This is a genomic window from Streptomyces sp. NPDC043685 (assembly GCF_056436585.1).
This window is the reverse complement of record NZ_JBWKCH010000002.1, coordinates 452,026-682,711: the sequence shown is the minus strand read 5'-3', so window position 1 is coordinate 682,711 and position 230,686 is coordinate 452,026. Positions and strand designations below refer to the sequence as shown.

At 72.1% G+C, this 230,686-nt stretch carries 193 protein-coding genes, 7 tRNA genes and 2 pseudogenes (1 of these 202 cut by a window edge); 81 read left to right on the top strand and 121 right to left on the bottom strand.

All coding sequences use genetic code 11. The features are described 5' to 3' along the window. The 7 genes in view from AC0665_RS07805 to AC0665_RS07775 are tightly spaced (at most 3 nt apart) and all read left to right on the top strand, a layout consistent with a single transcriptional unit that may run on beyond the window. Positions 1-2,969, top strand: the 3' portion of a protein-coding gene (locus tag AC0665_RS07805; protein WP_478602451.1) for a DUF3367 domain-containing protein. It extends 1,204 nt beyond the left edge of the window; the window shows 2,969 of its 4,173 coding nt (coding positions 1,205-4,173); its start codon lies beyond the left edge, outside the window; its stop codon occupies positions 2,967-2,969. Beyond that, positions 2,966-4,213, top strand: a complete 1,248-nt coding sequence (locus AC0665_RS07800; RefSeq protein ID WP_478602449.1) for a condensation protein — start codon at positions 2,966-2,968, stop codon at positions 4,211-4,213. The genes AC0665_RS07805 and AC0665_RS07800 overlap by 4 nt, the downstream gene beginning before the upstream one ends. After that, positions 4,210-4,956 (top strand): class I SAM-dependent methyltransferase, encoded by a 747-nt coding sequence (locus AC0665_RS07795; protein WP_478602447.1) that lies wholly within the window; start codon positions 4,210-4,212, stop codon positions 4,954-4,956. The genes AC0665_RS07800 and AC0665_RS07795 overlap by 4 nt, the downstream gene beginning before the upstream one ends. Before the next feature lie 3 nt (positions 4,957-4,959). After that, positions 4,960-5,877: a hypothetical protein gene (locus AC0665_RS07790; RefSeq protein WP_478602445.1), complete on the top strand. Its 918-nt coding sequence runs from the start codon at positions 4,960-4,962 to the stop codon at positions 5,875-5,877. After that, complete coding sequence (locus AC0665_RS07785) at positions 5,874-6,095, top strand: Trm112 family protein (protein ID WP_478602443.1); 222 nt, start codon at positions 5,874-5,876, stop codon at positions 6,093-6,095. The genes AC0665_RS07790 and AC0665_RS07785 overlap by 4 nt, the downstream gene beginning before the upstream one ends. Then, on the top strand, positions 6,092-6,919 hold the full coding sequence (locus AC0665_RS07780; protein ID WP_468413246.1) for an FkbM family methyltransferase: 828 nt from the start codon (positions 6,092-6,094) through the stop codon (positions 6,917-6,919). Before AC0665_RS07785 ends, AC0665_RS07780 begins: the two co-directional genes overlap by 4 nt. Then, on the top strand, positions 6,885-7,502 hold the full coding sequence (locus tag AC0665_RS07775) for a hypothetical protein (RefSeq protein WP_478704615.1): 618 nt from the start codon (positions 6,885-6,887) through the stop codon (positions 7,500-7,502). Before AC0665_RS07780 ends, AC0665_RS07775 begins: the two co-directional genes overlap by 35 nt. Before the next feature lie 37 nt (positions 7,503-7,539). On the opposite strand, the gene AC0665_RS07770 is transcribed toward AC0665_RS07775, so the two are convergent. Beyond that, a complete protein-coding gene (locus AC0665_RS07770; RefSeq protein WP_478507723.1) occupies positions 7,540-8,418 on the bottom strand; it encodes an ATP-grasp domain-containing protein in 879 nt (292 codons plus the stop codon). A 231-nt stretch (positions 8,419-8,649) separates the two neighbouring features. Here AC0665_RS07770 and AC0665_RS07765 point away from each other — a divergent pair, with 231 nt between their 5' ends. The 7 genes from AC0665_RS07765 to AC0665_RS07735 all read left to right on the top strand — a co-directional run bounded on the left by AC0665_RS07765 (position 8,650) and on the right by AC0665_RS07735 (position 19,029). Continuing rightward, positions 8,650-10,095, top strand: coding sequence for an acyl-CoA synthetase (locus AC0665_RS07765; RefSeq protein WP_478704614.1), 1,446 nt, complete (start codon positions 8,650-8,652; stop codon positions 10,093-10,095). After that, positions 10,088-11,428: a carboxyl transferase domain-containing protein gene (locus AC0665_RS07760; protein WP_478704613.1), complete on the top strand. Its 1,341-nt coding sequence runs from the start codon at positions 10,088-10,090 to the stop codon at positions 11,426-11,428. The genes AC0665_RS07765 and AC0665_RS07760 overlap by 8 nt, the downstream gene beginning before the upstream one ends. Positions 11,429-11,508: 80 nt before the next feature. Continuing rightward, positions 11,509-11,847 (top strand): CU044_2847 family protein, encoded by a 339-nt coding sequence (locus tag AC0665_RS07755; protein ID WP_468633893.1) that lies wholly within the window; start codon positions 11,509-11,511, stop codon positions 11,845-11,847. After that, positions 11,844-13,532 (top strand): VMAP-C domain-containing protein, encoded by a 1,689-nt coding sequence (locus AC0665_RS07750; protein ID WP_478704612.1) that lies wholly within the window; start codon positions 11,844-11,846, stop codon positions 13,530-13,532. Before AC0665_RS07755 ends, AC0665_RS07750 begins: the two co-directional genes overlap by 4 nt. A 64-nt stretch (positions 13,533-13,596) precedes the next feature. After that, the gene (locus AC0665_RS07745) at positions 13,597-14,604 is read left to right on the top strand and encodes an AAA family ATPase (RefSeq protein ID WP_478704611.1); all 1,008 of its coding nucleotides are present in this window, start codon (positions 13,597-13,599) and stop codon (positions 14,602-14,604) included. Next, the gene (locus AC0665_RS07740; protein ID WP_478704610.1) at positions 14,594-17,821 is read left to right on the top strand and encodes an SAV_2336 N-terminal domain-related protein; all 3,228 of its coding nucleotides are present in this window, start codon (positions 14,594-14,596) and stop codon (positions 17,819-17,821) included. The genes AC0665_RS07745 and AC0665_RS07740 overlap by 11 nt, the downstream gene beginning before the upstream one ends. A gap of 170 nt (positions 17,822-17,991) precedes the next feature. Further along, positions 17,992-19,029, top strand: a complete 1,038-nt coding sequence (locus AC0665_RS07735; protein WP_468633886.1) for a rod shape-determining protein — start codon at positions 17,992-17,994, stop codon at positions 19,027-19,029. Positions 19,030-19,044: 15 nt separating this feature from the next. Here the strand turns inward: AC0665_RS07735 and AC0665_RS07730 are convergent, their stop codons facing one another. Both AC0665_RS07730 and AC0665_RS07725 read right to left on the bottom strand, forming a co-directional pair. Next, positions 19,045-19,998 (bottom strand): anti-sigma factor RsbA family regulatory protein, encoded by a 954-nt coding sequence (locus AC0665_RS07730; protein WP_468408806.1) that lies wholly within the window; start codon positions 19,996-19,998, stop codon positions 19,045-19,047. Further along, positions 19,995-20,351: an STAS domain-containing protein gene (locus tag AC0665_RS07725; RefSeq protein WP_478704609.1), complete on the bottom strand. Its 357-nt coding sequence runs from the start codon at positions 20,349-20,351 to the stop codon at positions 19,995-19,997. The genes AC0665_RS07730 and AC0665_RS07725 overlap by 4 nt, the downstream gene beginning before the upstream one ends. A gap of 188 nt (positions 20,352-20,539) precedes the next feature. On the opposite strand from AC0665_RS07725, the gene AC0665_RS07720 reads away from it, so the two are divergent. The 7 genes from AC0665_RS07720 (at position 20,540) to uppS (ending at position 26,092) form a co-directional block, all read left to right on the top strand. Further along, positions 20,540-21,247, top strand: a complete 708-nt coding sequence (locus AC0665_RS07720) for an ANTAR domain-containing protein (RefSeq protein WP_478704608.1) — start codon at positions 20,540-20,542, stop codon at positions 21,245-21,247. A 99-nt stretch (positions 21,248-21,346) separates the two neighbouring features. Beyond that, positions 21,347-21,847 carry a DUF2243 domain-containing protein gene (locus AC0665_RS07715; protein ID WP_478602422.1) on the top strand — a complete coding sequence of 167 codons (501 nt, stop codon included), beginning with the start codon at positions 21,347-21,349 and terminating at the stop codon, positions 21,845-21,847. Then, positions 21,844-22,623 carry a cytochrome c oxidase assembly protein gene (locus AC0665_RS07710; protein ID WP_478704607.1) on the top strand — a complete coding sequence of 260 codons (780 nt, stop codon included), beginning with the start codon at positions 21,844-21,846 and terminating at the stop codon, positions 22,621-22,623. Before AC0665_RS07715 ends, AC0665_RS07710 begins: the two co-directional genes overlap by 4 nt. Continuing rightward, entirely contained in the window at positions 22,620-22,781 is a 162-nt protein-coding gene (locus AC0665_RS07705; protein ID WP_478602418.1) for a hypothetical protein, read from the top strand. Before AC0665_RS07710 ends, AC0665_RS07705 begins: the two co-directional genes overlap by 4 nt. A gap of 59 nt (positions 22,782-22,840) precedes the next feature. Then, positions 22,841-23,083: a DUF6411 family protein gene (locus tag AC0665_RS07700; protein ID WP_363118662.1), complete on the top strand. Its 243-nt coding sequence runs from the start codon at positions 22,841-22,843 to the stop codon at positions 23,081-23,083. Positions 23,084-23,149: 66 nt separating this feature from the next. Then, positions 23,150-24,115, top strand: a complete 966-nt coding sequence (locus AC0665_RS07695) for a YihY/virulence factor BrkB family protein (protein WP_468408818.1) — start codon at positions 23,150-23,152, stop codon at positions 24,113-24,115. 84 nt (positions 24,116-24,199) lie between these two features. Continuing rightward, positions 24,200-26,092 (top strand): polyprenyl diphosphate synthase, encoded by a 1,893-nt coding sequence (gene uppS / locus AC0665_RS07690; protein ID WP_478704606.1) that lies wholly within the window; start codon positions 24,200-24,202, stop codon positions 26,090-26,092. Positions 26,093-26,169: 77 nt separating this feature from the next. Here uppS and AC0665_RS07685 read toward each other — a convergent pair. From AC0665_RS07685 to AC0665_RS07675, 3 genes are all read right to left on the bottom strand, one after another. Next, positions 26,170-26,246: transfer RNA gene (locus AC0665_RS07685), tRNA-Ile, on the bottom strand. A gap of 190 nt (positions 26,247-26,436) precedes the next feature. Next, positions 26,437-26,509: transfer RNA gene (locus tag AC0665_RS07680), tRNA-Asn, on the bottom strand. 5 nt (positions 26,510-26,514) lie between these two features. Further along, positions 26,515-26,587: transfer RNA gene (locus tag AC0665_RS07675), tRNA-Asn, on the bottom strand. A 159-nt stretch (positions 26,588-26,746) separates the two neighbouring features. Here AC0665_RS07675 and AC0665_RS07670 point away from each other — a divergent pair. From AC0665_RS07670 to AC0665_RS07655, 4 genes are all read left to right on the top strand, one after another. Next, on the top strand, positions 26,747-27,052 hold the full coding sequence (locus AC0665_RS07670; protein ID WP_363118665.1) for a YtxH domain-containing protein: 306 nt from the start codon (positions 26,747-26,749) through the stop codon (positions 27,050-27,052). Between the two features lie 147 nt (positions 27,053-27,199). Continuing rightward, positions 27,200-28,648, top strand: coding sequence for an FGGY family carbohydrate kinase (locus AC0665_RS07665; RefSeq protein WP_366053002.1), 1,449 nt, complete (start codon positions 27,200-27,202; stop codon positions 28,646-28,648). Between the two features lie 110 nt (positions 28,649-28,758). Then, the gene (locus tag AC0665_RS07660; RefSeq protein ID WP_468408822.1) at positions 28,759-30,492 is read left to right on the top strand and encodes an ABC transporter ATP-binding protein; all 1,734 of its coding nucleotides are present in this window, start codon (positions 28,759-28,761) and stop codon (positions 30,490-30,492) included. Continuing rightward, positions 30,492-32,420: an ABC transporter ATP-binding protein gene (locus AC0665_RS07655; RefSeq protein WP_478507731.1), complete on the top strand. Its 1,929-nt coding sequence runs from the start codon at positions 30,492-30,494 to the stop codon at positions 32,418-32,420. Before AC0665_RS07660 ends, AC0665_RS07655 begins: the two co-directional genes overlap by 1 nt. A gap of 105 nt (positions 32,421-32,525) precedes the next feature. On the opposite strand, the gene AC0665_RS07650 is transcribed toward AC0665_RS07655, so the two are convergent. Continuing rightward, positions 32,526-33,821, bottom strand: coding sequence for an RNA polymerase sigma factor (locus AC0665_RS07650; protein WP_468408826.1), 1,296 nt, complete (start codon positions 33,819-33,821; stop codon positions 32,526-32,528). 103 nt (positions 33,822-33,924) lie between these two features. On the opposite strand from AC0665_RS07650, the gene AC0665_RS07645 reads away from it, so the two are divergent. Beyond that, complete coding sequence (locus tag AC0665_RS07645) at positions 33,925-34,578, top strand: hypothetical protein (RefSeq protein ID WP_478602413.1); 654 nt, start codon at positions 33,925-33,927, stop codon at positions 34,576-34,578. Beyond that, positions 34,575-35,573: a nucleotidyl transferase AbiEii/AbiGii toxin family protein gene (locus tag AC0665_RS07640; protein WP_478507733.1), complete on the top strand. Its 999-nt coding sequence runs from the start codon at positions 34,575-34,577 to the stop codon at positions 35,571-35,573. The genes AC0665_RS07645 and AC0665_RS07640 overlap by 4 nt, the downstream gene beginning before the upstream one ends. A 6-nt stretch (positions 35,574-35,579) precedes the next feature. Here AC0665_RS07640 and dnaG read toward each other — a convergent pair whose 3' ends face one another. From dnaG to AC0665_RS07620, 4 genes are all read right to left on the bottom strand, one after another. Beyond that, the gene (gene dnaG / locus AC0665_RS07635; protein ID WP_468633860.1) at positions 35,580-37,499 is read right to left on the bottom strand and encodes a DNA primase; all 1,920 of its coding nucleotides are present in this window, start codon (positions 37,497-37,499) and stop codon (positions 35,580-35,582) included. 29 nt (positions 37,500-37,528) lie between these two features. Next, entirely contained in the window at positions 37,529-38,794 is a 1,266-nt protein-coding gene (locus AC0665_RS07630) for an NAD(P)/FAD-dependent oxidoreductase (RefSeq protein WP_478704605.1), read from the bottom strand. A gap of 134 nt (positions 38,795-38,928) precedes the next feature. Then, positions 38,929-40,206, bottom strand: coding sequence for a deoxyguanosinetriphosphate triphosphohydrolase (locus AC0665_RS07625; protein WP_468408836.1), 1,278 nt, complete (start codon positions 40,204-40,206; stop codon positions 38,929-38,931). A gap of 118 nt (positions 40,207-40,324) precedes the next feature. Next, positions 40,325-41,092 carry a sirohydrochlorin chelatase gene (locus AC0665_RS07620; protein WP_468633854.1) on the bottom strand — a complete coding sequence of 256 codons (768 nt, stop codon included), beginning with the start codon at positions 41,090-41,092 and terminating at the stop codon, positions 40,325-40,327. Positions 41,093-41,306: 214 nt separating this feature from the next. On the opposite strand from AC0665_RS07620, the gene AC0665_RS07615 reads away from it, so the two are divergent. Continuing rightward, positions 41,307-42,005, top strand: a complete 699-nt coding sequence (locus AC0665_RS07615; RefSeq protein ID WP_478704604.1) for a SanA/YdcF family protein — start codon at positions 41,307-41,309, stop codon at positions 42,003-42,005. 9 nt (positions 42,006-42,014) lie between these two features. Here the strand turns inward: AC0665_RS07615 and AC0665_RS07610 are convergent, their stop codons facing one another. Genes AC0665_RS07610 through AC0665_RS07600 form a run of 3 tightly spaced genes read right to left on the bottom strand, consistent with a single transcriptional unit; the run spans position 42,015 to position 45,568 of the window. Further along, the gene (locus tag AC0665_RS07610) at positions 42,015-42,782 is read right to left on the bottom strand and encodes an enoyl-CoA hydratase-related protein (protein WP_478602407.1); all 768 of its coding nucleotides are present in this window, start codon (positions 42,780-42,782) and stop codon (positions 42,015-42,017) included. A 12-nt stretch (positions 42,783-42,794) separates the two neighbouring features. Continuing rightward, on the bottom strand, positions 42,795-44,051 hold the full coding sequence (locus tag AC0665_RS07605) for a ferredoxin reductase domain-containing protein (protein WP_478704603.1): 1,257 nt from the start codon (positions 44,049-44,051) through the stop codon (positions 42,795-42,797). Next, a complete protein-coding gene (locus AC0665_RS07600) occupies positions 44,048-45,568 on the bottom strand; it encodes an amino acid adenylation domain-containing protein (RefSeq protein WP_478704602.1) in 1,521 nt (506 codons plus the stop codon). The genes AC0665_RS07605 and AC0665_RS07600 overlap by 4 nt, the downstream gene beginning before the upstream one ends. A 393-nt stretch (positions 45,569-45,961) precedes the next feature. On the opposite strand from AC0665_RS07600, the gene AC0665_RS07595 reads away from it, so the two are divergent. After that, positions 45,962-48,142 (top strand): molybdopterin oxidoreductase family protein, encoded by a 2,181-nt coding sequence (locus AC0665_RS07595; protein ID WP_478704601.1) that lies wholly within the window; start codon positions 45,962-45,964, stop codon positions 48,140-48,142. 6 nt (positions 48,143-48,148) lie between these two features. Here the strand turns inward: AC0665_RS07595 and AC0665_RS07590 are convergent, their stop codons facing one another. After that, positions 48,149-49,795, bottom strand: coding sequence for a M4 family metallopeptidase (locus AC0665_RS07590; protein ID WP_478704600.1), 1,647 nt, complete (start codon positions 49,793-49,795; stop codon positions 48,149-48,151). Positions 49,796-49,934: 139 nt separating this feature from the next. Between AC0665_RS07590 and AC0665_RS07585 the strand changes: the two genes are divergently transcribed. Continuing rightward, a complete protein-coding gene (locus AC0665_RS07585; protein WP_468408851.1) occupies positions 49,935-50,351 on the top strand; it encodes a gamma-glutamylcyclotransferase family protein in 417 nt (138 codons plus the stop codon). 84 nt (positions 50,352-50,435) lie between these two features. Here the strand turns inward: AC0665_RS07585 and AC0665_RS07580 are convergent, their stop codons facing one another. Next, on the bottom strand, positions 50,436-51,053 hold the full coding sequence (locus AC0665_RS07580) for an NADPH-dependent FMN reductase (RefSeq protein WP_468408853.1): 618 nt from the start codon (positions 51,051-51,053) through the stop codon (positions 50,436-50,438). Positions 51,054-51,322: 269 nt separating this feature from the next. On the opposite strand from AC0665_RS07580, the gene AC0665_RS07575 reads away from it, so the two are divergent. Both AC0665_RS07575 and AC0665_RS07570 read left to right on the top strand, forming a co-directional pair. Beyond that, positions 51,323-51,847, top strand: a complete 525-nt coding sequence (locus AC0665_RS07575) for a hypothetical protein (RefSeq protein WP_478704599.1) — start codon at positions 51,323-51,325, stop codon at positions 51,845-51,847. Positions 51,848-51,957: 110 nt separating this feature from the next. Next, positions 51,958-52,617: a class F sortase gene (locus AC0665_RS07570; RefSeq protein WP_468633834.1), complete on the top strand. Its 660-nt coding sequence runs from the start codon at positions 51,958-51,960 to the stop codon at positions 52,615-52,617. On the opposite strand, the gene AC0665_RS07565 is transcribed toward AC0665_RS07570, so the two are convergent. Next, positions 52,555-52,947 carry a winged helix-turn-helix transcriptional regulator gene (locus AC0665_RS07565; protein ID WP_478602396.1) on the bottom strand — a complete coding sequence of 131 codons (393 nt, stop codon included), beginning with the start codon at positions 52,945-52,947 and terminating at the stop codon, positions 52,555-52,557. The two genes, AC0665_RS07570 and AC0665_RS07565, sit on opposite strands and share 63 nt — an antisense overlap. 103 nt (positions 52,948-53,050) lie before the next feature. On the opposite strand from AC0665_RS07565, the gene AC0665_RS07560 reads away from it, so the two are divergent. Then, positions 53,051-53,953, top strand: a complete 903-nt coding sequence (locus AC0665_RS07560) for an NAD(P)-dependent oxidoreductase (protein ID WP_478602394.1) — start codon at positions 53,051-53,053, stop codon at positions 53,951-53,953. On the opposite strand, the gene AC0665_RS07555 is transcribed toward AC0665_RS07560, so the two are convergent. Continuing rightward, positions 53,950-54,732: a sulfite exporter TauE/SafE family protein gene (locus tag AC0665_RS07555; RefSeq protein ID WP_468408863.1), complete on the bottom strand. Its 783-nt coding sequence runs from the start codon at positions 54,730-54,732 to the stop codon at positions 53,950-53,952. The two genes, AC0665_RS07560 and AC0665_RS07555, sit on opposite strands and share 4 nt — an antisense overlap. Before the next feature lie 525 nt (positions 54,733-55,257). On the opposite strand from AC0665_RS07555, the gene AC0665_RS07550 reads away from it, so the two are divergent. Genes AC0665_RS07550 through nirD form a run of 3 tightly spaced genes read left to right on the top strand, consistent with a single transcriptional unit; the run spans position 55,258 to position 59,440 of the window. Continuing rightward, complete coding sequence (locus AC0665_RS07550; protein WP_478602391.1) at positions 55,258-56,475, top strand: NAD(P)/FAD-dependent oxidoreductase; 1,218 nt, start codon at positions 55,258-55,260, stop codon at positions 56,473-56,475. Further along, complete coding sequence (gene nirB / locus AC0665_RS07545; RefSeq protein WP_363118689.1) at positions 56,475-59,093, top strand: nitrite reductase large subunit NirB; 2,619 nt, start codon at positions 56,475-56,477, stop codon at positions 59,091-59,093. Before AC0665_RS07550 ends, nirB begins: the two co-directional genes overlap by 1 nt. Next, positions 59,090-59,440: a nitrite reductase small subunit NirD gene (nirD, locus tag AC0665_RS07540; protein ID WP_363118690.1), complete on the top strand. Its 351-nt coding sequence runs from the start codon at positions 59,090-59,092 to the stop codon at positions 59,438-59,440. Before nirB ends, nirD begins: the two co-directional genes overlap by 4 nt. Before the next feature lie 101 nt (positions 59,441-59,541). Here nirD and AC0665_RS07535 read toward each other — a convergent pair whose 3' ends face one another. Further along, positions 59,542-60,966, bottom strand: coding sequence for a helix-turn-helix domain-containing protein (locus AC0665_RS07535; RefSeq protein WP_478602389.1), 1,425 nt, complete (start codon positions 60,964-60,966; stop codon positions 59,542-59,544). Positions 60,967-61,199: 233 nt separating this feature from the next. Here AC0665_RS07535 and AC0665_RS07530 point away from each other — a divergent pair, with 233 nt between their 5' ends. The 4 genes from AC0665_RS07530 (at position 61,200) to AC0665_RS07515 (ending at position 64,298) form a co-directional block, all read left to right on the top strand. Further along, positions 61,200-61,628, top strand: a complete 429-nt coding sequence (locus AC0665_RS07530; RefSeq protein ID WP_468633824.1) for a peptidase inhibitor family I36 protein — start codon at positions 61,200-61,202, stop codon at positions 61,626-61,628. Between the two features lie 297 nt (positions 61,629-61,925). Beyond that, positions 61,926-63,083 carry an alkaline phosphatase PhoX gene (locus tag AC0665_RS07525; RefSeq protein WP_478602387.1) on the top strand — a complete coding sequence of 386 codons (1,158 nt, stop codon included), beginning with the start codon at positions 61,926-61,928 and terminating at the stop codon, positions 63,081-63,083. 109 nt (positions 63,084-63,192) lie between these two features. Then, on the top strand, positions 63,193-63,687 hold the full coding sequence (locus AC0665_RS07520) for an excalibur calcium-binding domain-containing protein (RefSeq protein ID WP_468408871.1): 495 nt from the start codon (positions 63,193-63,195) through the stop codon (positions 63,685-63,687). Between the two features lie 92 nt (positions 63,688-63,779). Next, positions 63,780-64,298, top strand: coding sequence for an NUDIX hydrolase (locus AC0665_RS07515; protein WP_468633820.1), 519 nt, complete (start codon positions 63,780-63,782; stop codon positions 64,296-64,298). A 120-nt stretch (positions 64,299-64,418) separates the two neighbouring features. On the opposite strand, the gene ppdK is transcribed toward AC0665_RS07515, so the two are convergent. Next, on the bottom strand, positions 64,419-67,166 hold the full coding sequence (gene ppdK, locus AC0665_RS07510) for a pyruvate, phosphate dikinase (protein ID WP_468408875.1): 2,748 nt from the start codon (positions 67,164-67,166) through the stop codon (positions 64,419-64,421). Positions 67,167-67,572: 406 nt separating this feature from the next. Continuing rightward, positions 67,573-68,799, bottom strand: coding sequence for an ROK family protein (locus AC0665_RS07505; RefSeq protein ID WP_468633818.1), 1,227 nt, complete (start codon positions 68,797-68,799; stop codon positions 67,573-67,575). 121 nt (positions 68,800-68,920) lie between these two features. On the opposite strand from AC0665_RS07505, the gene AC0665_RS07500 reads away from it, so the two are divergent. The 3 genes from AC0665_RS07500 (at position 68,921) to AC0665_RS07490 (ending at position 74,229) form a co-directional block, all read left to right on the top strand. After that, positions 68,921-70,333: an MGH1-like glycoside hydrolase domain-containing protein gene (locus AC0665_RS07500; RefSeq protein ID WP_468633816.1), complete on the top strand. Its 1,413-nt coding sequence runs from the start codon at positions 68,921-68,923 to the stop codon at positions 70,331-70,333. Beyond that, entirely contained in the window at positions 70,330-72,267 is a 1,938-nt protein-coding gene (locus tag AC0665_RS07495; protein ID WP_478602380.1) for an amylo-alpha-1,6-glucosidase, read from the top strand. The genes AC0665_RS07500 and AC0665_RS07495 overlap by 4 nt, the downstream gene beginning before the upstream one ends. 150 nt (positions 72,268-72,417) lie before the next feature. Beyond that, complete coding sequence (locus tag AC0665_RS07490; protein ID WP_478602378.1) at positions 72,418-74,229, top strand: alkaline phosphatase family protein; 1,812 nt, start codon at positions 72,418-72,420, stop codon at positions 74,227-74,229. Position 74,230: 1 nt separating this feature from the next. On the opposite strand, the gene dusB is transcribed toward AC0665_RS07490, so the two are convergent. Further along, positions 74,231-75,364, bottom strand: a complete 1,134-nt coding sequence (gene dusB, locus AC0665_RS07485; protein ID WP_468408883.1) for a tRNA dihydrouridine synthase DusB — start codon at positions 75,362-75,364, stop codon at positions 74,231-74,233. 78 nt (positions 75,365-75,442) lie between these two features. Between dusB and AC0665_RS07480 the strand changes: the two genes are divergently transcribed. Then, on the top strand, positions 75,443-76,888 hold the full coding sequence (locus tag AC0665_RS07480) for an MFS transporter (RefSeq protein ID WP_478704598.1): 1,446 nt from the start codon (positions 75,443-75,445) through the stop codon (positions 76,886-76,888). Positions 76,889-77,184: 296 nt separating this feature from the next. Here AC0665_RS07480 and AC0665_RS07475 read toward each other — a convergent pair whose 3' ends face one another. Next, a complete protein-coding gene (locus AC0665_RS07475) occupies positions 77,185-78,084 on the bottom strand; it encodes a helix-turn-helix transcriptional regulator (RefSeq protein WP_478507751.1) in 900 nt (299 codons plus the stop codon). 102 nt (positions 78,085-78,186) lie between these two features. Between AC0665_RS07475 and AC0665_RS07470 the strand changes: the two genes are divergently transcribed. Beyond that, complete coding sequence (locus tag AC0665_RS07470; RefSeq protein ID WP_478507753.1) at positions 78,187-79,623, top strand: MFS transporter; 1,437 nt, start codon at positions 78,187-78,189, stop codon at positions 79,621-79,623. Between the two features lie 116 nt (positions 79,624-79,739). Further along, positions 79,740-79,946 (top strand): hypothetical protein, encoded by a 207-nt coding sequence (locus AC0665_RS07465; protein ID WP_363118701.1) that lies wholly within the window; start codon positions 79,740-79,742, stop codon positions 79,944-79,946. 16 nt (positions 79,947-79,962) lie between these two features. Here AC0665_RS07465 and AC0665_RS07460 read toward each other — a convergent pair whose 3' ends face one another. The 3 genes from AC0665_RS07460 to AC0665_RS07450 form a co-directional block, all read right to left on the bottom strand. After that, positions 79,963-80,568, bottom strand: coding sequence for a TetR/AcrR family transcriptional regulator (locus AC0665_RS07460; protein WP_468408891.1), 606 nt, complete (start codon positions 80,566-80,568; stop codon positions 79,963-79,965). Positions 80,569-80,594: 26 nt separating this feature from the next. Next, the gene (locus tag AC0665_RS07455; protein WP_478602371.1) at positions 80,595-81,599 is read right to left on the bottom strand and encodes an aldo/keto reductase; all 1,005 of its coding nucleotides are present in this window, start codon (positions 81,597-81,599) and stop codon (positions 80,595-80,597) included. A 62-nt stretch (positions 81,600-81,661) separates the two neighbouring features. Beyond that, a complete protein-coding gene (locus AC0665_RS07450) occupies positions 81,662-82,279 on the bottom strand; it encodes a LysE family translocator (RefSeq protein WP_478507755.1) in 618 nt (205 codons plus the stop codon). A gap of 211 nt (positions 82,280-82,490) precedes the next feature. On the opposite strand from AC0665_RS07450, the gene AC0665_RS07445 reads away from it, so the two are divergent. Then, positions 82,491-83,594 carry an endonuclease/exonuclease/phosphatase family protein gene (locus AC0665_RS07445; protein WP_468633798.1) on the top strand — a complete coding sequence of 368 codons (1,104 nt, stop codon included), beginning with the start codon at positions 82,491-82,493 and terminating at the stop codon, positions 83,592-83,594. A 60-nt stretch (positions 83,595-83,654) separates the two neighbouring features. On the opposite strand, the gene AC0665_RS07440 is transcribed toward AC0665_RS07445, so the two are convergent. Further along, entirely contained in the window at positions 83,655-85,037 is a 1,383-nt protein-coding gene (locus tag AC0665_RS07440; protein WP_363118706.1) for a glycine--tRNA ligase, read from the bottom strand. A 229-nt stretch (positions 85,038-85,266) separates the two neighbouring features. On the opposite strand from AC0665_RS07440, the gene AC0665_RS07435 reads away from it, so the two are divergent. The 4 genes from AC0665_RS07435 to AC0665_RS07420 are packed head-to-tail and all read left to right on the top strand — an operon-like array spanning position 85,267 to position 88,382. After that, the gene (locus AC0665_RS07435; RefSeq protein WP_468408899.1) at positions 85,267-86,214 is read left to right on the top strand and encodes a metal ABC transporter substrate-binding protein; all 948 of its coding nucleotides are present in this window, start codon (positions 85,267-85,269) and stop codon (positions 86,212-86,214) included. A gap of 20 nt (positions 86,215-86,234) precedes the next feature. Then, positions 86,235-87,002, top strand: a complete 768-nt coding sequence (locus AC0665_RS07430; protein WP_363118913.1) for a metal ABC transporter ATP-binding protein — start codon at positions 86,235-86,237, stop codon at positions 87,000-87,002. Further along, positions 87,002-87,904 carry a metal ABC transporter permease gene (locus AC0665_RS07425; RefSeq protein ID WP_468408902.1) on the top strand — a complete coding sequence of 301 codons (903 nt, stop codon included), beginning with the start codon at positions 87,002-87,004 and terminating at the stop codon, positions 87,902-87,904. Before AC0665_RS07430 ends, AC0665_RS07425 begins: the two co-directional genes overlap by 1 nt. Before the next feature lie 58 nt (positions 87,905-87,962). Then, positions 87,963-88,382: a Fur family transcriptional regulator gene (locus tag AC0665_RS07420; protein ID WP_363118709.1), complete on the top strand. Its 420-nt coding sequence runs from the start codon at positions 87,963-87,965 to the stop codon at positions 88,380-88,382. Positions 88,383-88,665: 283 nt separating this feature from the next. Here the strand turns inward: AC0665_RS07420 and AC0665_RS07415 are convergent, their stop codons facing one another. The 3 genes from AC0665_RS07415 to AC0665_RS07405 are packed head-to-tail and all read right to left on the bottom strand — an operon-like array spanning position 88,666 to position 90,540. After that, positions 88,666-89,499, bottom strand: a complete 834-nt coding sequence (locus tag AC0665_RS07415) for an isoprenyl transferase (protein WP_468408904.1) — start codon at positions 89,497-89,499, stop codon at positions 88,666-88,668. Between the two features lie 52 nt (positions 89,500-89,551). Next, positions 89,552-90,298, bottom strand: a complete 747-nt coding sequence (gene recO / locus AC0665_RS07410) for a DNA repair protein RecO (RefSeq protein ID WP_184557743.1) — start codon at positions 90,296-90,298, stop codon at positions 89,552-89,554. Between the two features lie 26 nt (positions 90,299-90,324). Then, positions 90,325-90,540 carry a hypothetical protein gene (locus tag AC0665_RS07405; RefSeq protein ID WP_468633792.1) on the bottom strand — a complete coding sequence of 72 codons (216 nt, stop codon included), beginning with the start codon at positions 90,538-90,540 and terminating at the stop codon, positions 90,325-90,327. Positions 90,541-90,931: 391 nt separating this feature from the next. Between AC0665_RS07405 and AC0665_RS07400 the strand changes: the two genes are divergently transcribed. Both AC0665_RS07400 and AC0665_RS07395 read left to right on the top strand, forming a co-directional pair. Beyond that, on the top strand, positions 90,932-91,381 hold the full coding sequence (locus AC0665_RS07400) for an N-acetyltransferase family protein (RefSeq protein ID WP_478704597.1): 450 nt from the start codon (positions 90,932-90,934) through the stop codon (positions 91,379-91,381). Between the two features lie 132 nt (positions 91,382-91,513). Next, positions 91,514-92,989 carry an alpha/beta hydrolase gene (locus AC0665_RS07395; RefSeq protein ID WP_468633788.1) on the top strand — a complete coding sequence of 492 codons (1,476 nt, stop codon included), beginning with the start codon at positions 91,514-91,516 and terminating at the stop codon, positions 92,987-92,989. Between the two features lie 72 nt (positions 92,990-93,061). Here AC0665_RS07395 and AC0665_RS07390 read toward each other — a convergent pair whose 3' ends face one another. Continuing rightward, a complete protein-coding gene (locus AC0665_RS07390; RefSeq protein WP_478602805.1) occupies positions 93,062-93,508 on the bottom strand; it encodes a protein-tyrosine phosphatase family protein in 447 nt (148 codons plus the stop codon). Between the two features lie 259 nt (positions 93,509-93,767). On the opposite strand from AC0665_RS07390, the gene AC0665_RS07385 reads away from it, so the two are divergent. Genes AC0665_RS07385 through AC0665_RS07365 form a run of 5 tightly spaced genes read left to right on the top strand, consistent with a single transcriptional unit; the run spans position 93,768 to position 100,266 of the window. Continuing rightward, entirely contained in the window at positions 93,768-95,396 is a 1,629-nt protein-coding gene (locus tag AC0665_RS07385) for an ABC transporter substrate-binding protein (RefSeq protein ID WP_478507766.1), read from the top strand. A 4-nt stretch (positions 95,397-95,400) separates the two neighbouring features. Next, a complete protein-coding gene (locus AC0665_RS07380) occupies positions 95,401-96,363 on the top strand; it encodes an ABC transporter permease (protein ID WP_478704596.1) in 963 nt (320 codons plus the stop codon). Further along, entirely contained in the window at positions 96,360-98,321 is a 1,962-nt protein-coding gene (locus AC0665_RS07375) for a dipeptide/oligopeptide/nickel ABC transporter permease/ATP-binding protein (protein ID WP_478704595.1), read from the top strand. The genes AC0665_RS07380 and AC0665_RS07375 overlap by 4 nt, the downstream gene beginning before the upstream one ends. After that, positions 98,318-99,337 carry an oligopeptide/dipeptide ABC transporter ATP-binding protein gene (locus tag AC0665_RS07370; protein ID WP_468408918.1) on the top strand — a complete coding sequence of 340 codons (1,020 nt, stop codon included), beginning with the start codon at positions 98,318-98,320 and terminating at the stop codon, positions 99,335-99,337. Before AC0665_RS07375 ends, AC0665_RS07370 begins: the two co-directional genes overlap by 4 nt. Continuing rightward, a complete protein-coding gene (locus tag AC0665_RS07365; protein ID WP_478507770.1) occupies positions 99,334-100,266 on the top strand; it encodes a dihydrodipicolinate synthase family protein in 933 nt (310 codons plus the stop codon). The genes AC0665_RS07370 and AC0665_RS07365 overlap by 4 nt, the downstream gene beginning before the upstream one ends. Before the next feature lie 25 nt (positions 100,267-100,291). On the opposite strand, the pseudogene AC0665_RS07360 reads toward AC0665_RS07365, so the two are convergent. The 4 genes and pseudogenes from AC0665_RS07360 to leuA form a co-directional block, all read right to left on the bottom strand. Beyond that, positions 100,292-100,687: pseudogene (locus AC0665_RS07360) on the bottom strand (response regulator transcription factor); the annotation flags it as partial. Between the two features lies 1 nt (position 100,688). Next, a pseudogene (locus AC0665_RS07355) lies at positions 100,689-101,282 on the bottom strand (MMPL family transporter); the annotation flags it as partial. Between the two features lie 159 nt (positions 101,283-101,441). Continuing rightward, entirely contained in the window at positions 101,442-102,137 is a 696-nt protein-coding gene (locus AC0665_RS07350) for a TerB family tellurite resistance protein (RefSeq protein WP_366052963.1), read from the bottom strand. 211 nt (positions 102,138-102,348) lie between these two features. Continuing rightward, on the bottom strand, positions 102,349-104,070 hold the full coding sequence (gene leuA, locus AC0665_RS07345) for a 2-isopropylmalate synthase (RefSeq protein WP_468633778.1): 1,722 nt from the start codon (positions 104,068-104,070) through the stop codon (positions 102,349-102,351). Positions 104,071-104,391: 321 nt separating this feature from the next. Between leuA and AC0665_RS07340 the strand changes: the two genes are divergently transcribed. The 4 genes from AC0665_RS07340 to AC0665_RS07325 all read left to right on the top strand — a co-directional run bounded on the left by AC0665_RS07340 (position 104,392) and on the right by AC0665_RS07325 (position 107,800). After that, positions 104,392-105,453 carry a M4 family metallopeptidase gene (locus tag AC0665_RS07340; RefSeq protein WP_478602361.1) on the top strand — a complete coding sequence of 354 codons (1,062 nt, stop codon included), beginning with the start codon at positions 104,392-104,394 and terminating at the stop codon, positions 105,451-105,453. Positions 105,454-105,473: 20 nt separating this feature from the next. Beyond that, positions 105,474-105,740 (top strand): protealysin inhibitor emfourin, encoded by a 267-nt coding sequence (locus AC0665_RS07335; RefSeq protein WP_363118725.1) that lies wholly within the window; start codon positions 105,474-105,476, stop codon positions 105,738-105,740. A gap of 58 nt (positions 105,741-105,798) precedes the next feature. Then, a complete protein-coding gene (locus tag AC0665_RS07330; RefSeq protein ID WP_478602359.1) occupies positions 105,799-107,121 on the top strand; it encodes a GH1 family beta-glucosidase in 1,323 nt (440 codons plus the stop codon). A 232-nt stretch (positions 107,122-107,353) separates the two neighbouring features. Beyond that, positions 107,354-107,800 (top strand): ATP-binding protein, encoded by a 447-nt coding sequence (locus AC0665_RS07325; RefSeq protein WP_468633771.1) that lies wholly within the window; start codon positions 107,354-107,356, stop codon positions 107,798-107,800. Positions 107,801-107,812: 12 nt separating this feature from the next. On the opposite strand, the gene era is transcribed toward AC0665_RS07325, so the two are convergent. Beyond that, the gene (gene era, locus AC0665_RS07320; protein WP_363118729.1) at positions 107,813-108,775 is read right to left on the bottom strand and encodes a GTPase Era; all 963 of its coding nucleotides are present in this window, start codon (positions 108,773-108,775) and stop codon (positions 107,813-107,815) included. 160 nt (positions 108,776-108,935) lie between these two features. On the opposite strand from era, the gene AC0665_RS07315 reads away from it, so the two are divergent. Both AC0665_RS07315 and AC0665_RS07310 read left to right on the top strand, forming a co-directional pair. Beyond that, positions 108,936-110,246 carry an ammonium transporter gene (locus AC0665_RS07315; protein ID WP_468408931.1) on the top strand — a complete coding sequence of 437 codons (1,311 nt, stop codon included), beginning with the start codon at positions 108,936-108,938 and terminating at the stop codon, positions 110,244-110,246. Then, positions 110,243-110,581, top strand: coding sequence for a P-II family nitrogen regulator (locus AC0665_RS07310; protein WP_362232660.1), 339 nt, complete (start codon positions 110,243-110,245; stop codon positions 110,579-110,581). Before AC0665_RS07315 ends, AC0665_RS07310 begins: the two co-directional genes overlap by 4 nt. A 112-nt stretch (positions 110,582-110,693) precedes the next feature. On the opposite strand, the gene AC0665_RS07305 is transcribed toward AC0665_RS07310, so the two are convergent. From AC0665_RS07305 to AC0665_RS07270, 8 genes are all read right to left on the bottom strand, one after another. Continuing rightward, a complete protein-coding gene (locus AC0665_RS07305) occupies positions 110,694-111,047 on the bottom strand; it encodes a cytidine deaminase (protein ID WP_363118731.1) in 354 nt (117 codons plus the stop codon). A gap of 20 nt (positions 111,048-111,067) precedes the next feature. Continuing rightward, complete coding sequence (locus AC0665_RS07300; RefSeq protein ID WP_478507774.1) at positions 111,068-111,427, bottom strand: MmcQ/YjbR family DNA-binding protein; 360 nt, start codon at positions 111,425-111,427, stop codon at positions 111,068-111,070. Then, positions 111,424-112,728, bottom strand: coding sequence for a hemolysin family protein (locus tag AC0665_RS07295; protein ID WP_468408935.1), 1,305 nt, complete (start codon positions 112,726-112,728; stop codon positions 111,424-111,426). Before AC0665_RS07295 ends, AC0665_RS07300 begins: the two co-directional genes overlap by 4 nt. A gap of 8 nt (positions 112,729-112,736) precedes the next feature. Next, a complete protein-coding gene (ybeY, locus tag AC0665_RS07290; RefSeq protein ID WP_030239729.1) occupies positions 112,737-113,234 on the bottom strand; it encodes an rRNA maturation RNase YbeY in 498 nt (165 codons plus the stop codon). 14 nt (positions 113,235-113,248) lie between these two features. Continuing rightward, positions 113,249-114,316, bottom strand: a complete 1,068-nt coding sequence (locus AC0665_RS07285; RefSeq protein WP_478507775.1) for a PhoH family protein — start codon at positions 114,314-114,316, stop codon at positions 113,249-113,251. A gap of 132 nt (positions 114,317-114,448) precedes the next feature. Next, positions 114,449-115,582, bottom strand: coding sequence for a carbohydrate kinase family protein (locus AC0665_RS07280; RefSeq protein ID WP_468408940.1), 1,134 nt, complete (start codon positions 115,580-115,582; stop codon positions 114,449-114,451). Positions 115,583-115,720: 138 nt separating this feature from the next. Further along, the gene (locus AC0665_RS07275) at positions 115,721-117,010 is read right to left on the bottom strand and encodes a glucarate dehydratase family protein (RefSeq protein ID WP_478704594.1); all 1,290 of its coding nucleotides are present in this window, start codon (positions 117,008-117,010) and stop codon (positions 115,721-115,723) included. Then, on the bottom strand, positions 117,007-117,954 hold the full coding sequence (locus AC0665_RS07270; RefSeq protein WP_478704593.1) for a 5-dehydro-4-deoxyglucarate dehydratase: 948 nt from the start codon (positions 117,952-117,954) through the stop codon (positions 117,007-117,009). Before AC0665_RS07270 ends, AC0665_RS07275 begins: the two co-directional genes overlap by 4 nt. 94 nt (positions 117,955-118,048) lie before the next feature. Here AC0665_RS07270 and AC0665_RS07265 point away from each other — a divergent pair, with 94 nt between their 5' ends. Both AC0665_RS07265 and AC0665_RS07260 read left to right on the top strand, forming a co-directional pair. Further along, the gene (locus tag AC0665_RS07265; RefSeq protein WP_478704592.1) at positions 118,049-118,831 is read left to right on the top strand and encodes an IclR family transcriptional regulator; all 783 of its coding nucleotides are present in this window, start codon (positions 118,049-118,051) and stop codon (positions 118,829-118,831) included. 204 nt (positions 118,832-119,035) lie between these two features. Beyond that, positions 119,036-120,388, top strand: coding sequence for an MFS transporter (locus tag AC0665_RS07260; RefSeq protein ID WP_478704591.1), 1,353 nt, complete (start codon positions 119,036-119,038; stop codon positions 120,386-120,388). 13 nt (positions 120,389-120,401) lie between these two features. Here the strand turns inward: AC0665_RS07260 and AC0665_RS07255 are convergent, their stop codons facing one another. From AC0665_RS07255 to hrcA, 10 genes are all read right to left on the bottom strand, one after another. Continuing rightward, positions 120,402-121,394 carry an adenosine deaminase gene (locus AC0665_RS07255; RefSeq protein WP_478704590.1) on the bottom strand — a complete coding sequence of 331 codons (993 nt, stop codon included), beginning with the start codon at positions 121,392-121,394 and terminating at the stop codon, positions 120,402-120,404. A gap of 20 nt (positions 121,395-121,414) precedes the next feature. Then, positions 121,415-122,320 carry a ribonuclease Z gene (locus AC0665_RS07250; RefSeq protein WP_478704589.1) on the bottom strand — a complete coding sequence of 302 codons (906 nt, stop codon included), beginning with the start codon at positions 122,318-122,320 and terminating at the stop codon, positions 121,415-121,417. A gap of 6 nt (positions 122,321-122,326) precedes the next feature. Beyond that, entirely contained in the window at positions 122,327-122,680 is a 354-nt protein-coding gene (locus AC0665_RS07245) for a histidine triad nucleotide-binding protein (protein ID WP_468408953.1), read from the bottom strand. Positions 122,681-122,778: 98 nt separating this feature from the next. Continuing rightward, positions 122,779-125,970: a S41 family peptidase gene (locus AC0665_RS07240; RefSeq protein ID WP_478704588.1), complete on the bottom strand. Its 3,192-nt coding sequence runs from the start codon at positions 125,968-125,970 to the stop codon at positions 122,779-122,781. Positions 125,971-126,015: 45 nt separating this feature from the next. After that, a complete protein-coding gene (locus AC0665_RS07235) occupies positions 126,016-126,561 on the bottom strand; it encodes a hypothetical protein (RefSeq protein ID WP_478602345.1) in 546 nt (181 codons plus the stop codon). A 49-nt stretch (positions 126,562-126,610) separates the two neighbouring features. Further along, entirely contained in the window at positions 126,611-127,003 is a 393-nt protein-coding gene (locus tag AC0665_RS07230; protein ID WP_468408958.1) for a VOC family protein, read from the bottom strand. A 26-nt stretch (positions 127,004-127,029) separates the two neighbouring features. After that, positions 127,030-127,770, bottom strand: a complete 741-nt coding sequence (locus AC0665_RS07225) for a 16S rRNA (uracil(1498)-N(3))-methyltransferase (protein ID WP_363118747.1) — start codon at positions 127,768-127,770, stop codon at positions 127,030-127,032. Next, positions 127,767-128,837: a nitronate monooxygenase gene (locus tag AC0665_RS07220; RefSeq protein WP_478704587.1), complete on the bottom strand. Its 1,071-nt coding sequence runs from the start codon at positions 128,835-128,837 to the stop codon at positions 127,767-127,769. Before AC0665_RS07220 ends, AC0665_RS07225 begins: the two co-directional genes overlap by 4 nt. A 77-nt stretch (positions 128,838-128,914) precedes the next feature. Next, a complete protein-coding gene (gene dnaJ / locus AC0665_RS07215) occupies positions 128,915-130,051 on the bottom strand; it encodes a molecular chaperone DnaJ (protein ID WP_363118749.1) in 1,137 nt (378 codons plus the stop codon). Beyond that, positions 130,051-131,067, bottom strand: a complete 1,017-nt coding sequence (gene hrcA / locus AC0665_RS07210) for a heat-inducible transcriptional repressor HrcA (RefSeq protein ID WP_031111606.1) — start codon at positions 131,065-131,067, stop codon at positions 130,051-130,053. Before hrcA ends, dnaJ begins: the two co-directional genes overlap by 1 nt. A gap of 171 nt (positions 131,068-131,238) precedes the next feature. Here hrcA and AC0665_RS07205 point away from each other — a divergent pair, with 171 nt between their 5' ends. Both AC0665_RS07205 and AC0665_RS07200 read left to right on the top strand, forming a co-directional pair. Then, positions 131,239-131,970, top strand: coding sequence for an MBL fold metallo-hydrolase (locus AC0665_RS07205; RefSeq protein WP_478602343.1), 732 nt, complete (start codon positions 131,239-131,241; stop codon positions 131,968-131,970). A gap of 31 nt (positions 131,971-132,001) precedes the next feature. After that, positions 132,002-132,805, top strand: coding sequence for a DUF3097 domain-containing protein (locus AC0665_RS07200; RefSeq protein WP_366052944.1), 804 nt, complete (start codon positions 132,002-132,004; stop codon positions 132,803-132,805). Positions 132,806-132,947: 142 nt separating this feature from the next. On the opposite strand, the gene hemW is transcribed toward AC0665_RS07200, so the two are convergent. Beyond that, complete coding sequence (gene hemW, locus AC0665_RS07195) at positions 132,948-134,180, bottom strand: radical SAM family heme chaperone HemW (protein WP_478704586.1); 1,233 nt, start codon at positions 134,178-134,180, stop codon at positions 132,948-132,950. A gap of 27 nt (positions 134,181-134,207) precedes the next feature. Further along, the gene (locus AC0665_RS07190; protein ID WP_478704585.1) at positions 134,208-136,511 is read right to left on the bottom strand and encodes a SpoIIE family protein phosphatase; all 2,304 of its coding nucleotides are present in this window, start codon (positions 136,509-136,511) and stop codon (positions 134,208-134,210) included. A gap of 192 nt (positions 136,512-136,703) precedes the next feature. On the opposite strand from AC0665_RS07190, the gene AC0665_RS07185 reads away from it, so the two are divergent. Beyond that, the gene (locus AC0665_RS07185) at positions 136,704-140,729 is read left to right on the top strand and encodes a HAMP domain-containing protein (protein ID WP_478602335.1); all 4,026 of its coding nucleotides are present in this window, start codon (positions 136,704-136,706) and stop codon (positions 140,727-140,729) included. Positions 140,730-140,901: 172 nt separating this feature from the next. On the opposite strand, the gene AC0665_RS07180 is transcribed toward AC0665_RS07185, so the two are convergent. Together AC0665_RS07180 and lepA are read right to left on the bottom strand one after the other, a co-directional pair. After that, positions 140,902-142,776 (bottom strand): AMP-dependent synthetase/ligase, encoded by a 1,875-nt coding sequence (locus AC0665_RS07180; RefSeq protein ID WP_478602333.1) that lies wholly within the window; start codon positions 142,774-142,776, stop codon positions 140,902-140,904. A 264-nt stretch (positions 142,777-143,040) separates the two neighbouring features. Beyond that, a complete protein-coding gene (lepA, locus tag AC0665_RS07175; protein ID WP_363118757.1) occupies positions 143,041-144,909 on the bottom strand; it encodes a translation elongation factor 4 in 1,869 nt (622 codons plus the stop codon). Between the two features lie 240 nt (positions 144,910-145,149). Here lepA and rpsT point away from each other — a divergent pair, with 240 nt between their 5' ends. Next, positions 145,150-145,416, top strand: a complete 267-nt coding sequence (gene rpsT / locus AC0665_RS07170; RefSeq protein ID WP_468408975.1) for a 30S ribosomal protein S20 — start codon at positions 145,150-145,152, stop codon at positions 145,414-145,416. Between the two features lie 175 nt (positions 145,417-145,591). On the opposite strand, the gene AC0665_RS07165 is transcribed toward rpsT, so the two are convergent. The 9 genes from AC0665_RS07165 to leuS form a co-directional block, all read right to left on the bottom strand. Then, on the bottom strand, positions 145,592-145,987 hold the full coding sequence (locus AC0665_RS07165) for a nuclear transport factor 2 family protein (RefSeq protein ID WP_468408976.1): 396 nt from the start codon (positions 145,985-145,987) through the stop codon (positions 145,592-145,594). A 317-nt stretch (positions 145,988-146,304) separates the two neighbouring features. Further along, positions 146,305-147,294 (bottom strand): DNA polymerase III subunit delta, encoded by a 990-nt coding sequence (gene holA / locus AC0665_RS07160; protein WP_468408978.1) that lies wholly within the window; start codon positions 147,292-147,294, stop codon positions 146,305-146,307. Between the two features lie 94 nt (positions 147,295-147,388). Continuing rightward, complete coding sequence (locus AC0665_RS07155; protein WP_468408980.1) at positions 147,389-147,634, bottom strand: hypothetical protein; 246 nt, start codon at positions 147,632-147,634, stop codon at positions 147,389-147,391. A gap of 80 nt (positions 147,635-147,714) precedes the next feature. Next, complete coding sequence (locus AC0665_RS07150; protein ID WP_468408982.1) at positions 147,715-148,545, bottom strand: arylamine N-acetyltransferase family protein; 831 nt, start codon at positions 148,543-148,545, stop codon at positions 147,715-147,717. Between the two features lie 4 nt (positions 148,546-148,549). Beyond that, on the bottom strand, positions 148,550-151,171 hold the full coding sequence (locus tag AC0665_RS07145) for a ComEC/Rec2 family competence protein (protein WP_478704584.1): 2,622 nt from the start codon (positions 151,169-151,171) through the stop codon (positions 148,550-148,552). Beyond that, entirely contained in the window at positions 151,168-152,343 is a 1,176-nt protein-coding gene (locus tag AC0665_RS07140) for a ComEA family DNA-binding protein (RefSeq protein WP_478704583.1), read from the bottom strand. The genes AC0665_RS07145 and AC0665_RS07140 overlap by 4 nt, the downstream gene beginning before the upstream one ends. A gap of 143 nt (positions 152,344-152,486) precedes the next feature. Beyond that, the gene (locus tag AC0665_RS07135; protein WP_363118765.1) at positions 152,487-153,332 is read right to left on the bottom strand and encodes a DegV family protein; all 846 of its coding nucleotides are present in this window, start codon (positions 153,330-153,332) and stop codon (positions 152,487-152,489) included. A 73-nt stretch (positions 153,333-153,405) separates the two neighbouring features. Then, complete coding sequence (locus AC0665_RS07130; RefSeq protein WP_478704582.1) at positions 153,406-154,191, bottom strand: hypothetical protein; 786 nt, start codon at positions 154,189-154,191, stop codon at positions 153,406-153,408. Between the two features lie 136 nt (positions 154,192-154,327). Continuing rightward, positions 154,328-157,210 carry a leucine--tRNA ligase gene (gene leuS / locus AC0665_RS07125; RefSeq protein ID WP_478602324.1) on the bottom strand — a complete coding sequence of 961 codons (2,883 nt, stop codon included), beginning with the start codon at positions 157,208-157,210 and terminating at the stop codon, positions 154,328-154,330. A 468-nt stretch (positions 157,211-157,678) separates the two neighbouring features. Here leuS and AC0665_RS07120 point away from each other — a divergent pair, with 468 nt between their 5' ends. Both AC0665_RS07120 and AC0665_RS07115 read left to right on the top strand, forming a co-directional pair. Further along, the gene (locus tag AC0665_RS07120; RefSeq protein ID WP_478602323.1) at positions 157,679-158,941 is read left to right on the top strand and encodes a ferric reductase-like transmembrane domain-containing protein; all 1,263 of its coding nucleotides are present in this window, start codon (positions 157,679-157,681) and stop codon (positions 158,939-158,941) included. Further along, positions 158,938-160,548 carry an NADH-ubiquinone oxidoreductase-F iron-sulfur binding region domain-containing protein gene (locus AC0665_RS07115; protein ID WP_478704581.1) on the top strand — a complete coding sequence of 537 codons (1,611 nt, stop codon included), beginning with the start codon at positions 158,938-158,940 and terminating at the stop codon, positions 160,546-160,548. Before AC0665_RS07120 ends, AC0665_RS07115 begins: the two co-directional genes overlap by 4 nt. A gap of 99 nt (positions 160,549-160,647) precedes the next feature. Here the strand turns inward: AC0665_RS07115 and AC0665_RS07110 are convergent. From AC0665_RS07110 to AC0665_RS07065, 10 genes are all read right to left on the bottom strand, one after another. Then, a tRNA-Ala gene (locus tag AC0665_RS07110) sits at positions 160,648-160,720 on the bottom strand. Positions 160,721-160,817: 97 nt separating this feature from the next. Continuing rightward, entirely contained in the window at positions 160,818-161,051 is a 234-nt protein-coding gene (locus AC0665_RS07105) for a hypothetical protein (protein ID WP_006136074.1), read from the bottom strand. Positions 161,052-161,054: 3 nt separating this feature from the next. Then, positions 161,055-161,228: a hypothetical protein gene (locus AC0665_RS07100; protein ID WP_363118770.1), complete on the bottom strand. Its 174-nt coding sequence runs from the start codon at positions 161,226-161,228 to the stop codon at positions 161,055-161,057. Between the two features lie 200 nt (positions 161,229-161,428). After that, positions 161,429-161,501 (bottom strand) — tRNA-Ala (locus tag AC0665_RS07095). A 101-nt stretch (positions 161,502-161,602) separates the two neighbouring features. Beyond that, a complete protein-coding gene (locus tag AC0665_RS07090; RefSeq protein WP_468633721.1) occupies positions 161,603-162,271 on the bottom strand; it encodes a histidine phosphatase family protein in 669 nt (222 codons plus the stop codon). Next, positions 162,268-162,714 (bottom strand): ribosome silencing factor, encoded by a 447-nt coding sequence (gene rsfS, locus AC0665_RS07085; RefSeq protein ID WP_478602320.1) that lies wholly within the window; start codon positions 162,712-162,714, stop codon positions 162,268-162,270. Before rsfS ends, AC0665_RS07090 begins: the two co-directional genes overlap by 4 nt. A gap of 105 nt (positions 162,715-162,819) precedes the next feature. Next, on the bottom strand, positions 162,820-164,541 hold the full coding sequence (locus AC0665_RS07080) for an LCP family protein (RefSeq protein ID WP_478704580.1): 1,722 nt from the start codon (positions 164,539-164,541) through the stop codon (positions 162,820-162,822). 16 nt (positions 164,542-164,557) lie between these two features. Beyond that, positions 164,558-165,295, bottom strand: a complete 738-nt coding sequence (gene nadD / locus AC0665_RS07075; RefSeq protein ID WP_468409001.1) for a nicotinate-nucleotide adenylyltransferase — start codon at positions 165,293-165,295, stop codon at positions 164,558-164,560. Positions 165,296-165,380: 85 nt separating this feature from the next. After that, a complete protein-coding gene (locus AC0665_RS07070) occupies positions 165,381-165,545 on the bottom strand; it encodes a hypothetical protein (RefSeq protein ID WP_363118774.1) in 165 nt (54 codons plus the stop codon). 164 nt (positions 165,546-165,709) lie between these two features. Next, complete coding sequence (locus AC0665_RS07065) at positions 165,710-165,868, bottom strand: hypothetical protein (protein WP_363118775.1); 159 nt, start codon at positions 165,866-165,868, stop codon at positions 165,710-165,712. A gap of 125 nt (positions 165,869-165,993) precedes the next feature. Here AC0665_RS07065 and AC0665_RS07060 point away from each other — a divergent pair, with 125 nt between their 5' ends. Further along, entirely contained in the window at positions 165,994-167,109 is a 1,116-nt protein-coding gene (locus AC0665_RS07060; RefSeq protein ID WP_478704714.1) for a M48 family metallopeptidase, read from the top strand. A 19-nt stretch (positions 167,110-167,128) separates the two neighbouring features. On the opposite strand, the gene AC0665_RS07055 is transcribed toward AC0665_RS07060, so the two are convergent. The 5 genes from AC0665_RS07055 to proB form a co-directional block, all read right to left on the bottom strand. Continuing rightward, entirely contained in the window at positions 167,129-168,199 is a 1,071-nt protein-coding gene (locus AC0665_RS07055) for an SCO2583 family membrane protein (RefSeq protein WP_468409004.1), read from the bottom strand. 89 nt (positions 168,200-168,288) lie between these two features. Next, positions 168,289-168,864 carry an SCO2584 family spore wall biosynthesis protein gene (locus AC0665_RS07050; RefSeq protein ID WP_468409005.1) on the bottom strand — a complete coding sequence of 192 codons (576 nt, stop codon included), beginning with the start codon at positions 168,862-168,864 and terminating at the stop codon, positions 168,289-168,291. Positions 168,865-169,046: 182 nt separating this feature from the next. Further along, positions 169,047-170,333 (bottom strand): glutamate-5-semialdehyde dehydrogenase, encoded by a 1,287-nt coding sequence (locus AC0665_RS07045; protein ID WP_478602316.1) that lies wholly within the window; start codon positions 170,331-170,333, stop codon positions 169,047-169,049. Between the two features lie 72 nt (positions 170,334-170,405). Further along, complete coding sequence (locus AC0665_RS07040) at positions 170,406-170,864, bottom strand: hypothetical protein (protein WP_478704713.1); 459 nt, start codon at positions 170,862-170,864, stop codon at positions 170,406-170,408. Positions 170,865-170,997: 133 nt separating this feature from the next. Next, positions 170,998-172,104 carry a glutamate 5-kinase gene (gene proB / locus AC0665_RS07035; protein ID WP_478704712.1) on the bottom strand — a complete coding sequence of 369 codons (1,107 nt, stop codon included), beginning with the start codon at positions 172,102-172,104 and terminating at the stop codon, positions 170,998-171,000. A 729-nt stretch (positions 172,105-172,833) separates the two neighbouring features. Here proB and AC0665_RS07030 point away from each other — a divergent pair. Continuing rightward, entirely contained in the window at positions 172,834-174,867 is a 2,034-nt protein-coding gene (locus AC0665_RS07030; protein ID WP_478602314.1) for a hypothetical protein, read from the top strand. Positions 174,868-174,931: 64 nt separating this feature from the next. Here AC0665_RS07030 and AC0665_RS07025 read toward each other — a convergent pair whose 3' ends face one another. From AC0665_RS07025 to AC0665_RS06960, 14 genes are all read right to left on the bottom strand, one after another. Further along, positions 174,932-176,140: a glycosyltransferase family 2 protein gene (locus AC0665_RS07025; RefSeq protein ID WP_478602312.1), complete on the bottom strand. Its 1,209-nt coding sequence runs from the start codon at positions 176,138-176,140 to the stop codon at positions 174,932-174,934. 203 nt (positions 176,141-176,343) lie between these two features. Beyond that, positions 176,344-178,422: a hypothetical protein gene (locus AC0665_RS07020; RefSeq protein ID WP_478508176.1), complete on the bottom strand. Its 2,079-nt coding sequence runs from the start codon at positions 178,420-178,422 to the stop codon at positions 176,344-176,346. A 206-nt stretch (positions 178,423-178,628) separates the two neighbouring features. Beyond that, on the bottom strand, positions 178,629-180,125 hold the full coding sequence (locus tag AC0665_RS07015) for a D-ribitol-5-phosphate cytidylyltransferase (protein WP_468409010.1): 1,497 nt from the start codon (positions 180,123-180,125) through the stop codon (positions 178,629-178,631). Between the two features lie 571 nt (positions 180,126-180,696). Continuing rightward, positions 180,697-182,247 (bottom strand): alkaline phosphatase D family protein, encoded by a 1,551-nt coding sequence (locus AC0665_RS07010; RefSeq protein ID WP_478704579.1) that lies wholly within the window; start codon positions 182,245-182,247, stop codon positions 180,697-180,699. Positions 182,248-182,414: 167 nt separating this feature from the next. Then, on the bottom strand, positions 182,415-183,908 hold the full coding sequence (locus AC0665_RS07005) for a VCBS repeat-containing protein (RefSeq protein ID WP_478704578.1): 1,494 nt from the start codon (positions 183,906-183,908) through the stop codon (positions 182,415-182,417). 140 nt (positions 183,909-184,048) lie between these two features. Further along, positions 184,049-185,485 carry a GTPase ObgE gene (obgE, locus tag AC0665_RS07000; protein ID WP_468633703.1) on the bottom strand — a complete coding sequence of 479 codons (1,437 nt, stop codon included), beginning with the start codon at positions 185,483-185,485 and terminating at the stop codon, positions 184,049-184,051. Positions 185,486-185,588: 103 nt separating this feature from the next. Beyond that, on the bottom strand, positions 185,589-185,843 hold the full coding sequence (gene rpmA, locus AC0665_RS06995; RefSeq protein ID WP_003990207.1) for a 50S ribosomal protein L27: 255 nt from the start codon (positions 185,841-185,843) through the stop codon (positions 185,589-185,591). 14 nt (positions 185,844-185,857) lie between these two features. Beyond that, positions 185,858-186,178, bottom strand: a complete 321-nt coding sequence (rplU, locus tag AC0665_RS06990) for a 50S ribosomal protein L21 (protein WP_004931419.1) — start codon at positions 186,176-186,178, stop codon at positions 185,858-185,860. Between the two features lie 266 nt (positions 186,179-186,444). Beyond that, a complete protein-coding gene (locus AC0665_RS06985) occupies positions 186,445-190,581 on the bottom strand; it encodes an Rne/Rng family ribonuclease (RefSeq protein WP_478704577.1) in 4,137 nt (1,378 codons plus the stop codon). A gap of 260 nt (positions 190,582-190,841) precedes the next feature. Beyond that, positions 190,842-191,624, bottom strand: coding sequence for a TIGR03936 family radical SAM-associated protein (locus AC0665_RS06980; RefSeq protein WP_468633699.1), 783 nt, complete (start codon positions 191,622-191,624; stop codon positions 190,842-190,844). A 48-nt stretch (positions 191,625-191,672) separates the two neighbouring features. Further along, positions 191,673-192,845, bottom strand: a complete 1,173-nt coding sequence (locus AC0665_RS06975; RefSeq protein WP_478602303.1) for a hypothetical protein — start codon at positions 192,843-192,845, stop codon at positions 191,673-191,675. A 97-nt stretch (positions 192,846-192,942) separates the two neighbouring features. Then, positions 192,943-193,410: a GNAT family N-acetyltransferase gene (locus AC0665_RS06970; protein WP_478602301.1), complete on the bottom strand. Its 468-nt coding sequence runs from the start codon at positions 193,408-193,410 to the stop codon at positions 192,943-192,945. After that, a complete protein-coding gene (locus AC0665_RS06965; protein ID WP_366052926.1) occupies positions 193,410-193,640 on the bottom strand; it encodes a helix-turn-helix transcriptional regulator in 231 nt (76 codons plus the stop codon). The genes AC0665_RS06970 and AC0665_RS06965 overlap by 1 nt, the downstream gene beginning before the upstream one ends. Further along, entirely contained in the window at positions 193,640-194,137 is a 498-nt protein-coding gene (locus AC0665_RS06960; RefSeq protein ID WP_468409027.1) for a DUF2975 domain-containing protein, read from the bottom strand. Before AC0665_RS06960 ends, AC0665_RS06965 begins: the two co-directional genes overlap by 1 nt. Positions 194,138-194,306: 169 nt before the next feature. Between AC0665_RS06960 and AC0665_RS06955 the strand changes: the two genes are divergently transcribed. After that, a complete protein-coding gene (locus AC0665_RS06955; RefSeq protein WP_478704576.1) occupies positions 194,307-194,996 on the top strand; it encodes a GAF and ANTAR domain-containing protein in 690 nt (229 codons plus the stop codon). 346 nt (positions 194,997-195,342) lie between these two features. On the opposite strand, the gene AC0665_RS06950 is transcribed toward AC0665_RS06955, so the two are convergent. The 12 genes from AC0665_RS06950 to AC0665_RS06895 form a co-directional block, all read right to left on the bottom strand. Then, entirely contained in the window at positions 195,343-197,307 is a 1,965-nt protein-coding gene (locus tag AC0665_RS06950; protein WP_478602299.1) for a TIGR03960 family B12-binding radical SAM protein, read from the bottom strand. An 87-nt stretch (positions 197,308-197,394) separates the two neighbouring features. After that, positions 197,395-198,900, bottom strand: a complete 1,506-nt coding sequence (locus AC0665_RS06945; protein ID WP_478704575.1) for a CYTH and CHAD domain-containing protein — start codon at positions 198,898-198,900, stop codon at positions 197,395-197,397. A 63-nt stretch (positions 198,901-198,963) separates the two neighbouring features. Continuing rightward, complete coding sequence (locus AC0665_RS06940) at positions 198,964-199,572, bottom strand: hypothetical protein (protein ID WP_468633691.1); 609 nt, start codon at positions 199,570-199,572, stop codon at positions 198,964-198,966. A gap of 22 nt (positions 199,573-199,594) precedes the next feature. Beyond that, complete coding sequence (gene rodA / locus AC0665_RS06935) at positions 199,595-200,797, bottom strand: rod shape-determining protein RodA (protein ID WP_478704574.1); 1,203 nt, start codon at positions 200,795-200,797, stop codon at positions 199,595-199,597. Continuing rightward, a complete protein-coding gene (gene mrdA, locus AC0665_RS06930; protein ID WP_468409038.1) occupies positions 200,794-203,040 on the bottom strand; it encodes a penicillin-binding protein 2 in 2,247 nt (748 codons plus the stop codon). The genes rodA and mrdA overlap by 4 nt, the downstream gene beginning before the upstream one ends. A gap of 148 nt (positions 203,041-203,188) precedes the next feature. Further along, a complete protein-coding gene (gene mreD / locus AC0665_RS06925; protein ID WP_478704573.1) occupies positions 203,189-203,860 on the bottom strand; it encodes a rod shape-determining protein MreD in 672 nt (223 codons plus the stop codon). A 13-nt stretch (positions 203,861-203,873) separates the two neighbouring features. Continuing rightward, entirely contained in the window at positions 203,874-204,821 is a 948-nt protein-coding gene (gene mreC, locus AC0665_RS06920; protein WP_468409042.1) for a rod shape-determining protein MreC, read from the bottom strand. Between the two features lie 144 nt (positions 204,822-204,965). After that, positions 204,966-205,985 carry a rod shape-determining protein gene (locus AC0665_RS06915; RefSeq protein ID WP_006133575.1) on the bottom strand — a complete coding sequence of 340 codons (1,020 nt, stop codon included), beginning with the start codon at positions 205,983-205,985 and terminating at the stop codon, positions 204,966-204,968. Positions 205,986-206,259: 274 nt separating this feature from the next. Continuing rightward, positions 206,260-206,673, bottom strand: coding sequence for a nucleoside-diphosphate kinase (gene ndk, locus AC0665_RS06910; RefSeq protein WP_363118802.1), 414 nt, complete (start codon positions 206,671-206,673; stop codon positions 206,260-206,262). Between the two features lie 65 nt (positions 206,674-206,738). Beyond that, positions 206,739-207,095: a DUF4233 domain-containing protein gene (locus AC0665_RS06905; RefSeq protein WP_363118803.1), complete on the bottom strand. Its 357-nt coding sequence runs from the start codon at positions 207,093-207,095 to the stop codon at positions 206,739-206,741. A 5-nt stretch (positions 207,096-207,100) separates the two neighbouring features. Further along, positions 207,101-208,624, bottom strand: coding sequence for a bifunctional tetrahydrofolate synthase/dihydrofolate synthase (gene folC / locus AC0665_RS06900; RefSeq protein WP_468409048.1), 1,524 nt, complete (start codon positions 208,622-208,624; stop codon positions 207,101-207,103). Positions 208,625-208,802: 178 nt separating this feature from the next. Beyond that, the gene (locus AC0665_RS06895) at positions 208,803-211,427 is read right to left on the bottom strand and encodes a valine--tRNA ligase (protein WP_468409050.1); all 2,625 of its coding nucleotides are present in this window, start codon (positions 211,425-211,427) and stop codon (positions 208,803-208,805) included. Between the two features lie 138 nt (positions 211,428-211,565). On the opposite strand from AC0665_RS06895, the gene AC0665_RS06890 reads away from it, so the two are divergent. Next, the gene (locus tag AC0665_RS06890; protein WP_478704572.1) at positions 211,566-212,507 is read left to right on the top strand and encodes a hypothetical protein; all 942 of its coding nucleotides are present in this window, start codon (positions 211,566-211,568) and stop codon (positions 212,505-212,507) included. Between the two features lie 60 nt (positions 212,508-212,567). Here AC0665_RS06890 and clpX read toward each other — a convergent pair whose 3' ends face one another. The 5 genes from clpX to AC0665_RS06865 all read right to left on the bottom strand — a co-directional run bounded on the left by clpX (position 212,568) and on the right by AC0665_RS06865 (position 217,444). Beyond that, positions 212,568-213,854 carry an ATP-dependent Clp protease ATP-binding subunit ClpX gene (gene clpX / locus AC0665_RS06885; protein ID WP_468409054.1) on the bottom strand — a complete coding sequence of 429 codons (1,287 nt, stop codon included), beginning with the start codon at positions 213,852-213,854 and terminating at the stop codon, positions 212,568-212,570. A gap of 180 nt (positions 213,855-214,034) precedes the next feature. Then, positions 214,035-214,742 (bottom strand): ATP-dependent Clp protease proteolytic subunit, encoded by a 708-nt coding sequence (locus AC0665_RS06880; RefSeq protein WP_468409056.1) that lies wholly within the window; start codon positions 214,740-214,742, stop codon positions 214,035-214,037. Between the two features lie 109 nt (positions 214,743-214,851). After that, on the bottom strand, positions 214,852-215,457 hold the full coding sequence (locus tag AC0665_RS06875; RefSeq protein ID WP_192234658.1) for an ATP-dependent Clp protease proteolytic subunit: 606 nt from the start codon (positions 215,455-215,457) through the stop codon (positions 214,852-214,854). 327 nt (positions 215,458-215,784) lie between these two features. Continuing rightward, entirely contained in the window at positions 215,785-217,173 is a 1,389-nt protein-coding gene (tig, locus tag AC0665_RS06870; RefSeq protein ID WP_363118807.1) for a trigger factor, read from the bottom strand. Positions 217,174-217,367: 194 nt separating this feature from the next. Next, positions 217,368-217,444 (bottom strand) — tRNA-Pro (locus AC0665_RS06865). Between the two features lie 165 nt (positions 217,445-217,609). Here AC0665_RS06865 and AC0665_RS06860 point away from each other — a divergent pair. Beyond that, a tRNA-Gly gene (locus AC0665_RS06860) sits at positions 217,610-217,680 on the top strand. Positions 217,681-217,785: 105 nt separating this feature from the next. On the opposite strand, the gene AC0665_RS06855 is transcribed toward AC0665_RS06860, so the two are convergent. Together AC0665_RS06855 and AC0665_RS06850 are read right to left on the bottom strand one after the other, a co-directional pair. Next, entirely contained in the window at positions 217,786-218,016 is a 231-nt protein-coding gene (locus AC0665_RS06855) for a hypothetical protein (protein ID WP_478704571.1), read from the bottom strand. Positions 218,017-218,421: 405 nt separating this feature from the next. Then, the gene (locus tag AC0665_RS06850; protein ID WP_010041885.1) at positions 218,422-218,616 is read right to left on the bottom strand and encodes a hypothetical protein; all 195 of its coding nucleotides are present in this window, start codon (positions 218,614-218,616) and stop codon (positions 218,422-218,424) included. 692 nt (positions 218,617-219,308) lie between these two features. Between AC0665_RS06850 and AC0665_RS06845 the strand changes: the two genes are divergently transcribed. Further along, positions 219,309-220,421: an acyltransferase family protein gene (locus tag AC0665_RS06845; protein WP_468633676.1), complete on the top strand. Its 1,113-nt coding sequence runs from the start codon at positions 219,309-219,311 to the stop codon at positions 220,419-220,421. A 15-nt stretch (positions 220,422-220,436) separates the two neighbouring features. Here AC0665_RS06845 and AC0665_RS06840 read toward each other — a convergent pair whose 3' ends face one another. Then, positions 220,437-220,874, bottom strand: a complete 438-nt coding sequence (locus AC0665_RS06840; RefSeq protein ID WP_478704711.1) for an HD domain-containing protein — start codon at positions 220,872-220,874, stop codon at positions 220,437-220,439. A gap of 39 nt (positions 220,875-220,913) precedes the next feature. Next, positions 220,914-222,089: a SpoIIE family protein phosphatase gene (locus AC0665_RS06835; RefSeq protein ID WP_468409061.1), complete on the bottom strand. Its 1,176-nt coding sequence runs from the start codon at positions 222,087-222,089 to the stop codon at positions 220,914-220,916. 162 nt (positions 222,090-222,251) lie between these two features. On the opposite strand from AC0665_RS06835, the gene AC0665_RS06830 reads away from it, so the two are divergent. After that, a complete protein-coding gene (locus AC0665_RS06830; protein WP_478704570.1) occupies positions 222,252-223,502 on the top strand; it encodes a GNAT family N-acetyltransferase in 1,251 nt (416 codons plus the stop codon). A 13-nt stretch (positions 223,503-223,515) separates the two neighbouring features. Here the strand turns inward: AC0665_RS06830 and AC0665_RS06825 are convergent, their stop codons facing one another. Both AC0665_RS06825 and AC0665_RS06820 read right to left on the bottom strand, forming a co-directional pair. After that, complete coding sequence (locus AC0665_RS06825; protein ID WP_468409064.1) at positions 223,516-224,325, bottom strand: Fpg/Nei family DNA glycosylase; 810 nt, start codon at positions 224,323-224,325, stop codon at positions 223,516-223,518. A gap of 189 nt (positions 224,326-224,514) precedes the next feature. Then, the gene (locus AC0665_RS06820) at positions 224,515-225,000 is read right to left on the bottom strand and encodes a ribose-5-phosphate isomerase (RefSeq protein ID WP_030836184.1); all 486 of its coding nucleotides are present in this window, start codon (positions 224,998-225,000) and stop codon (positions 224,515-224,517) included. A gap of 279 nt (positions 225,001-225,279) precedes the next feature. On the opposite strand from AC0665_RS06820, the gene AC0665_RS06815 reads away from it, so the two are divergent. Continuing rightward, a complete protein-coding gene (locus AC0665_RS06815; RefSeq protein ID WP_478507898.1) occupies positions 225,280-226,770 on the top strand; it encodes an amino acid permease in 1,491 nt (496 codons plus the stop codon). An 85-nt stretch (positions 226,771-226,855) separates the two neighbouring features. On the opposite strand, the gene AC0665_RS06810 is transcribed toward AC0665_RS06815, so the two are convergent. Next, positions 226,856-228,940, bottom strand: coding sequence for a serine/threonine-protein kinase (locus AC0665_RS06810; protein ID WP_478704569.1), 2,085 nt, complete (start codon positions 228,938-228,940; stop codon positions 226,856-226,858). A gap of 162 nt (positions 228,941-229,102) precedes the next feature. Here AC0665_RS06810 and AC0665_RS06805 point away from each other — a divergent pair, with 162 nt between their 5' ends. Beyond that, complete coding sequence (locus AC0665_RS06805) at positions 229,103-229,828, top strand: hypothetical protein (RefSeq protein WP_478602283.1); 726 nt, start codon at positions 229,103-229,105, stop codon at positions 229,826-229,828. Positions 229,829-229,912: 84 nt separating this feature from the next. On the opposite strand, the gene AC0665_RS06800 is transcribed toward AC0665_RS06805, so the two are convergent. After that, the gene (locus AC0665_RS06800; RefSeq protein ID WP_478602281.1) at positions 229,913-230,533 is read right to left on the bottom strand and encodes a biotin transporter BioY; all 621 of its coding nucleotides are present in this window, start codon (positions 230,531-230,533) and stop codon (positions 229,913-229,915) included. Between the last annotated feature and the right edge of the window lie 153 nt (positions 230,534-230,686).

Below are 230,686 nucleotides of genomic sequence, written 5' to 3'. Positions count from 1 at the left end.
GGGCCCGGCGGGTGCGCGGCCGGCGCTTCGCCCCGCTGGTCGCCGCGGTGCTGATCGTGCCCGGCCTGCTGTGGCCGTACCTCAACGGCTCGATCCTCAACCCGGGTTCGTTCCAGAAGCTCCCCGCCTACTGGCAGGCCACGGCCGACTGGCTGGAGAAGTACTCCCCCGACTCCCGTGCCCTGGTCGTCCCGGCGACCGCGCACGGCGTCTACACCTGGGGCTCGCCCGTCGACCAGCCGCTCGACGTGCTCGCCGAGTCGCGGTGGGCGCAGCGCGACTACGTGCCGTTCGGCACGCCCGGCAACCGGCGCGCGATGGACGCCGTCGAGCAGGCCCTGATGTCCGGCGCCCATGTGCCGGGACTGGCCGACTACTTGAGCCGGGCCGGGCTCTACTACGTGGTCGTGCGCAACGACCTCGATCCCGACCAGATCGGCTACGTGCCCACCACGACCGTCAAGCGCACCCTGGAACAGTCGGGGTACGAGCGGGTGACGGGCCTCGGGCCGGTGATGACCGGCGGCCGGATCGCGCAGGACGCGCCCCTCCAGGTGGAGGGTCTGTACCCGCGGCAGCGGGCCGTGGAGATCTACCGGCCGACGGGGGACGACGTGATCCGGCCCGGGCAGGCCGGTCTCGCCCCGGTCGCCGACACCGCCGTGGTGTCCGGCGGGCCGGAGGCGCTGCTGCCGCTGGCGGAGCGGCTGCGGGGCCGGGCGACCGTCCTGACCGGCGACAACCACCCCGGACTCGGCACTCCGGCCGTGCAGGTGGTGGGTGACGGGCTGCGGCGGGCCGACACCCGGTTCGGGCTGGTCAACTCCGGCACCTCGTACACGTACACGCGCGACGAGCGCAACGCGCCGGACGCCTTGCAGGACCCGGGCGAGAAGCCGCGCCAGATCCTGCCCACCGAGGGCGCCGGTCACCAGACGGTGGCCGAACTGCGCGGCGCCCGGTCGGTGTCGGCGTCCTCGTACGGCAACTGGCTGTTCCACCTCCCGCAGTACGACCCGGTGAACGCCTTCGACGGCAACCCGGACACCGCCTGGGCGGAGGGCGCGCCGGACACCCCGGACGGGCAGTGGCTGCGCATCGGCTTCACCCGTTCCTTCGCCATGCCGTCCTCCTTCGAGGTCACGCCGCTGCCGCAGGAGAGCGTGCGGGCGGCCGCCACGAAGGTGCGGGTGGAGACCGAGAAGGGCTCGCGGACCAGTTTCCTCCAGCCGAACGGCACGACCCAGCGCGTCAAGGCGCCCGCGGGGGCGACGGACTGGATGAAGCTGACGATCGTGGACTCCGTGGCGCGCCGGGCCGGTCTGACCGGCGCGGGCTTCTCCGAGATCGACCTGCCGGACGTGCGGGTGACGCGGCTGCTGCGGCTCCCGGCGGACGCGGGGGACACCGCTCCGGCCGCGACCGTGGTCTCCCTGCACCGCGCCTCCGACCCGACCGGCCTGTCAGCGACCGGCACCGAGGCCGGCCTGCACCGCCGCTTCACGACCCCGGCCGCCGGGACGTACGAGGTGAAGGCGAGCGCGGTGCCCCTGCCGGGCGCGGAACTCGACGAGCTGCTCTACGAGGTCGCGCCCGAACAGCAGTCCCGGATCGTCGCCACCGCCGACTCCACGGCGGGCCTGGGTGCGGGCCTGGCGGCACGCAACCTCACCGACGGCGACCTGACCACGGCGTGGATCGCGGGCGACCGGCCGACGATCCACCTGCGCTGGCAGGGCAAGCAGCCGGTCGGCGAACTGGTCCTCGCCCCCGCGGGCGGCCTGTCCGCCCGGGCCTCCGAGGTGCACATCAGCTCCCCGGACGGCGCGGCCATCGCCGCCGTCGACGACAACGGCTGGGTCCGCTTCCCGCCGATCACCACCGACCGGCTCGACATCACGATCACCGACACGGCCCGGCTGACCCTGCACAACCCGGTCGCCGACGAGGACCTGCGCCTGCCGGTGGGCCTCACGGAGGCGTACCTCCCCTCCCTCGACCAGTACCGCACCCCGCAGCCGGACGGCACCCGGACGTTCTCCCTGCCGTGCGGAAAGGGGCCGGACGTGGCGCTGGACGGTGAGCTGTACCGGACGAGCGCCAAGGGCACCGTGCGGGACCTGGTGGAGCGGCGGGGCGTGCGGGTGACGCTCTGTCAGGAGGGCCGGGACGACACCGAGGTGCGGCTCCCCGCGGGCGACCACCGGCTGGAGGCGGGGGACGCCGGCCCGCTCGCGCTGACGGAGGTGACCCTGACCCGGGGCACGGTCCCCGAGGCCGCGGCGGCCGGACGGGACCTGAGGATCCGGGACTGGCTGGGCGACCGGCGCGCGGCGACGGTCGGCTCCGGCGCGGCCTCGTACCTGACGACCTACGAGAACTTCAACGACGGCTGGCGGGCCACGCTGAACGGCAAGGAGCTGACCCCGGTACGGCTGGACGGCTGGCAGCAGGGCTGGCGGGTCCCGGCCGGGGCGGGTGGCGAGGTCGAGCTGTCCTACGAGCCGGCCACGACCTACGACGCCGCACTGATCGGCAGCGGCGCCGGCATCGCGGTCCTGCTGGGCCTGGCGCTGTGGCGGCGCCGCGCCCCCAACCCGGACGCGGCCCAGCCCGCCCCGCCGCTGCCCGGCCTGTGGCTCGGCACGGTGGCGCTGACGCTGGCCGGCGTGGTGATCGCGGGCTGGTTCGCGCTGCTGGTCCCGGCGCTGGCGCTGCTGGCCGCGCGACGGCACGCCCTGCTGGTGCCGATCGCCTTCGCCGCCCTGGCCGGTGCGGGCGTCGCCGCAGCGTCCGGGGCGGGGGAACCGGTGGGCGCGGGTGAGGGCGCGTTCGGGCACCTGGCCCAACTGCTCGCACTCATCGGCCTGTTCGCGGGGCTGGTGAGCCTGCGCGAGGAGCCGCCGCCGTCCGGCGCGGCGACGCTACGGCTGCCGGGGACGGACACCGGAAAGGGCAAGCCCGCATGACGGCACCCGCACGCATACCGTTCCCGGTGGTGGACGAGGTGTCCCGCCACTGCCTCCAGGAGGCGGAACCGGAGACGGTCCACATCGAGGTGCACCTGCCGGGCCCCCTCGACCGGGCGCGGCTGCGCAAGGCGTTCCTGGAGGCGCTGCACCGGCATCCGCGCATCCTGATGCGGGAGGCGCGGGGGCCCTGGTACCGGCGGCGGTACGAGTGGGAGCTGACGCCGGAGCCCGACGTGGAGGTGGTGACCTTCGCCCCGCCGGGTCCGCGGGCCCTGCGGGACGCCAGGACCCGGGCCCTCACCGACGCACCGCCGTTGTCGGTGTCCCCGCCGATACGGCTGGAGGTGGTGGACTCGGTCCTCCTGCTCACCATCAACCACACGGCCCTCGACGGCCCGGCCTGCCTGCGCGTCCTGGCCACGGCCGCCGAGCTGTACGGGGGCCGGGACAACGCCCCGGCGGCGCCCCCGGTCCGCCCCGCCGAACCCCGGCAGGACGTCCCCGACACCCCGGCCGGCTGGGCACCGCCCGCGCGGGTGGCGCACGGCACCCCCGAGCCCTCCCCCGGCAACGGCCTGCTCGTCACCGAACTCCCCCTCCCGCACCGCCCCAAGGGCTCCCCGTACACCGTCAACGACCAGCTCATGGTCACCACGGCCCTGACCATCGCCCACTGGAACCGGGAGCACGGCGCCCGGCCCCGCCCCCTGCGCATCACGATGCCGGTGGACGACCGCCCCCGCGACACGACGATGCCCATCGGCAACGGCACCCGCCTGGTGGAAGTCCCGTACGCGCCGCGGGAACTGGACGTCACCGACATGCCGGCCCTGCTGCGGCGCACCGCGGAGCGCACCCGGGCCCTGAAGGCCCTGCCCCGCCCCCAGCTCGGGCACGGCGCGGCCCTCCTGACCGCGCCCTGGGCGCCGGTCACCGCCCGGGCCGCCCTCACCCGGGCCCTGCGCCGGGCCGCCGCTCCCTGGACGTCGACGACCCTGCTCAGCAACATCGGCCGCATCCCCTACCCGCTGGACTTCGGTGAGGAGGCGGGCCGGGCGCACGCGGTCTGGTTCTCGGCGCCGGCCCGGATGCCGCGCGGCCTGACCGTGACCACCGCCTCGACAGCCGGCCGTCTCCACCTGGCCCTGCGCTGGTCGAAGACGCTGCTCAGCCATGGCGACGGCGCCCATCTGCGCGACCTCTTCGAGCACTACCTGCACACCACGGAGGTGACCCCGTGACGACGCCGGCCACCACCGGACGCCCACCCCGGGACCTGCGCGACTTCTACGAGAACCCGGCCGTCCCGGTCGCCTCCGGCACCCCGCGCAGCCTCCGCCAGGCCCGCATGCTGGCCCGCGCCCTGAGCGGCCCGGCCGGCGCGAGCCCGCTGACGATCCTCGACATCGGCTGCGGGGACGGCACCGCCGCCGCCACCGCCGCCCCGCTCCTGCCCGGCCACCGGATCATCGGCGTCGACTGGTCCCAGGACGCCCTGCGCCGCGCCCGCACCCGCATCCCGCACGCGGTGCGCGGCGAACTCACCGGCGGCGGCCTGCCGTTCGCCACCGGGTCGGCCGACGCCGTGCTGTTCAGCGAGGTCATCGAGCACCTCGTCGACCCGGACGCGGCCCTCGACGAGATCCGGCGCGTGCTGCGGCCCGGCGGCCATCTGATGCTGTCCACGCCGAACCTGGCCGCCTGGTACAACCGCGGGCTGCTGCTGGCCGGGGTGCAGCCGGTGTTCTCGGAGGTCAGCCTGCGCGGCATCCACGGCCGCCCCGGCCGCGAGGTCGTGGGGCACCTGCGGCTCTACACCGCCCGCGCCCTGCGGGAGTTCGTCGCCGCGTCCGGGTTCACGGTGGAACGCCTCGAAGGGGCGCCCTTCCACAGCGTGCCGCGCCCGCTGCGTCCGCTGGACCGGCTGGCCTGCGCCCGGCCGCAGCTCGCGTCGATCCTGCTGCTGCACGCCAGGAGGACGTGACCCATGTGGTGGGGCGTGGCCGCGGCGCTGCTGGCGAACACCCTGTACAGCCTGGGCTTCGTGCTGGAGAAGCGGGCGCTCGGCTCCCTGCCCGAGGTGACGATCCGCCGGCCGGCGCGGCTGCTGCGTCTCGTCCTCGGCAGCCCCTTGTGGATCGGCGGGTCCCTCGCCCTGGCCGCCGGTTTCGCCGCGCAGCTCGTCGTCTACCGCACTCTGCCGATCGCCGCCGCGCAGGGCATCTTCGTCTCCGGCCTGGTGCTGCTGGTGCTGCTGTCGGCGCGGCTGCTCGGCGAGGAGACCTCCGGCCGGGAGCGGTACGCGCTGGGCGCGATCCTGCTGGCCCTGCTGATGGTGGTGCTGTCGCTGCAGCAGGGCGGGGACACGGTCGGCCAGGACGCGCCCTACCCGCTGATCCTGCTGGTGTGCGTGCCCTCGCTGGCGGCCGGGGTGTGGCTGTACGCCTCCGCCGAGCGGCGCTCCCGCAACCGGCACCGGCGCCCGACGACCGGCGTGGAGTACGGCGTGGCGGTGGGCCTGCTGTACGGCGTCAGCTCACTGGCCATCAAGGGCGTCTCCGGCCGTCTGACGACCGGCGGGATCGGCGGCGCCGCGCTGGACCTGCTGAGCTCCCCGTATCCGTATCTGCTGCTGTTCACCGGTGTGTTCGGGCTGGTGATGTCGCAGGCGGCGCTCCAGCGCTGCCGGGCCTCGCTGATCGTGCCGGTGTGCACGACCGTGACCAGTCTGTTCACGGCGGTGCTCGGCACGCTGTCCTTCGGCGAGGCCCTGCCGGACGAGCCGCTGCGGCTCGGGCTGCGGGTGGCGGGCACGGCCCTGGCGGTGGCCGTCCTGCTGGCCATGCCGAAGCACGACACCACTCCCCGACCCTCCCCACCCGCCAAGGAGCTGGCATCCCCATGAAGCCCGACGACCCGCTGCTGAAGATCCTGGCGTGCCCGATCGACAAGGGCCCGCTGCATCTGCTGGCCGACGAGGACGGACAGGAGGAGGCGCTGTACAACCCGCGCCTGCGCCGCCGTTACCCGATCACCGACGGCATTCCGCAGCTGCTGCCGTCCTCGGGCGAGCAGGTGCCGGACGACCGGCACGAGGAGATCCTCAGGAGGATGGCGCCGTGACCAGCCTGGCAGCCCGTCTCGCCCCCGTCCTGCCCGCCCGGCTGGTGGCCGCGACGGCCCGGGCGCTCTACCCCCGTTTCGAACCGGAGCTGGCCCGTCTCGCCGAGCTGTGCCCGCCCCGCTGCGGTACGGCGGTGGACGTCGGCGGCTGGTACGGGCCCTGGACGCACCGCCTGGCGGGCCTCGCCGAGCAGGTCGTGACGATCGAGCCGGTGCCCCATCTGGCCCGGCTGCTGACCGCCGCCGCGCCGGGGAACGTCCGCGTGATCCGGGCGGCGGCCTCGGACCGGCCGGGCATCGCCCGCCTGTGGCTGCCGCCGGACGACTCCGGCGACCGGGGCGTGTCCTCGCTGGTGCGGCGCGACATCCACGGCCGGGCGCTGGACGTCCCCTGCGTCACGCTGGACGAACTGGGCCTGCGTGACGTCGGCTTCATCAAGATCGACGTGGACGGCAACGAACCCGCGGTGCTGCGCGGGGCCACGGGCCTGCTGGCCCGTGACCGGCCGGCGCTGTTCGTGGAGCTGGAGTCCCGCATCCAGCCGATCGCGCCGGTGGTGACGTACCTGGCCCTGCTGGGCTACGACGGTTGGGTGCTGCCCGGCGACACCTGGGTGCCGCTGTCCGGGTTCCCCCTGGAGAGCCACCAGGCGGACGCCTCCTACGTCGTCTCCCACGGTCTGCTCCGCCGGGTGCTGCCCTCCCCCGCCCTCAGGGGCCCGCGCTACGTCAACTCCGTGCTGTTCCTGCCCGACGGCCGCCGCCCGGGCGGGACCCGGGTGGGCGACGATGGGACGCATGCCCTCCGAGAAGCGCCCCGCTAGCCCCTTCACCCCGCTCGACTTCCAGCTGGTGCTGCTGCGCCGCATGGCCGACCACAACCCCGGCCTGGTGGAGGACGCTCGCCATGAGCTGGGCGTGTCGATCGCGGACATGCGCGAGGCGAACCGGCGCTGGCAGGCGATGGTCCGCTCCCCGCGCTCGCGCGCGCCCCTGTCCCGGTACCGCCAGGTGCTGGGCGAGCCCGAGTCCCGTACGCCGCGTCGGATCGGCGATCTCGACTGCGAGTCCTGGCTGTGGCCCGTTCCCCTCTGGCCCGCCTTGCGCTTCGAGGTGCTGGCCGCCCCGAACCGCGCGGTGTGGAACGAGTGGCTGGTCCGCGCGCCGGGCGCGAAGGGCCCCGAGCTGCGCACGCTGGACGACCTCACCCCCTGGTCCTGCACGGTCGACGAGGCGGCCCGTGCCTTCGCCCCGGCCCGCCCCCTGGAGGGCACGGCCCCGACCCGGTGGGGCCTGGCGTTCACCGCGCCGGACGGGCGGGGGGTGCGGCGGGAGGCCGTCGCGGAGTTCACCTGGGGGCTGGTGCAGCGGGTGTCGGTCACCGGCGCCCAGGGCCGGGACGCGTGAGGTCGTGCCCGACGGCGGCGGTCCCCGCCCGGCGCGATCAGCCGGCGGCGGCCAGGACCGCCCGTACGACCCTCGGCAGGGAGTCCGGGTGCAGATCCAGGAACAGGTTCGGCTCGATCAGCTCCAGCTCCATCACGCACGGCTCCCCGTCCGGGCCGGTGGCGAGGTCCACGCGTGCGTACAGCAGCCCGGCGTCGACGGGCACGGCGGCCAGGGCCCGCTCGGCCACGGCCAGTTCGGCGGCGGTCGGCTCCCAGCGGCGCAGGTCGGGGTGGGCGACCTTGTCGGCGTCGTACGGCGTGCCCGGCGCGAGGACGGCGCCCTTGACGCTGGCGTGCAGCAGGCGCCCGCCGAAGTACTGCAGGGCCCGCTCGCCGTACGTGTCGATGCCGCTCAGGTAGGGCTGCACCATGACGGTGAACCCCTCGGCGTGCATCCGCTCGACCTGCCGCAGGGCGGCGTCGCGCTCCCCGGCGGGGTAGCGGGCGGCGTACCGGGCACCGGCCCCGGAGGCGGGCTTCACGACGTACTCGCGGTCGGCGGGCAGCTCGACGGGGTCCCCGGGTGCGACGTACCGGGTCGGCACGGTGGGCACTCCGGCGGCGGCGAGCTGCCCGAGGTAGCGCTTGTCGGCGTTCCACCGCACGACAGCGGCCGGGTTGGCGAGCCGCGTCGCCTTCCCGCACCGCTCGGCCCACGCCGTGAACTCCTCGGCGCGCCAGCTGTAGTCCCAGGTGGAGCGGATGAGGGCCAGATCGAACCCGGCCCAGTCGGCCGCGGGGTCGTCCCAGTGCACGGCCACGGCGTCGGCCCCGGCCCGCCGCAGCGCCTCCACCAGCACCGGCAGGTCCCGGTCCTTGTGCTCCTCGCCGCGCGGGTCGTAGGTCACGACGGCGATACGCGGGCTGCCGGCCACGGCGGCTCCCTCCTCGTACGGGCGATCGACTCGATGTCCGTTCGCAGGCTAACCGATCACACGCGAACCGCGGCGGCCCCACCGTGAGCGTCCCGGACCTGGGCCGCGGGCGTTTCTTTCGGCGGCCGATGGTGTACGGAGGGATCGTGGCGGGTGGTCGTCCCCGGCCGGGGACGACCACCCGCCGCCCAGCGACGACGACCGCCCGCAGCAGCCAAGGAGACGTGACGCGTGACCCCCCTCTTCCCGGCCCTGACCGACGACCCGGCCGACCGCCCCGCCCTCCGGTTCGGTGAGCGCTCCCTGACCTACGCTCAGCTCGCCGCGGCGGCCGGGGCCCTGACGGGCCGGGTCGGCGAGGCCGGCCGGGTCGCCGTCTGGGCGACGCCCACGATGGAGACGGCCGTGGCGGTGGTCGCCGCGCTGCTGGCCGGTGTGCCGGCCGTGCCGCTCAACCCGAAGTCCGGGGAGAAGGAGCTCGGGCACATCCTGGCCGACAGCGCGCCCGAGCTGGTGCTCACGACCCCCGACGACCGGCTCCCCGCGGCCCTGCGGGACCTCACCCGCGTGGACGTCGACGTGCACGCCACCGGCCCGGCCCCCCGGGAGCGTGCCGCGGACGAGGATCCGGCCCTGATCGTCTACACCTCGGGCACCACCGGCCCGCCCAAGGGCGCCGTCATCCCGCGCCGGGCCCTCGCGGCCACCCTCGACGCCCTGGCCGACGCCTGGCGGTGGACCGGCGAGGACGTCCTCGTCCACGGACTGCCCCTGTTCCATGTGCACGGGCTGGTCCTGGGCACCCTCGGCCCGCTGCGGGGCGGCGGGTCCGTCCGGCACCTGGGCCGCTTCAGCACCCAGGGCGTGGCCCGCGAGCTGAACGGCGGGGCGACCATGCTATTCGGCGTGCCGACGATGTACCACCGCATCGCGGAGGCCGTGACGAGCGACCCGGAGCTGGTGAAGGCGCTGACCGGGGCGCGGCTGCTGGTGTCCGGTTCGGCCGCGCTGCCCGTGCACGACCACGGCCGGATCGCGACCGCGACCGGACGCCGGGTGATCGAGCGGTACGGCATGACGGAGACGCTGATGAACACCAGCGTCCGGGCCGACGGCGAGGCCCGCCCGGGCACGGTGGGCGTGCCGCTGCCGGGCGTGGAGCTGCGGCTGGTCGAGGAGGACGGTTCCGAGATCGCCGCGTACGACGGGGAGACGGTTGGCGAGATCCAGGTGCGCGGTCCGAACCTGTTCACCGGGTACCTCAACCGGCCGGACGCCACCGCCGCCGCCTTCACCGCCGACGGCTTCTTCCGCACCGGCGACATGGCGGTGCGCGACCCCGACGGCTACGTCCGGATCGTCGGCCGCAAGGCCACCGACCTGATCAAGAGCGGCGGTTACAAGATCGGGGCCGGTGAGATCGAGAACGCGCTGCTGGAACACCCCGGGGTTCGGGAGGCGGCCGTCACCGGGGAGCCGGACGCCGATCTGGGCGAGCGGATCGTGGCGTGGATCGTGCCGGCCGATCCCCAGTCACCGCCCCCGCTGGAGGAGCTGGCGGACCATGTGGCGCGGCGGCTGGCCCCGCACAAGCGGCCCCGGGTCGTGCACCACCTCGACGCGCTGCCCCGCAACGACATGGGCAAGATCATGAAGCGGGCACTGGCCCATGGTTGAGCGCCTGACCGCCCGTGAGATCGTCACCGCCCTCGCCGACGACGCCACCTTCGCCGAACTCCCCTCCCCCGAACGGCGATCGCTCCCGGACGGCCCGCTCGGGTGGCCGGGCTACGACGACTCCCGGGCCCGGGCCGCCGAACGCACCGGCGAGCAGGAGTCCGTGGTGTGCGGCACCGCCCGCGTCGGCGGAACGCGGGCCGTGCTGATCGCGTTCGAGTTCGGTTTCCTCGGCGGTTCGCTCGGGCAGCGCACCGGCGACCGGCTGGAGGCGGCGTACGCGTATGCCCGTGACCGCCGCTTCCCGGTGGTGCCGCTGGTGGCGACGGGCGGCAGCCGGATGCAGGAGGGCATGCTCGCGCTGACCCAACTCCAGCGGGTGGCACGCCAGTCGGCGCTCACGCGGGAGGCCGCTCTCGCCCAGATCGCCGTCCTGCGCGACCCGACCACCGGGGGCGGCTGGGCCACCCTGGGCGCGGGCGCCGACGTGGTGCTCGCGCTGCCCGGCGCCCAGGTGGGTTTCGCCGGCTCCCGGGTGCGCCCGGCGGACGCGGACCCGGCGGCGTACACGGCGGAGGCGCAGGTCGCGGCGGGATCGGCGGACGCGGTCGTGGAGCCGGGGGAGCTGCGCGAGACGCTCGGGCGGTGGCTGCGGCTGCTGACCTGCCCGTCGGCCACGCCCGCCCCGCCGCCCGGGCCGCTCGGCGAGTCCGCGGTGCTGCCCGCCACGGGCTGGGACGCCGTCCGGCGGGCCCGCTCCCCACAGCGGCCGCGCGCCGCGGCCTACTTGGACGCCTACTTCACCGACCGGGTCGCGATCAGCGGCGACCGCTGCGGCGGCACCGACCCGGAGGGCATGCTGTGCGGCTTCGGCACGCACGAGGGCCGTACGGTCGCCTACGCCGCGCAGACCGGGACCGCGACCCGCCCGGCCGGCTACCGCACCGCCGCCCGGCTGATCCGTCTCGCGGACCGGCTCGGCATCCCGGTGCTGACCCTCGTGGACACCCCGGGCGCCGCCAACGACGCGGAGGCGGAGCGGCAGGGCGCGGGCGCGGCGATCGCCGACCTGTTCGGCGCGGTGGCGAGCGCCCGCACCCCGGTGACCACGCTGGTCATCGGCGAAGGCGGCTCCGGTGGCGCACTGGCCCTGGCCGCGCCCGGCAACACCTGGGCCACACCCGACAGTTACTTCTCGGTGATCGCGCCGGAGCTCGCGGCGGCCATCCTCAAGCGTCCGCCGCGCGAGGTGGAGGCGACGGCGGACCAGCTCCGCATCCGCCCGCAGGACCTGGTGGAACTGGGGGTGATCCGGGGGACGGTCGGCGGGTGAGCCGGGCGCATGCCCCTGCGCCGAACTCGCACCTTCCGTCACAATGGAGCCGCCCAGCGCAATCGGACGACGGGGGTGTCGTGGACGGGTTGGTCGAGTTCAGAACCGGTGACGGGGCGGTGGTGGCGGTCGAGGCCGTGGAGGAGCGGTCCGGTTCCCGTCTGGTCTCCCGCGGCGAGGGCGCGGTCCGGGCGGCCCACACCTTCGAGGGCGCCCTGGAGGGGGTGCGGGCTGCGGCCGAGTCGGCGCTGCGCGTCTTCCGGGACGGCTCGCTGCGGCCCGACGGCGTGGAGATCGAGTTCGGAGTGAAACTGGCCGCCGAGACGGGCGCGTTCATCGCCAAGGGCACCGCCGAGGGCCACCTGGTGGTCAAGCTGACCTGGTCCCCGGACGCCCCTGGGGCGAGCTCCGCCTCATGAACAGCGCCGAGTGGCACGCCCGTATCGAGTTACGGGGCCGGGTGACCGGAGCGGGTTTCCTGGTCACCCCGGACACCGTGCTGACGTGTGCCCATGTCGTGGGCGACGGCGCGGATTTGGTCGTGTCCTTCACGGAGCGGCCCGGCACCCCGCCGGTCCCCGCCCGGGTCGTCGCCCACGGCGGCTGGAACGGCGCGGTCACCGACCCCGGTGACCTGGCCGTGCTGGAGCTGGACCGGGAGATGCCGTTCGCCCCGGCTGCCCTGGCCCCGGCCGACGCGGCGCACGGCACACCGGCCCGCAAACTCGTCGTGTACGGCTTCCCTGACGGCTTCGACGAGGGCACCCTCGCCGAATACCGCGTCACCGCACCCCAGTTGATCCGACGGGAGTGGCTCCAGCTGGAGTCCTGGCACCAGGGCGGCCAGCCCCTGGCCCCGGGTTTCAGCGGGGCCGCCGTCACCCTGGCCGACACCGGCGAGGTCGTCGGCATGGTCACGGCGGACTCCGGCAGCCGGGAGGTGCGCACCGGCCGGATGATGCCCACCCAGGTCATGGCCCGCTACTGGCCGGGCCTTGAGGGTCTGGTCCCCACCTCCGAGCACACCGGCGCCGACCGGGCCCGGCTGCGCGCCCTGGTCGAGAAGGCGGCCCGCGCCGGTGTCGACTGCGACCCGGTGCGGCTGTACACGGCGGCGGCCGACCCGTTCGATCCCCCGCCGCCCGAGGAGGGGTTCGACTCGCTGTGGTCGGCGGCCCTGTTCGTGCTGTGCGAACTCGACGGCCCGGGCGCCGCGCGGACCGTCGCCCGGTTCGCCGACCGGCTCCACGCCCTGCTGCACGCGCCGGCCGAGGAGCCGTCGGTGCCCGACTGGTCGCCGATCCTCGTCGAGCTCGGACACAGCGGAGCGGGCGACGGGCTGGTCCGGGTGGAGGTGTCCGCGTACAGCGAGGGGCGGCGGCACCCGGTGGACTCCGGCACGGTCGAGCGGCACCGGCTGCACGCCTACGTGCGGGACGGCATCGAGGCGGCGTTCCGCTATCTGACCCCCGGCGCGGACGAGCTGGTGGCGTTCGCGCTGCCGAGGGACTGGCTGGACTGGCCGGTCGACCGCTGGGAGAGCGCCCCGGACGACGACACCCCGCTCGGCTGCGTCTATCCGCTGGTCGTCACCGACCACACCCGCCGCAAGGCCAGCACCCGGCATGTGCTGACCCGGGCGTGGAAGCGCCTGGACTCCTGGCCGGGCGCGCGGATGCACCGGGTGGAGTGCGGCGCATCGGAGGAGCCCGGGCGGCTGCGGTTGCGGCTGCGGCAGCGCGACGCCTGCCTGGCCGGGTTCGGCACCGCCCCTGCCGCCTCGCGCACCCGGCCCCACTTCGACGTCTCGCTGGCCGCCCCGGCCCCGGTGATCATGTGGTCGCGCGGCGGCTGCGGCTCCGGGCAGGAGGAGTGCGCCGGGGCGGACGGCTGCACCGGCAAGGCGTTCCTCGACGCGCTCGACGCCTGTGTCCTGGCCGTGCCGCCCGCCGAACTCCCGCGCCAGGTCCTTGCGTTGCGCGAGGAGGCGCACGCGGAGGAGGACCACTGGGCCCGCGGCATCCAGCTGCTCTGGGACGACCCGCGGCTCTTCACCGACCCGCACGCCCTCACCGCCGCGCACCCGAGGTCGCCGGTGGCCTGACCCGCGCGCACGCGACACACCCGAGAGACACCCGCACGAAAACGGAGAGCGGAGACCCCTTTCCATGCCGCACTGGTCCGTCTACACCGGCCGCGACGAGCCGCACGACGGCATCGTCCACCTGCCCGCCCCGCCGCCCTGGCGTGCCTTCGACGGCGGGCCCGCCCTGCCGCCGCCGCACGACGGCGACGACGCGACGGCCGTCTCCCCCGACCGCGTGCACCGGGCGAAGTCGTACGTCGCCACCGAGGAGAGTGTCCGGCTCGTCAACGCCGCGCTGTGCCTGCGCCGCCCGCTGCTCGTCACCGGCCCGCCCGGCACCGGCAAGTCCTCCCTGGCCTACGCGGTGGCGCGTGAACTGCGGCTCGGCCCGGTGCTGCGCTGGAACATCACCAGCCGCAGCTCGCTCGCCGACGGCCTCTACCAGTACGACCCGCTGTCCCGGCTGTACGCGGCCAGGGAGGGGCGGGACAGGTCCGGCGAGGTCGAGGACCACCTGCGTCTCGGCCCCCTCGGCACGGCCCTGCTCCCCTACGAGCGGCCCCGGGCGCTGCTCGTCGACGAGATCGACAAGAGCGACCTCGACCTGCCGAACGACCTGCTGAACGTCCTGGAGGAAGGCCAGTTCGAGATCCCGGAACTGGTCCGCGCGGCCCGGCACTCCACCGACGGCGCGGCCGAGGTCCTCGCCGACGGCACGGACACCCCGGTCACCGTCCGGCGCGGCCGGGTCCGCTGCCGGGCCTTTCCGTTCGTCGTGCTGACCAGCAACGGCGAGCGCGAGTTCCCGCCCGCCTTCCTGCGCCGCTGTGTCCGGCTGAAGCTGCGCCGCCCCGACCGGGACCAGCTCACCCACATCGTCCGGGCCCACCTCGACACGCCGGACGGTGAGGCGGACCGCCTGATCACCCGCTTCCTGGAGCGGGCCTCCGGCGGCGAACTGGCCACCGACCAGTTGCTGAACGCCCTCTACCTCACCGGAGTCGCGGGCCTGGACGCCGAGTCCCGCGACGACCTCGCCGAGCAGTTGATGCCCTACCTCAGCGCGACGGCCGACGGCGATGGCTTCTGAGGCCGGTCCCGGGCCGTCCCCGGTCGCCCGGCTGGCGGCGGCGCTCGGGGCGGCGGGCGCCGCGCCGACGCCCCGGGAGATCGCCGAACTGCTCTGGCTGGCAGCTCGGCTGGAGCAGCCCCCGGGGGAGCACGGGGCCGCCCCGCCCCCGGCGTCCGAAGCCCCGGCTGCCGGAGGGGACGCACCCGCCCCGCGGGAGCGGGCCCCCGCCCCACAGCGGACCGCCGAACCCCCGGCCCGGGCCACCACGGCCGCCTCCGGCCGTGTCCCCCTCCGCCTCCCCGCCCCGCGCTCCCCCGACCAGCAGCGGCACGACTCCGGCGGCGGCTCGCCCCTGCTCGCCCCCGCGCCCCCGATGCTCCCCCACCCCCTCGCGCTCCAGCGGGCCCTGCGTCCGCTCCAGCGCAAGGTGCCCTCCGCGCAGCTGCGCCTGCTCGACGAACGGGCCACGGCCGACCGGATCGCGCGGCTGGGCGCCCACCCGGACGTGTGGTTCCCCGTGCTGCGCCCAGCGCCCGACCGCTGGCTGCGCCTGAACCTCGTGCACGACACCGGCCCCACCATGCCGGTCTGGCGGCCCCTGGTGAGCGAACTGCACACGGCGCTCGCCCAGTCGGGCATCTTCCGCGCGGTCACCCTGCACCCGGCCACGCCCGACGGCCGGGCCCGCCAGGTCCCCGCCCTCGACGACGGCCGCACGGCCACCCTCGTCGTCAGCGACTGCATGGGCCCGCAGTGGCGTCCCGGCGAGGCGGGCGCGCGCTGGTACCGCACCCTGCGGCACTGGGCCCGCCGCATGCCGCTCGCCGTGGTCCAGCCCCTCCCCGAACACCTGTGGGCCACCACGGCGCTGCCCGCCGAGCCCGGCCTGCTGACCTCCCCCTCCACGGCGGCCCCCTCCGCCACCCTCGCGTTCACCCCGTACGACGCCGCACCGCCACCCGGCCCGGCGGCCCTCCCGCTGCCGGTCCTGGAGCCGGGCGCCCCCTGGCTGGCCCACTGGGCGGCCCTGCTCGCGGACCCGGGCGGTGCCCGCACACCGGGTGCGGTGGCGTGGCTGCCGCCCGCTCCCGCGCCCCCCGCCGAGCCCGTCCCCGACCTCGCCGCCTCCTCCCCCGAGGATCTGGTCCTGCGCTTTCGCGCGACCGCGTCCCCGGAGGCCTTCCGGCTCGCCGGGCACCTGGCGCTGGCGGTCCCCTCGGTGCCGGTGATGCGCCTCGTCCAGCGCACCCTGGAGCGCGACCCACGCCCCCAGCACCTGGCCGAGGTGATCCTCAGCGGCATGCTCACCTCCGTCCCCGGCCCACCCGGCTCCTACGCCTTCCGGCCCGGCGTAAGGGAGTTGCTGCTGCGCTCCCTGCCCCGCACGGCCCGCGGCCGGACACGGGAGTTCCTCGACCGGGTCGGGGGGCTGATCGACGAGCGCGCGGGCCTGGCCGCCGGGGACTTCCGGGCCGAGACGGGCGGCGGCGAGGGCGAGGGGGGCCCGGCGTTCGCGACGGTCAGCGAGGAGACCGTGCGGCGGCTGGGCGGGGCGGATCCACGGCCCGGGGCCTCGGCCCCGGTGATCCTCTTCGAGGCCGACGACCTGACCGGCCACCCCGAGGCCCGCATCACCCTCGAGTACGCGGTGCACGAGATGCTCTCGCGCGGCGCGCTCGCCCCCCACCGGTTCGACGTCCGCGTCCGCGGCAACGGCTACGACGTCCACACCCGGCCCGGCACCTACCTCCTCCCCGTCCTGGTCGCGGTCCTGCGCGGTCTGCCCGAGGTGCTCACCGGGCTGGTGGACCCGCCGCCGCTGACCGTCACCTTCTGGGACCGGCCCACCCCGCCTCCCCAGCCGCCGCGTGGGCCCTCGGCGATCCAGGTGATCGTCTCCCCGGCCGTCTACGAGCAGTTCGCCGCCAGCTCGGCGGCCCAGGGCCCCCAGCGTTTCCAGCCGCTCTACCGGGACGGCGCCACGGACACCCCGCCCGTCGCCTGGCACTGCCCGCTGTCCCCCGAGACGACCCCGCAGCCCGAGGCCCGCGACCTGGTGCAGGGCCCCTTCATCACCCGTGACCTGCGCCGGCTCGGCATACCGGTCCCGGGCCGCACGGCCGTCGTGCACACCCGGCCCGAGGGCCCGCTGACCCTCCTCGACCCGGCCCGGCCGCACGACGACCGGCCGCCGCGGCTCGTGACGTACTACGAGGTGGACCTCACCACCCACCAGGCCCACCACCAGGTCTCCCTGCCCGGTTCCGGCAAAAGCGCCTTCACCGCCGCGGTCGAGCTGTCCTGGCACGTGGAGGACCCGGTCGCCTTCGTGCGCGCCGAGGTCGGCCGGGTGTCCGAGGCCCTGCTCGACCACCTGCTGGAGGAGGCGGCCCGGATCACCCGCCGGCATCCGCCGCGCCGGGCGGGTGCGGCCCAGCGCGCGGTCAACGCCGGGCTGCGCCGCTGGCCGGTGCCCGGGCTGTCGGTGACGGCGTCGGTGCTGCTGGGCCCGGAGGGCGCCGACCTGCCCGGACCGCCGGGCACCGCGCCCGTGCGGCGCCCGCTGCCGCGGCTGCTGCGCGAGACCGAGACGGTCCTGCTCGGATTCGACGGCCCGCTGGCCCGCCTGTTCCCGGGCGGCGCCGCGCGCGAGGCCGTGACGGACCTGCTCGCCCTGGTCGACGAGCACCGAGACCCGCGGCACGCCCTGCCCGGCACGGTGCGGGAGACGTTCACCCATCCTCTGGACGTGCTCCGGGCCTTCGCCCGGGACCCGCTGGGGCCCCTGCTGCGGGAGCGTCTGGACGCACTCGAACTCCGGGCGGTGCCGCACGCCCCGGCGACCCACAACTCCGCGGCGCTGGTGCGCGCCCTGCACGCCTCCGGCCGCCGCGTCTGTGTCGTCACGGACGCCTGCGCCGAGGCCGTGCCCCGCTATCTGCGGCCCTACGGGGCGCTGCCCCTGGCCGGCGTCCACGGGCGGGCCGGGGACCTGGCGCTGCTCACCCCGCACCCGGACTGCATGGTGCGCGCCCTGGACTCCTGCGAGGGGACCGCCGCCACGGGCCTGGTGATCGGCTCCACGGTCGCCGAGCTGGCCGCCGCCCAGCGGGCCGGGCTGCGCTTCGTCGGCCTCGCCCGGAACACCACGAACGACCGGCTGCTGCGCGAGGCCGGCTGCGAGTCCACGGTCACCTCCCTGGCGCCCCTGCTGGAGGCCGCGCGGTCCCTGTGAGCGGACGCCGAACCCCCCGTTCGGCGGCGCCCCGCCCGGCCCCCCAGGAAAGGCGGCCGGGCCCCCTGCCGCGCACGATGCGAAAGAGGCCCGCCATCCCGGCGGCCCCACGTCTGCGAGGCCCGCCACCTGGCGGCCCCCCACGGTCTGTGCTCTCGGGAGGACCTGCCATGACCGCCAGTCTGGAGCAGTTGCGCCGCTGCCACTTCGCCGTCGACCTCGGGGCGGCCCGCACGCGCGTCTACGTCAAGGGCGCCGGTCTCGTCGTCGACCAGCCGTCCGCCGCCGCCGTGAACACCCGCACCGGCGCGCTGATCGCGGTCGGTGAACTCGCGGAGAAGATGACGGGCCGCACACCGGGCTACATCCGGGTGGTCCGGCCGGTCTCCGGCGGCACCGTCGTCGACATCGAGATGGCGCAGCGCATGCTGCGGCACCTGCTCGGCGACAAGATGCGCCGCGCGCTGCGCCGCAAGCCGATCCTGCGGGCGGCGGCCTGCACCCCGCACGACGCCGACCCGCTGGCCCAGCGCGCCGCGATCGAGACGCTCGTCGGCCTGGGAGCCCGCCGCGTGGAGCTGGTCGACACGCTCATCGCCGCGGCCGTGGGCTGCGGACTGCCCGTCGAGCAGCCCGAGGCCACGATGATCATGGTGTGCGGGGCGGCGGCCACCCAGGTGGCCGTGCTGTCGCTCGGGGCGATCGTCACCGCCGAGCGCATCCCGGTGGGCGGCGAGGCCGTGGACCAGGCGATCGTGCAGCACCTGCGGCACCAGCACGAGCTGATGCTGCCCAGCCAGTCGGTGCGGCCGTTGCAGCTGGCCCTGTCAGGCAACGGCCTCACCCCGCAGGGCCCGGCGTCCACGGAGATCCACGGCCGGGACGTCGCCACCGGCCTGGCCCGCTCCGTCCAGGTCGACACCGCCGCCGTCCGGAACGCCATCCAGACGCCGCTGACCGCGATCCTCGACGGCATCGGCAAGGTGCTGCGGGCCTGCCCGCCCGACCTGGTCGCCGACCTCGCCGACCGGGGGATCATGATGGTCGGCGGCAGCGCCCTGCTGCCGGGCCTGGACCAGATGCTGCGGGAGGCGACGGGCATGCCGGTGCACATCGCCGAGCGCCCGGACGTGTGCGCGGTGCAGGGGCTCGGCGCGATGCTGGAGGGCAGGATCGCGCCGCTGGCGCTGGACACGCTGCACTCCTGAGCCGTCGGCCGCCGGTCAGCGGGCGAACCAGCAGCGCACGGTCGTCCCGCTGTCGCCGCGGTGCACCCGCACCAGGTCGGCGATCAGATTGACCAGCAGGATCCCGCGCCCGCCGCGCTGGTCGCGGGGCACGGGCCGGCGTCCGGCCAGGACGTCCGCGAGCCGTCCCTCGTCGCGGACCTCGCACACCACGTGCCCGTCCTCGGCCCACAGCCGCAGCACTCCCGTGCCGCCGCCGTGCACCACGCTGTTGGTGGTGAGCTCGGCCGTGGCCAGGGCCAGGTCCTCCAGCTTCACGCCCGCGAGACCCAGCCGCGCGCCCTCCCCGACGGCCACGTGCCGGGCCTGGGAGAGCGAGTCGGAGTCGAAGCCGAACGTCAGCGCCTCCTGCACGGGCGCGAGCGGCTCGTTGTAGCGGCTGACGACGTCCTCGGGGGCGAAGGCGTCGCTGTCCTGCTCCGTGGGGGAACCGGGGTGGATGACGGTGGGGTGGGTGGCGTACGCGTCGGCGACCATGTGCTCGGGCAGCCGCACCACGTCGTACGGACACATGATCGTCGCCGTACGGCCCTGGAAGGCGGCGTTGATGAGGGCCTCGTGCTGGGCGCAGGCCGGGTACTCGGACGCGGAGCGCCCCGCCCAGATGGGCTCGCCGATGATCCGCACCCGGCGGCCGGCGGGCTGGGCGTCGGCGAAGGCGCGCAGCACTCCGGGGATGATCCGCCCGGGGTTGCGTCCGGCCTCGCGCATGTCCAGGAGCCGGACGGAGTCGGCGGCGTCCCCCAGCGCGTCCCTGATCAGGGTGAGGTTCTTGCCGGGCACGGCGACGGCGACCGGCTCGTCCGCCTCCAGGCCGGCGCGCACGAAGGGCAGGGTGCCGTCGAGGTACTCCTGCTCGTCCCGGTAGAAGAGCGCCGGGTGGGCGAAGGGGGCCAGGGGGCCGAAGGGCTCGGTCACGGCGGTCGTCATGTCGTCGACACCTCGATTCCGGTATGGCCGGGCCACAGCAGGTCCAGCGTTCGCCGCAGGGCCGGCGGCGGCCGGCGGACGACGAACCGCCGGCCGTCCCGGAGCTGTCCGGCGGCGGCCGCGAGCGCACCGGCGCCCGCGACGTCGACGAACGTCACGTCGGACAGGTCGAGGTAGTACACGTCCTCATCCTCGCGAACAGCCTGCTCCAGCACGCCTTCCCAGATCGCACGCGTCGTCAGGCCGACCTCACCCGCCGCCCTGACACCCTGCCGGCCGGCCAGCGGGAACACCGCCAGGCCCGGCGCGGGCCCGGGAGAGCCGGTCGCCGACATCTGCCGTCTCGTGTTCACGCCCCTCTCCCCACGTTTCCTCCGGATCACAGCGCTCGTACCCGTCCGGGAGAGGCTCATTCCCCCGAACAGTGTGTACTACGCCGTCGCCAGGGCAGGCGAACCTCACACCGACGTCCACGGGGGCGAGTGACGTCGTGCAGTCCGGCCAGACGAACACGACCGACGAGGACCGACAAGGCGGTGACATGACCTCAGCGGCATCACCACATCTCACAGGAGGGCTGGACACCCTGGTCATCTCCGGCCGCGTCGACGCGGACCGCGCCGAGCTCGCCCCGCGGGGTGAGCTCGTCCACGGTTGCGCGGACGTCCTGGGCAGAACCCTGGCCGACCTGCCGGCCACGGTCACCCGGGTCGATCTGGACATGGGGGGCGTGCACTTCATGGACACGGCGGGGCTGCAGTTCCTGGACGTGCTCGCCGACCACGGCAGGCGGCGGTTCCGGTCGGTGACGGCGACCAACTGGAACGGCCAGCCGCGCCGGATCCTGGAGCTGGCCGGCCTGGACACGACCGATCCGCTGACCAACCTGGACGCCGCCGGGGCCGTCTCCGCCGCGGCGCCGGCCACCCCCGCCGCCCCGGCCACCTCGGCGGTCGCGCTGGAACGCGCGGAGCGCCTGCACGTGCTCCAGGAGGAGGTCGAGCAGCTCCGCCAGGCCATCGCCTCACGCCCGGTCATCGACCAGGCCCGGGGCATCCTCATGGCCACCCACGGCTGCACGTCCGACGAGGCGTGGCACATCCTGCGCGAGGCGTCGCAGCTGTCGAACACGAAGCTGCGGGACGTCGCCGCGGCCGTGACCGCGAGCGCGGAGGCGGACGGCCCGCCGCCGTCGGCCGAACTGTGCGCGGCGTTGCGGCGGGCGGTCGCGAGGCGCCGCCGGGACTGAGCGGGGGCCGCGGGGGCGGGGGCGCCCGGTTTCGCGCGGGAGGCCCCGGGTACCCGGCGGCGGCCCGTTCCGGCCCCGCCCGCGCCGAGGAGAATCCCCATGGGCTTCAACCGCCCCGAGCGCCGAGGGCCGCAGGATCACGACCGCGGGCGGGTGCGGTTCGGCCGTTCCCTGACCGGCGGGGCGCTGTCCGGGGTCGGCGTGGCCGCGTTCGTCGACGAGACCGTCTTCCACCAGCTGCTGCACTGGCACCACTTCTACGACCGGTCCACCCCCGACGTGGGCCTGGTCTCCGACGGCCTGTTCCACGCGGGCGGCTGGCTGGCGATGGTGGCGGGCCTGTTCCTCTTCGCCGACCTGCGCCGCAAGGAGGCCCTGCTGCCCCCGGCGTGGTGGTCCGGCGTCTGCCTGGGCCTCGGCGGCTTCCAGCTGTACGACGGCACCGTCCAGCACAAGCTGCTGCGCCTGCACCAGATCCGCTACGAGGTCGATCCGCGGCCCTACGACTGGACCTGGAACGTCAGCGCCGCCCTGTTCCTGCTGGCGGGCCTGCTGCTGTGGCGCCGGGCGCGGCACGCGGAGCGCGGGCGGGCGCGGTGACGACCCCGGCTTACCTGCCGGTGCTCGTCCTGTCGTGCTGTCTGCTGTACACGGTCTGCGCCGCCCGGCTGCGGCGCCGCGGGGACCGCTGGCCCGTGCGTCGCGATACCGGGTTCTGGCTGGGCGGCGGGCTGCTCGTGGCGGCGTACGCCGTGCCGTGGCAGACGTGGTCGGCCCCGTTCACCGCGCACACCGCCGCCCATGTGACGGCCGGCATGGCGGCCCCGCTGCCGGTGGTGCTGGCCCGGCCGGTCACGCTGGCCCTGCGCACCCTCCCGCCGGCCGGCCGCCGCGCCCTGGTCCGGCTGACCCGCTCCCGCCCGGTCACGGCGCTCGTCTTCCCGCCCGTCGCCGCTGCCCTGGACCTCGGCGGCCTGTGGCTCCTCTACCGCACTCCCCTCCTGTCCGCCCTGCACCACCACCCCTTCCTCCTCCTCCACCTCATCGCCGCGGGCACCCTCTTCACCTTCGCCCTGCTCGCCGTGGACCCGGTGCGCCACCGGCCCGGCTGGGCCGTGCGGGGCGGCACCCTCCTGGCCGCCTCGGCTGCCCACGCGATCCTCGCGAAGAGCCTGTGGGCCACCGGCCCGCCCGGCACCGCCCACGCCCCCGCCGACCTGCACGCCGCCTCGCAGCTCATGTACTACGGCGGTGACGCGGTGGAGCTCGCCCTGGCCCTGCTGCTGGCCGGCCAGTGGTACCGCGCACAGGGCCGGTGGTCCCGGCCCCACCGGGGTACCCGGCAGCCGGCGACCGCACAAGGAGGCACACGATGAGCGACCACACACCGTCCCAGGCCGAGGGCGACCGCGACGACGAGCAGGACACGACCCCGCGCCCCACCCCGTCCCAGGCGGAGGGCGACCGCGACGACGCGAGCACCGAGGGCGAGGACGAGGACGGCGGAACGGACGACACCCGGCAGGCCACATAGAGGCGACGCGACGGGGCACCCGTATCTCCCCATCTCATCCCTCGTACAGAGGAGTTACCGTGATCATCGCCGCCGTCGTCGCCGGGTGCGTGCTGCTGGCCGTCCTGGCCTTCCTCCTCCCCCGTCTCTCGCGCCACCCCGAACGCGGCACCCAGCGCTCGCTCGGCGCCGGTGCCCGCGCCGGCGGCAAGGCACCCGGCGTGCTGGGCAGGCTCTTCAGCAAGCCCTTCCACACGAGTTCGCGCGCGGTGAGCCGCAGCGGCTCGGCCGGGCGCCGCACGCGCGGCCGCATGCCCTTCTGACCCGCCCGACCGGATCACCCGGCATGCTGGTCCGGTACACAGGGCAGGCAGAAGGAGACCTCTTCGATGGGTACCGCTGTGCATGTCCCGCAGACGCGGGACATGATCGGGGAGGAACTCTCCGGAGACGAGGCGTTCACCGCGCTGCGGCGCTACGGCGGACGCCGGCTGCTCATCGACGCGTTCACCCGGTTCCGTTACGCCGACGGCTTCAGCAACTCCCGCTCCCTCGCCTTCCAGGTGGTGCTCGGCATGGTGCCGTTCACCATCGCCCTGGTCGGCGTGGCCACGACCGTGCACACCGAGAGCGTGGGGCGGGTCATCGAACTCACCCTCGGCCACATCGTCCCGGGTGCGAGCGCGCAGCTGATCGAGGACGCCCTCGACGGCACCGAGCGCAGCGCCGGTTCAGGTGTCTGGGGCGCCGTCGCCATGTGGCTGGGCCTGGCCTTCGCCGTCCTCAATCTGGCCTCGGCGATGGCCCAGGTCGAGCGGGGCGCCAACCGCATCTACGGCATCGAGCGCGACCGGCCCTTCCTGGCCAAGTACGGCCGCTCCCTGCTGCTCGCCGTCGCCGCGGGCATGCCGATGGTGCTGGGGTTCCTCGTGCTGGTGGCCGGGGACGCCGTCGGCGGCGCGGTGGTCGAGGCCCTCGGCTGGTCGCGGACCTGGCTCGACTGGTGGGGCGCCCTGGACGTGCCGCTGGGCGTAGGGCTCGCCTGGGTCGCCTCTGCGGTGATCTTCCGCTGGGCGCCGCGCCGGGACCAACCGGGGTACACCTGGCTGGCGTTCGGCTCCGCGGTCCATCTGGTGCTGTGGGTCACGGCCACCTGGCTGCTGTCGCTCTACGTCGCCAAGAGCGGTTCGTTCGGCGCCGTCTACGGACCGCTGACCGCCTTCGTCGCCCTGCTGCTGTGGGCCAACCTGACGGGTGTGGTGCTCTTCCTCGGCATCGCCTTCGCCGCTCAGCTGGAGGCGGCCCGGGCCGGCATCACCGAGGCCGTGCGGCCGGACCCGGGCCCCGGGCCGTGACGCGCCCGGGGGCCCGGGACGGATTCCTGACGCGCGCCCGGCCCCTGTGATCACCGCGCGCAACCAGGACGTATCGTCCTCGGTGTGAGCGATGTGCCCCCCGCGACCACGACACCGGAAGACCGACAGGTGACCTCCGACCTCTCCGGAAGACCGGTGACCGGCGACGATCCGGCCCTGCGGGCGGCCTACCGACTGTGCCGGCGCCGGACGAGGGACCAGGACCCGGCGGAGTACGCGCTGATCCAGCTGGTGCCTGCGGCCCTGCGCCCGGCGCTGCACGCCCTGTGGGCGGCCGCCAGCGCCCTCGACGACCTGGGCGACGACCGCACCGCCCCCGCCGCCGAGCGCGCCGCCCGGGTCGAGGCCTGGATCACCGCCCTGCACCGCGAACTGCCCGCCGGCTCCAGCCCCGACCCGGTCCGCCACGCCCTGGTGGACACCGCGAACCGCTGGCGCCTGGACCTGTCCGAGCTGCGCGACGCCATGGCCCAGGTCCGGGACGACACCCGCGGCAGGCGCTTCGCCGACTGGGCGCAGTGGCGCGCCTGGGGCCGGGACAACCTGCTGCCCTGGTTCGGCCAGGTGCGCACGGTCTTCGACCGGGCCGGTGTCCCCGTGGCGCTGCGTCTGGACACCCGTGAGACCTATGAGAAGTTCCTCGACGGTGTCCGGCTCACCGACATCCTGACCGACCTGTCCGCCGACCTCGCCCAGGGCGACCTGCTGCTGCCCGCCGAGGCCCTCGACCGGCACCCCGGGGCCGCCGCCGACCTCGCGCGGCTGCGCTGGAGCCCCGCCGTCGCCGCCCTGGTGACACACCTGACCGGCCTGGCCCGGCAGTGGGTGACCCAGCAGTCCCTCGCCCGCGGCATGCACCCCGGGCCCGCGACGGTCCTGCACACGATGGCCGCCCTGCTGCGTGCCCAGCTCGACGCCGTCGACGCCGCCGGTCCGGCCCTGCTGCGCTCCCCGCCCCGGCCCGCGCTGCGCACCCGCGCCCGCATCCTCGCCCCGGCCCGAACCCGTGCGGCCCTGGCCTGGAGCCTGACCCCGCTGACGGTGCCGCCACGGTGCCGGCCCGGCCCGCAGGCATCACCGGAAGCCGCCCCGCCGGCACCCACCGGCGTCTTCCGGCAGCCGCCGCCCCACCCCAGCGGCGAGCGGCCGCCCGAGATCCCGCCGGACCGGCTGCCCGGGCACGTCGCCGTGATCATGGACGGCAACGGACGCTGGGCCCAGCAGCGCGGCCTGCCCCGGCACGAGGGACATCGCGCCGGTGCCGCCACGGTCCGCGAGGTGGTGCACGGCGCCCTGGAGATCGGCCTGCGCCATCTGACGCTCTACACGTTCTCCACCGAGAACTGGCACCGCGACCCGGAGGAGGTCGACGCGATCCTCGACCTCCTGCGCGGTGAACTGGCCGAGAACCCCTTCCGCGACCTCGACGTCCGGCTGCGCTGGCACGGCCGCGCGGGGCGGCTGCCCCCGGACCTGGTCGATCTGCTCCATCTGCGGGAGCGCACCACCCGCGCCCGCACCGGCCTGACGCTGACGATGTGCATCGACTACGGCGGCCGGGACGAGCTCACCCGTACGGCCGCCGCCCTGGCCCAGCGGGCCCGGGCCGGTCATCTGGAGCCGCATCTGATCGCCGAGGACGACTTCGCGCGCCATCTGCCCCTGGGGGACCTGCCGGACGTGGACCTGCTCTGGCGCACCGGCGGCGAACAGCGCGTGTCGAACTTCCTGCCCTGGCACTCCGCGTACGCCGAGCTGCACTTCACCGAGGGGCTGTGGCCCGACGCGGACCGCCGCGACCTCTGGCAGGCGGTCACCGCGTTCACCCACCGCCAGCGCCACCACGGTGCGACACCGGCCACGGCGGGATCCGCCGCGGGTACCCCGGCCGCCCCTGCCGACGGACCGTCAGCAGCGCGCTCCACGGCGGCTCCTGCGGCGGGGCCGGGCGAGTGAAGGGGGTGGGCCGCTCGGGAGCGGCGCCGTCGCTCTCGCGCGCTCGCGCGTAGAAACGGTTCTGCGCGGGTAGCGCGTGGTGGGGCGGGTGGGACTCGAACCCACGGCCGACGGATTATGAGTCCGCTGCTCTAACCGGCTGAGCTACCGCCCCATAGCGGCGTGTCGCGTACATGTGTGCGCGCCGTCTGCCGCAGCATAGCCGCTCATACGATCTCCTGCTTCGGCTGGGCGGCTGCGCACGGCCTACGTGACCTTGAGGACTGCGCCGGGTGCTGCGCGGTTCCCGGGACAGCGGAACGGACATGAAAAAGGACCCCTGAGAGGGGCCCTCGTTCAACCTGCTCCCCCGACTGGACTCGAACCAGTAACCTGCCGGTTAACAGCCGGCTGCTCTGCCAATTGAGCTACGGAGGACCGAGCTCCCCGGACTGGACTCGAACCAGTAACCTGCCGGTTAACAGCCGGCTGCTCTGCCAATTGAGCTACCGAGGAAGGTCTCGTATGCATCGAACGTGGCTACCCGGGTATTCGCCAGGGGGCGCGCGTTCGCTGCGACACATACATTAGCGCAAGCAGGGGGGTGCTCCGCCAATCGGTACTCCCCGGCACCGACGCCGCACCGGAGACCTACGCAAGGAAAGGGTGGCCGCCATGCGTTACCGGCTCACGTTTGTCGCCGGAGTCGTCCTGGGTTACGTGCTGGGCACGAGGGCCGGACGCGAGCGCTACGAGCAGCTGAAGAAGTCAGCCCGGCAGCTCGCTCAGAACCCCGCAGTCCGCAACACCGCGGAGACCGCGGCCCACCAGGGCCGTGAATTCGCGGGCAAGGCGTACCACGTGGTGAGCGACAAGGTCGGCGACCGGGTCCCCGAGTCTGTGGCGGACCGGGTCCGTCACCTCCGCGACCGGGCCACCCACAACGGCGGCCAGGACGACTGGGGCACGAGCAATACCTGATCTCCTGGACGCCGGGATCGACGACGTCCTTCGAGGGGCGCGGGGAACTGCGCGACCAGCCCCGACGCACCCGCACGCGAACCCGGCGACGCATCCCCACGGCGCCCACGGCTCCAGCCAGCGCAGCGGTACGGCAGAATTTTGGCCATGGGGATAGTCGCCGGGTTGGACAGTTCGCCCGATTTCACTCGTATCGTCGTCTGTGACACGGATACCGGAGCCGTGCTCAGGCAGGGATATGCACCGCATCCGGTGGAGAGCCCCGAGGGCGGCGGCCGGCCGTCGGACGTCGACCCGCAGGCCTGGCTGCTCTCCCTGGGCGAGGCCGCGGGGGGCGGCCTGCTGGAGGGTGTGCAGGCCATCGGCGTCTCGGCGCAGCAGAACGCCGTCGTGCCGCTGGACGCGCAGGGCAACACCGTCCGCCCGGCGATGGTCGGCGGCGACAAGCGCACCCAGGTCGCCGCGGCCGATCTGGTCGACGCGCTCGGCGGGCGCGAGGCGTGGGCGCAGGCGGTGGGGTCCGTGCCGCAGGCCGCGCAGCCGATCACCAAGCTGCGCTGGCTGGCCCGGACCGAGCCGGAGAACGCGCAGCGCACCGCGATCCTCCTCCAGGCGCACGACTGGCTGGTGTGGCAGTTGCTGGGCCGGCCGGTCAGGAGGACCACCGACCGGGGCGGGGCATCCGGCACCGGCTACTGGTCGGCGGCGACCGGCGGCTACCGGCCCGACCTCGTGGAGCTGGCGCTCGGGCATCAGGTGATGCTGCCGGAGGTGATCGGACCGGCGGACGCGGCCGGTACGACGCCGGAAGGGCTGCTGATCTCCGTGGGGACCGGCGAGACCATGGCGGCGGCGTTCGGTCTCGGCATCGGCCTGGGTGACGCGGTGGTGTCGCTGGGCGCGTCCGGGTCCGTGATGGCCGTCCACCCCGAGGCGCTGGTCGACGGGTCCGGGATGATCACCGCGCTCGCGGATGCGACCGGCATGCACCTGCCCGTCGTCACCACCCTGAACGCCGTACGGACGCTGCGCGGGGCCGCCGAGCTGCTGGGGCTGCCCGATCTGGAGAGCCTGTCCGACCTGGCGATGAAGTCGACTCCCGGGTCGCACGGCCTGGTGCTGCTGCCCTATCTGGAGGGTGAGCGGACACCGAACCTGCCGCACACCGCCGGGACGCTGGCCGGCCTCAGACGCGAGTCGATGAAGGCGGAGCACCTGGCGCGGGCCGCGTTCGAGGGCATGCTGTGCGGGCTCGCGGACGCGCTGGACGTGCTGCGCGGCCGGGGCGTCGACGTGCGGCGGGTGTTCCTGCTCGGACCGGCCGCCGAACTGCCCGCCGTGCAGGCCGCGGCTCCCATGCTGTTCGGGACGCAGGTCGTCGTGCCGCAGCCCGCGGACTACGCGGCGATCGGTGCCGCCCGTCAGGCCGCCTGGGCGCTCGGGGCCTCGCAGGGCACGCTCGACGTGCGCAATCCGCCGGCCTGGCAGGGCGCGGTGGCGCAGGTGCTGGAACCCGGGGAGGAACTGGCCGTGGGGCAGGCGGTGCGGCAGCAGTTCGTGGCGGTACGGGAGCAGACGCATCCCGGGGCCCTGTGACCTCTTGACCGCTTGTTGGGTTAATTCGGTTGAGGTAACGCGGGTGGAGTGTTCGACGATAGGGGCCAGGGGCAACCACTGGCCCCGTCGTCCACTCCGAGAGAAGCAGCGTGCTCATACGACTCCTGCGGACCTGTCTCAGGCCCTACAAGAGACCCATCGCTCTCCTGGTGCTGCTGCAGTTCCTGCAGACCTGCGCCACGCTCTACCTGCCCACGCTGAACGCGGACATCATCGACCAGGGCGTCGTCAACGGCGACACCGGCTACATCCTGGGCTACGGCGGCCTGATGATCGGCATCTCGCTGGTCCAGGTCGTGTGCAACATCGGCGCCGTGTACTACGGCGCCCGCACGGCGTCGGCACTGGGGCGGGACCTGCGGGCGTCCGTGTTCGACCGGGTGCAGTCGTTCTCCGCGCGTGAGGTCGGTCACTTCGGGGCGCCGTCGCTGATCACCCGGACGACGAACGACGTCCAGCAGGTGCAGATGCTGGCGCTGATGACGTTCACCCTGCTGGTGTCGGCGCCGATCATGTGCGTGGGCGGCATCGTGCTGGCGCTCGGTCTGGACGTGCCGCTGTCCGGGGTCCTGGTCGCGGTCGTGCCGGTGCTGGGCATCTGCGTGACGCTGATCGTGCGGCGGCTGCGGCCGCTGTTCCGGTCCATGCAGGAGCGGCTGGACTCGGTGAACCGGGTGCTGCGCGAGCAGATCACCGGCAACCGTGTGATCCGGGCCTTCGTCCGGGACGAGTACGAACAGCAGCGGTTCCGGAAGGCCAACACCGATCTCACGGATTTCGCGCTGCGCACCGGAAATCTGCTGGCGCTGATGTTCCCGATCGTCATGACGGTGGTGAACCTGTCGTCGATCGCCGTGGTGTGGTTCGGCGCGCACCGCATCGACAGCGGCGGGATGCAGATCGGTGATCTGACGGCGTTCCTGGCCTATCTGATGCAGATCGTCATGTCCGTGATGATGGCCACCTTCATGTTCATGATGGTGCCGCGCGCGGAGGTGTGCGCCGAGCGCATCCAGGAGGTGCTGGACACCTCCTCCAGCGTCGTGCCGCCGTCGGCGCCGGTGCGGGAGCTGCGCCGGCACGGGCATCTGGAGATCCGCGGGGCGGGCTTCCGCTACCCGGGTGCCGAGGAGCCGGTGCTGCGGTCGGTGGACCTGGTGGCCCGGCCGGGTGAGACGACCGCCGTGATCGGCTCGACCGGCAGCGGCAAGTCCACCCTGCTCGGGCTGGTCCCGCGGCTGTTCGACGCGACCGACGGGCAGGTGCTCGTCGACGGTGTCGAGGTGGCGGAGATCGACCCGAAGCTGCTCGCGAAGACGGTCGGGATGGTGCCGCAGAAGCCGTATCTGTTCGCGGGGACGGTGGCGACCAATCTGCGCTACGGCAATCCGGACGCCACCGACGAGGAGTTGTGGCACGCGCTGGAGGTGGCGCAGGCCAAGGACTTCGTGGAGCGGCTGGAGGGCGGTCTCGACGCGCCGATCGCCCAGGGCGGGACGAACGTCTCCGGTGGCCAGCGCCAGCGGCTCGCGATCGCCCGGACGCTGGTGCAGCGGCCCGAGATCTACCTCTTCGACGACTCCTTCTCGGCGCTCGACTACGCCACGGACGCCGCGCTGCGGGCCGCGCTGTCGCAGGAGACCGCCGAGGCGACCGTGGTGATCGTGGCCCAGCGGGTGTCGACCATCCGGGACGCCGACCGGATCGTGGTCCTCGACGAGGGCCGGGTCGTCGGCACCGGCCGGCACCACGAGCTGATGGCGGACAACGAGACCTACCGGGAGATCGTGCTCTCCCAGCTCACGGAAGCGGAGGCTGCCTGATGGCGGGGCCCATGGGGCGGATGATGGCCGGGGGCGGCCCCGACCAGCGCTCGCTGGACTTCAAGGGATCGGGCAAGCGGCTCGTCGCGCGGTTCCGGCCGGAGCGCGTGACCATCTACGTGCTGCTGCTGTGCGTGGTGCTCAGCGTCGGCCTCAACGTCGTCGGTCCGAAGATCCTCGGCAAGGCCACCGACCTGGTCTTCGCTGGCATCATCGGGCGCGGCATGCCCGAGGGGGCGTCCAAGGACCAGGTCCTGGAGCAGATGCGGCAGCGCGGTGACGGTGACGAAGCCGACATGCTGCGCAGCACCGACTTCACTCCGGGCGAGGGCATCGACTTCACGGCCGTCGGGCATGTGCTGCTGCTCGCGCTGGGTGTGTTCACGGTGGCCGGGCTGCTGATGGCGGTGGCGACGCGGCTGGTGAACCGGGCCGTGAACCGGACCATGTTCCGGATGCGCGAGGACGTGCAGACGAAGCTGTCGCGGCTGCCGCTGTCGTACTTCGACCAGCGCCAGCGCGGCGAGGTGCTGTCCCGGGCGACCAACGACATCGACAACATCGGGCAGACCCTCCAGCAGTCGATGGGGCAGCTCATCAACTCGGTGCTGACCATCATCGGCGTGCTCGCGATGATGTTCTACGTCTCCTGGATCCTGGCGCTGGTCGCGCTGGTGACCGTGCCGCTGTCGTTCGTCGTGGCGACGCGCGTGGGCAAGCGGTCGCAGCCGCACTTCGTGCAGCAGTGGCGCTCCACGGGCCAGTTGAACGCGCACATCGAGGAGATGTACACCGGGCACGCCCTGGTGAAGGTGTTCGGGCGGCAGGAGGAGTCGGCGCGGCAGTTCGCCGAGCAGAACGACGCGCTGTACGAGGCGGGGTTCAAGGCGCAGTTCAACAGCGGGGTCATGCAGCCGCTGATGATGTTCGTGTCGAACCTCAACTACGTGCTGGTCGCGGTCGTCGGCGGGCTGCGGGTCGCCTCGGGCTCGCTGTCCATCGGTGATGTGCAGGCGTTCATCCAGTACTCGCGGCAGTTCTCCATGCCGCTGACGCAGGTGGCGTCGATGGCGAACCTGGTGCAGTCGGGTGTCGCCTCGGCGGAGCGGGTCTTCGAGCTGCTCGACGCGGAGGAGCAGGGCGCCGACCCGGTGCCGGGCGTGCGGCCCGCGGAGCTGCGCGGGCAGGTGGCGCTGGAGCGCGTGTCGTTCCGCTACGACCCGGACAAGCCGCTGATCGAGGACCTGTCGCTGAAGGTCGAGCCGGGGCAGACGGTGGCCATCGTCGGCCCGACCGGCGCCGGCAAGACGACCCTGGTCAACCTGCTGATGCGGTTCTACGACGTCACGGGCGGGCGGATCACCCTCGACGGCGTCGACATCGCGCGCATGTCCCGGGACGAACTGCGGGCCGGGATCGGCATGGTGCTCCAGGACACCTGGCTGTTCGGCGGCACGATCGCGGAGAACATCGCGTACGGCGCGTCCAGGAAGGTGACCCGGGGCGAGATCGAGGAGGCGGCCCGGGCGGCGCACGCGGACCGGTTCGTGCGGACGCTGCCGGACGGGTACGACACGGTCATCGACGACGAGGGGACGGGGGTGAGCGCGGGTGAGAAGCAGCTCATCACCATCGCCCGGGCCTTCCTGTCCGACCCGGTGATCCTGGTGCTGGACGAGGCGACGAGTTCCGTCGACACCCGTACCGAGGTGCTCATCCAGAAGGCGATGGCCAAACTGGCGCACGGGCGCACGTCGTTCGTCATCGCCCACCGGCTGTCGACGATCCGGGACGCGGACACGATCCTGGTGATGGAGAACGGGTCGATCGTGGAGCAGGGCGCGCACGAGGAGCTGCTCGCGGCCGGCGGCGCCTACGCGCGGCTGTACCAGGCGCAGTTCGCGCAGGCGGTGGCCGAGGTGGACTGAGTCGCGGTCCGGGGGTGCCGGGCGGTGTCGTGGGGCGGCTGCGGGCCGGTGGGGGCTGGTCGCGCAGTTCTCCGCGCCCCTTTGGGGACGTTCAGCTGACGCCCTTCACTCCAGATAGCCCCGCAGCTGGTCCGCGAAGGCGTGGTCCCGCAGCTTGTTGAGGGTCTTGGACTCGATCTGCCGTATCCGTTCGCGCGTCACACCGAAGATGCGGCCGATCTCCTCCAGGGTGCGGGGGCGGCCGTCGGCCAGGCCGTAGCGGAGCTGGACGACCTTCCGCTCCCGCTCCCCCAGGGTCGACAGGACCGCTTCCAGGTGCTCCCTGAGCAGCAGGAACGCGGCCGACTCCACGGGGCTGGCGGCGTCGCCGTCCTCGATGAGGTCGCCGAGGGCGACGTCGTCCTCCTCGCCCACGGGCGCGTGCAGCGACACCGGCTCCTGGGCGAGGCGCAGGACCTCGCTGACCCGCTCGGGCGCCAGCTCCAGGTGGGCGGCGACCTCCTCGGGTGTCGGCTCGTACCCCCGCTCCTGGAGCATGCGGCGCTGGACCCGCACCACCCGGTTGATGAGCTCCACGACATGGACGGGGACGCGTATGGTGCGGGCCTGGTCGGCCAGGGCGCGGGACATGGCCTGGCGGATCCACCAGGTGGCGTACGTGGAGAACTTGTAGCCGCGGGCGTAGTCGAACTTCTCCACCGCCCGGATCAGGCCGAGGTTGCCCTCCTGGACGAGGTCGAGCATGGTCAGGCCGCGGCCGACGTAGCGTTTGGCGACGGAGACGACGAGCCGCAGATTCGCCTCGATCAGACGGCGCTTGGCCATCCGGCCCATGACGACGAGCCGGTCCAGGTCGAGGGCCAGCTGGCTGTCCAGGTCGGGGGTGAGCCGCAGCTTCTCCTCGGCGAACAGGCCGGCCTCGACGCGGCGGGCGAGTTCGACCTCCTCGGCGGCGGTGAGCAGGGGGATGCGGCCGATCTCCCGCAGGTACTGGCGGAACAGGTCCGAGGAGGGGCCACCGGTCTCGGCGCGCACCGGCGGGACGACGGCTTCGGGGGGCTCGGCCGTCTCGATGGCCTCGGCGGGCGGTTCCTCCGGCTCGGGCTCCGACTCGGGGTGGTGCGCGGCGCGGCTCTGGGCCGGAACCGCGGACAGGGCGTCCGCCTCCGCGTCCGGGGAGGTGCCGTCGGCGCCGGGGGCAGCACCGACGTCGGTCTGGGTGAGGGTCTGGGTCTGCACGGGGGCGACCTCCAGGATGATCGCTGCCAAGGAGTGCGGCAGCGGTACTTCGGGGGCGGAGTCGACGGCCTCGCCGCTTTCCGTCCCGTACGCGATGAGCGGAACCGCGGGGGTCTGGGACCCGTCGGTGACGGATCGGCCGCGCTCCGAGGACTCAGGCACCGCAACCCAGTGTGGGGTACGACACATCGTCGCCACGAGGGGCGTGCGAGGACTTTTTGCTTCCGGTCCGTGACCACGCGGTCGCCCCTCGTGGAAAACCCGGATGCCTCACGCGTCCCTGGTCTGCGACGATCGTTCGGTGTCCGCCTCCCTGTACGAGTCGCATGTGACGGTCCGCTGCGCCGGCCCCGACGAGCACGCCCGGCTGCGCCGCTGGGCGGCGGCGGGCGGGTTCAAGCTCACGCACATCGTGCTGGCCAGGGGCCGGATGCGCGACCAGCCCATGCTCACCCTGTCCGGTTCGCCGTCGTACGCCGGAGAGTTGACGCGCGTACGGGACGTGGTCGCGCGTTTGCGGGCGGACGGTTTCGATCCGGTGCGCGTGAAGATCGAGTCGTCGCCCTGGGCGTCGGAGGTGCCGCGCCGGCCCTGCGGCGGCGGACGGTACTTCGAGCACCATGTGAAGCTGCGGCTCGCCGCGGACACCGATCTGGCGGCTCTCGCGGCGCGCGTCACGCCGCACGGCGCCCATCTGTCCTGGAACGCCCGGCGGGTGCGGGGCGAGCAGCACGAGCGGTTCGTGACCCAGCGCTGCCACGCGGTGGACGCCGAGGGCGCGGGCCGGGCGCTGGAGCGGCTGCTGACCGAGCTGCGCGGCTGTGAAGTGCTCGGCGTGGAGCGGGAGTTCGTGCTGCACGACAGTGATGTCTCGGTGGACGAGGGATGGCTGGAGGAGCCGGTGGTGGTACGGACATGACCGGGACGGCGTGGGAGGGGTTCGGCTGGCGCAGCACCGAGATCCCCCGGGAGCCGCTGGACGACGCCACCCGCAGGACGGGACGCCTGCCGAGGACGCTGCGCCCGGTACCCGGCGACGACGTGGTGCAGCGCCCCGTCTTCGACCCGGCCCTCAAGCACCTCCACAACGCCTACCGCGCCACGGATCCGTGCTTCACCGACCCGGCGCGGGACGAGGCCTGGCGGGCGGCCCGCCGGCAGGCGCTGCACCTGGTGCTGGCCGCGATCAGCGACTCGCCCTGGGTGGACTCGCTGGTGCTGCGGGGCAGCGTGCTGATGTCGGCGTGGTTCGGGGAGGCCGCGCGCGAGCCCGGTGACCTGGACTTCGTCGTCGTTCCGCACACCTGGCGCATGGAGGACGGCCGGACGGACCGGATGCTGACCGGGATCGCGGCGGCAGCGCAGGAACTGGCCGAGGCACGGGGACCGGGGGTCGGGATCTCGGCGCGGGGCGCGGTCGCCGAGGAGATCTGGACCTACGACCGTGTGCCCGGCCGGCGCATGGTGCTCCCCTGGGGCGCGCCCGGCCTGCCCGGCGGCCACGTTCAGCTGGACTTCGTCTTCAACGAGCGATTGCCCGCGGAGCCCGAGCCGGTCGAGCTGCCGGGCGGTGCGCTCGTCCAGGCGGCCACCCCGGAGCTGTCGCTGGCGTGGAAGCTGCTGTGGGTGATCAACGACGCGCACGTCCAGGGCAAGGACCTGTACGACGCCGTCCTGCTGGCCGAGCGGTACCCGTTGCGCTACGAGCTGCTGCACGAGGTGTTCCGGCTGACGGGCGAGTGGCCCTACCCGTACCGCGAGCGGATCCTCCTGGAGCACGTGGAGCAGGCCGTCGGGCATGTGGAGTGGGAGCACTTCGTCACCGAGTACCCGCGGTTCAGGTACGACGAGCACTCGTTCGCCGAGCGGCTGGTGCGGGCCGTGGCGCCCACCTTCGGAGGAGCAGGGGCCTGACCGGGGTCAGAGCGCGGCGGCGCCGTGCTCTCGCAGGCTCTGGTCGTACTGCTGGAGGACCCACAGTTCGTTCTGCACGGCGGCGAGCTCGGCCGGGTCGCCGTGGTTGCCCAGGCGGGTGAGCCGGCCCGTGATGTCGCGGATGCGGCGCTCGACGGCCCGGCGGCGCACCGTCACCAACTGGGCGCCCGCGTAGGTTTCGTCGACGCCCTTCACGCCCTTGTGCAGCATGATCGCCTCGACGGCCAGCTCCGTCACCATCGCGCGGACCGCGTCGTCCGGGGCGGCCTCACGGACCCGGACCAGGTAGCCCTGGGGGTCCGCGACGCCCGGTTCGGCGCCGCCCGCGTCCTGGATGGCCTGGCGGACGGCGGCGTAGGGCGGGGCGGTGAACTCGTCCACGCCGTAGGCGTCGAAGGCCGGGGAGACCAACTCGGGGCGCTGGAGGGCGAGTTTGAGCAGTTCGCGCTCGGTGGCGAAGACCGGGTTGCGCAGGTTCAGGGCCGGGCCCCGCGAGGTGGCAGGCCGGGACGGGCCGGCGTACTGCTGTCCCTGCTGGTGCCGCTCGGGGGCCGGGCCCTTGCCGCCGCGGTCGCGGGCCCAGCGGGCCAGCTGCGCCACCCGCTTGACCACGAACTGGGTGTCGAGGATGCCGAGCATGCCGGCGAGCTGCACGGCGACCTCGTGCTGGGCGCCGCTGTTCTTGATGCGGGCGACGATCGGGGCGGCCTCGTCCAGCGCGGAGGCGCGGCCGGCCGGGGTGTCGAGGTCGTAGCGGCTCACGATCTGGCGCAGCGCGAACTCGAAGAGCGGGGTGCGGGGCTCGACCAGGTCGGCGACGGCCTCGTCGCCCTTGGCCAGGCGCAGGTCGCAGGGGTCCATGCCGTCCGGGGCGATGGCGATGTACGTCTCGGCGGCGAACTTCTGGTCGTCCTCGAAGGCGCGCAGGGCCGCCTTCTGGCCGGCGGCGTCGCCGTCGAAGGTGAAGATGACCCGCGCCGAGCCGTTGTCCATCAGGAGGCGGCGCAGGATCTTGATGTGGTCGGTGCCGAAGGCGGTGCCGCAGGTGGCGATGGCGGTCGTCACACCGGCGAGGTGGCAGGCCATGACGTCGGTGTAGCCCTCGACGACGACCGCGCGGGACGCCTTGGCGATGTCCTTCTTCGCCAGGTCGATGCCATAGAGGACCTGGGACTTCTTGTAGATCGCCGTGTCGGGTGTGTTGAGGTACTTGGGGCCGTTGTCCGACTCGTAGAGCTTGCGGGCGCCGAAGCCGACGACGTCACCGCCGATGTCGCGGATGGGCCACATCAGCCGGCCGCGGAAGCGGTCGATGGGGCCGCGGCGGCCCTCCTGGGCGAGACCGGAGAGCAGGATCTCCTTGTCGCTGAAGCCCTTGCCCCGCAGGAAGCGGGTGAGGTGGTCCCAGCCCTGGGGGCTGTAGCCGACGGAGAAGTGCTGGGCGGCGGCCTGGTCGAAGCCGCGCTCGGCGAGGAACTGGCGTCCGGTGTCGGCCTCCGGGCTGGTCGCGAGCTGCTCCACGTACCAGTCGGCGGCGATCTTGTGGGCCTCGACCAGGCGGATCCGCTCGCCGCGCTGGTGGGAGGGGTTGTAGCCGCCCTCCTCGTAGCGCAGGGTGATGCCCGCCTGACCGGCCAGGCGCTCGACCGCCTCCGAGAAGGTGAGGTGGTCGATCTTCATCACGAACGTGATGGTGTCGCCGCCCTCCTGGCAGCCGAAGCAGTGGAAGAACCCCTTGCTCGGGCTGACCTGGAAGGACGGCGACTTCTCGTCGTGGAAGGGGCACAGACCCTTGAGGTTTCCGCCGCCCGCGTTGCGCAGCTGGAGGTACTCGGACACCACGGCGTCGATCGGGACCGCGTCCCGTACCGCCTTCACGTCCTCGTCGTTGATCCGTCCTGCCACGCGTGAATTCTACGGGGACGGACCGACACCTACGGTGCGAGGCTTTCCAGCGGTACGTGCGGGTCCGCCAGGGACTCGGTGTCCACCCGGGCCCTGGACCGGATCAGGCGCTGGATCGTGTCCGTGACGTCCCACACGTTCACGTTCATCCCGGCCAGCACCCGGCCCTCCTTCACCCAGAACGCGATGAACTCGCGCTTGCCGGCGTCCCCGCGGATCACCACCTGGTCGTAGGCGCCCGCGGGCGCCCAGCCGGAGTACTCCATGCCCAGGTCGTACTGGTCGGAGAAGAAGTAGGGCACCCGGTCGTACGTGACGTCCCGGCCCAGCATGGAGCGGGCGGCCGCCGGACCGCCGTTGAGGGCGTTGGCCCAGTGCTCGACGCGCACGCGCGTGCCGAAGAGGGTGTGCGGGAAGGAGACGACGTCACCGGCGGCGTAGACGTCCGGGTCGGAGGTGCGCAGCCCCTCGTCGACGACGATGCCGCCGCCGTGGGCCCGGTCCGCGGTCTCCAGGCCCGCCGCCTCCGCGAGGTGGGTGCGCGGGGCCGCGCCGATCGCCGCCAGCACGTCGTGCGCCGGGTGCTCCTCGCCGTCGTCGGTGCGGGCCGCGAGGACCATGCCGTCCTGGCCGACGATCTCCGTCAGCCGCCGGCCGAAGTGGAAGCGCACCCCGTGCTCACGGTGCAGGTCGGCGAAGAGGGCGCCGAGCTCCGGGCCCAGCACGCCGTGCAGCGGGGTCGGCCCGTGCTCGACGACGGTGACCTCCGCGCCGTACTCGCGGGCGGCCGCCGCCACCTCCAGGCCGATCCAGCCGGCGCCGGCGATGACGAGGTGGCCGTTGTCCCGGCCCAGGTTGGTCAGGACGTGTTTGAGGCGCTCGGCGTGGGCGAGGCGGCGCAGGTGGTGCACGCCCGCCAGGTCCGTGCCCGGGATGTCGAGGCGGCGGGGTTCGGCGCCGGTCGCCAGGAGCAGCTTGTCGTAGCGGACGACGGTGCCGTCCTCGCCGAAGCGGACCGTCTTCGCCGTACGGTCGATCCGGTCGACGGTCTGGCCGAGGTGCAGCTCGATGTCGTGCGCCGCGTACCAGGCGGGTTCGTGCACGAAGACGCTGTCGCGTTCCTCCTTGCCGAGGAGGTAGCCCTTGGACAGCGGCGGGCGCTCGTAGGGGTGGTCGCGTTCGTCGCAGATCAGTATCACGCGGCCGGTGAAGCCCTCCGCGCGGAGCGTCTCGGCCGCCTTGGCGCCGGCCAGTCCGCCTCCGACGATGACGAATGTCTGATCCGCGTCGACCACTTGGTGCCTCCTCGTCAGGGTGTCGCCACTTGCGAGCGTCCCGCACGGAGCGTGATGCGGGAAGAGGGAGTGACCCGATCAGGCCACGGAGGGTCACATACGGGGGTGCTCACGTCCCGCCCGTCGCGTCAGTCTCACCCCTGCCCTGTCAGACGGGCGTGAAGCGAACGGGCGGAGAGGTCGGTGAGGGAGGCGATCTGGTCGACGATCACCCGTTTGCGCGCCCTGTCGTCCGCCGCCCGGTCGAACAGGGAGCGGAACTGCGGGTCCAGGCCGTCCGGGGCGCGGGCGGTGAGCGCCTCGGCCAGTTCGGCGACGACGATCCGCTGGTCGGCGCGCAGCCGCTCCTGCTCGGCGCGCTGCATGACGTAGAGGTCGGCGACCGCCTTGAGGACGGCGCACTCCATCCGGGTCTCGCGCGGGACGACGAGCTCGGCGGAGTACCGGGTGAGCCGCCCGTCGCCGTACGCGGCGCGGGTCGCGGTCTCGGCGGCCAGGCAGAAGCGGCCGATGAGCTGGCTGGTGGCGTCCTTCAGCCGGGCCTGTGCGACGGCGGTGCCGTCGTAGCCGTGCGGCCACCACTCCTGGGCGAGGAGCCGGTCCAGGGCCTCGGAGAGCTCGGCCGGGTCGGTGCCGTCGGGGACGTAGCGGCCGAGGGCGACCTGGAAGACGTCCCGTCGTTCGGGGTCGGCGTGCAGGCAGTTGGGGTCGATGTGGCCGGCGTGCAGGCCGTCCTCCACGTCGTGCACCGAGTAGGCCACGTCGTCGGACCAGTCCATGACCTGCGCCTCGAAGCAGGTGCGGGTGCCGGGGGCGTCCTTGCGGAGCCAGTCGAAGACCGGGCGGTCGTCCTCGTAGACACCGAACTTGCGCGAGGCCGGGTCGGTCGGGTGGGCGCCGCGGGGCCAGGGGTACTTCGTCGCGGCGTCCAGTGTGGCGCGGGTGAGGTTGAGGCCGACGGAGCCCTCGGGGGTGAACCGCTTGGGCTCGATGCGGGTGAGGAGCCTGAGGGACTGGGCGTTGCCCTCGAAGCCGCCGCAGTCGGCCGCGAACTCGTTGAGGGCCTGCTCGCCGTTGTGCCCGAAGGGCGGGTGTCCCAGGTCGTGCGAGAGGCAGGCCGCTTCCACGAGGTCCGGGTCGCAGCCGAGGGCCGCGCCGAGCTCGCGGCCGACCTGGGCGCATTCGAGGGAGTGGGTGAGGCGCGTGCGGGGGCTGGCGTCCCAGGCGGGGCCGAGGCTGCCGGGCGTCACCACCTGGGTCTTGCCGGCGAGGCGTCGCAGGGCGGCGGAGTGCAAGACCCGGGCCCGGTCGCGTTGGAACGCGGTGCGGCCGGGGCGTTTGTCGGGTTCATGGGCCCAGCGGTCGACTGACGTCGGGTCGTAGGCGGGGGGGTGTTGTGCGGTGCCGTCCATGGCTCGACAGTAAGCGCCAACGCGTGTGCCGGGTTCTGTTGTGGGGTGTGTGCGGGTGGTTTTTGGCTGGTCGCGCGGTTCCCCGCGCCCCTGGGGGCATGGCCCCGCTCCCCCGATATCAGGCTGAGGCCAATTCCCTGGAGGCCGCGCGTGCCAGAGCCTCGTCGTAGCGGTGGAGGAGGAGCCGGGCCATCGCCGGGTGGGTGCCCAGGGGGGCCGCCGCTATCCAGGGGGCCTTGCGGGCGCACTCCGTGGCGAAGCGGCCCGGGGCCGTGAAGCAGGACGCCAGGGCTATGTGGCGGCGGCCCCTGGCCAGGAGGGTGCGGACGGCCGTCTCGACCGTCGGGGTCGCCGCCGAGGCGTAGGCCGGGACGACCGGGACGCCGAGGCGGGACGCCAGGAGGTGGGCCGTGCGGGCGGTGTCCGTTCTGGCGTCCGGGTCGCGGGAGCCCGCGGCGGCGAGGACCACCGCGCTGGTGCGGCGGGGGGTCGTGCCCCAGCCGGCCTCCGTCAGGCGGGCCTGGAGCGTGTCGACCAGGAGGGGGTGGGGGCCCAGGGGGGCCGCCAGAAGGGTGCGGGCCGGGGAGGCGGCGGCCATCTCGGGGATGTCCTGCTTGACGTGGTAGCCGCGGCTGAGCAGGAGGGGGACGAGGACCGCCTCGCTGTCGCCGAGGGCGGCGAGCGTGTCGGGGAGCAGGGGGGCGTTGAGTTCGATGTGGCCCAGGTGCACCGGCACGTCGGGGCGCAGGGCCCGGACCCGGTCGAGGAGCGCGCTCACGGTGCTCAGCGCGCGGGGGTCGCGGCTGCCGTGGGCCACGACCACGAGGGCGGGCGGGGCCGGGCGGCGCGGGGCGGGCGGCGGGACGAGGGTGAGCTGACTGGGCATGCTCCGATGGTCGCGGCGCCACGTTGCCTTCCCGTTGCCTGGGCGTCACGGGTGTTTTCCGGCGGTTCACGATGCGGGACGGGGGGTGTGTGAGGTGGCGTGAGCTGCGGTTTCCTGGAACGGGGTGAAGCTGGTCACGCGAAGGCGGATGAACCGGGCGGCCCGGGAGCACGTCCCTGACTGTCGAGGGGCCGACCTGGGGAGGGAGCGTCCGATGCGTGGTGTGACGTTGCGCCGGCCGCGGCTGCCGCGGAGCCGGCGCGGGCAGCGCAGGCTGGTGCGGGCCGTGATGGCCGGGTGCGTGCTCGCGCTGCTTCCGGCGACGTGGATGTACACCGTGGCGGGCGACCGGCTGCGGACGGCGGCGGACGTGCCGCGTACCGACGTGGCCGTGGTGTTCGGAGCCGGGTTGTGGCAGGGGGAGCCCTCGCCGTACCTCGCGCACCGGCTGGACGCGGCGGCGAAGCTGTACCGGCAGGGGCGGGTGAAGGTGGTGCTCGTCACCGGGGACAACAGCCGCGAGGACTACGACGAGCCGGACGCGATGCGCGTGTATCTCACGCGCCACGGGGTGCCCGACGGGCGGATCGTCAGCGACTACGCGGGGTTCGACACCTGGGACTCCTGCGTGCGCGCCAAGCGGATCTTCGGGGTGAACGAGGCCGTGCTGATCAGCCAGGGCTTCCACATCCGGCGGGCGGTGGCGCTGTGCGAGGCGGCGGGGATCTCCTCGTACGGCGTCGGGGTGGACGCGGTGCACGACGCGACCTGGTACTACGGGGGTGCCCGGGAGATCCTCGCCGCCGGGAAGGCCGCCGTGGACGCGGTGTTCCGGCCGGATCCGCGGTTCCTCGGGCCGCGGGAGCCGGGGGTGGAGAGGGCCTTGGCGGCAGCCGAAGACCCTCTCCGGTGACCGGCCCCGTCAGCGTCCGTCGAAGCGCGGCGTGCGCTTCTCCAGGAACGCCGCCATCCCCTCCTTCTGGTCGTCGGTGGCGAACAGGGCGTGGAACACGCGGCGTTCGAAGCGGACCCCGTCGCGCAGGCCGGTTTCCAGGGCCCGGTCGACGCACTCGCGGGCGGCCCTGACCGCCGCGCGGCCGTAGGAGGCGATCGCCGCCGCCGCTTCGAGGGCCTCGGGCAGCACCCGTTCGTCGGGGACCACACGGGAGACGAGACCGCAGCGTCCAGCCTCCCGCGCGTCCATGGTGCGGCCCGTGAGGATCAGGTCCATCGCCTTCGCCCGGCCGACGAGCCGGGTCAGCCGCTGGGTGCCGCCGATGCCGGGGATCACGCCCAGCTTGATCTCCGGCTGGCCGAAGACCGCCGACTCCCCCGCGACGACCAGGTCGCACATCATGGCAAGCTCACAACCGCCGCCCAGAGCGTGGCCGTTGACGGCGGCGATCTTCGGGGTGCGGAGGTCGGCGAACTCCTCCCAGTCGGCGAAGTAGTCCTCGGCCGCCATGTCGACGGCCGACTTCCCCGCCATCTCCTTGATGTCGGCGCCCGCAGCGAAGACCGTGTCCGAACCGGTGACGACGAAGCAGCCGACCTCGGGGTCCGCGTCCAACGGGCGCACGGCGCCGAGGAGTTCGGACAGCAGCTGTGAGCTGAGCGCGTTGCGTACGTGCGGGCGGTGCAGACGCACGGTCACCACCCGGCCGTGCCGTTCCAGCTTCAGGTTGTTCATGGACATCCCCTTCTACGAGTCCCAGATCGCGCCGTACGCGGGAATCCCCCGCCGTTCCAGGCCGTGGACCACCTGCCAGGTCAGTTTCTTGTTGGAGATGCAGATGACCGCCTCGGCGCCGAAGTCCCGGAAGGCCTCATGGGCCAGGCGCACCATGTCGGGCTTGCCGTGCCGGGAGGTGTCGTGGATCAGGGCGTCCGGCTGGACGGCGAGGATCTCGTCGACCAGGGCGTCGCCGTAGGTCGCGCGGGGGTCACGGGTCGCCCAGACCAGCCGGGAGGGCACCTGCGCGGCGAGCAGGTGGGGCAGGCAGGGGCCGATGCCGCTGCCGGTGGCGACGTAGACGACCTTGGTGAACAGGACCTCGATGTTGGCGACGCCGGCCGTGGTGATGCCTTTGACCCACACCCGCTCGGGCAGGTCGTCGATGAAGGCGCCGGTCCAGTCGCCGGCACGGGAGATCGTGAGCCGGAAGCCCGGCTCGCCGGGGGTGGGGACGTTGGCGAAGGAGTGCCATTCCTTCAGCGGGTTGCGGCTGATCGCGGTGGAGGAGCCGGCGAAGGGGGTCTCGCCGTGGTCGAAGCGGGCCAGCACGACGTGGGAGGAGGGGCGTTCGAGGCGGACGTCCACCTTGCGCAGCCGCAGCCAGGGCAGGGCGACGCTGAAGGTGATCACCGTCAGCACACCGACCTCCCAGGGGCCCGGTGACGACAGCAGGGTGTGGGTCCAGAACAGGGCCAGGGCCGCCCAGCCGCCGAAGCGGTGGATCTTCTCGAACCGGTCGTGGTGGCGGGAGCGGAAGGGCGGCAGGGCGGTGGCCACGACGAGCGTGAGGAGGGCGATCAGTGTCCAGCCGACGGCCGTGCGGGGGCCGTCGGGCGTCGTGATCGTCAGCGCCAGGAACCAGGCCGTCCCGGCCAGCGCCCCGCCGACGTGCAGTCCGCCGAAGTGGTACACCTTGCCGAGCGTCCAGCGGATCCGCAGCGGCCAGCTCGTCGGTGCCGAGGTCGCCAGCCGGAACAGCGCGTTGATGACGTACTGCTGGCGTACGACGACGGCGAGGGCGAGGTTGGCCAGGGCCGCGTGCCCGAGGGTCGGCGCGGCCAGGGGCCAAGCGGCCGCCATGAAGGCCGCGTTGGCGAGCAGGACCAGGGCCGCCAGGCGGTTGTAGTGCATCAGGCGGGGGTGCTTGAGCAGGCGGCGGGGGCCCGGCAGGAGCGGCGGGAGTCCGCCGGTGGCGTGCTGGTCGCGGGGAGGGGACGTGGTCATCGCGCCACCGCCACGCGCTCCTCGATCATGCGCAGCAGCGCCTGTTTGTCGACCTTGCCGCGGTCGGTCTCGGGCAGGACGGCCAGCGGCAGGATCTGTTCGGGGACGCAGTAGTACGGCAGGGCGTGCGCGACCGCGCGGCGGGCCGCGTCCGGGTCGACGTCCGCCGGGCAGACGAAGGAGACCAGGGTGCGGGCGTCGCGCTTCAGGGTGACGGCCCGGGTGCAGCCGGCGGCGGACTCCAGGACGGCGGAGACGGAGTCCAGTTCGACGCGGAAGCCGCGCACCTTGACCTGGTCGTCGGTGCGGCCGAGGTGCTCCAGCTCGCCTTCGGGTGTCCAGCGGCCGAGGTCGCGGGTGCGGAACATGCGGCGGCCGCCGCCCAGGAACGGGTCGGGGGCGTAGCGCTCGGCGTTGAGGGCGTCGTCGCCGAGGTAGCCGGCCGAGACGCCGTCGCCGCCGGCCCACATCTCGCCGGGTTCGCCGATGGGCACGGGGCGGCGGTCGGCGTCGAGGACGTAGACCGTGTTGTTGGGGGTGGGGCGGCCGATGGTGAGCAGCGGGGCGTGCGGGTCGTGGCGGCTCATGGTGTTGACGATCGTCGTCTCCGTCGGGCCGCAGCCGTTGAAGAAGGCGGCCTGCCGGGCCCATCGGTCGGCCAGCGGGCGCGGGCAGGGCTCCCCCGCGACGGCGACGGTGCGCACCCGCGGGCAGGCGGCCGGGTCGAGGCCGGACAGCACGGTCGGCGTCGCGACGAGCACGTCCGCCGTGCGGGCCGCCGCGGCGAGGCTCTTGCCGCGGATGACGAGCGTGCCGCCCTGGGTGAGGCAGCCGAGGATCTCCCAGGCGGCCATGTCGAAGGCGATGTTGAGGAGCTGGGCGACCCGGTCGCCGGGCCGGACGCCGAGGCCGCCCGGGGCGGTGAACAGGAGGTTGGCGACGTTGCGGTGGGTGACCTTCACCCCGTTGGGGCGGCCGGTGGTGCCGGAGGTGAACAGGACGTAGGCGCCGTCGTCGCCGGTGACGCGGACGTGCGGGGGCGGGGCGTACGGCAGCGGCTCGTCGAGCGGGAGCAGCAGTCGGCCGTCCGGCAGCGGCACGCGCGGGGCGTGCTCGGCGAGGGCGAGGACGACCCGGGTGCGGGCGGTGCGGATGACGTGGGTGAGCTGGGCCGGGGGCGCGAGAGCGATGTCCTGCGGGACGTAGGCGGCGCCGGCCTTCAGGATGCCGAGCAGGCCGACCAGCATCGGGATGGAACGGCGGACGAACAGGCCGACGTGGTCGCCGGGGCGGACACCCTCGTGGACCAGGCGGGCGGCGAGGGTTCCGGCGCGCCGGTCGAGTTCGCCGTAGGTGATGCGGGCGCCCTGGTGCTCGGCGGCCACGGCGTGCGGGCGGGCCGTGGCGTGCCGGGCTATGGCGTGGTGCAGGAGCGGGTCGGGGACGGGGACGGTGGGTCCCCGGCCGTACTGCCGGAAGAGCCGCTGGTCGCGGGGGGTCAAGTGGCGCAGAGGCATGGTCGGGTGGCCTCCTGGCTGTTTCGAGGTCGGATTGCCACCTGCGGGCCGGCCGCGGGTGGATGCTGCCGTGAGCGGCGGGCATGCCCGGGTGTCGAACGCCGTGCGGAGTCGTGCGAGCGCTGCGCGTAGCGAGAGCGTAGTGCGGCTGCTTCAACACTCAACTAGGTCGGACCGGCCAAGAAAGGAACGCAATGAGCCACATGTGGCGTTCTTGGTCCCAGAGGCAACGTCCGTGCCGGTCGGCGGCGACCTGTAGGAGGGTGGGCCTGTGCCTGAGCGGGCAGCGTGCTCCTGCCTCACGCGGGCGGGGCGGCGGCGGGGAGGTTGCCGTCCCGGCCGCGTAACAGGGAACCGTCCCGGGCGTAACACGGCCGACGCACGCTGAAGGGCATGCAGAACACCGCGACGCCCACGCACTGCCCGTACTGCGCCCTGCAGTGCGGGATGAACCTGACGCCCGCGCCGGACGGGACCGTCGAGGTGGGCGAGCGCGCGGACTTCCCGGTGAACCGGGGCGCGCTGTGCGGCAAGGGCCGGACGGCCGCGGCGGTCCTGGCGCCCGGCGTGCGTCTGACCTCCCCGTTGGTGCGTGACGAGGACGGCGCGCTGGTGCCGGCCACCTGGGACCGGGCACTGCACCGGATCGCCGCGGGGCTGGGCCGCACGCGCGCCGAGCACGGGCCGGACGCGGTCGGGGTGTTCGGCGGGGGCGGGCTGACGAACGAGAAGGCGTACGCGCTCGGCAAGTTCGCGCGGGTCGTGCTCGGCACGTCCCAGATCGACTACAACGGCCGTTTCTGCATGTCGTCGGCGGCGGCCGCCGGCATCAAGGCGTTCGGGCTCGACCGGGGGCTGCCCTTCCCGCTGGAGGACATCCCGAAGACGGGCTGCGTGATCCTGGTCGGGTCGAACCTCGCGGAGACCATGCCGCCCTCGCTGCGGTTCTTCACCGAGCTGAAGGAGAACGGCGGCACGCTGATCGTGATCGATCCGCGCCGCACCAGGACGGCCGAGCAGGCGGACCTGCACCTGGCGCCCCGGCCGGGCACGGACCTGGCCCTCGCTCTGGGCCTGCTGCACCTGGTGATCGCCGAGGGGCGGGTGGACGAGGAGTACGTCCGGGAGCGCACCGCCGGCTGGGAGGACGCGCGGGCGGCGGCGATGGCGCACTGGCCGGAGTACGTGGAGCGGATCACGGGGGTGTCCGTTCCTCAACTCCGCCAGACCGTCCGGATGTTCTGCGAGCCGGAGTCGGCGATGGTGCTCACCGCCCGGGGGCCCGAGCAGCAGTCCAAGGGCACGGACACGGTGGGCGCGTGGATCAACCTGTGTCTGGCGACCGGCCGGCCGGGCCGCCCGCTGTCCGGGTACGGCTGTCTGACCGGGCAGGGCAACGGGCAGGGCGGCCGCGAACACGGGCAGAAGGCCGACCAGTTGCCGGGCTACCGCAAGCTCGACGACCCGGCGGCCCGGGCGCACGTCGCCGAGGTGTGGGGGGTGGACCCGGACAGCCTGCCCGGCCCGGGGCGCAGCGCGTACGAGCTGCTGGACGCGCTGGGGACCGACATCAGGTCCCTGCTGCTGATGGCGTCCAACCCGGTGGTGTCGGCGCCGCGGGCCGCGCACATCGAGGAGCGCATCAGGTCACTGGACTTCCTGGCGGTCTGTGACGTGGTGCTCTCGGAGACGGCGGCGCTCGCGGACGTGGTGCTGCCGGTCACCCAGTGGGCGGAGGAGACGGGCACGACGACCAGTCTGGAGGGCAGGGTGCTGCTGCGGCGCCGGGCGATCACCCCGCCCGCCGGTGTCCGCAGCGACCTGGAGGTGCTGCACGAACTGGCCGCCCGCCTGGGCGTGGAGAAGGGCTTCCCGACGGACCCGGAGGAGGTCTTCGAGGAGCTGCGCCGGGCGTCGGCGGGCGGGGCGGCGGACTACTCGGGGATCACCTACCGCAGGCTGGCGGAGGAGGACGGGGTCTTCTGGCCCTGTCCGGCGACGGTGGAGCCGGACGGGGCCGCCCCGCCGGAGGCGGCGGAGGGAGGCGAGGACGCCCTGCTGGACGCGCCGCTGCCCGACGACCCCGCCCGGGAGGCGTCGGCCGCGCACCACCCGGGCACGCCCCGCCTCTTCCTCGACCGCTTCGCCACGCCGGACGGCCGGGCCCGCTTCGTGGCGGTCTCGCACCGGGCGATCGCCGAGGAGCCCGACGACGAGTACCCCGTGCTGCTCACGACCGGGCGGGTCGTGGCGCAGTACCAGTCCGGGGCGCAGACCCGGCGGGTGGCGGAGCTGAACGCCGCCGCGCCCGGGCCGTTCGTGGAGCTGCACCCGCGGCTGGCGGCCCGGCTGGGCGCCGCCGAGGGTGATCCGGTCGCCGTGGTGTCGCGGCGGGGCCGGGCCGTGGCGCCCGCGAGGATCACCAACGCCATCCGGCCCGACACCGTCTTCATGCCCTTCCACTGGCCGGGCGAGGGACGCGCCAACACCCTCACCAACCCCGCGCTCGATCCGACGTCGCGGATGCCGGAGTTCAAGGCGTGCGCGGTGCGGCTGGAGGCGGTGCGGCCGTAGCAGCGGTCAGCTCACCGCGACGGCCTTCCAGGCCGCCGCCACCGCCTTGTGCTCCGTGCTGTCGGCGCCGTAGAGGTCCTTCGCCGCGCTCAGGGTCGCCGTGCGCGCGTCCGCGTAGTCCGTAGAGGACGTCATGTAGACCGTCAGCGCGCGGTACCAGATCTTGCCCAGCGCGGCCCGGCCGATGCCGGTCACCGTGGAGCCGTCGCAGGTCGGGGAGTCGTACGCGACGCCGTTGAGGCTCTTGGCGCCGCTGCCCTCCGCGAGCAGGTACGCGAAGTGGTTGCCGACGCCCGAGGAGTAGTGCACGTCGAGGTCGCCGAGCTTGGCGGTCCAGCAGTCCGCCGACTTGCCGTCCCTGGACGGCCTGTCCATGAAGCGCAGGGCCGGGCGGCCGAGGCCGGGGCGGACGACCTTCTCGCCGATGAACCAGTCACCCCGGTCCTCGGCGTTGGCCGCGTGGAACTCCACCAGGGTGCCGAAGATGTCCGACGTGGCCTCGTTCAGGCCGCCGGACTCGCCCGAGTACGTCAGCGCCGCCGTCTTCGACGTCACGCCGTGGGACATCTCGTGCCCGGCGACGTCCAGCGACACCAGCGGGCCCATCAGCTCGCCGTCGCCGTCGCCGTAGGTCATGCAGAAGCAGTTGTCGTCCCAGAAGGCGTTGTTGTAGTCCTTGCCGTAGTGGACGCGGTTGAAGGAGCCCTTGCCGTCGCCGGCGATGCCGTCGCGGCCGTGGACGTCCTTGTAGTAGTCCCAGGTGACGTCCGTGCCGTACTGGGCGTCCACCGCCACCGTGGCCCGGTCGGCGGTCGTGCCCGTCCCCCACTGGTTGTCGGCGTCCGTGAAGAGCGTCGCGGGGGCGCGGGTCAGGCAGACGGTGAGCAGGCACTGGTCCGTCTTGTGGGCGGCGTCGCCGGTGTACGTGCCGCCGCGCGTGGCGTCCTTGAGCCGGTACGACGAGCCGGACGCCGTCGTCTCCAGCGGGACGGTGCCGCCGTAGAGGGACCTGCCCTCGCCCGACGCCGACTCCAGGGAGTCCCAGGCGTCGATCCGGGCGCCGGTCGTCGCGTCGGTCAGCAGGGTGCGCCCGACGGGGTTGCCGAGTTCGTCGTGTGCCACCGCCTCGGTCAGCCAGGCCGGCTTCGGGGCGCCGTGCAGGGCGTCGACGACCAGCCGGGGCTTGGCGGTGAGCTTCTTCAGGGTCTCGCCGAGGCGCGCGGCGCGCAGCTGGTCCGCCGCGAGGCGGGCGGCCTCGGGGGCGGTCACCTTCGGGGTGACGCTGGCCGGGGAGAGCGCGGACCTCGTCGCGCGGCTCGTACCGCGGTAGGTGCCGTCGGGGTTCAGATGCAGCACGAAGTCGCCGCCGAGGACGGGGAGCCGGTGGTAGGTGCGGTCGTAGCGGACGTGCCGGGTGCCGTCCTCGTCGACGACGACGTCCCGGACCTTGGTCTCCTGGGCCGGGGTGAGGCCCAGGGCTCCGGCCCGGTCTGCGAGCACCGCCTCCGCGTCCTCGACGGCGCCCGACCTGGTCGGCCGGTCGGCCGCGCCGGCGACCGGGGAGAGCACCGCGCCCAGCAGGGCGGCGGTGCCGGTGACGGCCACACCGGCGGTGGCAAGACGGGAACCGCGGACCTGACGTATCCGACTCATCGGTCTCCTCGTACGGGCGCACCCGGTCGCGTGGGGTCGACCGGGGGCGGCGTTGATGTCGACCGCGAGTCAAGGCGGTGCGGACATGACATGTCCATAGCCCCGCTGTGCAGGTGTGTGAGGGTGCAGAATCGTTCCTGTGACCCTCCCCTTCTTCGTCTACGGCACCCTCCGTCCGGGGGAGGTCAACCACGACCTCCTGCTGCGCGGCCGCACCCGCTCCGAGGAACCGGCCCGGCTCGCGGACGCCGTGCTGTACCAGGGGCCCGGCTACCCGTACGCCGTCGAGGAAGCGGGCGGCGGCCCGGTCGGCGGGGAGCTGGTCACCGCGCTGCCGGAGGCGTACGAGGAGCTGCTCGCCGAGCTGGACCGGCTGGAGGAGTACGTGCCGGGGGATCCGCGCAGTCTGTACGAGCGCGTCGAGCGGAAGGCCGTACGAGAGGCCGACGGGGCGGCCGTGCGGGCCTGGGTGTACGTGGCCGCGCCCGCCGTCGCCGCGCGGCTGCGGGCCCGGGGACGGGTGATCGCGAGCGGCGACTGGCGGGCGCGGGAGTGAGGCGTGCGGCGCCGGCCCGGGCGAGGGCCGGCGTGTGCGCTGCGGACTCGGCCGCCGTACGGCGGCGGCGTGCGCGCGGCGGACTCAGCCGCCGTACGGCCTGCTCTGCCTGGCCTCCCGCAACGCGAGCCCCCACCACACCAGTTGGTCCAGCATGACCTTCGCCGCCGCGTTCGGTCCGGACGGATCGCGCAGGGTGCCCCGGTCGTCGAAGGAGGCACCGGCGTTGTGGAAGGAGACCGTGTCGCGGACCGTCACGGCGTGGAGCTCGGCGAAGACCTGACGGAGGTGCTCCACGGCGCGCAGACCGCCGGACACGCCGCCGTAGGAGACGAGGCCCACGGGCTTGGCCTGCCACTCGGTGAAGTGCCAGTCGACGAGGTTCTTCAGGCCCGCCGGGAAGGAGTGGTTGTACTCGGGGGTGAGGACCACGAAGGCGTCCGCGCCGGCCAGCTTCGGGGTGACGGCGGACAGCGCGGCACTCGCCTCGGCGGTCGGTTCGAGGGACATCGGCAGCGCGACCTCGGCGACGTCCACGACCTCGGCGACCAGGTCGTCCCGGTCCCGGATGCGATCGAGGAGCCAGTCGGCGACGACGGGCCCGAAGCGGCCGTGCCGGTTGCTGCCCACGACGAGGGTCAGGCGGATCGGGTCCGCGGGGGTCCGCAGGGCGGTCGCTGAATCGGTGTGAGTCGGGTTCATGCACCCAGCCTCGTACCTCAACCTTTGTTGAGGTCAAGCGCCGCCGCGCACACCCGGGTCACCCGTTCACCCGCGCGCCCCGCGCTTTTTGGCGGCCCGTCCGCCCTCACCCCCGTGACCTGGCGAAACAGCCGGGAACAGAGGCCGGACAGCACGGTCCCTGACACCCGTTCACCCCAATTCTGACGCTCCCTCAGCAAGCGCGGCCGTGCCGCTGCCCGTTACCTCGGAAGGGCAGGCGCACGAACGAACCGCTCGAGGGAGCACCGATGCGACGTACCGCCCGGCCGCTGACCGCCACCGCGTTCGCCGTCGCCGCGGCGGCCCTCGCCGCGGCGGGTCCCGCGTACGGCGCGTCCGCCGACGGCCTGGAGGTCTCCCCCGCCTCGGTCGTGCCCGGCGGTCAGGTCACGGTGCGCACGGCGGACTGCGGCGACGGCGGCCCGGCGACGGGCGACGCCAGCGCGGTCGGGGCCGGTTCGCTCAGCCTGGCACCGGACGCCTACGGGCGGGACGCCACCGGCGCGTTCAGGGTGCCGTCGAGCGCACAGCCGGGCACGTACGAGATCACCGCGACCTGCTCCGGCAGCGGACGGCGGATCACCGGGGACCTGGTGGTCACGCTGACGCCCGTGCGCGAGCAGATCCATCCCCGGGGGAGTGTGAAGACGGGGGTCGGCGGCGCCTTGGGCCCCGACCCCGTGCAGACCGCGGCCGGTGTGGCGGCCCTCGCCGTCGCCGCCGCGGGCGGTACCTGGCTCCTGCATCGCCGGGCGAGAGGCGACGGGATCTGACGGACACCCTCCGCTGTCCGTCGCCGGTACCGCGTGTCCCCTCCCCCTCCGGGTCCGACGCCCCTCGCGGCCCGGAGGGGGGCATGGGGCCGGAGCAGAAAAGGGTGGGTATGCGCAGGTTCCCCAGGTTCGGCAGCGGTGTCCGCGATCCCGCGAACGCCGCCATGGCGGCCGTGACGGTGTTCGCCCTGTGCTCCGGAGCGTGGCTGCTGCGCGACGGCGCCGCGACGCACGCCCCGCCGCAGCCCTCCGCCGCACAGGCCGGTGCGGGGCTGGACGGCCGGGCCGGTGAGCAGCCCGCCGTGCCCGCGCTGCCGCCCTCGCCGCCCGACCGCATCCGCATCCCGGCGATCCGCGTGGACGCGCCGCTGACCGGGCTCGGCCTGACGAGGACCGGCAGCCTCGACGTACCGCCCGCCGCGGATAAGAACCTCGCCGGCTGGTACGAGGCCGGCACCACCCCCGGCGAACGGGGCACCGCGATCGTCGCCGGCCATGTCGACAACGCTGACGGGCCCGCGGTGTTCTACGACTTGGGCGCCCTGACCAGGGGCAGCACGATCGAGGTGGACCGGCGGGACGGCGGTGTCGCGGTGTTCACCGTGGACGCCGTCGAGGTGTACGCCGCGAAGGACTTCCCCGACGAGAAGGTCTACGGCCCCGCGCACCGGCCGGAGTTGCGGGTCATCACCTGCGGCGGCGGCTGGTCACGGGGCACCGGTTACCAGGGCAACGTCGTCGTCTTCGCGCATCTGACCGGCAGTCGGTGACCCGTCCAGGACATTGGCCCTCCCCCAGGCGCCCAGGGGTTCCAGCGCCTGGTTCAGGGACACGCCCCGCGCCGTCAGCGAGTACTCCACGCGGGGCGGCACCTCGTCGTACGCCTCGCGGTGCACCAGGCCGTCGGCCTCCATCTGCCGCAGGTGCGAGGCGAGCACCTTCTCCGTGACACCGGGCAGCGCGCGCCGCAACTCCCCGAAGCGGCAGGGCCGTTCGTGCAGCGCCCACAGGATCAGCACCTTCCACTTGCCGCCGATCACGTCCATCGCCGCGTCGATTCCGCAGACGTACGCCCCCGGCCGTCGCCCTGTCGTCCCCATGCCGCCTCTCCCCCGTCCGCTGCCTGCACTCTTCCCCCGGGGTAACCACCCACTCCGAAGTACGTACTTGAGCGGCCCGCTGCCCTGGACGAGCCTAAACGCCATGACCCACACGGAAGTTCCCTCCCGCACCCCTCTCAGCCTGCTCGGCACCGGGGCCATGGGCACCGCCCTGGCCCGCGCCTGGCTGGCCGCCGGGCACGAGGTGACCGTCTGGAACCGCACGCCCTCCCGCGCCGAGGCCCTCGCCGCCGACGGCGCCACCGTCGCCCGGACCGCCGCCGAGGCGGTGGCCGCGCACCGGCTGGTGATCGCCTGCCTGCTCGACGACGCCTCCGTGGACGAGGCCCTCGACGGGGCCGACCTCACGGGGCGGGACCTGGTGAACCTCACCACCGGCACCCCGGGCGAGGGCCGGGCCCGCGCCGCCTGGGCCGAGGCGCGCGGCGCCCGCTTCCTGGACGGCGGGATCATGGCCGTACCGCCCATGATCGGCGTCCCGGACTCCGGCGGCCACGTCCTGTACAGCGGTTCCCCCCAGGCGTTCGAGGAACACCGCGACACCCTCGCCGTCCCTGCCGGAACCCGCTACGTCGGAACGGACCCGGGCTTCGCCGCGCTGCACGACGTGGCGCTGCTGAGCGCGATGAACGGCATGTTCGCGGGTGTCACCCACGCCTTCGCGCTGATCCGCCCGGAGGACATCGCGCCGAAGGACTTCGCACCGCTGCTCGTGGACTGGCTGACCGCGATGGCCCCGGCCGCGTTCCAGAGCGCCGATCAGATCCAGAGCGGCGACTACACCCGTGGCGTCGTGTCCAACCTCGCGATGCAGGTCGCGGGCAACGCCACCCTGCTGCGCACGGCCGAGGAACAGCGGGTCAGCCCGGAGCTGCTCACGCCGTACATGAAGCTGATGGAGCGCAGGCTCGCCCAGGGCCACGGCGACGAGGACGGCACCGGCACGGTCGAACTGCTGGATCTGCGGCGGGACTCGGCGGCCTAGGCGAACCACTGCTCGTACGCCAGGTTCGCCACCAGGGCGAAGACGACCGTCAGCAGCACGATCCGGACGAAGCCGCTGCCCTGCTTCAGGGCGGTGTGCGCACCGAGGGTGCCGCCCGCGAGGTTGAACAGCGCCATCAGGGCGGCCAGTTGCCACAGGACCGCGCCCTGCCACGCGAAGGTGGCCAGCGCCCCGGCGTTGGTGCAGCAGTTGACGATCTTCGCGGTGGCGGAGGCGGTGACGAGGTCGAGGTGGAGGATCGCGGTGAGCGCGAGGACCAGGAACGTGCCGGTGCCGGGGCCGATCAGACCGTCGTAGAAGCCGATGCCGAGGCCGCCGAGGCCGATCGCCGCGAGGATCCGGCGGGGGGTTGCCGGGCCGGTCGCGGGGGCCGTGCCGAAGGCGGGCCGCAGGATCACGAAGGCGGCGACCCCGAGCAGCACCACCATGATCACCGGCTTGAGGACGTCGGTGCTCATCCCGGCCGCGAAGAACGCCCCGGCGGAGGAACCGGCGAGGGCGGCGAGACCGATACGGACGGCGGTGCGCACGTCCACGGGGGCCTTGCGGGCGTACGTCACGGCGGCGCCCGTGGTGCCGACGATGGCGACGGCCTTGTTGGTGCCCAGCGCGTGCGCGGCGGGGGTGTGCGCGGGCAGTCCGAGGAGCAGCACGGGAAGCAGCAGCAGGCCGCCCCCGCCGACCACGGCGTCGATCCATCCGGCGGCGAGGGCCGCGAGGCAGAGCAGGACGATCATGGTCAGCGATATGTCGGGCATGATCGCGACCTTATGCGAGACCCCGACGCACCAGGGGCGCGACGTCCCTGACGTCCGCGCGCGGCGCGAGAGCCCGCGGGGTCCGGCGCCGCCGCACCCCGCGGGAACCCTCACACCCGGTGTTCACCGCACCGCCGAACCCTGACAGCCCCCACCGCCGCACTCCGGGAGTCCGCGCATGCGGCCGTCGCCGCACCGCCGGACCCTTCACACGCGGCGGTCACCGCCCCGTGGGCCCCTCGCAGCCCTGCGCCGCCGCACTCGGGGGCCCCTCGCAGCCCCGCGCCGCCGCACTCGGGGACCCCTCACACCCCCGCGCCGCCACACTCCGCGCCCCCCCGGCCGTCACCGCACCGCGCGTTCCCTCACAACTCCCCGTCGCCGTACCGCGTGGTCCCTCACACCCGGTCGTCTTCGCACTTCAGGAACCCTCACACCTGCCGTCCCCAGCCGCTGAGGGCAGCGTTCCCCGCGGGAAACAGAGGTGATGCTGCCGGGTAACACCGGCACCGCACGCTCAAGGGCATGACCTCGAATGAGCGTGTGGTGGTGATCGGCACCGGCCTGGCGGGCGTACGGCTCGCCCGGCGGCTCGGTGAGCTCGGCACGCCCGCGCTGCTGATCGGCGAGGAGGAGCACCGGCCCTACAACCGGGTGCTGCTCGCCGAGGTCCTGGCCGGACGGTACAGCCCCGAGGTGATCGCCCTGCCGGCGCCCGCGGAGCTGACCCGCGGCCGGGTCACCGGAATCGACCGCGTGGCACGGACCGTGCGGTGCGAGGACGGCTCGGAGATCGCATACGACAGGCTCGTGCTGGCCACCGGGTCCAACCCCGTACTGCCGCCGCTGCGCGGCCTGTTCACCGAGGACCACCAACTGCCCGAGGGCGTGCACGCGTTCCGCACCATGGACGACTGCCTGGGCCTGTCCAAGGCGGTCCGGCCGGGCACGAAGGCGGTCGTCATCGGCGGCGGGCTCCTCGGGGTCTCCGCGGCCCGGGCGCTCGCCCTGCGCGGCGCGCAGGTGGTGCTCGCCCAGCAGTCGGAGCGGCTGATGGAGCGCCAGCTCGACCCGTCGGCGTCGAAGCTGGTCCGGCGGCACCTCACCGACCTCGGCGTCGAGGTGCACACCGACCTCCGTGTCCGTGACGTGCGCTGCGTCGGCGGCACGGTCCGCTCGGTGGAGATGGCCGACGGCTACGCCCTCGACGCCGACCTGGTGGTCCTGGCCTGCGGGGTCCACCCGCGGGTGGGTCTGGCGCAGGCCGCCGGTCTGGAGGTGCGCAAGGGCATCGTCGTCGACGACGAACTCCGCACGTCCGACCCGAACATCCACGCCGTCGGGGACTGCGTCCAGCACCACGGCACGGTGTACGGCCTGGCCACTCCGGCGCTCGAACAGGCCGACGCGCTGGCCGAGTTGCTGGCCGGTGACCCCACCGCCCGGTACACCGGCACGCGTTCCCTGACGCGGCTCACGCTCAACGGGCACGACAGCCCCTTCGACCTCGCCGCCTTCGGTGAGACCGAGGCGCTTCCGGGCGACGACGTCGTCCAGCTCGCCGACGCCACCCGCGGCACCTACCGCAAGGTCGTCGTCCGCGACGACCGCCTGGTCGGCGGGGTCCTCGTCGGCGAACTCGGCACCGTCGGCGCGCTCGCCCGCGCCTGGGAGGGAGCAGAGCCGCTCCCCTCCGACGGCGGCCCGCTGCTCCACCTGCTCACCAACGATGGAGGCTCCTGATGACCGCCACCCCGGAGGCCACGGAGGCCACCCCCACGATCGTGCTCGTCGGCCACGGCATGGTCGGCCAGCGCTTCCTCGAAGCGCTCGCCGAGCGCGGCCTGACCGCCACGCACCGCGTGGTCGTGCTCTGCGAGGAGCCGCGTCCGGCCTACGACCGCGTCGCCCTGACCTCGTATTTCTCGGGGAAGACCCCGGACGACCTGTCCATGACGGACCTGGCGTTCATCGAGGACCACGGCATCGAGCTGCACATCGGCGACCCGGCGACCGCCGTCGACCGTGAGGCCCGCCGGGTCACCGCCCGCTCCGGTCTCGTCGTGGACTACGACGTGCTGGTGCTGGCGACCGGCTCGTACCCGTTCGTGCCGCCGGTTCCCAACAAGGACGCCGAGGGCTGTTTCGTCTACCGCACGATCGAGGACCTGCTCGCGATCGAGGAATACGCCAAGTCGAAGGCGACGGTCGGCGCGGTGGTCGGCGGCGGTCTGCTCGGCCTGGAGGCCGCGGGGGCGCTGAAGGGCCTCGGACTCACCTCCCACATCGTGGAGTTCGCGCCCCGGCTGATGCCCGTCCAGGTGGACGACGGCGGCGGCGCCGCGCTGCTTCGCACCATCGAGGAGATGGGCCTGACCGTCCACACGGGCGTGGGCACGCAGGAGATCCTGGTCGACTCCGAGGGCGCCGTCACCGGCATGAAGCTCTCCGACGGCTCCGAACTGGCCACCGACATGGTGGTGTTCTCCGCCGGTGTCCGTCCCCGCGACCAGCTGGCCCGCGACTGCGGTCTGACGGTCGGCGAGCGCGGCGGCATCACCGTCGACGAGCAGTGCCGTACGGTCTCCGACCCGCACGTCTTCGCGATCGGCGAGTGCGCGCTGGCCTCCGACGGCCGCGTGTACGGCCTGGTGGCGCCCGGCTACGAGCAGGCCGAGACGGCTGCGGCCACGATCGCCTCGGACGAGGCGTCCTTCACCGGTGCCGACCTCTCCACCAAGCTGAAGCTGCTCGGCGTGGACGTGGCGTCCTTCGGTGACGCACACGGCACCGCCGAGGACTGCCTGGACGTCGTCTACTCCGACTCCCGCGCGGGGCTGTACAAGAAGCTGGTCATCGGCCGCGACGGCACGCTGCTCGGCGGCATCCTGGTCGGCGACGCGGAGGCGTACGGCACTCTGAAGGCCTTCACCGGCTCGGTGCCGCCGGTCTCGCCCGAGTCGCTGGTGCTGCCCGCCGGGGCCGGGGAGTCCGTGCAGCTCGGCCCGTCCGCGCTGCCGGACGAGGCGATCGTCTGCTCCTGCCACAACGTCTCCAAGGGCACGATCCGCGGCGCGGTCACCGACCACCAGTGCACGACGGTGCCCGAGGTGAAGAAGTGCACCAAGGCCGGCACCGGCTGCGGCTCCTGCGTCAAGGTCCTCGGCCAGCTCGTCAACGCCGAGCTGGAGGCGAACGGCGTCGAGGTCGACAAGGGCCTGTGCGGCTGCTTCGGGCAGACCCGCGAGGAGCTCTACGAGATCGTCCACGCCCTGCGCATCACCACCTACCAGGACCTGCTGGACCGGCACGGCCGCGAGGAGGCCCGGGGCGGTGACGGCTGCGAGGTCTGCAAGCCGGCCGTCGGCTCGATCATCGCCTCCCTGGCCCCGACGATCGGCGCGAGCGGCTACGTCCTGGACGGCGAGCAGGCGGCCCTTCAGGACACCAACGACCACTTCCTGGCCAACCTCCAGAAGAACGGCTCGTACTCGGTCGTGCCGCGCATCCCCGGCGGCGAGATCGCCCCGGAGAAGCTCATCGTGATCGGCGAGATCGCCCGCGACTTCGGCCTCTACACGAAGATCACCGGTGGTCAGCGGATCGACATGTTCGGCGCCCGCGTCGAGCAGCTCCCCCTGATCTGGGCGCGTCTGGTGGACGCCGGGTTCGAGTCCGGCCACGCCTACGGCAAGTCGCTGCGCACGGTGAAGTCCTGTGTCGGCCAGACCTGGTGCCGCTACGGCGTCCAGGACTCCGTCCGGATGGCCATCGACCTGGAGCTGCGCTACCGGGGCCTGCGCTCCCCGCACAAGCTGAAGTCGGCCGTCTCCGGCTGCCAGCGCGAGTGCGCCGAGGCCCAGTCGAAGGACTTCGGCGTGATCGCCACCGCGAACGGCTGGAACCTCTACGTCGGCGGCAACGGCGGCGCCACCCCGCGCCACGCCGACCTCCTGGCCCAGGACCTGTCGGACGCCGAACTGGTCCGCCTGATCGACCGGTTCCTGATGTTCTACATCCGCACGGCCGACCGCCTGGAGCGCACCTCGACCTGGCTGGAGCGGATCCCCGGCGGCCTGGACCACGTACGGGACGTCGTCGTGCACGACTCGCTCGGCATCTGCGACGAGCTGGAGCAGCTGATGCGGGCGCATGTCGCGCACTACCGGGACGAGTGGGCCGAGACCATCAACGACCCCGAGAAGCTGGCCCGGTTCGTGTCCTTCGTGAACGCGCCGGACACCCCGGACCCGGTCGTCGCCTTCGTGCCCGAGCGCGACCAGATGAAGCCCGACCTGCCGCTGCTGTCCATCGGCATGCGACCCGCCGCTGACGTACTGGAAGGAAGCGCCCAGCGATGACCCTGGCACTCGAGACCACCGACCTCAAGATCGAACTCGACCTGGACGGGGACTGGTTCGCGGTCTGCGACCTGAACACGCTGCTCCCGGGCCGCGGGGTGGCCGCACTGCTGCCGGACGGTCGGCAGGCCGCGATCTTCCGCGACCGTTCCGGCGGCCTGTTCGCCATCGACAACCGCGACCCCTTCACCGGCGCCGCGGTCCTCTCCCGAGGCCTCACCGGCACCCACCGGGGCCGTCCCTTCGTCGCCTCTCCCCTGCTCAAGCAGCGCTTCGACCTGATGTCCGGGCAGTGCCTGGACGACGAGACGGTACGGGTGACGGCCTACGCGGTCCGCGCCGCGTAACCGCCCGGCCGCCGGCCCCCGGCTGAACGAAGGCACCTCTCCGTCCTGGAGGGGTGCCTTCCCCTATGGGGGGTGCCTTCCCCTTCGAGGGGTGCCTTCGTTCAGCTCGGGGGCCGGGCCGTCGTAGGCGAGTGCCGTGGTGTCGGTGAGCGAGGGGCGTCGGCGGCGCGTTCGCAGTGGGGCCAGTCGCCGAAGTCGCGGTCCCGGCTCCACAGTTTCCGGGCCGCCTGGATGTTCCACTCCGGGTCGAGGGCCTCGCGCGGTGTGCCGCCCAGGTCGCGCAGCCGGGCGTCGGAGATCTGGAACAGGCCCCAGTTCCGGGTGCCGTTGGTGTTGGGGAGTATGTGCAGCGGGTCGAGGAAGGACTGGCAGTCCGCGATGGCCACCGCCTTGTCCGGCGCCTCGGGGAACACCTTGCGGACCCGCTCCCGCACCTTCCGCTGCGGCCACACGCTCATCCGGACCTTCGAGGCGTACAGCGCCTTCTTCGTCGGCTCCCCGACGACTCCGTTGGGCTGAAGCCCGGCGAGCACCTGGAAGGCCGTGACACGGCGCAGGGTCTGCGGCCCGAAGTCCCCGTCCACGCCGATGTCCGCGCCCTTGGCGTGCAGCAGCCGCTGCACCTCGCGCACGCACTCGTCGTGCTCGCCCATGGCGATCACGGGCGGGCAGTTGGCCGAGAACAACGACCGGTCCGCGTCGGCACGTTGACCGCCGCCGCCGGAGGGCGACCGGCCGTTCGAGAGGGCCCAGGCGGAGACACCGACGGCGGCGATGAGCGCGGCGGTGACGACGGTGGAGCGCAGCCGGCGCCTGCGCGACCAGGCGGCCACCGGGTCGGCCGGCTCGGCGTCCGGCTGTTCACCGCCCTGGGGAGGGACCGGGGCGGAGGGCGGGGCGGCGTCCGGGGTCGGGGGTGAGGCCGGGTGCGTGTCAGGGGCCGGGTGTGTGGACGGGGCCGGTTGCGTGGCAGGGACCGGGTGTGTGGCGGGGACCGGGTTCGCGGTCGAGGCCCGAGTGGGTTGAGTGGCCGGACCCTCGTGCGGAGCCGCACCCTCACCCTCACCCGTGCCCGTGCCCGTGGGCGTAATCGGGCCCTCGTGCGCAGCCGCACCCGCTTGCGTGCCCGAGCCCTGATGGACGGCGGGGGACGGGTCCGGGTCCGCGGCCGGGCCTGGGGGGACGTGGGGGTGCGGGGGGTCAGGCTCGGCCCCGTCGGCCCCTTCCCCTGCGACGGGGCCGTGTGCCCCGTCTGTCCCCGCACCGGCCGCCGCCGCCCGGGCCGCGTCCGCCAGGGCCCACAGGCGGTGCAGCGTGCGCAGTTCCTCCGGGGTCGCGCCGCAGACCGTCGCCAGCCGGTGCACGCTTCCGTAGTCCTGCGGCACCGACGTGCCCCGGCAGTAGCGGTGCAAGGTCGAACCGGCCAGTCCGGACTTCCTGGCGAGGGCCTCGTAGCTCAGCCCTGACCGGCTCTTCAGCGAACGCAGCAGCGCGGCGAACCGTTCCGTTTCCGGGCATGCGGACAACGCCTCTCCCCCCTCTGGATCCCCAGCAGGACGCTGGTCGGGCGTCTCGTGCCGACACTGTGCCACCAAAGGCGTCCCATGGCCGTCCCAACGGTTCCGGAACGCGCCAGGTCGGCGCCGGGACGCCGTCCCGGCATCCCAGCGGGCCCCCGTGTCCTTGCCCGGCCCCCTCGCGCCTTGCCAGCGTCGGGCCGTCCGCTCAACCGTCCCCGATCTCCGAGGAGACCAGGCTCATGCGCCTTTCCGTACGCCGCAACTCTCGTACGAACTCGCTGCTCGCGGTGCTGACCGTCAGCGCGGCCGCCGTCACCGCCCTGGCCGTGCCGAGCTCCGCGTCGGCGGCCCCGGCCGCGCCCACCGCGGTGGACTGCGCGTCCGGGCACGTCTGCTTCTGGACCGGCGCCAACTTCACCGGCAGCAAGTGCTCGTGGGACGTGGCCGACCCCGACTGGCAGAGCGGTTCCATCCGGTGTTCGTGGGCCGCCACGACCAACGTGAAGTCGGTGTGGAACGCGGGCACCAGCAGCTCCAGCGGTGTCGCGTACTACCGGGGCACCGACTACTCCGACCGCATCGGCTGCACCCGCCAGCAGCACGGCGGCAACCTGGCCGGTACGTACAAGGTCCGCTCCCACCGGTGGATCTCGGGCAGCTGCGGCTGATCCGGCCCCCTGCGCGAAGCGAAGTGGCGTGCACGCCTGCCCGGGCGCGCACGCCACTTCGGCATGTCCCGGCGGGCTCCGGCGGGCCCGGCGTCTCCATTCGGCCCATCCGCCCATCCGCACAGTCGCCACAGCCGCACAGCCGCACAGCCGCATACAGCGTGCCGCCCCATGGCCACGAGTTGTCCATGCTCCGTCAACCCCACCCCCTTAGCGTCCTTTCCGCCTCCCCCTTCTCCCCCGCACGACCCCTGCCGTCGACCGGCGGCGGGGCGGTACGGCACCTCTGGAGTGAGTGTGGAACGTCGTAGCCTCCTGCGTGCGGCCGTCCTCGGCGGCACCTCGGCCGCTCTGGGCGGAACCCTGTGGCGCGGGGCCGCGTACGCGGCCCCGGCCCAGCCCGGCGCCGGCCCCTACGGGCCGCCGGGTTCCCCCGACGCCAACGGCATCAGACTCCCCGGCGGCTTCACGAGCCGGGTCGTCGCCCGATCCGGACAGCGAGTCGGGAGCACGTCGTACACCTGGCACAACGCCCCCGACGGCGGCGCCTGTTACGCCGACGGCACCGGCTGGATCTATGTCTCCAACTCCGAGATCAACCCCTCGGGCGGCGCGAGCGCTGTGAAATTCTCGGCGACCGGGGCGATCACGGGCGCGTACCGCGTCCTGTCGAACACCCGGCAGAACTGCGCGGGCGGCAAGACGCCGTGGAACACCTGGCTGTCCTGCGAGGAGGTGGACCGGGGGTACGTCTACGAGACGGATCCGTGGGGCGTGAAGGCGGCGGTGCGCCGTGACGCGATGGGCCGCTTCAAGCACGAGGCGGCCGCGGCCGACCCGGTCCGCAAGGTCGTCTACCTCACGGAGGACGTCACGGACGGCTGCTTCTACCGCTTCCGGCCGACGACTTGGGGCGACCTGTCCTCCGGCACGCTGGAGGTCATGGTGGCGGGCAGCGGCACCAGCGGCCCGGTCACCTGGTCCCGCGTACCCGACCCCACGGGCGCGACGGCCACCCGCGACCAAGTCCCCGGCGCCAAGCGGTTCAACGGCGGCGAGGGCTGCCACTACGCGAACGACACGTGCTGGTTCACGACCAAGGGCGACAACCGCGTCTGGCAGTACGACACCGCCGCCCAGACCATCGAACTCGCCTACGACGACTCCCTCGTCACCGGCGGCACGGCCCCGCTCACCGGCGTGGACAACATCACCGGCTCCGCCTCCGGCGACCTCTTCGTCGCCGAGGACGGCGGCACCATGGAGATCTGCGTCATCACCCCGGACGACGTCGTGGCCCCCTTCCTCCGCGTCGACGGCCAGTCCGCCTCGGAGATCACCGGCCCGGCCTTCTCCCCGGACGGCACCCGCCTCTACTTCTCCAGCCAGCGCGGCACCAGCGGCTCGTCCTCGGGTGGCATCACTTACGAGGTGACGGGCCCGTTCCGCTCGTAACCACCCGGTCCGCCTTCACACGGTCATCACGAGTTGGTCACCCCGCCCTCAAATCGGGCCGCCGGGTCCTACGGTCATCCCCTCACGCATCAGCCCTGGGGGGATGACCATGACCAATCCGTACACCGGCCCGCACAACGCCCCGTATCCCGCTCCGCCCCTGCCGCAGACCGGCAGACCGGCGCCCCGCTGGGCCCGGAAGCGCTACGTGCTGCCCGCGCTGGGCCTGGCCCTGTTCCTCGGTGTCGGCATGGGCGCGAGCGGCGGCCAGACCACGAGCGAGGCGAAGCCCGCGTCCGCGGAGCCCCGGCCCACCGTCACCGTCACCGCGACGGCCACCGCCACCGTGACGCCGCGCGCGAAGGAGCCGGAGCCCGCTCCCACCGTCACCGCCACGAAGACCGTCAAGGTCACCACCACGGTCACCGCCCGGCCGGCGGCGGGCAGCGGGTCCGACGACAGCGGCTCGGGAGGCGGCGGGGACGTGTCCTACGCCAACTGCTCTGAGGTCCGCGCCGCGGGCGCCGCCCCCATCCACCGGGGTGAGCCGGGGTACGCCTCCCACCTGGACCGGGACGGCGACGGGGTCGCCTGCGACACCTGAGCCCCGACGCGCCGGTGACCATCGGCGGGTCCGGCCGTTCCACCGTTCGGGCAGCCCGTCCGGGCTGTCCGGCCGACGGAAGGAACTCCACCGTGGACACGACCGTGCCCGCCCCCGACGCGCCGCGGGTGCTGCCCCGCGCCGAGTGGGTCAAGACACTGCCGCAGACCATCGTCGCGTCCTGCGTCCTGCTGCTCGACGCCGAGGACCGGATCCTGCTGCTGCGCTACGCCGGGGGGCAGCCCGCCGCGGGGCTCTGGGGGCTGCCGGGCGGCATGCTCGACCCGGGTGAGGACCCCGTCGGCGCCGCACGCCGGGAGCTGCACGAGGAGACCGGCATCGCCCTCGAAGGGGACCTGCGGTTCATCGGGTACGACCACCGCGCCGACGTGCTGGACACCGGGCCGGTGATCGACTTCTACTTCCACGGCGGCCGGCTCCCGGCCGGGCAGCCCGTCCTGCGCAGCTCGGAGCACGACCGGCACGGCTTCTTCGCCCTGCCCGACCTGCAATCCACGCCGCTGGCCACCCGGCTGTCCACCCTCACCGCGCTCCTGACGGCGGCGAGGACCGGTACCCCCGTGTGCCTGCGGGAGGGCCTGCCCCGGTGACACGGCAGCGCGGGAGCCGCACCTCCGCACAAGGTGCCGCTCCCGCGCTCCTTCGTGAGCCGGAGCCGCCGCGATCGGTGAGGGTCGGGGACCTCGGCGGCTCCGGGTTCCGTGCCCGGGCTAGCGGTGGTCGCTGCCCTGGGACTGCACCGCCGCCCGGCCCGCCTCCAGGCGGGCCACCGGGATGCGGAACGGCGAGCAGGAGACGTAGTCGAGTCCGACCTCGTGGAAGAAGTGGACCGACTCCGGGTCGCCGCCGTGCTCGCCGCAGACGCCGAGCTTGAGGTCGGGACGGGTCTCACGGCCGGCCTTGGCGGCCAGCTTCACCAGCGAGCCGACGCCGTCCTTGTCGATCGTCTCGAACGGGGAGACACCGAAGATGCCCTTCTCCAGGTACGCGGTGAAGAAGCTCGCCTCCACGTCGTCCCGGGAGAAGCCCCACACCGTCTGGGTGAGGTCGTTGGTGCCGAAGGAGAAGAACTGCGCGGCCTCGGCGATCTGGCCGGCGGTGAGCGCGGCGCGCGGCAGCTCGATCATCGTGCCGATGGACAGCTTCAGCTGCGCGCCGGAGGCCGCCTCGACCTCGGCGATGACCTGGTCGGCCTCCTCGCGGACGATCTCCAGCTCCTGGACCGTGCCCACCAGCGGGATCATGATCTCGGCACGCGGGTCGCCCTTGGCGGCCTTGCGCTCGGCCGCGGCCTCGGCGATCGCGCGGACCTGCATGGTGAACAGGCCGGGGATGACCAGGCCGAGACGCACACCGCGCAGACCCAGCATCGGGTTCTGCTCGTGCAGCCGGTGCACGGCCTGGAGCAGGCGCAGCTCGTTCTCGTGCGGTTCCTGGCGGGACTCCGCCAGGGCCACGCGGACCGAGAGCTCCGTGATGTCCGGCAGGAACTCGTGCAGCGGCGGGTCGAGCAGGCGGACGGTGACCGGGAGGCCGTCCATCGACTCGAAGAGCTGCACGAAGTCCTGCTTCTGGAGCGGGAGCAGCTGCTTGAGGGACTCCTCGCGCTCGGCGTCCGTGTCGGCCAGGATCAGCCGCTCCACCAGCTCACGCCGGTCGCCGAGGAACATGTGCTCGGTGCGGCACAGGCCGATGCCCTGGGCGCCGAAGCGGCGGGCGCGCAGCGCGTCCTCGGCGTTGTCGGCGTTGGCGCGCACCCGCAGGCGGCGCTTGCGGTCGGCGAAGGCCATCATCCGGTGGACGGCCTCGACGAGTTCGTCGGCGTCGTCGGCGCCCGGGTGCATGCGGCCCTCGAAGTACTCCACGACCGGCGACGGCACGACCGGTACCTCGCCGAGGTAGACCTTGCCCGAGGAGCCGTCGATGGAGACGACGTCGCCCTCCTCGACGACGTGCCCGCCGGGGACGGTCATCCGGCGGCGCTTGGTGTCGACCTCCAGCTCCTCCGCGCCGCAGACACAGGTCTTGCCCATGCCGCGGGCGACGACGGCCGCGTGGGAGGTCTTGCCGCCGCGGGAGGTGAGGATGCCCTCGGCGGCGATCATGCCGTCCAGGTCGTCGGGGTTGGTCTCGCGGCGGATCAGGATGACCTTCTCGCCCGAGCGGGACCACTTCACGGCCGTGTAGGAGTCGAAGACGGCCTTGCCGACGGCCGCGCCCGGGGAGGCGGCGATGCCGCGGCCGACCGTCGCGACCTTCGCGCTCTCGTCGAAGCGCGGGAACATCAGCTGCGCGAGCTGGGCGCCGTTGACCCGGGTGAGCGCCTCGGCCTCGTCGATCAGGCCCTGGTCCACCAGCTGGGTGGCGATGCGGAAGGCCGCACCCGCGGTGCGCTTGCCGACGCGGGTCTGGAGCATCCACAGCACACCGCGCTCGATGGTGAACTCGATGTCGCAGAGATCCTTGTAGTGGTTCTCCAGCGTCTCCATGATCTGCATGAGCTGGTCGTACGACTTCTTGTCGATCGACTCCAGCTCGGCGAGCGGCACGGTGTTGCGGATGCCGGCGACGACGTCCTCGCCCTGGGCGTTCTGGAGGTAGTCGCCGTAGACGCCCTGGTGGCCGGAGGCGGGGTCGCGGGTGAAGGCGACGCCGGTGCCGGAGTCGGGGCCGAGGTTGCCGAAGACCATGGAGCAGACGTTGACGGCCGTGCCCAGGTCGTGCGGGATGCGCTCCTGGCGGCGGTAGAGCTTGGCCCGGTCGGTGTTCCAGGAGTCGAAGACCGCGTGGATGGCGAGGTCCATCTGCTCGCGCGGGTCCTGCGGGAAGTCCCGGCCGGCCTCGGTCTTGACGATCTTCTTGAACTTGGTGACGAGCTTCTTGAGGTCGGCGGCCTCCAGCTCGGTGTCGACCGTGACCTTCTTGGCCGCCTTGGCCGCGTCCAGCGCGTCCTCGAACAGCTCGCCGTCGACGCCCAGGACGGTCTTGCCGAACATCTGGATCAGGCGGCGGTAGGAGTCCCACGCGAAGCGGTCGTCGCCGGCCTGCTTGGCCAGGCCCTGCACCGACTTGTCGGACAGGCCGATGTTGAGGACGGTGTCCATCATGCCGGGCATGGAGAACTTGGCGCCGGAGCGCACCGACACCAGCAGCGGGTCGTCGGCCTGGCCGAGCTTCTTGCCCATGCGGGCCTCGAGCGCGTCGAGGTGTGCACTCACCTCGTCACGCAGTGCCGCCGGCTCCTCGCCGCTGTCCAGGTAGACCTTGCAGGCCTCGGTGGTGATCGTGAAGCCGGGAGGGACCGGAAGGCCCAGGTTGGTCATCTCGGCGAGGTTCGCGCCCTTGCCACCGAGGAGGTCCTTGAGGTCCTTGTTGCCCTCGGTGAAGTCGTAGACGAACTTCACGCCCTCAACGCTGGTGCCGTGCTCAGCTACGTGGGGATCTTTGTTTTCCGACACGGGTCTCGACTCCTCGAGGACGCGGTGGCTGCCCTGACGGCGAGGAACATACCCAGATCAAAGGCTTCTGGGTACGTCCACTCGTGCGTCATGCGCCTGTAACCACTCGCCCGCCAGCGGATCGAAAGTCAAGGCATGGCAAGCGATCGCGAGCGCATGTTTTCACTTCTTGAACGCAAGAGCCTCCCCAACCCCGGCTGGATGCTCATATGAGCAGGGTTTCCGCCCATTTGATTTCGCTCGATGAACGATCAAAGGGTGGCACTCAGTGCCACCCTTTGGAGAAGTGCAGTCGCTCATGATCCGCTCATCTGAGCGCAACCCTTATCAGGGGTGGCGAGAATCACGCTGCCACAGCCGACGGAATTTCACCATGCGGACGCGTCCCGGGACCGAAACGCGGACGTCACACCCCGAGCGCGCGCAGCCGCTCCTCGGCCCGCTCGGGCGCGTAGAGGTGCTCGACGACCATCGCACCGGCTCCCACCAGCGCGGCCCGCTCACCCAGCCGCGCGGTGACCACGTCGAGGTGGGCGGTGGAGCGGGGCAGCGCCCGCTGGTACAGCAGTTCCCGCACGCCCGTCAGGAAGGGAGTTCCGGCCAGATCCCCGGCGATCATCAGGACACCCGGGTTGAGCAGGGTCACGACGGTCGCCAGGACGTCCCCGACCCGGCGCCCCGCCTCCCGGGCGAGCCCCACCGCCTCCGGGTGCCCGGCCGCCAGCAGGTCCCGCACGTCCGAACCGGAGGCCGCGGGCACCCCGGCCTCCGCCAGCCGCCGCGCCACCGCGCCGCCGCTCGCGACGGCGGCCAGACAGCCGTAGGAACCGCACCGGCACAGCGCCCCGGCGCCCTCCGGAACCCGGATGTGCCCGATGTCGCCGGCGCCGCCGTCGATGCCCCGGAACACCGAGCCGTCCACCACGACCCCGGCGCCGATGCCGGTGGAGACCTTCACCAGCACGAAGGCCGAGCACTCGGGGTAGCCGGCGCGCTGTTCGCCGTAGGCCATGAGGTTGGCGTCGTTGTCGACCAGAACGGGCACCTCCGCGGTGCCCGCGTGCTCGCCGAGGGCCCGGGCCAGCCGGCTCCGTATGTCGTAGCCGTCCCAGCCAGGCATGATCGGCGGCTGGACGACACGGCCGGTCCCGGTGTCGACCGGGCCGGGCACCGCGAGCCCGATCCCGCAGACCGCTTCGGCACCGCGTCCGGTCTTCTCCAGCAACTCGGCGCACCATCGCCCGAGTTCGCCGAGCACGAGGTCCGGGCCGTCCTCGACCGCCAGGATGCCGGAGTGCTCGGCGAGGATCTCGCCGCTCAGCGACAGCACCGCCGCCCGGGCGTGCCGGGTGTCGAGGTCGGCGGCGAGGACCACCGCGTGCTCGTCGTCGAACTCCAGGGTGATGGAGGGCCGTCCGCCCAGCGGGGAGTCCACCGGCCCCCCGGCGCCCTCGCGCAGCCAGCCCGCACGGAAGAGCCGGTCCAGCCGCTGACCGACCGTGGCCCGGGACAGGCCGGTCGCCTGTTGCAGCGCACCCCGGGTCACGGCGCGGCGACTGCGCACCAGTTCGAGCAGATCGCCGGCGCTCGCCTGACCCGTGCCTCGTCCGGTTCTCCCGGGCTGTCCGGTCATGCACACCCCCTTGTGTTTCCCAACCTTGCATTACATATTGAGTTTTGCGTGTTAAATAGACGTAACCCTACGGTAGCCCCTGCCGATCCTGGTCAGGAGTACGTCTTTGGGAGAGCCCCGAGTGGATCGCATCGCCCAGCTCACCACGCGTCCCGCGGGGCGCGAGACCGCATACGATCCGGCCGTCGCGCCGCCTTCCCTGCACGTCAGGGCCGCGCACGTGCTGGAGGGCAACTGGACGGGCACGTCCACCGTGCCCTCGCGCCGTCTGTATCCCCACCAGTGGTCGTGGGACTCGGCGTTCATCGCCATCGGCCTGAGGCACCTGTCGCCGTTACGGGCCCAGACGGAGCTGGAGACGCTGCTGGCGGCCCAGTGGGCGGACGGGCGGATCCCGCACATCGTCTTCAACCCCTCCGTCCCCCTCGACGCGTACTTCCCGAGCCCCGACTTCTGGCGCTCGTCGGCGGCCGGGCGCACGGCCGGCGCCCCGCGCACCGTACAGACCTCCGGGATCGTGCAGCCACCGGTGCACGCGCTGGCCGCGTGGCTGGTGCACCTCGCCGACCCGGGCCTGTCCAGGGCACGCGGGTTCCTCACCCGGGTGTACCCCCGGCTGGCCGCCTGGCACGGCTACCTGCTGCGCCGGCGCGACCTCGGCGGAGGGGGGCTGGTGTCCGTCGTGCACCCCTGGGAACAGGGTATGGACAACAGCCCCTGCTGGGACCGCCCGCTGTCCCGGGTCGCTCCGGCCCCGGCCCGCTCCTTCCGCCGCGCCGACCTCGACCACGGCGCCCCCGAGGACCGGCCGACGGATCTCGACTACGGACGGTACGTGCGGCTGGCGGCCGACTACCGGGACCGCGGATACGCCGACACGATGGGCGAGTTCGCCGTGGAGGACCCGGCGTTCAACGCGCTGCTCATCGCCTCCGAGTACGCCCTGGCCGACATCGCCGACGAGCTCGGCGTGGCGGGCACGGCGCGCAGGGCCCGCGCGGAGCGTCTGACGGCGGCTGTGGTGGAGCGGCTGTGGGATCCGGCGGCGGGCCTGTTCCTGTGCCGGGACGTGCGCGCCGGCGAGGCGATCCCCGAGCGCGGTGTCTCCGGACTCGTCCCGCTGCTGCTGCCGGCCCTGCCGCCCGGCCTCGCGGCCACCCTGGTCCGCACGGCGTGCGGCCCGCACTTCGGTCTCGGCGGCACGACCCGCCTGGTCCCGAGCTACGACCTGCTCGGTGAGGCCTTCGACCCGCACCGCTACTGGCGCGGGCCGGCCTGGTTCAACACCAACTGGCTGCTGGAGCGCGGACTGCGGCTGCACGGCGAGCGCGGCCGGGCCGACGCCCTGCGCAGAGGCATGCTGCACACCGCCGGCACCTCCGGCTTCGCGGAGTACGTCGACCCGTACACGGCACAGCCCTGCGGCGTCACCGGCTTCGGCTGGACCGCCGCGCTCACGCTCGACCTGCTGCACGACCGGCCCGCACGGGGCGGGAACGGCCTCACGGCGACCAAGGGAGGGGACCGAGGATGACCGACCGGCATCATCTGCTCGTGCACGGCCGGACGTTCGCCGCCGTCGGCGACCGCGGCGACATCAGCGGCTACCGGGGCGGCAGCGCCCCGGACGGCATGTTCGTCCGGGACGCCCGGCATCTGAGCCGGTGGCAGCTCACCGTCGACGGGGCGGTGCCCGAGACGCTGACACCGGTGGCCGACGGGGACACCGCACGCTGTGTGCTCGTCCCGCGCGGCGGCCGTGACGAGCCGCCCGCGTACACGCTCTTCCGCGAACAGGCCGTCGGGGACTCCTCGTTCGTGGAGTCGCTGCGCGTCACCAGCAATCGCCCGGTGCCGACGACGGTCCACCTCGCGCTCACCGCCGACGCCGACTTCACCGACCAGTTCGAGCTGCGCTCCGACCACCGCACCTACACCAAGCCCGGTGCCGTCCGCACCCGCCAGGTGCTGAGCCACGGGGTGGAGTTCGGCTACCGGCGCGGAGCCTGGTGTTCCGTCACGACCGTGACGGCCGACCCCCGGCCGGACGCCGTGGAGGAGACCGGCACCGGCGCCCGCCGACTGTCCTGGACCCTGGACCTCGCGCCGCACGGCACCGCCGAGCTGACCCTGCGGGTCGTGGCCCGCCCGCACGGCGACCGGCGCGCCCTGCGCGTCCCCCGCTCCCCCGCCGCCGTCCAAGCCCAGGTCCGCGCCCATGAGGAGGAGTTCGTCCGGGGCGTGGCCTTCCCCAGCGGCTGGCCCGAGCTGACCGCCGCCTGCACTCGGGGGCTCGCCGACCTCGCCGCCCTCCGGATCCCGGCGACCGGCCCCGACGGCGAGGAGGTGCGCGTCCCGGCCGCCGGCGCCCCCTGGTTCCTCACCCTGCTGGGCCGGGACGCCCTGCTGACCTCGCTGTTCGCCCTGCCCTACCGGCCGGACCTGGCCGCCGCCACCCTGCCCGCGCTCGCCGCGACCCAGGCCACCGGGACCGGCGACGACGGGATCGCCCAGCCGGGCAAGATCGTGCACGAGGTACGGCACGGCGAACTGGCCCACTTCGGCCAGGTCCCCTTCGGCCGCTACTACGGCTCGGTCGACGCCACCCCGCTCTTCCTCGTGCTGCTCGGCGCGTACACCGAGCACACCGGCGACACCGCCCTGGCCCGCCGCCTCGAACCGCACGCCCGGGCCGCCGTCACCTGGATGCTCGACCACGGCGGCCTCACCTCGCGCGGCTACCTCGTCCACCGGGCCGACCGGGGCGGTCTCGCCAACCAGAACTGGAAGGACTCCCCCGGCGCCATCTGCTCCGCCGAGGGCACCCGCCCGCACGGGCCGGTGACGGCCGCGGGCGCCCAGGGCTACGCCTACGACGCCCTGCGCCGCACTGCGGCCCTCGCCCGCACGGTCTGGCAGGACATCACCTACGCCCACCTGCTGGAGCAGACGGCCGGCGACCTGCGCGACCGTTTCCAGCGGGACTTCTGGATGTCTGAGCACTCCTTCCCGGCCCTCGCGCTCGACGGCCGGGGCGGCCAGGTCGACGCGCTCGCCTCGGACGCCGGGCACCTGCTGTGGTCGGGCCTGCTGGACAAGGAGTACGGCGAACTCGTCGGACGGCGGCTGCTCGAACCGGACTTCTTCTCCGGCTGGGGCGTGCGCACCCTGGCGGCCGGGCAGCCGGCCTACCACCCGCTCTCCTGCCACCGCGGCTCGGTCTGGCCGCACGACAACGCGCTGATCGCCCTGGGCCTGGCCCGCTACGGACTGCACGACGAGGCCCGCGCGATCGCCCGCGGCCTGGTCGACGCGGCGGGCGCGACCGGCCACCGGCTCCCGGAGGTCCTCGCGGGCTACGGCCGCGACACCCACCCGGAGCCGGTGCCGTATCCGCACGCGTGTGTGCGTGAATCCCGTTCGGCCTCCGCCCCGTTGGCGCTGCTGACGGCGGTCGGCGTGGTCTGAGGGCCGGCCTGCCGGAGGTTTGCCGGGTGTTTGCCGAGCGCCGGCCCGGCGGGCTGAACGCACCGGCGGGACACCCCGTACGGAACGGCGACGGACCCGGACCCCCACCCGGGTCCGCCACGTACCGGTTCCGCACGGAAGGACCTCCGGGTGCCTGTCTTCACACGCTTCCACCAGTCGTCGCGGCCGGACGGCGGCACGCCCGGAGCCGGGGCGGAGGATCCGGAGCGCGGCGGCAGGGCCGGGGCCGCCGCCGCGGAGGAAGCGGAGAGCGCCGACGCCGGGACGCGCCCCACCCGTGGTTGGCGCGCCTGGCGCACCCGTCGTCCCCGGGCGGCCCGCGCGCTGCGCCTGACCACCACCGCCCTCGCCGCCGTCCTGGTCCTCGTGGCCCTGCTGCTGCCCAACACCCTGCCCGCCCTGGGGGCGGTCGCCTTCGCGCGGATCCCGGCCGAGGCGGTCCTCGGGGCCGTCGTCGTGCTCGCGCTGCCGCGCCGGCCCCGGCTGCTCGCGGCGGTGCTGTACGGACTCGGGCTCACCGTGCTGACCACGGTGAACCTGCTCGACATGGGGTTCAACGAGTACCTGGGCCGCGGCTTCAACGCGGCGCTCGACTGGGACCTGCTGCCCGACGCCCAGGCGTACGTCCGGGACACGCTGGGCGGGGGCGTCGCGACCGCGGCCGCCGTCGGCGCGGTGGTGCTCGTGCTGCTGGTGGCGGCCGTGATGGTCGCGGCGTCGGTCCGGCTCGCGAACGCACTGGCCCGCCACCGGGTGCGGGCGACCAAGGGCGCCCTGATCGCCGGCACCGTCTGGGTCACCTGCTCCGCGCTGGGCCTGACGCTGTCCGGCGGTCCGATCGCCTCCGAGCGCGGTGCCGGGGCGCTCAAGGCGCACGCGCAGCGGACGGTGGAGTCGCTGCGCGACGAGGCCGCGTTCGTGAAGCAGTCGAAGGCGGACACCTTCGGCGACACCCCGCCCGCCGAACTGCTGCCGGACCTGCGCGGCAAGGACGTGATCTTCACGTTCATCGAGAGCTACGGGCGCAGCGCGATCGAGGACCCGGTCATGGCACCCGGCGTCGGCCGGACCCTGGACACCAGCACCAAGGCCCTGGAGAAGGCCGGTTTCGCCGCCCGCAGCGGCTGGCTGACCTCGGCGACGTACGGCGGCAGCAGTTGGCTCGGTCACTCCACGACCATGTCCGGCCTGTGGATCGACAACCAGCGGCGCTACCGCACGGTCAGCGCCGGCGACCACCTCACCCTCACCAAGGCCTTCCAGAAGACCGGCGCCTGGGACACGGTCGGCGTCATGCCGGGCGTGCAGAAGGGCTGGCCGGAGGAGAAGTGGTACGGCCTGGACAAGCTGTACGACGCCTTCGACCTGGGCTACCGGGGGCCGAAGTTCAGCTGGTCGACCATGCCCGACCAGTACGCGCTGGAGGCGTTCCAGCGCCGGGTGCACGGCAGGAAGCGGGACAAGCCGCTGATGTCGTTCGTCATCCTGACCTCCAGCCACCAGCCCTGGGCGCCCATCCCGAAGATGGTCGGCTGGGACGAACTCGGCGACGGCTCGGTCTTCGACGCCATCCAGAAGGCCGGCAACAAGGCGTCGGACGTCATCACCGACACCACCAAGTCCCGCCAGGAGTACGGAAAGTCGATCCAGTACTCGGTCACCAGCCTCACCCAGTGGCTGGAGCGCTACGGCACCGACGACACCGTCCTGGTCTTCCTCGGCGACCACCAGCCCATCGCCCGGGTCAGCGGGAACGGCGCGAGCCGGGACGTGCCGGTGTCGATCGTCGCGAAGGACCCGAAGGTCCTGGACAAGGTCGCCGACTGGAAGTGGACGGAGGGCCTGAAACCGGACCGCGACGCACCGGTGTGGAAGATGAGCTCCTTCCGCGACCGCTTCCTGAAGGCGTTCGGCTCCACCCCGCACCCGTCGAAGGGCTGATTCAGCCGCCCGAGGTGTCCAGTTCGGCGTCCTCGCCGACCCCGGCGCAGTCGTAGGGGTCCTTCAGCCAGCCGTCCGGCAGCACCACCCGGTTGTTGCCGGACGTCCGGCCCCGGGGTCCGTCGGCGCCGGCGGGCCAGGGCTGGTCGAGGTCCAGCTCGTCCAGGCCGGAGCGCAGTTCCTCCAGGGACGAGGTGATCGCGAGACGCTTTCGCATCTCGGAGCCGACCGCGAAGCCCTTGAGGTACCAGGCGACGTGCTTGCGGAAGTCGATCACGCCCCGGGCCTCGTCGCCGATCCACTCCCCGAGCAGGGTGGCGTGCCGGACCATGACGTCGGCGACCTCGCGCAGCGTGGGCCGGGCGATGTCCTCGGTGCGTCCCTCGAAGGCGGCGACCAGGTCGGCGAAGAGCCAGGGCCGCCCCAGGCAGCCACGGCCCACGACCACGCCGTCGCAACCGGTCTCGCGCACCATCCGCAGGGCGTCCCCGGCCGACCAGATGTCGCCGTTGCCGAGCACGGGGATCTCCGGCACGTGCTCCTTCAGCCGGGCGATGGCCTCCCAGTCGGCGGTGCCGCCGTAGTGCTGGGCGGCGGTGCGGCCGTGCAGGGCGATGGCGGTGACGCCCTCCTCGACGGCGATCCGGCCGGCGTCCAGGAAGGTGATGTGGTCGTCGTCGATGCCCTTGCGCATCTTCATCGTCACCGGCAGGTCCCCGGCGCCGCTGACGGCCTCGCGCAGGATGGCCCGCAGCAGGTTCCGCTTGTACGGCAGCGCGGAGCCGCCGCCCTTGCGGGTGACCTTCGGCACCGGGCAGCCGAAGTTCAGGTCGATGTGGTCGGCGAGGTCCTCCTCCGCGATCATGCGGACGGCCTTGCCGACGGTCGCCGGGTCCACTCCGTACAGCTGGATCGACCGGGGCCGCTCACTGGCGTCGAAGTGGATGAGCTGCATGGTCTTCTCGTTGCGCTCGACCAGCGCCCTGGTGGTGATCATCTCGCTGACGAACAGGCCCTTGCCCCCGCTGAACTCCCGGCACAGGGTGCGGAAGGGCGCGTTGGTGATCCCGGCCATGGGGGCCAGGACGACGGGCGGCTGGACGGTGTGCGGGCCGATCTGCAGGGGCGTGGACATACCCCCATTGTGCCGTGCAATGAGATGGCAAAATTCATTAGTTAACCACACTATCGAAATCGGCGTACGATGGAGCGCATGCCCGAGCTCAGTCACCGCCGCCGCATGCTGGTGCTCGCGATCTGCTGCATGAGCCTGCTGATCGTGAGCCTCGACAACACGGTCCTGAACGTGGCCCTGCCCTCCATGCAGCAGGATCTGCACGCCAGTACGTCGGGCCTGCAGTGGACGATCGACGCGTACACCCTGGTCCTGGCCTCGCTGCTGATGCTCGCCGGGTCCACGGCCGACCGGATCGGCCGCAAGCGGGTCTTCATGGCGGGCCTGGTCGTCTTCACCCTCGGCTCGGTCCTGTGCTCCCTCGCGCCGAACCTCGAGGCGCTGGTCGCGTTCCGGATGGTGCAGGCGGTGGGCGGCTCGATGCTCAACCCGGTCGCCATGTCGATCATCACCAACACGTTCACGGACCCGCTCGAGCGGGCCCGGGCGATCGGCGCCTGGGGCGCCGTCGTCGGCATCTCGATGGCCGCGGGCCCCCTCGTCGGAGGGCTCCTGGTCGACTCGGTCGGCTGGCGCTCCATCTTCTGGATCAACCTGCCGGTGGGCCTGGCGGCCCTGCTGCTCACGCTGCGCTTCGTCCCCGAGTCCCGCGCGCCGCGGGCCCGTCGCCCCGACCCCGTCGGGCAGGTACTGGTGATCGCCCTGTTCGGCTCGCTCACCTACGCGATCATCGAAGCGCCGAGCACCTCCCCGGGGGCCCTGGCACCGCTGGTCGTCGTCGCCCTGGCCGCCCTGACGGGACTGCTGCTGTACGAGCCGCGCCGCGAGGAACCGCTGATCGACCTGCGCTTCTTCCGCTCGGCGCCGTTCAGCGGCGCGACGGTCATCGCGATCAGCGCGTTCGCGGCACTGGGCGGCTTCCTGTTCCTGTCCACGCTGTACCTGCAGAACGTGCGCGGCCTGACCGCCCTGGAGGCGGGCCTGTGGATGCTGCCGATGGCGGCCCCGACGTTCCTGTGCGCCCCGCTGTCGGGCCGACTGGTGGGGGCGCGCGGTCCGCGTCTGCCGCTGCTGATCGCGGGCTGCGCGATGACGGCGAGCGGCGTCCTCTTCGCCGCCTTCGAGGCCGAGACCTCCGACGTCACGCTCTTCGCCGGGTACGTCCTGTTCGGCATCGGCTTCGGGTTCGTCAACGCGCCCATCACCAACACGGCGGTCTCGGGCATGCCCCGCGCCCAGGCGGGCGTGGCCGCCGCGGTCGCCTCGACGAGCCGGCAGCTGGGCCAGACCCTGGGGGTGGCCGTGCTGGGCTCGGTCCTCGCCGCGGGCGTCGGATCCTCCTCGTACCGCGACACGTTCGTGTCCGCGGCACGGCCCGGCTGGTGGATCCTCGCGGTGTGCGGCTTCGCGGTGCTGGCCCTGGGAGCGGTGACGAACGGCCGGTGGGCCCGGGGAACCGCCGAACGGACCGCCCGGAGGCTGGAGTCGCCGGAGGTACGGCAGACGGTCGGGACGAACGGCTGAGCCTCGCCGGGATGAACGGCTCAGCCTCGCCGGGACGCGGCCGGCCGACGGGTCCGTCCGCGGTCGCCGTCGATCTCTCCGAGGGCCATGCAGCCGCCCATGCGCGCCGTCACGACCACGCGCACACCCGTCACCGGGCCGCTCGCACGCCCCGGGCCATCGGCCACCGGCGTCCCCTCGGCTCCCACCGGGACCTGGTCGCTTACGGGACCCGGTCGCTCGCGTCGGCACGGGTGCCGTCGGCGCGGCGCACCCTCACCTCGCTGGACTTGAGGGACCGGGCGAAGCCGCCCCCGCTACACCGTGGCCGCGGCCCGCCGCACGGCGATCTGCTGGAGCCGCTCCAGCCGTTCCCGGGACTCCGGGTCCGCCGGTACGTACGTCACGATCCTCGGCCCCGTCCCCGGGGTCAGCCACAGGTCTGTGTGGTCGACGGTGATGCGGCCCACGTGGCGGTTGCGGAACTCCTTGCGCTTGGTGCGGTGGGCCACCACCTCGTGGCGGTCCCACGCCGCGCGGAACACGGCGGACTCCTTGCACAGGCGGTCCAGGAGCATCTTCCAGGCGGGCTCGGCGAGATGCCCCGCCATCGTGGCGCGGAAGCGGGCGGCCATGAGGCGCTGGGTCTCCTCCAGGTGCACGATCGACGACTGCCACTCGGGGTGCGTGTAGGACAGCAGGATGCAGTTGCGGTCCTCGGGCGGCACCGTGTCCAGGTCGCACAGCAGCAGCCCGTAGGTGCGGTTGTGGGCGAGGATGTCGTACCGGCTGTTCTGCAGGCACGCCGGGAACGGCTCGACCTGCTCCAGCACCGCCCGCATCGCCGGCGTGACCGACGGGCACGTGGTCGCCGGTGTCGGATCCGCCGCCCCGGCCAGCCGGAAGAGGTGGGCGCGCTCGCTCGGGTCGAGCAGCAGCGCCCGGGCCAGCGCGTCCAGGACCTGGACGGAGACCTGGATGTCACGGGCCTGCTCCAGCCACGTGTACCAGGTGACGCCCACCGCGGAGAGCTGGGCTACCTCCTCGCGGCGCAGCCCCGGCGTGCGCCGCCGGGGGCCCCGGGGCAGTCCGACCTGCTCGGGGGCGATCCGCTCCCGGCGACTGCGCAGGAACGCCGCGAGCTCGTGCCGGCGGATCTCCGCGTCCCCGGGCGCCCCGGAGGTGCGCCGCGTCGTCTCCTGCGCGAGGGTCGTCATGGGCTCCAGCCTGCCGTGGTCCGGACCCTGTTTCCAGGTGCTTCCGCTACCAGGATAAGAACACTCTGGTACCAGCCTGAGCGACACCGCAGGCTCGGGACCGTGACCACCGAATCCCTTGCCTCCCGTCCTGTACGTCCGCCCGCCGCGGCGGCCTCCCCCTCGCTCGGCGCGCTCGGACTGTTCACCGTGCTGCTGGCCGCGGCCCTGCCTCTGATCGACTTCTTCATCGTCAATGTCGCACTGCCCACCATCGGCACCGACCTCGCCGCGAGCGAGTCGGTCCTCGAACTCGTCGTCGCGGGGTACGGGGTGTCGTACGCCGTCCTGCTGGTCCTCGGGGGCCGGCTCGGCGACCTGTTCGGGCGGCGGCGGCTGTTCCTGGCCGGCATGGCCGCCTTCGGGCTGACGTCACTGGCCTGCGGACTGGCCCCCGGCGCCTGGTCGCTGGTCGCGGCCCGGGTCGCGCAGGGCGCGTCGGCCGCCGCGATGCTGCCGCAGGTGCTCGCCACCATCCAGGCGACCACGACCGGACCCCGGCGGGCGAAGGCCATGGGCCTGTACGGGGCGACCGCGGGGCTGGCCATGGTCGCCGGGCAGATCCTGGGCGGGGTGCTGGTGGCCGCGGACATCGCGGGGACCGGCTGGCGTTCGGTGTTCCTTGTCAACGTGCCGGTGGTGCTCGCCGGACTGGTGCTGGCCGTCCGTGCCGTCCCCGAGACCCGCTCGCCGCGCCCGGAGCCCGTCGACGTCCCGGGCACGTTCCTCCTCGCGGCTTCCCTGCTCACCCTGCTCGTGCCGCTCACCGAGGGCCGGGCGGCGGGCTGGCCGCTGTGGACCCGGCTGTCGCTGGCGGCGTTCCCCTTGGTGACGGCGGCGTTCTACGCGGTGGAGCGCCGCGCCGACCGCGAGGGCCGTACGCCGCTGGTGCCGCCGAGCCTGTTCGCGCTCACCTCGCTGCGGCGCGGGCTGCTGCTGGTGCTGCCGTTCTCCATCGGCTTCAGCGGTTTCATGTTCGTGATCGCGGTGGCGTTGCAGCAGGGCGCGGGACTCGATCCGGTCGCCGCGGGCCTGGCGCTCGCCCCGCTCGCGGTGGTGTTCTTCGTGTTCTCGCTGCTGGGGCCGCGCCTGGTCGCCCGGTACGGCACCCGGGTGGTGACGGCGGGTGCCGTCCTCCAGGGCGTGGGGCTGGCCCTGATGGCACTGGCGGCCTGGCGGTTCTGGCCGCACCTGGGCTTCGTCGAACTGCTCCCGGGCGCGGCGGTCGCCGGGGCGGGCCAGGCGCTGCAACTCCCCGTCATCTACCGGGTCGTCCTCTCCGAGGTGCCGCCCGTGCGCGCCGGTGTGGGCAGCGGTGTGATGATCACCACCCAGCAGTCGGCCCTGGCGCTCGGGGTGGCGACCCTGGGCACGCTGTTCCTGTCCCTGGTCCCGCGGCTGGGCATGCGGGACGCCCTGGTCACGACCCTGCTGGTGCAGCTCGGCGGTGTCGTACTGACCGGCCTGCTGAGCCTGCGGCTGCCCCGTACCGTCGCCTGAGCCCTCTGACGGCCTGACAACCGGCGTGCGGGGAAACCCTGTTGATGTCGGTCCTGCCGCACACTCCTTGCTGCGGGCGGACCGGAACGCCGGACGTCCCAGACGCGGGAGGGGTCATGACACAGATCGACACGAGCAAGGTCAGCCGGTGGGACCAGCACGGCCGGGAGCATGTGGTGCGGGTGGAACGCACGGGCGTGCAGCGCACGCTCAGATGCGACACCTGCGGCTGGCACAGAGGCGCCCAGTTCCTGCCCTGGCTGAAGGCGCAGGAGCACCTGCTGGAGGCGCACCAGGCCACGGTGGACCCGACGGCGGCGTAGGGGCGGGGTGCCCGGGCTAGTCGGTGCCGTGTGGATCACGCCGCAGTCCCTGCACCAGCAGGTCGACGACGGCCGTGAAGTCGGTCTCGGTTTCCGGCTCCTCCCACTCCCTGGCGTAGCGGGGGTCGTGGAAGCGGCCCGTGGCCTGGAAGACCGCGCGGGCCGAGGCCTCCGGGTCGGTGGCGGCGAAGTCGCCGTTCTCGACGCCGGCCTGGATGATGCGGGTCAGCTGGGACTCCAGGTCGGTGATGTGCTCGCCCACCGCCGAGCCGCTCTCGTCGGTGAGGACCATGTACGTGGCGAACAGCTCCGGGTCCTCACCCGCCTTGCGGCGCTTGGCGGCGAACAGCGCGGCGAGCCAGTCCCGCAGCCGGGCCTCCGGGACGCGGTCCGCGGCGGCGATCCCGGACAGCTCCCCGGACGTGCGGTCCAGCCAGCGCTTGGTGACGGCCTCGCGCAGCGCCGCCTTCGTCCTGAAGTGGCGGTAGACGCTGCCGTGGCTGACGCCGAGCGCCCGGGCCACGTCCACCACCGTGGCCTTGGCCGGGCCGTGCCGGCGCAGCACCTCCTCGGTGGCTTCGAGGATGCGCTCGGCGGTCAGTGTCTCGCTGGTCGGTGCCATGCCCCTGACCGTACCCGGATCCCGCTTCAGCTCTCGAGGTGCGCCATCTGGGCCGCCGGGTAGCGGTCACCGGCGGCGGCACCGGCCGGTACGGCCGCCTCGATCGCGGCCAGGTCGGCAGGCTCCAGCGTCACGTCCAGAGCGCCGAGCGCCTCCGAGAGCCGGTCGCGGCGACGGGCGCCGACCAGGGGCACGATGTCCTCGCCACGGGAGAGCACCCAGGCGATGGCGATCTGGGCGACGGTGACGCCCTTCTGCTCGGCGATCTTCCGCAGCGCCTCGACGAGGTCGAGGTTGTGCCGGAGGTTGTCGCCCTGGAAGCGCGGCGACATCGCCCGGAAGTCGCCCGGGCCGAGCTGCCGGTCGGCGGTGAAGTGGCCGGAGATCAGGCCCCGGGAGAGCACCCCGTACGCCGTGATGCCGATGCCCAGCTCGCGGGTGGTGGGCAGGATCTCGTCCTCGATGCCGCGGGATATGAGGGAGTACTCGATCTGGAGGTCGCAGACGGGGGCCGTGGCGGCGGCCCTGCGGATGGTCTCGGCGCCGACCTCGCTCAGGCCGATGTGCCGTACGTAGCCCTTCTCGACGAGCTCCGCCGTGGCGCCGACCGTCTCCTCGATCGGCACGTCCGGGTCGAGACGGGCGATGCGGTAGACGTCGATGTGGTCCACGCCGAGCCGCTGGAGGGAGTAGGCGGCGAAGTTCTTCACGGCGGCGGGCCGGCCGTCGTAGCCCAGCCAGCTGCCGTCCGGGCCGCGCAGGGCGCCGAACTTCACGCTGATACGGGCCTGTTCGCGCAGGGTCGCGGGGGCGGAGCGCAGGGCCTCGCCGATCAGTATCTCGTTGTGGCCCATGCCGTAGAAGTCGCCGGTGTCGAGCAGGGTGACGCCTGCTTCGAGCGCCGCGTGGAGGGTCGCGACGGATTCGGCCCGGTCCGCCTCGCCGTACAGCGCGGACATGCCCATGCAGCCGAGGCCGAGGGCGGAGACCTGGGGGCCGGTGGTTCCGAGGGAGCGGGTGCGCATCGTCATGCCCCCAGCGTGCCATGACAGCTGACAGATTTCAATATCTGTCATTCGATACTTGTCAGTGGCTACCGCGCCGTGAACGCCAGCTTCGCGCCCAGCGCCACGAACGAGCCCGCGAAGCCCCGCCGCAGCCAGGCCATCACCCCCGGGCGGCCCACGACGTGCCGTCGGACGGAGGCGGCCAGCACCCCGTAGGCGGCGAACACCACGAAGGTCGCCAGCATGAAGACGCCGCCCAGCCCGGCCATCCGCAGCACCGCGTGCGGCTCCCCGGGGCTGACGAACTGCGGCAGGAACGCGAAGAAGAAGATCGTCAGCTTCGGGTTGAGGATGTTGATCAGCACCCCGCGCACGATCACCCGGAGCGCGGACAGCTCAGGGGCCCTCTCGCGCTCCTCCACCACGAGCGCCTCCTTGTCCCGCGCGGTCGCCCACGCCATGTACAGCAGGTAGGCGACCCCCGCGTACTTCAGCACCTGGAACGCGGTGGCGCTCGCGTGCAGCAGCGCGGCGACGCCGGTGACCGTGGCCAGCAGATGCGGCACGATCCCCAGCGTGCAGCCGACGGCCGCGACGACACTCGCGCGGCGCCCCCGGGAGAGCGCGGCGGCGAGGGTGTAGACGACGCCGGTGCCCGGCGTGGCGACGACGACCAGGGTGGTCAGCAGGAACGCGATACTCATGCCGTCACCCTGGCGTGACCCCCGGCCCGGGAACAGGGCCACTCGGCCCCGGCGCTCCAGGACCAATCCCCCGCATCCCAGCGGCCGCAGGAGCCCCACGGTTCGACACGGTTCACACCGGCTCGGACAATGGAAAGTGCCGGTGAGCGGTCTCCCGGCGGCGCCCGCCCACCGGTCGCGCGGAACTCCGCGCCGCCCGAGGGAGCGCGCCATGACGATCCGTATCGCCACCTTCAACACGGAGAACCTCTTCCGCCGCCCCGCGGTCTTCCGTCTCCCGGGCGACAAGCAGCGCCGCGAGGCCCTCGACGACTACGCCGAGCTGGTCTCCCTCCTGGAGAGGGAGACCTACGACGACGACACCAAGACCCGCATCGCCGCCCTGCTGAAGAAGCACCGGGTGCACGACTCGCGCGGGGACAGGCCGTTCTTCGTCAACGAGACACGCGGCCAGGGCACGCTCTTCAAGACGAAGGGCGGCGGCGAACACGTCACCTTCGAGATCGTGGCCAAGGGCCGCTCGGGGTGGACGGGCTGGGTGGAACTGGTCCGTGACGCCCTCGACTGGGAGGCCGTGCACAACACCGGCCGGGTGATCGCCGAGATCGACGCCGACATCCTGCTCACGGTGGAGGTGGAGGACCGCACGACCCTGCGCCGCTTCAACGAGCAGGTGCTGGGCGCCGACCTGAAGAAGACGCCCTACCCGTACGACATGGTGATCGACGGCAACGACCCGCGGGGCATCGACGTGGGCGTCCTCAGCCGCCACCCGATCACGTCCCTGCGGTCGCACGTCTTCGACCCGGACCCGGACCGCCCGGGCGAGCTGCTGTTCAGCCGGGACTGCCCCGAGTACGAGATCCAGCTCGGCAGCACGCCGCTGTGGCTGCTGGGCAACCACCTCAAGAGCCAGAGCGGCGACGACCCGGAACTGCGCCTCGCCCAGGCCCGGCGGGTGGCGTCGATCTACCAGGCCGCGCTGGAGCGTTCCCCGTACGTCGTGGTCGCCGGTGACCTCAACGACGAGCCGTCCAGCGCGGCGATCAGGGCGCTGCTGGGCACGGGCCTGCGGGACGTGATGAGTCACCCGTCCTACCGGGGCGCCCCGGGCACCCACGGCACGGGCGCCTCCGAGAGCCAGAAGCTCGACTACGTGCTGCTGCCGCCGCCGCTGTGGGAGCAGGTGCAGCACGTGGAGGTTGAACGGCGCGGCGTCTGGGCGCCGTCCACCGTCAAGTCCTTCGACACCGTCACCTCGAAGTGGAACCGGGCCTCGGACCACGCGGCCGTCTACGTCGACCTGGACCTGTGAAACGCGGCGGTGCCGGGCCCCTCCGTGGAGGAACCCGGCACCGCGCCGCGGGTGAGGCGATCAGCAGCCGACCAGGCGGGCCGCCAGGTAGCCCTCGATCTGGTCGAGGGAGACGCGCTCCTGCTTCATCGAGTCGCGCTCGCGGACGGTGACCGCGTTGTCCTCGAGCGTGTCGAAGTCGACGGTCACGCAGAACGGCGTACCGATCTCGTCCTGACGGCGGTAGCGGCGGCCGATGGCGCCGGCGTCGTCGAACTCGATGTTCCAGTTCTGGCGGAGCGCCTGGGCGAGGCCCTTGGCCTTCGGGGACAGCTCCGGGTTGCGGGACAGCGGCAGGACCGCGACCTTCACCGGGGCGAGGCGGTGGTCCAGGCGCAGCACGGTGCGCTTCTCCAGCTTGCCCTTGGCGTTGGGCGCCTCGTCCTCGACGTAGGCGTCCAGGAGGAACGCCAGCATCGCGCGGCCGACACCGGCCGCGGGCTCGATGACGTAGGGGGTCCAGCGCTCGCCGGCCTCCTGGTCGAAGTACGTCAGGTCCTGGCCGGAGGCCTTGGAGTGGGCGCCGAGGTCGTAGTCCGTACGGTTGGCCACGCCCTCCAGCTCACCCCACTCGCTGCCGCCGAACTGGAAGCGGTACTCGATGTCGGCGGTGCGCTTGGAGTAGTGGGAGAGCTTCTCCTTCGGGTGCTCGTACCACCGCATGTTCTCCTCGCGCAGGCCGAGGCCGGTGTACCAGTTCCAGCGCTGCTCCATCCAGTACTCCTGCCACTTCTCGTCCTCGCCCGGCTTGACGAAGAACTCCATCTCCATCTGCTCGAACTCGCGGGTGCGGAAGATGAAGTTGCCGGGCGTGATCTCGTTGCGGAAGGACTTGCCCATCTGGGCGATGCCGAACGGCGGCTTGCGGCGCGAGGTGGTCTGCACCTGCGAGAAGTTGGTGAAGATGCCCTGCGCGGTCTCGGGACGCAGGTAGGCGACGGAGCCGGAGTCCTGGGTCGGGCCGAGGTGGGTGGACAGCAGGCCCGAGAACTGCTTGGGCTCGGTGAACTGGCCCTTGTTGCCGCAGTTGGGGCAGTTGACGTCGGCCAGGCCGTTCTCCGGCAGGCGCTTGTGCTTGGCCTCGTAGGCTTCCTCCAGGTGGTCCGCGCGGAACCGCTTGTGGCAGGAGGTGCACTCGGTCAGCGGGTCCGTGAAGGTGGCGACGTGGCCGGAGGCGACCCAGACCTCGGGGGCCAGGATCACGGACGAGTCGATACCGACGACGTCCTCGCGCGACGTCACCATGTAGCGCCACCACTGGCGCTTGAGGTTCTCCTTGAGCTCGACACCGAGGGGGCCGTAGTCCCAAGCGGCGCGCTGGCCGCCGTAGATCTCACTACAGGGGAATACGAAGCCACGGCGCTTGCTCAGGCTGACGATGGTGTCGATCTTGTCGGCGGCCACGGTGCTCTCTTCATTACGACGACGAAACTGACGGGTGCGGGGTGGAAGCGCCTCGATAAGGGGTGGGGGGTCGGGAGACGGGCGGGCGAAGCGAGTTGCTTCCAGCGAATGCTTCAGGTTACCGGCGGGGGCGCCCCCTCAATCAAATCGCTCCCCCCTCCACCGACCGCAAGGCCCCGGTGAGACGGTTTGTTGACAACGGTTTCCATATTTGTTGAAAATGAGTGTCATGAACGTACGACGACGCCTCATACCCGCCGCCGCGGCCACCGCTCTCGGTCTCGGCGCCCTGACCGCCTGCTCCAGCGACAGCGCGGCCTCGGGCAACACGGACAAGTTCGACGTCGTCGCGTCGTTCTACCCGATGGCGTTCCTCGCCGAGCAGATCGGCGGCGACCACGCGCACGTCACCAGTCTCACCGAGCCCGGCCAGGAGCCGCACGACCTGGAGATCAGCACCCAGCAGCGCGCGCAGCTGGAGGAGGCCGACGCGGCGCTCTACCTCAAGGGCCTCCAGCCCGCCGTCGACGAGGCCGTCGGCCAGACCGGCATCAAGACGAAGATCGACGCGGCCACCCTGACCCACCTCGAGGACCACGGCACCGGCGGCCACACCCACGAGGGCGAGGAAGGCCACTCCGAGGAGGACGAGCACGGCCGCGACCCGCACGTCTGGCTCGACCCGGTGAAGTACGCCGAGATCGCCCAGGGCGTCGGCAAGGCCTTCGAGAAGGCCGACCCGGACCACGCGGCCGACTACAAGAAGAACACCGCGGCCCTGGTGAAGAAGCTCAACGGCCTGAACGCCGACTTCGAGAACGGCCTGAAGGACACCCGCGGCAAGGTCTTCTTCACCAACCACGCCGCCTTCGGTTACCTCGCCGAGCGCTACGGCCTCACCCAGGAGGCCATCTCCGGCATCGAACCCGACAGCGAGCCCAGCGCCGCCCGCGTCCGGGAGCTCCAGCAGGAGGCCAAGGCCGACGGCGTCACCACCGTCTTCTACGAGACACTGGTGTCCGACAAGACCGCGAAGACCCTCGCCCGCGACGCGAACCTGAGGACGGACGTCCTCGATCCCCTGGAGGGCATCACCGACAGGTCCCGCGGTGACGACTACTTCCAGGTCATGGAAGCCAACCTCAAGGCCCTGCGGAAGGCCCTGGGAGCCAAGTGACCGACCCATCGGAGGACGGCATGACCGAGCCCGTCGTATCCCTGCGCGGCGTCCGCGCGGACCTGGGCTCACGCCCCGTACTGCGTGGCATCGACCTCACCGTGCACGGCGGCGAGGTCGTCGCGCTGCTCGGCGCGAACGGCTCGGGCAAGTCCACGGCCGTGCGCAGCATCATCGGCCAGGTGCAGACCGGCGCCGGCGAGATCCGGCTGTTCGGCACCGACCGCGCGCGGTTCCGCGACTGGCACCGCCTGGGCTACGTCCCGCAGCGCACCACGGCCGCCGGCGGCGTGCCCGCCACGGTGACCGAGGTGGTCTCCTCCGGCCGCCTGTCCCGGGCCCGCTTCGGCGTGCTGCGCAAGGCCGACCACGAGGCCGTACGGCGCGCCCTGGACCTCGTCGGCATGACCGACCGCGCCAAGGACCCGGTCGACGCCCTCTCCGGCGGCCAGCACCAGCGCGTCCTGATCGCCCGCGCCCTCGCCTCCGAGCCCGAGCTGCTGATCATGGACGAGCCGATGGCCGGCGTCGACCTGGCCAGCCAGGAGGTCCTCGCGCACACCCTCACCGAGCAGGTCTCCCAGGGCACCAGTGTGCTGCTCGTGCTGCACGAACTGGGCCCCCTGGAGCCCCTCATCGACCGGGCGGTCGTGCTGCGCGACGGCTGTGTCGTGCACGACGGGCCGCCCCCGAAGGCCGTCGGACAGCACGCGCTGCCCGGCCACGACCACGTGCACCCGCACGCACCCGCGGGCGCCGAACCGATCCGCACGGGACTGCTGAGCTGATGGACTTCCTCGACTACGCCTTCATGCAGCGGGCCCTGCTCGCCGCCGTCCTGGTCGGCATCACCGCCCCCGCGGTCGGCATCTACCTGGTCCAGCGCCGCCAGGCCCTGATGGGCGACGGCATCGGCCACGTCGCGATGACCGGCGTCGGCCTCGGCTTCCTGCTCACCTGGTCCCCGGTGTGGATGGCGACCCTCGTCTCCGTCCTCGGCGCGGTCCTCATGGAGCTGATCCGCTGGTACGGCAAGACCCGCGGCGACATCGCCCTCGCGATGCTCTTCTACGGCGGCATGGCCGGCGGTGTGATGTTCATCAACCTCGCGCCGACGGGCTCCAACGCCAACCTGACGTCGTACCTGTTCGGCTCCCTGTCGACGGTGTCCGAGTCGGACGTCACGGCGATCTGCGTCCTGGCCGCGTTCGTGGTCCTGGTCACCCTCGGTCTGCGACGGCAGCTGTTCGCGGTCAGCCAGGACGAGGAGTTCGCCCGGGTGACGGGCCTGCCGGTGCGCGTTTTGAACCTGCTGACGGCGGTCACCGCGGCCGTCACGGTGACGGTGGCCATGCGCGTGGTCGGGCTGCTGCTGGTCAGCGCGCTCATGGTGGTGCCGGTCGCGGCCGCGCAGCAGATCGCGCGCAGCTTCGCCGCGACGTTCGTGATCGCCGTGGCCATCGGCGTGAGCGTGACGATCGGCGGCACCGTCACCTCGTACTACCAGGACGTGCCGCCCGGCGCGACGATCGTGCTGCTGACGATCGGCGCGTTCATCGTGCTGACGGCGCTCGCGGCCCCGCTGGCCCGTCGCCGCGCCCGGGCGCGGGCGGCCGCGCTCGGCACGGCCGATCCCGCCGAGTGCGCGATCCCGGGCAGCCGTCAGGCGACCGACGAGGTCGGCGTCTGACCGCCCCCGCACCGGGCTGGCACAATGGCCCGGGCAAGGCAGACGTGAGGAGGCAACGGTGACGACCGCTGGACCGTCCGTGAAGGGCCGCGCCACCAAGCAGCGGGCCGCTGTGGCGGCGGCCCTTCAGGAGGTCGACGAGTTCCGCAGCGCGCAGGAACTGCACGACATGCTCAAGCACAAGGGCGACTCGGTCGGGCTCACCACGGTCTACCGCACCCTGCAGTCCCTCGCCGACGCCGGTGAGGTCGACGTCCTGCGCACCGCCGACGGCGAGTCGGTGTACCGGCGTTGCTCCACCGACGACCATCACCACCACCTCGTGTGCCGCGGGTGCGGCAAGGCCGTCGAGGTCGAGGGCCCGGCCGTGGAGAAGTGGGCCGAGGCGATCGCCGCGGAGCACGGTTATGTGAACGTGGCTCACACGGTGGAGATTTTCGGGACGTGTGCCGACTGTGCGGGGGCCTCCGGCGGTTGAGCCGGTTGTGCTGCTCGCCGTCGGGGTGAGGTGGCGTTGGCGGCTGCGGGTGGGTCGGGGTGTTCGCGCAGTTCCCCGCGCCCCTGAGGGGGTGTGCCGCTGTGGGGGCGGGTGCGGGTGCGTGGGGGTTGTTCGCGCAGTTCCCCGCGCCCCTGAGGGGTGTCCGAGGGTTGGTCGCGTGGTTCCCCGCGCCCCTGGCCGCGCCCGTGACCGCGCGGTTTTCCGCGCCCTGGAGGAGTGCCGCTGTGGCCCGGCCGCCGGTCGAGGGGGCCGGGCCTTGGGGTTACGGCTGCTCGCCCTCCATGGCCAGCAGTTCCTCGTTCGGGACGGCTCCGCCGAAGCGGCGGTCCCGGGAGGCGAACTCCAGGCAGGCCCGCCACAGGTCACGCCGGTCGAAGTCCGGCCACAGCACGTCCTGGAAGACCATCTCGGCGTAGGCGCTCTGCCAGAGCAGGTAGTTCGAGGTGCGCTGCTCTCCGCTGGGGCGCAGGAACAGGTCCACGTCCGGCATGTCCGGGTAGTACATGTACTTCGCGAAGGTCTTCTCGTTGACCTTGGACGGGTCGAGCCTGCCGGCCTTCACATCCGCCGCCAGCGCCTGCGCCGCGTCGGCGATCTCGGCCCGCCCGCCGTAGTTCATGCAGAAGTACAGGGTGAGCTTGTCGTTGTCCTTCGTCTGCTCCTGGGCGACCTGGAGCTCCTTGGCGACCGAGCGCCACAGCTTGGGCATACGGCCCACCCAGCGCACCCGGATGCCCAGCGCGTCGAGCTGGTCGCGGGTCTTGCGGATGAAGTCCCGGTTGAAGTTCATCAGGAAGCGCACCTCGTCCGGCGACCGCTTCCAGTTCTCGGTGGAGAAGGCGTACAGGGAGATGGCGCCGACGCCCATCTCGATGGCGCCCTGGAGCACGTCCAGCACCCGCTCGGCACCGACCTTGTGCCCTTCGGTGCGCGGCAGCCCCCGGTCCTTGGCCCAGCGGCCGTTGCCGTCCATGACGATCGCCACATGCTGCGGTACGAACTCCCCGGGGATCTTCGGGGGCCGCGCGCCGGACGGGTGGGGCTCCGGCGTCCTGTACTCCCGGCGCTGGCGCCCCAGGATCCCGCGTACGGCCATGTGTTTCTCGTCTCCTCGTGCTTGCTTGTGTGGGGCCTGCTGCTGTGCGGGCCTACTTCTCGACGTAGCGCAGGGAGCGCAGTCCACGCTCCATGTGCCAGTGCAGGTACGCGGACACCAGCCCGCTGCCCTCCCGGACGTAGCGCGCCTCGCAGGCGTCCGCAGTCTCCCAGTCTCCCGTAAGCAGGGCGGCGAGGAGTTCCAGGGCCTGGGGCGAGGGTACGACGCTGCCGGGCACCCGGCAGTCCACGCAGACGGAACCGCCCGACGCGACCGAGAAGAACCGGTTGGGGCCGGGCATCCCGCACTTCGCGCAGTCGGTGAAGCTCGGGGCGTAGCCGTTGACGGCGAGGGAGCGCAGCAGGAAGGCGTCGAGCACCAGGTGCGGCGCGTGCTCGCCCCGGGCGAGGGTGCGCAGCCCGCCGACCAGCAGCAGGTACTGCTGCACGGCGGGCTCCCCCTCGTGGTCGGTGAACCGCTCGGCGGTCTCCAGCATGACGGTCCCGGCCGTGTACCGGGCGTAGTCGCTCACGATCCCGCCACCGTACGGCGCGATGGTCTCGCTCTGGGTGCACAGCGGCAGCCCGCGCCCGACGAGCTCGCTCCCCTTGGCGAAGAACTGCACGTCGACGTGCGAGAACGGCTCGAGACGCGCTCCGAACTTCGACTTCGTCCGGCGCACGCCCCGGGCCACCGCGCGGACCCGTCCGTGACCGCGCGTGAGCAGCGTGATGATCCGGTCCGCCTCACCCAGCTTCTGGGTGCGCAGCACGATGCCGTCGTCGCGGAACAGACTCATGGAGCCATTCTCGCAGGGCCGTCACGTCAAGGGAGCTCACCCCTGCTGCGGGCGTTGGCGTACGCGGTCGCCGCGCGCAGCCGCTCGGCGGGGGTGGCGTGCCGGACGGCGCCGGGGTCGGCGTCCCACTCCCTGCCGCCGCCGTACGGCCGCAACTGCACATAGGGCCCCTCATGCCCCATCACGATGCCGATGCGACCGCTTCGGGTGTCCACGACGTACGCGCCGACGGGAGGCTTCATCGCGGCACCGCCGTGAGCCGTCCGGCGGTCCGCGCGGAGCCCCGGCCCCGTGCCATGAGCGGGCAGGGCGCTTCCCGCACGAAATTCACCGGGCCAAGTCCCGGTGAGGGCAGGATGATTCCGGCCTTGGCGAGTTCTGCCCGCACTTCTTTCATCACGTCCTCCGCTTCTTCGGCGCAAAGCGCCGAGTGTCGTGCCTCCACCCTGCTCCCCTCCCTTTCGTGATTTCACTCTTCGCATCCTCACGATCACGCTCCGCGTCTACACTGAGGAAGGGTCTGTGTCGTACAACTGCGGTGCGACGCAATGGGGTTCGGCCCGGGGTGTGACAAACAGCCGGGACAATGCGGTTGTGAGACCACCGCAGAGGTACGGCGAAACGGAATGGGACATGCGCCCCGCTCGACCATCGGATGTCGAGGCGGTGGCGGAATTGCGGGCCGTGGTGATGCGCCCCGACCTGGAGCGGCTGGGCCGCTACGACGAACACCGGGTCCGGCAGCGGCTGCGCGACGGCTTCTCCCCGCGCCACACGTCGGTCATCACGGCCGCCGGTTCCTTCGCGGGCAGCGTCACCTTGAGGCCGTCCGGGACCGGCCACTGGCTGGAGCACTTCTACCTGGCCCCGGAGCTCCAGGGCCGCGGCGTGGGCTCGGCGGTCCTGCGCACGCTGCTGGCCCGGACCGACTCCTCGGGCGACCTCGTACGCCTGAACGTCCTCCGGGGCAGTCCGGCCCGCCGCCTCTACGAACGCCACGGCTTCAGGGTGGACAGCCAGGACGCGATCGACGTCTTCATGCTGCGTCCTCCGGCGGGGCCGGCCGACAGGGATCGCGTCTGAGCGGCTCGGGGCGGCGATCCGGCGTCGGGCTCGGCCGGGCGCTCGGTTTCGGCCCTCACTGGGGCAATCCCCCGTACACAGACGGCAGTTACCCGGATGGGGCCGTTCCCCGGGGTCCGTCAGGCTGCTGGTATGAAGCAGATCAGGACATGCGCGGTACTGGCCGTCGCCGTGGGCGTCGTCCTCGGGTTCGCCGGGCCCGGTGGGGCGTCCGCGGCCGGTGGGGAGGGGATCGACTGGGGCGCGTGTGAGGGCTCCGGGCTCGATCCCCGGCAGCAGTGCGCCACCGTCGGCGTGCCCATGGACTACTCCGACCCCGACAGCCCGGAGATCCGGATCGCCGTCTCCCGGATCCCCGCTCAGAAACCGTCCGCCCGGCGGGGCAGCCTGGTGCTCATCCCGGGCGGGCCCGGCGGGGACAGCCTCGCCGACCCCTCCGGCAAGGGACAGAAGCTGCCGCGGAACGTGCGGGAGATGTACGACCTGGTGGGGTTCGCGCCGCGCGGGATGGCGCCCTCCACCGCCGTGGACTGCCGGCTCGACCCGGCCGACCTCGGCGTGACGAAGCTGCTGCCCTGGCCGGGTCCGGACGACTCCGTCGGCGAGAACATGGCCACCGCCCGGCGTACGGCGACGGCCTGCGCCCGCAACGGCGGCGAGCTGATCCGGCACATCAGCACCGCCAACGAGGCACGCGACCTGGACCGCGTCCGGGCGGCCCTCGGTGACGAGAAGATCTCCGCGTGGGGCGTCTCGTACGGCACCTACGTCGGGGCCGTCTACAGCCAGCTGTTCCCGCACCGTACCGACCGCATCGTGCTGGACAGCAACAACGACCCCGATCACACCCGGGTGACCCGCAACTGGCTCGCCTCGTTCGAGGTCGGCGTCGAGGACAACTTCCCCGAGTTCGCCAGGTGGGCCTCCCGGCCCGGCAATCCGCACCGGCTCGCCCGTACACCCGCCGAGGTACGCTCCGGCTTCCTGCGGCTCGCCGCCCGGCTGGACCGCAAGCCCCTCCCCTGGCCCGGCGCCAACCCGCCGCGGCTGGACGGGAACACGCTCCGCCAGACCATGCTGTCCAGCCTCTACGACCCCGACGACTACCCGACCCTGGCCGAGACCATTCGGGCCGCCCGCAAGGGCACCGTGCCGCCCGCGCCCGAGGCCCCGCCCGAGTCGGTCCTGCAGAACGTCACCGCGGTCGGCGCCGGCACCATCTGCAACGACGTCGACTGGCCCGACTCGGCCGCCGCCTACCAGAAGGCCGTCGACCAGAGCCGGACCGCGTACCCGCTCACCGCGGGCATGCCGCGCGGGCCGATGGTGTGCGCGGCCTGGCCGTACGCCCCGAAGGAGCCGGCCGTGCGGATCACCGACCGCGGTCCCTCCACGATCCTGCTCGTCCAGAACCGGCGGGACGTCGCCACCCCGCTCGCGGGAGCCCGCAAGCTGCGCCGGGCCCTGGGCGACCGGGCCGTCATGGTCACCGTGAACTCCACCGGCCATGACGCCTACCTGGCCAACGGCAACGCCTGCGGCGACCGGACCGTCTCCCGTTTCCTGGCCACCGGCGAACGGCCCGGCTCCGACCTCTACTGCGACTGAGGAATGCGGTGGCCCGCCGCCACGGGGCGGCGGGCCACCGCGTCATCTCCCCAGCCCGGCCGGAGGAGAGGCTCACCCCTCGCCGAACCGGCGCACGTACCGCCGCTGCCAGGGCGTCTCCACCGCCCGCCGGTCGTAATGCCGGCGGACGTACCCCACCGCCTCCTCCCCCGGCACCCCGTCCAGCACCGCCAGACAGGCCAGGGCCGTGCCCGTGCGGCCGCGGCCTCCGCCGCAGGCGATCTCCACCCGCTCCCCGGCGGCCCGTTCCCACACCTCGGCCAGCACCGCGCGGGCGGCCGCCCGGTCCGACGGAAGCCGGAAGTCGGGCCAGCGGATCCAACCCGACTCCCAGGGGACCTCGGGCGGCCGCCGGCCGAGCAGGTAGACGCCGTAGGAGGGAGGGGGCGCGGTGGGATCCAGGGCGTGGCGCAGGCCCCGGCCTCGGATCAGGCGTCCCGACGGCAGGCGCAGGACGCCGGTGTCACTCTCGCTCCACAGCTCGCTCACGCCCCTCATCATGCTCCGCACGCCGGCGCCGAGGGAACGGAATCACCCACGCAAGCACCGTCCCCGCGCGGTTCCCGGCCACCCGGGCCTGATGGGCGTCAACTCGCCCCTGGCGCACCACCATTGGTGCGACCTCTGGCGGATACGCCATTCGTGTGGGACCCCTTGACCGCCCCGACACCCCCTCCTATGGTCGCGCTGACCGCAGGACGTAGGACGTCGTATCTCCTGGGTCGGCCCCTTCCCCCCAGACCTCGCTGGAGGACCCGTGCGCGACGTGACCCCCGACGTGCCGGCACCGGACCGCCGGGCGTTCCTGAAGCACACCGGGGCGCTCGGGGCGGCCGCCGCCGTCTCCGCGTCGCTGTCGGCCTGTTCCTCCGGGCCGGAGTCCACCAACGACACCGGCACCGGCACCGGTCGGGACCGCACCCTCACCGCGGTGATCGGCTACGGCAACGACGGCAGCTGGGACCCCACCCAGACGGCGTCCGCGTTCTGCATGGCCGCCAACCACCACATCTACGAGGGGCTGCTGGACACCGACCCGATCTCCCGTGAGCCGTACGCGGCGCTGGCCACCGAGGTACCGAAGGACCCGGACGGCACGTCGTGGAAGTTCACGCTGCGGGAGGGTGCGACCTTCCACGACGGCAAGCCCGTGACCGCCGACGACGTGGTCTTCGTCTTCGACCGGATCCTCGACCCGGACACCCAGACCCTCGCCAAGGGTTTCTTCGCGAGCTGGCTGAAGGAGGTCCGGAAGATCGACGCGCGCAACGTCGAGCTGGTGCTCGAGTTCCCCTTCCCGGACGGGCTCGCGCGGCTGACCCTCGCCAAGATCATGCCGAAGCACGTGTTCTCCCGGCCCGGCGCCTGGGACGACGCCATCAAGGGCAAGGCCATCGGCTCGGGGCCCTACCGGCAGACCGCGCACCACCCGAAGTCGAACACGACCTTCGAGGCGTTCGACGGCTACAACGGCCCGCGTAGGCCCGCCTTCCGCAGGATGAACTGGCTGACCATCGTCGACGCGGCCCCCCGTGTCGCGAAGATCTCGGGGGCCGGCGCGGGCGCGCAGATCGCGGACAACATCCCCTACGCCAACATCGGGCAGCTGGAGAGCGGCGGCCTCACCGTCGCCGGCGGGGCCGGGATGAACAACCTGTTCCTGATGTTCAACACCCGGCACAAGCCCTTCGACGACGTGCGGGTGCGCCAGGCCCTGCACTACGCCATCGACACCGAGAAGATGGTGGAGGTCGCCCTCAAGGGGCACGGCAGGGCGGCCAGTTCCTTCCTCGACGAGGCCAACCCGTCCTACCGCCGGGCCGGGACGGTCTACGACCACGACCCGGACAAGGCGAAGGCCCTGCTGAAGGCGGCCGGGGTCACGGGCCTGAGCATCGACATCCTGGCGGTGAACGTCAGCTGGATCGTGGACTGTCTGCCCACCATCAAGGCGTCCTGGGACGCGATCGGGGTGCGGACCACCCTGTCCCCGCAGGAGACCACGGCCGTCTTCACGAAGATGGACCAGAAGCAGGACTACCAGGTGGTGGTGGCCGCCTCGAACCCCAACCAGTTCGGCCTCGACGCCGACTTGATCATGCGCTACAACTACGGGCCCGGGAACCTCTGGATGCAGTACACCCGCTGGGCCTCGGACCCGGTCGCCAAGCAGCTCTTCAAGGACATGGACCGGGCCACCCGGGAGCCCGACCCTGCGCGGAAGAAGACGATCGTGCAGGACTGCGTCGACGTCGTCGCCGAACAGGCCGTGCTCTACCCGGTCGTCCACAACGAGCTGATGACCGCCTGGGACCCGAAGCGGCTCAGCGGGATAAGGGCACAGCCCTACCCGGGCATCAACCTCCTCCAGGCCAAGTGGGCCTGAGCGGATGACGGCCGTCCTGCGGATCCTGCTCCGCCGTGTCGCCCTGCTCGTGCCGCTGATGCTGGGCATCGTGCTGTTCGTGTTCCTGGTGATGCGGTTCTCGGGCGTCGACCCGGCCTCCGCGTTCTTCCAGGGCGCCAACCCCACACCGCGGCAACTGCACGACTTCCGCGAGGAACACGGCCTGCTCGACCCGCTGCCCGTGCGCTACGCCGGCTTCGTCGCCGACCTGCTCCACGGGGACCTGGGCACCAGCGCGCTGACCCGGGCGCCCGTCATCGACCAGGTCGCCACCGCGCTGCCGCTCACCCTCCAACTGACGTTCCTGGGCCTGGGGATCGCGGTCGTGCTGTCCCTCGCCGGAGGGGTGACCGCGGCGATCCACCGGGACCGGCTGCCCGACCAGATCATCCGGGTCGTCTCGCTCACCGGGGTCGCGGCGCCCGGCTTCTGGCTGGCGCTGCTGATGATCCAGTACCTGGCGGTCGACCTGGGCTGGTTCCCGAGCGGCGGCTACATCAACCCGGCCGACTCCTTCACCGGCTGGCTGAGGACCATGACCCTGCCCGCCCTGGCGCTGTCGCTGCCGGTGGCGGCGCAGCTGACCAGGATCGTGCGGACGGCCGTGGTGGAGGAACTGGACAAGGACTACGTCCGCACGGCGATCGGGAGCGGGCTGCCGCCGCGCGTGGTCGTGGGGCGCAACGTGCTGCGCAACGCGCTCATCAACCCGCTCACCGTGCTCGGCCTGCGGGTGGGCTACCTGCTGGGCGGCGCGGTCGTCATCGAGACGATCTTCTCGCTGCCCGGCATGGGCAAGCTGATGATCGACGCCGTGAAGAACGGCGATCCGGCCGTCGTCCAGGGCGTGGTGCTGACCACGGCGGCCGGGTTCGTCGTGGTGAACCTCGTCATCGACGTGCTGTATCTGCTGGTCAACCCACGACTGAGGGACGCGGCCCCATGACGACCCGCAAGAGCCTCACCGCGGCGCTGTCCCGGCCCGGTCTGCGGCTGCGCGGCTGGCGCAGGCTGCCGCCGCTGTCGAAGATCGCCGTCTGCTTCCTGGCGGTCGTCGCCCTGACGGCGCTGCTCGCCCCGCTGCTCGCCCCGCACGACCCGCTGGACCAGCAGCCGCCGGCCGACGGCACCGGGCATCCGTCCGCCGGGCACTGGATGGGGCAGGACAGCCTCGGCCGGGACATCCTCAGCCGGCTGATGTACGGGGCGCGCTGGTCGCTGGCGATCGGGCTCGGCGCGACCGGGCTGGCCCTGGTGGCGGGAGCGCTCCTCGGGGCGATCGCGGCGACCTCCCGCAAGGCGGTGGACGAGACGCTGATGCGCTGCCTGGACGTCGTGATGGCGTTTCCGGGCATCGCGCTGGCGGCCGTGCTGGTGGCGGTGTTCGGCGGCGGCATCACCGTTCTCATCTGCGCGATCGCGTTCCTGTTCACGCCGCCGGTGGCACGCGTGGTCCGCGCGAACGTCCTCGACCAGTACGGCGAGGACTACGTGACGGCGGAACGGGTGATCGGCGCGCGCACCACGCACATCGTGCTGCGGCACGTGGCGGTCAACTGCGCCGCGCCGGTGCTGGTGTTCTGCACGGTCCAGGTCGCCGAGGCGGTCGTCTTCGAGGCGTCGCTGTCGTTCATCGGGGCGGGCGTACGGCCGCCGGATCCGTCCTGGGGCAGTGTCATCGCGGACGGCAAGAACATGGTGCTGACCGGCGGCTGGTGGGCGACGGTGTTCCCCGGGCTGCTGATGCTGGTCACCGTGCTGTCGCTGAACGTCCTGTCCGAGGGCGTGTCCGACGCCTGGGCGGCCCCGTCGGCGCGGGAGGCCGACCCCGGCGACGACCCGGTGGAGGCACCGGAGCCCGGCGGCGAGGTCGTGCGGCTGCCCGGTCTGGCAGAAGCGGCGCGGCGGTTGCGGGCCCGGGCGCGTCAGCTGCCCCGCCACGGGCAGCCGGTGCTCGCCGTGGAGAACCTCACCATCGGCTTCGAGCGGCGGCACGGCGGTGTCGACATCGTGGACGGCATCAGCTTCGAGGTGCACCCCGGGGAGGTGCTCGGGCTGGTCGGCGAGTCGGGCTGCGGCAAGTCCCTGACCGCGCTGGCGATCATGGGCCTGGAGCCGAAGGGGGCGCGGATCGGCGGCCGGGTACTTTTCCAGCGGCGGGACCTGCTCGCCGAGCCGATGCGCGTGCGCCGCAAGCTGCTCGGCCACGAGATGGCGATGATCTACCAGGACGCGCTGTCGTCACTGAACCCGGCGATGACGATCCGCGCCCAGCTGAAGCAGGTGGTGCGGCGCGGCGGGCAGCGCGGCCCCGCCGAGCTGCTGTCGCTGGTGGGCCTCGACCCCGGGCGCACCCTGCGCAGCTACCCGCACGAACTGTCCGGCGGGCAGCGCCAGCGCGTCCTGATCGCCATGGCCCTGTCCCGCGACCCGCGGCTGATCGTCGCCGACGAGCCGACGACCGCCCTCGACGTGACCGTGCAGGCGCAGGTCATGGAGCTGCTGCTGCGGCTGCGCGAGGAACTCGGCTTCGCGCTGGTGCTGGTCTCGCACGACCTGGCGCTGATCGCGGACGTCACCGACCGGGTGGTGGTGATGTACGGCGGGCAGATCGTGGAGACCGGCGTGACCGCCGACCTGGTGGAGGCCCCGGCCCATCACTACACGCGCGGCCTGCTCGGCAGTGTGCTGTCGCTGGAGTCGGCGCAGGAGCGGATGACGCAGATCAGGGGCGTGGTGCCGGCCCCGGCCGACTTCCCTGCGGGCTGCCGCTTCGCCGACCGCTGCCCGCGCGCCACCGAGCTCTGCCGTACGACACCTCCCGGGCTGCGGGGCACGCCGACGCACACGGCGGCCTGCCACCACGCCGCGATCGACCTGGCCGCCCCGGAGGCCGTGGCATGAGCGCCCTGGTGGAGCTGTCCGACGCCCATGTCGTCCACAAGGCCCGCAGCGGCTCTCTCTTCGCCCGTGACCGGGTGTACGCGCTGACGGGCGCCGACCTGGCGATCGCGCCCGGCGAGACCGTCGGCGTGGTCGGCGAGTCGGGCTGCGGGAAGTCGACGCTGGCGAAGGTGCTGGTGGGGGTGGAACGGCCGGTGCGCGGGACGGTGTCGTTCCGGGGCCGGGACCTGTGGGCGATGCCGGCGGCCGAACGCCGCCGGACCGTCGGCGGCGGCACCGGCATGATCTTCCAGGATCCGTCGACGGCGCTCAACCGCCGCCTGACCGTCCGGCAGATCCTGCGGGACCCGCTGGACGTGCACGAGCGGGGCACCAGGAGGCAACGCGACGACAGGGTCCGTGAGTTGATGGCCCTCGTCGGTCTGCCCCGGGCCCTCGCGGGCGCGGTGCCGGGCCAGTTGTCGGGCGGGCAGCGCCAACGCGTCGCGATCGCCCGGGCGCTGGCGCTGGAGCCGGACCTCGTGGTGGCCGACGAGCCGACGAGCGCCCTGGACGTGTCGGTGAGGGCCCAGATCCTCAACCTCCTGCTGGACCTGAGGGAACGCCTGGGTCTGGCGCTGGTGTTCGTCTCGCACGACATCCAGACGGTGCGGCGGATGAGCGACCGGGTGATCACCATGTACCTGGGCCGGATCGTCGAGGAGTCCCCGGCCGCCCTGGTCACCGACCGGGCCCGGCACCCGTACACCCGTGCCCTGTTCTCCGCCACGCCGGGCCTGCTCGACCCGGTCGAGCCGATCCCGCTGTCCGGTCCGGTGCCGTCGGCGACCCGGCCGCCGAGCGGCTGCCCGTTCCGCACCCGCTGCTGGAAGGCCGACGGGATCTGCGCGCGGGAGATGCCGGGTTTCTCCGCCGCGTCGGCACCGGCGCACCGCTTCCGCTGCCACCATCCTGTCCGGGAGGACGAGTCGACCCGCGACCTCGTCCGCCGACGCGACCCGATGGAGGCTCCATGAGTTCCACCCCGCTGACCGGTGTCATCCCGCCCGTCTGTACGCCCCTGACATCGGACGGCGAGGTGGACGTCCCCTCGCTGACCCGGCTCGTCGACCATCTGGTGGCAGGCGGGGTGAACGGACTGTTCGTGCTCGGCTCGACCTCCGAGGCCGCGTATCTGCCGGACCGGCAGCGCAGGCTGGTCGTCGAGGCGGTCACGGGCCATGTGGGCGGGCAGCTTCCGGTGCTGGCCGGGGCGATCGACATGACGACGCCCCGGGTCCTCGACCAGGTCGCGGCCGTGACGGCGGCGGGCGCGGACGCGGTCGTCGTCACCGCCCCGTTCTACGCCCGCACGCACCCGGCGGAGATCGCCCGCCACTACCGCGCGGTCGCCGCCGCGAGCCCGGTCCCGGTGATCGCCTACGACCTCCCCGTCGCCGTCCACACCAAGCTGCCGGCCGACGTGGTCCTGGAACTGGCCGCCGACGGTGTCGTGGCCGGGCTCAAGGACTCCAGCGGTGACCTGGCCGCCTTCCGCCGGGTCGTGACCGGGGCGCGCAACCGGCAGGACGTCACCGGCTTCAGCGTGCTGACCGGCTCCGAGCTGATCGTCGACGCGGCCCTTGCGATCGGCGCGGACGGCACGGTGCCGGGCCTCGGCAACGTCGACCCGCACGGCTACGCCCGCCTGGACCGGCTGTGCCGCGCCGGGGACTGGGACGGGGCCCGTGCCGAACAGGAGCGCCTGTGCGCCCTGTTCGGCATGACCACCGTCGGTGATCCGGCCCGGATGGGCCCCAACTCCTCGGCGATCGGCGCCTTCAAGGCCGCGCTGTACCTGCGCGGGGTGATCGACTGCCCGGCGACGGCGCAGCCGCAGATCCCGCTCGCGCCGGACGAGGTGGAGCAGGTAGGCAAGTACCTCGCGGCGGCCGGGCTGCTCTAGGCCGTGTCCGGACCGGGTCCGCCCGTCAGACGCTTCCCGGCGTCACCAACCCCGACTCGTAGGCCATGATGACGAGTTGGGCCCGGTCCCGGGCCGCCAGCTTGCCCATGATGCGGCTGACGTGGGTCTTCGCGGTGAGCGGGCTCAGGCCCAGCGCGTCGGCGATCTCCGCGTTGGTGAGGCCGCGCGCGACCAGTGCGAGCACCTCACGCTCCCGGCCGGACAGGCACTCGGGCCCGCCCGTCCGCGGTGCGCGCGGGGCGCGCAGGAACCGCTCGATCAGCCGTGTCGTGGGCCCGGGCGACAGCAGGGACTCCCCGGCGGCGACCGTGCGGATGGCGTCCAGGAGGTCGGCGGGCCTGGTGTCCTTGACCAGGAACCCGGAGGCACCGGCCCGCAGGGCGTCGACGATGTTCTCGTCGCCACAGGAAGGGGCTGCGGTAGGTGAGGACGAGCAGCACGGTGACGACGCCGAGCGTGGCGAGCAGCAGGGTGGCGTCGAGCGTCCCGAACACCTTGTTCATGTCGGTGTTGAGCGCGCCGGGCCCGCCGACCTCGGCGCTCAGCCCGCCGTCGCCCTCGACGATCTCGCGCACCCCGTCGACGAAGGTGTCCCGGGCCTCCTCATCCTGGCCCGGCTGGGTGCTGGAGATGGGGTACATCAGGGTGGAGCCGTCCTTCGACGGGATGCCCCGCGGCTCGGCGGCCAGATCGTAGGCGCCGCTCACCTCGGCGAGCTGCTCGCCGGCGGTGCGGCGGTCGGCGGCGGTGAGGCCGCCGTCCCGGTGGTAGACGAGCACCAGGTCGGTCGCCTCGCCGCCGGGCAACTCGTCCTGGATCCGCGCCACCTGGGTGGAGTCGGCGCCGTCGGGCAGGTAGTCGACCGCGCGGTTCTGCTGGACGTCGGAGAACGTGCCCGCGAGCGGCCCGAGCAGCACGAGCGCGGCGAGCCACAGCCCGACCACCACCCAGGGCACGGCCCGCTTGCGCCCGGTACGCGTCCTTACGGCCCCCATGGGTCGGCTCCCTCCGGTCGGTGTCTGGATCGGTCTCCAGACTCCCGTCGGGCGGGGGCCGTCGCGTCGGGCCTGTGGGCGAACCGGGGGCTACTGCCGGGGGCGGTCCCGGCCGCGCGTTACCCCCCGGGGAGTAGTGGGGGCTGCTCGCGGGTCGCTCTACGACGGCGTGCGTGCCGCCGCCAGCAGCCGGGTCACGTCGTCGGAGCAGATGGTGAGCGCCGCCCCGACCGTCGCCAGCACATCGCGCTCGGCCGGGGTGTACGGCCCGTCCGCCAGGGCGATGCGGGCGCCCTGGAGCAGAATCGATTCGCGGCCGACGCCGGCCAGGTGCGGGGCGAGCGGGTCCAGCGCCTCGTGCAGCTCTATGGCCAGCCCCGCGCCGCAGGGTTCGCCGGTGATCCGGCCGGTGTCGGCCTCCAGCGCCTCGACGAGGGCGGCCAGCTGCTCCTCGGTGCAGTCCTCGAAGCCGGCCGCGCGCACGGCGAGCACGGCCGCCTCCAGTGCCGTACGGGACCCGGCGCCGCCCGCGGCGAGCACCGCGAGGGCGACGGTGTGCACGGCGTCGCGGAGCATCGCGGAGAAGCGGGTGGTGGTCGGGTGGTCGAGGACGTCCGTGCCGAAGTGGCGGCGGCACGCGGCGCACTCGACGACCGGGCCGGTCTCGCCGCGCGGCAGCACGGGCAGGCCGAGCAGGGTGAAGCGGCGCTGTCCGGTCAGCCGCTGGTAGTTGCGGTCGCCGCCGCAGCCGGGGCAGAAGAACTCCCCGTCACCGGCGGCCGTCCACGCGGTGCGGGTGCCCAGGATGCGCGAAAGCCTGGCGGCATGGCCGTTTCGTCCCCGTCCTGGCAGCACGTCGCACCTCCGTCACGCCGCACGGCAACGTCGCCGCGCTTGCGTGATGTTAGCCACATCGGCGACGAGGAGTCAGCACCCCGGAGGAGACCTTTCCGTGACCTCCACACGGAATGGCCGGTATACGACGGGGCTCCACCCGCCGTATACCGGCGGACGGAGCCCCTGTGGCGTGCGGTGGCGGCCTTCGGCCGCGGACCCGTACGGCTGATCAGCGAGCCGCGCGGTTGACGGCCGAGACGACCGCCTTCAGCGAGGCCCGCGTGGTGTTGGCGTCGATGCCGATGCCCCACAGGACCTTGTCGTCGATCGCGCATTCGATGTAGGAGGCGGCCTGCGCGGAGGCTCCCTCGCTCATCGTGTGCTCCTGGTAGTCCAGCAGGCGTACGTCGATGCCGACGGACTGCAGGGCGTCGAAGAAGGCCGAGATCGGACCGTTGCCGGAACCGGTCAGCACGGTGTCCTGGCCGTCGACCGTGGCCTCCACCTTCAGCGTGTCCACGCCGTCGGTGTCGGTCGTCGACTGGTTGTTCTTGACCTGGATCCGGCCCCAGGGGTTCTCGGGGTTGGGCAGGTACTCGTCCTGGAAGACCGACCAGATGTCCTTCGGCGTGACCTCGCCGCCCTCGGCGTCGGTCTTGGCCTGGATGAGCTTGGAGAACTCGATCTGCATCCGGCGCGGCAGGTCCAGCTTGTGGTCGTTCTTCAGGACGTAGGCGATACCGCCCTTGCCGGACTGCGAGTTGACCCGGATGACGGCCTCGTAGGACCGGCCGACGTCCTTGGGGTCGATCGGCAGGTACGGCACGGCCCACTCGATGTCGTCGACGGTGACGCCCTTGGCGGCCGCGTCGGCCTCCATGGCGTCGAAGCCCTTCTTGATGGCGTCCTGGTGGGAGCCGGAGAAGGACGTGTAGACCAGGTCGCCCACGTACGGGTGGCGCGGGTGGACCTCCATCTGGTTGCAGTACTCCCACGTGCGACGGATCTCGTCGATGTCGGAGAAGTCGATCTGCGGGTCGACGCCCTGGGAGAAGAGGTTCATGCCCAGGGTGACCAGGTCGACGTTGCCGGTGCGCTCGCCCTGGCCGAACAGGCAGCCCTCGACGCGGTCGGCGCCGGCCATCAGGGCCAGCTCGGCGGCGGCGACGGCGGTGCCGCGGTCGTTGTGGGGGTGGACCGACAGGCAGACGTACTCGCGGCGGGAGAGGTTGCGGCCCATCCACTCGAAGCGGTCCGCGTGCGTGGAGGGGGTGGAGCGCTCCACGGTGGCGGGCAGGTTCAGGATGATCTCGCGGCCCGGGCCGGGCTGCCAGACGTCCATGACCGCCTCGCAGACCTCCAGCGCGAAGTCCAGCTCGGTGTCGGTGAAGATCTCGGGGCTGTACTGGTAGCCGAACTCGGTCTCCGGGCCCAGCAGCTTCTCCGCGTACTCCATCACCAGGCGCGTGCCGTCGACGGCGATCTGCTTGATGTCGTCCCTGGAGCCGCGGAAGACCACCCGGCGGAAGACCGGGGCCGTGGCGTTGTACAGGTGGACGGTGGCGCGCTTGGCGCCCTTCAGGGACTCCACCGTGCGCTCGATCAGGTCCTCGCGGGCCTGGGTCAGTACGGAGATGGTGACGTCGTCGGGGATGGCCCCGGGCTCCTCGATGATGGAGCGTACGAAGTCGAAGTCGGTCTGGCCGGAGGCGGGGAAGCCGACCTCGATCTCCTTGTAGCCCATCTTCACCAGCAGGTCGAACATCGCGCGCTTGCGGGCCGGCGACATGGGGTCGATCAGGGCCTGGTTGCCGTCGCGCAGGTCGGTGGAGAGCCAGCGGGGGGCGGTGGTGACGCGGTTGTCCGGCCAGGTGCGGTCCGGGATGTCGACCTGCTCGTAGCGGCCGTACTTGTGGATCGGCATGGAACTGGGCTGCTGGCGGTTCGCCATGATGCGGGGGCTCCTCAAGGGGTGTCCGGAAGGACGGCCGACGACGCAGCACCAAGCTCCGCGGGGAGGGAGTCGGCCTCGACTACAGGCCCTCGCCGCGGCAGCTAAGGAGAAGCAGCCCGAAACGCATGATGCGCAGCATGCTAGCCGAGCCTCTCCCGGCGCGTGGGGTCGTATCAGTATGCGGGACCCGGCTCACAAACGGGACAAAAAGTGCGCTATACCACTCCGCCACGGAGAGTGAGCGTCGTTGTCCCGGTATTTCACCAATCATGGTGGCGACTAGTGACAGTTTCGTCACGCAGTGCAAGGGTGCCGGGCATGACGACCCACGGGGGCTTCGAGCCCGTCTTCTGCACCATCGTTCCGCCTCATGTCCTCGACAAGCTCGCCCAGGCCGAGGACCCCGCGCTCGCCGGTCCGGCCCGCCGCACCCTCCAGCGCGACGCCTACGAGCGCACCCAGCGCCGCCTCACCACGGTCATCGGTGCGCGGGCCGTCGCCGCGCTCGCCGACGGCAGGCCGCAGCGCACCGTCCACGACGCCCGGCACGGCACCGGCCTGCCCGGCCACAAGGTCCGCGGCGAGGGCGACAAGCCCGGCAAGGACGCCACCGTCAACCGCGCCTACGCCGGGCTCGGCGCCACCTTCGAGCTGTTCCTCCAGGCCTACCGGCGCGACTCCATCGACGGCAACGGCCTGCCGCTGAACGCGACGGTGCACTACGACCGCGACTACAACAACGCGTTCTGGAACGGCGAGCAGATGGTCTTCGGGGACGGCGACGGGGAGATCTTCCTCGACTTCACCATCCCGATCGACGTCATCGGCCACGAACTCGCCCACGGCGTCACGCAGTACACCGCCAACCTCACCTACTTCGGCCAGCCCGGCGCGCTCAACGAGTCCCTGTCCGACGTCTTCGGCGCCCTGATCAAGCAGTACACGCTCGGCCAGACCGCCGCCGAGGCCGACTGGCTGATCGGCGCGGGCCTGCTCGCCCCGCGGGTGTCGGGCACGGCCCTGCGCTCCATGAAGGCACCGGGCACGGCCTACGACGACGACGTCCTGGGCAAGGACCCGCAGCCGGCGACGATGGACGACTTCGTGCGCACCGGGCGGGACAACGGCGGCGTCCACATCAACTCGGGCATCCCGAACCACGCCTTCTACCTCGCGGCCACGGCCCTCGGCGGCCACGCCTGGGAGCGCGCGGGACAGGTCTGGTACGACGTGCTGACCGGCGGCGAGCTCACGCAGCAGGCCCTGTTCGCCGACTTCGCGGGCCTCACCGTGAAAGCGGCCAGGGAGCGGTTCGGCGACGGCGAGGAACTGGACGCCGTGGCGAAGGCCTGGGAGCAGGTCGGGGTGCGGACCCCGTAGTTCCGTACTAGACAGGGGGCATGCGGATTCAGGTGAGGCGCACGGGCGGGTTCGCGGGCATCGAGCGGCACGCCGAGGTGGACACCTCGGGCCGGGCCGATGCCTCCGAGTGGCACGCCCTGACCGAGCGGGCGGTCGCCGACGCCCGGAGCACGCCCCCCGTCGGGGTCCCGGACGGGTTCGCCTACCAGCTCACGGTGGACGGCAGGACCGTGTACTGCGCGGACCCCCGGCTGACGCGGGAGCAGCGCGAGCTGATCTCGCGGGTGCTGAAGGAAGGCGCGTAACGGCTCCTTCCCGCCCGGGCGTTGACTTCCGTTACCGACGGTACGGATGATCCACCGCATGGCGACTGACGCGATCGACCCGATCCCCCGTTTCCCCGACGGCTTCCTCTGGGGCGTGTCCACCTCGGCGCACCAGATCGAGGGCGCCGCGGACGAGCGCGAGCCGTCCGTGTGGGACGCGTTCACGGCCGAGCCGGGACGGGTGAAGGACGGCTCGACGGCGGCGGTGGCCTGCGACCACGTCCACCGCCACCGCGAGGACGTGGCACTCCTGGCCGGCCTCGGCGTGAACGCCTACCGCTTCTCGGTCTCCTGGCCCCGGGCGCGCTCGGAGAAGGGCCTGGACTTCTACGACCGGCTGGTCGACGACCTGTGCGCGGCCGGCGTCCGCCCGGTGCCGACGCTGTTCCACTGGGACCTGCCGGCGGACCTGGACTGGCTGGAGCGGGACACCGCCGAGCGCTTCGCCGAGCACGTGTCGCGGGTCGCGGGGCGGCTGGGCGACCGCGTGACGAAGTGGATCACCCTCAACGAGCCCGCCGAGCACACCCTGCTGGGCCACGCCCTGGGCACGCACGCGCCGGGGAAGCGGCTGATGTTCGACGCGCTGCCGGCCGCCCACCACCAGCTGCTCGCGCACGGCCTGGCCGTCCGGGCCCTGCGCGCCTCGGGTGCCGGCGACATCGGCATCGCCAACTCGCACGGCCCGACCTGGGCCGCGTCCACCGAGGCGGCCGACCTGGAGGCGGCGGAGTTCTACGACCTGCTGCTGAACCGCCTGTTCGCGGACCCGCTGCTGCTGGGCCGGTACCCGGACGGCATCGGCGAGCTGATGCCGGGGGACGTCGAGGCCGACCTCAAGGTGATCGCCGAGCCGCTCGACTGGTACGGCGTCAACTACTACGCGCCGACCCGGGTCGGTGCCCCGCAGGGCGCGGAGATCGAGTTCGGCGGGGTCACCATGCCCGCCGAACTGCCCTTCTCCGTCCGCGAGATCGAGGGACGGCCGGTGACGGACTTCGGCTGGCCGGTCGTCCCCGAAGGGCTCACCGAGCTCCTCACGACCTTCCGCGACCGCTACGGCGACCGGCTCCCGCCCGTCGTCATCACCGAGAACGGCTGCTCGTACCCGGGCGTCGACGACCAGCACCGCATCGCCTACCTGGACGGCCACGTCCGGGCCCTGCACCGGGCGGTGGAGGCCGGTGTCGACGTGCGCGGCTACTTCGTGTGGTCCCTGCTCGACAACTTCGAGTGGGCGGAGGGCTACGCACGCCGTTTCGGCCTGGTCCACGTCGACTTCGACACCCTGGAGCGGACCCCGAAGGCGTCCTACCACTGGTACCGGGAGCTGCTGCGGGCGCAGGCGCCCACGGCTTGATGCCCACCCCGGACCACAGGCCGACCATGGCGTTCTCCAGGCGGCGGATGGTCAGCGGTGTGACGCGCAGACCCTGGCCGCGTCGTCGAGGGTGGTTGCAGCGTGAACTGCTTTGCGAGCATAGTTACTTGTGTGGCCAGGGTTCCGGAAGTACCAAACGCCCGTTCCGGACGGCCCGTTGTCCGCTCGGTCCTTCCCTGACTTCGCCCACCCCCCACGGAAGGCGATCGCCGTGTCCCCCCACACGACCTCCACTCCCCGGTTCCTGGACGCGGTGCGCCCGGGCCGCACCGACTGGCTGGAGCTGCCGCCGCAGCGCACCAGTGCCCGAGCCGCCCGTCAGGCGCTGCGCGCCCGGCTGATGTCGTGGCAGGTGCCCGACGAGGTGTGCGCGAACGCCGTCCTGCTCGTGTCCGAGCTGGTCACCAACGCCGTGCTGCACACGCTCAGCGAGCGGATCCTGTGCGGCGTCCAGCTGATGGCGGACGCGCGCTTCCGGCTGGAGGTGCACGACGGCGATCGCACCGGCCGCGGCATCCCGGACCGCCGCCCCGGCCTCGACGACGAGGGCGGCCGGGGCCTGCTGCTCGTGCGGGAGATGGCCGACAGCTGGGGCATCACCCGCTCGGCCCTGACGGGCGGCAACGCGGTGTGGGCGAGCCTGCGGACGGCCCTGTAGCGCTCCGCCGGGTCAGAACCCCAGCTTGCGCAACTGCCGGGGATCGCGCTGCCAGTCCTTGGCGACCTTCACGTGCAGGTCCAGGAAGACCGGCGTGCCCAGCAGCGCCTCGATCTGCTTGCGGGACTTGATGCCGACCTCCTTCAGGCGCTTGCCCTTGGGGCCGATGATGATGCCCTTCTGGCTGGGGCGCTCGATGTAGACGAAGGCGTGGATGTCGAGCAGGGGCTTGTCGGCGGGGCGGTCCTCACGCGGGAGCATCTCCTCGACGACGACCGCGATGGAGTGCGGCAGTTCGTCACGGACGCCCTCCAGCGCGGCCTCGCGGATCAGCTCCGCGATCATGACCTGCTCGGGTTCGTCGGTCAGGTCGCCCTCGGGGTAGAGCGCGGGGCCCTCGGGCAGCAGCGGGACGAGCAGGTCGGCCAGCAGATCCACCTGCTGGTCGGCGACGGCCGAGACCGGCACGATCTCGGCCCACTCGAAGCCCAGCTCCTTGCCGAGCTGGTCGATGGCGATCAGCTGCTCGGCGAGCGTCTTGCTGTCCACCAGGTCGGTCTTGGTGACGATGGCGATCTTCGGCGTCTTCTTGATGGACGCCAGTTCCTTCGCGATGAAGCGGTCGCCGGGACCGAGCTTCTCGTTCGCCGGGAGGCAGAAACCGATCACGTCGACCTCGGCCCACGTCGTGCGCACGACGTCGTTGAGCCGCTCGCCGAGCAGGGTGCGCGGCTTGTGCAGCCCCGGGGTGTCGACCAGGATCAGCTGGGCGTCCGGGCGGTGCACGATGCCCCGCACGGTGTGCCGCGTGGTCTGCGGCTGGTTCGCCGTGATCGCCACCTTCTGGCCGACCAGAGCATTCGTGAGGGTGGACTTGCCCGCGTTGGGGCGGCCCACGAAGCAGGCGAAGCCGGCCCTGTGCACAGCTCCGGCCGGCTCTTCGGATGACTGGGTACGAACGCTCATGGCGCCCATTGTCCCTGATCCACGGAGCCGCCCCGCACCGGACGCCTCTCGTGAGCTCCTCGAAACCCTTACGCAACGAAACGTCACGGAAACACACCCGTACGCAACCGGAAACGCGGGACGGTGAACCTTCGACGAGCCCCCGGAGCCCCCACCCGTTGGAGACACCGTGCCTCTGGCCGCCGCAACCGCCGACACCGGCGACACCGCCTGGCTGCTCGCCGCCACCGCCCTCGTCCTGCTCATGACCCCGGGCCTGGCCCTCTTCTACGGCGGCATGGTCCGCACGAAGAGCGTGCTCAACATGCTGATGATGAGCTTCGTGTCCATCGCCTTGGTGACGGTGGTGTGGCTGGCGGCCGGCTACTCCCTGGCCTTCGGGGAGGACGCCGCGGGGGGTCTCATCGGGGGCCTGGAGCACGCCGGGATGAGCGGCCTCGGCCCGGACAGCGTCCAGGGCACGGTCCCGACGGTCCTGTTCGCCACCTTCCAGCTCACCTTCGCGATCGTCACGGCCGCCCTGGTCAGCGGCGCGGTCGCCGACCGGGCCAAGTTCGGCGCGTGGCTGGTCTTCGTGCCGGTGTGGGCGCTGCTCGTATACGTTCCGGTCGCGCACTGGGTGTGGGGCCCGGGTGGCTGGATCCTGGAGAGGCTGGGTGCCCTGGACTTCGCCGGCGGGCTGCCCGTGGAGATCGTCTCCGGTGCCTCGGGGCTGGCGTTGTGCCTGGTCCTGGGCCCGCGCCTGGGCTTCAAGAAGGACGCCATGCGCCCGCACAACCTGCCCATGGTGATGCTGGGCGCCGGTCTGCTCTGGTTCGGCTGGTTCGGCTTCAACGCCGGTTCCGCACTCGGCGCCAACGGCCTCGCGGCCGCCGCGTTCCTCAACACCCTGGCCGCGGGCTGCACCGGCCTGCTGGGCTGGCTCTTCGTGGAGCAGAAGCGCGACGGCCATCCCACGACCCTGGGCGCCGCGTCCGGCGCGGTCGCGGGCCTGGTCGCCATCACCCCGTCCTGCGGGTCCGTCTCCCTGCTCGGCGCGCTGGTGGTGGGGCTGGCCGCCGGTGTCGTCTGCTCGTACGCCGTGAGCTGGAAGTTCAAGCTGAACTACGACGACTCCCTGGACGTCGTCGGCGTCCACCTGGTCGGCGGGATCATCGGCACGCTCCTCATCGGCGTCTTCGCCGTCGAGTCGATGACGGGCGGCGCCGAGGGCCTCCTGTACGGCGGCGGCCTCGCCCAGCTCGGCAAACAGCTGCTGGCCGTGGTCGTGGTGGCGGGGTACGCGTTCGGCGTGACGTACGGGATCGGGCGGCTGATCGACACCGTGATGGGCTTCCGGGCGAGCGAGGAGCAGGAGCAGACCGGCCTGGACCTTACGGTGCACGCCGAGACGGCCTACGATCACGGGGTCCTGGGCCACGGCGCCCCGGTCTCCTCCTCCGTCGTCTCCCCCGCCCAGAAGGTCACCCCCCAGGCATGAAGCTCATCACCGCGATCGTCAAGCCGTACCGCCTCGACGAGGTCAAGAACGCCCTTCAGGAACTCGGCGTGCACGGCCTGACCGTGAGCGAGGCCAGCGGCTACGGCCGTCAGCGCGGCCACACCGAGGTGTACCGCGGCGCCGAGTACCGGGTGGACCTGGTGCCCAAGGTCCGGATCGAGGTCGTCGTCGAGGACGCCGACGCCGAGGCCGTCATCGACGCGGTCGTCAAGGCCGCGCACACCGGCAAGATCGGCGACGGCAAGGTGTGGGCGCTGCCCGTCGACACGGTCGTGCGGGTGCGGACGGGCGAACGCGGCCCCGACGCGCTCTGACAGCGGGGCCGCGCCGCTCGTCGGCGGTCACACCGGAGTTCCGCCGGCCGGGCCGTTCGAGCCGACCGAGGGGGCGCAGGCGCGGCCGCCGGGCCTCAGCCCGCCGAGACCGTCAGCCCGCCGAGACCGTCAGCCGGACGACCCCGTCGAACCCCGCCACCAGCACGGGCGTCTCCGCGCCGCCGAGGTCGCGCACGGCCGCCCGGTCCTCCTCGGAGGCGGTCTCCGCCTGTGTCACGACCGCCGCCGCCTCCAGGGACGTCGCGCCCGAGGCCACCGCCATCGCCACCGCCGTCCGCAGGGCACTGAGCTTCAGGGAGTCGAGGGCCACGGTGCCCGCGACATAGGTACGTCCGGTCTCGTCCCGTACGGCGGCGCCCTCGGGCACGCCGTTGCGGGCCCGCGCGGTACGGGCCAGGGTGACGATCTTGCGGTCCTCGGGGTCGAGCGCGCTGCTGTCGGTCATGATCCGAGCATACGGAAGCGTCAGGGGCGGTCGAGGCGGAGGCGGTCCGCTCGCGGCAGACCCGCGACGACCAGGTCGTAGGAGTCCTCGATGAGCTCCTTGACCAGCTCGTTGGGGAGTCCGCCGTCGACGGTGACCGTGTTCCAGTGGCGCTTGTTCATGTGCCAGCCCGGGACGATCAGCCCCTCGTGCTCGCGGCGCAGGCGGATCGCCTCCTCCGGGTCGCACTTGAGGTTGGCCTTCAGGGGGCGCGCGTCGAGGTGCGACAGGGCGAAGAGCTTGCCCCGCACCTTGAAGACCGAGATCTCCGGGCTGAACGGGAAGTCCTCCACGGCCGCGTTGAAGGACAGGCAGAACGCGCGCAGCTCCTGCGGGGTCATTCCGTTTCCTCCTCCCTGGGCGGGTCCGCCGGCTCCACCGGCTCCGCGAGCACCGTCACGATCTTGTTCCGGCGGCCGGCCGCGGCCTCGGCGGTCAGGCGCAGCTCCCGGCCGTCGGGGAGGGCGACGAGGGAGGACGCCCCGGCGATGGGCACGCGGCCCAGCGCCTTGGCCAGCAGACCGCCGACCGTCTCGACGTCCTCGTCGTCGAAGGCCTCCAGGCCGTACAGCTCGCCCAGGTCCCCGATGTCGAGGCGGGCGGTGACCCGGAAGCGGTCCTTGCCGAGGTCCTCCACGGGCGGCAGTTCACGGTCGTACTCGTCGGTGATCTCGCCGACGATCTCCTCGAGGATGTCCTCGATGGTGACGATGCCGGCCGTGCCGCCGTACTCGTCGATGACGACGGCGACGTGGTTGCGTTCCTTCTGCATCTCGCGCAGCAGGTCACCGGCGTTCTTGGTGTCGGGCACGAAGAACGCGGGACGCATGGCCGTGGACACCTGCTCGGACTCGGCGTCGCGGCTGATGTGCGTCTTGCGGACCAGGTCCTTCAGATACACGATCCCGACGATGTCGTCCTCGCTCTCGCCGGTCACCGGGATGCGGGAGAAGCCGGAGCGCAGGGCGAGGGTGAGGGCCTGGCGGATGGTCTTGAAGCGCTCGATGACCACCAGGTCCGTGCGCGGGACCATGACCTCCCGCACGAGCGTGTCGCCGAGCTCGAAGACCGAGTGCACCATGCGGCGCTCCTCGTCCTCGATCAGGGACTCCTTCTCGGCGAGGTCGACCAGCGCGCGCAGCTCCGCCTCGGAGGCGAACGGGCCGCGCCGGAAGCCCTTGCCGGGGGTGAGGGCGTTGCCGATGAGGATGAGCAGCGACGGGATCGGGCCCATGATCCGGGCCAGCGGCACCAGGACGTACGCGGAGACCGTCGCGGTGTTCAGCGGGTGCTGCCGGCCGATGGTGCGCGGGGAGACGCCGACGGCGACGTACGACACGAGGACCATGACCGCGATGGCGACCAGGAGGGCCTCGGTGGTGCCGTCGAACGCCTTGAGGCAGCCGTAGGTGATCAGCGCGGCGGCGGCCATCTCGCAGGCGACACGGACCAGCAGCGCCACGTTCAGGTAGCGGGTGGGGTCGGCGGCGACCTGGGAGAGCTTGGCGCTGCCGCGGCGGCCGGAGCGCACCGCCTCCTCGGCCCGGAAGCTGGAGACCCGGGCGAGGCCCGCCTCCGCGCAGGCGGCGAGCCAGGCCACGACGACCAGGGCGATGGCGCCCAGAGCGAGTTGAGGACTCATCGGCGGGCTCAGGAGACCGTCGGCGCCGGGGAGGGGCCGGTCAGGCCCCGCTCCGCGCGCCAGCCGTCCACGATGGCCGCCTGGAGACCGAACATCTCGGCCTTCTCGTCCGGTTCCTCGTGGTCGTAGCCCAGCAGGTGCAGCACCCCGTGGACGGTGAGCAGCTGGAGCTCCTCGTCCATGGAGTGCTGCGTCTCGGCTTCCTTGCCCTGCTTCTCGGCGACCTCGGGGCACAGCACGATGTCGCCGAGCAGGCCCTGCGGCGGCTCGTCGTCGTCCTTGGAGGGCGGCCGCAGCTCGTCCATCGGGAAGGACATGACATCCGTGGGGCCCGGGAGGTCCATCCACTGGATGTGGAGCTGCTCCATGGCGTCGGCGTCCACGACGATCACCGAGAGCTCGGAGAGCGGGTGGATGCGCATCCGCGCCAGCGCGTAGCGGGCGATGTCGAGGATCGCCTGCTCGTCGACCTCGGTGCCGGACTCGTTGTTGACGTCGATCGACATGGTGCTGTGTGTGTCTACTTCCCCTTGTGCCCGGACTTGCCCCGGCTCTTGTGCGTGCCGTTCTGGGTGCCGTGCGTGGTGTCGTACTTCTCGTACGCGTCGACGATACGGCCCACCAGCTTGTGCCGGACGACGTCCTGGGACGACAGCCGGGAGAAGTGGACGTCGTCCAGGCCGTCCAGGATGTCCTGCACCTGGCGCAGACCGCTCTTCGTCCCGTCGGGGAGGTCGACCTGCGTCACGTCACCCGTGATCACGATCTTCGAGTCGAAGCCGAGGCGGGTGAGGAACATCTTCATCTGCTCGGGGCTGGTGTTCTGGGCCTCGTCCAGGATGATGAAGGCGTCATTCAGGGTTCTTCCGCGCATGTAGGCCAGCGGCGCGACCTCGATGGTGCCCGCGGCCATCAGGCGCGGGATCGAGTCCGGGTCCAGCATGTCGTGCAGCGCGTCGTACAGAGGCCGCAGGTACGGGTCGATCTTCTCGTAGAGCGTGCCCGGGAGGAAGCCGAGCCGCTCTCCGGCCTCGACGGCGGGGCGGGTCAGGATGATGCGGTTGACCTGCTTGGACTGCAGGGCCTGCACGGCCTTGGCCATGGCCAGGTAGGTCTTGCCGGTGCCGGCGGGGCCGATGCCGAAGACGATGGTGTGCTTGTCGATGGCGTCGACGTAGCGCTTCTGGTTGAGCGTCTTGGGACGGATCGTGCGGCCGCGCGAGGACAGGATGTTCTGCGTGAGCACCTCGGCCGGGGTCTCCTGGCCGTCGCTCTCGCCGTTGTCGCTCGCCTTGAGCATGGCGATCGAGCGTTCCACTGCGTCCTCCGTCATCGGCTGCCCGGTGCGGAGCACCAGCATCATCTCGTCGAACACGCGCGAAATGAGGGCGACGTCCTTGGGGTCGCCGACCGCGCTGATCTCGTTGCCCCGGACATGGATGTCGGCCGCCGGGAAGGCCTTCTCGATCACGCGCAGGAGGGAATCGCCGGAGCCCAGAACGGTCACCATGGGGTGCTGGGCGGGGACGGTGAGCTGTGCTCTCGCCTGCTCCTGCGCGGGGGTGTGAGCTGTGGGTGTCTGAGTCATGGGCCGGCGCTGAAGGCCTGCGGTTCCTCCTCGTCACGGCCGCGCAGCTGAGGGCGGCCTCGCGACTCCCAGGGTACGACGGGGGAGTGACAAGGCCGTAGGGGTTTTGGAGGCGGGCTTTTCACCGGGGCGTCACGCCGAGCGGCGGAAGCCGATGGTGGGGACGGCCCTGCGCAACGGCCAGGGCCTCACCAGCTCCTCCGAGACGAGCCCCGCGAGGAACCCGTACCGCTCCAGGGCCTGCGGTGACTGCTCCTGGACCGACTGCACCTCGCGCCACCAGGCCGCGATCTCCGACCAGCCCGGCGCCGACAGCGAGCCTCCGAACTCCTGCACCGACAGCGCCGCCGTCAGCCCGGCGAAGGCCAGCCGGTCGGCCAGCGGCCAGTCCGCCAGGGTCCCGGTCACGAACCCGGCGACGAACACGTCGCCCGCGCCGGTCGGGTCGAGCGCCTCGACGGCGATGGCCGGCACCTCCGCCGTCTCGCCCGTGCGCCGGTCCACGGCGTACGCCCCCTCCGCGCCGAGGGTGACCACCGCGAGCGGCACGTACTCGGTCAGGGCGTGGGCGGCGGCCCGGGGGCAGTCCGCGCCGGTGTAGCGCATGGCCTCCTCGGCGTTGGGCAGGAACGCCTCGCAGTGCCGCAGGTCGGGCAGGCCGGCCAGGTCCCAGGCGCCGGTGTCGTCCCAGCCGACGTCGCCGAACACCCGGGTGCCGTTGCTCGCGGCCTGGGCGATCCAGGGCGCGCTCACGCCGGGGGCGAGGGAGGCGACGGCCGCGCGGGCGCGGGGAGGGCACTCGGGCGCGGGCTCCTCGGGGGGCGGCTCGTGGCCGTGCGAGACCATGGTGCGCTCGCCCTCGTAGGCCATGGAGACGGTCACCGGGGAGTGCCAGCCGGGCACCGTGCGCGACGGGGAGAGGTCGATGCCCTCGCCGTGCTCCAGGGCGTCCCAGCAGTAGTCGCCGTAGTGGTCGTCGCCGAAGGCCGCCGCGAGGGACGTGCGCAGGCCGAGGCGGGCCAGGGCGGTCGCCATGTTGGCGACGCCGCCGGGGCTCGACCCCATGCCGCGCGCCCAGGACTCGGTGCCGCGCACCGGGGCGGAGTCGAGGCCGGTGAAGATGATGTCCAGGAAGACGGTGCCGGTGAGGTAGACGTCCCAGGGCGGGTCGTCCGGTGTGCGCAGCGGGGCGAGGGGATCGACCTGGCTCTGGCGGTGCGATCCCCTTCCCGGGCCCTTCCCGGCCGGGGTGGCGGACGCGATCACGATGCGCTCCCTGACGTGGTGCGGATCAGGCCAGTCTGCACCACGTCGCCCAGGGCATGACGTCGATCACGCCGGAGCCGCCCGTCCCGTCAGCGCACGGCGGACCCTCGCGCGCCCCCCGCCCCGGTGGGAGCGGTGCTACCAGCGCGGCATGGCGGGCGTCACCCACCCGGGGTCGGCGATCCGCATCGCCGCCGCGTCGTCGCGGTCCCGCAGGGCACCGTCGTCGTCCAGCCACCGCCGGTGCAGCGCGGCCAGCCGCTCGCGGTCGAGTTCCACACCGAGGCCGGGGGCGTCGGACACGGCGACCTTGCCGTCCTCGAAGGCGAGCCGCTCGGTGAGGACGTCCTCCGACTGCCAGGGGTAGTGGGAGTCGCAGGCGTGGTGGAGGTCCGGGACGGTGGCCGCCACGTGGGTCATCGCGGCCAGCGAGATGCCCAGGTGGGTGTTGGAGTGCATGGACACGCCGACGCCGAAGGTGCGGCAGACGGCGGCGAGCTGCTGGGTGTTGCGCAGCCCGCCCCAGTAGTGGTGGTCGGACAGCACGACCTGGACGGCGCCCCGGGTGAACGCCTCCTCGATCTCGGCGAAGGTCGTCACGCACATGTTGGTGGCGAGCGGCACTCCGGTGCGCTCGGCGACCTCGGCCATGGCGGGGGTGCCGAGCGCCGGGTCCTCCAGGTACTCCAGGACGCCGGCGAGTTCCTCCGCCACCCTCACGGACGTCTCGACGGACCAGGCGCCGTTCGGGTCGAGCCGCAGCGGATGCCCCGGGAAGGCCTCGGCGAGGGCCCGCACGGCCGCGATCTCCTGGTCGGGCGGGAAGACGCCGCCCTTGAGCTTGAAGGAGGTGAAGCCGTGGCGCTCGGTGAACCGCCGGGCCTGTTCCACCACCCCGGCCGGGTCGACGGCGGCTCCCCAGTCGTCCTTCTCGCAGGCGACGCCCTCCGGATGGGCGGCCCACTTGTAGAACAGGTAGGCGCTGTACTCGACGGCGTCGCGGACCTTGCCGCCGAGGAGGGTGTGCACGGGCAGTCCGAGCGCCTTGCCGAGGGCGTCCAGGCAGGCGACCTCGAAGCCGGAGACGACGGACAGCCGCAGTTTGCCGGCGGTCTGGACGCCGCGCAGCCCGCCGACGTCCACGGCGTCGCGCACGCGGGAGGCGTCCACCGCGACCTGGTCCGCGACCGTGAACAGGCCGTTCAAATCGCTGACCTGGCGTCCTTTCAGCCGCTCGGCGAAGGGCCGGGCCAGTTCCAGGTACGCGGCGTCGCCGTAGGTCTCCCCCACACCGGTGACGCCGTCGGCCGTGACGACCTCGACGATCAGCCGGGGCGTGTACGGCTGGTGCACGCCCTGGGTGTTCAGCAGCGGCGGGTCCGCGACCAGGACGGGCGTCAGCCGTACGTCGGCGATGGCGAGGTTCACAGGGCGGCTCCCACGAGGTCGAGTCCGGTGGTGAGGACGGCGGTGAGGGCCGCGAGGTCGGCGGGCGAGGGATCGGTGAGCGGGGCGCGCACCGGCCCCACCGGGTGCCCGCGCAGCCGGGCCGCCGCCTTCACCAGGGACACGGCGTAGCCGGGGACGCGGTCGCGCAGTTCGACGAACGGGACGTAGAAGTCGCGCAGCAGCTTGTCGACCGTGCCGTGGTCGCCGTCGTTCAGCGCGGTGAAGAAGGCGCCGGCGATCTCGGGGGCGAAGGCGTGGACGGCGGAGGAGTAGGCGGGGACGCCGACGGTGGCGTAGGCGCGGGCCTGGAGCTCGGCGGTGGAGGCGCCGTTGAAGAACAGGAAGCCCTCGGGCGCGGCCAGGGTGAGGCGCTGGAGCCGGTCGAGGTCGCTGTGGCCGTCCTTGAGGCCGATGACGTTCGGCAAGGCGGCGACGCGGCGCAGCGAGTCGGCGGTGAAGGCGACCTGGCCGCGCTGGTAGGCGATCAGGGGCAGCGGGGTGCGGGCGGCGATCCGCTCCAGCTGGGCGACCAGGCCGTCCTGCGGGGCGGCGACCAGGTAGTGCGGCAGCACGAGGAGTGCGTCGGCTCCGGCGTCCTCGGCGATGCGCGCGAACCGGGCGGCCTGTGCCCAGCCGTAGCCGGTGCCCGCGACGACGGGGACGCGGCCCGCGGCCTCCTCGACGGTGATGGTGACGACCTGCCGGTACTCGTCCTCGTCGAGTGAGAAGAACTCGCCGGTGCCGCAGGCCGGGAAGACGGCGCCGGGCGCGGCGGCGAGCCGCCCCGCGACGTGGGCGCGGAAGCCGTCCGGGTCGAGGGTGCCGTCGTCGTGGAAGGCGGTCAGCGGGAACGACAGCACGCCGCCCGCCATTCCGTCCCGCAGCCGTCGCGCGACCGCCGTAGGACCAGCGCTCACGGTCATCTCCCATCTCCTCATGTAGACCTCATCCATATATGAGAATGAGGGTTGGGTATGCGAACGTCAACCGCCCGGACGACGCGATTACCATCGGCGCATGTCAGACACAGGGGGCGTCCGCGAGGTGAAGTCGGCGGCGCGCACGGTCGAGTTGCTGGAACTCCTCGCCGCGCGCGGCGACCGCCCGGCCCGGCTCCAGGAGCTGGCCGACACGCTCGGCGTGCCGCGCAGCTCGATGTACGCGCTGCTCCAGACCCTGATCTCGCACGGCTGGGTGCGCACCGACGTCACCGGCTCCCTCTACGGCATCGGCATCCACGCGCTGCTCACCGGCACGAGCTATCTCGACTCCGATCCCCGGGTCCGGGCGGTGCGGCCGTATCTCGACGAGGCGTCCGAGGCGCTCGGCGAGACCATCCACATGGGCCGCCTGGACGGCCGGGACGTGGCCTACCTGGCCACACGGGAGTCGCACGAGTACCTGCGGACGATCAGCCGGGTGGGGCGGCGCCTGCCCGCCCACGTGGGCGCCCTGGGCAAGGCCCTGCTGGCCGAACGCCCCGACGCGGAGCTGCCCGAGGGGCCGTACGAGGCACTGACGCCGCACTCGCACACCAGCCGGGAGTCCCTGGCGGCCGACCTCGCGCGGGTCCGGGCCCGCGGCTGGTCCGTCGACCGCGAGGAGGGCGTGACGGGCATCGTCGGCTTCGGATTCGCACTGCGCTACGACACCCCCGCGCTGGACGCCATCAGCTGCTCGGTGCCGGTCGCCCGGCTCACACCCGCGCACGAGGAGCGGATCGTCGCGGTGATGCGGGAGATCCGGATCAAGGCCGAGGCGACGGTTCCGGCGGGGTCCGGATCGGTGCACTGGCGGTAGCGGGAACGCCGGCGACGCCCGGCGAGGGGCGCTCGTTTACCCGGGCTTCACCACCCCAAACACAACGTGCTCCAGATCACACGCCCCGGGCTCCCGTGTCCGACAACGTGCTTGATACAAATTGCTCGCGCGTTCCTGTCCGTCGACGGTCGTCGCCCCATCCCCCTTTTCTCGCCGCTCCTTTCGCATGCCCTGGGAACGCCCGTGTTCGCCCCCCGCACCACTCCCTGGCCCCTCGTCGCCCTTTTCACGGCCGGGTACCTCGCTCCGTATCTGCTGCCCACCACCGTCGGCAGACTCGATGCGGACCTACCCCTCTCCGCCACGCAGGCCGGAGCCGTCGGCAGCGCCCTGCTGCTGAGTTCGGCCGCCGCCGGATTCGCCCTGGCCTCCCGGGTCGAACGGATCGGAGCCCGCGCCCTCGCCCGGCTCGGCCTCGCCCTGGCCCTGCTCGGCTACGGCGGTGCCGCCCTGACCACCGCGATCCCCGCCGTCGTCGCCGGCGCGATGGTCGGCGGGTTCGGCTCCGGCACCGCCACCACCGTCGCGGCGACCCTCATCGCCGGGCTGGGGGCACCCCCTGCTCGAGCGGAGCCGAGAGCTTGGGGGAGGGACCCGCACCGGGCGTCCACCGCCGGGCTGCTCAGCGTCTCCGCCCTCGCGGGCGCCGTGTATCTGACGGTGCCGCACCTCGGCCCGGGGCACGGTCTGCCGCTGGCCGCGATCGCGCTCACGGCCCTGGCCGTGTGGCCGCTCACCGGCCGCCTCCCCGCCGGTACGCCCGTCACGCCCGCGCGGCACAACAACGCCCGGCTGCCCCATGCCCGTTCGGGGCTGGTGCTGGCCGCCGCCATGGTGTGCTGGTCGCTCGCCCAGAACGCGCTGTGGGGCGTGAGCGGCCGGATCGGGATCGAGCAGGTGCACCTCGGCGAGGCCACCGTCGGGGTCGTCTTCGCGCTCGGGCTCGGCGCGGGCCTTGCCGGTGTCCTCGCGGCGGGTGCCCTCGGGGCCCGGCTGGGACGTGCCGTGCCCATCGGCGGCGGCACGATCCTCATCGCCGCCTGCATCGCCCTCAGCGCCTCCGCGACCGACCTGGGCGGCTTCGCGGCCGGCGAGATCGCCTGGAACACGCTCTACCCGGTGGTGCTGTCGTACCTCATCGGACTCGCCGCCTCGCTCGACCCGCGCGGCCGCTGGGCGGTGCTGGTCGGCTCGGCGTCCTCGCTGGGCACCGCCGTCGGGCCGCTGACCGGCAGCGTGCTCTCGGCGCAGGCCGGGTTCCCGGTCATGGGCGCGGTGCTCGGCGCGGGCCTGCTCGTGATCGCCCTGCCGATGACCGCCGTCGCCCTGCACACCGGCGGACGCCCGCTGCTGCCCGGGGCGATCCGCCGCCGCGGCGGCCACCCGGCAGCCCTGGTCGCCGCCGCCACCGGCACCCCCACCGGCGTCGTCCCCGAGATCGGCGCCCCGGAGCAGCCGGTGGTGGAGATCCCCGTGGAGGCCGCCGCCGTCCCCGCCCAGCGTGCCTACGGCAAGGCGGGGTCGGAGGTCTTCTGAGACCGGCCGGGGGCTATCCGAAGGTGTAGGCCTCGACCTCGGCGAGATACCGCGCCCGCAGCTCCTCGTCGTCCTCCAGGAAGGAGGCGAGGAAGGAGTTGCGGGCCAGCTCGCGCAGGCGCTCCTCGGTGAGGCCGAGGGTGGCGCGCACGGCGTCGAAGTTGTCGCCGGCGTAGCCGCCGAAGTAGGCCGGGTCGTCGGAGTTGACCGTGCACATCAGGCCCGCCTCCAGCATGGCGGGCAGCGGGTGGTCGGCGAGGGTGTCGACCGTGCGCAGCCGGACGTTGGACAGGGGGCACAGGGTCAGCGGCACCCGGTCGCGCACCAGCCGCTCCACCAGCGCCGGGTCCTCCACACAGCGCAGCCCGTGGTCGACCCGCTCGACGCCGAGGACGTCCAGGGCCTCGGTGATGTACTCCGGCGGGCCCTCCTCACCGGCGTGGGCGACCCGCCGCAGACCGAGCGCCGCGGCGGCCTCGTAGACCTCGCGGAACTTCACCGGTGGGTGCCCGACCTCGGCGGAGTCGAGTCCGATGCCGGTGATCCGGTCCAGATAGGGCTTGGCGGCGTCCAGCGTGGCCAGGGCCGACTCGGCGGACTCGTCGCGCAGGAAGCAGAGGATCAGCCGGGTCGAGACGCCGTGGTTCACCTCGCTGTTCCCCAGCGCCCGCCACAGCCCCTCGACGACCGTGCCGATCTCCAGGCCGCGGCCGGTGTGGGCCTGCGGGTCGAAGAAGATCTCCGCGTGCCGCACGCCCTGGGCGGCGGCCCGGTCGAGATAGGCGTTCGCCAGGTCCTCGAAGTCCCGCTCGGTGCGCAGGACGGCCATGAGCTCGTAGTACAGGTTCAGGAAGGACTGGAGGTCCTCGAAGCGGTAGGCCTCGCGCAGCTCGTCCGTGGTGGCGTACGGCAGCGTGACGCCGTTGCGCGCGGCGAGCTCGAAGGCGAGTTCCGGTTCCAGGGTGCCTTCGATGTGAAGGTGCAGTTCGGCTTTGGGGAGGGACATCAATTCATCGTACGGCCGTTTCACCGACGCTTCGGAACCGGCACCCTCAGCAGATCGCGGGCCACGGTCAGCTCGCCGTCGTACCCGGCGGCCCGGGCCTGCCGCTCGAACTCCTCCGGGTCGGTGTAGCGCTGGCTGAAGTGGGTCAGCACGAGGTGCCGCACACCGCCGTCCCGGGCCACCCGCGCGGCCTGAGCAGCCGTCAGGTGTCCGTGTTCCACGGCGAGTTGCTCGTCCTCGTCGAGGAAGGTCGACTCGATGACGAGCAGGTCGCAGCCCTCGGCGAGCGCGTGCACGCCGTCGCACAGCCGGGTGTCCATGACGAAGGCGAACCGCTGCCCGCGCCGGGTCTCGCTGACGTCGTCGAGTGAGACTCCGCCGAGCTCTCCCTCGCGCTGGATGCGTCCGACGTCCGGCCCCTTGATGCCGTGCGCGGCGAGCCGCTCGGGCAGCATGCGCCGGCCGTCGGGCTCGACGATCCGGTACCCGTACGACTCCACCGGGTGCGACAGCTTCCGGGCCTGAAGCGTGTAGCCGCCGGTGCGGGCGAGGGGTCCGTCGGTGTCGATGGGCGCCTCGGTGATGCCGACGGTCTCGCGGTAGGCGGTGGCGTACCGCAGCCGGTCGAAGAAGCGCTGCCCGGAGCGGGGGTAGTGGGCGGTGATCTCGTGCGGGACCTTGTCGAGGTTGATGCGCTGGATCACTCCGGCGAGGCCGAGGGAGTGGTCACCGTGGAAGTGCGTGACGCAGATCCGGTTGAGGTCGTGCGCGGCGACCCCGGCACGCAGCATCTGGCGCTGCGTGCCCTCGCCGGGGTCGAAGAGGATGCCCTCGCCGTCCCAGCGCAGCAGGTAGCCGTTGTGGTTGCGGTGCCGGGTCGGGACCTGGCTGGCGGTGCCGAGCACCACGAGTTCGCGTACGGACAAGGCGGACTACCCGGGGGGCCATGCGAGGCCGCGGCCGCCGAGCACATGGCCGTGGACGTGCCACACCGTCTGGCCGGCGCCGCTGCCGGTGTTGAAGACGAGGCGGTAGCTGTCGAGCTTCTCCTCGTCGGCGACGGCCTGGGCCTCGCGCAGCACGTCGGCGGTGAGGGCCGGGTCGGCGGCGGCGAGGGCGGCGGCGTTCTCGTAGTGCGCCTTGGGGATGATCAGGACGTGGGTGGGGGCCTGGGGGTTGATGTCGCGGAACGCGATGGTGGTGTCCGTCCGGCGGACGATCGTCGCCGGGACGGTGCCTGCGACGATCTTGCAGAACAGGCAGTCTTCCTGGGGCTCCCCTGCCATTTTCCCTCCGGGGGTTGGCCGAATATGGTCCGACTCGGGCATCGTATCGTCGTCTTGTGCGGGTGCGTTGTGGCTGGTCGCGCAGTTCCCCGCGCCCCTTAGGTGGGCAGGCCCGGGGGCGTTTTGGCGGGTGCTGTCTCCAGGCTTTCCAGTGCCAGTCGGATTGCTTCGTCCAGTTGGGTGTCCTTGCCCGCCGCGTAGTCCTGGGGGCGTTGGACGATCTCCACGTCCGGATCCACCCCGTGGTTCTCCACGCCCCACTCGTAGCCCTCCAGCCAGAAGGCGTACTTGGGCTGGGTGACCAGGGTGCCGTCGACCAGGCGGTAGCGGCTGTCGATGCCGATGACGCCGCCCCAGGTGCGGGTGCCGACGACCGGGCCGAGACCCAGGGCCTTGATCGCCGCGTTGACGATGTCGCCGTCGGAACCGGAGAACTCGTTGGCGACGGCGACGACGGGGCCGCGCGGGGCGTCCTCCGGGTAGCTGTAGGCGCGCATGCCGCGCGGCACCGCCCAGCCGACGATGCGGCGGGCCAGCTTCTCCACGACCAGCTGCGAGGTGTGGCCGCCCCGGTTCTCGCGGACGTCGACGACCAGGCCCTCGCGGGCGACCTCGACGCGCAGGTCGCGGTGGATCTGGGCCCAGCCGGGCGCCTGCATGTCCGGGACGTGGAGGTAGCCGAGACGGCCGCCCGACGTCTCGTGGACGTAGGCGCGGCGGTCGGCGACCCAGGCGTGGTAGCGCAGGGGTTCCTCGTCCGCGACCGGGACGACGACGGCGTGCCGGGGGTCGCCGCCGCCGGACGGGGAGACGGTCAGCTCGACCGGCTTGTTCGCCGTGCCGATCAGCAGCGGGCCGGGGCCGGTCACCGGGTCGACCGGCTGTCCCGCGACCGCGACGATCGCGTCCCCGGGGCGGATCGCGACGCCGGGCGCGGCCAGCGGGCTGCGGGCGTCCGGGTCGGAGGTCTCGGAGGGCAGGATGCGGTCGACGCGCCAGCTGCCGTCCTCGTGGCGGGAGATGTCGGCGCCGAGCAGGCCCTGGCGGGGGCCGCCGCCGTGGCCGCCGCGCGGGATGACATAGGCGTGCGAGGTGCCGAGTTCGCCCTGCACCTCCCACAGCAGGTCGACCAGGTCGTCGTGGGTGGCGACCCGCTCCACGACCGGCCGGTAGCGGTCGAGGACGCCGTCCCAGTCGACGCCGCTCATGTCGGGCCGCCAGAAGTGGTCCCGCATGATGCGGCCGTTCTCGTCGAACATCTGCCGCCACTCGGCCGCCGGGTCGACGAGCTGGCGGACGCGGCTCAGGTCGACGGTGATGTTGGTGTCGCTGTCGTCGTCGCTCGATGCGCGCCGGTCGCTGGGGACGACCTTCAGCCGCCCGTCGGTCCACAGCAGCACCCGCTTGCCGTCCCCGCTGACCGCGAAGTGGTCGGCGTCGGCGGCCAGATGCTCCACCCGCTGCTGGGCGAGGTCGTAGCGCTCCAGCTCGGACTTGGGGTCGGCGTCGTCGGGGGTGGCCCGGGACGCGCCGAGCACGCCGGTGACCGGGTGGCGCAGCCACAGGACGCCGTCCTTGGCGGCGCGCAGGTTCGAGTAGCGGGCGGCCTCGACCGGGAAGGGCACGATGCGGTCGGCGAGGCCTTCGAGGTCGATGCGGGTGGTGGGGGTGCCCTCGCTGTCGGGGGTCTCGTCCCGGTCGGGCGTCTCGAAGGACCGGCCGTGCCGCTGCGGCCCGAACGGGGAGGGCGTGGTGGCCGCGAGGGTGATCAGGTGCGGCCGGGCGCCGACCACGAAGGCCAGGTCGAAGACGTGTTCGTCGTAGACCGGGTCGAAGGAGCGGGTCGACAGGAACGCGAGGTGCTTGCCGTCCATCGTGAACGCGGGCGCGTAGTCCTGGAAGCGCAGCGGGGTGGCCTCGGTGACCGACAGGTCGGTGGTGTTGGCGAGTTTCAGCTGGCACAGGGGCCGCGGGCCGGGGTGGGACCAGGCCAGCCAGGACGAGTCGGGCGAGAAGACGGGCCCCGACACATCGCCGTTCTCGCTGCGGTCGACCTCGCGCACCTCGCCCGTCTCCCGCTCCACGAGCAGCAGGCGCCCGTCGTGGGAGGCGACCGCGGCCCGGCTGCCGTCGGGTGCCATGGCGAGGTCCAGGACCCGGCCGAGCTGCCCTGCGGCGATCCTGCGCGGAGTCGCCCCGGGGGCGAGTCCGGTGGCGGGTGCGAACTCCAGGGCGTCGTCGCCCTCGGCGTCCGTCACCCACACCACCCACTCCTCGCCGTCCGCGCGGAACGTGCGCGGCAGCCTCGCCCGCACCCCGGGCGTCGCGGCCAGGGCGCGGGCCGGCCCGGAGCGGTGGGTGACCCAGTGCACACAGCCGCGTACTGCGACGGCGCTGCCGCGCGCGGTGTGGTCGGGGGACGCCGATCCGAACCACCGGGAGGCGTTCACCGGGAAGGGCTGGAGATCGGCGCGCTGTCCGCCCAGCCGCACCTCCAGCCGCCGCGGCTCGGCGCCCTCCAGGTCGTCCAGCACCCACAGTTCACCGGCGCTGGAGTAGACGACACGGGTGCCGTCGCTCGCCGCGTGCCGGGCGTAGAAGCCTCCGAGCGGGGTGTGCCGGCGCAGGTCGGAGCCGTCGGCGAGGGAGGAGTAGAGCGCTCCGGTGCCCTCGTGGTCGGAGAGGAACCCAAGGCGCTCCCCCACCCACAGCGGATACTCGATGTTGCCGTCGAGCTGCTCGTGCAGCCGCACGAACTCCCCGTCGCCCTCCGGGTCGATCCACAACTTGCCCGCCGTACCGCCCCGGTACCGCTTCCACCAGGCCGCCTCGCGCCCCATCGGCGCGGACAGCAGCACCGTGTGCGGGCCGTGGGCCACGTCACCGACCGGCCCGTACGGCAGGGTCGTGGCCGGGCCGCCGTCCAGCGGGACGGCGCGCGCCCAGGTGCGGCGCAGGCTCGCCTGGCCCTCGGAGCTGATCGCCAGCACCTCGCCGTCCTCGGTCCAGCCGCGCACCTGGGTCTTGGGACTGCCCCAGTACGTCAGCCGCTTGCCGGGACCGCCGTCGACCGGGGCGATGAACACCTCGGGGGCGCCGTCCCTCGTGGAGGTCCAGGCGACCGTGGTGCCGTCGGGCGAGATGCGGGGCTGGGTCACCGGCATGTTGTCGGCGCTGACCCGCCAGGCCCGGCCGCCGCCGAGCGGAGCGAGCCAGACGTCGTCCTCGGCGGTGAAGGCGACCAGGTCACCGTGCACATGGGGGAACCGGAGGTAAGCAGGCGATGTCACCCGATCACCCTATGCAGGCACGCCGCCTCGCGGACAGGGTTCGGATCACTTGCCCTCGACGGGGCGGCAGTCCGGGTACCGCTCGCACCAGATGGTCTGGGTGACGGTCACCGTGACGGTCGGCCCGGGCTGCCCGTTCGGCGGCCCGCCGACGGGGGGCGGGCTGGTGGAGTCGCAGTCGCCGAGTCCGTCGACCTCGAACCACACCTTGCCGTCCACCTTGGCGGTGATGTCGCCGCGTACGCAGGCGCCGTCCACCGCGTGGGTGACCTTGCCGTCGACGGTGATGTCCTTGCCGTCGACGGTCTCGCCCTCGCAGTCGACGGTCGCCACGGTCCGCTCACGCGTCGAGGGTGACGCCTTCGTGCCGCTCTGCCCGTAGGAGGCGGTGCAGGTGAGCCACCGCACGCCCGCCTTCTGCCGGTTGAGCTCCTTGGTCACGGTCTCGTCGGTGGTGTAGGCGACGGACGCGGCGCTCACACTGCCCGGCTCGCAGGCGACCGCGCCGCCCACCGCCACCGCGGCGAACGTCGCCGCGACCGCCACGCGCCGCCCGCGCGGCCCCAGCAGATGACTCATCGAAGCCCCCATGAGAGGGAGCCTGCCACTGTCGGGGGCCGCGCGGTAGGGCGCAAAGGCGTCAGCCGCGCAGCAGCAGCCACTCCTGAAGCTCCACCACATTGCCCTCGGGGTCCTTGAGATGGGCCACCCGCATGCGGTCGGTCATGGGCGCCGGGCCGTGCAGGATCGTGGCGCCGCGCAGGGTGATCTCCTGGCAGTACGCGTCCAGCCCGTCCACCCGCAGCACGACCAGGGAGCGGTGGCCCGCCGCCGTGTCACCCATCTCGTCGAGCACCTCGGCCATCATCGACCGGTCCTGCAACGCGATCCCCGCGGAACCGACCGCGGGGCTGAACTTCTCGTACGGCCCGTGGGCCGCCCCCGACTGCGGTTTGAGGCCGAGGACCTCGCCGTAGAAGCGGTAACAGGCGGAGAAGTCGGTCACGAGCAGACGAACCTGTGCGAGTTCCACGGTGCCTCCAGGGGGTCGGGACGGGGTCAGGACCAACGTCCGGTGCGTGCCAGGAGCACGGCCGCGGCGGCCGTCCCGGCGGTCGATGTGCGCAGCACACTGCGCCCGAGGCGGTACGGCCTGGCCCCCGCCTCCTCGAACAGCGCCAGTTCCTCCGGCGCCACGCCCCCCTCGGGCCCGACGACCAGCACGATGTCGCCGGTGGCCGGCAGGTCGGCCGTGGCCAGCGGCGTGTCCCCGCTCTCGTGCAGCACGGCCGCGAACCGCGCCCCGGCCAGCAGGGCGGCGACCTGCTTGGTCGTGGCCGCCTCCGCCACCTCAGGGAAGCGCACCCGGCGTGACTGCTTGCCGGCCTCGCGGGCGGTGGCGCGCCACTTGCCCAGCGCCTTCTGCCCGCGTTCGCCCTTCCATTGCGTGATGCAGCGCGACGCCGCCCAGGGGACGATCGCGTCGACGCCGGTCTCGGTCATCGTCTCGACGGCCAGCTCCCCCCGGTCGCCCTTGGGCAGCGCCTGGACGACGGTGAGCCGCGGCTGCTCCGGCGGCTCCTCGTGCACCGCGTCCAGTTGGAGGATGAGGCGGTCCTTGCCCTCGGTGTCGAGCACGACGCAGTCCGCCCAGCGCCCGGCCCCGTCCGTGAGGACGACGTCCTCACCGGCGCGCAGCCGCTTCACCGAGACGGCGTGCCGCCCCTCGGGCCCGTCGAGGACGTACCGTCCGCCACCGCCCGCCTCGACACGCTCGACCACGAACACCGGCGCGGTCACAGCACGCCACCGCCCGTCAACGCGGCACGGGCGGCGGCCAGTTCACCGGCCAGCACCTCGACCAGCTGCCCGGCGGGGAGCTCCCGCGCCATCCGGTGCCCCTGGCCGGCCCACAGTGCCATGCCCTGCGCGTCACCGGCCTTGGCGGCGGCCTTGCGCAGCGGCGAGGTGAGGTGGTGGATCTCGGGGTAGGCGGCGGGCGCGTACGGGCCGTGCTCGCGCACGAACCGGTTGACGAGGCCGCGTGCCGGGCGGCCGGAGAACGCCCGGGTCAACTCCGTGCGCACGAACAGGGGGTTGGTCAGCGCCTGCTTGTGCAGGGGGTGCGCGCCCGACTCGTGCGTGGCCAGGAAGGCGGTGCCCAGCTGGGCCGCGCTCGCGCCCGCCGCGAGGACCGCGGCGATCTGGCCGCCGCGCATGATGCCGCCCGCGGCGATGATCGGGATGTTCACGGCCTCGCGCACCTGGGCGATCAGCGACAGCACTCCCATGCCGGACCCGTTCTCGGGGATGTCCCGGTGGGTGCCCTGGTGACCGCCGGCCTCGACGCCCTGCGCGATCACCGCGTCCGCGCCCGCCCGCTCCACGGCCCGTGCCTCGTCCGGGGTGGTCGCGGCGGCCAGCACGAAGGTGCCGACGCGGTGCAGGGTGTCGACGACCTCACGGCTCGGGACACCGAAGTGGAACGACACCACCGGCACCGGGTTGTCGCGCAGCACCACGAGCTTGGCCTCGAAGCCGTCGTCGCGTCCGCTGTCCGGATCGCCGAGCTCGGTCTCGTACCAGGTGGCCTCGCCGGCCAGCTGGTGGGCGTAGACGTCGACGGCGGCGGGGTCGGGGTACTCGGGCTGCGGCATGAAGACGTTGACACCGAAGGGCCTGTTGGTGAGGCTCCGGATCTGCTTGATCTCCTGGTACATCCCGTCGGCGGTCTTGTACCCGGCGGCGAGGAAGCCGAGCCCGCCCGCCTCGCACACGGCGGCGGCGAGCTGCGGCACGGAGACGCCGCCCGCCATGGGGGCCTGCACGATCGGGTGGGGGAAGAGATCGGTCAGTGCGGAGGACATGACGGCATGTTGTCACGTCCTCCGGACTACTCCGAATCCGGCCTGCCGACTGGCATAGACCAGAAGCACGCCCGGTCTCAGCGCCCGTTGAAGGCGTCCTTCAAGCGCGAGAACAGCCCTTGCTGACCGGGCTGGAACTGCCCCGTGGGCCGTTCCTCGCCGCGGAGTTTGGAGAGCTCGCGCAGCAGGCGTTCCTGCTCGGGGTCGAGCTTGGTCGGGGTCTGGACCTCGACGTGGACGATGAGGTCGCCGCGTCCGCCGCCGCGCAGGTGTGTGACGCCCCGGCCGTGCAGCGGGATCGACTGGCCGGACTGGGTGCCCGGGCGGATGTCGACCTCCTCCATGCCGTCGAGCGTCTCCAGCGGCACCTTGGTGCCGAGGGCCGCCGCCGTCATGGGGAGCGTGACCGTGCAGTGCAGGTCGTCGCCGCGGCGCTGGAACTGCGCGTGGGGCAGTTCGTGGATCTCGACGTAGAGGTCACCGGCCGGACCGCCGCCGGGGCCGACCTCGCCCTCGCCGGCGAGCTGGATGCGCGTGCCGTTGTCCACACCGGCCGGGATCTTGACCGTGAGCGTGCGGCGGGACCGGACGCGGCCGTCGCCCGCGCACTCGGGGCACGGGGTGGGCACGACCGTGCCGAAGCCCTGGCACTGCGGGCAGGGGCGCGAGGTCATGACCTGGCCCAGGAAGGACCGGGTGACCTGCGAGACCTCACCGCGGCCGCGGCACATGTCACACGTCTGGGCGGAGGTGCCCGGGGCCGCGCCCTCGCCGTTGCAGGTGTTGCAGACGACGGCCGTGTCGACCTGGATGTCCTTGGTCGTACCGAAGGCGGCATCGTCGAGCTCGATCTCGATGCGGATCATGGCGTCCTGGCCGCGGCGGGTGCGCGAGCGCGGTCCGCGCTGCGACGCCGTGCCGAAGAAGGCGTCCATGATGTCCGAGAAGTTCCCGAAGCCGCCGGCTCCGAAGCCGCCCGCGCCAGCGCCGCCGGACTGCGAGAGCGGATCGCCGCCGAGGTCGTAGACCTGCTTCTTCTGCGGGTCCGACAGCACCTCGTAAGCGGCGTTGATCTCCTTGAACCGCTCCTGGGTCTTCGGATCGGGGTTGACGTCCGGGTGCAGCTCGCGAGCGAGCCGCCGGAAGGCCTTCTTGATCTCTTCCTGCGACGCGTCGCGGCGCACGCCGAGTACGGCGTAGTAGTCCGTGGCCACTACGACTCCGCCAGGATCTGTCCGACGTACCGTGCCACTGCGCGTACCGCTCCCATCGTTCCCGGGTAGTCCATGCGGGTCGGTCCGACCACGCCGAGCTTGGCGACTGCCTCGCCGCCCGAACCGTAGCCGACCGACACGACGGACGTGGAGTTGAGTCCTTCGTGGGCGTTCTCGTGACCGATCCGTACGGTCACGCCCGGATCCTTCGCCTCGCCGAGCAGCTTGAGGAGCACGACCTGCTCCTCCAGCGCCTCCAGCACGGGCCGGATCGTGAGGGGGAAGTCATGACCGAAGCGGGTCAGATTGGCGGTGCCGCCGATCATCAGCCGCTCCTCGTTCTCCTCGACGAGCGTCTCCAGGAGTGTGGAGAGCACCGTGGAGACCGTACCCCGGTCCTCGTGCTCGAACGCCTCCGGGAGATCCTCCACCAGACTCGGCACATCCGCGAAACGGCGGTTCGCCACGCGGCTGTTGAGGCGCGCGCGCAGATCCGCGAGCGAGGCCTCGCCGAAGGGCGCCGGGCAGTCCACCACCCGCTGCTCGACCCGCCCGGTGTCCGTGATCAGCACGAGCATCACCCGCGCGGGCGCCAGGGAGAGCAACTCCACGTGCCGCACGGTCGAGCGGGTCAGCGACGGGTACTGCACGACGGCGACCTGGCGTGTGAGCTGCGCGAGCAGCCGTACCGTGCGCGCCACGACGTCGTCGAGGTCGACGGCGCCTTCCAGGAAGTTCTGGATCGCGCGCCGCTCGGGCGCGGTCATCGGCTTGACGCCGGCGAGCTTGTCGACGAACAGCCGGTAGCCCTTGTCGGTGGGGATGCGCCCGGCGCTGGTGTGCGGCTGGGCGATGTACCCCTCGTCCTCCAGGGCCGCCATGTCGTTGCGCACGGTCGCCGGGGAGACGCCGAGGTTGTGCCGCTCGGTGAGGGCCTTGGAGCCGACCGGCTCCTCGGTGCCGACGTAGTCCTGGACGATGGCGCGCAGCACCTGGAGCCTGCGTTCACTGAGCATCGCGCACACCTCCAGAAGTCTTCGCCTGCTTGCCCGGCCGGTCCGGCCTGGCACTCTGCGCGTGCGAGTGCCAGCATTCCCCGGCCCAGTGTACGGCGGTGGGGTACTCCCCCGGCAAGGCTGGTCGTGCGGTGCCGTGCCCCGGACGGGGCGCACCGCTAGCGTCGCCGCATGACGGTGACTTGGGAAGACCTCGGATGGGAGCGCGTGGCCGCCGGAGTGGGGCGGTGCCGGCTGCCGGTGTGGGACTGCACGGCGGGCCTGGTCGCCGGGGAGGGCGCGGCCCTTCTGATCGACGCGGGGTCGAGTCTCGCGGAGGGCGCGAAGCTGCGTGCCCAGGCGCGATCGCTCACGGGGCGGCATGTGACACATCTCGCGCTGACCCATCCGCACTTCGATCATGTCTTCGGGGCGGCGGCGTTCCCGGACGCGGAGGTGTTCGGGGCGGTGGGTGTGGACGCGGTGCTGACGCGGGTGCGGGACCGGGAGGAGCTGCTCGCGGACGCGGTCCGCAACGGGCTGGCGGCGCCCACGGCCGAGGAGGCGGCGCGGCGGCTGGTCCCGCCCGGCCATCCGGTCTCCGGCGAGCGGACGCTCGACCTGGGCGGCGGCCGGCAGGTGCTGCTGGCGAACGTCGGGCCGGGGCACACCGCGCACGACCTGACGGTGCTGGTGCCCGGTGATCCGGAGGTGGTGTTCTGCGGCGATCTGGTCGAGGAGTCCGGCGAACCCCAGGCGGGTCCCGACGCGGTGCCGTCGCACTGGCCTGCCGCCCTCGACCGGCTGCTCGACCTGGGCGGCGAGGACGCGGTGTACGTGCCCGGTCACGGAGCGGTGGTGGACGCGGCGTTCGTGCGGGCCCAACGGGACGCGCTGGCGGCGCGTTTCGGCGTGTCGCGGTGATCGCCGTCCGCCTTCTCCTATCGTCATTCGAATGCGCCAGTACTCCGCCGACCTGACCCCGCCGTGGAAGAAGCCGAAGCCGGTCCCCGAGGTCGCCGCGGAGCCGGGCCTGGTGGTGGAGGAGCCGGGGACGGGCTTCTGCGGGGCGGTGATCCGCTGCGAGGCGGGCACGGTGACGCTGGAGGACCGCTTCGGCAAGCACCGGGTGTTCCCGATGGAGCCGGGCGGCTTCCTGCTGGAGGGCCGGGTGGTGACCCTGGTCCGCCCCGCGCCGGGCGGTCCCGCGCGTCCCACCCGCACGGCCTCCGGTTCGGTCGCCGTCCCCGGCGCCCGCGCCCGCGTGGCCCGCGCCGGCCGCATCTACGTCGAGGGCCGCCACGACGCCGAGCTGGTCGAGAAGGTGTGGGGCGACGACCTGCGCATCGAGGGCGTGGTGGTGGAGTACCTGGAGGGCGTCGACGACCTGCCGTCGATCGTCGAGAGCTTCGCTCCCGGCCCGGACGCCCGCCTCGGCGTCCTGGTGGACCACCTGGTCCCGGGCTCGAAGGAGTGGCGCATCGCCCAGGCCGTCACCAGCGACCACGCCCTGGTCGTGGGCCACCCGTACATCGACATCTGGGAGGCGGTGAAGCCGTCGTCCCTGGGCATCGGGTCCTGGCCCCGTGTCCCGCGCGGCCAGGACTGGAAGACGGGCGTGTGCAGGGCGCTGGGCTGGCCGGAGAACACGGGCGCGGCCTGGCAGCGGATCCTGTCGGGCGTCCACTCGTACAAGGACCTGGAGCCGGAGCTGCTGGGCCGGGTGGAGGAACTGATCGACTTCGTCACGGCGCCGTAGCTGCTCTCGGCTGCGGACACGGCGCCACAGCCACACCCAGCTGCGGGCGTGCGTGCCGCTGAGGGCGGCACGGGTGGGCGCAGCGGCACCCCGCTACGCCGGGCTGGGCACCCACCCGGCCTCAGCCCCCACCCCGAGCACCTCAGTCCACGAGGTCTCGTACAACCCCGTCCGCCAGCAACCGCCCCCGCAGTGTGAGCACGGCCCGCCCTTCGTCGTACGGGCCCTTCTCCAGAAGCCCGTCCGACAGCGCACTGCTCGAGGCAGCCAACCCCTTCTCCCGCAGCAGCGACAACGGCACCCCCTCCCGAAGCCGCAGCTCCAGCAGGATCCGCTCGACCCGCCGGTCCTCCTCCGACAGCACCTCACGCCCGGCCCCCGGCGACCGCCCCGCCGCCAGCGCAGCCGCGTACGCCCCCGGGTGCTTCACGTTCCACCACCGCACGCCGCCCACATGGCTGTGCGCCCCGGGTCCGGCCCCCCACCAGTCGGCCCCCCGCCAGTACAGCTCGTTGTGCAGGCACCGCCCGGCGGGCGAGGTCGCCCAGTTCGACACCTCGTACCACTCGAAGCCCGCCCCCGAGAGCACCTCGTCCGCGATCAGGTACCGGTCGGCGTGCACGTCGTCGTCGGTCATCGCCACCTCGCCGCGCCGGATCCGGCGGGCCAGCTGCGTGCCCTCCTCGACGATCAGCGCGTAGGCACTGACGTGATCCGGCCCGGCCCCCAGCACCGCGTCCAGCGAGGCCCGCCAGTCGTCGTCGGACTCACCGGGCGTGCCGTAGATCAGGTCGAGGTTGACGTGCTCGAACCCGGCCGCGCGGGCCTCCGCCACACACGCCTCGGGCCGCCCCGGCGTGTGCGTGCGGTCCAGCACCTTCAGCACGTGCTGCCGCGCGCTCTGCATCCCGAAGGAGATCCGGTTGAAGCCCCCTTCGCGCAGCGCCGTCAGGTACGCGGGATCGACGGACTCCGGGTTCGCCTCGGTCGTGACCTCCGCGTCGTCCGCGAGCCCGAACTCGTCCCGGACGGCCTTCAGCATCCGGACGAGATCACCGGCGTCCAGCAGCGTGGGGGTGCCCCCGCCCACGAACACCGTGCGCACCGGCCGCGGATCGTCCCCCAGCACCTTGCGCGCCAGCCGGATCTCGTCGGCCAGCGTCTCGGCGTAGTTGTCGCGGGAGGCCAGCACGCCGCCGGTGCCGCGCAGCTCGGTCGCCGTGTAGGTGTTGAAGTCGCAGTAGCCGCAGCGGGTCGCGCAGTACGGGACGTGCAGGTAGAACCCGAGCGGGCGGTCGGCGGCCCCGGCGAGCGCGGAGGCGGGCAGCGCGCCGTCGTCGGGGACGGGCTCGCCGTCGGGGAGTGCGGAAGGCATGCCCTCCATTGTCCAGCACCCGCGCGGTCAGTCCGCCTGGAGCACCAGCAGCGCGAGATCGTCCGCCGGGGGCCGCGCCCCGAACTCGTGCACCAGCCGCTTGATCCGCTCGGCTATCAGCTCCGCGTCCAGCCCGGCGCACCCGGCCAGGGCCGCCGCGAGCCCGTCGCCGTCGTCGAACTGGCGGGAGCCCGAGCGGCGCTCGGTGACTCCGTCGGTGACGCACAGCAGGGTGTCGCCGGAGCGCAGCTCGAAGGTGTCGCTGGTGTAGGTGGCGTCCTCGACGACGCCGAGGAGGGTCTGCGGCTGCGCGCACGTGTGGACCTCGCCGCCCGCCCCGAGCAGCAGGGGCAGCGGGTGCCCGGCGGAGGCGACGGTGCAGCGGACACCGCCGTCGAAGGGCACCAGCTCGCCGTAGAGCAGGGACAGGAAGCGTGTCTGGGGGCCGTCGCCGGGCGGGGTCGGCCGGGCTCCCGCGGCCACCAGCGCCCGGGCCGCCGCGTCGGCCGCCTCCGTGGCGTCGTCCAGCAGCAGCTGGTTGAGGCGGTCGAGGACGTCGGCGACCCGGTAGCCCTCGCGGGCCAGCAGCCGCAGCCAGGGCCGGGCCAGGCCGATCACGACGGCCGCCTCGGGCCCCTTGCCCTGGACGTCGCCGACGGCGAAGCACCAGCGGCCGTCGCCGGCCGGGAACAGGTCGTAGAAGTCGCCGCTGGGCCCGCCCTTGTCGTACGGCTCGTAGACCAGGGCGCTGCGCATCCCGGGGATCTCGGCCACGGCGCCGGGCAGCAGGCCGCGCTGGAGCACGGCGCTGATGGTGGCCTGGCGGGCGTACTGGCGGGCGGCGCCGATGGCGAGGGCCACCCGGCGGCCGAGGTCCTCGACGAGGCCGGTGATCTCGTCGGGGAAGCCGGCCGCGCCGGACCGGCCGATGACGAGGGTGCCCAGCGGGCGGCCGCCGGCGACCAGCCGGTAGGCGAGGGCCGCGCCGGGCTCGCCGGGTTCGTCAGCGAGCGCCTCCCCGGGCCACGGGTAGGCAGCGGGCCCGGAACCGCCCTGTTCCCGGCCGCGTTCGAACGGGCCCGCCCCGACCGGGTCGAACGGCTGCGGCGGGTGCTTCTCCAGGGCGCGGCGCAGTTCCTCGATGCGGTTCTCGCTGCCGTGCCAGACCCGGGCGAGCCGCGCTCCGCCCGCGCCCGCTGGGCCGCCCCAGCCGCCGCCGGTGGCCTCGTCCTCCAGCCATACGGCGCACCAGTCGGCCAGCCGGGGCACGATCAGCTGTCCGGCGAGGGCCGCGACCAGGTCTTCGTCGAGCTGCCCGGCGAGCAGGTCGGAGGCCTCGGCGAGGAAGGAGAGGGCGCCGCGGCCGAGCCAGGCGCCGTCGGGTCCGTCGCGCCCGTGCCGGTTCTCGTGCCGGTCCCGCCAGTCCCGTAGGTCGTTCCAGTCGCGCAGGTCGCGGGACTCGCGCGGGTCGGGCCACTCGCGGGCCTCGCCGCCTTCCCGCGATTCCCACGTCTCCCCTCCCTCACCGGAGTCCCAGAGGTCTCCCCCGCCACACCAGGCGCGGACGGTGTCCCCCGCCTCGTCGCCCGGGCGGGGTTCGGGCGCGAGGATCTCCGCCATCCGCAGGCCCCGCGCCAGCGCGTGCTCCCCGGCGTACGCCTCGATCTGCTCTCCCGCGGCGCAGCCTCCGGCGGGCAGCCGGGCCCACACGGTCTTGCGTCCCGTGCGGTAGGTGATGCCCCACGCCTCGCAGAGCGCGCCGACCAGTCGCAGGCCGCGCCCGTACTCCGGGGGGTCGTGCGGCGTCTCCGGTTCGCTGCCGCGCGGGGCGCGTGAGGGGTGGTGGTCGGAGACCTCGACGACGACCGCGGCCGTGTCCGGGGTGTCGCCCTCCAGCCGGCACTCCGTCTCGACGTCGGTGCCGGCGTGCACGACGGCGTTGGTGACCAGTTCGCTCACGACGAGCGTGGCGTCGTCGGCGAGGCGGCCGGTGAGGAACGCGGCGCCGGGCAGGCCGAGGCCGGCCCACTCGGCGAGCGCCGCGCGCACCAGGGCGCGGGCGGCGCCCGGCGCGAGAGAGCTGCCGGGCAGGGTCGCGTGCGCCCGCGCACGCTCCTGCGCGTGCGCTCCCTGAGCCGTTTCGGACGCCGCGTGAGCAGGCGCGCACGGATCGGGGGCGAACGCCCCGGCGGACGGTGTGAGCACCTCCGCGGGCGGCGCCGGCTCCTCGGAAGCGGGCCCCTCCTGGACCGGCACGGGTGTCACTCCGGCGTGCGCAGGCGCTTCTGAGGCACGGGAGGCGGTCTCCCGTTGCGTCGGAATGGCCCCCATGGACAGCTCCCCGGGCAGTTCGTACGAATACGCCACAGTCGATGCCGACAGAGTGACAGACTGACCGCGCCCATAAGCGCCGAGTTACCGAAGTGGGCCGCCATGAGTGAGAACAGTGCTACTCCTGTGGTCGAAGACCGGTACGGAGACGGTCAGATTCGTGCATCCGATCTGCGTCCCCTGCTCGCCGCCATGACAGCGGCACGCGACGGCGATTTCACCAAGGTGCCGGAATCCGGCCACGGGCTGGTGGCCGAACTCACCGCCGTCCACAACCAGATCATGGACCGCAGCGTCCACTTCACCTCCGAGGTGCGGCGCGTCAGACGGGAGCTGGTGCGGCACGGCCGGCTCGACGAGCGGCTCTCGGCCAGCCCGGGCCAGGGCCTGTGGACCTCCCGGGTCGACGACGTGAACCAGCTGCTCGACGCCCTGGTCGCCCCGGCGGCGAACGCCACGCGGGTGCTGGACGCGGTGGCCGGCGGAGATCTCACCCAGCGGGTGGACCTGCACGACGGCACCCGCCAGTTGCGCGGCGACCTGCGGCGTCTGGGCCTGGCCGTCAACAAGATGGTGGACCAGCTCTCCCTGTTCACGGGTGAGGTGACGCGGGTCGCGCGTGAGGTGGGCACCGAGGGCCGGCTCGGCGGCCGGGCCAAGGTGCAGGGTCTGTCGGGCAGTTGGCGGGACGTGACGGAGGCCGTCAACACGATGGCGTCCCGGCTGACGGCCCAGGTCCGGGACATCGCGGCGGTGACGACGGCGGTGGCCCGCGGCGACCTGACCCGCACGGTCACGGTGGAGGCGACCGGCGAGCTGCTGGAGCTGAAGCTGACCGTCAACACCATGGTCGACCAGCTGTCCGCCTTCGCCGACGAGGTCACCCGCGTCGCCCGCGAGGTCGGCACCGAGGGCCGGTTGGGCGGCCGGGCCCAGGTCCGGGGCGTCTCCGGGGTCTGGAAGGACCTCACCGACAACGTCAACTTCATGGCGTCGAACCTGACCTCCCAGGTCCGCAACATCGCCCAGGTCACCACGGCCGTGGCCAACGGCGACCTGTCGCAGAAGATCACGGTCGACGCGCAGGGCGAGATCCTGGAGCTGAAGTCGACCATCAACACGATGGTGGACCAGCTGTCCGCCTTCGCCGACGAGGTGACCAGGGTCGCCCGCGAGGTCGGCACCGAGGGCAACCTCGGCGGCCGGGCCCAGGTCCGGGGCGTCTCGGGGGTCTGGAAGGACCTCACCGACAACGTCAACTTCATGGCCGACAACCTCACCTCCCAGGTGCGCAACATCGCCCTGGTCTCCACCGCCGTCGCCCAGGGCGACCTCGGCAAGAAGATCACGGTGGAGGCCAAGGGCGAGATCCTGGAGCTGAAGTCCACGATCAACACGATGGTGGACCAGTTGTCCGCCTTCGCCGACGAGGTGACCAGGGTCGCCCGCGAGGTCGGCACCGAGGGCAACCTCGGCGGCCAGGCCCAGGTGCGCGGCGTCTCCGGCGTCTGGAAGGACCTCACCGACAACGTCAACTTCATGGCGCTGAACCTGACCTCCCAGGTCCGCAACATCGCCCAGGTCACCACGGCCGTGGCCAACGGCGACCTGTCGAAGAAGATCACGGTCGACGCGCGCGGCGAGATCCTCGAACTCAAGGACACCGTCAACACGATGGTGGAGCAGCTGCGGGCCTTCGCCGACGAGGTCACACGCGTGGCCCGCGAGGTCGGCACCGACGGCCGGCTCGGCGGCCGGGCCCAGGTGCTGGGTGTCTCCGGCGTCTGGCGGGACCTGACGGACAACGTCAATTACATGGCCGACAACCTCACCTCCCAGGTGCGCAACATCGCCCAGGTCGCGACGGCCGTGGCGCAGGGCGACCTGTCCCGGAAGATCGACGTGGACGCGCGCGGCGAGATCCTGGAGCTGAAGACCACCATCAACACCATGGTCGACACGCTGTCCTCGTTCTCCTCGGAGGTCACGCGCGTGGCCCGCGAGGTGGGCAGCGAGGGCCGGCTCGGCGGCCAGGCCCGGGTCGAGGGCGTCTACGGCACCTGGAAGCGCCTGACGACGAACGTCAACGAACTCGCCTCCAACCTCACCACCCAGGTCCGCGCGATCGCGGAGGTCGCCTCCGCCGTGGCCCAGGGCGACATGTCCCGCTCGATCACGGTCGAGACGCAGGGCGAGGTCGCCGAACTGAAGGACAACATCAACCTGATGGTGGCCAACCTGCGCGAGACCACCCGCGCGAAGGACTGGCTGGAGTCCAATCTGGCCCGGCTCGCCGCGCTGATGCAGGGCCACCGGGACCTGATGGAGGTCGCCGACCTGATACTCCGCGAGCTGACGCCGCTGGTGAACGCCCAGTACGGCGCCTTCTACCTGGCCGACCCCGAGGAGGACGGAGCGACGGTCCCCACCAAGGGCCTGGCGTTCATCGCCGGTTACGGCGCCGCCCAGGACGCGACCGTCGAGACCGGCGGCCTGCCCGTGCACGGCCTGGTCGCACAGGCGGCCCGGGAGAAGAAGCGGATCCTGGTGGAGGGCGCACCGCCCGACTACATAAAGATCAACAGCGGGCTGGGCGAAGCGGCCCCGACCACGATCGTCATCATCCCCATCCTCTTCGAGGACAAGCTCCTCGGCGTCATCGAACTCGCCTCCTTCTCCCGCTTCTCCGATGTGCACCTGGCGTTCTTCGACCAGTTCGTCAACACCATCGGCGTCGCCATCAACACGATCATCGCCAACTCCCGCACGGAGTCCCTGCTCGGCGAGTCCCAGCGCCTGGCCATGCAGCTTCAGGAACGCTCGGACGAACTCCAGAAGCAGCAGGGCGAGTTGCAGCGCTCCAACGCCGAACTGGAGGAGAAGGCCGCCCTGCTGGCCACGTCCTCCCAGTACAAGTCGGAGTTCCTGGCGAACATGTCGCACGAGCTGCGCACGCCGCTGAACTCCCTGCTGATCCTCGCCCGGCTGCTCTCCGACAACCCCGACGGCCGTCTGTCCGACCAGGAGGTGCAGTTCGCGACGACGATCCACCGCTCGGGCTCGGACCTCCTCCAGCTGATCAACGACATCCTGGACCTGTCGAAGATCGAGGCCGGCCGGATGGACGTGCGGCCCAAGCGGCTGCCCCTGATCAAACTGCTCGACTACGTCCACGCCACCTTCCGCCCGCTCACCCTGGACCGGGGTCTCGCCTTCGAGGTGGCGGTCGGTGAGGACGTACCGCGCGAGATGTACTCGGACGAGCAGCGGCTCCAGCAGATCCTGCGCAACCTGCTGTCCAACGCGATCAAGTTCACCGCGAACGGCAAGGTGGAGCTGCGGGTGGACCGGGTGCAGGACACCGAGCACCGATGGGGGTCCACCCGTACGAGCGAATCCGAGAGCGAGGGAGTCCGGGACAGCGACGACGTCATCGCATTCACCGTCTCCGACACCGGCATCGGGATCGCGCCGGAGAAACTCCCGGTGATCTTCGAGGCGTTCCAGCAGGCCGACGGCACCACCAACCGCAAGTACGGCGGGACCGGCCTCGGCCTGTCCATCAGCCGGGAGATCGCGGGCCTGCTCGGCGGCCGGATCGTCGCCGAGAGCGAACCCGGCAGGGGCTCCACCTTCACCCTCTACGTCCCCGTCGTCAGCCCCGGCCACCCGGCGCCCGTGCCGCTCCCGGAGGACCACGCCGGCCTGCCCCTGCCGCTCCGGCCGGCCGCCGCGCCCTTCCCGGTGGCGCAGGACCCGGACGACGGGTGGCCCGCGCCCACCAGGCTGGAGGCGTGGACGACCGGCAGGCCGGGGCGGGTCCTGGCCGGGCGGCGGGTGCTGATCGTGGACGACGACATCCGCAACGTCTTCGCCCTCACCCATGTCCTGGGCCGGGTCGGCATGACCGTGCTGTACGCGGAGAACGGCCGCGAGGGCATCGAAACGCTGGAGCGCAGCCCGGACGTCGCCCTGGTCCTGATGGACATCATGATGCCGGAGATGGACGGCTACGAGACCATCTCCGCGATCCGCCGCACCCCGCGCTGGGCGGAGCTGCCGATCGTGGCGCTGACCGCCAAGGCGATGCCCGGTGACCGGGAGAAGTCCATCGCCCGCGGCGCCGACGAGTACGTGCCCAAGCCGGTGGACATCGACGGCCTGCTGACGGTCGTGTGCGCGCTGCTGGACCCCGAGGGCACGGACGAAGAGGCATGAGCGGCGCCGCCGACCACCTGGCCAAGCCCTTCGACCCGTGGGTCCTCAGGGCCAAGCTCAGCGTCTTCCTCCAGGACCTCGGACGCCGTGCGGGGGAACGTGGTCAGGGGCGCGGGGAACTGCGCGAACGACCCCGACGAACCCGAGGTCGCCACACAGCCCCCGCAACCCCCTACGCCTCGCGGGAGCCCGCGTACATCTCCTCGATCAGGTGCTTGTACTCCCGCTCCACCACCGGCCGCTTCAGCTTCAGGCTCGGCGTGATCTCACCGTGCTCGATGTCGAGGTCACGCGGCAGCAGACGGAACTTCTTGATGGTCTGCCAGCGCTGAAGCCCCTCGTTGAGCTGCTTCACATAGCCGTCGACCATCTCGACGGTCTGCGGCGCGGCGACGATCTCCGCGTACGACTTCCCTTCGAGACCGTTCTCCTTGGCCCACTCGGTGATCGCGGGCTCGTCCAACGCGATGAGCGCCGTGCAGAAGTTCCGGTCGGCCCCGTGCACGAGGATGTTGGAGACGTACGGGCACACCGCCTTGAACTGCCCCTCGACCTCCGCCGGGGCGATGTACTTGCCGCCCGAGGTCTTGATGAGGTCCTTCTTGCGGTCGGTGATCCGCAGGTACCCGTCGGGCGACAGCTCCCCGATGTCCCCCGTGTGGAACCAGCCGTCCGGCTCCAGCACCTCGGCGGTCTTCTCGGGCAGCTTGTGGTAGCCCTCCATGATGCCCGGGCCGCGCAGCAGGATCTCCCCGTCGTCGGCGATCCGCACCTCCGTGCCGGGCAGGGGCTTGCCGACCGTGCCGGTGCGGTAGGCCTCGCCCGGGTTCACGAAGGACGCCGCCGAGGACTCCGTCAGGCCGTAACCCTCCAGGATGTGGATGCCGGCTCCCGCGAAGAAGTAGCCGATCTCCGGCGACAGCGCCGCGGAACCCGAGACGCACGCCCGCAGGTTGCCGCCGAAGGCCTCACGGATCTTGGCGAAGACCAGCGCGTCGGCCACCTTGTGCTTCGTGCCCAGCCCGAACGGCACGGACGCCGTCCCGGTGCGCCGGAAGTTGTCCTGCGAGACCTTGGCGTACTCGCGGGCGACCTCGGCGGCCCACTGGAAGATCTTGTACTTGGCTCCGCCGCCCGCCCGGGCCTTGGCCGCCACGCCGTTGTAGACCTTCTCGAAGATGCGGGGCACGGCCGCCATGTACGTCGGCTGCACCACCGGCAGATTCTCGATGATCTTGTCGACCCGGCCGTCCACGGCGGTGACGTGCCCGACCTCGATCTGCCCGGAGGTCAGCACCTTGCCGAAGACGTGCGCCAGGGGCAGCCACAGGTACTGCACGTCCTCGCCGCTGACCAGGCCGGTCGCGGCGATGGCCTTCGCCATGTACGACCAGTTGTCGTGCGGCAGGCGCACGCCCTTGGGGCGGCCGGTGGTGCCGGAGGTGTAGATGAGGGTGGCCAGCTGGTCCTTGGTAATGGCGCCGACCCGCTCCTTGATCAGGTCGGGGTCCTTCTCCAGCCGGGCCGCGCCGCGCTTCTCCAGCTCGTCCAGGGTGAGGATCCAGTCGGCGGTCTCGACACCGGCCGCGTCGACGACCACGACATGTGTCAGCTCGGGCAGCTCGGCGCGCTTCTCCTTCGCCTTCGCCAGCTGCTCGGCGTTCTCCGCGATCAGCACCCGGCTCTCGGAGTCCGACAGGATGTACGCGGACTCGTCGGCGTTGGTCTGCGGATACACCGTGGTGGTGGCCGCTCCGGCGCACATGATGCCGAGGTCGGCGAGGATCCACTCGATCCGGGTGCTGGAAGCGAGCGCCACGCGCTGCTCGGGCTGCACGCCCAGCTCGATGAGCCCCGCCGCGATGGCGTAGACCCGCTCGGCTGCCTGCGCCCAGCTCAGCGACTTCCACTCGTCCGGCCCCTGGCCCGCCGGCGACGGGACCGGATACCGATAGGCCTCGGCGTCCGGCGTGGCCGTCACGCGCTCCAGGAAGAGGCCCGCCACGGACGGCGGACGGTTCTCGATCAGGGTCTGTGTGTCGCTCACGACATCCTCCGGGGCCCGCGACGGTGCGGCTGGCTCAGGTGCGGCTGGTTTTCACTCACGAGGTGCAGTCACGAGCCGTTGTTTAACTCGCGAGTAACTATGGAGCAGGGATCAGAGTAGAGGGCGACCGGCCGCCGCGTAAGGGGCCGCGGCCTGTCACTTCGTACAGAGAGCTACCCCGGAAACGCGCAGGGGCCCGCCGCACTTTCGCGCGGCGAGCCCCTGTTCAACCCGGATTGCGGTGTAACCCTCGGTAAACCGTGATTACTTCTTGCCCTTGCCCGACCCCGCGCTGTCATCACTCGACAGGACGGCGATGAAGGCCTCCTGCGGAACCTCTACGGAACCCACCATCTTCATCCGCTTCTTGCCCTCCTTCTGCTTCTCCAGCAGCTTCCGCTTACGGGAGATGTCACCGCCGTAGCACTTGGCGAGGACGTCCTTGCGGATGGCGCGGATGGTCTCGCGGGCGATGACCCGGGAGCCGATGGCCGCCTGGATGGGCACCTCGAAGGCCTGCCGCGGGATGAGCTCGCGCAGCTTGGCGACGAGCCGCACACCGTAGGCGTACGCGGCGTCCTTGTGCGTGATCGCCGAGAAGGCGTCGACCTTGTCGCCGTGCAGCAGGATGTCGACCTTGACCAGGCTGGAGGTCTGCTCGCCGGTGGGCTCGTAGTCCAGCGAGGCGTAGCCGCGGGTCTTGGACTTCAGCTGGTCGAAGAAGTCGAAGACGATCTCGGCGAGCGGCAGGGTGTAGCGGATCTCGACCCGGTCCTCGGACAGGTAGTCCATGCCGAGCAGGGTGCCGCGCCGGGTCTGGCACAGCTCCATGATCGAGCCGATGAACTCGCTGGGCGCGAGGATGGTGGCCCGCACGACCGGCTCGTAGACCTCCGAGATCTTGCCCTCGGGGAACTCGCTGGGGTTGGTGACGGTGTGCTCGGTGCCGTCCTCCATGAGGACGCGGTAGACCACGTTCGGCGCGGTGGCGATGAGGTCGAGGCCGAACTCGCGCTCCAGCCGCTCGCGGATCACGTCCAGGTGCAGCAGGCCGAGGAAGCCGACGCGGAAGCCGAAGCCGAGGGCGGCGGAGGTCTCCGGCTCGTAGACCAGCGCGGCGTCGTTGAGCTGGAGCTTGTCCAGGGCCTCGCGCAGCTCCGGGTAGTCCGAGCCGTCCAGCGGGTAGAGCCCGGAGAAGACCATGGGCTTGGGGTCCTTGTACCCCCCGAGCGCCTCCGTGGCCCCCTTGTGCTGGCTGGTGACGGTGTCACCGACCTTGGACTGGCGGACGTCCTTCACGCCGGTGATCAGATAGCCCACCTCACCGACGCCGAGACCGTCGGCCGCCAGCATCTCCGGCGAGTTGGTACCGATCTCCAGCAGCTCGTGCGTGGCGCCGGTGGACATCATCCGGATCCGCTCACGCTTGTTGAGCTGGCCGTCGATGACACGAACGTACGTCACGACACCGCGGTAGGAGTCGTAGACCGAGTCGAAGATCATCGCGCGGGCGGGAGCGTCCGCGACACCGACCGGCGGGGGGATCTCCGCGACGACCTTGTCGAGCAGCGCCTCGACGCCCAGACCGGTCTTGGCCGACACCTTGAGCACGTCCTCGGGGTCGCACCCGACCAGGTTGGCGAGCTCCTCGGAGAACTTCTCGGGCTGCGCGGCCGGCAGGTCGATCTTGTTCAGCACGGGGATGATCGTGAGGTCGTTCTCCATCGCCAGGTACAGGTTGGCGAGGGTCTGCGCCTCGATGCCCTGGGCGGCGTCGACCAGGAGGATGGTCCCCTCGCACGCGGCGAGCGACCGGGAGACCTCGTAGGTGAAGTCGACGTGCCCGGGAGTGTCGATCATGTTGAGGATGTGCGTGTCGTTCTTGTCGTGGGTGGGAGCCCACGGCAGACGCACCGCCTGTGACTTGATCGTGATGCCACGCTCGCGCTCGATGTCCATGCGGTCGAGGTACTGGGCGCGCATCTGCCGCTGCTCGACCACTCCGGTCAGCTGGAGCATCCGGTCGGCGAGCGTGGACTTGCCGTGGTCGATGTGCGCGATGATGCAGAAGTTGCGGATCAGAGCCGGGTCGGTACGGCTCGGCTCGGGCACGTGGCTGGGGGTCGCGGGCACGCAGGGTCCTGATTCTTGAGGCGTCCGCAGGGTCTGCGGTCTCGGGTCGGATCGATACGTAGCCTCCATGGTCCCACGGGTGGCGACCATGGACGGGTTTGGGCCGTGGAAGGGGCCGCTGGTAGCCTGGGTGGCTGTGCCTCATGCCCTCTCGCAGGAGGTACGACCTCAAGAAATCACCCGGTGCGGGAATCGTGCGCTCTGCGTGCGGCTCGTGCCAGAACCTGAGAAGGCTCCTTCGTGGCGAACATCAAGTCCCAGATCAAGCGGATCAAGACCAACGAGAAGGCTCGGCTGCGCAACAAGGCCGTCAAGTCCTCCCTCAAGACCGCGATCCGCAAGGCCCGTGAGGCTGCTGCCGCGGGTGACGCCGAGAAGGCCACCGAGTACCAGCGCCTCGCCGCGCGTCAGCTCGACAAGGCCGTCTCCAAGGGCGTCATCCACAAGAACCAGGCCGCCAACAAGAAGTCGGCGCTGGCTTCGAAGGTCGACGCGCTCAAGGGCTGACATCTGATGTGACGCCGGAGGGAATCGAGCGGGCCCTCTCTCATCCGCTCCCGTCCGGCACCCCTCGGATCCGCGCGCGGCCTGCGTTCGCCACGCGGGCGCGGATCCAGCATCTTGAACCGAAGGCCCCTTCTTCCGCTCTTCCCCAGAGCTGAAGAAGGGGCCTTCGGGCTGCTCAGGACCAGAACTCGTTGTTCTTGTCGATGTCCTCGACGCATTCGTCGAGGTCGGTGACCTTGTCGCCGACGATCCGGAAGACGATGCAGCCGGTGTCGTCGAGGCGCTTGCCGTTGCGCTCCGCGGTGAACCGGCTCATGCCGACCGCGTGACCGCGGCCGTCGACGCAGATGCCGATGAGGTCGGCGCGCATCGTCCCGCTGGTCTCCGCGGCGAGCCGTTCGTACATCTCGATGATCGAGTCCACCCCTTTGAAGTCACCCGACAACGGGTGATTGCCGGGTACGTGATGGGTGGCGTCCGCCGCCATCAGCTCCCGCAGGGTGTCCATGTCACCGCGTGAGAACGCCTCGAAGCCTTTGCGGACCAGCGCTGCGTGTGGGTGTTCAGCCATGTCCCTCGCCACCTCTCCGTCACTTGGGGACGTGCGGCTGATACACCCGATTGTCCTCTTCGGCAAGAAGAGGGCGACTCGATCACGGCACGGCGGAGACAGAGGTCCGGAGACAGGGGTCCGGACGGCGTCGCCGCAGCCTGGCTCCCCTCAGCGAACCCGCGCCCGCCCGGCCGCCGCAACCGGCCCCGGTCCGGTCGGCTCCGTGCCCGTCGGCTCCGTGCCGGTCGGCTCCGTGCCGGTCGGCTCCGTGCCCGTCGGCTCCGTGCCCATCGGCTCCGGAGCGCGCACGGACCGCTGCCACCGGCCCCCGGCCGTCAGCTGCGGCCTCTGGAGCGGGCTGCCCGGGCGATGGTGACCACTGCCTTCTCCAGGGCGTACTCGGGGTCGTCTCCGCCGCCCTTCACCCCCGCGTCCGCCTCGGCGACGGCCCGCAGCGCGATCGACACCCCGTCCGGAGTCCAGCCCCGCATCTGCTGCCGCACCCGGTCGATCTTCCAGGGCGGCATGCCCAGCTCCCGCGCGAGATCGGCCGGCCGGCCCCCCCGTGCGGACGACAGCTTGCCGATCGCCCGGACGCCCTGCGCCAGCGCGCTCGTGATCAGCACCGGCGCCACCCCCGTCGCCAGCGACCAGCGCAACGCCTCCAGGGCCTCCGCGGCCCGTCCCTCGACCGCCCGGTCGGCGACCGTGAAGCTCGACGCCTCGGCCCGCCCGGTGTAGTACCGGCCGACGACCGCCTCGTCGATCGTCCCCTCGACGTCGGCGACCAGCTGCGACACCGCCGAGGCCAGCTCCCGCAGATCACTGCCGATCGCGTCGACGAGCGCCTGGCACGCCTCCGGTGTGGCGGACCTGCCCGTCACCCTGAACTCGCCCCGTACGAACGCCAGCCGGTCCGCCGGCTTCGTCATCTTCGGGCAGGCCACCTCACGCGCGCCCGCCTTGCGCGCCGCGTCGAGCAGCCCCTTGCCCTTGGCGCCACCGGCATGCAGCAGCACCAGGGTGATCTCCTCGGCGGGCGAGCCGAGATAGGCCTTCACGTCCTTGATCGTGTCGGCCGACAGATCCTGCGCGTTGCGTACGACCACGACCTTGCGCTCGGCGAAGAGCGACGGGCTCGTCAGCTCGGCCAGCGTGCCGGGCTGCAACTGGTCCGGGCTGAGGTCCCGCACGTCCGTGTCGGCGTCGGCGGCCTTCGCGGCGGCCACCACCTCCTGCACAGCGCGGTCGAGGAGCAGGTCCTCCTGGCCCACGGCAAGCGTCACCGGGGCGAGGGGGTCGTCATTCGCAGTCTTCCTGGCCATCGCGACAAGCATCCCACGCGCCACTGACAGCAGGACCCGGCGGAGAGCGGGGCCGGTGGTCTACGGCCCCTCCCCGACCATGGGGCCGGAGCCCCTACGGTTCCTCTCGCCAGCCCTCCCACTCGCCGGCCAGCCGGTCGAGGTCCCCGGCGTCCAGCCGCGCGTCCTCGTCGCGCAGGACGACCAGCCACTGCGCGTCCTCGGCGTCGTCCTCACCCGCCAGCGCGTCCCGCACCACCTGGGGTTCCTCGGTGACCCGGAACCGTTCCTTCAGCGCGTCCACCACCTCTTCCGCGGCATCACGGTCGGGCAGCACCAGCACATGTCGCACATCACTCACGCCGGACATTGTCCGACACCACGGCGGCCCGGCAGCCGACCGGGCCCCGCCCTCCACGCGTTGGCCGCCCCGCCAGGCCGCTACGCGGGATTCCGCAGTGCCGGCACCTTGTCCAGTTCGATCCCGAACCGCTCCCGGTACGCGCCCAGCACCTCCTCGTCCGTCTCCAGTTCCCTTTCCTTCCGGCTGCCGTCGGCGGCCGTCGTCGTGAGCCTGCGCCCGCTGAGCGTGACCCGGCCTCCGTCCTCCGTTACCCGTGAACAGACCAGCGACCGCGTGAAGTGCGACACCGGCGACGTGCTGTGCCACCAGGCCCCCGCCGCGAAGTCGCCGAGCACCCGCGGCCGCACCTCCAGGCGGTACTGCGGTCTGTCACCCCGGAACACGTCAAGGTCCGCCGCCTCCACCGTGGCGTGCCCACCGCGCACCCCGGCCGCGTCCGGCCCCGCCTCCACGATCCGGAAGGTGCCCCCCGGATCCTTCTGCTCCCCCCGGTCCCCGAGCGCCAGCGGGAAGTGGCTGTGCGCCCCGAACCCCACGTCGGCCAGCCAGTCGCCCCCGTCCACCGTCCGCACCCGCAGCGCCAGATGGTCGTACGGGATCCCGAGCCGCTCCCCGTCCCCGTACACCCGTGCCGCCAGCAGCGCCACGTCGAATCCCAGCGCGGCGAGCAACGCCCCGAAGGAACCGTTGAGTTCATAACAGAACCCACCCCGGCGGGCCCCGACCACCTTGTCCAGCAGCCGTGTCTCCTCCAGCACGATCTCCTCGCCCCGATGGATCGAGAGGTTCTCGAACGGCACGGTCCGCAAGTGCCGCAGGTGCAGTTCGCGCAGCGCGTCGACGGTGGGCCACGCCGGGGGCTCGGCTCCGATGCGGCGGAGGTAGGCGTCGGCCTGAGCTGAGTTCATGCCCTCAGTCTCGCGCCACGCTCAGCTCCCCGCCCCCTCCCACGACCGCGAGCGCGCCGTCCCGGTCCGTCCGCAGCACCGCCGCGCCCCCGGCACGCAGCGCGGCGACGGTCCCCGGCGCCGGGTGGCCGTAGGAGTTGTCCTCGCCGCAGGAGATGAGGGCCAGCCGCGGTGCCGCCCGGCGTATGAGGCCGGGGTCCTGGTAGGCGGAGCCGTGGTGGGCGACCTTCAGCACGTCCACTCCCTCCAGTGTCTCGGCCGCCGGTGATCGTGCCAGCGCCCTCTGGGCCGGGGGCTCCAGGTCGCCCAGGAGCAGCAGGCGCAGTCCGGCCGAGCGGACCAGCATGGCGACACTGGCGTCGTTCGGCCCCTCCGGCACGGGGTGCGCCGGAAACATCCCCGGAAGTGCCCCCGCAGGCGCCCCCGGTGACACCCACCGGGGTGAGCCCGGCGGCGGGCCGGGAGGCGGCGGCCACACCACCTCCCAGGACAACTCCCCCGTGCGCCGCTGCTCCCCGGCCGCCGCCCGTGTCAGGGGAATGCGCCGCGCCGCCGCCAGTCTGCGCACGAACGCGGCCTGGTCCGGCGGCTCTTCGAAGCCCGTCGTCTCGATCGCGCCCACCGTCCGTCCGCGCAGCACCCCGGGCAGACCGGCCACATGGTCGGCGTGGAAGTGGGTGAGAACGACCAGCGGGATCCTGGTGATGCCGAGCGAGCGCAGGCAGTGGTCGACGAGCTGCGGATCAGGCCCCGCGTCGACGACGACACCGCTCCCCCCGCCCGCGGCGAGGACCATGGCGTCGCCCTGCCCCACGTCACACATCACCAGCCGCCAGCCCGGGGGCGGCCAGCCCGTGACGACCCGGGTCAGCGGCGGCGGCTGCACCACCACCAGCGCGAGCAGCAGGCCACAGGCCCCGCACCACCAGGGATGCCCGAGCAGTCGCCGTCCGACGAGCACCACGGTCAGTGTCACGGCCAGGAGCAGCGCCGCACCCGCCCAGCTGCCCGGCCAGTCGATGCCCCCGCCCGGCAGCGCGGCCCCGGCACGGGCGATCCGCGCGATCCACTCGGCGGGCCAATGCGCGCACCACGCCAGGGCCTCGGCCACCGGCATCGACACCGGCGCCAGGGCCAGGGCCGCGAACCCCAGCACGGCCGCCGGCGCGATCGCGAACTCCGCGAGCAGATTGCACGGCACCGCCACCAGACTCACCCGCGCCGAGAGCACGGCCACGACGGGCGCGCACAGGGCCTGCGCCGCCGCGGCGGCGCCGAGCGCCTCGGCAAGCCTCGCCGGCACCCCGCGCCGCCGCAGCCCGGCACTCCAGCGCGGCGCGAGCGTGAGCAGGGCACCGGTCGCCACGACGGAGAGCAGGAACCCGTAACTGCGCGCCAGCCACGGGTCGTGGAGCACCAGCAGCAGGACCGCCGTGGCCAGCGCGGGAATCATCGACCTCCGGCGTCCGGTGGCCAGGGCCAGCAGCGCCACCGCCCCGCAGGCCGCGGCCCGCACCACGCTCGGATCCGGTCTGCACACGATCACGAACCCGAGCGAGAGCGCGCCCCCGAGCACCGCCGTCCCCCGCAGGGAGACACCGAGCCGCGGCGCCAGCCCTCGTCGCTCCGCGTGCTGTGCCAGGCCGGGCGGCCCGAGCAGCAGCGCGAGGAGGATCGTGAAGTTGGCTCCCGAGACGGCCAGCGTGTGGGTGAGGTCGGTCTCCTTGAAGGCCTCCTCGAGCTCCGGGGTGATCCGCGAGGTGTCCCCCACCACCAGGCCCGGCAACAGCGCCCGAGCGTCCGGGGGGAGCCCGTCGGTCGCTTCCCGCAGGCCCGCACGCAGGCGCCCGGCCAGGCGCTGCGGGGCCGAGGGCTCGCCCACCACGTCCGGTGCGGTCTTTCCGCGCACCCGCAGTACGGCCGCGACCCGGTCCCCGCCCGTCATCGCGGGTGCCAGCCGCGCGCTGATCCGCAGCCGCGTCGACGGCAGCAGGCCGAGCCACGGGGACCGCACCGGCCCACCGGCGGCCGCGCCGTGACGGGACGAGTCCATGTCGACGATCAGCAGCACCGGCGTCCGTGTGGCGACCGCCGCGCCACCCCCTTCCTCGACGTGCCGCACGTCGGCGTCGATCAGCACGGCCGTCGGAGCCACGTGGTCGCCGCGGACCCTGGGCCGGGTGAGCCGTGGGTCGGATGTGAGCTCGGCCTCGACGGTCACCGTCGCGTACTCCCGCGCAAGGCCGGGCACGGGGCCCCGGCGCAGATCCGCCCCGTGCAGCCCGGCCGAGGCGGCGGCCGCCGCGACACACAACAGCAGGGCGGCGGCCGAGGCCCGCGGCCAGGACGCCGCTCCGTGCCTCCGGGCCCACGGCAGCAGGGCGAAGGTTGCCAGGCAGCCGATCACGATGCCGACGGCCCACCCCGAGGAGGCGCCCAGCACCAGCGCCGCCGTCGCCCAGGCCGCCAGGGCCGGGGGTACGAGCCGCAGGTCCGTCGGCCCTTCCTGGCGTGGGCGGGCGGCGCCGAGGCGCGTGCCGGAGGAAGCGTGCACGGACGCCCGGGTGGGGTGGAGCCCGGACGCGGCCTCCTCCTGCCGCGCCGGGGCGTGCGGGGCGCCCCTCATGGCCGTACGAGAGCGCGCAGGTCGGCGAAGCGGCGGTCGCCGATGCCGTTCACCTCTCGCAGCTCGTCCACCGAGCGGAAACCACCGTGCTGGGTGCGGTAGTCGATGATGTGCTGCGCCAAGACCGGGCCGACCCCCGGCAGGGTGTCGAGTTGGTCCGCGGTGGCGGTGTTGAGGGAGACGGGAGCCACCGGGGCGCCGGCCCCTCCGGCCGGAGTGCCGGGAGTGTGACCGCCGCCCGCCCCGGGTGCCGCGGCGGGGGCCGGTCCCCCGACGATCACCTGCTCGCCGTCCACGAGGAACCGGGCGCGGTTGAGCCCGTCGGTGTTCGTGCCCGGCTTCACCCCACCGGCCGCGCTGAGGGCGTCCGCCACCCGTGAGCCGGCCGGCAGCCGGTGGATGCCCGGCTCCCGGACCTTGCCGCCGACGTCCACGACGATCTCGGGCGCCCCCGCCTTCCCGGCCCCCGCGGCGGCTCCCGGGGAAGCACCTGCCCCCGAAGCGGCCCCCGCAGAAGCACCAACGCCCGGGTGCCGTTCCTCCTCCGCCTGCCCGCCCTGCTGTCCCTCCTCGAACGGCACCGCCGCCCGCACCACCTCCGGGGGCCGCACCGTCTGGGTCCGCCCGGTCCAGAAGTGCTGTGCGGCGAAGGCCGCGGCGACGACGAGCACCACGCTCAGCGCGAGCACACTGCGCCGCTCCAGACCACACCGCGTCTGCATCCACAACGGCATACGCTCGCGCAGCGCCAGCCCGGCCCGCTCCCGCCAGGCTCCCTCCGCCGAGCGGCCGTCCACGTGGTCCGCCTCGACGAGAGCACCGGTGAAGCCGCCCTGGGGAGCCGGAGGCACCGCAGGGCCGCCACCCCCTGGCCACGTCTCCTCGGCACCCTCGCGGCCCGGTGGTCCCGGCGGGTCCTGCCCCGACTCCCGCTTCTCCACGGGGCGTTCGGCGGGTGCGGGTGGCGCGGTCCACTCGTCCGGGTCGATCCGCGCGGGATGCTCGCCGAACAACACCCCCGCGCGCCGCCGGAGTTCCTCCGCCGAGGCATGACGCTGCCGGGCCCGTCCGCGTGGGACGGACCGGCGATGACGGACGCGCCCGTCGGACGCCGGCCCTCGGCCCGGCCCACTGGTCGCGGTCGCTGTGCGTGAAGGTGATCGAAGTGCCATGGGACGAGGATCGGCGACCTCGCCCCGCCCGCGTCGATCTTGGTCATTTTCCGGGGACGGTCCACCGGTTGTGGAAAACTCCGCCCCTCACACGGGTGAGCGGGGCCCGCGGCGACGTTCCCCGCGGCGATCCCCGGCAACGTTCACCGCGGCGAAACGACAACCGCCAGCAGCCCGGGCCCCGAATGCGCCCCGATCACCGCCCCGACCTCGCTGACATGCAGATCGGCCAGCCCCGGCAGCCGTGTCCGCAACCGGTCCGCCAGGGCCGACGCCCGTTCCGGCGCGGCGAGATGATGGACGGCGACGTCGACCGGGGCACCGCCCGCGCGCTCGGCGGCGATCTCCTCCAGGCGGGCGATCGCCTTCGACGCGGTGCGCACCTTCTCCAGCGGTCCGATCCGGCCGTCGGCCAGTTGCAGCAGGGGCTTCACCGCGAGCGCCGAGCCCAGCAGGGCCTCGGCGGCGCCGATGCGGCCGCCGCGGCGCAGGTAGTCGAGGGTGTCGACGTAGAAGTAGGCGGATGTGCCCGCGGCCCGCTTCTCCGCGGCCGTGACGGCCTCGTCCACGGTGCCGCCCGACTCGGCGGTCTGCGCCGCGGACAGCGCGCAGAACCCGAGCGCCATGGCGATCATGCCGGTGTCCACCACCCGCACGGGCACCGGCGCCTGCCGCGCGGCGGCGACGGCGGCGTCGTAGGTGCCGGAGAGCTCGGCGGACAGGTGCAGGGAGACGATGCCGGTGGCACCGGAGGCGGCGACCCTGCGGTACGTCTCCTCGAAGACCGCCGGACTGGGCCGCGAGGTCGTCACGGGGCGCCGCTTCTGCAAAGCCTGGGCGAGGGCACGGGTCGAGATCTCGGTGCCCTCCTCCAGGGCCCGGTCGCCGAGGACCACGGTCAGGGGGACCGCTGTGATGCCGTGCCGCTCCATCGTCCGGGCCGGCAGGTAGGCCGTTGAATCGGTGACGATCGCGACATGGCGGGACATGAGCTGGAGGTTACCTGCCGTAGCGCCGGTGCGGCAGCCCGGGCCCCGCGCCCCCGCGGCGCCCGTGGCGGGATCAAGTGGTGCTCTCGGGGCGGGGCTTCTTCTGCCAGGGGTGGACCGGGCGCGGTCCCGGCGGTGTGATGGCGGGCCGCGCCGGCTCCTGCGCGGGGCTCGACTGCGCGCCGTCCGGCCAGGTCTGACCGGTCGTGGGAGTGTCCGCTGCGGGTGCCTCGGGCCATGGCCGCGCCGCGGGCTCGGGGGGCGCGGCGGACTGCCGGGGCGACGCCGACTGCCGCGCCGGCGCCGACTGCGGTTCCGTCGCCGTCCAGTGCCGCAGCGCTCCGGACTCCAGGTCGATCTGCGCGCTGAGCGAGTCCAGGTCGTCCTCCGCGAAGCGGCGGGCGCGGTCGCGGGCCGCCCAGCGCAGCGAGTCCGCCGCGTGCGTGATGCGTTCGGTGCGCTCGCGCAGCTCGGGGAGCCGCTCACCGAGCGCGGCGCGGTCCGGCTCCGCCTCCAGGCGCCTCAGCTCGCCGTCCAGCTCGTGCCCGTGCGCGCTGAGCCGCTCGAAGAGGCCGACGGATTCCTTCAGGGACTCGTCCTCGGCCACGGCCGCGTCCAGCGCTTCCTGGGTGGCGCGCATCGAGGTGCGCAGCTTCAGCCGGAGCTGGGCCAGTTCGCCCGCGGCGCCGGGCTGGACGAAGGACCTGGCGCGCAGGGTGTGGTCCTCGACCGTGCGGCGGGCCTGGGTGATGCCGCGGTCCACGCCGCGCTTGGCGGCGCCGACCACCTTCACCGTGGCGTACACCCCGAGCCCGAAGAGCACGAAGAGCAGGGCGAAGACTGCGATCACTGCTTCCACAAGGGCTCCTCCTCAGGCCGGCACGGTGCCTCGTCGCTCCTCCACGGTAAACGCAACGGGCAGGTCCGGAGTTCCAGAAAAACCCCGAACCTGCCCGTAGGGGACCACCCCGAGGGGTGTCAGCGCCCGTCGGCGACTACGCCGGAACGATGTTCACCAGCTTCGGCGCGCGCACGATCACCTTCCGGATCCCGGCACCGCCCAGCGCGGCGACGACCTTCTCGTCCGCCAGCGCGACCTTCTCCAGCTCGTCGTCGGAGATCGACGGCGAGACCTCCAGCCGGGCCTTGACCTTGCCCTTGACCTGCACGACGCAGGTCACGGTCTCGTCGACGACGTACGCCGGGTCGGCCACCGGGAAGTCCCGGTGCACCACCGAGTCGGTGTGCCCCAGCCGGCGCCACAGCTCCTCGGCGATGTGCGGGGCCAGCGGCGCGACCATCAGCACCAGGGCCTCGGCGACCGGGCGGGAGACGGCCTCGCCCACCTTGGTCAGGTGGTTGTTCAGCTCGGTGACCTTGGCGATGGCGGTGTTGAACCGCATGCCCTCCAGGTCCCCGCGGACCCCGTCGATCGCCTTGTGCAGGGCACGCAGCGTCTCCACGTCGATGTCGGCGTCCTCGGTGTCGACGACGGTGACCTCGCCGGTCGCCTCGTCGACGATGTTGCGCCACAGCCGCTGGAGCAGCCGGAACTGGCCGACCACCGCGCGCGTGTCCCACGGCCGGGAGACGTCCAGCGGACCCATGGCCATCTCGTACAGGCGCAGGGTGTCGGCGCCGTACTCGGCGCAGATCTCGTCCGGAGTGACCGCGTTCTTCAGGGACTTGCCCATCTTGCCCAGCAGGCGGCTGACCTTCTCGCCCTGGTACCAGTAGGCGCCGTCGCGCTCCTCCACCTCGGCGGCGGGCACCGCGATGCCCCGGCTGTCGCGGTAGACGTAGGCCTGGATCATGCCCTGGTTGAACAGCTTGTGGAACGGCTCGGCGGAGGAGACGTGCCCCAGGTCGTACAGGACCTTGGACCAGAAGCGCGCGTACAGCAGGTGCAGCACGGCGTGCTCGGCGCCGCCGACGTACAGGTCGACACCGCCGTGCGGCTGACCCTCGCGCGGGCCCATCCAGTACTGCTCGATCTCGGGGTCGACCAGCTTCTCGCTGTTGTGCGGGTCCAGGTAGCGCAGCTCGTACCAGCAGGAACCGGCCCAGTTGGGCATGGTGTTGGTCTCGCGCCGGTACCGCTTCGGCCCGTCGCCCAGGTCCAGCGTCACGTTGACCCAGTCCTCGTTGCGCGACAGCGGCGTCTCGGGCTGGGTGTCGGCGTCGTCCGGGTCGAAGGTGCGGGGGCTGTAGTCCTCGACCTCGGGCAGCTCCAGCGGCAGCATCGACTCGGGCAGCGCGTGGGCGATGCCGTCCTCGTCGTAGACGATCGGGAAGGGCTCGCCCCAGTAGCGCTGGCGGCTGAACAGCCAGTCGCGCAGCCGGAAGTTGACGGTGCCCTCGCCGACGCCGGACCGCTCCAGCCACTCGGTGATGCGCGCCTTGGCCTCGGCGACCTCCAGGCCGTCCAGGCTGACCTCGTCGTTCGAGGAGTTGATGATCTTCGCGTCGTACGACGAGAAGGCGTTCTCCCAGGTCGAGGTGTCGGTGCCGCGGCCGTCGGTCGGCTCCACGATGCAGGTGATCGGCAGCTCGAAGGCACGGGCGAACTCGAAGTCGCGCTGGTCGCCCGCGGGCACGGCCATGATCGCGCCGGTGCCGTAGCCCATCAGGACGTAGTCGGCGATGAAGACCGGGACCCGCTCGCCGTTGACCGGGTTGGTCGCGTACGCGCCGATGAAGACGCCGGTCTTGTCCTTGGCCTCGGCCTGGCGCTCCACGTCGGACTTGGAGGCGGCCTGCGCGCGGTAGGCGGCGACGGCCTCACCCGGGGTCGCGTGGCCGCCGGTCCACACCTCGTGGGTGCCCTCCGGCCAGGCGGCCGGGGTGAACTTCTCGACCAGCGGGTGCTCGGGCGCCAGCACCATGTAGGTGGCGCCGAACAGGGTGTCCGGGCGCGTGGTGAAGACGGTGATGCGCTCGCCGTCGATCGGGAAGTCGACGCGGGCGCCCTCGCTGCGGCCGATCCAGTTGCGCTGCTGGAGCTTGATGGCCTCGGGCCAGTCCAGCTCCTCCAGGTCCTCCAGCAGCCGGTCGGCGTAGGCCGTGATGCGCATGTTCCACTGGCGCAGCTTGGCCTTGAAGACCGGGAAGTTGCCGCGCTCGGAGCGGCCCTCGGCGGTGACCTCCTCGTTGGCCAGCACGGTGCCCAGCCCGGGGCACCAGTTGACCGGCGCGTCGGAGGCGTAGGCCAGCCGGAACTCACCCAGGACGTCGGCCTTCTCGGCGGCGCTCAGCTCGCTCCACGCGCGCGTGTGCCCCGGGACGGGCCGCTCACCGGACTCGAACTGCTCGACCAGCTCGGCGATCGGGCGGGCCCGCCGGGCGTCGTGGTCGTACCAGGAGTTGAAGATCTGCAGGAAGATCCACTGGGTCCACTTGTAGTAGTCCGGGTCGATCGTGGCGAACGAGCGGCGCTTGTCGTGGCCCAGGCCCAGCCGGCGCAGCTGGGCCTTCATGTTCTCCATGTTGGCCTCGGTGGACACGCGCGGGTGCGTGCCGGTCTGCACCGCGTACTGCTCGGCGGGCAGGCCGAAGGCGTCGAAGCCCAGGGTGTGCAGGACGTTGTGGCCGGTCATCCGCTGGAAGCGGGCGAAGACGTCCGTGGCGATGTAGCCCAGCGGGTGGCCGACGTGCAGGCCCGCACCGGAGGGGTACGGGAACATGTCCATGATGAACTTCTTGGGCTTGGCGGCGATCTCCGGGGCGCCGGCCAGGTCGCCCTTGGGGTTGGCCGCCGCGTAGGTGCCGTCGGCGTCCCAGATGTCCTGCCAGCGTGCCTCGATCTCGGCAGCCATGGCGGCCGTGTAGCGGTGCGGCGCCGCCACCTCGGAGGTGGCGGCGGGGTTCGTCTCGCTCATGATCCTCAAAGCTCCATCGATCGTCTCTGCCTGCGGCTGTGTGGTTCGAGAAACGAAAAATCCCCTCGCACAGGAGGGGACGCCGCGCCGATTCCGGCCACTCGACTCATCCGGTGGCCGGGACTGATCAGCGCGGCCCGCTAAGCAGAAGGCGTACGGCACGCATGGCGCTAGGGTACCGCAGGCCCTCAGCGCGTCGCGACGCGCTTCCGAGTGCCGTCCACGCGCCCGAAAAGCTGAACCAAGGTCAATGGTTACTTCGCGTAACAGTCGCTAAGGGACATCACTACAAGCACATTGTCCTTTGATAACAGCGCAATAACTCAAACCTCGTACTCATCGGTATGGCTCCGCTTAGAGTTCGGCGCGGGACCGCTGCTTTCCCGAACCGCTCGGAGTTGCCCCCATGAACCCTCATCGCAGTAACACCTCGCTCAGCCCGGCCGCCGGGACGTGGGGAGGACAGCCGTGACCAACGACTCCACGGCGGACGACTCCCTTGCCGGTTTCCTCAACTTCGGCGCGGGCGTGCTGGCCCTGGTGTGCCTCACCTGCTCGGTCATCTGGGGCCTGGTCGCCCAGGACCGGGTCCTGCTGGACACCCGCAGGCGCATCCTGGCGCAGGCCGTGCACCGGACCACGGCCGTCGCCTCGATCGTCTTCCTGCTGGTGCACATCGGCGTCAAACTGGCGCTCGCCCACACCACGTGGGTCGCGGTGTTCGTCCCCTTCGGACTCCTCGCCAGCGACGAGGACAGGCTCATGGGCCGGTCGTTCCTCGTCGGCCTCGGCACCCTGGCCAGCCTGCTCATGATCTTCGTGGCCGTCACCGGCGTGCTGCGCAACCGCTTCGCGTCCCCCGCGCCCGTCGCGGCCCGCTGGCGGGCCATGCACATGCTGGCCTACCCCGCCTGGTGCGCCGCCCTGGTTCACGGACTCTACGCGGGTCGCTCGGCCAAGCCGATCTTCGTCATCCTGTACTGCCTCTCCCTGGCCGGAGTGACCGCCGCCCTCGCCCTGCGCGCGGCTCCGCGCCAGGTCAAGCGCAAGGTCGCCGACAAGGTCGCCTCACTCATCGGACCCGGTGAGGGCCCGGGCCGCAGGGACCTGGAGGAGAGCCGGGCCCGGGCCGGCGGCGGCTCGACGCTGCCCGGCTACGAGAGCCGGGAGCCCCGCGCGAAGACCGGCGCCACCGCGTCCGGGCCGCTGTACGAGACGGCGGAACGCCCCGGGGCCAAGGAGCCCGCGAAGGGCTTCGCCGCCGCCTACCGCGCCGTCTCGGCTCCTCCCCAGGGCCGGCAGGCCTTCGCGCCCGGGCCGACGACCAGCATGCAGCTGCCGCTCGACCTGCAGGCCACCGAGACCATCCCGACCGTGGACGGCCCCTCCAGCACCTCGGGCAACTGGCCCATCCCGTCCCCGCCGCCGGTCGGCGAGGCCCCGCCGTCGGCCTACGACCCGCTCCAGGACACGGGCTTCAACATCCCGCCCTACGACCCCCTGCAAGACACTGGACAAAGCATCCCGGCCTATGGCAATCCAGGCGCCACCGGCTATGGATCGAGTGACGTGTACGACACGGGTGAGACGAACGCGGTCTACGACACGTACTACCCGAACGACACGTACAACAGCGGTCCCGCCAATGAAACAAACCCCGGTGCGTCCTACGATTTCGACGCACCGGGCTCGGGCGAACCTTGGAACACGCCTTCCGGAGGCTTTAAGTGAACGAGGCCCTGCCCGACGTACCCGAAGTCCGCGTGGTCGGACTTCCCCAGCTCACGTCGGGCTTCGACCTTGTCGATCGGCTCGATCTGCCCATGCACCTCAAGGTGCACGGGCCGCTCGAGCCGATGGGCGGCGAGCAGCTCGCACAGCTCGCCGAACGCATCAACCTCAAGGGCCGCGGCGGCGCGGGCTTCCCCTTCCACAAGAAGCTGCGCTCGGTCGCCGAGGCGGCGATCAAGCGCGGCGTCCGGCCGGTCGTCGTCGTGAACGGAAGCGAGGACGAGCCGGCCTGCCGCAAGGACACGGTGCTGATCAACCGTACCCCTCATCTGATCCTGGACGGCGCGCTGCTGTGCGCCGAGGCCCTGGGTGCCCGCACGCTCGTGGTGGGGGTCACCCGTGAGTCGACCCAGCGCTCGATGGAGGCCGCGCTCGCCGAACGCGGCCTCAGCAACGGCCGCCGCTCGGCCCTGCGGGCGCGGGTGCAGCGCAATCCGGTCCGCATGGTCACCGGCGCCGCCGCCTCGGTGATCCGCTCGATCGACGGCGGCCCGGCCATCCCGCCCGGCCGCAAGGTCAGCGCCTCGCAGAACGGCGTCGGCGGCGCACCCACGCTGCTGTCCAACGCCGAGACCTTCGCCCAGCTGGCCATCGCCGCCCGCATCGGCCCGGAGCGCTACGGCAACACCGGCCTGTACGACGAGCCGGGCACCGTCATGCTCACGGTCTCCGGCGCGGTCGCCCGCCCCATGGTGATCGAGGTGCCCACGGGCGTGCCGCTGCGGTACGTCCTGCAGCTGGCCGGCGCGCCGCCGGTGCCGCAGGGTGTGCTCACCGGCGGCTACCACGGCAAGTGGATCGACGCGGCGACGGTCAACGAGGCGATCGTCTCGCGCAACTCCCTGGACGCGGTGGGCGGCGCGCTCGGCGCCGGCGCGATTCTGCCGATCACTCAGGAGACGTGCCCGCTGGGCGAGTCGCTGCGGGTGGCGCAGTGGCTGGCCGAGGAGAGCGCGGGCCAGTGCGGCCCCTGCTACCTCGGCCTGCCGGCCGCCGCGCGCGGCCTGGAGGACATCCTCAACGGCGGTGGTCCGGCCGCCCTGGAGGCGCTCAAGCAGGTCGCCAAGAACGTGAAGCGGCGCGGTGCGTGCTCCCACCCGGACGGCTCGGCGATGTTCATCGAGTCGACCATCAAGGCGTTCACGGACGACCTGGCCGCCCATGTCCTCGGCAACGGCTGCGGACGGCCCGTGGAGGGCGTTCTGCCGCTCTTCGAGGGGGGCAGGGCCCCTACGGGCCTCCCGGGCGGCGCGGAGTCCGAGGAGAACGGCCCCAGCCGCCAGAAGATCTTCGTGGACTGGACGCTGTGCCGGGGCCACGGCCTGTGCGCGGACATCCTGCCCGAGGTGTTCCAGCTGGGCGCCGACGGCTTCCCGACGGTGGCGCAGGCGCAGGTGCCGCGGTACGCCGAGGCCAAGGCCCTGCGCGCCGTGCGCCGCTGCCCGGCGCTGGCCCTGCGCATCGAGGAGTCGCGCGCGCCGGGCACGCCGTCCCGCAACCTCCCGGTCCTCTCCCAGGGCCGCGGACGGCGCGCTCTCGGCCGCTGAACACCCCTACGGCGGGCTCCCTTCGGGGGGCCCGCCGTACGCGTACGCACAACAAGAAGGCGGGCCATCCGATCGGATGGCCCGCCTTCTCAACTTCTGTGGAGCTAAGGAGAATTGAACTCCTGACCTCCTGCATGCCATGCAGGCGCTCTACCAACTGAGCTATAGCCCCTTGCCTGTGCCCTTCCGGGTTTCCCCGGCGGCGAAGCCAACATTACTGGCCCATCAGGCTCAACACCAAATCGGTTTCCCTTTGCCCGAAATGACCGTTATGCCGTCACGAACGAGTAGAACCGCTTGAGCGTGCAGTGCTCCTCCAGGAGCCGGCCGTAGATCGGCTCGCCCTCCAACTCGCGGTACGTCTCGATCGGGTCGCCTTTTATGATCAGCGCCCGCGCGCATTCCTCGCACCAGTACTGGTAGTCGGGATTGATCGGCTCCATGTCACGGACGATCGGGGTCCCGCTGCCGCACCAGTCGCACTTTCGCCTGTGTGCACCCATCGATCAGCTCCAGCTGTGGCCGCAGGCCGTGCACACGTAGGAAACTCCGCCGTTGTCGCCGAGCATCTGGGCCACGTGCGCGGAACCGCAGGAAGGGCAGCTGAGTCGGGTGGACATCTCCCGGGTCAACGCTGCTTCGAGGAGGTGGTCGGCCTCCTCGCGGATGCTCGCAGGCATCGCTACTCCTCCCGTCGGGTCGCGCCCCCTTCCGGCCGTTTGATTCTGCCACGGCCGGACCAATACGGTCAGCGACGCCTCAGTACCAGTCCGGACACGGCACCCCGGCGGGGCCGTAGAGGTATACGCCGCGCGGGGCCGAGCGACTCAAGCCCGGAGCATGAAAAATCCCGCCCCCTCGCGGGAACGGGATCTTGTTGTGGAGCTAAGGAGAATTGAACTCCTGACCTCCTGCATGCCATGCAGGCGCTCTACCAACTGAGCTATAGCCCCTCGCCACGCGGCGGAGCCGCATGATGATTCTTGTTCCCCCCGCTGGCGGGGCGAACAAGAAGAACTTTAGCCTGCGACCTGCCGGAAAGTGAAATCCGGGGTCAGTCGTCGTCGCCGAGCACCGGTTCCGGCAGGGTGCCGGCGTTGTGCTCCAGCAGGCGCCAGCCGCGGGCGCCTTCGCCGAGGACCGACCAGCAGCAGTTGGAGAGTCCGCCGAAGCTCTCCCAGTGGTGGGGGTCCAGGCCGAGGAGGCGGCCGATGGTGGTGCGGATCGTGCCGCCGTGGCTGACGACGACGAGCGTGCCGCCCTCGGCGAGCTTCTCGGCGTGCCGCAGCACCACGGGGGCGGCGCGGTCGGCCACCTCGGTCTCCAGTTCGCCCCCACCGCGGCGGACGGGCTCCCCGCGCTTCCACGCGGCGTACTCGTCGCCGTACCGGGAGATGATCTCCTCGTGCGTGAGACCCTGCCAGGCGCCCGCGTAGGTCTCGCGCAGCGCCTCGTCGTGGGTGACGTCGAGGCCGGTGAGCGTGGCCAGCTCGGCGGCCGTGGCGGCGGCGCGCCGGAGGTCGGAGGCGACCATCGCGTCCGGCTTCAGCGAGGCGAGGAGCCGGGCGGCGCGGCGGGCCTGGGCGACGCCGGTCTCGGTCAGCTCGACGTCCGTGCTGCCCTGGAAACGGCGCTCCACGTTCCACGAGGTCTGGCCGTGCCGCCAGAGGATGATGCGGCGGCCCCCGCCCTTCCCGGCGGTCGCCTCACCGGAGGAGGTCACCGCCAGTCACCGTCCAGCTCCGCCGCCTCCTCGGCCGCGCGCTGCTTGGCGTGCTCCTCGGCCTTGCCGCGGGTGGCCTTGGCCTCCTCGGGCAGTTCGAGCTCGGGACAGTCCTTCCACAGTCGCTCCAGGGCGTAGAAGACGCGCTCCTCGCTGTGCTGGACGTGGACGACGATGTCGACGTAGTCCAGCAGCACCCAGCGTGCTTCCCGGTCGCCCTCGCGGCGCACCGGCTTGGCGCCGAGCTCCTTGGAGAGGCGCTCCTCGATCTCGTCGACGATCGCCTTGACCTGGCGGTCGTTGGGCGCGGAGGCCAGCAGGAAGGCGTCCGTGATGGACAGCACCTCGCTGACGTCGTAGGCGACGATGTCGTGGGCCAGCTTGTCGGCGGCCGCCTGGGCGGCGGTGTTGATCAGCTCGTGAGAGCGGTCGGTCACGGTCACTGCGCGGCTTTCGGTCGTCGGACACTTGACACCCAAGGGTCTCACGGACCGCAGCGGGCCCCCCACGCGATTCCGGGGATCACGTGGGGAGCGCGCGGGTGCCGGCTAGCCGGACGACGGCTTGTAGTCCTGGCCGAGGACCACGAAGACGTCGGCGCTCGCGGAGACCTTGCCCCGGGTGACGGCGCTCGCGGGCAGGCCCAGGGTCTTGGCGACCTCGGCGGCGTTCGCCTTGTCGGCGGCGTCGGCGTAGACGACCCGGGAGGTGGCCCGGGCGGTGGCGGTGCCGCTCTCCAGGAAGGTGAAGCCGCCGTTGAGGAGCACGACGCGGGCCTTCTCGGTGTTGTCCTCGACGCCGGTGGCGTTCTGGACGGCGACACTTACGGCGGCGTCCTTGTCCGGGCTCTTGGCGGTGCCGCCGAGGACGTTCTTGACCACGCCCGCGCTCGCCCGGGGGCTGAGCGTGCCGTCGTTCTGGACGGGCAGCAGGTCGGTCTTGACGTCGCCGCCCTTGGCGAGGTCGGAGAGCCCGGCGAGGAAGGTGCCGAGGTCCTTGTCGGTGAGGGACGGGTCGAGGATCTGGTTCAGCGTCTGGATGGTGACCGTCGCGCCCTGCGGGTCGGAGGACAGCTTGCGCAGGACGCCCTGCATGACCTGCCCGAAGCGCTCCAGCTGGGCGTTCTGGCTCTCGCCCGGGGCCCGGTAGGTGGCGTAGGCGACGGCCATCTTGCCGCTGAGGGTCTGGTCCTTGCCCTGGTTGACCAGGGGGGCCTGGCCCTTCTTCTTGGCGTCGGGGTCGGGGACGGCGGCGTCGGTGTCGACGTCGATGTTGCCGACGAGATCGACGAGGTTCTGCAGGTAGGGGGTGTCCAGACGCCAGGTGCCCTCGATGTTGGTGCCGAGGACCGTGTCGAGCGCGTCACGGGTGCCGTCGGAGCCGTCGTCCTCGACCGACTTGGCGAGCGTGGTGGTGGTGCCGTCGTCGCTGGTCAGGGCGAGGGAGTTGGGCAGCAGGACGGTGGTGCCGCGCCGGGTGGTGGTGTTGTCGACGAGCAGGGCCGTGGAGGTGCCGCCGCCCTTGGTGTCGTGCAGGTGGACGACGATCACGTCGCGTTTCTGGGCGCCCGCCGCCGTCGCGGTGCCCGTCGTGGAGTCGTCGGAGGACAGGCCGGGCAGCTTCCCCGCGTACCAGAGGTAGCCGACGCCGCCCGTCACGACGAGCGCGAGGACGACGCCGAGGGCCACGATCCGGCCGCGGGCGCGGCGGCGGGCCTCCTCGCGGCGCTCGGTGCGGTTCTCGGTGAACTTCAGCCAGTCGATGACGTCCTCGGAGTGGGCGTCCGGTTCCTCGACGAAGGCGAACTGCTCGGTGTGGTACTCCCGTTGCGGCTCGGCGGCGTCCTCGTGGTCGGCCGGGCCCGCCTGCTGCGGGATGTGGGCGGTCTGCGGGGCGGCCTGCTCGGCGACCCGCGGCTGCCCGCCGGTGGCGCTGCCGGCCTGGGCCTGCCCGTAGGGGTCGTACGCCGTGTCCTGCGCGGGGCCGCCCTGGTACGCGCCGGTGGCGTACGGGTCGTAGGCGCCGTAGGAGGAGGGGGCCTGCAGGCCCGTGCCGTCGTCGTAGGCCTGGGGGGTCTGCTGCCCCTGCTGCCCGTACGGGTCGTAGCCGTAGCCCTGCTGGTGCTGCTGGGCGTACGGGTCGTAGGTCTGCTGCGGGATCTGTCCGGCCGGGACCTGCCGGTAGACAGGCCGGCCGTACTCGTCGTAGCCGACGAGTTCGTACGGGTCGGCCCCGTGGTCCGCGGCTCCCGCGTCGTATCGGTCGTTCACCGGTGCCCCTCTCGGCTCACTCGCCGCGGTACAGCTCGCGCTTGTCGATATAGCGCACGACTCCGTCCGGCACCAGGTACCAGATCGGGTCCCCCTTGGCGACTCTCGCACGGCAGTCCGTCGAGGAGATGGCGAGGGCGGGAACCTCCACGAGCGAGACGCCGCCCTCCGGGAGTCCGGAGTCGTCCAGGTGGTGGCCCGGCCGGGTGGCCCCGATGAAGTGCGCCAGGGAGAACAGTTCCTCGCTGTCGCGCCAGGTGAGGATCTGGGCGAGCGCGTCGGCGCCGGTGATGAAGAACAGGTCCGTGTCGGGGTTGAGCGCGCGCAGGTCGCGCAGGGTGTCCACGGTGTAGGTCGGGCCGCCGCGGTCGATGTCGATGCGGCTCACGGAGAACTGCGGGTTCTCGGCGGTCGCGATGACCGTCATCAGGTAGCGGTCCTCGGCCGGGGAGACACTGCGGTGGCTCTTCTGCCAGGGCTGGCCGGTCGGGACGAAGACGACCTCGTCGAGGTGGAACGCCGCGGCCACCTCGCTGGCCGCCACCAGGTGCCCGTGGTGGATCGGGTCGAAGGTGCCGCCCATGACACCGAGGCGGCGCTTGCCCGGCCGCGGGTTCCGCCCGCCGTCGGCCCGGCGGGCCACCGCGGCTGCACGGCGGGGCTCCGAGTGTGGCTCGGTGCCGCTCGCCGTGTCCTGTGCCGGGTCGTGCGGCGTCTCGTTCGCCGGACCGGTAGGCATGTCCTGCTCTCCCATGCGTGCAGACCCTACCGGCCCTGCCTGGGAGCTCCGGCCGCCCCCGTGGTCCCCCGGGCATCCTCCGCCGGATGCCCTGCCGGTCTCAGCGGTCGCGGTTGAAGCGGGTGGTGACCCACAGCAGGAGCAGAAGGATGAAGAGCGCGCCGCCACCGGTGAGGTAGGGGCTGAGGCTCTCGTGGTTTCCGCCGTGCTCCTCGCCCTCGGCGGCGAGGGTGACCAACTGGGCAGCGGTGCTGTGGAAGCTCATCTTCGGCAGGACCTATCGCGTGTGGGCGGGATAAAGACGTCGGCTCATCGTAAGCGGGCGCCCGTTTCGCGATCACCCCGACTCCGCCTGTTCGTGCCCCGGGCGGTGGTACGCGCCGCGGCCGGGCCCGGTCCCGGGGCCCGGCGGGGAACCTTCGGATGGCCTCAGTCGTCCTTCCGTCTGTAGCCACGCAGCAGGAACCACGCGGTCAGCACACAGCCGAGGATCATCACGATCAGCACGATCCTCAGCATCCCCGGCCCGTGTCCCTCGGCGGCGTTCGCGGCCGAGGCGAGCCAGGCGGTCGCGGGGTGGTGCTCCATGACGGTCGGTTCCCTTCGCCGTACTGCCCGACCACCGTAACTCCGCCTAGGCTGGGCCTCGCCTCGGGGAAGCAAAAGGCCGCACAAGGGGCCGCAAAGGTCACACCAGACGCATGGGGGAAGACATGTCCGACGGCCAGGAGCACCACGAGCACGTGCCGGGCAGGCAGCGCCGGCGCTTCCCCGGGATCTCCTCGCGCACGTACGAGCACCCGGCCGACCGCTCCGCCCTGGTGGCGCTGCGCAAGCTGAGCGGTTTCGACACGGTGTTCAAGGCGCTCAGCGGCCTGCTTCCCGAGCGCAGTCTGCGGCTGTTGTTCCTTTCCGACTCGGTCCGCGTCTCGGACCAGCAGTTCTCCCACCTCAACGTGATGCTGCGGGACGCCTGCTACATCCTGGACCTGGAGAAGGTCCCGCCGATGTACGTGAACCAGGACCCGCAGCCCAACGCGATGTGCATCGGCCTGGACGAGCCGATCATCGTCGTGACGACGGGCCTCGTGGAGCTGCTCGACGAGGAGGAGATGCGGGCGGTCGTCGGGCACGAGGTGGGGCACGCCCTGTCCGGGCACTCCGTCTACCGCACGATCCTGCTGTTCCTGACCAGCCTCGCGGTCCGGGTCGCCTGGATCCCGCTGGGCAACCTCGCGATCATGGCGATCGTGACCGGGCTGCGGGAGTGGTTCCGCAAGTCGGAGCTGAGCGCGGACCGCGCGGGGCTGCTGGTCGGGCAGGATCTGCAGGCCTCCATGCGGGGTCTGATGAAGATCGCGGGCGGCAACCACCTGCACGAGATGAACGTGGACGCGTTCCTCGCCCAGGCCGAGGAGTACGAGGCCGGGGGCGATCTGCGCGACTCGGTGCTGAAGATCCTGAACGTGCTGCCCCGCTCCCACCCCTTCACCACCGTGCGCGCGGCCGAGCTGAGGAAATGGGCCGAGTCGCGGGACTACCAGCGGATCATGGACGGGCACTACCCGCGGCGCGACGAGGACAAGGACACCTCGGTGCGGGACTCCTGGCGGGATTCGGCGGACCACTACACCAGCCACGTGAAGAACTCCAAGGACCCCCTGATGAAGCTGGTCACGGACCTCGCGGGCGGTGCCGGCGACCTGGGCGACCGGGTCCGGCGCGGTTTCGGCGGCTTCGGCGCCCCGTCCGCGAAGCCGCCGCAGGGGCCGGGGACGGACACGCCGGACGCCCCGGGGGACGACCGGCCGCCGCGCGGCGAGAGCTAGGCCCTTTGACGGGCTTGCCTCACACCTTGGGCTGCGCGCTCCTCGCCAGGGAGCCGCACAGGGCCGTCGCGCCGCCCGTGGCGTAGGGGTCCGTGCCCGCCGGGCCGCCCTCCTTGGCCGTCTGGCCGGCCAGGAGGGGCCTCAGGTGGTTCGTGGAGTCCTCGGCGCAGGACAGCGGGCCGGCCTGGACATAGGAGACGACGAGCTGGGCCTGGTGCATGCGCAGGTCGTCGCGGTCGAAGCGGAAGTGCAGCTCACGCCGCAGGGTGAACAGGGAGACCTTGTCCTTGTCGCCGCCCCCGGCCGCCCGCAGCGCGTACACGGACGTGTGGTCGGCGGTGACCTCCAGCGTGGACGCGTCGGCCTCGGCGGCCTGCAAGGTGCCCTGGACCCTGACCCTGCGGTCGGCGAGCTCGGCGCGCGAGGGGTCGAAGCGGACGAGCCAGCCGGTGGGAGCGTGGCGTCCGTCGGGGGTGGGCCGGGCGAAGCTCTGGTCGAACTGGTCGAGCTGTTCGGGGTCGAGCAGCACCCGGACGGCACGGACCTCACCGCCGGTGAGCACCTCCGGGTCCAGGGCGGACCGCACGACGTAGTCCTTGGCGGTGGTCAGGGCGCTCACGACCTGGCTGTCCGAGAAGTGCGCGGTGCGCCGGGAGGCGGGCAGCGGCACCCCTTCCGCGCCGGTCCTGAACTGTGCGGCGGGGCTGTGCTCGTACAGGAACGCCGCGTCGGCCGTGCCGGGCACCTCGCCCTCGGGGACGAGCGGGATGACGGTCATCCGCAGGGGCTCGACGGGCTCCCGGGCGGCGGGGCTCTGGTAGGGCTGCCGGACGCCCATGTAGATCGCGGTGCCGAAGGCGACGGCGATCAGCAGGACCAGGACCAGCGCCTGCCGGGACAGGCCCCGTCGCAGGGGCGGTCGGCGTCGCACGGCCGGCGCGTGGTCGGCGATGCGCTCCTGGGCGGAGAACTCCTGGAGGCGGGCAGCACGGACGAACGACTCGTCGAAGACGACGGATCGGTACTCGTCCTCGCCACCGCCGGGGGCGCCCTCGGGAGTCCCCTCAGGTGGGTTTCCAGGCCCGCCCATATCTTCAGGGTAGGTCGCCGCGAGCGCGGGTAAACGCCCCCCTGCGCCACAAGTTCTGACAGGTTCTCACCAAGACGGGCTGGTTCCGGTCAGGGTCGGGGAGGGATCACCGAGACGGCCGGCCGGGAGTAGTCGGCGGACGCCGAGGGGGCTGCTCCGGCGCCCTGTTCCAGCCCGGTGGAGGCAGGCGGCGGCGCGGGCTCCTCCCGGTCGGAGGAGGCGCTCCGGTAGACCGCCGTGAAGGCCAGGGCGACCATGCCGATGCCCATCACGAGGGCGAGCAGCCAGGCCACGGGGCGGTGCCAGCGCACCTGTTTGGAGTAGGACCCCGTGCTGCCGTAGTGGTCCTCCAGGACATCGGGGTCGTCCAGATCGTCGAGATCGGGATCATGGCCGAAATCGCCGCGTCGGCCCCTGCCGTACACGTCGTCGTAGCGCTCGCCCCTGGTGTGGGTGCGGCGGGCCTCCGCCTCGGAGGCCTCGGCTCTCGCCTGTGCCGCGGCCAGGAGGCGCTCCACCGCGCTCGGCTCGTGGACCACGGCCGCGCGTACGAAGGCCTCGTCGAAGACCACGGAGGCGAACTCTTCGTCCGACACCCCGCGGTCGTGGTCGTCGTCGGGCTCCCGGCCGTCCGGAAACGGCGTGCCCCCCACGTCCTCCGGCACGGATCCAGAGTAGACCTGGGGGGTCATTTTGGGCAGACGGTACGGAAATTCATCCGCCGGTTGAGACGGCGTCCACAGGGGTGCGGACGGCGCACGCCCGCCCGGCGCACTCCGTCCGCGCGCTTGCGCACCCCCCGGGCGGCCCGTACGGCCATACGGCCCACCGCAGCAGCGCGCAGCGGTCAGCGCCGCACGTGCCCGTCGCCTGTGACGATGTACTTCGTGCTGGTCAGCTCGGGCAGGCCCATGGGGCCGCGGGCGTGCAGTTTCTGCGTGGAGATGCCGATCTCCGCGCCGAAGCCGAACTGGCCGCCGTCGGTGAAGCGCGTGGAGGCGTTCACGGCGACGGTGGTGGAGTCGACCAGCTGGGTGAAGCGGCGGGCGGCCTGCTGCGAGGTCGTCACGATGGCCTCGGTGTGCCCGGAGGTCCACAGCCGGATGTGCTCGACGGCCTTGTCCAGCGAGTCCACGACGGCCGCGGCGATGTCGTACGAGAGGTACTCGGTCTCCCAGTCCTCGGCCGTGGCCTCGACGACGGTGGCCTTGGAGTCCTTGGCGTAGGCCTGCACGCGCTCGTCGGCGTGCACGGTGACCCCGGCCTCGGCGAGGGCGTCCAGGGCGCGGGGCAGGAACGCGGCGGCGATGTCCTGGTGCACCAGAAGGGTCTCGGCGGCGTTGCAGACGCCGACCCGCTGGGCCTTGGAGTTGATCAGGATGTCGACGGCCATGTCGAGGTCGGCCTGGGCGTCGACGTAGACGTGGCAGTTGCCGGTGCCGGTCTCGATGACCGGGACGACGGACTCCTGGACGACCGTGTTGATCAGGGAGGCGCCGCCGCGCGGGATGAGCACGTCGACCAGGCCGCGGGCGCGCATCAGCTCGCGCACGCTGTCCCGGCTCTCGCCGGGGACGAGCTGGACGGCGTCGGCGGGCAGCCCGGCCCCGCCCACGGCGTCGCGCAGGACCCGCACGAGGGCGGTGTTCGACTGGTACGCCGAGGAGGAGCCCCGCAGCAGGACCGCGTTGCCGGACTTCAGGCAGAGGGCGGCGGCGTCGACGGTGACGTTCGGACGGCCCTCGTAGATGATCCCGACGACGCCCAGCGGCACGCGGACCTGGCGCAGGTCGATGCCGTTGGGCAGCGTGTTGCCGCGCACGACCTCGCCGACCGGGTCGGGCAGGGCGGCGACGTCGCGCACGTCGGAGGCGATGGCGCGGATCCGCTCGGGGGTGAGCGTGAGCCGGTCGATCATGCCCTCGCTGATGCCGGCCTCGCGGGCCTTGGCGACGTCCCTGGCGTTGGCCTCGACGATCTCGCTCGCACGGACCTCCAGCGCGTCCGCGACGGCGAGCAGCGCGTCGTCCTTCTCGGCCCGGGGCAGCGGCGCGAGGGTCGCGGCGGCGGCCTTGGCGCGGTAGGCGGCCTCGGTGACCGGGGACATGGAGTCGTACGGCGAAAGCGTGGTCATGAGGGAAGGGTAGTGCGCCGGGCGGATCCGTTCATCGCGCGTTTCACACCCCGAGACGCGCCCCGGACCAGATCAAAACGGGTGAACTCCGACCGGCGAGGCCGGGGGCGGTCCGTATCCCTCGGCGATGCGCTGGTGGTACGTCACGCGGTCGATGACCTCGAGACCGACGATCCCCCAGGGCGGCAGCCCCGCGGTCTGCCGGTGCTCGCCCCACAGGCGCAGGGCGACGGCGGCCGCGTCGTGCAGGTCGCGGGCCTCCTCCCAGTAGCGGATCTCCGCGTGGTCGACCGCGTACCGGCTGGTCAGGAAGAAGGGGTGGTCATGGGCGAGCTGCTCCAGGGCGCGCCGGACCTCCGTCAGCGGGGCCTCCTTGCCGGAGACGCTGAGGGTGACGTGCCACAGGCGCGGGGTGTCGCCCGGTTCCTCGCCCTGGAAGCGGTCCCCGGCGGCCACGCTCGTCAGGGCCCGCTCCTCACCGGCCGCACGGGAGCCGGCACCACCGCGGGACGCCTGGGTCCCCGGGCGCACTCGTCTCACGACGGCCTCCTTCGCGCTCGGCGCTGCTGCGGAACAGTTCCCTGGGACAAAGTTGAGCAGGCCGCACGGCGTCGCGTGGCGGTTTTGCGGAACGTCCACCACCGGGGGCGGACGTTTCGACACATTACGGGTGCAGGACCACCAGGTCGTCCCTGTGTACGACCTCGCGTTCGTACGCGGGTCCGAGTTCGCGGGCCAGTTCCCGGGTCGAGCGGCCGATGAGCCGGGGGATCTCCTTGGCGTCGAAGTTGACCAGCCCGCGGGCCACCGCGTGTCCCGCGCGGTCCCGCAGCTCGACCGGGTCGCCGGCGCTGAACTCGCCCTCGACGGCGGCGATCCCGGCGGGCAGCAGCGACTTGCGGCGGTCCACGACGGCCTGCACGGCGCCCTCGTCCAGGGTGAGCGCGCCCTGCGGGGTGGACGCGTGCTGGAGCCACAGCAGCCGGTCGGCGGAGCGCTTGCCGGTGGGGTGGAAGAAGGTGCCGGTGTCCTGGCCGGTCAGAGCGTCGGCGGCGTGGACGGCGCTGGTGAGGACGACGGGCACGCCGGCGGCGGCCGCGATCCGGGCGGCCTCGACCTTGGTGACCATGCCGCCGGTGCCCACGCCCGCCTTGCCCGCGCTGCCGATCTCGACGTGCGCGAGGTCGGCGGGGTCGCGTACCTCGTCGATGCGGGAGGTGCCGGGCTTCGCGGGGTCCCCGTCGTAGACGCCGTCCACATCGGACAGCAGGACCAGCAGGTCGGCGTGGACGAGGTGGGCGACGAGGGCGGCGAGGCGGTCGTTGTCGCCGAAGCGGATCTCGTCCGTGGCGACGGTGTCGTTCTCGTTGACGATCGGGACGGCACCCATGGCGAGCAGCTTGTCGAGGGTGCGCGAGGCGTTGCGGTGGTGCGAGCGGCGGCTCATGTCGTCGGAGGTGAGCAGCACCTGGCCGACGCGGACGCCGTAGCGGGCGAAGGAGGCGGTGTAGCGGGCCACCAGCAGGCCCTGGCCGACGCTGGCGGCGGCCTGCTGCCGGGCGAGGTCCCTGGGGCGGCGGCGCAGGCCCAGCGGGGCGAGGCCGGCGGCGATGGCGCCCGAGGAGACCAGGACGATCTCGCGCTCACCTCCGCTGCGCACCTTGGCGAGCACGTCGACCAGCGCGTCCACGCGGTCCGCGTCCAGGCCGCCCGAGGCGGTGGTCAGCGAAGAGGACCCGACCTTGACGACGATCCTGCGGGCCTCGCCCACGGCCTGCCTTGCCCCTGCCACGTCGCCGTCCGTCCCCTCGCGTCGATTCGCTCCCTCACCAGGAAATCTACGGGACGGCCGGGCGTGGTGCGGCGCCGGTCCACGTTACGGACGGTGCCGCCCACGTCACAAGAACGCGGCCGTCCTCCGCCGGTCCGCACGGCCCCGGAGCGAGCCGGTCGCCGCCCCCTCGCGGGCCTCGGCAGGAAGCTGAGCGACTGTCCCCCCTTCGCGGCCAGGGCAGGCGGCAGATCGACCTTCTCCTCGAGGCCCACCCCGGGGAGCCGCTCGACCGTCCCCCTGGGGCCCACACCGAAGCCGAGCCACCGGCTCCCCTGTGCCCGACACCGGGGAGCCGGTCATCCGTCCCTCGGCCCGGTCCCGCCCTGGCCGAAAGCCGACGTTCCGTCCCTCTCGCTCCCACGGCGGGAGCCGACCTTCCGTCCCTCTCCACTCCAAGGGCAGCAGCCGATCACCGCCCCTCGCGCCCATGACGGGGAGCCGGTCATCCGCCCGCTCGGCCCCTCCCCACCAATGGCCGGAAACCGACCTTCCGCCCCTTCCGGGCTCACCCCACGACAGGAACGGGATCTTCCGCTACCGTCCGACGACACGCCGGACGGCCCGTCACCCCCACGCCCCGACGACACGCGCGTGTCGTCAGGAGGTCGCCGCGCGTTAACCCGGACGGCCGACCTGCGCCGACCCGACGCTCCTGGAGTGACCGCAGTGCCCGTACCTCTCCCTCGCCCACAGGCCCTCAGCAAGGGGCTGGTCACCGTCGTTCTGGCCGCCGCGTTCGCCGCACAGGCGGTCGCGGCCCTGCTGCCTCAAGTTCCGCTGCTGCTCGCCGCGACCGTCGTGTCCCTCGCCACCGAGGGCGTCCTGTACCGCTGGCAGCGTGGGGTGCTGTCGCTGTTCGCCAAGTCCCACGCCGACATCACCGTGCGGCACGTCCTGCGGGACCTGCTGCTGGTGGTGGGCCTGCTGCGGCTCGGCGAGCAGGACCGGGAGACGGCGTACGCCCCGCTGGTGGCCGGGCTGCTCGTCTTCTACGCGCTGCACTGCGCGATCCAGGCGGTCTCCGTGCTGGTGCGCCGCACCCGCACCCTGCCGGTGGTGACCCGCAACATCGACGCCTCGGCCCTGCGGCTGTCGCCGGCCCCCGCCGTGCTGCTGCGCCGCCCCGGTCACCGGCTGCTGGTGTTCGGTCTGCCCGCGACGGCCGGACTGCTGGCCAGCGCGCCGGGCGACCGGCCGGTGTACGCGGCGGCGGGCATCGCGCTCTCCCTCGCCCTCGGGCTGTGCGGCCTCGGGGTGCTGCTCCTGCGGCTGCTGCCCGGCCGGCGTCCGGTCGGCGAGGAGGAGGTGCTGGAGTGGTTCGACGGGTGGCTGGCCGACTACCGGCCGACCGTCGGCCTGTACTTCTCCGGCGGCGCCTCCTCGGCTTACCAGGCGAACATGTGGCTGGAGCCGCTCGCCGGGCTGGAGGGCAGGCCGGTCATCATCCTGCGCGAGCGGTTCATGGTGCAGAAGATCGCCGCGACGGACATCCCGATCGTGTGCCTGCCGAAGGTGTCGACGCTGATGCGGCTGGAGCACTCCACGCTCCAGGTCCTCATCCATCCGTCGAACTCCGGCAAGACCTCCCAGGTGCTGCGCATCCCCACGATCAAGCACACCTTCGTCAACCACGGCGAGAGCGACAAGCTGTCCTCGTGCAACCCGTACGCGAAGGCGTACGACGAGGTGTGGGTGGCCGGGCCCGCCGCGCGCGAGCGGTACGCGCTGGCCGAGGTCGGGGTCGAGGACAAGGACGTGGTGGAGACGGGCCGCCCCCAGCTGGACGGGGTGCTGCCCTACGCGGGTCCGCCGGCCGGGCCGTGGACCACGGTGCTGTACGCGCCGACCTGGGAGGGCTGGGACGGCAACCCCGGCAACACCTCGGTGATCGCGGCCGGCGAGAACCTGGTGCGGGCGCTGCTCGCCGACCCGGGTGTACGGCTGCTGTACAAGCCGCACCCGCTGACGGGGTCGGTCGATCCCCGCGCGGGCGCGGCCGATCTGCGGATCCGGGAGCTGATCCGGGCGGCCAACCGGGAGCGGGCCGGGGCGCGTGCGTCGGACGGGGCGGAGCTCACCCGCCGCACCGCCGAACTGAACCGGCTCACCACGTCGGTGTTCCGGGCCGGGGCCGACACCGTGGAGCGGATGCTGGTGCAGTCGGCGCCGGAGCCGGGCCGGGCCCAGGCGGTGGCGCGGGCGACGGCCGCGTGGCAGGAGGCCTACTGGGCCTCGCTGCCGGAGGGCGAACACCAGATCATCACGGAGGCCCGGCCCACGCTGTACTCCTGCTTCAACGTGGCCGACCTGCTGATCAGTGATGTGTCGAGCGTGATCAGCGACTTCCTGGCCAGCGAGAAGCCGTACGCCGTGGCCAACACCAGCGGGCTGCCCGAGGACGCCTTCCGTACGGCGTTCCCGACGGTGGTCGCGGCGACGGTGCTGACGCCGGACGCCGCCGGTGTGCCGGACCTGCTGGAGGCGGTCCGGCACCCGGAGCACGACGAACTGGCCGAGGCGCGCGCCGAGCTGAAGCTGCGTCTGCTGGGCCCGGCGGAGCCGACGTCTCAGGAGCGCTTCAACGAGGCCGTCCGGGCGCTGAGCGCGGAGGCCCGGGAGCACCGGGCACGGGTGACGGAGCGGCTGGCCGCGGTGCCCGGTCAGCGCACCGGGACCGCGCTCCCGACCGCACCCCGCTGAACGGCCCCGTCTGCACCCCGCTGAACGATCCCGTCCGCACCCCGCCGAGCGGCGGTACGCGCGCTCACGCCGCGTGCCGCACCTCGCGGGCCGTCAGCACCCGCCGCGCCTTGCGCACCGCACGGCGCATGAACGTGTCGACGCCGCCCTCGCGGTAGCCCGGGAAGGCCCGGGCCTCCCGGGGCTCGGCGAGGTAGACCCGGTCGGGGACACCGGCGGCGCGGTCGCGGAAGTGCGGGTAGGCCAGGTAGACACGGCGGCCCTTCCTCTCCAGGAGGGCCGCCGCCTGCTTCTTGGCCTTGACGAACTTCACGACGTCCAGGAGCAGTTCGGGCCGCTGCTCGGCGACCAGGTGCAGCCGCAGCCGCTCGTGGACCTTGAGGCGCTGGGCCACCCCCTCGGTCCAGTAGGCGTCCATCAGCGGCTTGGCCAGCTCGAACTTGTGCCGGCGGATCTCCTCGCTGTCCGTCAGGTACTTGGGCCCGAACTGCGGCAGCAGCGTGATGAGGAAGGGCCGGACCATCAGCTGGTCACGCCGGCCGCCCGCGGGGACGAGCTCGGCGATGAGCTTCATCAGGGCCCGCGCGGAGTCGAAGCGCAGCGTGTAACCGCCGCTCTTGGTCACGTGCTTGCCGTCGTCCCGGCCGACGAGGTAGTAGCAGGTGTGGTCGGCGACCACGGACACGCCGTCCGCCCGCAGGTACGCCTCCATGGTGAACAGCGCGTCCTCGCCGGTGAACAGCGACTCGTCGAACCGCATGCCGTGCCGTTCCAGCAGCGCGCGGCGGAACAGCTTCTGCGCGCTGAGCGTGAACTTGATGTTGGAGGAGAAGACGTCCGTCCGCTCCACCGTCGCACCCCACATGGACTTCGGCGCCGAGCGGTTGACGCCCTCGACCTTGCCGAGCACCACGTCCGTGCCGGCGCGGTCGGCCATGGCGACCATGCGTTCCAGGGCCTCGGGTCCCAGCCGGTCGTCGGCGTCCAGGAAGAAGACGTAGCGCCCGCTCGCCTTGCCCAGGCCGACGTTGCGCGGGCCGCTGGGACCGCCGGAGTTCTCCTGCCGGATCACCAGGACCCGCATGGGAGCGCGCTCGGCGAACTCCTCCAGGTAATCCCCGGTTCCGTCCGTCGACCCGTCGTCCACCGCGATGACCTCGACGCGCCTCGGATCGATGGTCTGCGCCTCGACGGACGCCAGGCACTCGATCAGATACGGCATCGCTTCGTACGCCCCGATGATCACACTCACATCAGGCTGCGCAACGGTCACTTTTCCCCCTAGTCACTGGGATATTCCCCCCGTATCGCCTCATTCGCTACTTGGTAGACGAGTGATCGAGGCAAGCGGTTGCCTCAGACACACGTGTTAGTGGTTCAGCTCACAAAGTGAACGAACAGGAAACAGAGAAACGAAAGGATCCGGCCCCGAGGAGAAATCCCCGGGGCCGGACCCTTTTGCGCGGCGGGAGCGGGTCAGGCCGTCCCGACACCGTCCGTGTCACCGGCGGTGGACACCCGCTGCCCCGGAACGGCGTTCGCCAGCTCGGTGTCGGCTCCGGCGGCGGCCATCCGGGACGCCTGGCCGACGTTGCGCGTCTCGGCCTTGAGCGCGAGGTTCGCGACGGCGGTGTTGAACTGCTCCAGGGAGGTCGGCTCGTCCGGGCCCAGCAGGTACTGCTTGAGCTCCTTGCGGTCCTCGGCCAGCGGGTCGGCCGCCGGGTCACGGACCGCGCCCAGCAGCTCGCCCAGTTCGGAGGCGCTGTTGGACAGGATCACCGCGGCGCGCACCGCCGTGTTGTTCCGCTTGAACTCCTCGACGCCCACCCCGGCGGAGTCCGTGACCGCGTAGGGCTTGCCGCTCGCGATGAAGTCGGACACCACGCTGGAGATGTCGGAGACCATCGCGTCGGAGACGTTGAAGCAGTCGTACAGCCGCGGCTCGGCGCCGGTGATGACGCGGTGCTCCCAGGAGGGGAAGGAACGCCAGTAGGCGTCGTTCCACTCGGCGCGCAGCCGGGCGACCTCCTGGTGCTTCGCGGTGTCGATCAGCCCGTCGCGGGTGGCCTCGGCCTCGTCACCGCGGTCGCCGCCGGAGCGGGACAGCTGCGCGAGACGGGCCTCGATCCGCTCCAGCTCGGCCTTGGCCTGGGCCTGGACGGCGGTGTCGGCGATGAACCGGGTGTTGATGGCGCGCTCCGCGGCGGCCTTCTGCACCAGCGCGGTGATGCGCCGGTGCGCGGCGCCGGCCTCCTTGCTGACCGTGCCGGTGAAGGGGTGCGGCTTGTACAGGACACGCACCGGCGGGTCGGCCGCGACCAGCTTCTCCACGATGTTCTCGCCGGCCAGCACGATCGAGGTGTTGCCCGGGTTGCCGTCCCAGCCCTCCCAGGTGGGGGCGTACAGCACGGTCGGGATGCGGTCCTCGGGCACGCCCTGCCAGGTCTGGATCGGGGCGAGCTGCGGGCGGCCCACCTCGACGATGTCGTCGTCGCGGACACCGACGTCGGCGATGGCGTAGCGGTCGCGGCCCGCGCGGCCGGCCGTCCACACCTCGTCGTAGACCTTGCTGTACGGGTTGACGCTGGCGAGCTTGTCGCTGTCGCCGTGGCCGATGAAGACGTGCTTGATGGTGGGCACGCGCAGCATGTGGATGTTCTTGCCGACGTTGGCCGCGTAGAGCGCGACCCGCACCGTGGACAGGTCCATGTTCATCAGGTGCACCCCTCCGGGCACGCAGATGACCGGGACCGTGGTGGGCGCGAGATTGTTCAGGATCGCCCGCTCGCGCAGGATGATCAGCGGCTTGGACTCCAGCTTCTCCATGGTGTCGAGCCACATGTTGACCTGGTAGGCGGAGTCCTTCGAACCGGAGAAGTACAGGACCGTCTCCGGCTTGTACTCGCCCAGCCAGTCGTCGACGGCGGCCAGGACCTTCTCGGCGTTCGGCGGGATCCTCCGGCCGCGCACGAACGGCACGAGCGTCAGGACGTACAGGGTGGCGAGGGCCACCGTGAGGCCGATGCCGATGAAGCCGATCAGGGACATCTTCACCTGAGCGGCCACCACGATGCCGACGACCGCCGCGAGGTCGAGGTGGAGCATCTTCTCGGCGGAGCGGTGCAGCAGCCTGCGCGGCGGGGCGTCCGGGATGCGGATGCGGGAGGCCAGGTCGACGTTGCGGGTGGCGACCGGCATGCGGCGCCGGTTGCGGATCAGCTGGACCAGCGCGCCGTGCGGGGCCTGAAGACCGTAGAAGGCGATGAAGCAGGCGATCGCCCCGTAGTAGATCAGGTTGTCCGCGAGGGACAGCCGGGCCAGCAGCAGGATGAGGAGCAGCTGGCGGATCAGGAAGCGGATCGACAGGCCGGCCCGCACCTTGCCGAGGCGGTTGATCAGGTAGCTGCCCTTGCGGTGCAGATAGTGGTCCGCCAGGTACGTCACGGCGGCCGCTGCCGCGAAGGCGGGAACGCTCGGGACGAGCGCGGCCAGCATGAGGGCGGGGAAGCCCGCCACCATGAGGACCGCCGCGGCCAGCTCGGCCGCGCTGCCCACCCGGGCGACGCGAATAGCGGTGGATATCACGGAGAAACCTGCTCTTGGGAGGGGTGTGCCGGTCTTGGTTCGAGAATGCGGCTGGTCTGTGAATATTCGCGAGACGGTATGGATTCAGGCCCCTGCGAACACTCCTGTCACCGACAAAAGCCGTGAACAGGAGGGCGCAGAGGCCTGAATTACCTGAGTCTATTTGGCGCCAATTATTACACGCCGTCCTGCCGGTCCAGCACCGTGGCCAGGGCCTGCTCGAAGCCGGAGGCCCGGGCCGCGCCGGCCGTCGGGTCCTGCTGGCGGACGTCGATGACGTGGCCGGTCAGCTCGGAGAGCAGCACGTCGAGCGACGTACGGGCCACGGCCTCGGAGGACAGCAGGGAACCCGCGGGCTCCTGGCCGAAGGCCTTGGTGCGCATGGGCGTCGCGGTGCGCTCGGGGTTGATGCAGTTGACGCGGACGCCGTCACCGGCCCACTCGTCGGACAGGGCCTGGGTGAGGTTCACCATGGCGGCCTTGGTGGAGGAGTAGAGGCTGTACTCGGCGCGGCCGCGGGTGTAGCTGCTGGAGGTGTAGAGCAGCAGCTGGCCCTTGGTCTCGGACAGGTACTTGTACGAGGACCGGGCGATCTGCACCGGGGCCAGGTAGTTGACCTTCAGCGCCTCCTCGATGGTGGCGTTGTCGGTCTCGGCGAGCTTGCCTATGCGCAGCACGCCGGCGGTGTTGACGACGTAGTCGATCCGGCCGGTCTCGGCATACGCCTTGGACAGGGCGTCGTCGACCTCCTCCGGGTTCTCCACGTGGGTGCCGGTGGTGGAGCGGCCCAGCGCGTAGACCTTGGCGCCGTAGGACTCGGCGAGCTCGGCGATGTCCTTGCCGATGCCGTAGCTGCCGCCGAAGACGACCATGGTCTTGCCGGTGAGCAGCTCGCGGTAGGCCTCCTCGGAGACCTGCTCGGGCGCGGCCGTGGAGGCGAGCTGGAAGAGCTTGTCGGCGATGAAGACGTCGACGGGCTGGGTGACCTTCATGTTGTACTCGTCACCCGCGACGACATGGATCGGCACGTCGGGCAGGTACTTGAGCACGACGGAGCAGTCGTCGGTGGCCTGGAAGTTGGGGTCGCCGGCGGCGACCTCGTAGGCCCGCTTGATCGTGGACAGCTTGAAGGCCTGCGGCGTCTGGCCGCGGCGCAGCCGGGAGCGGTCCGGGATCTCGGTGATGAACTCGCCGTCCTGGCCGTGCGTGCGCGTGACGATGATGGTGTCGGCGGACGGGATGGCCACGTCGACGGCCTCGTAGCGCTCCAGCGCGGTGACGCAGTCGTCGATGACGCGCTGCGACAGCAGCGGGCGCACGGCGTCGTGGAAGAGGACGTTGGCGTCCTCGCCCTCGGCCAGCCCCTCGCTCAGCGCGGCGATGGCGCGCTCGGTGGTCTCGTTCCTCGTGGAGCCGCCCTCGATGACCTTCGAGACCTTCTTGAAGCCGGCCTTCGCGACGATCTTCTCGATGTCGGGCACGTAACCCGGCGCCATCAGCACGATGATGTCGTCGATCGAGTCGGTGTTCTCGAAGGTGGTCAGCGTGTGCTCGATGACTGCCTTGCCGGCGATCTTCAGCAGCTGCTTGGGGATCGACAGACCCACGCGCTGGCCGGTGCCACCGGCCAGGATCACTGCGGTGGTACGGGGCTTGGCTATGTGCTGGGACACAGGTGACCTACCTTGGGGCGACAGGGAACTTCGAAATGGTCCCACTTGTGGTTACCGCAATGCAAGGTGAGCGACCTCCGCCGCATATGTGCGCGCAACCTGTCATTCACCTCCCCCTCCTGGGGATTGGTGAGACGGCTGTGCGTGCCCCGGGAAATGCGCTGTGAGTAACTGCACAGAAGCTCAGCGGCAGCGGAGACGCTCGGGCAGCGGTGACCACGGACCCTCATGGGTTCCTCGGACGATGTCCCGTGCACGGTACGCGCTTTGACGGTGTGCGGCGCACCACGCCCTGCCCCGCCTCGCCGGGTCCGAGGCCCGTGATGTGCGCATCTTCACGTTCGCGGGGCGCGGGACCGCGGCGTTCTCCAGGGGCCGAGCCGTGAATACGGCGCGCCCCGCCGCGCATTGCCGCGGAATTCCCGGTCAAGATTGCGCAGCATTTCGGTCTCGGCGGGAGCGATACGCCGCGAGATCGGGTCGGACTTCTCACACGCTCACCCGTCCCGGGACGGCGAAGAGCCCGGGACCTGGCCGCGTCCCGGGCTCAAGGGTGCCTCGCGGGCCGGGGTCAGACGACCTCGACGCCCGGCCGGCCGGCCTCGACTCTCAGCCGGGCCAGGGTGCTCGGGGCCGCCGTCGGCCGCCGCACGGTGTCGACCACCCTGACCTGCGCGTCGATGCCGTCGCGGCGGACGTCGAAGAGGTGGTAGCCGCGGTGCGCGTCGAGCAGCTTCCAGTGCGGGTTGTCCGGGCGCCGCGGGTCCCACTCCTTGCGGAAGGCCTCCTGGTCCTGGTCGCCGTTGCTGGAGATGGAGGTGCCGACGAACTCGGCGCCGACGACCTCGGAGTCCGGATCGGCGTAGTCCTCCTTGAGGTCGCTGATCATCGTCAGGTGCCGGTCCCCGGAGAGCACCACGGGGTTGCGGACCTCCCGGAACTTCTCCAGGAACGCGTTGCGTTCGGCCTGGTAGCCGTCCCAGGCGTCGTAGAACCAGAGCTTGCCCTCGCCGACCTTGAGGTCCGTCTCGGCCATCATGATCTGGGAGGCGATGAGGTTCCAGCGGGCGGGCGAGTCCTGGAGCCCGTTCAGCAGCCACCGCTTCTGCCGTGCGCCGAGCATCGTCAGCGACGGATCCTCGGCGCCGGCCTGGCTGGTGGCCTGGTCGCTGCGGTACTGCCGGGTGTCCAGGACGTTGAGCCGGGCCAGGCGGCCGAACTCCAGGCGGCGGTACATCCTGATGTGCGGGCCGTTCGGGACGGCGGTGGCACGGACCGGCATGTGCTCGTAGAACGCCTGGTACGCGGCGGTCAGGCGGGCCACGAAGGCGTCGTGCGGCTGCTTGTCCGGGTCCTGCGGGATCTCGCCGGCGAAGTCGTTGTCCACCTCGTGGTCGTCGAAGGACACCACGAAGGGCGTGTTCGCGTGCATCGCCGCGAGGTGCGGGTCGGTGCGGTACTGGGCGTACCTGTTGCGGTACTGGACGAGGCTGACCGGTTCGCCGGTGCCCTCGTGCCGTCGCAGGGCCGTCGCGGAGGGGGTGGACTCGTAGATGTAGTCGCCGACGAACACCACGACGTCCGGGTCCTGGTCGAGCATGTCCGCGTATGGCGTGAAGTAGCCGTGCTGCCAGTTCTGGCAGGAGGCGAGGGCCAGACGCAGGGAGCCGCCGGAGCGGTGCGGGTGGGGCGCGGTACGGGTGCGGCCGACGGGCGAGAGCTGCCCGCTGGTGCGGAAGCGGTACCAGTAGGTGCGGTCCGCGCGCAGTCCGCGTACGTCCACGTGAACGCTGTGCCCGTACTCGGGCCGGGCCTCGGCGGTGCCCCGGCGCACGACCTTCCCGAACCGGGAGTCCTCCGCGAGCTGCCACTCCACCGGCACGACCCGGTCGGGCATGCCGCCGCCGTTCAGCGGGTCGGGGGCGAGTCTGGTCCACAGCACGATGCCGTCCGGCAGCGGATCGCCCGAGGAGACGCCGAGGCTGAACACACCGTCCGGGAGCGGCGTCTCGGCCGCGCGGGCGGCTGCCGGGAGCCACAGCTGGGCGGAGGCCGCGGCGCCGAGCACCGCGGCACCGGCGGTCAGAAAGCGGCGCCGTTCGGGGGATGCTGCTCCGGTCATCGCTGACTCCCTTACCTCGCTGGCCACTTGGACACGGGGAAGCTTCACGCTCGCGGGCGGTCCGCCCGCTGAACGCCGGGGTGCACGTACATGACAACTAAGCAGACAGAGAGGGACTCGCCGCCAGCCTCGGAACAAGCCGTTGCCGGGGCGAGTCTGACAGGTGATCAGTGAGCGAAGCCGGTGCCCAGCCGTGCGCCTGTGGCGGTCGTGCCGAGCAGGGTGTTGCCGAAGGCCGTGGTGGCGTCCGGGCTCACGACGGTCGTGGGGCCCGACCTGAAGGACCACACCACTCCGGCGTCGCCGTTCTCCCCCGGCGCACCGGCGGCCAGATCGGCCAGGCGGTCCCCGTTCGCGTCCGCGAGGTGCACGGCCCTGCCGAACGCGTCGTTCGTCTCGGCGACGCCCGGCACGTCGGGCGTGTTCTGCGTGACGACCCGGGCGCCCGCGCCGGTGAGGCCGTCCGCCGTGCCGCGCAGCACCACGACCGCGCCCGCACCGGACACCGTGCCCAGGTCCTCGCCGGGCAGGCCGGTCACCACGTCCGGGTGGCCGTCACCGGTGACGTCGGCGATCTGGACGTCCGTCCCGAAGCCGTCGCCCTTCTCCGCGGAGCCGGGCACGCCGGGGCTGTCCTGATTGAGGTGCCTGGCCCGGGTGCCGTCGGCTCCGCCGGCCCCGCCCGGTATCCAGGTGACGCGGCCGCCCCTGGCGGCGGGCGTGTCGAGGTCGCTGTCGTACCCGTCGACGGCCCGGCCGACCACGATGTCGTCGAAGCCGTCCTGGTCGACGTCGCCGACGGCGAGATTCTCACCGCCCTGGAGCCGGTCGCCGTCGGCGTCCTGCACGGTGGTGTACGGGGAGAGTCCCTGCCGGCCGCCCGGCCAGTACACCACCCTGCGGGCGTCGTACTCGTCGCCGTCGTTCTCGGTGGCGGCGACGTCGGTGATCCCGTCGCCGTTGAGGTCACCGGTGGCGAGGTCGAGGACGCGGCTGTCGAACTCGTCCTCGACGATCTGCTCGCCGTGGCCCGTGGCACCGTCCCGGGCGAACGGCCCGTTCAGCACCCGCAGGTTGAACTGGTTCTCCACGGTCACCAGGTCCTCGGCGCCGTCGCCGCCGACGTCCCCCACGGCCAGCCGTCCCTGCCCGCCGAGCCCGTCGTACGCCTTCCCGGTGGCCAGGGCGGCGCCGCCGGCCAGCCCCTTCGGGCCACCCCACACCACCTCGACCAGACCCGACTCGGCGCCGCCGTCGGCGGTGTCCTCGCCGCCCACGCCGACGACCAGGTCCGCGAACCCGTCACGGTCGAGGTCGGCGGTGGTGAGCGCGCTGCCGAACGCGTCGTCCGCCTCGGGGCCGCCGGGCACGCCGGCCGTGCTCTGGGTGAGGACCTGCCGCGTCGTCACGTTCAGCCCGTTCTTCGAGCCGTAGACGACGGCGACGTAGCCGGCGCCCTTCCGGCCGCCGACGCTCGCGCTCGGGGCGGCCACCGCGAGGTCGGCGTAACCGTCTGCGTTGAAGTCGTCATGGAGTCCCGCCGCCGCGGGCCCGGCGACGGGGGCGGCCTGCGCGGCCGTCGGGGTGACGACGGCCGCGACGACGGCGACGGCCGCCGCGGCCGTTCGGCCGAGCCTGCGCTTGCTCAGGGACTGGGACACGAGAACTCCGGTGATTCGCGGGGCGGTTCCGGGGCGGAAAGGAACAAGATCCGTTCCGCCCCGCCCCCTACGACTCACCTGCGGGCGACTTGGTTGCACCGAAGCCCGTTGCGCGTTTGCTCTCCGTTAACTCAAACCGCTCAGAACGGCTCGAAGTCGTCGAACTCCTGCTGCGCATCGTCCCGTTCGGCCTGCCGGTCCCGGCGGCGCTGCGCGGCCGGCCGCGCCTCCTCGAGGCGGTGGTCCTCGCCACGCCGGCCGAGCATCTCGGCCCCGGCCATGACGGACGGCTCCCAGTCGAAGACGACCGCGTTCTCCTCGGGGCCGATGGCGACACCGTCGCCGCTCCGGGCCCCGGCCTTCATCAGCGCCTCCTCGACACCGAGCCGGTTGAGCCGGTCCGCGAGGTAGCCGACGGCCTCGTCGTTGTTGAAGTCGGTCTGCCGCACCCAGCGTTCGGGCTTCTCGCCGCGCACCCGGAACAGGCCGTCGGCCTCCTGCGTCACGGTGAAGCCGGTGTCGTCCACGGCCTTGGGCCGGATCACGATCCGGGTGGCCTCTTCCTTCGGCTTCGCGGCCCGCGACTGCGCCACGAGCTCGGCGAGCGCGTACGACAGCTCCTTCAGGCCCGTGTGCGCCACGGCCGACACCTCGAACACGCGGTAGCCGCGCGCCTCCAGGTCGGGCCGCACCATCTCGGCCAGGTCCTTGCCGTCCGGCACGTCGATCTTGTTCAGGACGACGACCCGCGGCCGCCTGTCCAACCCGCCGTACTGGCGCAGCTCCTCCTCGATGATGTCGAGGTCGGAGACCGGGTCGCGGTCCGATTCCAGCGTGGCGGTGTCCAGGACGTGCACGAGCACGCTGCACCGCTCCACGTGCCGCAGGAACTCCAGGCCCAGGCCCTTGCCCTGGCTCGCCCCGGGGATGAGCCCGGGCACGTCGGCGATCGTGTAGACCGTCGATCCGGCAGTGACGACACCGAGGTTCGGCACGAGCGTGGTGAAGGGGTAGTCGGCGATCTTCGGCTTGGCGGCGCTCAGCACGGAGATCAGCGACGACTTGCCCGCGCTCGGGTACCCCACGAGCGCCACGTCGGCGACGGTCTTCAGCTCCAGGACGACCTCCTGGAGGTCTCCCGGCTCACCGAGCAGCGCGAACCCGGGCGCCTTGCGGCGCGCGGAGGCCAGCGCCGCGTTGCCGAGGCCGCCCCGGCCGCCCTGTGCGGCGACGTAGGAGGTGCCGTGGCCGACCAGGTCGGCGAGGACGTTGCCCGCCTTGTCCAGCACGACCGTGCCGTCCGGCACCGGCAGGACGAGGTCCTGGCCGTCCTTGCCGGAGCGGTTGCCGCCCTCGCCGGGCTTGCCGTTGGTGGCCTTGCGGTGCGGGGAGTGGTGGTAGTCCAGCAGCGTGGTGACCGACTGGTCGACGGTGAGGATCACGTCACCGCCGCGCCCGCCGTTGCCGCCGTCCGGCCCGCCCAGCGGCTTGAACTTCTCACGGTGGACGGAGGCACAGCCGTGGCCTCCGCTACCCGCGGCGACATGCAGCTCGACGCGGTCCACGAAGGTGGTCATGGGATGTGCCTCCAGTTACTACGGGAATGTCTCTTGGGTAACACGCGAAAGGCGGACCCGCTTCCCCTGGGGGAAGTGAGGTCCGCCTCGCGAAAGCTTCCGATCAGGCGACCGGAACGATGTTCACGACCTTACGGCCACGGTGGGTGCCGAACTGCACCGAACCGGCCTCCAGGGCGAACAGCGTGTCGTCGCCGCCGCGGCCGACACCGGCGCCCGGGTGGAAGTGGGTGCCACGCTGGCGGACCAGGATCTCACCCGCGTTGACGACCTGACCGCCGAAGCGCTTCACGCCGAGGCGCTGAGCGTTGGAGTCACGACCGTTACGGGTGGACGATGCGCCCTTCTTGTGTGCCATCTCTCCTCAGTCCCTTACTTCGCAGCCGCGGGGATCTCAGTGACCTTGATCGCCGTGTACTGCTGGCGGTGGCCCTGACGCCGGCGGTAACCGGTCTTGTTCTTGTAGCGCAGAATGTCGATCTTCTGGCCCTTGTGGTGGTCCACGACCTCGGCCTGGACCTTGATGCCGGCCAGCACCCACGGGTCGCTGGTCACGGCGTCGCCGTCGACAACGAGCAGGGTCGAGAGCTCGACCGTGTCGCCAACCTTGGCAGTGGAAATCTTGTCAACCTCAACGATGTCGCCGACAGCAACCTTGTGCTGGCGACCACCGCTGCGCACGATGGCGTACACGCGGACTCACTCTCTCGCTCGGGAAACGGCACCCCCGCAGGCCAGCCGCCCGAATCAGCGAGCGGCCTCTCCTGGGCGCCCGGCGCCCGGAGGGTGAGGTTTACGGGGATGTGACGTGTCAGTCGACACGCCGACGGTCAAGGTTACGGGGCCGCGGCCGAAGGGGTCAAACCGAGCCGGGCCCGCCACCTGTGCGACCGGTCACGCCGGTCGCGTCCCCGGGGCGTACGCGGTGTCCGCGTACGCCCCGGGGACGTCGAGGCCGGTCAGCCCTCGTCGGTGGAGGCCGAGACGGCCGACGTCGAGGACGCCGACTGCTCCGCCGCCACGGTCTTCTTCGACGCGGTCTTCTTGGCGGTGGTCTTGGTGGTCTTCGCCGCCTTCTTGGCCGTCGTCGTCTTCTTGGCGGCGGTCTTCTTCGCCGTCGTCTTCTTGGTGGTCGCGGCCTTCTTCGCCGTGGCCTTCTTCGCCGTCTTGCGGGCCGTCTTCTTGGCGGGGGCCGACTCCTCGGCGGCCTCCTCCGTGACGACGCCGTCGGACGCGGGCGCCTGCGCGGCCTCCACCGGCACGGCCTCCTCGGAGACCGTCCCGGGCGCGGCCGACGGGACGACCACGACGGCCGTCTCCTCGGACGCCGTGGACACCGTGGGCTTGCGCACGGCCCGGCGCCTCGGACGGGCCGGGGCGGCGCTCTCGGCGGGTGCCTCGGCGGCCGGCTCGGCCTGTGCGGCCGGCTCGGGCATCACGGGGGACTCGGACACCGCGGGCGCGGTCTCGGCGACCGTCACCACCGCCGCCTCGGCACCCGCCGGGGAACCGGCAGGAGCGGACGCCTTGCGGGTGGCCCGCCGCCGGGTACGGCCCTTCGGCGCGGCCTCCTCGGCCGGAGCGGCCGGCGCGCTCGGAGCGGCCTGCGCCGCCTCGACCACCGGGTCCTCCACGGCCATCGGCTCGGCCTGCGCCTCGGCGGCCGGTTCCGGCTGCACCGGACGGGCGACCTCCTGCTCGGCGGTCACGTCCTGGGCCGTCGGCACCTCGGCCTCGGCCTGCTCGGCCCTGCCCCTGCCGCGCCGGGTCCGGTCCCTGCCCTGCTCGGCCTTGGGCTCGTCGGCCTCACCGCGCGGGGAGCCCGCCGGAGCCGACGCCCGCCGGCTCGTCCGGCGACGGGAGCGCCCGCGGCCGGCCGCTGCCTCCGCCTCGGCGGCGCTGCTGTACAGCTCCTCGTCCGGCTCGAAGGACGGCTCGGGCAGCGCGATCGGCTCGGCGACCTCGGCTCCGACCTCGGCCTCGGTCTCGGCCTCCTCCTCGGCGGTCTCGACGGCGGCCTCGTGGAGGTGCGGCTGCTCGGCGGCACCGGCACGCGCGCGCTTCTTGCGCTTGCCGCCGCCACCGGGGGCCGTCGGCTGCTCCATGTGCACGATGACACCGCGCCCGTTGCAGTGGACGCAGGTCTCGGAGAAGGACTCCAGCAGCCCCTGCCCGACCCGCTTGCGGGTCATCTGCACGAGCCCCAGCGAGGTCACCTCGGCGACCTGGTGCTTGGTACGGTCCCGGCCCAGGCACTCCAGCAGGCGCCGCAGCACCAGGTCCCGGTTGGACTCCAGCACCATGTCGATGAAGTCGATGACGATGATGCCGCCGAGGTCGCGCAGCCGCAGCTGGCGCACGATCTCCTCGGCCGCCTCCAGGTTGTTCCTGGTGACGGTCTCCTCGAGGTTGCCGCCCTGGCCGGTGAACTTGCCGGTGTTGACGTCGACGACGACCATCGCCTCGGTCCGGTCGATCACCAGCGAGCCGCCGCTGGGCAGCCACACCTTGCGGTCGAGGGCCTTGGCGAGCTGCTCGTCGATCCGGTAGGTGGCGAAGACGTCGACCTCGGAGGTCCACTTCGACAGCCGCTCGGCCAGGTCCGGCGCGACGTGCGACACGTATCCGTGGATCGTCGACCAGGCCTCGTCACCGCTGACGACGACCTTGGAGAAGTCCTCGTTGAAGATGTCGCGCACGACCCGGACGGTCATGTCCGGCTCGCCGTACAGCAGCGTCGGAGCGTTGCCGCTCTTGGCCTTCTTCTGGATGTCCTCCCACTGCTGCTGCAACCGCTCGACGTCCCGGCGCAGCTCGTCCTCGCTCGCGCCCTCGGCGGCGGTGCGCACGATGACGCCCGCGTCCTCGGGGACGATCTTCTTGAGGATCGTCTTCAGCCGGGCCCGCTCGGTGTCGGGCAGCTTGCGGCTGATGCCGGTCATGGAGCCCTCGGGCACGTACACGAGGTAGCGGCCCGGCAGGGAGACCTGGCTGGTCAGACGGGCGCCCTTGTGCCCGATGGGGTCCTTCGTGACCTGCACGAGCACGGACTGCCCGGACTTCAGGGCGGACTCGATGCGGCGCGGCCCGTTGGCCATGCCGAGCGCCTCGAAGTTGACCTCACCGGCGTACAGCACGGCGTTGCGGCCCTTGCCGATGTCGATGAAGGCGGCCTCCATCGACGGCAGTACGTTCTGCACCTTGCCGAGGTAGACGTTGCCGACGTACGAGGTCGACTGCTCCTTGTTGACGTAGTGCTCGACGAGCACGCCGTCCTCCAGGACGCCGATCTGCGTACGGTCGCCGTGCTGGCGGACGACCATCACGCGCTCGACGGCCTCGCGGCGGGCCAGGAACTCGGCCTCGGTGATGATCGGCACGCGCCGGCGGCCCTGCTCGCGGCCTTCGCGGCGGCGCTGCTTCTTGGCCTCCAGACGGGTCGAGCCCTTGATGGACTGCACCTCGTCGGACGGCTCGGCCTTGGGGCGGGGCTCGCGGACCTTGACGACCGTGCGCTCGGGGTCGTCGTCGGAGGGCTCGGCCTCGGTGCCGGAGTCACCGGCACGGCGACGGCGGCGACGGCGCCGGCGGCTGCTGCTGGAGCCGCCCCCGGACTCGTCGCGGTCGGTGGCGTCCTCGGAGTCCTCGTCGTCCTCCTCGGCGCCGTCCTCGGTGTCCTGCGCGTCGCTCGGCTCGGACTCGGTGTCCTCGCCGCCCTCGCCGTCGGACTCGGCCGACTCGCCACGCCTGCGGCGGCGGCCGCCCCGGCGACGGCGGCGGCGCGAGCCGCTGCCGTCGGACTCGTCCTGGTCGTCGCCGTCGGCCTGGTCCTCGGCGGACTCGTCGGCGTCCTCGGCCTCGTCGGCGGGGGTGTCATCGGCGGCCTCGGGGGCCGGGGCCTCGGGCTCGTCGCTCGCTCCGCGGCGCCGGCGACGGCGGCGCGAACCGGCGGCCGGCTCCTCGCGCTGGACCTCGATCGGCGCGGGCTCCTCGGTCTCCTCCGGCTCCTGCGGCTCCACCGTTCCCACGGCCTCGGCGGCAGCCGCGGCGGCGGCGCGCTCCGGCGTCTGGAACTGGGGCTCGGTGAAGACCGGCGCCTGGAACAGCGCGACGGCGGGCCGCCTCGGGCGCGACGGCGGCTCGCTGTCGCCGTCGGCCTCGCTCGCGGACCGGGCGGCGGCCTTGGAGGCCCGCGTGCCCTTGGCGGGCTGGGCGGGCTCGGCGAAGCCGCCGGCGGCTCGGCGCACGACCCGGCGACGGCGCCGCGGACCGGCCTCTTCGGCCGGTTCGGCGGCCTCGTCGGCGGGCGCGGTCTCGACGGCGGGGGCCTCGGAAGCGGCGGCTTCGGGCGCGCGGGCGGGCTCGGCCGCGGGGTTCTCGGTCACGGGTGCCTTCGCCTCCTCGGCGTTGCCCTCGGCCGCGTCCACGGCGGAAGGCGCCCCGGCGGGCGCGGACGCCCGTCGTGAGGCACGTCGGCGAGTCCGACGCGGAGCGGCCTCTTCGGCGGCCTCGGCGCTCTCGGTGGCGGCGTCGGTCACGGCCGCCGGCTCCGGGTCGCGGGCCTCGGCGGGTGCGGCGGGCGCCTCGGCAGCCTCGGCCGAAGCCTCGACGGGCGAGGTGACGGTGCGGGTGGCGCGGCGCCGGGTGCGCTTGGGGACGGCGGCCTCGGCCGGCTCGGCGGGAGCGGCCGTATCGGTCGCCTCGGAGGCGGCGGGGTCGGCTGTGGTCGCCGGGACCACGGTCTCGGCGGCCTCGGCGGCCGCCGGAGCGCCGGCCGGCGCGGAAGCGCGGCGCACGGCGCGACGCCGCGGGCGCCCGGCGGGCGCGGCGTCCGCGTCGCTCTCCACGGCCTCGGGGGTCCGGGCGGTGGCTTCCTGGGCCTCGTCGGCCGCCGCGGTGTCAGCCGCGAGTTCGTCCGCATCGGCGGCCGGTATGGCCGGCGCGACGGTCTCCGCCGGCGCGTCCGGGGAGGCACCGGCGGGCGGGCCCGCCGGGCGGGACGCGGCACGGCGCCGTCGGCGCGGCGGCAGCGTGTCGCTGGGGGTGTTCTGTTCGGAGCCCGTGGAGGACTCTGTGGGTTCGGTCGGTTCGAGCATGCGGGCGTGTCTCCCGTCAGGCTCCCGGGCGCCGCGCCTGGTCCGGCGATGCCGGTGACGTCCGCGGCGCGCGCTGTGCGCGTTCGCCGCCGTCCGGGGCGCGGGCGCCGCACGGGAGCTCTCTGTGTCCTGTCTCGCCGGTTCCGTACACCGAATGCGCACGGCCTGGCGAAAGTCTTCTGGTCGGTGCGCTGCCCGACCCAGGTGGCTCCCGAGTCCGAGGGCGGCGCTACGACGTCCGTCCCTTCGCGGGACCTTCCTTACGCCGGCGCCGTCGCGGTGGCAGTCGGTTCGGCCGTTGTGTCGGCCTCGGCTGCCTCGCGGTCGGGCGCGAGCGGGTCGGTCACCGTGCCGGTCTCTTCATCGAACAGCCCCTGCGCCAGCCTGGTCACCGCTGCGGGGACCGGCGGCGCCAGGTCGGCCACGGCGCGGAGACCGGACAGGACGTCGTCGGGTCGTACGGCAGGCGTCACGTGCCGAACAACCAGCCGCAGTATCGCACAGGGCTGGTCGGTCGGCCTATCAGCCTGCGAACTGTGCGTTTCCTCGAGGCCGCGAACCTCCAGGCTCGCGACGGCGGAGCGGGCGTCGAACGTGCGTATGCCGTTCTTGGCGAGGCGCTGGACCTCGACGGTCTCGGCCGCGTCGAAGGCGTCCGCCGCGCGGCGGGCCTCCTCCTGCGGCACCCCGTCCAGCCGGAGCTCCCAGACGGAAGCCGTCAGCCGGTCGGCGAGTCCCGAGGTGCGGGCCTCGACCGCCTCGATGATGTCGAGCCCGGTGGGCAGCGACTCGTCGAGGAGGGCCCTGAGCTGCTCCGGGTCGCGCGGCGCGGTGAGCGCGATCTCCAGGTATTCCGCCTCACTGCCCGTGCCGGTGGGTGCGGCATTGGCGTACGACACCTTCGGGTGCGGTGTGAAGCCTGCCGAGTAGGCCATCGGCACCTCGGCACGGCGCAACGCACGCTCGAAGGCGCGCTGGAAGTCACGGTGGCTGGTGAACCGGAGGCGGCCGCGCTTGGTGTAACGCAGTCGGATGCGCTGCACCGCGGGTGCGGGCGGCGGGCCTTCGGGCTGTCGCTTGCCCAGTGTCGTTCAGTCCTTCGTGAGAGCGGTCGTACTGCTACCAAGAGTACGTGCCTCGTGCCGCGATGGTTCCCTCCGGTCGACCGGCCGGGGCTGTCGCGGCTCGCCGAAGAGCATCCGCCGGACGTCGGCACGGGCCTGCCGCACGGACTCGCGCGCGGCGGCCAGGGCCTGCCGGGCGGCCCGCCCCGCGACGCGCGCGGCTTCGGCGGCGGGGCGCAGCACGGTGTCCCGCACGGCGTGGCCGACGGGCGTCAGCACCGTGCGGTACACCCAGCGGACCGGTTCGACGAAGATCCACCGCAGGAGGGTGCCGAGGAAGCGCCCGACCACGAGCGAGAGGTGCCCGGCGACACGCCAGGCGTGGCCGAGGGCGTCCCACACCTCCCGGCCGATGACGGCGAGCACGCGTCCGACGGGGGTCAGGACCCAGCGCCAGAGGGCGAGCGCGGGCAGGACCAGCAGGAGGCGGGCGGTCCAGTAGAGGCCCGTGCCGATGGCCGTGACCACCGTGCTCACCAGCCACACGAGCCCCTTGGCGCACCAGGCGACCGCGCGGCCGACGGGTGTGAGCACCCAGGTGTACAGCCAGAGGGCGGGGACGACGGCGAGGTACCTCACGAGCCACGCCACCACCGTCCAGACGCCGATGCCGAGCGCGGCGAGACCGCCACCCAGCCCCTTCAGAACCCACCTCAGCGCGTGCCCGAGGGGCGTGAGCAGGCTCGCGTACACCCAGCCGAGCGCGGCGCCGAGGCTCCGGGCGGCCCATGCGATCGCGTGCCCCACGGGGGTCAGCACACACCGGTGGAGCCACAGCAGCGGCACGACGACGAGGACCTGGCCGAGCCATCCGAGGGCCTTGCCCACCGGGACGACGACGTAGCGCCACAGCCCGACGAACGGCCAGACGAACACCGCCCGGGCGAGCCACAGCAGGGCGCGGCCGAGCGGCCGGAGCAGCGCGTCGTTCAGGAACCGCCCGGTCACGACGAGCGCGTCCCACAGCATCCGCACGGGGACGACGAGCACGAGCACGATGATCCGCACGGGGATCCGGATCGCGACGGCGAGGCATCCCCCGGGCGCCTCGGGCTCCCGTGGGACAGGCGGCTCGGCCCGCCGCGGGTACTGATCGGCCCGCGTGCCGGAACTCTCGCGGGGGTGCTTCTCCAGATCCATACCGTCGTAGACGCCTCAGCGCCCCGTCCGGATGCAGCCCCGCACAGTCCCGCCCCGTTCTCCCGCACTTCTCCGCTCGGCCGCGTGATCATACGGCTCACACGCGCGTGACCTGCGCCTGGAGCAGCCGGGGCGACCCCTGGAAGCCGCTGCGGGCGTACGCGGGGACGGCACGCGGGCTGGAGTGCACGGTCACCCGTTCCAGACCCAGCTCGCGGGCTCCCTCCAGGACGGCCCGGATGAGCCGCCCGCCCAGGCCACCGTCGCGCGCCTCGGGTACGACGTACACGCACTGCAGGTCACCGGAGGCGCGCCGCGGCGCCCGGGGCGTGGGCACCCGCTGCACCACCGCGAGCCAGGCCATGCCGATGACCCGCTCGTCGCGGACGAGGACCATGCAGCGGTGGGATCCGGCGTTCTCCTGTGCCCAGGTGACGAAGTGCCGTGAGAAGGCCTCGCGTTCGCCGGCGTCCTCGGAGCCGTTCTCGACGAGCCACTGCCACCGCAGGGCGGCCACGGCGGTCAGTTCGGCCGGGCGGGCCGGGCGGATGCTGACGTTGTCCATCAGGGCATTGTCGCGTCCGGCGCCCCGTCGGACTCCCAGCGCAGCAGATCCCCCGGCTGGCACTCCAGCACCTCGCACAGCGCGGCGAGGGTGGAGAAGCGGACCGCCTTGGCTCGGCCGTTCTTGAGGACCGCCAGGTTGGCGGGGGTGATGCCGACGCGTTCCGCCAGTTCCCCCACGGACATCTTCCGTTTGGCCAGCATCACGTCGATGTCGACGGCGATCGGCATCAGATGACCTCTTCCAGCTCGGCCCGCATCCGGGCCGCCTCGATGTCGCGTGCCACGGCCTGCGCCAGCAGCATCCGCAGCACGAGCACGACCAGCGCGACGCCCAGCACGGCCACGACGACCCCGCACAGCAGCAGGACCACCCCCGGGGCCACGGCCTCGCCCGGCGCGAGCACGACCGCGAGCGCGAAGACCAGCAGGGCGGCCGCCACGAACGCGCCGATCACGATGTGCACGTAGCGGAAGGCGGCGGTGGAGAACACCGTCCCGCGGCGAACCATCGTCACCAGCCGCCACACGCACACCACGACGACCTGGGCGGTCCCGACGCCGAGGACGATGATCACGAGGATCGGGGTGCGCAGATACGCGTACTCCGGTTTGAGGCCGTTCATGTCGACGGCCAGCAGCGGCACCATCACCCCCTGGACGAACAACGACCCCGCGAGCAGCACCACGAGCACCCCACGCAAAGCCCCCACGGCCAGCTTCCCCATCACCACTCCTTCGATCGAGTCACGATGGAAATCTATCGAATCTCGATAGATACCACAAGGGCGTGGCTCACCTGGCCGAAGCCCGCGATGTGAGGAGACCCGGGGTGTGCGACCCGTGGCACCGTGGCAGAAGGAACCCATGCCCGGCCGCCGACCGAGGAGGACGACAGTGGACTGGCGCGTGTTCGCACAGGAGATGGCCTCCATGGCGCGTGCCCTGCTCGCCCAGGAGTCGGTCGGTGCCACGCTCGAGCACATCACCCGGGCCGCCACGGAGCACGTGGCCGGGTGCGACGCGGCCGGCATCCTCCTGCTCCACGGCACCCGCGTGGAGACCCTGGCACCCACCCACGACCTGGTCGTCGAGAGCGACCGGCTCCAGGAGCGCCTCGGGGAGGGCCCCTGCTTCGACGCGGCCCGCTCCGGTACAGCGGAGCGCGTGTTCCGCATCGCCGACTTCGGCGCCGAGCAGCCCCGCTGGCCCGCGTACGCCCGCGAGGCGCAGGACCTGGGCGTGGGCAGCATGATGGGCTTCCTGCTGTACACCGAGGACGAGGATCTGGGCGCGCTCGACCTCTACTCGCGCCACCCGGGGTCCTTCACCGAGGACAGCGAGACCGCCGGCTGGCTGCTGGCCTCGCACGCGGCGGTCGCCTTCTCCAGCGCCCGCAGCCACGCCCAGATGCAGCAGGCCATGAGCACGCGCCACGTCATCGGCGAGGCCATGGGCATCCTCATGGGCGGCCACCGCCTCACCGAGGAGCAGGCCTTCGACGTGCTGCGCCGCTACTCGCAGGAGAACAACGTCAAGCTCCGCGAGGTGGCCCGGCGGGTCTGCGAGGAGGGCCGCCTGATCTGACGGCTCCCCCAGCACACAGTCTGAACTGGGGGAACCTGACCGAGTCGGCCCCCCGGGGGAGCGTCACCAACCCGGCCTGCTCAGCGGGTCCCCCACAGAACGGGCCTCTCACCTCCCGGGCGCCGCGCGTGAGGCGGGACGGGGGGCAGGGGCCCGCGTTGCCAGACCATGGGCGTGAGCCGCGGGAGTACGCCCGGCCTTTTCACGATGCTGCTGTTCAAGATCTGCGAACTGTTGCGCTGAGCGACCGCGGATCGACCTCACTGCCGCTCGGCGGCGAGTGACCGCAGTGCAGCCACTGCTTCAGCAGGGGCGCGGGCGGTCACTCGCCGGGGGCGTCACTCACTCAGTGCTGGTGCCCGCTCGGCGCCGGCGCCGCGTTCTTCACCGTCAGGGGCAGCAGCTTCTTGCCCGTCGGGCCGATCTGGATCTGGGTGTCCATCTGCGGGCACACCCCGCAGTCGAAGCACGGCGTCCAGCGGCAGTCGTCGACCTCGGTCTCGTCGAGGGCGTCCTGCCAGTCCTCCCAGAGCCAGTCCTTGTCCAGGCCGGAGTCGAGGTGGTCCCAGGGGAGGACCTCCTCGTAGGTGCGCTCACGGGTGGTGTACCAGTCGACGTCGACACCGAAGGGGGCCAGGGCCTTGTCGGCGCATTGCATCCAGCGGTCGTACGAGAAGTGCTCGCGCCAGCCGTCGAAGCGGCCGCCGTCGTCGTACACCGCGCGGATGACCGCGCCGATGCGGCGGTCGCCCCGGGAGAGCAGGCCCTCGACGATGCCGGGCTTGCCGTCGTGGTAGCGGAAGCCGATGGAACGGCCGTACTTCTTGTCGCCGCGGATCTTGTCCCGCAGCTTCTGCAGCCGGGCGTCCGTCTCTTCGGCGGAGAGCTGCGGTGCCCACTGGAAGGGCGTGTGGGGCTTGGGGACGAAGCCGCCGATGGAGACCGTGCAGCGGATGTCGTTGGAGCGGGAGACCTCGCGGCCCTTGGCGATGACCTTCGTCGCCATGTCGGCGATCTGGAGGACGTCGTCGTCGGTCTCCGTCGGCAGGCCGCACATGAAGTACAGCTTCACCTGGCGCCAGCCGTTGCCGTACGCCGTGGCGACCGTGCGGATCAGGTCCTCTTCCGAGACCATCTTGTTGATGACCTTGCGGATGCGCTCCGAGCCGCCCTCGGGGGCGAAGGTGAGGCCCGAACGCCGGCCGTTCCTGGTCAGCTCGTTCGCCAGGTCGATGTTGAAGGCGTCCACGCGGGTGGAGGGCAGCGACAGACCGATCTTGTCGTCCTCGTAGCGGTCCGCGAGACCCTTGGCGATGTCGCCGATCTCCGTGTGGTCCGCGGAGGACAGCGACAGCAGGCCGACCTCCTCGAAGCCCGTCGCCTTCAGGCCCTGCTCGACCATGTCGCCGATGCCGGTGATGGAGCGTTCGCGCACGGGGCGCGTGATCATGCCGGCCTGGCAGAAACGGCAGCCGCGGGTGCAGCCGCGGAAGATCTCCACGGACATGCGCTCGTGGACCGTCTCGGCCAGCGGCACGAGCGGCTGCTTGGGGTAGGGCCACTCGTCGAGGTCCATGACGGTGTGCTTGGAGACCCGCCACGGCACGCCGCTGCGCTTGGGCACGACACGGGCGATCCGGCCGTCGGGCAGGTACTCGACGTCGTAGAAGCCGGGGACGTACACCCCGCCCGTCTTCGCGAGCCGGAAGAGGAGCTCCTCGCGGCCTCCGGGACGGCCCTCGGCCTTCCAGGCGCGCACGATCGCGGTGATCTCCAGGACCGCCTGCTCGCCGTCGCCGATCACGGCGCAGTCGATGAAGTCGGCGATCGGCTCGGGGTTGAACGCCGCGTGGCCGCCGGCCAGGACGATCGGGTCGTCCAGGCCGCGGTCCTTGGCCTCCAGCGGGATGCCGGCCAGGTCGAGGGCGGCCAGCATGTTGGTGTAGCCGAGCTCCGTGGAGAAGGACAGGCCGAACACGTCGAAGGCCTTCACCGGCCGGTGGCTGTCCACCGTGAACTGCGGGACGTGGTGCTCCCGCATGAGCTCCTCGAGGTCGGGCCACACGCTGTACGTGCGCTCGGCGAGGACGCCCTGCTGCTCGTTGAGCACCTCGTAGAGGATCATGACGCCCTGGTTGGGCAGACCGACCTCGTAGGCGTCCGGGTACATGAGCGCCCAGCGGACGTCACAGGAGTCCCAGTCCTTGACCGTGGAGTTGAGCTCTCCGCCGACGTACTGGATCGGCTTCTGCACATGCGGGAGCAGAGCTTCGAGCTGCGGGAAGACCGACGCAGCGACTTCGGCAGGCATGTCGCGCACCTTCGTGAGCTGGACTGAACTGACAGGGGTGACCATCCAGACTAACGCGATCGCGGGGGGCCTCCGTACGCCGGAAGGTCAGAGGTCCGCCGCACCGTCCTTGATCGCGTCCCAGAACCCGGGCAGTTCGGCCTCCGCGCGCACCGCCCGCCGCTCCTCGCGTTCATGGAGGAGGCCGTAGGTGAAGGCGCTCTCCCCCGCCGCGTGGGCGACCGCCGACAGCTCGCGGAGGGTCTGCCGGGCCATCACGCTGTCCTGGTGTTCGCCGAGCAGGTCCTGGAGCGCTTTCATGGACTTGACCAGGGCCTTGGCCGGCTTGCCGAGGACGCCTTCGGCCGCCTCCGCCGCGTAGCGGGTGCGCTTGGCCTTCTTGCGCGCCTCGTGCAGGGCGACGTCCCGGTCGGTGCCGGGCTCCAGGCCGGCGGCGTGCCCGATCAGCCGGGACACCTTGCGGAAGTCCTTGCGCACGGCCTTGGCCATCGGCTTGCGCGGGTTCTTTCCGGCCGCCTTCAGCAGCGGCGGGTCCGCGATCAACGCGTCCAGGGTGTCGAGGAGGGCGAGGTAGCGGCGGGAGTCCAGCACGCCCAGGAGGCGGCCGCGTGCCCCGCCGTGCTCGGCGCTCGACCAGGAGCGCAGGCGCTCGGCGACCGGGCCGCGGACCAGGCCCGCGGGCACCTCGTCGACGGCCGCCGTCAGCCGCTCGGCCAGCACCTCGCGGTCCCGGTCCAGGCCGAGCTCGCCGGCGAGCCACTTCAGCTCGTCGGCGACGGGGCCGGTGACCTCCCGGTCGAGGATGTTCCCGAACGACTTGAACGTGCTGCGCAGCCGGCGGGTGGCCACGCGCATGCTGTGCACGGAGTCCTCGGCGTCCCGGCGGACGGCGGGGTCGAGCTCCACGATCGCGTCGCGCTGCGCGCGCACATAGGCGAGCACATGGTCCCCGGCGGTCACCGGCCGCCCGGCGGGCGGGGGCACCCGCCGCTGCACCGGTGCCGTCTCCTGGAGGGCCCGGGCCAGCTTCGAGGACGCCGCCGAGGGCCGTACGCCCGCCTTGCGCAGCCGCTTGTCCAGCTTGTCGAGCACCGCCGGATCCGTCCCGTCGGCGAGCTCCACCTCGATCTCGGTCCACCGTGATGTGCCGCCGCGGCCCGTGAGCCGCTCGGCGTGCACGGTGTCCACGCTCATCTCGGCGAGCAGCCGGCCGTCGGCGTCGAGCAGATGGCGGACGTCGCGGTCGGAGCGCAGCCGGACCAGCGGAAGCAGTTCGCGGTCGCGGACGCGGGAGCGGACCAGCGCGGCGAGTTCGCCGGGGAGGGTGTCGGAGAGGGGGGCGTGGATCTCCTCGCGGACGTCCGGGGCGACCGGGAACTTCAGGTGCCAGCCCGCGTCGGAACCGCCGGTGCGGCGGCGCAGGGTGACGGACGACGCGGCGAGGCGTTCGTCAGCGGTGTCGTAGTAGGTGGCGTCGAGGTGGGACACACCCCTGTCGGCAACGGCCGCGACCCCGGCCGCTCCGGTCAGGTCGGGAAGCCCGCCCTCAACGGATTCGTACTTGCGCTCGATCTCCCGTTTCGTCTCCGCCATGCGTCAAATCTAGTGGCCGACCGGCCCGGACAGCAGAGGTGAGCACCCCGGGGGGCGCGGCTCTCAGGTCGTCAGCAGGGCCCGCAGCTGCTCGCCGTCCGGGAACGGCGCGTCCTTCGCCGTCCGGGAGACGAGGTACACATGGGCGTCCTCGAACTGGTGGTACGACAGCGGCTCCGGGCCCTGGCCGACCATCAGCACGTTGTGCTCCCGGCGCCAGCTGACGTACCGGGTGTCGTATTTCGGCTGCCGGATGTCATGGTCCGGCAGACCCAGCCGCTCGGTGAAGCGCCCCACCACGGTGGCGAAGTGGGCGTCGAACTCCGGCCGCCAGGCGCCCTGCTCGCTGGTCCAGCCGGGCAGCACGCCCCAGCAGTCCTCGTCGAGCAGACCGCCGTCGACGCTGTAGAGGTAGGCGAAGGGCAGATGGAGCGAGCCGTCGCCGTCGCAGGTGACGAAGTGGCCCTGCGGGGTGATGTGGGTGGCGTCGGGGACATCGGGGGTGTCCTGGTACGCCGGTCCCCCCACCGCCTGCGACCAGTCGGGCCAGCCGGCCTCGCGCATCCGCGCCTCGATGGCGTCGCCGTCGGTCAGATCCAGCTCCGCCAGCGCGAGGAGATGACTCACCATCTCCTCGCTCACCGGGCAATGGGCGACGTATTCGCCGGACATTCCGCTCCCCCCGTCCCGGCCGCTAGGCCGACATCGGCCGTTGCACCCGGATCGACTGCAACAACCCGACCGCTATCCACACGGCGAACATCGATGATCCGCCGTACGACACGAACGGCAGCGGCAGACCGGTGACCGGCATGATGCCGAGCGTCATGCCGATGTTCTCGAACGTCTGGAAGGCGAACCAGGCGACGATGCCCGCGGCCACGATCGTGCCGTACAGGTCGGTGGTCTCCCGGGCGATACGGCAGGCCCGCCACAGGACGATGCCGAGGAGGACGATGATCAGGCCGCCGCCCAGGAAGCCCAGCTCCTCCCCCGCCACCGTGAAGACGAAGTCCGTCTGCTGCTCGGGCACGAACTGGCCGGTGGTCTGCGAGCCGTGGAAGAGGCCGGAGCCGGTCAGCCCGCCGGACCCGATGGCGATCCGGGCCTGGTTGGTGTTGTAGCCGACGCCGGCCGGGTCGAGCTCGGGGTTGGCGAAGGCGGCGAAGCGGTTGATCTGGTACTCGTCGAGGATCCCGAGCTGCCAGACGGTGACCGCGCCGAGGGTGCCCGTGCCGAGCAGGCCGAACACCCACCGGTTGGACGCCCCGGAGGCGAGCAGCACGCCGAGCACGATGATGACCATCACCATGACCGACCCCAGGTCGGGCATCAGCATCACGATCAGCATCGGCACGGCGGCCAGGGCCAGCGCCTGCACGACCGTGCGGTGGTCGGGGTACTGCTTGTCGCCCGCGTCGACCCTGGCCGCCAGCAGCATCGCCATGCCCAGGATGATCGTGACCTTTACGAACTCCGAGGGCTGGAGCGAGAAGCCGCCGGGCAGCTGGATCCAGGAGTGGGCGCCGTTGATCGTGGAGCCGAGCGGGGTCAGCACCAGCAGGATCAGCAGCAGCGAGAAGCCGTACAGGACCGGCACGGCCGTGCGCAGGCCGCGGTGGCCGAGCCAGATCGTGCCGGCCATCAGGGCCAGGCCGATGCCGGTGTTCAGCAGGTGCCGGACGAGGAAGAAGTACGGGTCGCCCTGGTTGAGCTCCGTGCGGTTGCGGGTCGCGGAGTAGACCAGGAGCGTGCCGAGCAGCGACAGGGCCAGCGCCGACAGCACGATCGGCCAGTCGAGCCGCCGCGCCACCGAGTCCCGGGCCAGCAGCCGCGTCCAGCCGGAGCGCTCGGGCCCGTAGCCGGAGACCTGGAAACTGTTCACACCGCCGGTCATGCCGGCCACCTCCGGCTTCCCCGGCGGCGGCGCCGCCTTCGGGTGTCACGGTTCTCCGGCGTCGGCGGGGCCGTCGTCGCGGGCTGGAGCGGGTCGGCCGGGGCGTTCGGGTCCTTCTTGTCGGCCTTCTGGTCCTTGGCCGGGTCCTTGGAGACCTTCGGGGACGTGATGGTGCCGTCCGTCTTGATCTTCGGCAGGGTCTTCTGCGGGGTCGGCAGGAGGGCCTTCTTGGAGTCGATGGCGCCGTCCTCGGAAACGCCGTACAGCGCGTTGTAGATGTTGCGCACGGCGGGGCCGGAGGCACCGGAGCCCGTACCACCCTGGGAGATCGTCATGACGATCGAGTAGTCCTTGGTGTACGTGGCGAACCAGGAGGTCGTCTGCTTGCCGTAGACCTCCGCCGTACCCGTCTTGGCGTGCATCGGGATCTTGTCCTGCGGCCAGCCGCCGAACCTCCAGGCGGCCGTACCGCGGGTGGCGACTCCCGCGAGGGCTTCGTCTATCTCGTCGCGCGTCTTGCGCGTCATGGGCAGCTTGCCGTGCGACTCGGGCTTGATCGGCGTGACGGTCTTGCCGTCGGCGCTGATGACGGCCTTGCCGACGGAGGGGTTGTAGAGGGTGCCGCCGTTGGAGATGGCCGAGTAGATGGTGGCCATCTGGATGGGCGTGACGAGCGTGTCGCCCTGGCCGATGGAGTAGTTGACGGAGTCACCGGCGCGCAGGCGGTTGCCCTCGAGACAGTTCTCGTAGGCGATCTTCTCGGCGTAGCTGCCGCTGCGCTTGCCGGTGCGGCACCAGGCGTCCTTGTTGGCCTTCCAGTAGTTCAGCTTCCACTGGCGGTCGGGGACGCGGCCGGTGACCTCGTTGGGGAGGTCGATGCCGGTCTCCTTGCCGAGGCCGAACTGGTGGGCTGTCTTGTAGAACCAGTCGTGGGCGTTCTTCTTCGGCTTGGTGCCACCGTCGCGCTTCCACTCCTCGTGGGAGAGGCGGTAGAAGACGGTGTCGCAGGAGACCTCAAGGGCGCGGCCGAGGCTGATCGGGCCGTGGCTCTGGGACTCGAAGTTCTTGAAGACCTGGCCACCGATGGAGTACGAGCTGGAGCAGTCGTAGGGGCCGTTGAAGGAGTAGCCGGCGTTGACCGCGGCGGCCGTCGGGATGACCTTGAAGATGGAGCCGGGCGCCGACTGGCCCTGGATGGCGCGGTTGAGCAACGGGTAGTTGGACTTCTTGCCGGTGAGCCTGGCGTAGTCCTTGGCGGAGATGCCGCCGACCCAGGCGTTCGGGTCGTAGGTCGGGTTCGACGCCATGGCGACGACGCGGCCGGTCTTGGCCTCCATGACGACGACGGCTCCGGAGTCCGCCTTGTAGTTCGTGCCCGTGTTGCGGTCGTGCTGCCGGCGGGCCTCCTTCATGGCCTCGTTCAGCTGGTACTCGGCGATGCGCTGGACGCGGGCGTCGATGCTGGTGACGAGGTTGTCGCCGGGGTGGGCGGGGTCGGCCTCGGCCTGGCCGATGACGCGGCCGAGGTTGTCGACCTCGTAGCGGGTGACGCCGGCCTTGCCGCGCAGGGCCTTGTCGTACTGGCGCTCCAGGCCGGAGCGGCCGACCTGGTCGGAGCGCAGGTACGGCGAGTTGGTGTTCTGCGCCTTCTTGATCTCCTCGTCGGTGACCGGCGAGAGGTAGCCGAGGACCTGGGCGGTGTTGGCCTTGCCCGGGCTCGGGTAGCGGCGCACGGCTTCCGGCTCGGCGGTGATGCCGGGGAAGTCCTCGGCGCGCTCGCGGATCTGCAGGGCCTGCTTGGCGGTGGCCTCGTCGGTGATGGGGATGGGCTGGTAGGGCGAGCCGTTCCAGCAGGGCTGCGGCGTCTTGGCGTCGCACAGCCGGACCTTCGCCTGGACCTCCTTGGGCGTCATGCCCAGGACCCCGGCGAGCTTGGTGAGGACTTCCTTGCCGTCGTCCTTCATCTTCAGCAGGTCGGTGCGGGAGGCGGAGACCACCAGCCGCGTCTCGTTGTCCGCGAGGGCCACACCGCGCGCGTCCAGGATGGAGCCGCGCACGGCCGGCTCGACGACCTGCTGGACGTGGTTGCCCGACGCCTCCTTGGCGTAGGCCGCGCCCTCACGGATCTGGAGGTACCACAGGCGCCCGCCGAGGGTGAGCAGGAGGGAGAGAACGAGGACCTGGATGACGACGAGCCGGATCTGGACCCGTGGATTCCGGCCGGTCTCGGGAATGTTGGTCACTGCGGCTGCCTCCTCCTCTCGGTGCGCGTACGGCTGTGCGGATGTGACGGTGCGTCCGGGTACGGATGTGCGGATACGAGGGGGGAACGAAGGGCCCCCGAGCCGGCGTTCCTACCGGACCGGTCCGTTCGGGTGAACTTCCCTGCGGTCACAGCCGCTTGACCCCCTTGATGCGCCCGGCCCGCGCCGTCCGTGCCCGGGCCGCCTTCACACGCAGCCCGTTGCGCTGGCCGCCGATCCGCAGTCCGGTGCCGCCGGAGAGCCAGCCGGAGGAGATGTCGGTGGCCTTGCCGGCGGAGCCGGTCTCGGCGAGTGGATCGTTCTCCGCGCGCCGGGCCAGGGCCATGATCCCGGGCACGACGAACGGGGCGAGCAGCAGGTCGTACAGGGCGGCCGTGAACAGCAGGCTGCCGAGGCCGACGTGGCGGGCGGCGGTGTCCCCGACGAGGGCGCCGACCCCGGCGTACAGCAGGGTGGAGCCGATCGCGGCGGCGACCACCACGACCATGGGGCCGGTCGCGGACTTCAGCTGCCCGGTCTCGGGCTTCACGAGGCCCGCGAGGTAGCCGATGACGCACAGCACGAGGGCGTAGCGCCCGGCGGCGTGGTCGGCGGGCGGGGCCAGGTCGGCGAGCAGACCCGCCCCGAAGCCGACCAGGGCGCCGCCCACATGCCCGTACACCAGCGCGAGGCCGAGCACGGTGAGCAGCAGCAGGTCGGGCACCGCGCCCGGCAGGTGGAGGCGGGCGAGGACGCTCACCTGGATCACCAGGGCGACGACGACCAGGGCGGAGGAGAGCAGGATCCGGTTGACGCGCATGGGGTGACAGCTCCTACTGCTCTTGCTGATTCTGGCCGTCCACGGGCGCCTCGGCCGACGGCGTCACGGTCACCGTCACCGTCGGCCGGGGAGTCGGCTTGGGCTTGGGCGGGAGGACCGTGTCACGCGGGTCCTTCTTCGGCGCCTCGACGACGACACCGACGATGTCGAGCTTGGTGAAACCGACGTACGGAGTGACGTAGAGCGTGCGGGTCAGGCCGCCGCCGGAGGGGTCGACGCGGGAGACCACGCCGACGGGCACGCCGGGCACGAAGGGCCGGTCGGCCTGCGAGCCGAAGGTGACCAGGCGGTCGCCCTTCTTCACCTCGGCCTTGCCGTTGAGGAGTTCGACGCGCAGCGGGCGGTCGCCCTGACCGGAGGCGAAGCCGAGCTCGTCGCCGGACTCCATGCGGGTGCCGACGGTGAAGTCGGGGTCGCTGGCCAGCAGGACCGTGGCGGTGTTCGGGCCGACGGTGGTGACCCGGCCGACGAGCCCCTCCCCGTTCAGCACGGTCATGTCGCGCTTGATGCCGTCCTTGGCGCCGACGTCGATGGTGATCGTCCAGGAGAAGCCCTGTGCGGCCCCGATGGCGATGACCTCGGCGCCCTTGATGCCGTACTGGCCCCGGCCGGCGATCTTCAGCATCTTGTCGAGCTGCTTGAGGCGGCTGCGGCTGCGGTCGTCGCTGCCGAGCCGCGCCTTCAGGGCCGCGTTCTCCTTTTCCAGCATGGCGAGCCGGTCGTGCCGTTCGCCGGAGTCGCGGATGGCGGAGACCGCGTTGCCGACCGGGTCGACCGCGGCCGAGACGCCGCTCTCGATCGGGCCGAAGACCGTCGCCGCGCCCTGCCGGGCGCCGTCGACGGGCGAGTCCTCCCCACCGCGGATGTCCACCGTGATCAACGCGAATGCGACGGCGATCAGCAGCACCAGGAGCAGCCGGCTCTCTCGTGTGTCCCTCACGTGCGGCGGCCGTGCCCTTCCTCATAGGAATTCGGGAAGCCCCAGGGAAACCCGAGGGGCTGCTTTGTGGGAGCTTATGCCTCTATATCAACGATCCGCCGTACGAGAGGAGATCGTCCCGTACGGCGGAATCGAAGAGTGATGTCATCTGCGCGGCTGCGCGTCCAGCACCTGCTGGAGCGCCTCGAACTCCTCGACGCACTTTCCGGATCCGAGCGCCACGCTGTCGAGCGGGTCCTCGGCGATGTGGATCGGCATGCCGGTCTCCCGGCGCAGCCGCTCGTCGAGACCGCGCAGCAGCGCTCCACCGCCGGTCAGAACGATTCCTCGGTCCATGATGTCGCCGGACAGCTCCGGCGGGCATTTGTCGAGGGTCGTCTTGACGGCGTCGACGATCGCGTTGACCGGCTCCTCGATCGCCTTGCGGACTTCGGCGGCGGAGATGACCACGGTCTTCGGCAGTCCCGAGACGAGGTCCCGGCCGCGGATTTCGGTGTGCTCGTCGGTGTCGAGGTCGTACGCCGAACCGATCGTGATCTTGATCTGCTCGGCCGTGCGCTCACCCAGCAGGAGGGAGTACTCCTTCTTGATGTGCTGGATGATCGCGTTGTCCAGTTCGTCGCCCGCGACACGGATGGACTGGGCGGTGACGATGCCGCCGAGGGAGATGACCGCGACCTCCGTGGTGCCGCCGCCGATGTCCACCACCATGTTGCCCGTGGCCTCGTGGACCGGCAGGCCGGAGCCGATGGCCGCGGCCATGGGCTCCTCGATGATGTGCACCTGACGGGCGCCGGCCTGGGACGACGCCTCGATGACGGCGCGGCGCTCGACGCCCGTGATGCCCGAGGGCACACAGACGACGACCCGCGGACGAGCCAGATACCTCCGCTTGTGGATCTTCAGGATGAAGTAGCGGAGCATCCGCTCGGTGATCTCGAAGTCGGCGATCACGCCGTCCTTCAGCGGACGCACGGCAACGATGTTGCCAGGCGTGCGCCCGATCATCTTCTTCGCTTCGGCGCCGACCGCGAGGATGCCACCGGTGTTGGTGTTGATCGCGACGACGGACGGCTCGTTGAGTACGATCCCGCGACCCCTGACGTACACCAGCGTGTTGGCGGTCCCGAGGTCGACAGCCATGTCACGGCCGATGAACGACATTGAGTTCCCCATCAGGATTCGTCTGGCCTTCCCAGTAGCTTTTGAGGGCTTTTCAGGTAGGCAAAGGTGGGTGCTGTGACGTGAAGGGTTCCATCGTAGACGCGCCTTCGCGAACACTGCGGGAGGGTCTCCGCCATTGTCAGCAGAAGCCGACCGCATTCGCTTCTGGAGACGGGCGTTCGGGGCCCATCGTTCCCTCGATCGCCACGCATATGCCGCAAAGCCCAGGGGCCTGGCCCCCGGACTCGCGGTATGTGCTGGTGAGGTGCGCAGACTACGCCCGGCCGGGGAAGAAAATCTTCACCTCGCGCTCGGCGGACTCCTCGGAGTCGGAGGCGTGGATCAGGTTCTCCCGGACGATCACACCGAAGTCACCGCGGATGGACCCGGGCGCCGCGGCGATCGGGTCGGTCGGGCCGGCGAGCGCGCGCACACCCTCGATGACCCGCTCACCCTCGACGATCAGCGCCACGACCGGGCCGGAGGACATGAACTCCACCAGCGGCTCGTAGAAGGGCTTGCCCTTGTGCTCGCCGTAGTGCTGCTCCAGCGTGTCCTGGTCCAGGGTGCGCAGCTCCAGCGCGGTGATCGTCCAGCCCGCCTTGCGCTCGATGCGGCTGATGATCTCGCCGGTCAGGCCGCGACGGACGGCGTCGGGCTTGAGGAGGACGAGGGTGCGCTGGCTCACGACGGGCTCCTTGTGGGTGAAGGTCTTGCGGTGGAACGAGATTACCCGGCGTGTCGGGGCCCCTGTTACGCAGCGTCAGGTGTGGAGGAACCCGCCTGGGCCGCGAACCTCGCCTTCGCCTCGTCCACCTTCCGCCCGTAGTGCACGGACGCCCACCACAGCGCCGCGAAGATCGCGCCCAGGAAGAACATGGTCGGCACGATGAACCCCGACGCGATGAGCGCGATCTGCAGCGCCCAGCCGAGGACGACCCCGCCCGGACGCGTCACCAGGCCGCACAGCACCAGGCACAGGAACATCGCGATGCCGCTGACCGTCCACACGGTCGTCATGGACAGGTCGGGGTTCTTCATGGCGACCAGACCGGCGAACCCGATGACGAAGAACTCGCCGATCAGGGTCGAAGAACAGAGCGTGCGCACGGGACTCAGCCCCTCCCCAGCAGCAGTCGGGCCTCGCCGACGGTGATGACGGAACCGGTGACGAGCACGCCGCCGCCGGAGAACTCGCCCTCCTCCTCGGCCAGGGTGATGGCGGCCTCCAGCGCGTCGGGCAGCCGTGGCTCGACCTGGACGCGCTCCTCGCCGAACACCTCCACGGCGATACCGGCGAGCTCGTCGGCGTCCATCGCGCGGTGGCTGGAGTTCTGCGTGACCACGACCTCGGCGAACACCGGCTCGAAGGCCTCCAGCAGCCCCCGTACGTTCTTGTCGCCGCTCGCGCCGACCACGCCGATGAGGCGGCTGAACTGGAAGGCCTCTCCGATCGCCTCGGCCGCCGCCCGGGCGCCCGCCGGGTTGTGGGCGGCGTCCAGCACGACCGTCGGCGACCTGCGCACGACCTCCAGCCGGCCCGGCGAGGCGACGGCGGCGAAGGCCTTGCGGACCGTGTCCAGGTCCAGCGCGTCGGCCCGCTGCGCGCCGACGCCGAAGAACGCCTCGACGGCGGCGAGCGCGACGGCCGCGTTGTGCGCCTGGTGCGCGCCGTGCAGGGGCAGATACACCTCGGGGTACTCGCCGCCGAGCCCGCGCAGCGTCACCAGCTGCCCGCCTACGGCCACCTGCCGCTCCACGACGCCGAACTCCAGCCCCTCCCGGGCCACGGTCGCGTCCACCTCGACGGCCTTCTTCAGCAGCACCTGAGCGGCGTCGACCGGCTGCTGCGCCATGATGACCGTCGCACCCTGCTTGATGATGCCGGCCTTCTCGGTGGCGATCTCGGCGTGTGTGGAGCCGAGCCGGTCGGTGTGGTCGAGGTCTATCGGCGTGATGACGGCGACGTCCCCGTCGATCACGTTCGTGGCGTCCCAGGAGCCGCCCATGCCGACCTCGACGACACCGACGTCCACGGGCGCGTCGGCGAACGCCGCGTACGCCATGCCGGTGAGCACCTCGAAGAAGGACAGCCGGTACTCCTGCGCGGCGTCGACCATCTCCACGTACGGCTTGATGTCCTGGTACGTCTCGATGAACCGCTCGGGCGCGATCGGGGCGCCGTCGAGGCTGATGCGCTCGGTGATCGACTGCACGTGCGGCGAGGTGTAACGGCCGGTGCGCAGCTCGAAGGCGCCGAGCAGGGCCTCGATCATGCGGGCCGTGGAGGTCTTGCCGTTCGTCCCCGTGATGTGGATCGACGGGTACGACCGCTGGGGCTCCCCCAGCACGTCCATCAGCGCGGCGATACGGCTGACGGAGGGCTCCAGCTTGGTCTCGCCCCAGCGGGTGGCGAGCTCGGTCTCGACCTCGCGCAGGGCCTTGTCGACCTCGGGGTCGGCCGGCCGGGTGGGGATGTCGGCGTCGGGCGGGCCGCCCTGGGTGCGCAGGGTGCGGCTGCCGGCCTCGATGACCGCGAGGTCGGGGTCGCGGGTGGTTTCCTCGGCGATGATCTCGTCGAAGGCGTTGAGGGGGTCGGGCTGGTCGTCGGCGCTGGGGTCTGGAGGGAGCTCGCTCACGGGGCCAGTCTACGGAGCGGGGGTGACATCGGTGGGGGGTGGTTTGTGTCGTCCGGTGTCCGCGGGCCGGTGGGGGCAGGTCGCGCGGTCCTCTCGCCCCCGAGGCCGTCGCCCCCGCGGTGCGCGTGAGGCCCCCGGGCCTGACGGCACCGGGGGCCTCACACTCCATACGAACGGGCTACGCCTGCGGCAGGCGCTCCAGCTGGGCCTGGATGCGGGCGATGTCCTCCTCCGCCTTGGCGAGGCGGGTGCGGATCTTGTCGACGACGTGGTCGGGTGCCTTCGCCAGGAACGCCTCGTTGCCGAGCTTGGCGTTCGCCTGGGCCTTCTCCTTCTCGGCCGCCGCGAGGTCCTTGGCCAGGCGCTTGCGCTCCGCCGCGACGTCGATCGTGCCGGAGAGGTCGAGCGCGACCTCCGCGCCGGCGACCGGGAGGGTCGCGGTGGCCGTGAAGTCCTCGCCCTCCGGCTGGAGGCGCAGCAGCTGGCGGATGGCGGCCTCGTGGGGGGCCAGGGCGGTGCCGGTCAGCTCCAGGCGGGCCGGGACCTTCTGGCCGTCCTTCAGTCCCTGGTCCTTTCGGAACCGGCGGACCTCGGTGATGACCCGCTGGACCAGCTCGATCTCCTGCTCGGCGGCCTTGTCACGGAACCCGGAGTCCTTGGGCCATTCGCCGACGACCAGGGACTCGCCGCCGGTCAGGGTGGTCCACAGGGCGTCCGTGACGAAGGGGATGACCGGGTGGAGCAGACGCAGCATCACGTCCAGGACCTCGCCGAGGACCCGCCCGGAGACCCTGGCCGGCTCGCCGCCCGCGAAGAACGTGGTCTTGGACAGCTCGACGTACCAGTCGAAGACCTCGTCCCACGCGAAGTGGTAGAGCACGTCGGCGAGCTTGGCGAACTGGTAGTCGTCGTAGTACGCGTCGACCTGGGCGACCGTGGTGTTCAGGCGCGAGAGGATCCAGCGGTCCGCCGCGGACATCTCGGAGGCGTCCGGCAGCGGGCCCTCGATCGTGGCGCCGTTCATGAGGGCGAAGCGGGTGGCGTTCCAGATCTTGTTGGTGAAGTTCCGGGAGGCCTTGACCCAGTCCTCGCCGATCGGCACGTCCGCGCCCGGGTTGGCGCCGTTGGCGAGCGTGAAGCGGACGGCGTCGGAGCCGTAGGCGTCCATCCAGACCAGCGGGTCGACGGCGTTCGGGTTCGACTTCGACATCTTCTTGCCGAACTCGTCCCGGACCAGGCCGGTGAGGGCGATGGTGTGGAACGGGGCCTCGCCGTCCATCGCGTAGAGGCCGAACATCATCATCCGGGCGACCCAGAAGAAGATGATGTCGTGGCCGGTCAGCAGCACGTCGGTCGGATAGAACTTCGCCAGGTCCGGCGTCTTCTCCGGCCAGCCGAGCGTGGAGAACGGCCACAGGCCGGAGGAGAACCAGGTGTCGAGGACGTCGGAGTCCTGGACCCAGCCCTCACCGGTGGGCGGCTCGTCGTCCGGGCCGACACAGACGACCTCGCCGTCGGGGCCGTACCAGATCGGGATGCGGTGACCCCACCACAGCTGGCGCGAGATGCACCAGTCGTGCATGTTGTCGACCCAGTCGAAGTAGCGCTTCGACATCTCCTGCGGGTGGATCTTCACCCGGCCGTCGCGGACCGCGTCACCGGCGGCCTTGGCGAGCGGACCGACCTTGACCCACCACTGCATCGACAGCCGCGGCTCGACCGTGGTCTTGCAGCGCGAGCAGTGGCCCACCGAGTGCATGTAGGGGCGCTTCTCGGCGACGATCCGGCCCTGCTCCTTGAGCGCGCCGACGACCGCCGAACGGGCCTCGTAGCGGTCCAGGCCGAGGAACGGGCCGTGGACGGTGATGATGCCGTGCTCGTCCATGATCGTCATGGCGGGCAGGTCGTGACGCTGGCCGATGGCGAAGTCGTTCGGGTCGTGCGCCGGGGTCACCTTGACGGCTCCGGTGCCGAACTCGGGGTCGACGTGCTCGTCGGCGACGACCGGAATCGTCCGGTCGGTCAGCGGCAGCTTGATCTGCTTGCCGAGCAGGTGCTTGTAGCGCTCGTCGTCCGGGTGGACGGCGACGGCGGTGTCGCCGAGCATCGTCTCGGCGCGGGTGGTGGCGACGACGAGGGAGTCCTCACCCTCGCCGTACCGGATGGAGACCAGCTCGCCGGCGTCCTCCTGGTACTCCACCTCGATGTCGGAGATGGCCGTCAGACAGCGCGGGCACCAGTTGATGATGCGCTCGGCGCGGTAGATCAGCTCGTCGTCGTAGAGCTTCTTGAAGATGGTGAGAACGGCCTTGGACAGGCCCTCGTCCATCGTGAACCGCTCGCGGTCCCAGTCGACGCCGTCGCCGAGGCGCCGCATCTGGCCGAGGATCTTGCCGCCGTACTCCTCCTTCCACTGCCAGACGCGCTCGACGAACTCCTCGCGGCCCAGGTCGTGACGGGACTTGCCCTCGTCGGCGAGCTGCTGCTCGACCTTGTTCTGGGTGGCGATACCGGCGTGGTCCATCCCCGGCAGCCACAGCGACTCGTAGCCCTGCATGCGCTTGCGGCGCGTGAGGGCGTCCATGAGCGTGTGCTGGAAGGCATGGCCCAGGTGGAGGGAACCGGTGACGTTCGGCGGCGGGATGACGATGGTGTACGCAGGCTTCTCGCTCTTGGCGTCGGCGGCGAAGTAACCCCGCTCTACCCAGCGCTCGTACAGCGGCCCCTCTACGTCGGCCGGCGCGTACTGGGTCGGCAGGTCGGTGCTGGGCGCTGGTGGCTGCTGCTGAGCGTTCTCGGTCACGGGGGTCAGTTTAGAGGTGTCACCACCCCGTCCCGAAACGCGTTTCCTTTGTAACGGTGGGGGCCCCGATGCCATGCACACGGCGGGTCTGCGCCAGGATGTCCGGAACACATAAGCATCTGGAGGGGAACCCAGAACATGAGTTACAACCAGCCGGGCCCGTACGGCGGGCAGCCCCAGCAGCCCGGTCCGTACGGCCAGCCGGGCCCGTACGGCCAGCCGCCGCAGGCGCCCCAGCCCGGCTACGGCTATCCCCAGCAGGCCCCTCCGCCCCAGCCCGGCTACGGCTACCCGCAGCAGGCCCCGCAGGGCGTCCCGCCGCAGCAGGCCCCGTACGGCCAGCAGCCGCCCTATGGCCAGCAGCCGCAGTACGTTCCCCAGCCGCCCGCGCCGGGTGGCGGCGGGAAGAAGACCGGCCTCATCATCGGCGCGGTCGCCCTCGTGGCGGCGATCGGCGTGGGCGCGTACTTCGTGATCGGCGGGGGCGGTGGCGCGGGTTCCCTGGAGGACGACGGGCCGCACAAGCTGACGACTCCGGCGACGGTGCTCAGCGAGTACAAGCGCACCACGAAGGATGGAGCCACCGCCGGCAGCGACTCGACCTCGGAGGTGGAGAAGAGCGGCGTCAAGAACGCCAAGTCCGTGGCGGGTCTCTACAACACGCTGGACATGAGCGACTACGACCCGAACGACCCGGCGTCGGCGGGGAAGCTGGCGACGGCCAAGACTCTTACAGTGGCCGGTGCTTACGGCGAGATCTCCGACCCCGAGACGACGCTGGACCTCTTCTTCGCCAACTTCAAGAAGTCGGCCGACAAGGAGTCCGCCACCGGGTCGGGCAAGCCCGAACTGGTGGGCGAGCCCGAGGCGGCCGACCTCGACGGTGCGGTCATGAAGTGCCAGTCGGTCAAGGGCCAGGACCGGCTCTCCAAGAAGGAGAAGGTCAACTGGTTCTGCGCGTGGGCCGACTACAGCACCCTCGCCATCGTGTCGCCGGGTGAGGTGGCGCAGGGCGTCACCAAGGACGTGGCGATCGACCTCACGACCAAGGTCCGCAAGGAGATCCGCGTCGCGGCCTGACGGCGGTCACGACAAAGGCGCCCGGCAGCAGTGCCGGGCGCCTTCGCGTGCAGTGGGTGATCAGGCCGTCTTCTGCTCCCCCGGCCCCCGCCCCCGCGCATCCCGCGGAATCAGCGTCGGGTTGACGTTCGACTGGACGACGTCCGCCGTGATGACGACCCTGGCCACGTCCTTGCGGGACGGGACCTCGTACATCACGCCCTGGAGGACTTCCTCCATGATGGCGCGCAGGCCGCGCGCGCCGGTCTGGCGGAGGATGGCCTGGTCGGCGATGGCTTCCAGGGCCTCACGCTCGAAGTCCAGCTCGACGCCGTCGAGTTCGAACAGGCGCTGGTACTGCTTCACCAGCGCGTTGCGCGGCTCGACGAGGATCTGGAGCAGGGCCTCGCGGTCGAGGTTGTGGACCGAGGTGATGACCGGCAGGCGGCCGATGAACTCGGGGATCATGCCGAACTTGACCAGGTCCTCCGGCATGACCTCCTGGAACTGGTCCTTGGACTCCATCTCGCGCTTGGAGCGGATCTGCGCGCCGAAGCCGATGCCCTTGGCGCCGGCCCGGGACTCGATGATCTTCTCCAGTCCGGAGAACGCACCGCCCACGATGAACAGCACGTTCGTCGTGTCGATCTGGATGAACTCCTGGTGGGGGTGCTTGCGGCCGCCCTGCGGCGGGACCGAGGCCGTGGTGCCCTCCAGGATCTTCAGCAGGGCCTGCTGGACGCCCTCGCCCGACACGTCGCGCGTGATCGAGGGGTTTTCACTCTTCCTCGCGACCTTGTCGATCTCGTCGATGTAGATGATCCCGGTCTCGGCCTTCTTGACGTCGTAGTCGGCCGCCTGGATCAGCTTGAGGAGGATGTTCTCGACGTCCTCGCCGACGTACCCGGCCTCGGTCAGCGCCGTGGCGTCGGCGATCGCGAAGGGGACGTTCAGCATGCGCGCGAGGGTCTGCGCGAGGAGGGTCTTGCCGGAGCCCGTGGGGCCGAGGAGCAGGATGTTGGACTTCGCCAACTCGATGGCGTCGTCGCGGCCGTTCCCTCCGCCGTTCTCGCCGGCCTGGACGCGCTTGTAGTGGTTGTAGACCGCTACGGAGAGGGCCTTCTTGGCGGCCTCCTGGCCGACCACGTAGCCCTCGAGGAACTCGTAGATCTCGCGCGGCTTCGGGAGTTCCTCCCAGCGGACCTCACTGGTCTCCGCGAGTTCTTCCTCGATGATCTCGTTGCAGAGGTCGATGCACTCGTCGCAGATGTAGACACCGGGCCCTGCGATGAGCTTCTTGACCTGCTTCTGGCTCTTGCCGCAGAACGAGCACTTGAGCAGATCGCCGCCGTCACCGATGCGTGCCACGGTGTGCTTCCCCTTCGCCTGGGAGACTCCTGGACGCGACGTCCAGCGGACTCCTGGTGCTGCCTTATGTCCGACGGTACCTTGCCGGGCCCCCCGTTCGGGCCCCCCTTGGCGCGGTTCGCTTTGACGTGAACCGAGCCAAACCGTGCCAAGGGGCGGCAGACGTTACAGCCTCTCGCGTCAGCGCAGGCTCGAGTTGTCCATCTTCCGGGTGGTGATGATCTGGTCGATCAGGCCGTAGCTCAGCGCGTCCTCGGCCGTGAGGATCTTGTCGCGCTCGATGTCCTCGCGGATCTTCTCGACCGGCGTGGTGGAGTGCTTGGCCAGCATCTCCTCCAGCTGCGCGCGCATCCGCAGGATCTCGTTGGCGGCGATCTCCAGGTCGGAGACCTGACCGCGGCCGGTCTCGCTGTACGGCTGGTGGATCAGCACGCGCGCGTTCGGCAGGGCCATGCGCTTGCCCGGCGTACCGGCGGCCAGCAGGATGGCGGCGGCGGAGGCGGCCTGGCCCATGCAGACCGTCTGGATGTCCGGCTTCACGTACTGCATCGTGTCGTAGATGGCCGTGAGCGCCGTGAAGGAGCCGCCGGGGCTGTTGATGTAGACCGAGATGTCACGGTCGGGGTCCATCGACTCCAGGCACAGCAGCTGCGCCATGACGTCGTTGGCGGAGGCGTCGTCGATCTGGACGCCGAGGAAGATCACGCGCTCCTCGAAGAGCTTCGCGTACGGGTCGTACTCGCGGATGCCCTGCGAGGTGCGCTCGACGAAGCGCGGGATGACGTAGCGGGACTCGGCCTGCGGGCCGGTGTAGCGGCCCTGCGAGGCGTTCATGTCCTGCACGGCGTGCATACGGTCGTAGATCCCACTGCCGGGGAACTGGTTCACGGTGTCTCCTGAAAGGGGCTGAAGCGGTCGGCTGGGGCTGTCTGGGGTCGCTGGGGCCCGGGAGGGCTCCGTGGGCCTCACGGGGCGCCACAGGCCCCGTGGGGACCGCTCAGGCCCCGGTGCCGCCGCCGCCCGGCATGCCGGCGGCCGTGGGGATGACGTCGTCGATGAGGCCGTACTCCTTGGCCTCGAAGGCGTCGAACCAGCGGTCGCGGTCCGAGTCGCGGGTGATCTGCTCGACCGTCTGGCCGGTGTGCTGCGAGGTCAGCTCGGCCATGCGCTTCTTGGTGTGCAGCAGCCGCTCGGCGTGGATCTTGATGTCCGAGGCCGAACCGGCGAGGCCGGCGGAAGGCTGGTGGATCAGAATCTCGGCGTTCGGCAGCGCGAAGCGCTTGCCGGGGGTACCCGCGCTGAGCAGGAACTGGCCCATCGAGGCCGCGAGGCCCATGGCGATGGTCACCACGTCGTTCTTGATGAACTGCATGGTGTCGTAGATCGCCATGCCGGCCGTGATCGAACCGCCGGGGCTGTTGATGTACAGGTAGATGTCCTTGTCCGGGTCGGCGGCAAGGAGCAGCAGCTGTGCGGTGATCTTGTTCGCGATGTCGTCGTCGACCGGCTGGCCGAGGAAGATGATCCGCTCGTTGAGCAGCCGGTTGTAGACCTGGTCGCCGAGGCCACCACCGATGGAAGGCTCGCCGGCGGCTGAAGGCATCAGATTCGTCACGTATCCACCTGCTCGTCTTACGACGGCGCCGGGCCGTCTCACGTTTCCCTAGGGGCTAGGAGCCGTTCGGGGACTCCACTGCCCTCGTATTCATGGACCCTAACGCGCGGGTCCCTTCGGGGAATCCCGGAGATGGGAGTGTTCGCCGGGGGCGTAGCGCCGCGCGGCTTCGGCGGGGTGGTTCCGTCCATCGGCGGCCGCGGGCGCGTCGTGGTCGCCCGCGCGGTTCCCCGCGCCCCTGAGGCCACCACGCAACGGGCCCACGAGAGGCACTGTGCCTCTCGTGGGCCCGTCTGCACGGCTCTACCCGGGGGATCAGCCCTCGGTCTTCTCCTCGGCGGACTCCGCCGGGGTCTCCTCGGCGGAGGCCTCCGCGGACTCGGTCTCGTCCTCTTCGTCGTCGAGGTCGATGATCTCGCCGTTGGTGTCCTTGACCGTGGCCTTCTCGACCACGACGGCCAGGGCCTTGCCGCGAGCCACCTCGCCGACCAGGAGCGGAACCTGGCCGCCCTCGACGACCGCCTGGGCGAACTGGTCGGGGGACATGCCGGAGGAGGCCGCGCGCCGCATGAGGTGCTCGGTGAGCTCCTCCTGGTTGACGTTCAGCTTCTCCTGCTTGACCAGCTCGTCGAGGACGAACTGGGTCTTGATGCCCTTGACCGCGGCTTCCTTGGTCTCGGCGTCGAACTCCTCCTCGCTCTTGCCCTGGATCTCCAGGTACTTCGCGAGGTCGAGGCCCATCTGGCCGAGCTGGTGGTGCTCGAGGTTGTGCTTGCGGGTGTTGATCTCGTCCTCGAGCAGCTTCTCGGGGACCGGGACCTCGACCAGCTCGAGCAGCTTCTCCAGGACGCGCTCCTGGGCCTGCGTGGCCTGGTCGTACTGCTTCATGTTCTCCAGGCGCTTGCGGCTGTCCGCGCGCAGCTCCTCGAGGGTGTCGAACTCGGAGGCGAGCTGCGCGAACTCGTCGTCCAGCTCGGGCAGTTCACGCTTGGCGACCTGGGTGACCTTGACGGTGACCTCGGCCTCCTTGCCGGCGGCGGAGCCGCCCTTGAGCTCGGAGGTGAAGGTGGCCTCGCCACCGGCCTCCAGGCCCTTCACGGCGTCGTCGATGCCGTCCAGCAGCTCGCCGGAGCCGATGGTGTAGGAGACACCGTCGGCGACACCGTCCTCGAGGACCTCGCCGTCGACCTTGGCGCGCAGGTCGATGGTCACGACGTCGCCGTCCTCGGCGGCACGCTCGACCGGGGCGGTGGAGGCGAAGCGCTCGCGCAGCTCCTCGACGGCCTTGTCGACGTCCTCGTCGGTGACCTCGACGGCGTCGACCTCGACCTCGATCCCGGAGAAGTCCGGAATCTCGATGGACGGACGGATGTCGACCTCGGCGGTGAAGTTCAGCGTCTCGCCGTCCTTCAGCTCCGTGATGTCGACCTCGGGCTGGCCCAGCACGCTGAGCTCGGCCTCGTTGACGGCGTCGGTGTAGAACTTGGGAAGCGCGTCGTTGACCGCTTCCTCCAGAACCGCACCGCGACCGAACCGCTGGTCGATGACCCGGGCCGGGACCTTGCCCTTGCGGAAGCCCTTCACCGTGACCTGCTGGTTGATCTTCTTGTACGCCGCGTCGAGGCTGTCCTTGAGCTCCTCGAAGGGCACCTCGACAGTGAGCCGAACCCGAGTCGGGTTCAGGGTCTCCACGGCGCTCTTCACGGTTCGGTCTCCTTGTGGCTGACTTCTTGGTTTCTGCCGGGGCCAGAGCGGCCCGGCGGATTTCGCCGCCCGGAGGACTTCAGACGATGAGACACACGGGCGTGCAGCTTGCATAGTAACGGCAGCGACTACACCGCCCAAAAGGCGATCACGGAAGCGATCGGATGGGCGATCACACGAGGTGATCGGGTGGCTGGTCGGGGTGGCGGGATTTGAACCCACGGCCTTCCGCTCCCAAAGCGGACGCGCTACCAAGCTGCGCCACACCCCGTCTGGTGCGACACGTAGGGTACATGCCGCACGACGGTGCGGCCGCCGCATTTCCACAGGCTGTGTGCCGCGTCGTCCCCGAGGGGAATGCGGTGTGCGACGGAGGGGGCCGACCCGCTACGATGCCTTCAGTGCCGCGGTCGTCCCGACCCGCGGCGCGTGCTGTGCGGGCGTAGCTCAATGGTAGAGCCCTAGTCTTCCAAACTAGCTACGCGGGTTCGATTCCCGTCGCCCGCTCTTCATGGCTCAGGGCCAGGCGGAGGATCATTCCTCCGCCTGGCCCTGAGTGTTTCCCCTGAGCGGTCCAAGCCGGTTCGTCCCGACCCGACGCTTGACGGTGCCCTACGAACCGGAGTCACGGTCCCGCAGGGCGCTGATGCCGCCGGCATCGTTGAAATGCTGATGGGCATGAGCCTGGCGACGCGCATCGCGGAGGCCTCTCGTAGCCACCGCCTCGATGCGCCGCGCTTCGGGACCGGCAGGCATCCGGCGCCGATCACGGCGCACCAGCACGATCACCGCGGCCGCCACCACGGACACGACCGCCATGCCAGTCATCGCCATGTAGCCCATGGTCACCACCCCGTTTTCCGCCCCCGGCCGCTGATCACGACCCGCGCCCTGCGGCCTCATCGCCGAAGACCGCCCAGGCAGCCATACCCAGTCGGCTGTCACCGCAGGCCAGGCGCTCCCGCCCCCCTCGTATCGGGCCGGGACGGCGAAGGGGGGCGGTGGTGGCGGGGCGGGAGGTGATGGTGCCGGTCCCCGGGCGTTCTCGGCGGGGCGTGCGCCTGGACGTGGGTCCGGGGTCCGCTTCGGGCCGGGAGAGCGCGGCCGCCCGGGATGCGGCGCGTCGGCGACGGGGGGCGTGGAGGCCTCGGACGCCTCCACTGCCCGGCCACGCGCCGATCGCGAGGAGGCGGTCCTCCCCCGCTTCCACGGCCTGCGCGCCGAGGCCGGGGCTCGTGGGCCGGCCGGTCAGAAGCTGATGGAGTTGATCGTCTCCGCTATCGAGTTCAGGAACCGGTTGATGGACGGGGCCATGCCGGTGGAGGCGAGGAAGAAGCCGAAGAGGATCGCCACGATCGCCGGCCCTGCCTTGATGGATCCCCCTCTCAGCAACACCACAAGGATGATCGCCAACAGCAGCACCACAGACAGTGAAATGGCCACAACTGATCACACCCTCGGTCGGTCCGCACTCCCGGCCCGGGGACGCGACCCCGCGCCCCCGCCAGAACCATCGTGCCACCAACGTGGCCCGCCTATGCGGCCGGTGACACATCGACTACGCCCGTGTCGCCCCCGATCGTCCGCGCCACCCGTGCGCCCGGAGCCAACGGCGGTCGGTCGCACGGCAATTCGACGAGCCACCCGCACAGGGAATTCGGCCGTATCGTTTCCATCTCCACACAACGCGTTCGCAGCTAATTCGAATTGTCGCCACAGCCTCACCAACACGCGTACACGCAGGGGCCGAAGAGGGTCGAAGCGGACAATCCACCGGAGTCGCCTGCTGGTCTTATGGGCCGCTTAGTCCGGAAGTGTCATGACAAGCAGGACCCAGGCGGTGCACGCAATCCGCCAGCGGACCATGTGTTGGCCATCACGCCGACAGTGACGCCAACTACCCGTAATCCGGGGTACCCGAGCGAATAGCCAGGAATCACTTCCGGCGTTTTACGAATAGCTGCTGGGAACGCTAGGGTGCCTCAGATGTTCCACGCTGCCTCGTCCCCCGTACGCGCAGCGAGGTCCCGGATCGTCTCCCCCAGCTCCTGGTGGGAGGGTCTGTGACGAACTCGCTGCGACCGAACGGCGACCGCAGGGCGCCACTTCCCCCGGCACAGTCGCCGGCCGACGGAGTGCCGAGCCCGCGCTCGCCGCAGAGCACGCAGAAGAAGCAGAACGGCAGACAGCGCGACGCGTTCTTCGACAACGCCAAGTACCTCGCGATCGTGCTGGTGGCCATGGGCCACGCCTGGGAGCCCCTCAAGGGCGACAGCCGGATACTCGAGGCCGCGTACCAGGTCGTCTACGCGTTCCACATGCCGGCGTTCATCATCATCTCCGGTTACTTCTCCCGCAGTTTCGACATGCGGCCCGACCGGCTCAAGCGCCTGATCACCGGCGTCGCCGTGCCGTACATCATCTTCGAGACGGCCTATCCGCTCTTCAAGCGGGTCATCGACAACGACCCGCACCAGGAGATCAGCCTCCTCGACCCGTGGTACCTGACCTGGTTCCTGGTCGCGCTGTTCATCTGGCGCCTGACCACCCCCATCTGGAACCTGGTGCGCCGGCCGCTCCCCCTGGCGCTGGGTCTGGCCATGCTCGCGACCGTCACCCCGGAGATCGGTGACGACCTGGACCTCCAGCGCGTCCTGCAGTTCCTGCCGTTCTTCGTGCTGGGCCTGGTGATGAAGCCCGAGCACTTCCACATGGTGCGCACACGTGCGGTGCGTATCGCGTCGGTGCCCGTGTTCGCCGTCGCGCTGGCCTTCAGCTGGTGGGCGGTGCCGCGCATGAACACCGCGTGGTTCTACCACCGTGACGCCGCGCAGGAGCTGGGTGCCCCGTGGTGGACCGGCCCGGTCATGGTGCTCGCGATGTTCGGCTGCTCGCTGGTGCTGACCGCCTGCTTCTTCGCCTGGGTGCCGCGCCGCCAGATGTGGTTCACCGCTCTCGGCGCCGGCACGCTCTACGGCTACCTGCTGCACGGCTTCCTGGTGAAGGCCGGCGACTACCAGGGCTGGTTCGAGGCGTCCTGGCTGCACCACCCGGCCGGTGAGGTCCTCGTGACCCTCCTGGCCGCCGCCGTCGTGACGGTGCTGTGCACCGCGCCCGTGCGGCGCGTCTTCCGGTTCGCGATGGAGCCGAAGATGGAATGGGCCTTCAAGCGGGACGCCGCCGAGGTGGCCCGCGAACGCCAGGGCGCCGAGCGGCGCGAGCGCGAACGTGAGAAGGTCAACGCCTGACCCACGGGACAGGGTTCATCCGACGAGACCGAGAAGGGCGCGCATCCGCGCGTACTTCTCGGTCAGTCGTGTGCGGGTCGCCTCGTCGAGGACCGCGAGGCGGGCCGGGTCCGCGTTGTGCGCCAGGTCCGCCTCCTTCACCAGCAGCGCGCCGGGCGTGGCGAGGATTCGCGCGGCGTACGCCTCGGGCGGCTCCCCCGCGCGCTTGGTGACCGCCAGGACGATGTCCTTGGTACGGCTGCTCAGCGCGGCGTCGCGCAGCCACTGCGCGGACAGGGCGTCGTCCTCGACCGCGTCGTGCAGCCAGGCCGCCGCGATCTGCTCCTCGTCGCCGCCCCGGGCCCGAACACCCTCCGCCACGGCCCGGAGGTGTTCGGCGTAGGGCTGTCCCGCCTTGTCTCTCTGGCCGGTGTGCGCGGCGCGGGCGGTGGCCTCCACCTGGTCCAGGGTCATGCGAGGTGTCTCGGTCACTGCTCCAGTGTGCCGCGTGCCTCAGCGGGCCGCGGCCGTCGGGCCCTCGCGGCAGATGAGCAGCAGCGCCCGGTCGTCGTTGACGTCCTTGGCCACGGCCTCGATGAGGTGCCAGGCGGCACCGTGGAAGCCGCCGGCGACATAGCGGTCGGCCTCGCCGGTGAGGCGGTCGATGCCCTCGACGATGTCGCGGTCGGCGGTCTCCACCAGGCCGTCGGTGAACAGCATCAGCACGTCGCCCGGGCGCAGTGAGCCCTTCACCGGGTCGAACTGGGCCCCGTCGTACACCCCGAGGAGCGGTCCCTCGGCCGCCTTCTCCTCCCAGCGGCCGCTGCCGGCGCTGAGCTGGAGCCCCGGCGGATGGCCGGCCGTGTAGAGCTCGTAGTCGCCGGAGTCCAGGTCGAGGACCAGGTGGATGGAGGTGGCGAAGCCCTCGTCCCAGTCCTGACGGAGCAGATAGCCGTTCGCGGCCGGAAGGAAGGCGTGCGGCGGGAGGGAGCCGAGGAGGCCGCCGAACGCGCCGGACAGCAGCAGGGCGCGGGAGCCCGCGTCCATGCCCTTGCCGGAGACGTCGGTGAGGACGACTTCGAGCGTGCGGCCGCCGTTGGTGCGCGCCGCCACCACGAAGTCGCCCGAGAAGGACTGGCCGCCCGCCGGGCGCAGCGCCATCTCGTGGTGCCAGCCGTCCGGCAGGTCGGGCAGCTTGCTCTGCACCCGGATGCGTTCGCGCAGGTCGAAGAGCATGGTGCCGCCGCGCCGCCAGGGAACGCCGACCCGGCTGCGGAACTGGGCCAGGAGCAGCCCGAAGAAGCCGCAGGCGGCGACCACGAGCACGATGCCCGGGGTGACCCTCGACGGGCCCTCGGTGTACGGGCCGAGCCACACCGACTCCACGATCAGCGCCGTCGCCGCCGCCGCGTACAGGCCTAGCAGGCTCGCCGGGCGCAGCAGCAGACCGCCGACGACGACGGGCAGGACCAGTGCGGCGGGTGAGAACCACACCGAGTTCGTCAGTGTCGCCGCCGCGATCACGGGAACCATGAGGAGCAGACCGGCCAGGGCGATCCAGTCGGAGCCGTTGCCCCGGAAGTAGTCCACGGCGGCTCGGCGCACGCCGACGCGGACCCGGTGCCACTGCTTCTTCAACCGGGCCGTGAACGTGTCGGCTGCCGAGCGCCGCTCTCGTCCTGATGCCATTAGTTCGGGACCCTATCCATCGGACCAGCCCCTTGGCACGGGAGGTCCCACTTGTCCCCCGTCCGAGGGCCGACTTCACAGTGAACTTCACCGCGCGCCCCGCCGTCGCCGCCCGGGAGAAATTGCCTCGCCCGTCCCGCAACGCCCTGGTAGGCATGGCTCATGGCGACTCACGCGAACGGCACTCCGACCGACCTGCGGGTCCTTCAGCGGGACGATTGGGACAAGTGGTACGACACCCTGGTCCGCGGGTTCGGAGGGGTGCCGGAGGCCGCCGAGGAGCGGGAATTGTGGCACTCCCTGACCGAGTTCGACCGTTCACTCGGTGTCTGGGACGGGGACGAGTGCGTGGGGACGGCCGGGGCGTTCAGCTTCCGGCTGACCGTGCCCGGCGGCGCGTCCCTGCCGGCCGCGGGCGTCACGATGGTCAGCGTGGCCGCCACGCATCGCCGGCGGGGGATCCTGACCTCGATGATGCGCCGGCAGCTGGACGACGTGCGCGCGTGGGGCGAGCCGCTGGCCGTGCTGACGGCGTCCGAGCCGGCGATCTACGGGCGGTTCGGGTACGGCGGCGCGACCTCTTCGGTGCAGGCCGAGATCGACACGAGCCGGGTGCGGCTGTCGGTGCCGGAGGGCACGGACGAGGTACGGGTGCGGTACGCGGCGCCGGCCGATGTGCTCGACGTGTGCGAGGCGCTGTACGCCCGGCTGGTCCCGCAGCGGCCGGGGATGCTGGAGCGGCGGCCGGGGTGGGAGCGGCTCGGGGTGCTCGATCCGGAGAGCGAGCGGGGCGGGGCGTCGCCCCTTCAGTGCGTCCTCGCCGAGCGGGACGGGGAGGCGGCCGGGTTCGCGCGCTTCCGCGTCAAGCCGAGCTGGGAGCCCTCCGGGCCCAACGGCTCGGTGATCCTGGAGGATTCGGCCGCGCTGGACCCGGCGGCGGACGCGGCGCTGTGGCGGTTCCTGTTCGGGATCGACCTGACCTCGACGCTCACCCTGCGGGGCCGGCCAGTGGACGACACCTGGCAGTACCTGGTGTCCGACCCGCGGCGGTGCGATGTGCGGCTGCGGGACGCCCTGTACGTGCGGCCGGTGGAGGTGGGGGCCGCGTTGCAGGCGCGGACGTATCAGGCGCCGGTGGATGTGGTGTTCGAGGTGGAGGACGCGTTCTGCCCCTGGAACACCGGGCGTTGGCGGCTGAGCGGGGACGCCAAGGGGGCGTCCTGCGAGCGTACGGCGGATCCGGCCGATGTCGCCCTGTCCGTGCGGGAGTTGGGCGCGGCGTATCTCGGCGGGGTGTCACTGGCCTCGCTGGGGGCGGCGGGGCGGGTGCGGGAGCTGCGGCGCGGGGCGCTGGCGGAGGCGTCGCTCGGGTTCGGGGTGGGGGTGCCGCCGTGGCTGCCCCACGGGTTCTGATGTCCGGGCGTGCTCAGGGACGTTGGCAGGCCGGGCACCAGAAGAGGTTGCGGGCGGCGAGATCGGCCGTGCGGATCTCGCCTCCGCAGAGGTGGCAGGGCAGGTTGGCCCTGCGGTAGACGTACACCTCACCGCCGTGGTCGTCCACGCGGGGCGGGCGGCCCATCGCCTCCGGGGTGTGCTCCGGGCGGACGGTGTCGATGCGGTTGTTGCGCACGCCCTCGTGCATGAGCTCCACGAGGTCGGTCCAGATCGCGTGCCACTCGGCGGGGGTGATGTCCTTGCCGGGCCGGTACGGGTCGATGCGGTGCCGGAACAGGACCTCCGCGCGGTAGACGTTCCCCACGCCGGCGATGACCTTCTGGTCCATGAGCAGGGCCGCGATCGTGGTGCGGCTGCGGCTGATGCGGCGGTACGCGGTGTCCGGGTCGGCGTCGTCGCGCAGCGGGTCCGGGCCGAGGCGGTCGTGTATCGCCCGCTTCTCCGGGGGTGTGATGAGGGCGCAGGTGGTCGGACCGCGGAGGTCCACGTAGGTGGTGTCGTTCGCCAGGCGGAGGCGGACGGTGTCGGTGGGGGGCGGTGCGGGGGCCGGGCCGAAGGTGACCTTGCCGAAGAGGCCGAGGTGGATGTGGATCCAGTCGGTGTCGCGGAAGCCGAGGAAGAGGTGCTTGCCGTGGGCTTCCGTGCGGGTGAGCTCCGCGCCGGTGAGGAGATCGGCGGCGGAGGCGAACTTGCCCTGGGGGCTGGTGACGCGCGGTCTCGCGCCGAGGAAGGCGGTGCCGTAGTCCTGGGCCAGCCGGTGAATGGTGTGGCCTTCCGGCATGGGTTCTCCTGTGATCGTCGCCCTCTCGCCGACCCGGCGCCCGGCCCGCTTCCGCACCTCGGGAAGCCGAGATCAATAAGGTCGGGGGGCTCCGGCCCGTCCTCGTGCGCGGGGCTCGGGCATTGAGCCCCGCGGACGCGGCGGACGGGTCGGCCCGCGCACGAGCGGCCCCGGGGGCCGCCCCGTGGCTTACTGCTGCGGGTGGTGCGGCGGGATCGGGGGCAGGTCGCCGGTCGTTTCGTAGGCCGAGAGCATGTCGATCCGGCGGATGTGACGTTCGTCACCGGAGAACGGGGTGGCGAGGAAGGTCTCCACGAACTTCGTCGCCTCGTCCTGCGAGTGCATGCGCGCGCCCACGGCGACGACGTTCGCGTTGTTGTGCTGACGGCCCAGGGAGGCCGTCTCCTCGCTCCAGGCGAGGGCCGCGCGGACGCCCTTGACCTTGTTCGCCGCGATCTGCTCGCCGTTGCCCGAGCCGCCGATGACGACACCGAGGGCGTCGGGGTCGGCGGCCGTGCGCTCCGCCGCCCGGAGGCAGAAGGGCGGGTAGTCGTCCTGGGCGTCGTAGATGTGCGGGCCGCAGTCGACGGGGTCGTGACCCGCCTCCTTCAGCCACTCGACGAGGTGGTTCTTGAGTTCGTAGCCCGCATGGTCCGAGCCGAGGTACACGCGCATGGGACGAGTGTGACATGGGTGTTTCGGGGAAGGCGCGCGGGGTGGCGCTCAGGAAAACCCGAGGAAAATGTGAGCCCCATTACGGAAGCTCAGGAAAACCTCAAGTAACAATCTGGATTCAAAGGTTCTCCTCACCGTTCGCCTCCGATTCACTGGACCGGCCCGTACACCGCTCGTACGAGCCCCCCGTACACCGGCATGCCGCGACACACCCCTGTTCGCACGGCGCGCGCGGTTCGTACGGAAGTACAGCTCCCCGGCGCAAAGGAAATCCGTTCCATGACCTCGCAGCCGACCATGAACAAGCCCGGAAACGACCCCGGAGGGCACGGAGAACCCGGAGCCCAGGGCTCCGGGCTGCAGGCCGGACTCAAGAACCGGCATCTTTCGATGATCGCCATCGGCGGTGTCATCGGCGCCGGACTCTTCGTGGGGTCCAGCTCCGGTATCGCCACCGCCGGACCCGGCATCCTGCTGTCGTACGCCCTCGTCGGCACGCTCGTGGTGCTGGTGATGCGGATGCTCGGTGAGATGTCGGCCGCCAACCCGACCTCGGGTTCCTTCTCCGCGCACGCCGACCGGGCGCTCGGGCCGTGGGCCGGGTTCTCCATCGGCTGGCTGTACTGGTTCTTCTGGGTGGTCGTGCTGGCCGTCGAGGCGACCGCCGGCGCGGTGATCCTGGAGGGCTGGATACCGGCCGTCCCGCAGTGGGGCTGGGCCCTGATCGTGATGCTGGTGCTGACCGCCACCAACCTCGTCTCCGTCGCCTCCTACGGCGAGTTCGAGTTCTGGTTCGCCGGCATCAAGGTCGTCGCCATCGCCGCGTTCATCGTCATCGGCGGACTGGCCGTCTTCGGGCTGCTGCCCGGCGTGGACAGCGAGCAGGCCGGGGTCGGCAACCTCACCGCGCACGGCGGCTTCCTGCCCCACGGGGCCGGCGCCATCCTCACCGGTGTGCTGCTCGTCGTCTTCTCCTTCATGGGCAGCGAGATCGCCACCCTGGCGGCCGGTGAGTCCGAGAACCCGCGGCAGGCCGTCACCAAGGCCACCAACAGCATCATCTGGCGTGTCGCCGTCTTCTACCTCGGTTCGATCGCCGTCGTCGTGTGCCTGCTGCCGTGGGACAGCAAGTCCATCACCAAGGACGGCTCCTACGTCGCCGCGCTCGACTCCCTCGGCATCGCGCACGCCGGTCAGATCATGAACTTCATCGTGCTGACCTCGGTGCTGTCCTGCCTCAACTCCGGTCTGTACACGGCCTCCCGCATGGCCTTCTCCCTCGGCCAGCGCGGTGACGCGCCGAAGGCCTTCGCCCGCACGACCTCCAACGGCGTGCCGCGCACGGCGATCCTCGCGTCCGTCGCCTTCGGTTTCGTCGCGGTCTTCTTCAACTACAAGTTCCCGGACTCCGTCTTCCTCTTCCTCGTGAACTCCAGTGGCGCCGTCGCCCTGTTCGTGTGGCTGGTGATCTGCTTCTCCCAGCTGCGCATGCGGAAGATCATCAAGGCCGAGGCGCCCGAGAAGCTCGTGGTGAAGATGTGGCTGTACCCGTACCTGACCTGGGCGACCGCCGCGCTGATCGTGTTCATCCTCGGCTACATGCTCACCGACACCGAGCACGACGGGCGCCAGACCATCCTGCTGTCGCTGCTCGTCGCCGCGGTGGTGCTCGTCATCGCCGTCGTCCGGCAGAAGCTCGGCCGAGGCCGGTCCGCCGTCGACGCCCCGCAGGCGCGGGACGCGGAGCGCAGCGAGGTCTCGGCCGGCTGAGCCATCCGGTCGCTCACCGTTCTCATGCCGTGAGCGGGGGCCCGTGGGACGTGCGCCGCACGTGCCACGGGCCCCTTTCGTCTGCCTACAGCACCGTGAAGCTGTCCTTGACCTTCTCGTAGGTGCCGAGCGCCTCCTGTTCGATCCCCTCCTCGTACCAGGTGTTGACCTGGTACGACTTGCCGGTCACGTTGAAGCCGAGCAGACGGGCGTGCCAGTGGACGCCCTTCAGCGTGAACGTGTACTCCCAGACCACCGCCGGGTGGCCGCGGAACGTCGTCTCCTCCAGGCGGATCTTGAGGTAGTCCTGCCCCTGCTGGGCGTTGCGCTCCGAGGTCTGCCAGGTCTCCAGCAGGTCGCCGCGGGCGAGGGAGGATTTGCCGACCAGTTCCTGGGAGCCCTCCGGCGAGGTGTAGTGCACCTCCGCGCCCGTCTGCACGTCCCGTCGCCAGCCCTCGGGCGTCGCCCAGGCGAAGCCGCCGGCCTCCCGGTGCGCGCCGGGCGGCAGGGTCTGCGGTCTGGTGGTGCCCTCGACGGTGGGCGAGAGGGTGGGCGAGGGAGTGGGGTCGCCGGCGGTGGGCGGTGCGGACGCCGAGGATCCCGCGCGGGGGTCGTCGTCGCCGCCGGGTGAGCCCGGGGACGTCGCCAGCAGAATGCCCGTGACGGTGGCGGCGGTGGCGAGAGCGGCAGCGGCGGTGATCACCGTACGGCGGTGTGTGCGGGTACGGGGGCGGGGGCGGGTGTGGGGGTGGGAGTGGGGCGTGGCCGGGACGGCCGGGCGGTGCTCGGTCGGTGCCTGTGCGCGGGAGAGGGAAACAGGGTCGGGGAGGTGGGGGGTTCCGGCCCGGTTGCCGGAACGGGCTGTGGCGGGTGGGGTTTCGGCGGTGGCTTCCGCGGGGGTGGGTGACTCCTGTGGGGGCGTGGGGAAGAGGCCCGGCGACTGCGACGGCGGCCGTTGAGGCTGCGGGTTCGGTGCCGGTGGTCGCCCGCCGAGGGTGGTGTCGAGATCAGGGGCGGGTGCCGGCTCCGGCGCCGGGGCGGACACGCCGCCCGCGCCCGACGCCGACTCCGCTCCGGGCTCCCGTCGCGGCTCCGGATCCCGTCGGGGTTCCACATCCCGTCGCGGCTCCGGCTCCCCCTGGCGTTCCCGCGCCGGCTCCGGCTTCCCTTCCGGCTCCCGCTCCCGCTCCCGCTGCCACTTCCCTTCCCGCTCCCGCTCCCGCTCCCGCTCCCGCTCCGACGCCGTCGGTTCCGGGGCCCGCGGTATCTCCGCGATCGTGGGTGTCGGGGTCGGGAACGCCACCGGTTCCAGGGCCGCTTCCAGGGTCTCCAGATCCGGGCGGACCGACGGTTCCTTGGCCAGCAGGGCGGCGAGAAGGGTCCGCAACGGGCCTGCGGCGACGGGCAGTTCCGGCTCCTCGTACAGGACCGCGTGCAGCGTCGCGAGTGTGGTGTCGCGGGAGAACGGGGAGCGGCCGCCCAGGGCCGCGCAGAGGGTCGCGCCGAGGGACCAGATGTCGGACGGCGGCCCCTGGGGATGGCCGGAGATGCGCTCGGGGGCCATGTAGTCGGGCGAGCCGACCAGCATGCCGACCATCGTGAGCGCCTTGGCGTCCTGGATCGCCGCGATGCCGAAGTCCGTGAGGACGGCCCGTCGTGTGCGGCCGGGACCGTTGCCGTCGGCGCGTACGGATCCGGCCACCCCGTCCGCGTGCTCCACGAGTACGTTTCCGGGCTTGATGTCGCGGTGCAGTACGCCCCGTTCGTGCACCTGCCGCAGCGCCGCGACCAGACCGAGGCCGATGCGGGCGGTCTCGCCGGGGCTCAGGGGGCCCGTCTGCGCGAGGATCCGTTCGAGGGAGCGGCCCGCCACCAACTCCATGACGATCCACAGGCGTTCGCCTTCGTCGACCACGTCGTAGACCCGTACGACGTTGGGGTGGTCGATGCGGGCCGTGGCCCGGGCCTCCCGCAGGGTGCGCTCGCGGCGGGTCCCGCTGTCCTCCGCGTCGAGTCCGTCGATCCGCATTTCCTTGACGGCGACCTGCCGGTCGAGTATTTCGTCGGCGGCTCGCCACACCCGCCCCATTCCCCCCTGACCGATACTCTCGACCAACCGATAGCGTCCCGTCACCAATTTCCCTGGAACACCGCCGCTGTTCGCATTCACCGGCAATCCGCTGCACCCCCTCCACGCCCCCGTGACCGACTCCAGTGAAACACAACGGTCACACTTCGCGCCGTACCAGGATAGGGCGGTGAAATCTTGTGGTACCTCTTTCAATGCTGCGAATTCAGGCGCAGTCCAGGGGGACGCAAGGGGGGGCCGAACATGAGTTCTCGTCGTAGGGCGGCGGTCACGGGATCGCTGGTCATGGCATCTTTCTCGGCGGTGATGATCCTTTCCGGCACGGCCGGCGCGGAGGATGAAGGGCCGCCGAGCGGCAAGGGGGGAAAGGCGGTTGACGAGGCGCCGGCGGGAGTGAAGCTCACGACGCTGCTGCCGGCGAAGATCTCGGTCGACAACGACTCGGAAAAGACGGCGATTACCGCCACGGTGAAGAACGAGGGGAGCAAGGACAGCGGAAAGATCAGGCTGTTGGTCGTCGGATTCGACGGGCTCACCGTCAAGGGCGTCGAGGGCTGCACGGCGATACCCGGGAACGCACTTCCGGAGGGCTCGAACAGCGGATTCGCATGCCCGATCGACAATCTCGCGGCCGGTGAGTCGAAGTCGTACGCCGTGGACGCGACGTTCGACCTCGGCAAGACCGGGAAGGTCTGTCTGCCCGTGCAGACGGGCGACGGGAAGAAGACGTTCTGGCAGCAGGGCCCGGTGCCGTTCGGTACGAGCAACCCCTCGCCCGACGCCCCGGCCACGCCGCTGCTGCTCGGGACGGACAACAAGCCGGCGGGCCCGGGCCGCAAGGAGCTGCCTAAGACCGGTCCGGCCCGTGACCTGCTGCCGCTGGGCGCGGCCGGTGCGTCGCTGATCGCGGCGGGCGTGGCCGGAATGTGGTGGTCGCAGCGACGGCGGCCGGGGGCTCGGGAGGCCTGAACCAGCCGCTGTCGCGCCGTGCGGAACGCGCAGAGGCCCGCCGGGGGCATCGCCGCGGCGGGCCTCTGCGCGACTCCTGTGCCGTCAGCGCTTGTTCGCGAACTTCCAGGCCGTCGGGAGCACGCCCATCGCGAGCGCCGCCTTCAGTACGTCGCCGACGAGGAACGGCGTCAGGCCGGCCGCGATCGCGGCGGCTGCGGACATGCCGGTGGCCAGGGCCAGGTAGGGCACGCCGAGGGCGTAGATGATCGCCTCGCCCACCAGCATCGCGCCCGCCATGCGCAGCATCGAGCGGTCCGCCCCGCGGCGGGCCAGGGCGCCGACGACGGTCGAGGCGAGGATCATGCCGAGGATGTAGCCGAAGGAGGGGGCGACGCCGGAGGAGGCGCCGGCGAACCACGGCATGCCGGCGATGCCCGCGACGGCGTACAGCGCGAGCGCCAGGAAGCCGCGGCCGGCACCGAGGGACGTGCCGACGAGCAGCGCGGCGAAGGTCTGGCCCGTCACCGGCACCGGGGAGCCCGGCACGGGCACGGAGATCTGGGCGGCGAGGCCGGTGAGCGCGGCGCCGCCGAGCACGAGGGCCGCGTCCCGGACACGGGAGGCTGGGAGCAGGTCGGCGAGGACCTGTCCGATGGGGGTCCCCCCTGAACGAGCGGAGTCGAGCTCTTGGGGGAGGGCGGGTGTGGCGGCGGCGGTGCTCATGGGGACTCCGCGAAGGTGAGGGCCGGTGGGACTCCGTGACGCTATCCCAGCGCCCGCGCTGTGATCACCGTCAGCGCCCGACAAAGGCGTGGACCGGCGGATGGTCGACTCCTGACAAAGGATGCCGGTTACACCGAGGACGGCGTGATGCCG

Bases quoted from the DNA above. Each gene is read 5' to 3' on its own strand.
- AC0665_RS07800 (WP_478602449.1), top strand. From the start codon at position 2,966: ATGACGGCACCCGCACGCATACCGTTCCCGGTGGTGGACGAGGTGTCC.
- AC0665_RS07790 (WP_478602445.1), top strand. From the start codon at position 4,960: ATGTGGTGGGGCGTGGCCGCGGCGCTGCTGGCGAACACCCTGTACAGC.
- AC0665_RS07785 (WP_478602443.1), top strand. From the start codon at position 5,874: ATGAAGCCCGACGACCCGCTGCTGAAGATCCTGGCGTGCCCGATCGAC.
- AC0665_RS07775 (WP_478704615.1), top strand. From the start codon at position 6,885: ATGGGACGCATGCCCTCCGAGAAGCGCCCCGCTAGCCCCTTCACCCCG.
- AC0665_RS07760 (WP_478704613.1), top strand. From the start codon at position 10,088: ATGGTTGAGCGCCTGACCGCCCGTGAGATCGTCACCGCCCTCGCCGAC.
- AC0665_RS07750 (WP_478704612.1), top strand. From the start codon at position 11,844: ATGAACAGCGCCGAGTGGCACGCCCGTATCGAGTTACGGGGCCGGGTG.
- AC0665_RS07745 (WP_478704611.1), top strand. From the start codon at position 13,597: ATGCCGCACTGGTCCGTCTACACCGGCCGCGACGAGCCGCACGACGGC.
- AC0665_RS07740 (WP_478704610.1), top strand. From the start codon at position 14,594: ATGGCTTCTGAGGCCGGTCCCGGGCCGTCCCCGGTCGCCCGGCTGGCG.
- AC0665_RS07735 (WP_468633886.1), top strand. From the start codon at position 17,992: ATGACCGCCAGTCTGGAGCAGTTGCGCCGCTGCCACTTCGCCGTCGAC.
- AC0665_RS07730 (WP_468408806.1), bottom strand. From the start codon at position 19,998: ATGACGACCGCCGTGACCGAGCCCTTCGGCCCCCTGGCCCCCTTCGCC.
- AC0665_RS07720 (WP_478704608.1), top strand. From the start codon at position 20,540: ATGACCTCAGCGGCATCACCACATCTCACAGGAGGGCTGGACACCCTG.
- AC0665_RS07715 (WP_478602422.1), top strand. From the start codon at position 21,347: ATGGGCTTCAACCGCCCCGAGCGCCGAGGGCCGCAGGATCACGACCGC.
- AC0665_RS07705 (WP_478602418.1), top strand. From the start codon at position 22,620: ATGAGCGACCACACACCGTCCCAGGCCGAGGGCGACCGCGACGACGAG.
- AC0665_RS07695 (WP_468408818.1), top strand. From the start codon at position 23,150: ATGGGTACCGCTGTGCATGTCCCGCAGACGCGGGACATGATCGGGGAG.
- AC0665_RS07670 (WP_363118665.1), top strand. From the start codon at position 26,747: ATGCGTTACCGGCTCACGTTTGTCGCCGGAGTCGTCCTGGGTTACGTG.
- AC0665_RS07665 (WP_366053002.1), top strand. From the start codon at position 27,200: ATGGGGATAGTCGCCGGGTTGGACAGTTCGCCCGATTTCACTCGTATC.
- AC0665_RS07655 (WP_478507731.1), top strand. From the start codon at position 30,492: ATGGCGGGGCCCATGGGGCGGATGATGGCCGGGGGCGGCCCCGACCAG.
- AC0665_RS07645 (WP_478602413.1), top strand. From the start codon at position 33,925: ATGCCTCACGCGTCCCTGGTCTGCGACGATCGTTCGGTGTCCGCCTCC.
- AC0665_RS07640 (WP_478507733.1), top strand. From the start codon at position 34,575: ATGACCGGGACGGCGTGGGAGGGGTTCGGCTGGCGCAGCACCGAGATC.
- AC0665_RS07625 (WP_468408836.1), bottom strand. From the start codon at position 40,206: ATGGACGGCACCGCACAACACCCCCCCGCCTACGACCCGACGTCAGTC.
- AC0665_RS07620 (WP_468633854.1), bottom strand. From the start codon at position 41,092: ATGCCCAGTCAGCTCACCCTCGTCCCGCCGCCCGCCCCGCGCCGCCCG.
- AC0665_RS07615 (WP_478704604.1), top strand. From the start codon at position 41,307: ATGCGTGGTGTGACGTTGCGCCGGCCGCGGCTGCCGCGGAGCCGGCGC.
- AC0665_RS07610 (WP_478602407.1), bottom strand. From the start codon at position 42,782: ATGAACAACCTGAAGCTGGAACGGCACGGCCGGGTGGTGACCGTGCGT.
- AC0665_RS07605 (WP_478704603.1), bottom strand. From the start codon at position 44,051: ATGACCACGTCCCCTCCCCGCGACCAGCACGCCACCGGCGGACTCCCG.
- AC0665_RS07600 (WP_478704602.1), bottom strand. From the start codon at position 45,568: ATGCCTCTGCGCCACTTGACCCCCCGCGACCAGCGGCTCTTCCGGCAG.
- AC0665_RS07595 (WP_478704601.1), top strand. From the start codon at position 45,962: ATGCAGAACACCGCGACGCCCACGCACTGCCCGTACTGCGCCCTGCAG.
- AC0665_RS07590 (WP_478704600.1), bottom strand. From the start codon at position 49,795: ATGAGTCGGATACGTCAGGTCCGCGGTTCCCGTCTTGCCACCGCCGGT.
- AC0665_RS07580 (WP_468408853.1), bottom strand. From the start codon at position 51,053: ATGAACCCGACTCACACCGATTCAGCGACCGCCCTGCGGACCCCCGCG.
- AC0665_RS07575 (WP_478704599.1), top strand. From the start codon at position 51,323: ATGCGACGTACCGCCCGGCCGCTGACCGCCACCGCGTTCGCCGTCGCC.
- AC0665_RS07570 (WP_468633834.1), top strand. From the start codon at position 51,958: ATGCGCAGGTTCCCCAGGTTCGGCAGCGGTGTCCGCGATCCCGCGAAC.
- AC0665_RS07565 (WP_478602396.1), bottom strand. From the start codon at position 52,947: ATGGGGACGACAGGGCGACGGCCGGGGGCGTACGTCTGCGGAATCGAC.
- AC0665_RS07560 (WP_478602394.1), top strand. From the start codon at position 53,051: ATGACCCACACGGAAGTTCCCTCCCGCACCCCTCTCAGCCTGCTCGGC.
- AC0665_RS07555 (WP_468408863.1), bottom strand. From the start codon at position 54,732: ATGCCCGACATATCGCTGACCATGATCGTCCTGCTCTGCCTCGCGGCC.
- AC0665_RS07550 (WP_478602391.1), top strand. From the start codon at position 55,258: ATGACCTCGAATGAGCGTGTGGTGGTGATCGGCACCGGCCTGGCGGGC.
- nirB (WP_363118689.1), top strand. From the start codon at position 56,475: ATGACCGCCACCCCGGAGGCCACGGAGGCCACCCCCACGATCGTGCTC.
- nirD (WP_363118690.1), top strand. From the start codon at position 59,090: ATGACCCTGGCACTCGAGACCACCGACCTCAAGATCGAACTCGACCTG.
- AC0665_RS07530 (WP_468633824.1), top strand. From the start codon at position 61,200: ATGCGCCTTTCCGTACGCCGCAACTCTCGTACGAACTCGCTGCTCGCG.
- AC0665_RS07520 (WP_468408871.1), top strand. From the start codon at position 63,193: ATGACCAATCCGTACACCGGCCCGCACAACGCCCCGTATCCCGCTCCG.
- AC0665_RS07505 (WP_468633818.1), bottom strand. From the start codon at position 68,799: ATGACCGGACAGCCCGGGAGAACCGGACGAGGCACGGGTCAGGCGAGC.
- AC0665_RS07495 (WP_478602380.1), top strand. From the start codon at position 70,330: ATGACCGACCGGCATCATCTGCTCGTGCACGGCCGGACGTTCGCCGCC.
- dusB (WP_468408883.1), bottom strand. From the start codon at position 75,364: ATGTCCACGCCCCTGCAGATCGGCCCGCACACCGTCCAGCCGCCCGTC.
- AC0665_RS07480 (WP_478704598.1), top strand. From the start codon at position 75,443: ATGCCCGAGCTCAGTCACCGCCGCCGCATGCTGGTGCTCGCGATCTGC.
- AC0665_RS07475 (WP_478507751.1), bottom strand. From the start codon at position 78,084: ATGACGACCCTCGCGCAGGAGACGACGCGGCGCACCTCCGGGGCGCCC.
- AC0665_RS07465 (WP_363118701.1), top strand. From the start codon at position 79,740: ATGACACAGATCGACACGAGCAAGGTCAGCCGGTGGGACCAGCACGGC.
- AC0665_RS07460 (WP_468408891.1), bottom strand. From the start codon at position 80,568: ATGGCACCGACCAGCGAGACACTGACCGCCGAGCGCATCCTCGAAGCC.
- AC0665_RS07455 (WP_478602371.1), bottom strand. From the start codon at position 81,599: ATGACGATGCGCACCCGCTCCCTCGGAACCACCGGCCCCCAGGTCTCC.
- AC0665_RS07450 (WP_478507755.1), bottom strand. From the start codon at position 82,279: ATGAGTATCGCGTTCCTGCTGACCACCCTGGTCGTCGTCGCCACGCCG.
- AC0665_RS07445 (WP_468633798.1), top strand. From the start codon at position 82,491: ATGACGATCCGTATCGCCACCTTCAACACGGAGAACCTCTTCCGCCGC.
- AC0665_RS07435 (WP_468408899.1), top strand. From the start codon at position 85,267: ATGAACGTACGACGACGCCTCATACCCGCCGCCGCGGCCACCGCTCTC.
- AC0665_RS07430 (WP_363118913.1), top strand. From the start codon at position 86,235: ATGACCGAGCCCGTCGTATCCCTGCGCGGCGTCCGCGCGGACCTGGGC.
- AC0665_RS07425 (WP_468408902.1), top strand. From the start codon at position 87,002: ATGGACTTCCTCGACTACGCCTTCATGCAGCGGGCCCTGCTCGCCGCC.
- AC0665_RS07415 (WP_468408904.1), bottom strand. From the start codon at position 89,499: ATGGCCGTACGCGGGATCCTGGGGCGCCAGCGCCGGGAGTACAGGACG.
- recO (WP_184557743.1), bottom strand. From the start codon at position 90,298: ATGAGTCTGTTCCGCGACGACGGCATCGTGCTGCGCACCCAGAAGCTG.
- AC0665_RS07405 (WP_468633792.1), bottom strand. From the start codon at position 90,540: ATGAAGCCTCCCGTCGGCGCGTACGTCGTGGACACCCGAAGCGGTCGC.
- AC0665_RS07400 (WP_478704597.1), top strand. From the start codon at position 90,932: ATGCGCCCCGCTCGACCATCGGATGTCGAGGCGGTGGCGGAATTGCGG.
- AC0665_RS07395 (WP_468633788.1), top strand. From the start codon at position 91,514: ATGAAGCAGATCAGGACATGCGCGGTACTGGCCGTCGCCGTGGGCGTC.
- AC0665_RS07390 (WP_478602805.1), bottom strand. From the start codon at position 93,508: ATGAGGGGCGTGAGCGAGCTGTGGAGCGAGAGTGACACCGGCGTCCTG.
- AC0665_RS07380 (WP_478704596.1), top strand. From the start codon at position 95,401: ATGACGGCCGTCCTGCGGATCCTGCTCCGCCGTGTCGCCCTGCTCGTG.
- AC0665_RS07375 (WP_478704595.1), top strand. From the start codon at position 96,360: ATGACGACCCGCAAGAGCCTCACCGCGGCGCTGTCCCGGCCCGGTCTG.
- AC0665_RS07370 (WP_468408918.1), top strand. From the start codon at position 98,318: ATGAGCGCCCTGGTGGAGCTGTCCGACGCCCATGTCGTCCACAAGGCC.
- AC0665_RS07365 (WP_478507770.1), top strand. From the start codon at position 99,334: ATGAGTTCCACCCCGCTGACCGGTGTCATCCCGCCCGTCTGTACGCCC.
- leuA (WP_468633778.1), bottom strand. From the start codon at position 104,070: ATGGCGAACCGCCAGCAGCCCAGTTCCATGCCGATCCACAAGTACGGC.
- AC0665_RS07340 (WP_478602361.1), top strand. From the start codon at position 104,392: ATGACGACCCACGGGGGCTTCGAGCCCGTCTTCTGCACCATCGTTCCG.
- AC0665_RS07335 (WP_363118725.1), top strand. From the start codon at position 105,474: ATGCGGATTCAGGTGAGGCGCACGGGCGGGTTCGCGGGCATCGAGCGG.
- AC0665_RS07330 (WP_478602359.1), top strand. From the start codon at position 105,799: ATGGCGACTGACGCGATCGACCCGATCCCCCGTTTCCCCGACGGCTTC.
- era (WP_363118729.1), bottom strand. From the start codon at position 108,775: ATGGGCGCCATGAGCGTTCGTACCCAGTCATCCGAAGAGCCGGCCGGA.
- AC0665_RS07310 (WP_362232660.1), top strand. From the start codon at position 110,243: ATGAAGCTCATCACCGCGATCGTCAAGCCGTACCGCCTCGACGAGGTC.
- AC0665_RS07305 (WP_363118731.1), bottom strand. From the start codon at position 111,047: ATGACCGACAGCAGCGCGCTCGACCCCGAGGACCGCAAGATCGTCACC.
- AC0665_RS07300 (WP_478507774.1), bottom strand. From the start codon at position 111,427: ATGACCCCGCAGGAGCTGCGCGCGTTCTGCCTGTCCTTCAACGCGGCC.
- AC0665_RS07295 (WP_468408935.1), bottom strand. From the start codon at position 112,728: ATGAGTCCTCAACTCGCTCTGGGCGCCATCGCCCTGGTCGTCGTGGCC.
- ybeY (WP_030239729.1), bottom strand. From the start codon at position 113,234: ATGTCGATCGACGTCAACAACGAGTCCGGCACCGAGGTCGACGAGCAG.
- AC0665_RS07285 (WP_478507775.1), bottom strand. From the start codon at position 114,316: ATGACTCAGACACCCACAGCTCACACCCCCGCGCAGGAGCAGGCGAGA.
- AC0665_RS07270 (WP_478704593.1), bottom strand. From the start codon at position 117,954: ATGACCGTGAGCGCTGGTCCTACGGCGGTCGCGCGACGGCTGCGGGAC.
- AC0665_RS07265 (WP_478704592.1), top strand. From the start codon at position 118,049: ATGTCAGACACAGGGGGCGTCCGCGAGGTGAAGTCGGCGGCGCGCACG.
- AC0665_RS07255 (WP_478704590.1), bottom strand. From the start codon at position 121,394: ATGTCCCTCCCCAAAGCCGAACTGCACCTTCACATCGAAGGCACCCTG.
- AC0665_RS07245 (WP_468408953.1), bottom strand. From the start codon at position 122,680: ATGGCAGGGGAGCCCCAGGAAGACTGCCTGTTCTGCAAGATCGTCGCA.
- AC0665_RS07235 (WP_478602345.1), bottom strand. From the start codon at position 126,561: ATGGGGGCTTCGATGAGTCATCTGCTGGGGCCGCGCGGGCGGCGCGTG.
- AC0665_RS07220 (WP_478704587.1), bottom strand. From the start codon at position 128,837: ATGTCCTCCGCACTGACCGATCTCTTCCCCCACCCGATCGTGCAGGCC.
- hrcA (WP_031111606.1), bottom strand. From the start codon at position 131,067: ATGCTCAGTGAACGCAGGCTCCAGGTGCTGCGCGCCATCGTCCAGGAC.
- AC0665_RS07205 (WP_478602343.1), top strand. From the start codon at position 131,239: ATGACGGTGACTTGGGAAGACCTCGGATGGGAGCGCGTGGCCGCCGGA.
- AC0665_RS07200 (WP_366052944.1), top strand. From the start codon at position 132,002: ATGCGCCAGTACTCCGCCGACCTGACCCCGCCGTGGAAGAAGCCGAAG.
- hemW (WP_478704586.1), bottom strand. From the start codon at position 134,180: ATGCCTTCCGCACTCCCCGACGGCGAGCCCGTCCCCGACGACGGCGCG.
- AC0665_RS07190 (WP_478704585.1), bottom strand. From the start codon at position 136,511: ATGGGGGCCATTCCGACGCAACGGGAGACCGCCTCCCGTGCCTCAGAA.
- AC0665_RS07185 (WP_478602335.1), top strand. From the start codon at position 136,704: ATGACAGCGGCACGCGACGGCGATTTCACCAAGGTGCCGGAATCCGGC.
- AC0665_RS07165 (WP_468408976.1), bottom strand. From the start codon at position 145,987: ATGGCTGAACACCCACACGCAGCGCTGGTCCGCAAAGGCTTCGAGGCG.
- holA (WP_468408978.1), bottom strand. From the start codon at position 147,294: ATGGCCAGGAAGACTGCGAATGACGACCCCCTCGCCCCGGTGACGCTT.
- AC0665_RS07150 (WP_468408982.1), bottom strand. From the start codon at position 148,545: ATGAACTCAGCTCAGGCCGACGCCTACCTCCGCCGCATCGGAGCCGAG.
- AC0665_RS07145 (WP_478704584.1), bottom strand. From the start codon at position 151,171: ATGAGGGGCGCCCCGCACGCCCCGGCGCGGCAGGAGGAGGCCGCGTCC.
- AC0665_RS07140 (WP_478704583.1), bottom strand. From the start codon at position 152,343: ATGGCACTTCGATCACCTTCACGCACAGCGACCGCGACCAGTGGGCCG.
- AC0665_RS07135 (WP_363118765.1), bottom strand. From the start codon at position 153,332: ATGTCCCGCCATGTCGCGATCGTCACCGATTCAACGGCCTACCTGCCG.
- leuS (WP_478602324.1), bottom strand. From the start codon at position 157,210: ATGAGCGAGACGAACCCCGCCGCCACCTCCGAGGTGGCGGCGCCGCAC.
- AC0665_RS07105 (WP_006136074.1), bottom strand. From the start codon at position 161,051: ATGGGTGCACACAGGCGAAAGTGCGACTGGTGCGGCAGCGGGACCCCG.
- AC0665_RS07100 (WP_363118770.1), bottom strand. From the start codon at position 161,228: ATGCCTGCGAGCATCCGCGAGGAGGCCGACCACCTCCTCGAAGCAGCG.
- nadD (WP_468409001.1), bottom strand. From the start codon at position 165,295: ATGGGAGAGCAGGACATGCCTACCGGTCCGGCGAACGAGACGCCGCAC.
- AC0665_RS07070 (WP_363118774.1), bottom strand. From the start codon at position 165,545: ATGAGCTTCCACAGCACCGCTGCCCAGTTGGTCACCCTCGCCGCCGAG.
- AC0665_RS07065 (WP_363118775.1), bottom strand. From the start codon at position 165,868: ATGGAGCACCACCCCGCGACCGCCTGGCTCGCCTCGGCCGCGAACGCC.
- AC0665_RS07060 (WP_478704714.1), top strand. From the start codon at position 165,994: ATGTCCGACGGCCAGGAGCACCACGAGCACGTGCCGGGCAGGCAGCGC.
- AC0665_RS07055 (WP_468409004.1), bottom strand. From the start codon at position 168,199: ATGGGCGGGCCTGGAAACCCACCTGAGGGGACTCCCGAGGGCGCCCCC.
- AC0665_RS07045 (WP_478602316.1), bottom strand. From the start codon at position 170,333: ATGACCACGCTTTCGCCGTACGACTCCATGTCCCCGGTCACCGAGGCC.
- AC0665_RS07010 (WP_478704579.1), bottom strand. From the start codon at position 182,247: ATGACCGGAGCAGCATCCCCCGAACGGCGCCGCTTTCTGACCGCCGGT.
- obgE (WP_468633703.1), bottom strand. From the start codon at position 185,485: ATGACCACCTTCGTGGACCGCGTCGAGCTGCATGTCGCCGCGGGTAGC.
- rpmA (WP_003990207.1), bottom strand. From the start codon at position 185,843: ATGGCACACAAGAAGGGCGCATCGTCCACCCGTAACGGTCGTGACTCC.
- AC0665_RS06985 (WP_478704577.1), bottom strand. From the start codon at position 190,581: ATGCTCGAACCGACCGAACCCACAGAGTCCTCCACGGGCTCCGAACAG.
- AC0665_RS06975 (WP_478602303.1), bottom strand. From the start codon at position 192,845: ATGGATCTGGAGAAGCACCCCCGCGAGAGTTCCGGCACGCGGGCCGAT.
- AC0665_RS06970 (WP_478602301.1), bottom strand. From the start codon at position 193,410: ATGGACAACGTCAGCATCCGCCCGGCCCGCCCGGCCGAACTGACCGCC.
- AC0665_RS06965 (WP_366052926.1), bottom strand. From the start codon at position 193,640: ATGCCGATCGCCGTCGACATCGACGTGATGCTGGCCAAACGGAAGATG.
- AC0665_RS06960 (WP_468409027.1), bottom strand. From the start codon at position 194,137: ATGGGGAAGCTGGCCGTGGGGGCTTTGCGTGGGGTGCTCGTGGTGCTG.
- AC0665_RS06950 (WP_478602299.1), bottom strand. From the start codon at position 197,307: ATGCCTGCCGAAGTCGCTGCGTCGGTCTTCCCGCAGCTCGAAGCTCTG.
- AC0665_RS06945 (WP_478704575.1), bottom strand. From the start codon at position 198,900: ATGGCGGAGACGAAACGGGAGATCGAGCGCAAGTACGAATCCGTTGAG.
- AC0665_RS06940 (WP_468633691.1), bottom strand. From the start codon at position 199,572: ATGTCCGGCGAATACGTCGCCCATTGCCCGGTGAGCGAGGAGATGGTG.
- rodA (WP_478704574.1), bottom strand. From the start codon at position 200,797: ATGACCGGCGGTGTGAACAGTTTCCAGGTCTCCGGCTACGGGCCCGAG.
- mreD (WP_478704573.1), bottom strand. From the start codon at position 203,860: ATGCGCGTCAACCGGATCCTGCTCTCCTCCGCCCTGGTCGTCGTCGCC.
- AC0665_RS06915 (WP_006133575.1), bottom strand. From the start codon at position 205,985: ATGTCGTTCATCGGCCGTGACATGGCTGTCGACCTCGGGACCGCCAAC.
- AC0665_RS06890 (WP_478704572.1), top strand. From the start codon at position 211,566: ATGAGTTACAACCAGCCGGGCCCGTACGGCGGGCAGCCCCAGCAGCCC.
- AC0665_RS06875 (WP_192234658.1), bottom strand. From the start codon at position 215,457: ATGCCTTCAGCCGCCGGCGAGCCTTCCATCGGTGGTGGCCTCGGCGAC.
- AC0665_RS06855 (WP_478704571.1), bottom strand. From the start codon at position 218,016: ATGGGCTACATGGCGATGACTGGCATGGCGGTCGTGTCCGTGGTGGCG.
- AC0665_RS06840 (WP_478704711.1), bottom strand. From the start codon at position 220,874: ATGACCCTGGACCAGGTGGAGGCCACCGCCCGCGCCGCGCACACCGGC.
- AC0665_RS06835 (WP_468409061.1), bottom strand. From the start codon at position 222,089: ATGGCATCAGGACGAGAGCGGCGCTCGGCAGCCGACACGTTCACGGCC.
- AC0665_RS06830 (WP_478704570.1), top strand. From the start codon at position 222,252: ATGGCGACTCACGCGAACGGCACTCCGACCGACCTGCGGGTCCTTCAG.
- AC0665_RS06825 (WP_468409064.1), bottom strand. From the start codon at position 224,325: ATGCCGGAAGGCCACACCATTCACCGGCTGGCCCAGGACTACGGCACC.
- AC0665_RS06820 (WP_030836184.1), bottom strand. From the start codon at position 225,000: ATGCGCGTGTACCTCGGCTCGGACCATGCGGGCTACGAACTCAAGAAC.
- AC0665_RS06815 (WP_478507898.1), top strand. From the start codon at position 225,280: ATGACCTCGCAGCCGACCATGAACAAGCCCGGAAACGACCCCGGAGGG.
- AC0665_RS06805 (WP_478602283.1), top strand. From the start codon at position 229,103: ATGAGTTCTCGTCGTAGGGCGGCGGTCACGGGATCGCTGGTCATGGCA.
- AC0665_RS06800 (WP_478602281.1), bottom strand. From the start codon at position 230,533: ATGAGCACCGCCGCCGCCACACCCGCCCTCCCCCAAGAGCTCGACTCC.